Origin of the sequence: Halobacillus faecis (assembly GCF_007991335.1) — a bacterium.
GTDB lineage: Bacteria > Bacillota > Bacilli > Bacillales > Halobacillaceae > Halobacillus > Halobacillus faecis.
Genome location: NZ_BJYD01000024.1, coordinates 1 through 173,548 on the forward strand (window position 1 = coordinate 1; position 173,548 = coordinate 173,548).

A 173,548-nucleotide genomic window follows, 5' to 3' on the forward strand; every position below is an offset into this window, starting at 1 on the left:
CTGAGTCTTCAAGAATCCTGCCAGATTATTTAATAATGCAGCAACTTATCTTTCTTTGGATTGGAGGAGGAATAGGAAGGCTAGGAGGGAGGCGGGGATGTTGTCGCGGATGTTCCATTCGACCAAGTAGCCGGGCATTTTTTCGAAACGCTCGGCCGCTTCACGAGGAATGGCCCCTCTTTTTATGACTGCCCATACCTTCCCTTCATGATCTTTAATTTTGTAATGGCCGATGAAATCGTCCCCTTCTGCACTCCAGCGGCATTGATCCGCTTCTATATACCGAGTGATGCGCTGCCCTTTCGTTTTATTTTTCGTTTGCTTCGTATAAGCCACATACGCTCCTGCTTCGTGTTGAATATATCCTCTCCACTGGAAACCGCCCTTTTTTTCAATCTGGTAGAGCGATTGCCCACGCTGGTTTTTAAAAGTGTACACGGCTGGTCTGAATTGATCATAGGAAAACAGGGCTGTAAACATCGCGAAGGCTTTATGTTTCCACTGGATATTTTCTTGAATTTCTCCGTAACTCTCCCCATCCATATCAAATATTCCTGCCTGGAAGGTTTTGAGTGCTTTTTGTCCCATATACATCCGGGCGGGCACTCTTTCTATGGAGTGTTTCGTGAGGTCTTTTTCAAAATCCAGAACGGTTTTGGATTTTTGAAGATCAGAGTAGCCTGCTTTTAAGAGCCCAACTCCCGTGATTGCAAATATGGCTGCGTACACGACAGAAATAACAAAACTGCTTGGATTCAAAGTGACCATCCCCATGATAAAAACGATGGATATAAATGAGAGCAAGGTTCCAGTCCATAATTGCCTTCTTGCATCTTGATAAATCATGTTTTGAACAAGCGACATCTTAGTTCCTCCTCAGAAAAGAAGCTCTACCATAAGTACGAAAAAGAACGATGAAAGTTTCAAGAATATGTAAGAAAAAGACTCCTCCGCTAAAGGAGAAGTCTTTTGGAATTAAACGTATTCAATTGGTGTGACAGCTTCTTTTAAAAGTTGATCAAGCTGTTCCGTATATTCCTGTTTTTGCTGCTCACTGTAATTCAGGGCTTTCGCCATATAGTCAACCACGGATGTTTTGTGATCACGTACCCACTGGATGTTGAAAAATAGAGCAGCCGTTCGGCGGACAAAGAAGTCGACTGGTTTGTACGTCATTTCTTCTTCCAATGCGTATGCGAGTTGGGCAAAGACGACTGGGTCGACTCCTTCTTGAGCTGCCTCTTCTTTTCGATCCTTGAAGTTGTTGAAGACTTTATCGACATTAGACCCGTAAAGTTGGATCAATTTATCGGCATCCTCTTGACTCAATCCTAAAGATTCACCAATTTGAAGGCGTTCTTCTTTATATTTTTTGAAGCCTTTGGATCCTCCTACATCGCCACCAGAGATCGGCATGTTTTTCGTTTCAGAGTCAGAATAGCGAATTCCGTGCTCCTCCATCAACTGATCGCGAACGAGGTCGACGGCGGTTTGTGCCATTTTACGATAACCAGTAAGCTTACCACCAGCCATGGAGATGAGACCGGAATCTGATACGAAGATTTCGTCTTTACGAGAAATTTCAGATGGGTCTTTCCCTTCTTCATGAATGAGTGGACGCAGTCCTGCCCAGCTAGATTCTACATCATTAGCCGTGACTTCAACGGTTGGGAACATGGTCTTCATGGCGTTCAAAATATAATCACGGTCATCTTCGGTCATTGTCGGGTGAGCAATTTCCTGATCGTAGGTCGTATCAGTCGTCCCCACATACGTCTTGCCATCTCGTGGAATAGCGAAAATCATACGGCCGTCAGGACTGTCGAAATAGATCGCTTGTCTCAAAGGAAAGACCGATTGATCAAAAACAAGGTGAACGCCTTTCGTCAACTGCAGCGTTTTTCCTTTTTTTGAACCGTCGATTTCACGAAGTTCATCAACCCAAGGACCACCCGCATTAATGATTTTCTTCGCCTTCACATGGTATTGTTCACCTGTAACCGTATCTTCCACTTTCGCACCCACAACAGAACCATGGTCATCATAAATGAAATCAACAACCTTCGCATAGTTCGTGGAACATGCTCCGTGCTCTACAGCCTTCTTCATAACTTCAAGCGTCAGGCGGGCATCATCCGTTTTATATTCAACATAGTACCCTGCGCCTTTCAGTCCATCTCTTTTCACAAGAGGTTCCCGTTCAATGGCTTCTTCGGCACTCATCATCGTCCGGCGCTCGGATTTTTTGACCCCGGCAAGGTAATCATACACACGAAGACCCACATTCGTAGAGAACGGCCCAAAGTTACCACCCTCATGGAATGGCAGCATCATCCACTCTGGTGTCGTCACGTGGGGGCCATTTTCATAAACGATCTCTCGTTCTTTCCCTACTTCCGCGACCATTTTCACTTCGAACTGTTTCAAATATCTCAAACCGCCGTGCACCAGTTTTGTGGAGCGACTAGATGTTCCTGCTGCATAATCCTGCATTTCGACCACTGCCGTTTTCATGCCGCGGCTAGCAGCATCGAGAGCGATTCCAGAACCTGTAATTCCTCCACCTATAACAAGTACATCCCACTCTTCCTGTGTTAAACGGTTGAACTGATTTTCTCTTTCGTAACTAGAAAATGATTGCATGCTATCTCTCCTTCTTACGTTGTCTTCTAATTCATGGTCTGATACGGGTATTCCCTTTTTCAGCAAAGATTATGTGTCGGAATGCTCATCGAGTGCTCACTCATATCATAAAAAAAGAGACCACGAAAACTCTTATGCGCATTGCATAAAGCTTCGTGGTCTCTCCGTATCTCCGACCGTTTCCATTAACTTGTAACTCTATTATATCAGAGAGGGAGATGTTTTCAAGGAATTATTCTTCTTGTTTGAAGACCCTTGTCGCTTCCACAGCTTTTTGCCAGCCTTTGTATAGTTTCTTACTTTTCTCCTCATTCATACTAGGCTCAAATTCTCTTTCCACTTTCCACTGATTTGCGATTTCTTTTCGATCTTCCCAGAAACCTACAGCAAGCCCGGCAAGATAAGCCGCACCAAGAGCCGTCGTTTCATTGACTTCCGGACGCTCCACGGTTACATCAAGCAAATCACTTTGGAACTGCATCAAGAGGTTGTTTTTAACGGCTCCTCCATCGACACGAAGTTTTTTCACTTCAATACCAGAGTCTTCGACCATTGCATCGACAACATCTTTCGTCTGGTATGCCAGAGATTCAAGCGTCGCTCTTACGAAGTGAGCTTTAGTCGTTCCACGCGTCAGACCGAAGACTGCTCCACGAGCTTCGCTATCCCAATAAGGCGTGCCGAGTCCAACGAACGCGGGAACAACATAAACGCCGTCCGTCGATTTCACCTGACCAGCGATTTCCTCACTCTGTGGAGAAGTCTCCACCATTTTTAAACCGTCACGAAGCCATTGGATCGCCGAACCTGATACGAAAATGCTTCCTTCCAGGGCGTATTCAACTTTCCCGTCAATACCCCAGGCAAGCGTCGTTAACAGTCCATGCTCGGATTTGACTGCTTCTTCTCCTGTGTTCAATAACATGAAACCACCAGTTCCATATGTGTTCTTACCCATCCCTTTTTCAAAACACGCTTGTCCGAAAAGAGCTGCCTGCTGATCACCAGCGATTCCGGCAATCGGGACTTCTTTTCCGAAAAAGTGATAATCTACCGTATCTGCATAAACTTCAGAGGAAGGCTTCACTTCCGGTAGCATGCTTTTCGGTACATCTAAGATCTCAAGCAGTTCATCATCCCACTTCAAGTCATGGATGTTATACATCAATGTCCGGGAGGCATTGGAATAGTCTGTCACATGTGCTTTCTGTCCGGAAAGCTTGTAGACGAGCCATGTGTCAATCGTTCCGAACATGAGGTCTCCGTTTTCTGCTTTTTCTCTTGCTCCGTCCACATTGTCCAGAATCCACTTCACTTTAGTTCCTGCAAAGTATGGGTCGAGCAATAATCCTGTTTTATCTCTAAATGTTTGTTCCAGCCCTTGCTCTTTCAGCTCATTACAGATGCTTTGCGTTTGACGGGACTGCCATACAATCGCTTTATAAATCGGTTTACCCGTGTTTTTGTCCCAAACGACCGTCGTTTCACGTTGGTTTGTAATACCAATCCCTGCGACCTGACTCGCTTCAATATCTGATTTTCTTAGAACATCCGCAATACAGGCAAGAACAGATGTCCAAATTTCGTTTGCATCATGTTCAACCCAACCCGGCTTTGGAAAATGCTGTTCAAATTCTTTTTGAGCGGTTTCTACGATCTTCCCTTCATGATTGAACAAAATCGCTCTTGAACTTGTTGTACCCTGATCAATTGATAAAATGTACTGCTTCATGATTCCACTCCTTTTTCAGATTGATGCACTTTTTTCAGCTCCACACGCATGGAGGAAAGTAAGATAAGTAAAATGATGATGGTGCTGCTCCAAAACCAGCCATTCGCATTGGCTTCAAAAATGGCCTGATAAAATAACCCACCATAGATGCCACCAATGATCGGTCCTAAAACAGGGATCCAGGAATAACCCCAGTCCGAGTCTCCTTTTCCTGGAATCGGTAACAGAGCATGAGCTATTCGAGGTCCCAAATCACGAGCTGGGTTGATCGCATACCCCGTTGTTGCCCCTAGGGACATCCCGATGGCTACGATCAGCAAACCCACAATAAGAGGGTTCAACCCCTGTGTAAATTCGTTCGCGCCAATAAACAAGATTCCCATAACTAATACAAAAGTTCCAATGATCTCACTGACAAGGTTTGAAATTGGACTACGGATGGCAGGGTCTGTACAAAAGATCGACTTGATCGCCAACTGGTCTTCTGTATCCTTCCAATGAGGTAGGTAATGAAAGAAGACGATGACAGCTCCCAAGAATGCACCGGCCATCTGAGCGGTCATATACATCGGGACTTTACTCCAGGGGAAATCCCCGACCGTTGCCAGTCCAAGTGTAACGGCAGGGTTGATGTGCGCCCCTGTCACTCTCCCTACGGCGTACACACCCATGGCTACCGCAAGTCCCCAGGCAATGGTAATCAGTACCCAGTTTCCTTCTGCTTTTGTTGCTTTTAAATTTGCACCTGCGATGACACCGCCCCCGAATATAATGAGGATCATGGTGCCAATCAGCTCACCCATGAATTCTGTCATGATGTGATCTCCTTTCTGTGTACCACGTTTGACGTACAAAAAACCACACAACATTAGTTTGATCTAATCATTGTGTGGATCCGTCAACCTCTTCACGAAAGGTGATTATGTATTCTCGCTGTTAAAACGCCATAATTCAGAACGTGAAGTAGAGACGGCAGAAGCACCCGAAGCAAGCGCTTGATTCACTTCTTCCTTAGTACGAATCAAGCCTCCAGCAATAACAGGAATGCCGATATGCTCCTTGATCTCTTTTATCATTCCCGGTAAAACGCCTGGTAAAACTTCAACAAAGTCCGGCGCCGTTTTTTGGATGAGCTTCACATTATGTTCAATCGCCTGGCTGTCGATTAAAAACAACCGCTGCACAGAAACAAGATGATACTTTTTCGCTTGCTGAATGACATGGGCTCTCGTGGAAATGACCCCATCAGGTTTCACCTCCTGCCCTATGTATTCCATGCCATAATCATCTGCTTTCAAACCTTGAATCAAGTCTACATGGACAAAAACTTTTTTACCAGCCTTTTGTCCAATTCTAACTAATTTCCTCAAAAGCCCCAAGCGGCTCTCCAAAAGAATGATATAATCTGTTTCACTCTCTAATAAGGCTTCAAATTCTTTGATTTTCTTCACTGCAGGCAGAACCGACTGAGTCAAAGTCATTCTTCTCCCCCGTTCTTTCTTCGTTCTTCCATCTGTTCTTTCGTATAGATGAGCTGCATCGGATTCCCTCCTACAAAGGCACCCGCAGGCACATCTTTATGTACCAAAGTACCGGCAGAAACAACAGCGCGGTCACCGATTGTCACACCAGGAAGAATGGTCGTGTTGGCTCCAATCAGGACTTCATCCCCGATCACAACATTCCCGAGACGGTACTCTTCAATCAAATATTCATGAGCGAGAATGGTTGTATTGTAACCAATAACCGAATTCCGCCCTACCTTGATTTTTTCAGGAAACATAATATCCACCATGACCATTAAGGCAAAAGCCGTTTGATCCCCAACCTTCATATGTAGAAAAGTCCGGTACAACCAATTCTTCATTGATAGAAAAGGGGTGTACCGGGCCATTTGAATCACGATGAAGTTTTTGACCACTTTGAAAAACGGGACCGTCTTATAAATGTGCCAAAGTGAATTGGCTCCTTTGACCGGGTAGCGTTCCGTTTTCCTCATACAGTCATCCTCCTGTAATTTTTAATAAGTCACGCATGTTATCGAGCATGTAATCGGGGTTCAAATCGTCAAGGACTTTTCTCCCTTTCACGGTCCAGGCTACCCCGGCCGTTTTCGTCCCCGCATTCTGTCCTGCTTCAATATCGTGTGTATTATCTCCGACCATCATCGCCTCAGAAGCTTGCGCATTCAGAAGGTTTAAAGCCTTCACAATCGGCTCCGGGTGTGGCTTCGCATTCGTCACATCATCCAATGTAATGATCGTTTCAAATAAACCGTCCAAATTTGTCAGTTCAAGCCCCATATGAACGGTATTCCTCATTTTCGTGGTAACAATACCTAATTTGTACCCTTGATCTTTCAGGGTTTCAATCGTCTCCACTACGCCTTCATAGGCTTTAACGTAACGGTTGTGGTTTTCAATGTTATGTTTACGATACGTCTCGACCATTTCCTCCACTTTGTCAGGGTTCACTTTGTGCAAACTCTCCCTTAAAGGGGGGCCGATAAAGTCGAGAATCTCCTCACGCTCATACGAGCGATCAGAATATTGTTCAATCGTATGGGTAAAAGAAGCGATGATCAATTCGTTGGTATCGATCAACGTTCCATCTAAATCAAAGAGAATGGTACGTATGCTCATTGGAAGGATCCTTTCTTTTCTGTTGTAGTCTATTCCAGACGAAGCCGACAGCAGCCGTTAACACTATTGCCGTCAATAAACGGATCAAAAGCAGGGGCCAAACGGGAATGCCAAGCGGAATGAAGATGAGTGTATCCTCAACGACTGCGTGACAGGAGACGAGGAAAAGAATGGCTAGATACATATCTTTCCTGGAAACGCCGTCCTCTTCAACTGCCTGGATCATCAAGCCTGCACCGTAAGCGAGTCCGATGGTAAGCCCAGCGACAAGAGTCATGGATGTGTTGCGTTCCATCCCTAGAAATCTTGTTACAGGAGCTACCCAGCCAGAAAAACGGTCCAGCCATCCCTTTTCACGTAAATACTGCATGAAAATCATTAATGGGATGACAATCAAGGCAAGCTGCACGATGCCCAAGAAGGCGGTCTGCACTCCCTGAATAATGATTTCTGCCCATCCATTAGGATCCACTGTCTTTTCAGGCGCAAAACCGTATTTCGCGGTTTCGCCTCCGCCTTTCCAGAAAATGTTGATGAGGGCAGCTGAAACCAATGCAAGACCCAACCGGACGCCGGCCACAAACCACCAGCTCACGCCTACCCTTTTAGCCACGGTCGATTCAATCAGTAAGTTATGGGAAAAGGAAAGCATCACGGCAAGGATAAATACTTCTTTTACCGTAAAATCGAAAGAGATGATAGCCGCAATACCTGCATAAAGATTTAACATGTTTCCAATAACAAGGGGTACAGCGGCTTCACCGGAGAGTCCGATCCACCCCATCAAAGGTTCTAATTTCTCCATGACCCATGGGAGGACAGGTGTGTACTGAAGAATCGTAACGATTAATGTTACGGGAAAAATGACTTTCCCAAGCGTCCACGTTAACTCCAGCCCTTTTTTACTCCCGCGTTTGAAAATCCCCTTCATGTTACCTGCTCCCTTATTTTACTTTCTTTCCGCTATAATATTTATTCGCCATGCCATTCTTTCTGCGGTAAATGATCGCAATGACCGCTCCAATGACAAGCACGATGGAAATAAATTGTGCCGTACGAATCTCACCAAAGAGATAAAGGCTGTCTGTCCTCATGCCTTCGACAAAGAAACGGCCGACAGAATACCAAATCACATAGCTTAAGAACACTTCTCCACGGCGAGGGTTAAATTTATGACGCAATACTAACAGCAATACAAATCCGATGATGTTCCACAGGGATTCATATAAAAAGGTCGGGTGATAGACCGTCCCATCAATGCACATTTGCTGATTGATGAATCCAGGCAAATACTGCATAAAGTTATTATAAAATGATTCGGATACCGGACCACCGTGGGCTTCCTGGTTCATAAAGTTCCCCCAGCGTCCAATCGCCTGTCCAAGAATGATACTCGGTGCAGCAATATCCGCCATCATCCAGAATGATATCCCCTTTATTTTCGTGTAAATATATGCGGTCAACACGGAGCCAATCAACGCCCCGTGAATGGCGATTCCGCCTTCCCACACTGCAAAAACTTTCCACCACGGTCCTCCCGCATACCGATCCCATTCAAAGATGACATAATAAAGTCTTGCACACACGATGGCTGCCGGAATGGCAAATACAACGATATCGACCATGTAATCTTTTTTCAAACCGAGACGTTCGGTTTCTCTCGTTGCAATCCATAGTCCAAGAAATGCTCCTGTGGCAATAATCAACCCATACCAGTAGATGGAAAGCGGACCTAATTGGAGGAAGACCGGGTTCAACGGTTCAGGTGTACACATCATAATCGGTTTCCTCCTTTACTCCTGCGTTTGATCTTGGTCGATGACTTTCGTCAAACGCTCTGAAAACTCTTCAGCAGCATTGACGCCCATACGCTTCAAACGGAAGTTCATAGCAGCAACTTCGATAATGACAGCAAGGTTACGGCCAGGACGAACAGGAATCGTTGCTTTCGGAACTTGAACATCCATGATCTTCATCGTTTCTTCTTCTAAACCAAGACGGTCGTATTGTTTGTTCTTCTCCCACAACTCAAGGTTGATGACGAGCGTGATCCGTTTATAGCTTCGAACAGCCCCCGCACCGAACAATGTCATCACATTGATAATGCCTAGTCCACGAATTTCCAGAAGATGCTCAATCAGTGGCGGGCTGTTTCCGATTAACGTGTCATAATCCTCCTGTCGAATTTCAACACTATCATCAGCCACAAGCCGGTGCCCACGCTTAACTAGTTCCAAAGCGGTCTCACTTTTACCCACACCACTTTGACCAGTGATCAAAACACCAATACCGTAAATGTCGACTAGTACACCATGGATGGCCGTAAACGGAGCAAACTTGGTTTCCAAATAATTCGTCAGGCGACTAATGACTCTTGTCGTCTTATATGGCGATAACATCAGTGGAACGCCCGCCTCATTCGCGGCTTCACTAAGTTCATCAGGAATATCCATTCCCCGGGTAATAACGATTCCAGGTGTCACATCTGTACAAAGTTTTTCAGCTCGTTCTCTTCTCTGGTCTTTCGTCAGTTCATTAAAGTAAGAGAGTTCTGTCTTGCCGAGCAGCTGCAGACGATCTTTCGGATAGAATTTAAAATACCCTGTCATTTCTACTCCAGGACGAGAAATATCACTCATATGTATTTCACGGTGGACGCCGTCAGCACCGGCAACGAGTTCAAGCGCAAATTGTTCTAACAAATCTTGTGTACGGACCTTGCTCATTTGTCCATCAACCTCCTCTTTCATCAATCACTGTCCCCTATTGTAGCATGTTTTCAATAAATCTTGGATAGGGAGGTTTTTTACCACCATTTCCCTTAGGCAGACCCTCGGTACTGTGGCAAAGGAATTCAGCCATATGACAGGTTTGTGGAAGACTTGATTTTGAGATGTTTCGGGGTTCGTTGCCTTATTGTGAGCCAAGGCTGGTGGTAAGCATCTCACTTTTCTGTGGGGAGTGGCGAGCTTCCTCGGGCTAACGCCCTGCGGAAGCGTTCGTGATGAAAGGAATTCAATAAAAATACCGTATGAGCGAGCTCATACGGTACGGGGGTTATTTTTTCATATCCTTGATTAAGCTGTTCAACACAAGGTTGATCAGAGATATGATAATGGCGGCGATGATGGTCATGCCAAAACCATCAATCTCAAAAGTACTTCCTAGGAATGCATCCGTCAGCCACAAGGTAATGGCGTTGATGATGAATAGGAATAGACCGAGAGATAGAATCGTAATCGGTAACGTAAGAATAACTAAGACCGGTCTTACGATGGCATTTAGAATTGATAGAATGAATGCCGCTAGCAATGCGCCTCCAACGCCGTCAATGATTACAGAATCGAAAAGTGCTCCGACTGCAATAATTGCAATGGCGTTAACGAAGATATGGATCAACCAATTTTTCATAATTTCACCCTGCCTTTCGTGAATCGTTCTCTTCTCAGAGACGGACAGGAGGTTGTACGGTGACAGAACCCGTCTTCGTCTCTGCTTCTATATGATATGCATTTTCGAATTGTTCGTACGCTTCGAATTCCAACATTTTGTTAGCGACATCTTTTCGATCTTTCAATATCTTGTAATTTTCTAATTCACATTGAATTTGACCGAACTTTGTTCTCAACACACCATCGATTTTCTTTTCAGTTGGAAGAGACACTTGTATTCTGCCAGTGGTGGTTTTATAAAAACCTGTGTGTGCTTTCGCCCCCTTATAATCAACAGTTATTGAGCTACTGACCGTAGCAGCATCCGCTTTTCCAAGATCTCCTGAAAGTGAAATAGCTCCATTAATCGTGTCGGTTTCACACTCTTCAAAAATGCCTTCTAGCAATTGGATCGCACCATTGCCAGTCTGCATCTTACATGTCTTTCCAGAAAGCTGCTTGGCTTTCACGGATCCGTTGGATGTTTTCATCTGGAAATGATCACTCTTGATGTTCTCTAGGTCAAGATTTCCATTCGTTAATTGGGATTTGATAAATTCATATTTTTTATTGGGAATGTATAAATCTACATTCACTTTTATCTTCTTTGATGGACTGGCGATGCGCAGAAGACCATTCTTTATATCCATTTGTGTTTCATCATGAAACCTTGCTCGCGCCTCTTCTTCTGTTTCCACTTGATAGACTTTAACCTGATAGGAAGCTTTTACATCCTCCTGGTCCCAAGTATGAACGTTTAAAGAACCGTTGGATATAGAAAGGTCGGCATCTTGAAATTCCTCGTGAGGAAGAATTGAATCATCACTGAATTCAACATATTCTCCAAATGAAAAATCGAAATCAGCATTTTTAATCTTTTCCATGGCATCATCCAGAAAATTTCTTAGCCCGTACTTAGACTTCTCACGTTGATCTGATTCTTTTGAAGAAGGTTGTTCTACAGCTTCTAATAGTTTTGCTCCTTCTTCAGCAGAGATGGTGCCTTTTTCGATCATTTGTAGAATTTTCATACGTTCTTCATTCATAAGATCAGCTCCTTTTCATCTCTTACGTTTTTCCCTATCGAAAGGGTTCAAAAACTAAAAAACACCTGAGAAAACTTGGTTGGTTTCTCAGGTGTAAGGGTTCATTGGAATTTGTACGTGTAAAAACGTTCGGTTTTCAGTCGTTCTAATTGCTCGGATGCTTGATCATGATCCTCGATCAAACTCATCATCCCGTCAGCCTGGGAGAGATGCGCCTTGATGGCTGCTAATTTTCTTTCCCAGTAAGGTCGTACATCCGCAACAATGTCAGGCTTTCCTAAATCCTGTTCGGACTGATTGGAAATGGCATGCATCCACACTTGGGGACGGTTTTCTTCTGGCATGTCCTCCACAGCATCGATCACTGCAGCACCAAGCGCATCATGGTCGGGATGAACAGCATACCCAGGATAATGAGTAATGATAATGGTTGCTCCTAATGCTTCGATTCGTTCTTTCAGGTGCTCAGCCACTTGCTTCCGGGGCTCAAACTCTAATGTTTTATCCCTGTAGCCAAGCATTTCAACGTCTATATCCAATTGTTTAGCTGCTTCAGCCAGCTCCTTCTTTCGAAAAGAAGAGAGCGTTTCCCGATTAGCGAATACAGGATTGCCCATGTTCCGGCCCATTTCCCCGAGTGTACCGCATAGATAGGTGACCGGTACGCCTTCATCACGGAATTTAGAAATTGTTCCAGACGCTCCGAACGATTCATCATCCGGATGAGGGAAAATGACAACCACTCTTTCCTTACTCATCTGGATCCGCCTCATGGGAAAAGGGTGTTTCACTGATTTCGAGAGCAACCATTAAACGGCCTTCGCGATCATGACCTGCCATAAGCAGGCGATTCTTTTCATCAATTTCGAAATCCGTTAATCCTTCAGCATAGACCCAGCCTAAGTCCAGTTTCAAACCTACGCGGTAAGATCCTCCAGTACTGACGATTTTTCCGTGTTGATAAGAGACTTGCGCGTTTCGGATGAAAGCCCCGACGTTGTACGCATTTTCATCGAAGTGACTGGCATAAGCCCCGTTTGTCGTTTCTAAGTGTACATAAACTTCTTTATTTGCTAATTGATCAATTTTTTCTTGAACAACTTTCTGTTGAATGGCATCCACTCGTATTCCTCCCGTCAAACGATTCTTGTTTAACGATACTCAATTTAGAGACAAGCGTCAAAACATCTACTTGCTCCCTACTTTTTCACGGGCATTCATTTTCTTATCCATCCGTGCCCGGTCGCGTTCCAGTACCGGTTTTAAATAACGACCCGTATAGGAAATCTCCTGTTCCGATACATGCTCAGGAGTGCCGCTTGCGATAATTCGACCTCCGTTTTCGCCACCCTCTGGTCCGAGATCAATGATGTGGTCTGCTTCTTTAATGACATCAAGGTTGTGCTCAATAATCAATACAGAATCCCCGTTATCTACAAGTCTTTGCAACACTTTCAGTAACCTTGAAATGTCATCCACATGCAGACCTGTTGTTGGCTCATCCAAAATATAAAAGGACTTTCCATTCGAGCGGCGATGGAGTTCACTGGCAAGCTTCACTCGTTGCGCTTCTCCTCCCGAGAGAGTAGTTGCAGGTTGACCGAGTTTAATATATTCAAGTCCTACATCGGCGACCGTTTGAAGCTTGCGCTTAATCTTAGGAATGTTGGCAAAGAAGTCGAGCGCTTCCTCAATGGTCATTCCTAATACATCAGCGATGCTCTTTCCTTTGTACTTCACTTCCAATGTTTCACGGTTATACCTTTTTCCATCGCAAACTTCACAAGGGACATAAACGTCAGGAAGGAAGTGCATTTCAATCTTAATGATTCCATCCCCGCGGCATGCCTCACAACGGCCACCCTTGACATTGAAACTGAACCGGCCTTTTTTATATCCTCTGATTTTCGCTTCATTCGTTTGAGCGAAAACATCTCGAATATCATCAAACACGCCCGTGTAAGTAGCTGGATTGGAGCGTGGAGTCCGGCCGATTGGGGATTGGTCGATATCAATCACTTTATCCAGATGTTCCATCCCTTCAATCATTTGATGTTTCCCGGGTTTTTGTTTTCCATTGTGCAGCTTCATTGATAGAGATTTATAAAGAATCTCGTTAATCAGTGTACTTTTTCCAGAACCGGAAACGCCTGTTACAGCTGTGAACACTCCGAGCGGAATCTCTGCATCCACTTTTTTAAGGTTGTTTTCTTCTGCGCCTTTAATTTTCAGGAAGCGGTCATCCGCCTTCCGACGCTCTGCTGGTAAAGGAATAAACTTTTTGCCTGAAAGATATTGGCCCGTCAAGGATTTACGGCTCTTCATCACCTGTTTTGGTGTTCCTTGAGTGACAATATCACCACCGTGTGCACCTGCTCCAGGACCAATGTCGATTAGGTAATCGGCGGCCAGCATTGTATCTTCATCGTGCTCAACGACGATCAGCGTATTATCAAGATCGCGCATCCGCTTCAAGGTATTGATCAATCGGTCATTATCCCGCTGGTGGAGACCAATGGACGGTTCATCAAGTACATATAGAACGCCAGTAAGGGCCGAACCGATTTGAGTCGCCAGTCGAATTCGCTGAGCCTCACCACCGGACAGTGTCCCAGCCGAACGTGACAGGGTTAAATAATCCAGCCCTACGTTCGCTAAGAAGCTTAGACGTTCACAGATTTCTTTAAGAATCATACGGGCGATCGTTTCTTCTTTTTCGGTCAACTCAAGAGCCTCGAAGAACTCCTTCGCTTCAGTCACAGAATAATCGGTTGTGATACCGATGTGCTTTCCGTCGATTAGTACCGCCAGTGCTTCTTCATTCAAGCGATTCCCTTTACACTTCGGACACGGTTTTTGTGCCATGTATTTTTCCATCTGTTCACGGATGTAATCAGAGCTCGTTTCACGGTAACGACGAGCAATGTTCGGAATGACACCTTCGAAGAAAATATCATTTTCCCGCACTTTTCCAAAATCATTTTCATAACGGAAGTAGATTTTGTCTTCCCCACTTCCATAAAGCACCTTTTCTTTATGTTCTTCCGGAAGATCACGGAATGGTTTATCCATATCGATTCCATAATGATCGGCAACACTTTTCAGGAGCTGAGGATAGTATTGAGAACTTTGCGGCTCCCATGCAGCAATGGCATGTTCATTCAGGGAGCGGCTCCAATCAGGGATGACAAGGTCGATGTCCACTTCAAGTTGTGTCCCTAGCCCGTCACAACGATTACAAGCTCCATAAGGGCTGTTGAATGAGAACATTCTTGGCTCCAATTCACTAACGGAAAAGCCACAGATTGGACACGCATGATGTTCACTGAACATCAGTTCTTCTTCTCCGATTACATCAACGATCGTATGACCACCGCCAAGTTTAAGAGCTGTCTCAATAGAGTCAGAAAGTCGGCCTTCTACGCCTTCTTTTACAACGATTCGATCGATGACGACCTCAATCGAGTGCTTTTTATTTTTCTCGAGATTTATTTCCTCGGAAATTTCGCGCATTTCCCCGTTGACACGAAGGCGGATATAACCTTCCTTTTGAAGCTGCTCAAAAACTTTAGCGTGTTCACCTTTTCTACCAGACACCACGGGCGCAAGGATTTGGAGCTTTGTTCTTTCCGGATATTCCATCACGCGGTCGACCATCTGCTGAACCGTTTGTGAACTGATTTCCACGCCGTGCTTCGGACACGTCGGACGCCCGATCCGGGCAAACAATAGCCTCAGGTAGTCATAGATTTCTGTTACGGTACCAACGGTTGAACGCGGGTTTCGGCTCGTTGTTTTTTGGTCAATGGAGATTGCCGGTGACAGTCCTTCAATGGAGTCCACATCGGGCTTATCCATTTGTCCTAAAAACTGGCGTGCATAAGCACTTAGTGATTCAACGTAGCGTCTCTGTCCTTCTGCATAAATCGTATCAAAGGCCAAAGAAGACTTCCCTGAACCGGACAAACCGGTCATCACGACCAGTTTGTTTTTCGGGATGTCGATATCGATATTTTTTAAATTGTGAGCACGTGCTCCTCTAATACTGATATGTTTACTGGCCATACTCTTTTCATCCCTCCGCTTTTAATTCCAACAGCACATCACGCAGTTCAGCTGCCCGTTCGAAATCGAGATCGCGTGCGGCTTGTTTCATTTCGGTTTCTAGATTGTCGATCATTTCCAGACGTTCTTTCTTCGTCATTTCTGAAGGTTTCTTACCTGTATCATACCCAGCTTCGTCCTCGGCAACGTTTGTCGCTTTAATGACGTCACGGACTTCTTTCCTAATCGTTTGCGGTGTGATGCCATGCTCTTCGTTATAAGCGATTTGTTTTTCACGACGTCTGTACGTTTCATCAATCGCATACTGCATGGACTTCGTCATCTTATCAGCATACATAATCACTCGACCGTTTTCATTTCGAGCGGCTCGGCCAATCGTCTGGATGAGAGAGCGGTCGGAACGCAAGAACCCTTCTTTGTCCGCATCCAGAATGGTTACAAGTGACACTTCTGGAATATCCAGTCCTTCACGAAGCAGGTTGATTCCAACAATGACATCGTATTTCCCTACCCTTAGATCACGGATGATTTCAATACGTTCCAGTGTCTTAATTTCCGAGTGTAAATAAGCAACCTTAATTCCTAAGTCTTTAAGGTAATCGGTCAAATCCTCAGACATCTTCTTCGTTAATGTCGTCACGAGGACGCGTTCATTTTTATCTTTCCGTTTATTGATTTCCCCTACAAGGTCATCGATTTGACCATGGATCGGGCGGACGTCAATTTCCGGATCCAGTAAGCCTGTCGGTCTAATAATCTGTTCAATCATCTTCGGTGTATGTTCAATTTCATAAGGGCCAGGGGTCGCAGAAACGTAAGCGATCTGATTGATATGTTCTTCAAATTCAGGGAACATGAGCGGACGGTTATCCATAGCTGAAGGCAACCGGAAACCATGGTCCACCAGTACTTGTTTTCGCGCTCGGTCTCCGTTGTACATCCCTCTGACTTGAGGAAGTGTTACGTGAGACTCATCAATCATCATAAGGAAGTCATCTGGAAAATAATCAAGCAAGGTGTAAGGGGTTGCGCCTTCTTCTCTGAATGTCAGGTGTCTCGAATAGTTCTCGATTCCAGAACAAAAGCCCATCTCGTTCATCATTTCAAGATCGTAATTTGTCCGTTGTTCAAGACGCTGAGCTTCCAGTAACTTATCTTGATCACGCAATTCTTTTAGGCGGGCTTCCAACTCTTTTTCTATATTTTTGATCGCTTTTTTCAATTTTTCTTCCCGAGTGACGAAGTGTGAAGCAGGGAAGATCGCTACGTGGTCACGATCTCCCACTACTTCACCAGTCAATACATCCACTTCACGTATGCGGTCAATTTCATCTCCGAAAAATTCCACCCGCATCGCATGTTCCTCTCTAGAAGCGGGGATAATTTCAACTGAATCCCCGCGGACTCGGAAGGTACCGCGCTGAAAGTCGATATCATTTCTCGCATACTGAATATCTACAAGATTTCTCAATAACTCATCACGGTCTTTTTCCATCCCCGTTCTTATTGACAGCACCTGGCTGCGGTATTCGTCGGGAGAACCGAGACCATAGATACAAGAAACACTAGCAACGATGATGACATCGTTCCGCTCGAAGAGAGCAGAAGTCGCTGAGTGGCGTAATTTATCAATCTCATCATTGATGCTCGCATCTTTTTCAATAAACGTATCTGAAGAAGGCACATAAGCTTCTGGCTGATAGTAGTCATAATAACTGACAAAATACTCGACAGCATTGTTCGGGAAAAACTCTTTGAACTCACTATATAACTGTCCAGCAAGCGTTTTGTTATGGGCGATGATCAGTGTCGGTTTATTCACTCGTTCAATGACATTGGACATCGTAAATGTCTTTCCTGTACCTGTGGCCCCGAGCAATGTTTGATGCTTATCTCCTCGTTCAATCCCTTGAACAAGTTCCTCAATTGCTCGCGGTTGATCCCCTTGTGGTGAATACTGTGAAACTAATTCAAACTTCTCCTCCACGACGAAAACCTCCGTTCATTGTCTATACTCGTACTTTTTAGTTTACCACAACAGTTTACCATTCTAACATCGAACGAACAAACATTCGCATTTGAGTGTGCGCTGTCAATTACTGGATGACCTGTTATGGAAGTAATTTACATACCGGGTCATCCAGTTTATCCCATTTCTCACAATAAAAAAAGCACTTTGCAGGATGCAAAGTGCTTCGCTTATTAGGAATTCAACGTTTGGTTGTATTCGTTGACTTCGAACAGGTCGACCAGCTCGATGTCTGGGTTTTTATCTTGGAACCAACGTAGAGAAAAGTCGTTCTTAAAGAGGACAAGCGGGTTGCCTTCTCGATCTTCCGCGAGCATGTTTCGCTCATCAAACAACGACTCATCAACCTGGTCTTCTTTCAACCAACGCGGGATGCGTTCGCCAAGAGGAGTCAACTCGATATCTACGTTGTACTCGTTCTTCATGCGGTATTCAAAGACTTCGTATTGAAGCTCTCCAACCGCTCCGATGATATAGTCTTCGAAACGATAACGTTTGAACAACTGGATTGCGCCTTCTTGTACAAGCTGTTCCAACCCTTTTCGGAACTGCTTGGATTTCATGACGTTTTTCGCCGTTACTTTTTTAAATAGTTCAGGTGGGAATTGCGGGAGCTCATCGTACTGGAAGTTGGATTTACCAGTTACGATCGTATCTCCGATTCGGTAGACGTTCGGATCATAGATTCCGATAATATCTCCGGCATACCCTTCCTCCACGGTTCCACGGGAAGAAGCCACAAATTGCTGGGATTGTGCCAGCTTGAACGTTTTTCCTGTACGGGAAAGTGTAACGTTCATTCCGCGCTCGAATTTACCAGAACAGATTCTGACAAAAGCAATCCGGTCGCGGTGCTGCGGATTCATGTTCGCCTGAATTTTAAAGATAAAACCAGAGAACTCTTCATGATCCGGAGAAACAATACCTTCCGTTGATTTTCTCGGCGCCGGTTCAGGAGCCATATCAATGAATGAATTGAAGAAAGTTTCCACCCCGAATGGAGCAAGAGCACTTCCGAAGAAGACAGGCGTCTGATCGCCGCGCATCACTTTTTCCATATCGAAGGTATCCCCAGCTTCAGCGACCATTTCCATTTCTTCTTCCGATTCCTGGAACGTGGCATTTTCCGTTAACTCAGGATGCTGATCTAGTTCGCTGTATGGAATGTATTCTTCTTCCTCGTTACCTGTATATTGAACAAATTGCTCATTTTCACGGTCGAAGACGCCTAAGAAGCGCTTGCCCATACCTGCCGGCCAGGTCATTGGATAGGTTTCGATATTCAACGTTTCTTCGATTTCTTCCATCAATTCCAGCGGCTCACGGCCTTCACGGTCCATTTTGTTAATAAAAGTGAAGATCGGGATGCCGCGCATTTTACAAACTTTAAATAGCTTGAGCGTCTGCGCCTCGATCCCTTTTGTTCCATCGATGACCATAACCACACTGTCAACAGCGGTCAATGTGCGGTACGTGTCTTCACTGAAATCTTCGTGTCCGGGTGTATCCAAAATATTCACTTGATAATCTTTGTAAGGGAAGTTCATCACACTGGACGTAACAGAAATTCCACGCTGCTTCTCGATTTCCATCCAGTCCGATGTCGCAAACTTACCAGACTTTTTCCCTTTTACCGTACCTGCGGATCGGATCAAGTTTCCGAATAATAGCATTTTCTCCGTCATCGTTGTTTTACCGGCGTCCGGGTGGGAGATAATAGCAAACGTACGGCGTTTCTTCATTTCATTTTGTATTTGACTCATCGTGATATCCTCCGTTTATTAAGAATTTCAATACATTAGGCTGGGTAGGATATACGTTTTACATTGGCAGATTCACTCCATAAAAAAAGCGCTCACACACTCAAGCGCCTTCGTCGAATTTTTTGATTATACTTTGAAAGTTAGCATAACCCACATGTAAAATCAATCACAAAAACGAACACCTTCCAGATATTGGTGTACCAGGTCATCCAGAATCTGGATGACCTGGTCCTACATTTATTCCTAAATCCCTCTCATTCTCTTTAGGTGTTCAAACCTGTTATAATGGGATAAAAACGATAGTAAGGATGCCAGTTATGCAGAGTTACTTATTACAACCGAACGATATAAAGAAAATCACTGGTCAGACTTTTTACACGCGCGGAAAGCAATACTTCGAACGCGGGAAGGTTTACGGCCTTTCTCATAATAGTGCGATTCGTTCTTGGCGGGCAGTCGTTGCAGGTACACACGACTATGAAGTCCGCGTATTCTTTTTTGAGGACGATGATGTTGAAGCGACGTGTGAGTGTGCAGCTTATTCCACCTACTACACGTGTAAACATATTGCGGCGGTCCTGATCGCCATCCGTGAAAAGACGTTAGAAGACCTGGCGCCGAAACTGGCGGAAAAGGGTCGGAAATCACAGACCGGATTGACGAACCAGGACCGGATGTTTGCGGTCAGCTTGTTTGAGGCTTTCAGACAGCGTCAGGAAAATCGCGGAGCCCAGGACTTGAAGAAACCTCTTCAAATTCAATATTACCTTCACCTCCAATCGATTCTCGGCTCAAAAAGTCTCGGTTTGGAAATGAAGCTCGGAGAAAACTATCCCTATGTGATTAAAAACATCCGTGATTTGCTTGATCATATCCGTAAAGATCAAGCCTACCGAATTACTAAAAAGTTTACGTACGATCCTGCAGAACACTCCTTTTCTGCAGACGACAGGGAAATTCTAAGATTACTGCAGCTCGCTTACGAACAAGAGCAATTTTATGAACAACAGTGGAATTCTTCCGAACCGAAAATCTTAAAAGTTTCTCCAGCTCTTGCTACTCAACTGCTTCCGCTTTTAGAGAAGCAGCAGACAGAGGTTTTGGAGCGGGGAGAAAACGTAGGACCTGTCCGGTTTGAGGATGAATTCCCGAACCTTTCTTTCTACGTCTCGGAAGAACGAGGCCATTTTCATATGCATATGAACCATTTGAAAGATTACGATTATCTATCGGATTACCATCTTCTCTATAAAGAAGGAAGCTTCTATCCTGTCGATCATCAGAAAGAAGAGGTCCTTCAAACGCTCTACACTATCCTTCCGTACAATTCTAACGGCAACCACACAGTGAGCCATCATGATATGGAAGGGATTGTGTCGTATGTTCTTCCTGAGCTTGAGACCATCGCAGATGTACAGCTTGATCGATCCGCTCAGGAAAAAATTGTCCAGGAGTCGCTTGTCGCTAAGGCCTACTTGGATTTTCAACAGTGGACACTCACGATCGATGTGAAGTTTCAATATGGTGATTTAACGATCGATCCGTTCAATGAGCAGCCATTGAGTAATCAAACAATCGTAAGACGGGATCGACAGACAGAACAGGAAATCATGCAGATTATTGAGCTTGCTGAATTCAAGTTTGATGGAGAGATGGTCTACATTGAAGATGAGGACAAGCTGGATCAATTCCTTTATCATTATTTGCCTAAGTTGAAAGAGCACAGTGACGTCTACCTTTCTTCTTCCGTCCGTTCCCTTGTAGAAGATCGACCACTCGAACTGCAGACATCCGTTGAGCTGGAGAGCGACGGTAATTGGCTGGATATCAATTTTACTATTGATGGCATTAGTGATCATGACGTCACAGAAGCTCTTAAAGCCGTCATTGAACGGAAAAAGTATTACCGTTTATCTGATGGTGCGCTCATGGCGTTAACGAGTGAATCCTTCGATCGTTTTCAAAGACTTGTCGATGACCTCGACTTGAGTACAAAAGATTTGGAAGACAACCATTTTCAAGTTTCAACAGCGCGAAGCTTGCAGGTGGAAGATGCTTTGAATCCAAATGAGTCAGAGAGAAATCAACTTTTCCAAGAGCTTGTCGATCGACTGAAATCACCTCAATCCTTTGAAATTGATCCTCCAGAAGGTCTGCAAGCGGACCTACGGCCATACCAATTGACTGGCTTTCGATGGATGAAAATGCTCAGCCATTACGGTTTAGGCGGTGTGCTCGCTGACGATATGGGGTTAGGGAAAACCATTCAAACCATTACTTTCTTGTTAGATGAAAAGTTAAAAGGGAACATGACAGACCCAGCCATCATCATCGCTCCTGCCTCACTCGTCTACAATTGGAAAAAGGAAATTGAAAAATTCGCCCCTCAATTGTCGGTGCAGATTTTGACGGGGGACCCAATGGCAAGGCAGGAAGCGCTGAACGAAGCAGCAAGTAAAGATATTTGGATTACATCGTATCCATTGCTCAGGCAGGACATTACTTCCTATGAAGAACAAAAGTTTCACGCAATGGTCCTCGATGAATCACAAGCGATTAAAAATGAAACGACGAAAACAGCGGTGGCTGTAAGATCAATTAAATCTAGACATCGTTTTGCCTTAAGTGGTACACCGATTGAAAATTCCCTGCAGGAACTCTGGTCGCTGTTTCGTACCATCATGCCAGGATTTTTCACGAGCAAGAAAAAGTTTTTGCAATTGAAGCCTGAAAAAATCTCTCTTATGACGCGTCCGTTCATTCTAAGAAGGATGAAAACAGAAGTGCTCGATGAATTGCCAGATAAGATTGATACCGTCCAGTATTCAGAGCTGACGCGGGAACAGAAAGAAGTCTACCTCGCCTACTTGGAGCGAATTCAAAACGATATTCAAGAAACGATTGCCACCAAAGGCATTCAGCGGGGCAAGCTCGAGATACTTGCTGGACTAACAAGACTGCGGCAAATTTGCTGCCATCCCGGATTGTTCCTTGAAAACTATGAAGGGCAGTCCGGAAAGTTGGAGCAGTTGAAAGAACTAACCCGAGAGCTGAAAGAAAGTGGCCACCGACTGTTGATCTTTTCTCAGTTTTCAAGCATGCTGACCAAGATGCATGACGAACTCGCTAAAGAAGGATTACAGGCTTTCTATTTAGATGGCAGCACAAAATCAGAAAAACGAATGGAAATGGTTGAAGCTTTCAACGAAGGAGAAAAAGATGCATTCTTCATCTCCTTGAAAGCAGGAGGCACCGGTCTGAACCTTACTGGTGCGGACACGGTTATCCTTTACGACCTTTGGTGGAACCCGGCCATCGAAGAACAAGCGGCGGGCCGTGCGCACCGTATTGGTCAAGAAAAAGTCGTACAGGTCATCCGGATGATATCCGAAGGCACAATCGAAGAGCGTATCTATCAGCTTCAACAGAAGAAACGTGATCTCGTTGACCAAATCATCCAACCAGGAGAATCCATGCTTACTTCCCTAAGTGAAGAAGAAATCAAACAACTCTTCCAATAAAGAGCCGTCCCCAAACGGCTCTTTTTCTTTTGCCTGCCGTTTAATGGTAAATATTGTATGACCTGGTCTGGAACTTCATTCCAGACCAGGTCATACAATATTTACCATATCAACCTAAAAAGAAAGCTGCCATCCCGGCAGCTTTCTTTTTAGGCTTTCATTGTTTTCTTTTGCAGTTTGAACCAGTATCCTCCAAGGATGCAGGCGCCGATGACCATCGTCACTGTGGAAATGAGCATGTGCATCGAGGAAGCGAGAACGACGTTCCCTGTAACCACAATAATGAATCCTACCACTGCATTCAGCAGAAGGGAGATTAAATAAGCCCAGGACAACGCGATATGGTATTTGAACCTCGAAGCATAGATGACAAACCAGATAGCTGCTACAATGACAACAAACGTAGCGACCCAGTGTAAAGAATACACGGCGTTCGCAACGGACTCACTTGTAATCAAGTACTCCATCGCTGGAATGTCCATCATGACATTGCTCGCGCGGCTGTGTTTAAAGAATGCACCGAGGATCACCTGTGCAATATAGGCGATATACCCCAGCAGAAAAGCACGGTAACTCATCGACACGGATTCCCAACTTGTCCGGTTCAGCTCAATTTTTTTCTCATGAAGACTGTAACTCAACAACACGAGAACAATTAACAGCAGCTGACTGAACGTAACGTCGAACGTTGTGAACCCTGGTGGTGTCCCTAGAAGGACGTTCAACCCTCCAATCATGGATTGAAATACAAGCAGTGCCAAACTTAAAATAGCTAAAATAAATACAGATTTGTTTTTGCGGTACTTATAGATCGCACCGACAGCATTAATGGCAGTAAGCATGATCAGCAATGGAACCATCAAACGGTGTGAATACTCTATAATGACATGATAATCCGTAATATCAGGAAAAACCTTTCCGTTACAGACTGGCCATGTCGTCCCACACGCGTCCCCTGAGTTTGTCGCAACGACCAGGTTGCCGAGGATCAATGCGAGAAACGTAACGAATGTTGTTAGAATTGAAAATTTCTTCATCGTCTTACCCTTTCTCTATCTATGATCATGATGTCATGAATATTGTTTGTTTCCTAAGTAAATCATATCATGAATTTTGGGAGATAGAGAAAAGAAAGCGCCGTCATGAGTCATGAACTTTTTGTGAACGGCGCTTCTTCCTGATTTTACCAATGATCAAATAGAGGAGAGAAACCGCAATCAAGAAGGTATTTACCAGTGAAAAAACGTTTGCATAATGGTCGTCATCCCAATAGGATACTGGACTGTTAAATGTATAGCTGCTGATCGGGTAAAACACAGGAACCGCATCATCAGCATGAGTCAGAATATCAAGGATCACATGTCCGAGCCACCCATAGGAAAAAGCGGTCCACATCGAGAGCTCCCTTCCTTTCCAGATCAAAACGATGACAAAAAAGATCCCCCACACAAATAACGAATGACCGGCATGACGCAGTATAAAAACGACTGGATGTTCAAACAGATCATGAACCAAACCAAATAACGAGCGCATGGGATCAGCGTCGTCCACGACCTGCCAGGCCTGTCTTCTTACACTTAGATAGATAAACATGACATAATACACAATGTCGGGTGAAAGACTTCCAAAAATAAACCAGCCGGTGAACCTTTGTTTTCTTGTTGCAAAAAATGTCCAGTAGCCATGGTGCAGTGTATTCATTTTTCTCCCTCCCCTAACTTCTTGTTTACCCTTAATCCCTAGGGGGAACCTAACCAATGGAAAGGAGCATAAATCGATGACCTATAAAGCTTACGTTTTTGATGCGTATGGAACGCTGTTTGACGTCCATAGCGTCATGAAGAAAATTCATCAATTTTTCCCTGATCAAGGTCCTAAGGTAAGTGAAGAATGGCGCAGCCGTCAAGTTCACTATTTCCTCGTACGTCAGTTGATCCAAGGATACAAGCCATTCACCGATATTACCAGGTGGGCACTGCTCGATGCCCTCGCTTACAGTGATGTAGATGTCAAGCCGGAGGTTGTGGAAGACCTGATGCACGAATATGAGCTACTCCAGCCTTACGATGAAGTCCCTTCACTAAAACAGAACCATCAAGACAAGACGTTCACTATTTTCTCAAACGGCACGCGTTCCATGCTTCAGCCTCTTTTAGAAAATAATCAACTGAAAGAAGACTTTGATTTACTCAGCGCTGACGACGTTGAGGTCTACAAGCCTCACCCGAATGCCTACAGCTACGCCCATGAACAGTTAGGATTTGAAAAAGAAGAGATCCTGTTCTTTTCGAGTAATCCTTGGGACATTACGGGGGCAGCTTCTTACGGTTTCCATACGGCCTGGGTGAATCGGAAGAAGCAAAAGTGGCCGGAACTTGGGATCAATCCGACCCACGTGATCAACACTCTTAATGAAATCCCGGACTAAAAAAGACGGAGTCCCTTCGAGGGCTCCGTCTTTTATCAATGGTGTTTGTATAGGCGTACCTGATTTTTCCCGTCACGCTTTCCTTTGTAAAGCGCCTTGTCAGCTGAGCGGAAAAGGTCATCCAATGTCTGTCCATCTTCAGGATAACAGGCAACTCCGATAGAGAAGGAGGAACGGATTTCCTCTCCTTTGACTATATAAGGCTCTCTTAACTTCTCAAGAGCGCGCATGGATACGTCATAGATTTGATTCCGATCCGCAATGTTTTCCAAAAGAATCGCAAATTCATCCCCGCCGATCCGGCCGACAGAATCTCCGGACCGGATGCATTCTTTCATCCGCTTTCCGACACTGCACAAAAATTCATCTCCGATTTCATGACCATATTCATCATTGATGCACTTGAACCCGTCCCCATCTAAATAAAGGAGGGCAAACGATTCACCGGACCGTTCAGCCTTGGCGATCGCCTGCTCGACCCGGTCTTCAAACAGTCTACGATTCGGCAAGCCCGTCAAGTAGTCATAGAAAGCAAAACGCTCAAGCTTTTCTTCATAATTCTTCTGCTCGGAAATATCCCGGGCCACGATCACAAAATGGCTGACCTGATTGTGTTCACTGACAACCGGCGTTCCCCGGCATTCAAACCAGACCGGTTCTCCATTCTGGCTTTTTAATGTCAAGGAAACCGTGAACGCTTCTTTACTCTTTTCGCTCCACTTGAAAGCCTTGGAGAGGTTATTCAAATCATCTGGTTCCAACTGTTGCATCATTTCCCTTGAAGACATCTCCTGCGGGTCACGACCTAGAAATTTCGTCTGTGAAGGAGACGCATAGACCAGCTCTCCCATTGGGGAGAAAACAGAAATCAAATCATTGGAATGATCGGCAATCAGACGGAATTTTTCCTCACTCTGCCTTAATGCTTCATGGGCTCTCACTTGATCCGTCCTGTCCTCAAGAATCGCATAAATTCCTTCTTTCTGACCCTCGTTAATAATCGGAACGAGAGAAACACGGAGAATACGCTCTTCTCCCTCCATCCAAAAGCTCGTTTCAAACCGGGTACCTTTTTGGAAAAAGGATTCTAACAACTGCTTCCTCAGCCAGCTTCTCTGCTCTTTAGGCACCCAATCGATAATCGAGGTATGAACCATGGACTCTTCCTCCATTTTCAGGAGACGCAATGTCGCTGTGTTCACTTTCTTAATCAATCCCTGGAAAGTAAGCGTTAAAATTGGCTGGGGATTATTTTTAAATAATGACCGATAGCGGGACCTGCTCGCTTCCAACTTCCGCTGAGCAGCCTTATCTTTTGAAATGTCTCTTACAATCGAACTGATCCCGATCGTTTCCCCGCTTTCGCTTTGAATCGGAGATATACTGATGGAAACATCGATAAGCACTCCGTCTTTTCTCTTGCGGACCGTTTCATAACGGGCAATCGCTCTTTCTTTCCCTTTACGAACAAGCTCCTCCGCTTCTTCTTTTCTGTTCCAAGGAACAAAAGGGAATGAAGTGGTTTGCATTTCTTCTTTTGTATAGCCGTACAGCTCTTCTAATGCACGATTCGCTTCTAGTACGTTGCCTGATGTATCGACAATCAAGATCGCATCCGTCGTATCCTTCATCAACGAACGATACATGGCGTTAATCCGGCTGAGATCGCGCTCTTTTTCAATCACTTCTGTAATGTTCCTTGTGATCGCAACAATGTGTGTGACTTCACCTGCTTCGTCCATGGTCGGGGTCAGCACGGAATGTCCTCTGAAAAGTTTCCCATTGACGATGATTTCATCTTCATATGTAATTGCTTCTTTTTTTCTGACGACCCTTTGATAGGCTGCAATTAAATCTTCGGCTTGCTGCTCGCCTAATAGATCCTCTATGTACTTGCCTTCCCATCCCGCTCCTTTAATCGGAGAATAGTTTTTGGCAGATTCATTCATATATATATATTTAAATCGCCTCTCATCGACGACTTCCATAAAAAAGATATAGTCGGATATTCCATCCATAAGCATATGTAACAAGTGTTCATGGGGAATGCGGTCAGCAATCCCTGCTATGATTCCCTGATCCATCCATTCTTTCACTCGTTCCATGGATTATCCCCTCAATCATTAATCGTATTTACACATGTATACCATGTTACCATGTTTAGTTCCTGCTTCTCTATGTATCTTTCTACCAAAAAGTCAGAAATCCTTTCCAGATAGATAAAAAAAGCAATGTGCAGGGCACATTGCTTTTTTGTTTTATACGGTTTGTTTTTGTTGAGCCTGAGCTTCCGCCTGCGCTTGTTTGATTAAACAGCGCCCTTTTCCATGCGGGATGCACATCGGTGTTCCGAAAAGAGGATCCTCTCTGACATCACAAAGCATTTCAAATACGTGCTGCATCATGTCACAAGTCACGACATCCTCCGGCTTCCCTTGTGCGAAAACCGTTTTATCTTTCACTGCGATAATATGATCCGCATATCGGCAGGCCAGGTTAATATCATGAAGCACCATGACAACCGTACGTCCATTGTCCTGATTCAAGTCGAAGAGCAAGTCGAGAATATCAATCTGGTGGGTCATATCTAAATAAGTGGTCGGTTCATCCAATAGGAGAATATCTGTATCCTGAGCAAGGGTCATCGCAATCCAGGCACGTTGACGCTGCCCGCCAGACAGAGAATCGACCGTTCTATCTTTCAACTCCATCAAGTTCGTATCTTCAAGCGCACGCGTTACAGCTTTTTCATCTTCATCCGACCAGCGTTTTGCGAACCCTTGATAAGGATAACGGCCTTGCTTTACAAGCTGATAGACGCTGAGACCTTCAGGAGTTGTCGGACTTTGTGGAAGAATCGCCATCTTCTTCGCCACATCTTTTGTACGCATTTTGGAAATATCCGCACTATCCAGCACAACTTCTCCTGATTTTGGACGCAATAAACGAGCCATCGAACGAAGCAACGTGGATTTGCCGCAACCGTTTCCACCGATGAGTACAGTGACTTTGCCTTTCGGGATCGTAATATCCAATGAATCTATGATGATGGAATCTCCATAGCCTAGAGTTAAATTATTCGCCAACAGGGTATCCATAATCTGACCTCTCCTTTATGTCTCTACGAAATCTATCGCTGTTGGAGCTACACGAAAAATCACGAATTCTATATTTTCTCTATCTTCTAGTTTATGGGCTTGGTTCCACTCTGTCAATGAATTTGAGAATCATTTTCATCACTGGACTGTGGAAAGTGTATGCATGACGAGAAGAAATGAGAACACCTAGTAGGAAAGGAAAACCTTTCGAGAAAAAGAGAAAAGAGTGTTCTTTTTCATAACTGAGACGCTCTTACGTTCCTGATCAACTGGAAGTATTGAACATCTCCTAGTCCATATTCTTGAAAAGTTATAATCATCAATTCTACGAGCTTCTCTTCCGGTAATTCAGGGTGATGCTGGATGAATCCCACAAGTTCATTATCCACATCCTTGTAGTGAAGATACAACTCCATTCCCTTTCGTAACGCAGGCAGAGATACCTCTTGTGGCATCGTCCGGTTGATCAGCACCTGTTTATACAACGAATGGTATCCCTCTACATGAAGCGTATGTGAAGCAAGAGGCTCGAATTTCTGGGTGACTAGACAAAGCTCAACTTTCGATTCGTAACCGATTTGATCGAGCCATGCTAGTAAGGTGAGGAGATTGATTTGACAGAACATATCCTCATCAAACCATAACGTGAGATGTTCTCGTCCTTCATCAAAGACTGCCTCCAGTTTTTCTACGGTCTTTTGTCTATATTCTCCCTCCGAAACCCCATGCATGAGAGCCCTTCTTTTAATAAATGTATTTGAGAAGATCGTTTCACAGGTCTCCCCTGCACACATCGCCTCATTAAAAGGAATCATCGGTTTCCCTTTCATACATTCCTTGCTTTGAAAAAACCTTTCCATTTCTTCCCCATTCAAAATGTGAAGAGTCTGCATGGGTTCTCCCCCCTTTTAAAAAGTAAAACGGTTATCATCCAGCACCTTAAAGGAGGAGATAACCGTTCCTTTTCCAATCATTAGAAAAAGCCTACCGAAGCTTCATGAGTCGCAGGTTCAACGAAAACAAGTCCAAGTTCGTAGTGTTCACCCTCATACATCGCCCGCTGCACGTAGCGATTTTCTCCGGATTCATCACGCACTTCCATTTTCGTAAACGCTCCTGAATTTTGCAGTGCTTCATAAAACTGATTTTCTGTTCGTACAGGGATCGCATTCACCCGTTCGATGACTTCACCAGGCATCAGTTCCATTTGATCGGCCGGACTCCCAGGGATGACACCTAGAATACGAATGCCTTTTTGCGCAGAAGAAAAGAACGGCGTTTTCTCTTCACGCATCCGGTGAAGCACGAATATGAACTCACGGCCTACGAGGCCGACCATCACAGCCGCAAGCGATAGTACACCTATGAAAAAGCTCCCAACAGCTAGCCCCAGGACGAAGATCGCCAGCAGAAATACATGACGTCCCATCGTCTTTGCTGCACGAACAGGGGACTGTCCGCGCGCTTTCCATTCCCAACCTATGACAAAAGGAATGAGAATGAGCCCGTATGGATCTCCCCCAAGCGAAATCATCGGCCACCACGGGGCAAACGCATCAATCATCCCTCCTGGAAGCAGGGCCAGGAACGGAACGAAGGTCATCCTTCTTGACCTATGCTGACCGATCCACATCCCCCGTGTCCCTTTCAATCGTTCGGGATACGTATGAGAGGCCGTTGTGCGCAGCATCAGGATCGATTCAGTCATTAAAAGAACGGCCATCACAACCGCAAGTGTGTGGAGCGGTGTCTCCTGGAGGGTTGCTACCCATTCGTAACCTTGCACAGATGGAGGTAGGTAAGGAATGACGAGCAAGACTAGATAGCTTAAACCAAGCGTATAGGCAGATGAATACCAGCTCAAACGCCCAGTCAAACTGACAACCAGGAAAACACCGGATAGGAGGAGCAGCAGCGGATAACTGACTACCATTCCTCCCCCCACCGCCATCGCGGATAATATAAAGCCACTTAGAAGCGCCGTTCCCCATGTTCCTTTCCATTCGGAAAAGCGGTCGAAGATTCTTGTGCCGAACGTCGCTCTTTCCTGTTTGATTCTCTTACCAGAAACGATGAAGATCATCGCTAAAGCTATGTATAATAATGGGAGGGTGAACATCATCCCGATCCCTTTTGCAAATTCCATTAACCAAACGTCCAACATGATTCTCCTTTCAAGTCGTGTCGCTCTCTGTTGCTTCTACCCAATAACGAAAAAATCCGCAGTCGCAGACTACGGATATATTTCGTCATCCAACGGCAAATTCCTGCTTATTGAAACAAGACCTCGACCGCTTTTTGCATTTGTTTGTCGTTTTTCTCATCTCTGACTTCTTTGATAATGGCCTCTTCAAGCTTGCCTCCGGTTTCTTCATCAACGACTCCTGTAGCTTCAAGGCCCGCGTCTTGCTGAAACGCTTCGACAGCAGCTTCTGTTTCTTTGCTGAAGTAACCGTCCGTACGGCCAGGGTCATGTCCAAGACCTTCCAGCATAATTTGGATGTTTTTCACTTTTTCATCATTGTCATTGTATTGAAGCGGTTCTTCCACTTCAACCGGATTGGTGTAAAAGTATTCCGGCTGTTTCACTTTCACCGTTGGTTCAATCCCTTTTTCATGGATCCAGTTGCCGTCCGGCGTCAACCACTTGAACAAGGTTAGTTTGATTGTACTGCCATCGCCCATCGGTAACGCCTGTTGAACGGTTCCTTTACCGAAACTCTTCGTACCGACGAGATCGTAGCCGCCTGCTTCCTGCATCGTCGCAGCTAGGATTTCAGAAGCGGATGCGCTACCTTCGTCCATCAAGACCGTGATTGGGTACGGCTTTTTCTCCTCGTTTTCAGAGAAGTAACGGGTTTTCTCCCCTTTACGATCTTCCACCTGGACGATTGGCTTATCTTTCGGAATGAACTCTTTCAGAATCTCCTGAACGTCTGTAAATAAGCCTCCAGGATTTCCACGGACATCGATGACAAGCCCGTCCATTCCATCTTTTTCAAGCTTCTCTAGCGCTTCGTGAAATTCATCGGAAGTCTTCTCAGAAAAAGAAGTGATTTCGATGATGCCGGCTTTTTTGCCATTGATTTCTTTTGTATCGCTATACACCGTTTCTAATGGAATATCATCACGGGTGATATCGATGTTAAGTGGTTCACTGACCCCGGGGCGGTCGATTTGCAGCGTCACTTCCGTCCCTTTTTCTCCACGGATTTTAAGAACGGCTTCATAAAGGTCAAGACCTTCTACACTGTCGCCATCCACTTTCAAAATTTGATCATTCGGCTTCAAGCCAGCTTCTTCTGCAGGTGAACCTTTGATAGGAGCGACAATCGTCACCTTGTCGTTGACCATACTCACTTCCGCGCCAATTCCCTGGAAAGAGGATTCAATGGTCTGATTGAACTGCTCCATCGTTTCAGGGTCCATATAGACACTATAGGGATCCTCGAGTGTATCAAGCATTCCCTGAATGGCCCCTTCGACAAGGGTGTTTTTATCTACTTCTTCTACATAATTTTCTTGGATTGTACTGAATGCCTGTTCCACCTTTTTTAAATCGGTGTTCCCTGACATACTTTGTATGAATGCCTTCTGTTCCTCTTCTGACAGACTCCCAAAGTTCTCCGCATCTTTATCTGCATACTGTTCGGATTGTGCCTGGTCGTTCGTGCCGTCAGCGAAGTATTCTATTCCTATGTAAGAGCCTGCCGCTCCAAATAGGACCGCTAGCGCCATCAACAGCGCAACGTAGCGCGGTTTTATATTCATCGCATTCACCCTTCTATTTTGGATTTCATGTTGCCTCTATACTAGCAAAAAAGCGCCTTCAACGTAAATCATGATTATTCCCTGAGTTAACCTATGCCAAAACGGACGATCGCATGTCCATTTCATTATAGGACATCCCCACTTATCTATCTACCTGTATTTGGATCGGATGTGAGAATCGTAGAAATTCATGTGTGATGACAGGTATGCCAATAGCTTTGTATGGTGCCTGGCACCGCTTCACCCGCTTTTGGTGTCAGGCACCACACTCAGCCTTTCTAGTGCCTGGCACCAAATGGTGGTGAGCAGGTGCCAGACTTCACGAAAGATAAAAGAAAAAGACTATCTCCTAAATGAGACAGTCTTCATACATCTACATTTCGTATCCATATTCTCCATTGCTTTGGTCACGGACGACCATACCGTCTTCAATTGCAATCACTCGCTTACGAATCGTGTTGACGATTTCCTGGCTGTGAGTCGCCATGAGTACAGTTGTTCCTGCCGTATTGATTTCTTCAAGAATATGCATGATCTCCCAGGACGTCTCTGGATCCAGGTTACCTGTCGGCTCATCTGCGATCAATACTTTCGGATGGTTCACAATCGCGCGGGCAATCGATACACGCTGCTGCTCTCCTCCAGAAAGTTCATCCGGAAGGAAACGTGCCTTGTTTTTCAAACGAACTTGATCAAGGACGTCCATGACACGACGGCGGATGTTTTGTGGATTTTCTTCAATTACTTCAAGAGCAAAGGCCACATTTTCATAAACGGTCAGTGTCGGCAATAGACGGAAATCCTGGTAAACGACACCAATTTGACGGCGCAGCATCGGAATGCGGCGCTGCTTCATTGTGGATGTATCCATGTCGTTCACGAGTACCGTTCCAGTGGTCGGTTTTTCTTCTCTGTAAATCAGCTTTGTGAAGGTTGATTTACCAGCGCCACTTGGTCCTACAACATAGACAAATTCCCCTTGGTCAATATGGATGTCCAAGCCGTTCAAAGCTGTGACTCCATTCGGATATGTCTTATATACTCCTTGCATTTTAATCATGTAAAATCACCTGTATCTCTCATAATGTTAAGTCAGTTGTCTTCTTTCTTGTCTACAAACACATTCATTATAACATTAATTTTCGATCTATTTAGACATGAAATTATTACAATTGTTTTTCATAGGAGTGGATGCGCTCGAATGAAGGTTGCAAAAGGCTCACCTGTGATTTCACAGATGAGCCTATTATAAAAAAAAGCCCGGTGGCGTCACCAGACTTTTCCTGAAAGCTTATTCCATTGTCGCAAGCCAGCTTGCTACAAGTTGAGCATCTTCGTCAGATACGTTTTTTTGAGCCGGCATGCCGCCTTTACCATTTTTAATGATATCAACGATTTCATCAGCTGAGTACTTAGACCCTATTTCTGTCAAAGCCGGTCCCATTCCTCCGCCAAGTTCACCGCCGTGGCACTGAGCACAGTTGTTCTGGTACACTTCTTCTGCTGCAGCTGTGTCTACGGTCCCACCGTCACCGCTGTCTGAAGTGCCTTCATCTGTACCTTCGCCGGAATCTTCACCCGTTTGTTCTTCTGTCGTTTCATCGTTTGCGTTGTCATCGGTCGCTCCTTCGTCTCCGCCGCCCCCGCAGGCACTCAAGACGAGGATCAGCCCTAAAAATAGAGCAGATAATAGTTTTTTCATTCTGGTATCCCCTCTCGTATTTTCATGAGATATAGAGATATTATAACCGAGTCATGAAGTTTTGAAACCCTCACCAAGCACTTCGGTGGCATTCATGGCAACGACGAACGCCCCCGGATCAACCGTCTTTACGGTTTGTGTCAATTTGATGAATTCATTCTGTTGGACAACACACATGACGACCCGCCGCTCCTGGTCTGTATATCCACCAGCCCCACTCAATACCGTAACTCCACGGTCGATTTGTTCAAAAATGGCGGCACGCACTTCATTGACTTCATCGGTAATGATCATCACGTTCTTCGATGTGTTCAGTCCAACTTGTACAAAGTCGATTGTCCGACTGGTCGCAAATAACCCTATAAGCGCATAAAGACCTTCTTCGAGTGAGAATACAATCGCCGATGTGAGCACAATCATTCCGTCCAATAAAGCGACACTGATACCAAGTGGTAGATGGGTGAATTTGTGCAGGACTTGTGCGGCCAAGTCGATCCCGCCTGTCGAAGCCCGTCCTCTAAAAACGATGCCAAGACCGAGTCCGACGCCCATTCCACCAAAAATCGCTCCTAGCAATGGATTCGGTGTTGCTGGTGCCATTTCACTCGTCATTAAAACGAACAACGGCAGGGTAACGGTCCCGACAAATGATTTCAGTCCGAAGTTTTTCCCTAAGATGAGAACCCCCATAATGAACAAAGGAATGTTCAATACCCACTGGACAACGCCCGGCTCCCAGCCGAACACGCCTTTTGTGATCGTACTAACACCCGCGACCCCTCCGGAAGCGATGTTATTCGGTAGTAAAAATAAATTGAATGCTAATGCCACAAAAAAGGATCCAAGAATAACCAACCCATAATCCAATGCTTGTCTAAGTGCCGGTGGCATCGGCTCCCGGCGATATTTTTTTGCCATCATCATCATGCTGTTCGACTCTCCCTATGTATCGTTCTCCATAAACCGTAAGGAGTATAACACTAGCAAATTCTCCTGTAAATGAGAGCAGAATAACGTGTTAACACGGTAAAGGAGCAAGATGTCGTATTCCAGTTAGTTTTTGTTTCCTTGGTCCTTCTATACAAAAAGCGGCGAGTCCAGAGACCCGCCGCTTACTTTTATGAGTTCATCGATTCTTGTTTTTCCATAATCTCTGCTAATAGGGCAAGGACATCATCCCGCATGTTTTCCCGTTCCATCGCGATGGCGAGGGTCGTTTTTATAAAGCCGAGCTGGTCACCGACATCAAATCGCTCACCTTCAAACTCGTACCCGTACACAGGCTGATCAAGATTCAAGCGCTCGATTGCGTCTGTCAGCTGGATTTCTCCCCCTCTCCCTTCTTCCTGAGTGGCAAGTAGATCCATGATTTCCGGTGCGAACACATAGCGACCGATAATGGCCAAGTTCGATGGTGCTTCACCGACGGCCGGTTTTTCAACAAAATGCTTCACTTGATAGCGTCTGCCCTCTTGTTTTTCAGGGGCAATGATTCCGTAGCGATCGGTTTCATCTTCCGGGACTTGTTTGACACCGATGACTGAGGATTGTGTTTCTTCATATTGGTCGATCAACTGCTTCAGGCAGGGTTCATCCGAACGAACGATGTCATCTCCAAGCAGCACGGCAAAAGGTTCGTCTCCGATAAACTTACGGGCACACCAGACGGCGTGTCCAAGTCCTTTCGGTTCTTTTTGGCGAATATAATGAATGTCAACTTCAGCGGATTGCTGAACTTCTTCAAGGAGATCAAGCTTTCCTTTTTTATAAAGATTATCCTCAAGTTCAAACGCATGATCAAAATGATCCTCAATCGCACGTTTCCCTTTTCCTGTTACGATGATAATATCCTCGATTCCGGATTGAATCGCTTCTTCTACGATATATTGGATCGTCGGCTTATCGACAACCGGAAGCATTTCTTTCGGCATCGCTTTCGTTGCGGGTAAAAAACGTGTGCCGAGTCCAGCTGCAGGAATGATCGCTTTTTTCACCTTCATTCTTTATTCGCCCCTTTGTATGTAAGATACCTTCATAGTAGCAAAAATAGTGAATACTGAACAGAAAAAAAGACCCCCACCATCGTGAGAGTCTTCTATAATTAACCATCCATTTTCGAGCGGAGGTAGGAGTTGATGAATTTATCAAGGTCCCCATCCATCACGCCTTGGGTATTTCCAACCTCTTCATTCGTACGATGGTCTTTGACCATGGAGTAAGGGTGGAACACGTAAGAACGGATCTGACTTCCCCATCCGATTTCTTTTTGCTCGCCGCGGATATCGTCAAGCTGTTGCTGTTGGCGTTCGATCTCCAGCTGATAAAGCTTCGCCTTCAACATCTTCATCGCTTGTTCACGGTTTTTGATCTGAGAACGTTCAGACTGACATGTCACGACTGTATTTGTCGGCAAGTGCGTAATACGTACGGCAGAGTCTGTCGTGTTGACGTGCTGTCCACCGGCACCACTGGAACGATACGTATCGATCTTCAAGTCCTCTGTCCGAACATCAATCTCAATTTCATCGTTGAACTCTGGCATCACTTCACATGACACGAAGGACGTGTGACGACGGCCGGAAGAATCGAAAGGAGAAATTCTGACGAGACGGTGCACGCCTTTTTCCGCTTTCAAATAGCCATAGGCATTATGCCCTTTAATAAGCAGGGTGACACTCTTCACACCTGCTTCATCCCCAGGAAGATAGTCCATCGTCGAAACAGAAAAACCTTTCTTCTCTGCCCAGCGTGTGTACATACGAAGCAGCATGCTCGCCCAGTCCTGAGACTCGGTACCACCAGCACCCGGGTGAAGCTCAAGAATCGCGTTGTTCTTATCGTAAGGCTCACTCAACAGGATGTTCAGCTCAAATTGGTCAAGGTCTTTCTTCAACTGTTGAACTTCCTGTTCGAGATCTTCACGCAATTCTTCATCGTCTTCTTCTTTGACAAGCTCATAAGAAACTTCCAGATTCTCATGCGTTTCTTCATGATCTTCAAGCGTGTGGACCAACCCTTTCAGTCCATTCACTTCGTCAATGACTTTCTGCGCCGTGTTCTGGTCATCCCAGAAGCCAGGCTCTGTCATTTGTTCTTCTAGTTCTGCAATACGGGTTTTTCTTTGATCGACGTCAAAGAGACCCCCTGAAGTCCGCTAATCGCTTAGCTGTATTATCCAATGCATGGCGGATTTCTGCCATATCCATATCCATCACTCCTATATGATTCTTAACACAAGGGAAGACACCCTCTAGAAAGAGAGTGCCTCAACCTCTTATTTACCGTGACAATTTTTATATTTCTTCCCGCTCCCGCAAGGACATGGATCGTTACGACGGACCTCGTCCTTTTTCACGATCGGGGTTCTTTTCTTCTTCTCTTTATTTTCGCTGCCGCCAGAAACAGCCTGAGCACCTTGAGCCACTTCCTGACGCTGCAGGTTGTTGCGGATTTGTGCCTTCATGACATAGCGGGAGACCTCTTCATCAATATTGGCAACCATCTGTTCAAACATACGGAAACCTTCGAAGTTATATTCACGAAGCGGATCGTTTTGACCGTAGGCACGCAGGTGGATTCCCTGACGCAACTGGTCCATCTGATCGATGTGATCCATCCACTTCTGGTCGACCGTACGAAGCAAGATGACTTTTTCAAACTCACGCATCTGTTCAGGCGTCAGTTCTTCTTCTTTCTCGTCATAACGCTGTTTCACTTTTTCAAGGATCAGCTCCTCCATCTCCTGAGGGTCTTTTCCTTTCAAGTCATCAACCGTTATATCGCCTTCATGCAGCAAGTTTGCACGCAGGTATTCGATGAGGCTTTCGAGCTCCCAGTTTTCTTCTTCCTCATCACTCGTATGAGCTCCTACCGTTTTAGAAACCGTGCGCTCGATCATCTGTTCAATGATTTCACGTAAGTTTTCGGAAGTGAGGACATCATAACGCTGCTTGTAAATGACCTCACGCTGCTGACGCAGGACATCATCGTAAGAAAGAATCGTCTTACGCGCATCGAAGTTGTTTCCTTCTACACGTTTTTGTGCAGATTCAACGGCACGGGAAATCATTTTACTTTCGATCGGCTGAGAATCGTCCATTCCGAGTCTGTCCATCATGCTACGAATGTTGTCAGATGCGAAACGGCGCATCAATTCGTCATCTGTCGCCAAGTAGAACTGGGACATTCCCGGGTCTCCCTGACGGCCGGCACGACCACGCAGCTGGTTATCAATTCGGCGGGATTCGTGACGCTCTGTACCAATGACCGCCAGACCTCCAGCTTCTCTGACACCTTCTCCGAGTTTGATGTCGGTACCACGACCGGCCATGTTCGTCGCGATCGTAACCGCACCTTTCTGACCGGCGTTCTCGATGATTTCCGCTTCACGGAAGTGATTTTTCGCGTTCAAGACGTTATGCGGCACACCCGCTTTCGTCAAGTAACGGGAAATGATTTCGGACGTTTCGACCGCTACCGTACCGACAAGCACCGGCTGACCATTTTCATGGCGTTCCTTAATATCTTCAACAACCGCTTTGAACTTCCCGTCCATCGTCTTGTAAACAAGGTCTGCCTTGTCATCACGGACGATATCACGGTTCGTCGGAATAACGATGACGCGCATGTTATAAATGTTCAGAAATTCCTCTTCCTCGGTCTTCGCTGTACCGGTCATACCGGAAAGCTTTTCATACATACGGAAAAGGTTCTGGAATGTGATGGAAGCAAGTGTCTGGCTCTCATTCTGAATCTCGAGGCCTTCTTTTGCTTCAATCGCCTGGTGCAAGCCGTCACTATAACGGCGGCCTTTCATAAGACGACCAGTGAACTGGTCGACGATAACTACTTCGCCTTCCTCAACGACATAGTCGGTATCCTTCTGCATCGACGTATGCGCCTTAAGCGCCTGGTTGATGTGGTGGATTAAAGATACGTTAGAAAGATCAAACAAGTTCTCGATTTTGAAAAAGCGCTCGGCTTTGTTGATTCCTTCTTCTGTCAGCTGAACGTTCTTCGTTTTTTCATCGTACGTGTAATCTTCTTCATTTGCGAGCAAACGAACGAAAGAGTTCGCTCCCTGATAAAGATCAGCGGATTTTGATGCCGAACCACTGATAATCAACGGTGTACGTGCTTCGTCAATCAGGATCGAGTCGACCTCATCAATGATCGCGAAGTGAAGCGGACGTTGAACCATCTGCTCCTTGTATAGCACCATGTTGTCACGCAAGTAGTCGAATCCGAACTCATTGTTCGTACCATACGTAATATCCGCTAGGTAGGCTTCACGCTTCTCATCCTTCGACATACCGTTTGAGTTTAATCCCACGGTCAGTCCAAGGAATTGGAAAAGCTCGCCCATTTCTGTCGCGTCACGGCTCGCCAAATAATCGTTGACCGTGATGATGTGTACGCCTTTTCCAGTAATCGCGTTCAAGTATGCAGGCATCGTTGACGCCAGTGTTTTACCTTCACCGGTTTTCATCTCGGCGATGTTTCCCTCATGAAGGGCTATAGCTCCCAGCAGTTGGACACGGAACGGGCGCATTTCAAGCACACGTTTAGAAGCTTCACGTACGACCGCGAAAGCTTCGACCAACATATCATCTAAATCTTCGCCATTTTGATAGCGTTCTTTAAATTCTTCTGTCTTATTTTTTAACTCATCATCAGACATTTTTTCGATTTGCGATTCCATCGCGTCGATGTCATCTGCGATTTTTTCCAATTGCTTCAATTGACGTGTATTTCCATCGCCAAAGATCTTCTTTAAAGTACCAAGCATTGCAACCGCTCCTCTGTTGATTTCCGAACTTCGGTTGAATAGTTTAATCCTCTATTATCATAACACTAAGAGAAGCGGCCTGACAATCTATGACATAGGACCAGGGACACCGGTGAAGGAATTATGTAGAGGGAGTAAAAGAGAGGGGACGTTCGCGGATCATCTGGTGCTCAACACCAAGCTGTCTGCGGTCCAAGTCGGTAATGCGACGATTTGTCGCTCCGATGATTTCCACGAGCTGAGCGATCGTTTCTTCCTGCTGATTCAAGCGCTTATAGATGTACTCACATTCCTTGCTATTCATGCTATCACCTCCTGTTGAATCCTTTATACTACGAATTCACAAAATGGGCGAGCGCTCAAAATTCCATTTTAGGTCCCTAAATATGATGAAAAACTGATTTTCCCCTAGTAAATTTCTCTTTTCCCTTACCAATTTATAAGAAATCAAAAAAACGCCCCTGCCGTAGCAGAGGCGCTTACTCTATCAACCTATCAAGTTTCAATCAAACCATAACGGCCGTCACGACGTTTATAAACAATGTTCGTTTCATCTGTATTTGCGTTTGTGAATACAAAGAAGTTGTGACCAAGCATATCCATCTGCAATGCCGCTTCTTCACTATCCATCGGTTTCAAATCAAAACGCTTCGTTTTCACGATTTCAACATCAAATTCATCATCAATCGTTTGTGTTTGGTATTGCTGCGCCTCGCGTTCAAGCTCGGCAAAGACGTGTTTCGGAGCACCCTCTTGTCGGAACTTACGATTCACTTTCGTTTTATGCTTGCGAATTTGTCGTTCCAATTTATCTACCACAAGGTCGATGGCAGCGTATAGATCTGTGTTGTGTTCCTCAGCACGAAGAAGTAGATTCTTCATCGGAATGGTGACCTCGATTGTCTGCTCATCATTATAGACACTTAAATTAACGTGTACCTCGGAAGACGGCGGAGTGTCAAAGTAGCGTTCAAGCTTGCTCACCTTTTTCTCCACATATTCTTTAATAGAATCCGTCACTTCCAAGTTTTCACCACGAATGTTGTATTGTAGCATTAGAAGTGTCCTCCTTTCATCCTTATGTGATATATATTCTATCATACCCACGCCCTTTCCTGCATAAACTTTCTAAATATTTTGTCATATTTGTGTCGGTAATTGTTGGAAGATGTACCTTTGAATAGAAATGGTGGCCTTTTCTACATGGTAATTTGTCAATTTACTAGATAAAAAAGGAGCCCATGTAGAACGGACTCCTCAAATATTTATTCATAAATAGACTTGATATCTTCCTCTACGCCTTCATCAACGGCTGCGTCTCCACCAAAGATCTGGAAGTATGTCGTTTGATGATCAATAAAATACTGCTTCACTTCTTCATCAAGCTTACTTTTCGGTGTTAACAGCAATGGCTCTTTCACTCCATGTACAGACCCGGCTAAGGCATCTGCGAAGTTTGAACCTGTGGCAAGACCTACGGACTGCGTCTCCATATCAAAGTACTTCGCAACAGCTAAGGAAGTCGCATACCGATCTTTCCCTGATATACGATCCGCATTTGGAAGCTGACGGTACACCTTATCACTAACGACACCTGTCCCCCCAACGACATAAGTCTGGTCGTAATTATCAAGAACGTTCTCTGTGGCCGCTGGTATGCTTTCTTTTTTCGTTAAAAGAATCGGCATCGCTTTTCCGGCCGCTGCAGGAGCGATGGAGAGAGCATCTGGAAAATTGCCACCATAAGCAACCACAGCCTCATCGGATGCAGATAGGTGTTCCGCAATGGCTACCGACGTTTCGTAACGGTTCTTTCCAGAGATCCGCTCAACATCAAGGTTCAGTTCATCCTTGATATAATCTTCTACGTCTTCAGATACCGCGCCTGTGCCCCCAAGGATGGTGACATGTTCAGCATCCAATGTCGATAAAGTCTGTTCTGTTATATCCGGCAATTTTTCCTTTCGTGTTAACAGAATAGGAGCATCCAGGTGTTCCGCAAGTGGTGCACCTGCAAGAGCATCCGGAAAGTCCTGTCCTGTTGCCAGTACGACATTCTTGGAAGGAATCCGACTGCTGTCCTGTCTTGCAATGTTTGCCGCCGTCCAGTAGCGGTCTACTCCCCAATAACGGGTGATTCTCGGGTATTTTGCAGCAACTTCGGAAGCTAACGTATAAGGAACCCCATTATCCAAATTGGCTTCGTCCATAACTTTTACATAATAGATTCCTGGATCTAAAAAGAATCCACCACTATATCCGTATTCATTGTTATATTCGGAGTAGCCGGCGACTACTTTTCCATCGGCATCGTACAATTCCGCGTCTAAATCCATCTCTGTGCTATAAGCACCATCCACTATAGAATATAACGCTAAATGAAATTCAACTCGATGATCCCCATCGATTTCAAATGTGAAATAGTCTTCATCTTCATCTGTCAAATATCCTTGCGCCCACCTATTCTGTTCCATTGAGTTCGCTGCATCGATAGAGTCATTTGGTTCTACTTCCTCATAATCTTCCACGGTACTCGCCTCTAAAGATACACGATCCGTATGTATAGTAGAACGCTTCGAATCCTCACCCACCTCTGCAGACACTTCTCCTACAGGATTCATAAGTAGACCAGCCGATAACAATAAAGTTGCGGCCATTCCTGTCACTTTCCACATCTATTCGTTCCCCTTTCCTATGTAAAAATGTAGGGTGAACCTAGCAATTATTCATTCACCCATCCACTGTGGGATTATATAGGAGATTTATCTCAAAATCTACCATAAAAAAAGAAACATCCGTCAAGGATGCTTCTTCTAATGAGCGATATAAGGTTTCACAAATGCTTCCATACGAGTCCGCCAACTTTCAAATGCAGGGACCACATGCTCCACTAGCAAATGATGTTTTTCTTGTGCGGTGTCATGCTCGAACCACCCTTGCAGATGATTGACGATTCCGTGAAAATCAAGGACTAAAGCCTGAAGTTCTTCGTTCCCTTTAAAAAGGATCTCCATCTGATCGTGGGTGCGACTGATTTGTTCCAAGCTAAGGAGTACATCCTGGAACACTTGCTTGGCCATTGGTGTCTCTTCTGTTTTCATATGGTCTTCTAAATACTTGAGCCCTTCACTGATGGTACTTAACAGCTCATCATATCGATCCAGCATTTCGTGTTGTTCTGCTGTTAGTTCTGCCAAAAAATCACCTATTCTACTTTTTATGGTCTACATATGTTCCATCGTAACCAGAAACGCTCTGGTACGGGTTGATGTAGCGTTGTTTGCTGGATTTCTGCTTCTTCATGTTCCTCATATCACGTTTTAATCCAGAAAAAAGAAACTCTAGCTTCTGATTGATCCTCAAATCCCGTTGGAGGACTTCTTGAACCATCACTTTTTCCTCATCAACAGGTTGAGTCAAGTCCCTAAGCATGGTCTCTCTCTGATCCAGAAGCCCCTCGACCTGCTCCACGATGGAGGCTCGATTTTTTTCGTGAATGGGACGGTGAACGAGCTCATCCAATTCCTTTGTGATTGATAAAAAATCAGCCCAACCACTCATCAAGCATTGCCACCTTGTCCATACTGAGACTTACGCGCTTCCAGAATGACCTGTTTCCACGTATCCCTGAATTCCTCAACAAGCCCCTGAACCTCATCCAAGATTTCCGCATCATTTGCCGTATTCGCTTCCATCAACCGTCGGTTCATGTAATCGTACAGCGGCATGATCTCTTTCGTGATGGCATACTGTTGATCCATGGTCACCATCAATTCCTGAATGATCTTCTGAGCCTTTTGGATGTTGGTATTCTTTTTCTCGATTTCTTTATTTTCCATAGACTTCCTTGCCACTTTAATGAACTTGATGCATCCATTATAAAGCATCAGCGTCAATTCGCCAGGAGAAGCCGTTTCTACTGAATTATTTTGATAGGCTTGAATAGACATCTAGCCAACACTCCCTTTTCCATTAACCAAAGTTCTGCATAATATAGGCAGATTGCTGGTTCATTCTCTGAATCGCTTTTTCCATCGCACCGAACTCACGCCAATACCGGTCTTCAATTTGAACCAAACGATCCTCAAAATCATCCATTTCTTTATTTAGATCCTCAATCCGACGCCCAAGCAAGAAGCTGTTATCTACAGTAGTAGATTTTCCAGCTTTCTTTTCTATCGACTGGACGGTGTTATCAATGGTCTGCTCTAATCTACGGGCGACACCAGGATTCGCATCCGTTCCTGAAAATAATTTGTGAACAGACTCCGGATCCTGACTCAAGGCTGTCCTCAATTCATCTTCATCAATGAATAGTTTGCCCCCATCTCGATAGTTGGCGGAAGTTGTAATTCCAATTTCAGACATCATCGTGAGAGCTCCGTCATTTTCTACCGGCGTGTACCAGTTCGTACGCATCTGATTCAATCCGCCTTCGATAACCGAATCATTCTTGAGCATTCCACTTTTAGCTTTTTCTTCCCAAAGTTCAATCTCCCGCTCTTCCATGTCCTCTTTCTGCTTTTCTGTAAGAGGAGGAAAGTCACGGTATCTCTTCTCATCTGTCTTTTCATTAAGATCTTCGATGACTTTGTTGTATTTATCAACGAATTCAACAATTTTATCGACAGCATCATCGACGTTGTTGGAGACATTAACTTTGACATTTCCGTCTGTGACATCGTTGAACTGGAAGTTGACCCCATTCAACGTGTATTGATTCGAATGCGACGTGATCTTCAAACCATTGTTATACGTGAACTTGGCATCTTCTCCACCTTTTTCATTCAACTTCCACGTTCCGGAAGAGTTATCGCCATTCTTAATATCTAAAGTGGACGCTAAAAACTCCGCATTTCCATCAAAGCCGATTTCAGCTCCTAAAAAAACATTTTCATCCTGGTTAAAGTTACCCGTCACTGTTCGTTCAATCATCACTTGATCCGCGCTTTTATCGTAAAAAGCACGTACACCTAAATCAGAATCGCTGATTTCTGAAAGGATCTCGTTCAGCGATTTACCTCCTGTGACGTCAAAAGACTGGGTATTCTTTGAACCGTCTTCGTTGTATGTAGTAATAGAGAACGTTTCTCCAAGCGTTAGTCCGTGTTTAAAATTTCCTGTCTGTGTACTTAGGTTGGCATTAGGATCCAGCGTTTTCCCATCTGTTGTAATCGGGTTTCTGCTGTAATTATAGGCCGAAGTCGCCACCTGTTCCACACTTAGCGTATAGTCACCATTTCCCGAGGCAGAAGTAGCTGTCGCTGAAACAGCAGAATTGGAAGAGGTCACATTTTTTGCATTGAACGTCCGCTCCAACTTCATATCAAAAGCAAGCGTGTCCAGTTCACTCAACTGCTTATTCACATCCCGATATGCATCTCTCTGCCACGTCAGCCATTCACGGTCCTGCTCCATCTTATTCAACGGCTGGCGCTCAGCGCGCATCAAATCATTGACAAGCTTGTCTATATCCATGCCGGAAGCCAAGCCCCCAATTCGCATATCACTCATCTTTTCACCTACTTATATTTTATCATCCACCATAATTCTAATAGATTCTATAATTGAAGCATGCATGTCAAGCATCTTTCCAGAGGTGGGATTTCTTTGATAACCTGCTCTGTTTGGTTATCTACAATGGTTACATAATATTCTTCAAGCTTTTCATGGAATTGGAAGCGGAGCGATGTCTCCAGCTTTTTCAATATTTCATTCATACTAACTGTTGCTTTCATTAGCTTCTCTTTTTGATCTAAGTTTGGAAGCTCATGTTTTGATACTTCAATCTTATTTGTTTTCTCCTGAACTGATGAACGAACACCATGTTATTCTTGATTTCTCTGCAGGAGTTGTGAGCGGGATGAAATACTTTTCACATTCACCTTCAACAACTCCCTAACATATGTAGTTTCTTTTAATATCGGTCGGAAGTAGATATTGTTAAGTAGATTAATAAATGAACAGGAGGATTTCTTAGAAAAGAGCAGGTATAAAACATGAAAAACAATACATAAAAAAAGAACCTCATAATTGAGGTCCTTTTTAAAGAATATATTAACGTAGAAGTTGAAGTACTCCTTGTGGCTGTTGATTTGCTTTCGCAAGCATCGCTTGAGAAGCTTGTGCAAGGATACTTTGTTTCGTTTGATTCATCATTTCTTTCGCCATCGTGCGAACATTTACTTTCATAAATGACCAGACTATATCTTCACCCTTTTTTTAAAGGGGTCGGGCACTTCGGATTCACAATGCTGATGACCATTGTTTCACCTACGGATTTCATCACCTAACACGGTGGTTTACCCTAGTCGTTGAACCTTCTCCACTTTTTCAAGACAGGAGCTTGGCTGCTGATTGCCCAATCTTTTCTTTTTTTCACCATCACGCTTGTCGTTTCCAACTACGCTGTGGTAAGAAAAGCTCTAAGGGGTTTCCAGCAATTCACCCGATTATGATCGCTAACCGTTACCAGTTAGGACGACTGTGCTCTTAACTACTTACGCAGCTTGAGCATAATCAACGTCGCGGATACGAGATTCCGCAGCAGTTAGGTTCTCACTTGTAGTACCTAAGTTATTAATAGTATGGTCCAAGCGATTTTGGTAAGCACCTAATTTCGAACGCTCTCCAGACACAGTGTCTATGGCTGCTTGTATAGTGTCCATAGCAGTACGAGCATTCGCTGCACTAGATACATCAACTGAAGTAGTATTCAGAGAATCAGAATCAGAATTGATTTTTGCAATACTGATTCCCAACCTTTGAGATACATCATTTTCGGCACCAATTTGAATATTCTTCGCGCCAGATGCACCTGTGGCTATTACCCCTGCAGTACCACCACCATTAGTTGTTGCTGCTAATGTAGCTACATCCCAATCATCATTGACCGTGATTTTAACTCCTAATTTATCGAAGTTAAGGACCCCTGCAGTATTATCTGATAAATTCACCTCTTGTACATCACCAGTTGTACCATTAGTCAAGCTCACATCACCGGTTGTACCAGCTGCGATTGTATAATTAGTAGAAGCATCTGCTCCACCAACATCGATAGAGACAACTCCATCACTACCTTCAGCTAAACCAGAACTACCTAGTTGCACTCCGAAAGTACCATCTAAGAGTGTCTCTCCATTAAATTTTGTAGCAGATCCAATACGGTCTACTTCACTATTAAGTTGTGTAATTTCATCAGAAATTGCAGTTCTATCATTACTTGACAGAGTTTCATTGGAAGCCTGTGTTGCAAGCTCGTTCATACGCTGAAGGATTGAGTGTGTTTCATTAAGAGCACCTTCAGCTGTTTGAATCATAGAGATACCATCCTGAGCGTTACGTTGCGCTTGATCCAAACCACGAATTTGCCCACGCATCTTTTCAGAAATAGCCAGGCCTGCTGCATCATCGGATGCGTTGTTAATTCGTAATCCTGAAGAGAGTTTCTCCATTGATCCTGACATAGCGTTATTTGCAGAACCTAACTGACGGTAAGTATTCAACGCAGCAATATTGTGATTAATTCTCATCTTAAAAATTCCTCCTTGAAATAAGTGACCCCACATCCTTGTGTGGTCCTCTAGTTACAAAACAAAGCCGGCCGACATTGTAATGTTTCACATTACTTATATCGACCGACTTCAAAAAGGTTTTAATCTTTTTTTTTATTTTTTAATAGATCCAACAAATCACTAGAAATTTGCGCCGCTTCCGCATTCTCTTTTTTTATAGCTAAATAAACTTCCTGACGATGAATCCCAACGTTTTTAGGCGCTTCAATCCCCAACTTCACCTGACCACCTTCTACACCCACGACGGTAATCGTAATGTCATCTCCTACTCGAACTGATTCTCCCTCTTTGCGATTAAGGACGAGCATGAGACTCACCACCTTTTACAGAAGGCGTCAAAGGATGCTTTGTTCGGTAATCCAATTGATTTAATATCAACTGTTTTGCTTTACGCTGCTTGGTATTCATCACAATAGGAGCTTGCAGATTAATCGTTGATTTTTCAAAAGGATCTCTCAAAGTAACGACATTATATATTGCGATATCTTCCTGGCTTTGAATCCCCAAATCCTCAGGATCGATATCAAATTCATAATTCTTATAAAAATGGTAAGGGTTTGTTACGATCAAGCATACTCCGGCTTCTTTTACTGACTGTAAAGCAAAATATGCACCCAACTCATCTACAGGAAGAAGTACAAAAGAGTGATAGTTTTCAAAACCCGGAAGACCATTCGAAAACTCGATACATTCGTTATCTCTTACCTCAATCTCACCAAAATACTTTGTTTTCATTTTCATTCTTACACCTTCCAATCAATCTGTAATTCAGGCATTTGATTCATTGTGATATCAACACTTCCTGAACGGTAGTAATGTTCAGGGTCTCGCTTTATCGTTTCAATCACAGGTTTGCTACGTTGAATGTCTATTTGTGCTTCTTGGGGCTGGTAATTAATATCCAAGAGGTCGTAAACCGGCTTTCCGCCAGGATCGAAAGTAAAATCATACCCAGCGTTTCTTTCAGCTTGGGCAGCCATAGGATTCCCTCCGTTTTCAATGCGCATTAACTCATCACCTTCGTTAGAAACACGAGCAATGCCTTCCAACCATCGATTCCTTGCAATCCCCGAAAGCTCTTCCGTTCGAACAAAAACACTTTTCAAATCTAGATTGTGCCAAGCATTAGTCTGATCAACCGTCAACTTTCCTAGCCTTTGTCTGACATTCATTTCCGCTTCCGGCTGCTGGATTGACTGTTCGGGCTTATATTGCCTAATCGTCTGCTCTGGCTTTTGAATATGGAGACCAATCTTTCCTTGTGTAGATTGAATGTGCAGTTTGGGAATGTTCATCATGACTCCTCACTTTCCTATGAGGTTACTAAAAAGAAAAACAAGACTGCCCCTGAAGGAGACAGCCTTTATCTTAGAAAATCCATCAGTGTCGGCTGGATGATCCTGGCTCCGACGCCCATAGCCGCTCTGTGGACACTTTCTTGTGTTTTTAAATCCGTAATCACTTTTTCAATGTCAGCATCTTCATTGTCCGACATCATTTTTGTTGCACTGACCTTTTGGGTCTCCAAACGATCTTCTACCAATTCAACACGGTTCATACGGGCTCCAAGGTCCGCCCGTTCGTTGACGACATTTCCGGTGTGACCATCAAACTTGTCTAGAAAATCACTTATTTCTTCGTTGGCGGTATCTCCTTCTAATGCTTGTGCAAATTCCTCCAGATCTTTGAAGAGTTCTTGATTAAACACACGGCCAGGCAAAACATTCGTCTGTAGTTTGACACCGGAAGAGACTTCGATTCTCACTTCATCTGCTCCCGTAGCAGGAGGAATGACGGTACCCTCCAAAGCCTCCATATTTTCAAACGGAGGTTTTGTAGTATTGGTGCCATTGAATATGTACTTATCATTCACTTTCGTATTTGCAATTGTGCCCAGGTGTTCTTTCAGCTGGCGGATTTCTTTGGCAATGTTTTCCCGCTGTCCTTCTTCATACGTATCGTTGCTTGCCTGTACGGTAAGTTCGCGAACACGCTGCATCGCCTGCGTGGCTTTATCTAACGCAGAATCACTATTGTCCATCCAGTTGTGCACTTCTGCGATGTTACGTTGAAACTGCTCCACTTCGGTCACTTGCTGACGATAGTTGATTCCCTTCATGGCTACAACCGGATCTTGAGAAGGACGGGAAATCTTTTTACCTGTCGATAATTGATCCTGGTATTTCCCCATTTCCGCGTAGCTGTTGCTCAAATTGCGCAGCATATTATTGGATAACATCGATTGCGTCACGCGCATCAGTCATTCACCTACCTTCCTACTCGTCCCATTTGATTAATGATTTTATCCAGCATTTCATCGACGACTGTTATATTCCGTGCGGCTGCGTTGTAAGCATGTTGAAACTTAATCATGTTCGACATCTCTTCATCAAGAGAAACAGAACTGACGGATTGACGCTGTTCATTCACGGAAGCTTTTAACGTACCTGCATTCCTTGACATCCGCTCCGCTTCTTGCGTTTCCACTGCCATTGTCCCGATCATCGATTCGTAGTAACTGTTCATGGAGGTTTCTTCACCAAAGTAATCGCCATTGGCATTGTTTTGCACTTCTGATAGCGCTAAGGCATTTTCACCGTTACCTGATTGATTCAAAGCTGCTGCCGCAATGTGATCTCCATCAGCTCTGATCTCATTAGAAATTTTCAAAGTACCTGCAAGACCTTCGACAACTTCTCCTGTTGCAGGATTCGCTACACCGATATCAAAAAAATTGGGTACTTCCGCGCTGTCCCCACTGACGGTATTCAGCGACTCCCCTCGCTTATGGACTTCATTAAACGAAAGCGCAAAGCCTGTGGCCATCCGGTCCAAATCCGTGAGCATCTGTTGGTACGTACCTTTAGGTTCCCCATCTTGCATGTAACCTCCCGACTCAATGAGACCCTTTAACTTGCCTTGGGAAGAAAAGTCTTCCACAGAATAAGCATCTGCATCACCGAGTTGAATACCGCTTGCATGTGGACCTCCATTTTCATACTGGACGTCTATTCTATTGACTGTATTCGTTGCTCTATCAATAAGGACAGCTTCCGGTTGTAGAGGCTTTCCATCACGATCAACAATCGTGACCGAGGCTTTTCCCATTGCTAAAGGGTCAGCAGAAGATGGCGCATCTTCATATTTCACGTCGATGTTGACGTGCTGGGATAACTGATCGAGCAGGCGATCCCTCTCATCATACAAGTCATTTGGCACCATGCCATGTGGTTCGACTTCTGCGATTTGTTGATTGACACGGTTCACTTGATTGGCTAATGAATTAATCTCTTTAACCGTTACGCCTGTCTCCCGTTTTATATCTTTTTGTTGAGCCTGTAGAGTGTTGGATAGATAATTGAATGTTTCCGCAACGGCTTCTCCCCGTTGCCGTACAACAGAACGGGCACCAGAATCTTCCGGGTTCACCGATAAGTCCTGAAGCGATTCCCAAAAACGGTCCATCGTTCGTGCGAGACCGTCATCAGAGGGCTCATTCATGACTGCTTCGAGGCGTCCTAAAGCAGAGGAACGTGTATCATAATAACCGGCCTTGCTGTTTTCGCCCCTGTACTGAAAATCAAGATACCCGACACGGACTCTCTCAATTGAACCCGCCTGTACACCACTTCCAACTTGTCCTGGAATCTCCGGACGGTTTCTCGACGCTGGTGGATAAGGTCCCGTCTGTTCAAAGTTGACACGCTGTCTCGTGTACCCATCTGTATTTGCATTGGCAATATTATGCCCTGTCGTATATAAAGCGGATTGTTGTGTGAAAAGCCCGCGCTTCGCTACTTCCAATCCGTGAAACGTAGATCCCATATGATTGCTCCTCTATTTATGCTTTTGAATCGAAAATGGATCGTTTAGCCGTGCTCTTGCTGGCTTCTTGACCACCATAGTTCACCGTTTGAATGGAGGGCTGGAGAAGGTCTAAGGACATGTTGATGAACTGCAGGGATTGCTGAGTCAGTTCTTTGTTCAACTTCTCCTGCTGCTTTAAGTCAGCTAAGACTAAGAACAGACCTTCATGGGCCTCCTGAAGCAGCTCTTTTTCTTCTCCACCGACCATTTCAATCAGATCAGACACGGTCCACTCTCGGGAGGGCAGTTCCTTTTCCGATGCCCACTGAGCCACAGACCGTTCTCTTTGTTTTTCAACTTTTTCAATCGCCTGAACATGCTTCTTCTCTTGAAGCAACAGCTGCTGAATGCTCGCCACATCATTTGTTTTCAGAGCCTCTGTTTTTCTTCTCGACAAAGACAAAAGACTTTCATGCAGCTGCTGAAGCTGGTTCATATGATTGATGACCGGCTTAACCGTCATGATGATTCACCTCTATGTTTATTTCGACCAAAAATCAAGCATCTTTTTAGCTGTCGCCTCGGCGTCTACTTGGTAATTTCCTTGTACAACATCAGATTTCACTTGTTCGACCAGCTTTTTGCGAACAGAATCGCTCTTCCCGGATTCCTGCATTTGTTTGGCTGTCTCAGAAATTTCAATTTTATCTTTCATCTGCTTTTTCTGGCCGATTTCTGTCTGTTTGTTCATCTGTTTTTGGTATGGATTTAAATTCGTCTGGTTCGGGCCGTTGATTTTCAATCCTGTCACCTCATTTCATTCCGACTGTCTACTATTTATTATATCGACAAGGTTCATGAAGATATAAATCATGCTTATGATTCATTTCACCATGAATAATAAGTCCTGTTTGTTTCCTCTCGCTCCTGCTGTTCCTTTTTAGCTTCCAATGAAGCATTCCGCTCTCGGACATGGAGGCCTTTTTGTATGGACTCTTTACATGAATCACATAAACGATCTTCAATAATCGCCGCTCCACATTTTTCACAACCATAACTCAAATTTGGAAAATGAACAGGGTGTAGTCGTTTTTGTTTAACAAACTGTCGGATCTGCCGTTCAGATACCCCTGTCTCTACTTCAATTTCTTCCACAGTTGCTGTTCGATTTTGCTTTTTTCTTAAAAAGGCATAAACAATATGAAAATCCTTTTCCTCCTGCTTCCTGCACTCAGGACAGACAGTGCTTGATCCTTTTAAGAATAATCCATTACAACGTGAGCAATTGGCTAATTCCCCCATCTTCTTCGTCCTCCATGTTCTCTATTTATCTATTATATCGGCAGAGAAGAGGAGATTCAAAAGTCCCAGAACACATTCATCTAAAAATAGTAAAAGAAGAGACAGATGGGCAGCCTGTTTCTTTCAACAAAGCTGCCATATGCCGGATGGTCCGTCCCGTTGTATAAATATCATCCACGAGCACGACCGGCTTCGACGTTGCCTCTATTAATTGAAATGGATTCTTTGAATACATACGGTCTTTTTTTCCTCTTTTCGATTGCTTTTCACTATGCGTTCGTTCAAAAGGAGAAGTCGATCGTTCCCCTAACAACCCGATGATTGCTTCTGATTGGTTAAACCCTCTTTCTTGCATGCGCTCTTCACTGAGTGGCACATGAATCACTTGCATCCCTTTGAACCCTGAAGCTGACCACTTCCTCTGGATAGCTTCTTTGTAAATATCGACCAATACATAATCCCCTCTATATTTCCAACGGGCGACGATGTCCTTATGGAACTCATTATATGGGAACACAGAGACGTTCCGCTCCAGGACGTCTGTGTGGGTCTTCTCCCATAATTGACAGTCCTTACAGACACCTTTGTGATCAGGGCGGTGACATTGAGGGCAAAAAGGATCACTGATTTCATTTAATTGCTCTATACACATAGGACAGGCCACGTCTTTTGTCGGCGGTTTCCAAAATGTACTCCATGTCACTTCTGGGATGATTTCTGTATGGCAACTGAGACACCTCATAGCTTCTTTCCCAGACGGTTCATGTAATGGATGGAATCCACAGCATCCAACATTTCATCCGTTTTCCCCACATGATAAAAAATCACATTTCCTTTAGGATCGTCTGGACTTCTCCCGGCTCTCCCTGCGATCTGAACGAGCGCGGCTTCATCGAAAACAACGTGCCCTGCGTCAATGACATAGACATCCACAGACGGAAACGTAACTCCTCGTTCTAAAATCGTTGTGGTGACGAGTACACGGTATTCTTTTTTTCTAAACGCCAGAATCTTTTCTGCCCGCCCCCTGTCTTCCGCATGAACCGATTGGACCTCGTAGTTCCTTTCTTTCAAGTAATCAGCGATTTGTTCGGCCATTTTTATCGAAGGAAGAAAAAGAAGCAGCTGCCTCGGGGTCTGTTGCTGATGGGCGATTTGTTGAAGGATTTTAGGAGGGAGTGCGGCTTTTTGTAAATAACGATGAAGAGGAGGAGTAAGTTTGAGTTGAGGCACGGGAAGAGGGTGCCCATGGAACCGTCGAGGGATGAAAACGACGGGAAGGTCTTTAGAACGAACCCTTCGCTTTTGCTTCTTTCTAGGGGTTGCTGTCAAATAAATCATAGACGCTTGCGGTTTAGCTGCTCGATCACTGGCATAATGAAGAGATGCATCATTATGAAAAGGGAAGGCATCGACTTCATCAATCACCATGACATCAAAGGCATGTGCAAAACGCAGGAGCTGATGCGTAGTGGCTATAATAAAAGGTGCATTGCCAGCTTTATCTGGACTATCGCCGTAGAGAGCCTGAATGTTCACGTTAGGGAATGATTTTTGTAAGCGAGGGAGCAACTCTCTTACTACATCCGTTCTAGGCGTGGCCAGACAAATGCGCTTCCCCTTTTCCAGCGCTTCTGTGATGGACGGAAAAAGAATTTCTGTCTTTCCGGCTCCACATACCGCCCACACGAGTTTTTCACCCCTTCCTGTTCGAACGAGTGTCACAAGTTCATTGGCAGCTTTTTGTTGGTGGACCGTCAACTCCCCTTTCCACTGGCAGGGATGCTCATGGAGTGGCCATTCAAAACCCGAGGTTCCATAGTACAATGGTTCACATGCAACAACTCTGCCCATCTGTATGCAGGAGCGGCAATACACACACGTATGGCCACATGTCGCGTGAGGCATTTTCCCAAATAGATAGGATTTTGTGTTCCCACAACGCCTGCAGCGCCGGCCCCAGGGATAGGATTCAATGCTGGTTACTCTGGTAAGGATCGATTGGGCTATTAGGTCACCTACTATTTCATCTTCAAAAGGGATTTCGTGACGCAGAAGGAGTTTTCCAGTAAGAGAAGGGTAGCTGTGAGTGGGATTTTCTGAAGGAATCCAGGAGAAGTCTTTTTGAAGGTATTTCTTAACCGTCTTGAACATACAAACACCATCCTATAGAAAAGTAGAGCCTGTTTGAGTCTCACAAACAGGCTCTTTTCTATTTAGGATTGACGATACCAACCGAGGCCCATGGCTCCTTCACCTAGGTGTGTACCGATGACGGGACCGAAGTAACTGAGGACAACTTGGACGTTATCGTGTTTTTCTTCCAATTCTTTTTTCAATTCTTCCGCTTCGGCAGGGCGATTGGCATGAATAAGGCATGCTTTATACGTGCCGCCTTCTTCGATCTTCTCTTCAAATAAGGAAACAATCTTCTTAATCGCTTTTTTCCGTGTGCGGATTTTTTCATACGGAACGATTTTCGTATCCACGAAATGAAGAACAGGCTTTACTTGCAGAAGACTGCCGACAAAAGCTTGAGCTCCATTCAAGCGCCCACCTCTTTGAAGGTGGCTGAGGTCATCGACCATGAAGTAAGCACTCATCGATTCTTTCATTTCATTGAGTCGACGGATAATTTGATCAGGTGTTGCTCCGTTATTCGCTAATTCAGCAGCTTCCAGGGCATAAAAGCCTTGCATGTGACAACTGATCTCTGAATCAAATACATGAACATCAATCTCTTCGACCATTTCACCCGCCGTTACCATCGCCTGGTATGTGCCACTGATGCCGCTGGATAAGTGAATAGAGATGACCGTGTCATAGTTTTGAGAAAGCTCCTCCAGCTTCTGTGTCATAATGCCGATCGACGGCTGGGAAGTTTTCGGGAGTTCCCCTCCTTCTTTCACCATATCGTAGAAGTCATCTGCGTTAATATCCACTTCTTCCTGATAGGATTCATGACCAAAAATAACGTTCAACGGAACCATATGTATGTTGTTGGCTTTGCGTACATTTCTCGGAAGGTAAGCTGTGCTGTCTGTGATTACGGCTGTTTTCATCCGATCCAACTCCTTGTATTCTTTATCGTTTTTCTATGAATATATGTAAAATAATTTCCGGTATTCTCTCTTTCTATTTTACATGAACCCTCCCCACAATGCACCTACTAATACGAAAACAGTTGTCCGTATGTCTATATTTGGTGTACCAGGTCATCCAGAATATGGATGACCTGGTACACCAAATAATTCCAAATAAATCCCGACCCCATTCCTAATCCACACACCAAAAAGGGCCGTTTTTTCAGGTATACATTTCTGCACCTGAAAAAACAGCCCTAACTCTTTGTTTGTACTTTTATTTAGATGACTTCGACCCAGCCGTTTTTGATAGCTGTTACGACAGCCTGGGTACGGTCGTTGACGTTCATTTTCTGGAGGATATTACTTACGTGGTTCTTTACGGTCTTTTCACTGATGTAAAGAGCTTCTGCTACGCCACGGTTGCTGTTTCCGTCCGCCAACAGTTGCAGCACTTCACATTCACGGCGTGTAAGCAGGTGCAGTGGCTTTCGATATTCGATTGTGCGGTAAGCACTGCTTCCTTTGCTATCTGCGAGACGTCGATATTCCGCTACTAAGTTGTGTGTGACTTTCGGATGCAGGTAAGAACCACCAGCGCCCACAACTTTGATCGCATCAATCAGGGCATCTGAATCCATCTCTTTAAGAAGGTACCCTTGCGCCCCTGTCTTCAGTGCGTGTGTCACATAGTTCTCATCATCGTGAATCGATAGAATAATGACCTTCATTTCTGGATAGCGTTTCGTGATCTCAGCTGTCGCCTCGACCCCGTTCATGCTCGGCATGTTGATATCCATCAGGACAACATCAGGCATATGCTCTTCAATAAGGTGGACCGCTGTATCCCCGTCATCACCTTCAGCTACAACTTCAAAGCTTGATTCAAAATCTAAAATTCTTTTTACGCCTTCACGGAATAATTTATGATCATCAATTAGGACTATTCTGGTCGTCATGGTCATTTCCTCCTGTTTCTCACACATAGAATGGTTTTTGGTTCCCCTAACCTATTCTTTCTCTCTCTATCTTTATTTTTGTCTATTTTTTAGAAGTTTGAATCTACCCTAATCCTATTCTCTATTATAAACGATTCACGTCCATTTACATAGTTTTTCGATAAAATATCAATTTATTGGTAAATGAATTGTGACAATCGTCCCTTCACCGATGCTTGAATCAATGTTAAGTTCTCCATCGAGCATGTCGACGCGTTCTCTCATCCCGACCAAGCCGAAGGATTTCTCTTTTTTCTTGGATGTGTCAAATCCTTTCCCATCATCCTTCACGATGATCGTAGCGGCATTTGACTTCATTTCAACTTTCACTTTAATTTCAGATGGTTCTGCATGCTTCAGCGCATTTTGCACCGCTTCCTGAACGAGACGGAAGAGAGCCACTTCATATTTGGTCTCCAGTCGTTTTTCTTTCCCAAAGGAGGTAAAGGAAAAACGGACATTTTTGTTGTAATCTTCAATGGTAGCCAAATACTTTTTCAGTGTTGGGATCAGCCCGAGATCGTCCAGCGCCATCGGTCGAAGGTCATAGATGATTCTTCTGACCTCATAGAGCGCTGATCGTACAAGTGCACGTACGCTTTTAACCTCTTCCAAGGCTTCCTCTATTCCACGTTCGCGATAAGTCCTCCCGACAAGGTCCGAACGTAACATGACATTCGCAAGCATCTGCGCAGGTCCATCATGGATTTCCCTGGACAATCGCCGCCGCTCTTCTTCCTGAGCTTCAATGATCTGCAAGCCGAACTCCTGCTTTTCCTTCGCATCTTCAAGTGCGTCACTGACATGCTTGAAATCTTCTGTCAAATAATTCAGCACAACAGAAATTTTCCCACTGAGCGCTTCTGCACGGCCGATGGTTTCTTCTAAATTGCGAAGACGGATCTCTAAATCATCCCGTCGTTCACGCAGCTGTTTTTCTTTTTCCCGCTTCATGGATAAATCCATTTGAAGTTCGTGGGTTTGCTCATATACTTTTCGAATTTCTTCCTCTGAATACTTTTGGAAGTGCTTGCTGACTTCTGATAAGCGCGTCCGTGAAAAGCGGACTTTCTGTTCAAGCTTGTCTCCATCATCGATAAGAGCCAGCACTTGCTTCTTCGTTTCTGTCAGTTCTTTGTTCAGTTTTTCAAATTCACTTCGGGACTCTTCACCAATTTGAAAAATTTCATCTTTACTATTAGTGACCGTATCGACCATCTCATTGATGATATGGTCAAGGGCGATGTCCCCTGTTTTGTTAAAACTCATCATAAGTCCCTCCATCAATATTCACATACTCATTCGTAAGACCCATGTCCATTTGTGGGGGTGATTTTCAGTAAAAATGTAAAATAATGAACAGCAGCCCTACCATGGATTGCCGATTTTTTCACCCATCGATATAATTAAACCTTAGGAGGTTTTTGAGACGATGTTAGAAAGTTATTATACCGTAAAACCTGAGGGTTCAGAAGAAGTGACCATCCAGAAGTCCCGCTTCATCGGTTATGTCAAACGCTGTGAAACCGAAGAGGAAGCCCAGGACTTCATTTCACAGATTAAAAAGAAACACCATGATGCCACCCATAACTGCTCCGCCTACATGATTGGCGAGCAGGACCTTATACAAAAAGCGAACGATGATGGGGAACCAAGCGGAACGGCAGGTGTCCCCATTCTTGAAGTGTTGAAAAAAAGAGGACTGAAGGACACAGCAGTCGTTGTGACTCGTTATTTTGGCGGAATTAAACTTGGGGCTGGCGGACTGATTCGTGCCTATGGATCAACGGCTTCAGAAGCGATCAATACGACAGGTGTCGTCAAGCGTCAATTGATGAAAGAGATGAAAGTAACGATTGATTATCACCTTCTTGGCAAAGTGGAAAATGAGGTCAGAAACTCAGATTACACATTGGAAGGGATTAATTACCTAGAAAGTGTGGAATTAATAGTATATGTGGAAAGCGGACTGGAGCAGGAATTTCAAGATTGGATGACAAATCTGACGAGTGGTCAGGCATCCATTGAACAAGGGGACGCTTCCTATGTAGAATTTGACGTCACACTTGAGTAAAGGAGTTTACGGATATGATGCGCCGTAAAAGATACGTTATCCTTTGGTCCTTCCTATTTTTGTTTCTCGTTGGAGTCGGGGCAGCAACCGGCTACGCAGCTTACTTAACAGACCAAGTTAAGGAGACGGCCTCAGAATCTCACCAAGGACTTGAACGTGGTGAAAAATCAGACAAACGTACGACAGAAGTAACCCCAGCCAAGGATCATACCTCTGTTTTATTCATAGGGATCGACGATAGTGACCAAAGATCGAACGCAGCCTCAAGATCTGACGCATTGGTCCTTGCCACTTTCAATGAAGATGACAAATCCATCAAGATGCTGAACATACCGAGGGACTCTCTCACGTATATCCCTGAAGTGGGGTACGAGGATAAAATTGCTCACGCTCATGCCTTCGGCGGGATTGATGGAACGGTAGAAACAGTGGAAAGGATGTTGGATGTTCCTGTCGATTATTATGTACAGGTGAATTTCAACTCATTTGTTGAAATTGTTGATTCCATCGGCGGGATCACTTACGACGTTCCGTTTGATATCAAAGAACAAAACAGTGAAGATCAGGCAGGCGCCATTGAATTATCAGAAGGAAAACAACTGATTAATGGGGAAGAAGCCCTCGCCTTAGCGCGTACGAGAAAATATGACAGCGACTTAGCCAGAGGCGAACGGCAGATGGAGATCATCCAGCAAATCTTCCGAGAAACCGTCTCAACGAAAGGGCTGAGCAACATGGATGAGATTTTAGCATCCATAAGTGCGAATATGAAAACGAATTTGACCTTTAATGAGATGATTCAGTTTAAAGATTACTTCCTTCAAAAAGAGAACTTCACCTTTGACAAAATGCAACTTGAGGGCGAAGGGGGCTTCACTGGTCATGGATGGTATTATCAGCTTGCCCAGGAGCCTTTAGCGGCCACCTCTGATGAATTGAAAGACCATCTCGAGCTGCCAAATCCGGTGGCCAGTGAAGATGAAGAAGAAAATTCCATGTAAAAAGCTGCTCCAGATATCTGGAGCAGCTTTTTTTATTGCTTCGACTTTGAGCCGTTAATCATATTCAATAAAGGTCTGTAATCTTTCCCTACCAGTCCGGTGATTTCAACAATCAGTTCAATCATAATTGCTAATAAAGCAATAACGGATATGGCACCATAAATGGTCGCTTGTGAAAAGATCACGGCCGCTAAACTAAACAAGGCACTGGCAGCATAAATCATCAGCACGGCTTCAGGGTGACTGTAGCCAAGATTAATTAAGCAGTGATGCAGGTGCGACTTGTCAGGGGCTGATAAAGGCTTTCTTTGAATCACTCTGCGGACAATCGCAAATAACGTGTCCGAAATAGGAACACCAAGAATGATGATCGGAATGACGAAAGAAAATAACGTGACGTTTTTAAAGCCAAGTAGTGCAAGCACACTGATCATAAACCCTAAAAACAGTGCACCCGTATCGCCCATGAAAATCTTGGCAGGATAAAAGTTATACACTAAGAAGCCAAGCGTACTTCCTAACATCATGAGTCCTGCGAAAACAACGAAGACGTTCCCCATCGTAATCGCCATGCCGGAAATCGTTAACAGCGCAATCGCTGATACGCCTGCGGCTAATCCATCTAGACCATCAATGAGGTTGATGGCATTTGTAATCGCGATAATCCACAAAATCGTAATCGGTATACTTAAATAACCCAAGTCAAGCTGACCACCAAACGGTAAGTTGATGAAATCAACCTGAACGCCACCCATGACAACGATGGCCGCAGCCAAAAGTTGGCCGAAAAGTTTAAGTTTCGCGGATAGCTCCGTAAGGTCATCCAACACTCCGGTTATGATGATAACGGTAGCTCCAATGAGAACGGGCCAGGTATAGTTACTTTCGGGAAAGAAAAATAAAATACCGAGAGCAAAGCTTATATAGATCGCCAATCCACCAAGGCGTGGCATGACATTTTTGTGTACTTTACGATGGTTCGGTTGATCCGTTGCACCGATTTTAATTGCTAATTTCTTGACTAACGGCGTGATGATGACCGCAACCATCAAGCAAAATAACAAGGCCTTATACTCCATAAAGACCCTCCTCAGGTTTATTATATCCTCTCCGAATGAAATAAAAGCTGATATTAAATACCATTTTCCCATGCATAGTTCTTATGGAAAAGCACCATATTAACCGTGAAAAATTATATCACAAGAACAGCCGATTTCATGTAACGATTTCATTACTTTTTGATTAGCCTTTTTTGAATGTTGTAAAACCTTTGAATGTAAAAAAGGTGCCGGGAGGAGAATGGTATGGCGGACAGAGAAAGAAAGAAATTAGAGAAGTCACTAAAGCCTCACTGGGTGTGGGCGATTGCCTTTGGTTCGGCTATCGGTTGGGGAGCTTTCGTCCTTCCGACAGACTGGATTGCTCAAGCGGGTCCTGTGGGTGTGGTGGTCGGCTTATCCCTTGGTGCTGTATTGATGATGATCATTGGAGTCAGTTACGGTTTCTTAATTGAAAAATTCCCCGTTACAGGCGGAGAGTTCGCCTATGCTTATATTGGGTTTGGACGGACGTATGCGTTCGTTGCCGGATGGTTCCTTACGTTAGGGTACATCTGTATCGTTGCCCTCAACGCCTCTGCACTAGCGCTACTTGCAAAGTTTTTATTCCCTTCCTTCATCCAAACAGGAAATATGTACACCGTCGCCGGGTATGATGTTTCCATTATTCAAGTAGCCATCGCAAGCGCTGCCTTAATTGTCTTTGCTTTATTGAACATCCGAGGGGCCAGTTTTTCAGGACAAACACAGTTTGTATTCAGCCTCATCTTAATTCTGGGAATCACATTATTAGCCCTGGGTGCCCTATGGACGGAAGGTCCGAGCATCACCAATATCACTCCTGCTTTCTCACCTGAGAAATCGGTGATCGCATCCATTGTCACCATATTAGCGATTGCACCGTTCGCTTATGTTGGGTTTGACAACATCCCCCAGGCCGCTGAAGAATTTGATTTTGCTCCACAAAAAGCATTCCGACTAATTATTTGGTCACTGTTAGCGGCAGGGTTGGCCTATAGCGCTATGATACTGATTACAGCAAGTACGATGCCCTGGCAGGAGTTGCTACAACAGATTGAACGAACGCAATCCGTATGGGGGACAGGTGATGCCATCCAGAGCTACCTCGGGAGAGTCGGTGTTTGGCTCATAGCTTTATCTGTTTGTATGGGTATTTTCACAGGACTGAACGGTTTTTATATTTCTGCAAGCCGATTGACATTTGCCATGGGAAGGGCTCGCATTCTACCTGGTCTATTCAGAAAGCTCCATCCTAAATACAGGACACCTTATGTAGGGATTTTGTTTACGATGGGCGTCTGTTTGATCGCTCCATGGTTCGGACGGGAAGCCTTGCTATGGGTTGTCGACATGTCTTCTACCGGGGTTGCCATTGCTTACTTCTTCTGCACGGCTACCGCCTATAAATTCTTCCACTGGAAGAAAGATCCATCAAATTCTAATCGGAAAGCAACCGTGGACCCGTTAAGGAAGTTTTTGTCACTTATCGGGATGTTGAGCTCTTTATGTTTCTTAGCTCTTCTCTTAATCCCATGGTCCCCTGCGTCCCTTGGAAGAGAATCCTACATCGCTTTGGCCGTCTGGATTCTCATCGGGTTGATTTTCTACCTCCTGAACTATAAGCGTTACAGTCACATTGACCGTAAGGAGATGAATTATTTAATTCTTGAAAAAGAAGAAATATAACCGTACAACAAGGGGAAATTCATGATTCGTTTATGTCAATCCTTTTACATTTTCCACAACAAAAGAACGAGGTCCTTCGATTGTTTTCAAATGTGGTAGAATGAAAAGCTGAGAGGTTAAAATAGAGGTGACAAACATTGGCTAAACGAATCATTCGCGTTCGCAGACGCAAAAAGAAGCAGAAACGACGCATTGGACTGATGCTTTTTCTTTTGTTCGCAATGACCATAGGTGGAATTTTCTACTATGTGTCGCAAGTATATACAGCTTCCTATGAAGATCTGGACCGTGGAAATAAATCGGATCTACGGGAAGAAGCCGTGGATATCGGAGATGAACCGATCTCCATCCTTTTACTCGGGGTTGAGGATTACTCCTCTGACGGTAAGGCCGGCAGAGCAGACACTCAAATTGTGCTGACCATCGATCCAAAAACACAGGATATGACGATGACCAGTATTCCGAGGGATTTAAAGGTAGACATCCCGGCGAGTAAAGTTGGCGAAAAATATGCAGGAAGTCATAAAATTAACGCCGCGTACACGCTTGGAGAGATCAGTGGTTACGGTGCTGAAAAATTGACCATTGAAACTGTTGAAGATTATTTAGATGTACCGATCGACAAATATGCATCGGTTAACTTTGAAGGGTTTGCTGAAATTGTTGATGTGTTAGGCGGCGTAACCGTAGACGTCAAAAAAGGGTTTTGGGAACGAAGCCACTTAAGCCACGATAAAAGAATTGAATTTGTAGAAGGCGAAACGAAAATGGATGGGGAAGAAGCTCTTGCCTTTGTAAGGATGAGAAAGAGAGACGTTGCCATTGAATACCCCAGAGATGAAAGACAGCGTCAATTTATAAAAGCAAGTATTGATCAAGCTCTATCTCCAGGGAATATTTTCAAAGCCGATGAATTGGCGGATGTGGTCAGCAGTAACGTTCAAACAAACCTTTCAGTAAAAGAAGCTTTTGCGATGCAAAAAGCATTTTCATCAAAAAATCCTTCAACCGAGACATTTACACTTGAAGGAGAGAACACACGTCTGGAAGATGGACTCTTCTACTTTGTTCCTTATGATGGAAGTGTTCGTGAGCTGTCCACTAAAATCAAGACTGCTTTAAAAATAAATGAAACACCTCAGGAGGACAATTCCTTCTCTTCCTGAAACCATAAACAAAACACCAGCTTCCACTTAGCAGAAGCTGGTGTTTTATTATAAAGAGCCTTTATTTCATTCGAAAACAGCTTTAACAGAGCTTGAAAATTAACAGGCCATTCAATCTTTCAAACGTATAAGGCCCTTTATAAGTTAAGAGGGATGGGAAGTCTGGATTATGTATAGAGATACAATCAATGACAGGCTTATCATATAGGAAACGATTAAATGTATCTTCTGTAATTCGAATCAATGGCTCAACAACAATGGTTTGATCTATTCGAACACTGTAACGTGCCTTAATGGAGAACTCCAGATGATCCAATATAAGTTTAGTCAATCCCACGTAAATGCATCCTTTCTAATATACCCTCCCTGATCCGTATACCTTTTCTTTTTCTTTCATTTTATAAGAAAAAGGAGTCAGCGAAAACAGCATATAGGACTAGGTAGAAAGTAAAAAGACCCTTTCTCCTCGAGAAAAGGTCTTTACATTCATTCTTCTAAAATACGATAATTGGTATGAGCCACAACCGTTCTGTCGTATTCGAAATCGATTTCATCTAAGTTATCCATGATCGTCAAATCTACGATAACAGATTGCTGACATTGACTAGGAATGACTCTTCCTTTGAAAATGATGTCATTTCTCTCAAAAGTTACGATTTGCCCTGGAGTGGCAATGCGATCATCAGGTTGTACCATATCTCTCTACCCTTTCTCTTCCTCGTATTTTGAATAAACTTTACAATGAATTAACAAACAATTCAAACAAAACTTTTACAATATATGTTACTAAATTCGACAAGATTATACAAGTAAAACAATAGTAGGTTTCATAATTTTCTATGGAGATATATACTAGATAGTAAAGTTATCCAAATTCTGGGGGTTTTTATGGTGGCTCATATTAAGAAAACAAAAAAAATTATTCTTCTATCCTTCCTATTCTTCATTTTATTCCTGTCGACAGCAGTGATGACACCCCTTCTCCTGGGACCAGAATTTTTAATGGCTGGAGATTCCTTGAAAACCTCTAAAGAATACGATGCAATTATCGTTTTAAGCGGGAGTGAAGAGCGCCTCGAACATGCGACAGATCTCTTTAACGATGGATTGACGAGTCACATGATTTTGACGAATTCTACGGAAAACAGCACCACGCCTGAGGAAGCCATGGAACGAGGGGTCCCTCAAAGCGCCATATTCGAAGAGCCTTCCGCCACCAGTACATATGAAAACGCGACCCTCTCTAAAGACATTATGGAGGAAGAAGGCTTTGAATCCGCTCTTGTAGTCACAAGTGATTACCATTCACGACGTACGAAAATGACCTTTGATGATATTTACGACAACCAGATTGAAGTGGACTACTCCTTCGTCTCTTCTGCCTTTGATCCTTCTGATGGAATGACAGAAAATGAGCAAAGGATCACGTTCGGGGAGTATGTGAAAATAGGTGTCTATTGGTTCCGTTTACTCTTAGAGTAAACGGAATTTTTCTATCTTTTCTGACATTTAATCCCATAGCCCTATGGACATTCCATGTCGACTCCTTTATTATGAAAGCGATTTCACTTATAATTTCGAAAGGATGGGATTCATTTGATAGAAAAACGTTGGATTTGGCTGATTGGTATAGCGGTATTATTTTTGTCATTTGCGCAACCGGTTGCACCAACCTATGCAGATGCCAAAACGTACGATTCAGTTGTATTACGGGGGAACGCTGAAACTTTAGATTGGAGTTCGAATGACACCCCTCTGACTTACGATGCAGAAGAAGGCGTATGGCTCAGTGGTCCAATACCATTGGAAGGTGGAAAAGTGACAGAGTTCAAGTTTGTTTATGATGGAGATTGGATGTCTGGATCAAACTTGACGTACACAGCTCCTCAAGATGCAGAGTACATTTTCGCTTTTCACCCGGAAAGCGAACGTACAGTGGACGTCCGCCTCGCTGATACGTACGAAGCAAGTGTGGAGCTTGAGCTCACCGTCCCAGAGGGAACGCCGGAATGGGTGACGCCTACAGTCGCTTCAAGCAAAAATGACTTCCATTACACAGCCGCTCCTATGACGAAAACCTCTGAAAATACGTACACGACTCAACTTGTAGGACAAGCAGGCGAAGAAGTTTCCTATTTTTATAGTCTTGCCGGGGAATCTTATAAAGAAGAACTTTCTGAAGCTCGCACGGTAACCTTATCCACCGCCAATGAAACAAAAGAGGATACGGTCACCCAGTGGAAAAAAGTTCCGGTCGCTCAATCGGTCACTCATGAGTACAACCATACCCCCTACGTGCCGGATCATCGTGATGATGTAACGGTTAAAGTCGAAGTGCAGCACTTTGGACCAATCGACAAAGGAGCCATCTATTACACTACGGACGGTACCACTCCAGACGGAAAGCGTGGAGAAGCCATTCATGGACAAACCGTTCCGTTACAAGTGACGGATTCATCTGAAAATGCCGACGGATTGAAAACATCGACCATGGAAGGGATCATCCCCTCCCAGAAAAAAGAAACACGAGTAAAATATAAACTCGATGTTTGGAACTCCAACAGTGATGGCACTCAATTCGCCGATAACAATGGGTTGAGTTCTGAAGAAGCCACCGAATTTGCTTATTATGTAGACACCTATGAATCTCCGAAATGGGCGAAAGAAGCGGTCATTTATCAAGTATTCGTCGACCGTTTCCGAGATGGAAGCACGGAGAACAATACCTCTGTTGATCCGGAACAGTCCTATGATGAGCAGTTAAAAGGCTGGATGGGAGGAGACCTTCAAGGTGTCCTCGAAAAAATCGATTATATCGAGGATCTTGGTGTAAATACCCTTTGGATTTCGCCGATTTATGAGGGACCCTACTCTCACGGCTATCATCCGACAGATTTCATGAACATCGATCCTCGATTCGGCAGCAATCAGCTCATGAAAGAACTTGTCGATGAAGCACACAAACGTGATATGAAAGTCGTTTATGATCTTGTGCCAAACCACACATCCGATCAGCACGACTTTTTCCAGGAGGCATTGGAAAAAGGTCCGGACAGCCCTTACTATGATTGGTACACATTTACGAATTACCCAAATGAATATGATACGTTTTATGGCATTCAGGAACTGCCTGAGTTGAACAATGACAACCCGGAAACGCGCGAATACATGCTGGATGAAGTCGTTCCGTTCTGGATGAATGAAATCGGTGTGGACGGGTTCCGCCTGGATTATGCCAAAGGCCCAAGCCAAAGCTTCTGGGTTGACTTCCGTCATAAAGTAAAATCACTGGATGAAGATGCCTTCATCTTCGGAGAAGTGTGGGATAATCTTGATACCATTTCTTCTTACAAAGGGAAATTAGATGGAGCGATCGATTTCGAGACCCATTCCGCGATCACGAATGCATTCATTCAGGATGGTTCGGTAAACGTACTAGCTTCATCTCTCCAGGAGACCTTCGGAACTTATGGTGATGAATTTGTTGCGGCAACCTTTTTAGATAGTCACGACATGCCGCGTTTCCTATTTGAAGCAGATGGGAACGAAGACACATTGAAGAACGCGGCTGCGCTTCAGTTTACGTTACCTGGCGCACCAATCATCTACTATGGCGATGAGGTCGGCTTGTCCCAAAGCGGTGACCATAATGAGGTGAAGGAGTGGAAAGACCGCTATTACCGTGAGATGATGATTTGGGAGGAAAAAGAGCAGAATGAGGAGATTCTCTCCCATTACAAAACGTTAATTGATGCTAGAAATGATCAGCCGGCCTTAACGCATGGAGATTTCAACATCATCTACTCTGATGACGACGTCCTGGTGTTTGAACGTTCCGTGCCACAAGACAAAGTGCTTGTCGTTATGAACCTGGGTGATGAAGACCGGATGCTGGATATCATCGACCTTTACAATCAGCAGACCCCGAACAAAGTACAGCTCACTTCGCTTTTAGAGAAGGAGAAGCTGAAGAGTCATGAAGGCGTGCTTGAAATGACAAGCGAAGCTGGATCTGTGGCGATCTATGATGTCAAAGGGAAACTTCGCTACGAAGCTCCATCAGAAGAAAAGAAATACAACAAGGTCGTGTTGCGTGGATCTGAACCGCTCGACTGGTCCAGTGATGACAACATGCTGACCTTCGATAAACAAGAGGCTCTCTGGAAAAGTGAGCCGATTGAAATGACCGCAGGAGAAACGGTGGAATATAAATTTGTCCGTGATGGCGAATGGCTGGAAGGCGACAACCTCCGCTTCACACCTGAAGCAGATGGGGAGTACATCTTTATTTTTGACCCCAAAAACGAATACCAAGTGACGGTGGAACGGATGCAAGCCATGAATGAAGCCGCCTGACAAAAAAGCTTCCTACTCTTCAGTAGGAAGCTTTTATTATTTATGATAATCCCACAGAACCTTCCACTCCCCTTTTTCTTCTGCCACATAAACATCTTGATGCAGTCGGAAAAGACCGTACTTTCCTTTGTATGTTTGAATCACAGTCGCTTGGTAAACGGGCGATAGAGGTTTCGATCCTTTTTCCATCGTCCATTGATCAAGCTTCTTCAAATCTCCCATCACAAATTCAAAGCTTTCTACGCCGAAGTGATTCATGAACACGTGCGCACGGTCTTGTATGTAGTGTCCTTTTGCAAATTTCCCTTTCATCTGCGAGTGAAAAAGCTCCCACGAATCAGAAAACTTCCCTTGTTGTTCATGTAAATAAAACTGTTCAATAGTACTTTCTGCACGCTGACCAGGTCGAGTCATGAAGAAAATGGTGAGGACAATGGCAAGGATAAGAATCAAGCCTAAAACAAAGATGATAATCATTGGTGAACGGCTCCGCTTCATGTGATCCCTCCCCTATTTACCTTATGCAAGGGAAAAGAAAAACCTGACTCTCATTTGAGTCAGGCTTAAAACATCAATAAGGATCCGCATCGTGACCTTTTTCCTGGGCTTCATCTACAGCATCGGCAGCGCCTGAACTTCCGATCGGAGAGCCTCCTTTTTTCGGCAGCTTTCCTTTCGTCGTTGCAATTTCATCCGCCATTTCTGCATTCATGTTCCCTGCACTCATGCATGCACTCATGCCGAGCCCTTCCGCTACCCGCTTGCCATAATCCTCATCACATTGGGAGAATAGAGAAATCATTTTCTTGAGATGTTATGAGCAGGTTTCAGGATTTTATTAGCTGCTTCGGGGGTTTTATTAGCGACTTCCGAACTTTTATTAGCGACTTTTAGGCTTTATCGGTGACTTCAGCACTTTTATCAGTGGCTTTGTTCATTTTATCGGTGTGTTTCAGGGTTTTATTTGTTACTTTCACGACTTTATCGGTGGCTTTTAGACTTTTATCAATATCCTCGCAAAAAAAGCTTAGAGCGCCGAGCTCTAAGCTTTAAATGATCAACCTTCGATATATTCCTTCAGCTGAGTAATCCGTTTACTCATGCTGCTGGGACTAACATCATATTTCGTTGCAACTGCTTTTTTCGTGACCTTCTCAGGTTCTGTACGGAACTCTTCAGAAGTACGATAGATGTGTTCAAGTGCAGCAGAAACCACTTCCGGTTTACGGAACGTTGGATCTTCTTCCTGTTTATAAGAGAGCCAAGCCTCACGCAACCTCTCAAAGGTTGGTTCTGTTTTCAGCTCATCGTCGACAAGGTCGAGCACTTCATCTTCCGCGGTTGCTGGCGTTTCTTTTTCTTGCAGCTCTTGTTCTTCAGAGGACTCTTCGGAAACGTTCATATACATCCAGTTTCTCAACTGTTCAATAAGTGTATCCTGCATGTAAGCATGTATGGATTCATATCCAGCTTGCTGGGATTTCTCCTCTACCGTCTTCTTGAAAGTTTGATAGGATTCCTCATAGTTGGGAATGGCGAGCGGAACGAAATTGAAGATCGGCCCCCATTTCAGAACAACTCCAACCACATACGGCATGTGAGGATAATTTTCTTCCTTCAACGGAATGCCGTCACGTTTCACTTCATACGTTAGACCGCTCCAAACTTCTTCAACCATGATGGTCTGCTCAGACTGGATCTCCTGGATACGGAAAACACTAGCGAGCGGTGATTTCCACGCTTCCATTGACGCTAGCGTCGCTGGACGTACAATCTTATCCTGCTTCTTTTCAAAAAATTCGTCATAAAGCGTAGTTCCATCTTCTAGCTTTTCCATGAATACCCCTTGCACCATACGGAAAGCCGCTTCTACTTCCTGCTCCTGTGTTTCACGCTCTTCGTTAGGCGTGACATTCGGATAGTTGCGGTTCACATAGGCCATAAAGTGGCTATAGTGGCCTTTCAACTCTTCATGAAGGCTTGTGGATCCCACACCTTCGTTAGTCTTATTCATACAGCATTTCTTATATTTCTTCCCACTTCCGCATGGACATGGGTCATTTCTTTTTACCTTACTCATTGATATCCCTCTCTTAACTCATAAACGTTCAACTCTACTAGAGTACCGAAGATTGAGCCAACATGCAAAAAATCAAGGAAAAAAGAAGGAGGAAATTATATACAGACCAGGTCATCCAAATATTGGATGACCTGGTCTTACAGTATTTGGATATAAAACCCGCACTTAAACATCTCTTCTTAGTGCGCTTAGTACATCAATGCGCGTGGCTTTCCTGGCTGGCTTGAGACCGGAAAGAATCGCTACACCGATACTGAGCACCAAACAAATAAGCGCCAAGTAAGGAGGGATATATGACAATTGAATCGCTTCTTCTAACGTCTGATCAAAGACTTGTTGAATCACAAGAGGAAGCAGCATGTTAATTCCTACGCTTACAAGATAGGCAAGGGCGGCACCGACAAACGCTCCCATCAACCCAATATAGCCACTTTCCATCAAGAAGATGCTGCGGATCATCTTAGGGTGGCCACCGATGGCTTTCATGATGCCAATATCCTGGGTCCGTTCTGTAACAGCCATGGACATCGTATTGTAGATTCCAATCGACGCAATCAGTAAAGCAATCGTACCCACTATGATCAATCCTACTTTAACTACAGCAAATACAATATTGATCTGATCGAGTTCTTCCGTCACCGAGTAAATATGGTAGCCTTCATCTTTGAGGTTCTGTGATAGATTTTCCACCTGCTCCATGTTGCCGGCTATGACCTGGACATCATTATAGACCCGGTCTTTCTCCTCGGACAGTAACATTTCCACTTCGTCTGTTTTCATATCTGGATGGATGGTTGCCCCATAAGCCGTTTCTGTAAAAGCTTCAATATCCTTTAACACAGCTTCGGAGATGTAGACATCACTACTTATCTGCCAATCTCTTGCGGGTTCTTCCATAATCCCAACCACTTTAACCGGGAAAGTTTCCGTTCCCCATTCATCCCCCTTGTACTGTTCCACTTCAATCTCAACCGTTTTATTTAATAAGCCTTCACCCATCCGGAACTCTTCTTTTACAAGACCATTTTGATTAAAAATCTGATCTCCCGCTTGTTCATCACTCTTTTTATATAAAAGTTGATCCATATGGTACCCAACAAGAACTTCATTCTTCCTCTGGGGCATGCGTCCCGCTGATAATTTCAAGCCCGCTTCTTTTTCTGACCGAAAATCTACGACACTAACCGTTGAATCACCAGCATAGGTATCATAAAGAAGTTCCGTTTCCGTTCGCAGCTGGACTTTATGTGAGACAGCCTTGACGTTTTCCATTGATTTGAAGCTTTCAATGTCGTCCTTGGTGATTTCAGGGCTTTCCCCTTCTTCCTGCGTCTGTTTACCATAGACCGTGACTTCCGTTACCGCCCGGTCCTGCATAATATCGTTAACAATAAACCTTTGAGCACCGAAACCAACGGATGCAAGGACGATAAGAAATGCACACCCGATGGATGTAGCAAGAATCGTCATAAACACACGGGATTTATTTTTCTTCATGTTCTGTCTGATCAATTGGAACCGGTCTTTCCACCTCATCGCACCGCCACCTCCCAATCAGCAGCTATACGCCCATCCTCAAGACGAATGGTCCTGTCAGCGACACGTGCCACTTCTTCATCATGAGTGATGATGACGAAAGTAATGTTCTCTACCCTATTCAACTGTTGAATGAATTCCAGCAACTCCCCCTCCGTTTCCTGATCCAAGCTCCCTGTAGGTTCATCGGCTAGAATAATCGGCGGCTGAACGATAAGAGCCCGTGCAACGGACACTCGCTGCTGCTGTCCGCCGGATAGTTCCGATGGATAGTGATTCTGGTAATCGTTCAATCCGACTTTATCAAGCATTTCAACGACCCTTTGCTTCCGCTCCTTTTCAGAAACACCTTTCATTACTAGTGGAAGTTCAATATTCTGATAGGCGTTCATACTGGGAATCAGCTGAAAGCTTTGGAAAATGAACCCCAGGTGATCCGCTCGAAAATCAGCCCAGATGGACTCCTTATAGTCCGTCACTCTCTCATCCGCTATAAAAATATCCCCCTTCGTCGATTTAATATAACCGCTCATCAAGTTCAATAATGTTGATTTTCCGGAACCACTACGGCCTACGATGGTTACAATTTCACCCTCTCCTACCTCAAGATTAATATCTTTTAAAACAGAAACTTCCTGTCTATTATTCTTTTTTCCTACAAAAAACGAATGCGACAAATTCTCCACTTTAATCAATGGTCATTTCTCCCTTCTTGTTCACCTTCTACATACAAGACGAAAAAAACGCCCTAAACATTTCATCTTTTTTTGGTGTTTGGTAGAAAATGTAAGAACTAGTCACCCAAAAAATAGGTGACCAGGTCTTACATTTTTTTACATCCCCTCACATTTCCTTATCTCCCTCAATTCATGCCACATAAAAAAACCACAGCTGGAAGGTTAGCCTTCCAGCTGTGGTTTGATTTCTTTCGTTGAGGAACGATATTTGATATCGAAGGGCACGATGATCCGCTTCGCTGGTTCCTCTTTGTTTTTCACTTTTTCGATCAGACATTTAGCCGCCTGGCTGCCTAGGCCATGAATGTGAATATCAACAGTCGTCAATGGAGGACGAGTAATTTCTGATAAATACACATTGTTGAAACTGACGATCGATATATCGTCAGGTACGCGCTTCCCGAATTCCTCGAGCATGTTCACCACACCGATACTCATGAGATCATCGGCGATCACAATGCCTGTCGGTGGTTTAGGAAGGGCGAACAATTCATGAACCGCCTGACGTCCACCGGATTTCAGGAATTCGGTATGGATCCGGTACTCATCCAAGTACGGCAAGCCTGCCTCTTCTAAAGCCAGTTCATACCCGCGCATACGATCAATGGTTACAATACGATCCTCGGAACCACCGATGAATGCAATACATTCGTGTCCAATATCAATCAGGTGATTGGTAATTTCTTTGCCGGCCCGGATATTATCGTTATCCACGTGCGTGATTTCATCCACACGAGTCGCCGGTTTTCCGACGATCACAAAAGGAAAATTCTGTTCCAGCAAAAATTCCATGATCGGATCATCCACTTGTGAATAAAGAAGGATGATGCCATCGGTACGATGACTGAACACCATACGCTTGACGGCCTCAAGCATTTCTTCGTCTGTTTCTCCTGTACATAAGAGCATGGAGTAATCAAGTTCATGAGCGACCGCACTGATTCCACGCAAAACCTCAGGAAAGAATGGGTTTTGGAGGGCTTTATCCGCACTCGAAGGCATCACGACCCCAAGCGATTGTGTGGAACGGTTCGCCAGGTTCCTTGCATTGGCATTCGGATGATACCCCATCTCTTTCATGGCTTTTTTTACACGTTTTTTCGTGGCTGGGCTGATTCTAGGGTGGTCTGCAATGACACGGGATACGGTTGAAGGAGCTACCCCTGCCGCTTTGGCCACTTCTTTAATGGTTACCGCCATAACTTTCACCTTCTATTTACATACTATGTTCATTGTATCATGAGGACGCTTTCATCTCTCTTTTATTAAAAAAGGAGAACCGGAGGGCTGCTCCGCTTCTCCTTCCATACATATGTCTTCAAGGTTATCCCTTTGTCCCCCCTGCTGTCAATCCAGCAACAAAATATTTCTGCAAGGATAAGAAAAGCAGTGAAATCGGTACGGCAATCAATACAGAACCGGCAGCGAACAATGTGAATTCATTTCCGAACTGATCGGCAATCATTTCATAAAGTCCTACCGCGAGTGTAAATTTATCTTCCGAGCGTAGTAGGATACGTGCCAGGATAAAGTCTGTGAACGGTGTAATAAAAGTGAACAGACAGATGACCGCAATCATCGGCTTCGCAAGTGGCATGACGATCTGCCAGAAAATACGAAAGTTCCCTGCACCGTCCATTCGAGCCGATTCGTCCAGCTCTTTCGGAATGGTATCCAGATACCCTTTCATCAAGTACGTATTCATCGGAATCGCGCCACCTGTGTAAACGAGAATCAACGCAAGGTGGGTATCAAGCAAGCCCGTCAAGTTCGCCAACGCATAAATGGCAATCAAGGCAGCAAAGTTCGGAATCATTTGCAGAATCAAGAAGGTCATCAAACCATTTTTACGACCAACGAAACGGAACCTTGAGAATGAATAAGCCGTCATACACACGAGTGCAACGGAGAACAGCATTGTAAGAACACAGATTTTAATCGTGTTCCAATACCAGATCAGATAGTCGCTCTGTGCCGGGTCGAACAATTCTTTATAGTGTTTCAACGTTGCATTTTCAGGAATGATCGAGGAGCCTGACAAACTGTTCCCCGGGTTAAAGGATGATCCGACAATCCATAAAATCGGGTATAGGATAATCGTAATCATAGCCAGAATCACAATATACGAAAACGTCAGCTGTAGGATGCGTTTGTTATTTTTCATATTACATCATATCCTCTTCTTGGAATGATTTCGTTCTTCTGAACTGCCACAAGGCTACGGTAATAACGATCAAGGACAGGATCATCGTAATCGCTGCCGCTTTTCCGTATTGGGCAGATGTCATCGTCAAGTTGTAGATCCAGGAAATCAAGATATCCGTTCCCCCCGCATTCTGGTTCGGAACAGCTGGACCTCCTCCATTGAAGAGGAAGATGACATTAAAGTTGTTGAAGTTGAACGTATATTGAGTAATCATGATTGGTGCTGTTGCATACAACACGAGCGGCAGCGTAATGCTTCTGAATTTCTGGAAAATGGACGCGCCGTCGACATCCGCCGCTTCGTACAATTCATTAGGAATCGACTGCAATACACCCGTAACCATCGCAAAAATGAACGGGAACCCAAGCCACGTCTGGATCATGATCAACGCGATTTTCGTGTACGTCGGGTTTGTCAGCCAAGGGATATCCCCAAGCCCAAAGGCAGCCAGGATATCGCGGTTGATGGTCCCGAACGTTTCGTTGAACATTCCAGCGAAAACTAGAATAGATACGAACGCAGGCACCGCCCAAGGCAAAATGAAAATCGTACGGATGGTCTTTTGAAGGATGATTCCCTTCTGGTTCATCAATACAGCAAGGAAAATACCGAGCGCAATTTGCAAAGTCGTAGCACCAAACGTCCAAATAACCGTCCAGGCCAATACACTAAAGAACGTATCACGCCAGATCGGAATGTTGAAAATCTCGATAAAGTTCTGGAACCCCACCCAGTCCACGAGGTTCGCAGGCGGTGAGTGATACAAATCGTAGTTCGTAAATGATAGTAGAACAACAAATAAAATCGGAAAAATAACAACGAAAACAAGTAAGAGAAAACCTGGCGTCATCATCAGGTAAGGGAACCCTCCACCTACCAGGTTTTGATACTGTTGCCTGATAGAGTTCGGTTCTTCGTTAAGATCTCTTTGTTTTCCCACTTTAAAAGCATCTCTTAAGTTAAACGCATAGACGCCTAATCCCAAAATGGTGACGATCAGAGTCAGTATTCCTTCTACGAGCAACACGATGGAATGATCGTAATTGGGATCGGTTCCAAGCGTAAATAGACCCCAAAATCCGAATTGAAGCAAGTCGGAAAAGGCTATGAAAAAAGAGGCCATTAAAATGAAAAAAGCAGAACCTTTGAGCCACTGTTTGTTATAAAACTGTCCAAAACCAGGAATGATCGAGAGCGCTAAAGCAATCTTACGGTGATTGGTCATCCCATGAGGATCTAGTTTTTTATTTTTCTTCGATGGACGATGGTCTTTCCCCTCATAGTTGGACTTCGGTTGACGTTCCCCCATGTTCAATCTCCTTTCTAACTATCCAGCACTTTTATAAGACGTTTCATTGATAAGGAAAAGCCATACCCGACAGACGGGTATGGCTCTGCCCGATCTTAGTTTCCTGAGTGATTCAACTCAATTTGTGTTTTGATGGTTTCCTGTGCTTCCGTCAACGCTTCTTCAGGCTCAGCTTTACCTGTCGCAACGACCTGCAAGGCTTGTGCCATCGGCTCCCAAACTTCTCCCATTTGAGGAATGTTCGGCATTGGAACCGCGCGCTCAGATTGAACAGCAACCGCACGTGCTTTTTCGTTATCCGCAATGATCGGATCCTCAATCAAGGACTTCACTGGAGGAATTTCATTGGTTTCTTCATAACGAATTTTCGCGTTTTCTTCGTTCGTGATCCATTTGATCAACTCTGTCGCCCACTCTTTATTTTCAGAAGCAGCAGACAAATGCCAGCCTTTGACACCAACGAATGTTTGCGGGTATTCCCCATTCGGAAGTTTCGGAAGTGGTGCAACACCATAGTCGATTCCTGCTTCATTCAATGCTTGGTAAGCCCATGGGCCGTCCATCATAGCAGCAACGTTTCCTTCTTGGAAAAGGCCATCTTTTGCAGAACCGCCGCTCTCACCAATTATTCCGGATGGGAAGACTTCCTCATACCATTTTTGGATGTACTGGGCACCTTCGACAGCGCCTTCGTTACTCAATCCAAGGTCTTGAGGATTCAAAGCTCCACCTTCTTCACCGAATACGTACCCACCGTAACCAGCAAGGACGGAGTTACCGAAGTAGAAGTTATCCCATAGAGCTAAGAAACCATATTGATCGCCATTATTAAATTCTTTGGAGAACTCGAATAGCTCATCAAAGTTTTCAGGTACTTCTGTCATATGTTCTTTGTTATAAATGAAAACCGGAGTTTCTGTAGACTTTGGAAGTCCGTATAGGTTTCCATCGTATGTTTGTGCTTGAATGGAAGCTTCTGTATAAAGATCTGTCACAGAACTGTCCACTTCAATCGGAGAAAGCAGTCCTTCAATAGCCATTTGACCGATCTGATCATGTGGCAATGTCAAAACGTCAGGGCCTGTCCCAGCCGGTCCGTCGAGACGAAGCTGTTCTCCCATTTTCGTTGCCATATCTAATTCTTTGAATTCAACCTCAATGCCGTGTTCCTCTTCGAAACTAGCAATCGCAGGCTCAAGGCCGACACCTTTTTCTTTATCTTCCCAAACGACCAGCTTTTCAGGTTTTTCAGGCATGCCGTCTTCTGACGTTTCAGAAGATGCATCATCACTGCTAGACTCTCCTCCACTCGCTTCCTCTTCACGATCCGGCGCACATGCCGCCAGCATCGCGACCGTAAGAAAAGCGATAAACAATAAGCTCAACCACTTTTTCATACTTAACTCCCCCTAATAGTTTCCTAAATGGATATGTCACGCAATCTTAGTGAAACCGATTGCACACATCTTGATTCTTATTATACAAACTAAAAATAGATTTGCAAGCGTTTTCTTAAAAATATTAAATGATTGTCTCACTATCTATAACAGCACGTTAACGCTTTCATATTTTCATTGACTTCCCTCTATTTCTTCTATAGTTTTATTTAGTAGAAACGTACTTTTATGTGCAAACGATTGTTCAGAAAGGATGGAGATCCATGTTTAAAGAAGCCGTGCACCACAGACCGAAAAATAATTATGCTTACGCGTATGATGAGAAAACCCTTCACATTCGTTTACGAACCAAAAAAGAGGATATCGATGCTGTCCAGCTTATTCACGGGGATCCTTACAACTGGGCGGATGGACATTGGCAGACCGAACAAAAGCCGATGCAAAAATCCGGGTCTGATGAACTTTTTGACTATTGGTTTACAACGTTAGAACCTCCGTACCGCAGACTCCGTTACTCCTTTCTACTGCAAGACGGAAAAGAGCAAACCGTGTTTACTGAAAAAGGCTTTTATGACGAAGTTCCATTAGACGATACGGCCTACCACTTCTGCTTCCCGTTTTTGAACAGCGTCGATGTATTCCAGCCACCTGAATGGGTGAAAGATACAGTATGGTATCAAATCTTCCCTGAACGGTTCGCCAACGGGGATCCCACCCTGGATCCTGAGGAAACGTTGCCGTGGGGAAGTAAAGCTCCATCACCGACAAACTTCTTTGGAGGCGATTTTCAAGGAGTCATTGACCACCTTGATCACCTGGAAAAACTCGGCATCAACGGGATTTACTTTACGCCGATCTTCAAAGCTCACTCCAACCATAAATATGACACGATTGACTATATGGAGATTGACCCGCAATTCGGTGATAAGGAAACTTTCCGCAAGCTCGTGAAAGAATGCCATAAACGAGGCATTCGCGTCATGTTGGACGCCGTCTTCAATCATAGCGGTTATTATTTCGAACCTTTTCAAGACGTGTTGAAAAATGGGATCGATTCCGAATATGCAGAGTGGTTCCATTTAAGAGAAGATGAGGTCGTTACAGAGCCAATGCCGAACTATGATGCATTCGCCTATGTGTCCACTATGCCGAAACTAAACACCGAGAACCCTGAGGTCAAAAATTACTTACTGAAAGTAGCCCGTTACTGGATTGAAGAGTTTGATATCGATGGCTGGAGGCTGGATGTGGCGAATGAAGTGGATCATGCCTTTTGGAGAGAGTTCCGCCAAACCGTCAAGGAAGCAAAGGCAGACGCCTATATCCTCGGTGAAATCTGGCATGACTCAATGCCGTGGCTGCAAGGCGATCAATTCGATGCGGTCATGAATTACCCGTTCACAAACGCGGTTATCGACTTTTTTGCTAAGAAGAAAATCGGGATGGAGCAGTTCAAAAATCAGCTGTCCCATGTGCAGCACATGTATCCTGTATCCGTGAATGAAGTCGCGTTCAATCTTCTGGACAGCCACGATACGCCGAGGGTCCTCACTTATGCTGATGGGGATAAGCGAGCAGCTCAATTGATGTACCTCTTCCAGCTCTCTTATGAAGGGACTCCATGCATCTATTATGGGGATGAAATCGGGATGACGGGTGGGCAGGACCCCGGCTGTCGTAAATGTATGATCTGGGAAGAAGAGGATCAAGATCAGGAGTTGTTTTCGTTTATACAGAAAATGATTGCCCTCCGTAAAACAGAGCCTGCTTTTGGAAATGACGGTCGATTTTCATTTGTCGATGACGGAAAAAATCTACTTGCCTACGAAAAGGAATCCGACAAGCAGTCCTTGTTGTTCCTGATCAACACTTCCTCCCACTCCGTTTCATTAGAGGATGTATCATCATCAAGGATCGTTGATCATAATCAACAAACGACAGTCAATGCCGAAAGAGCAACCGTAAGTCCATCTGGATATTTGATTTTGGAGAAAAAGTAATGTAGAGGAGTCTTTCCATGACTCAAGCTAAAAAAATGACCCTGTTCGCTCTGACATGGCCGATTTTCATTGAAGTCCTGCTCCATATGTTAATGGGCAACGCCGATACACTCATGCTCAGTCAGTACTCCGACGATGCCGTAGCGGCCGTCGGAGTCTCGAATCAAATTCTTTCCGTCGTAATCGTCATGTTTGGGTTTGTCGCGACGGGAGCGGCCATCTTAGTTGCACAAAATCTCGGTGCCGGACAAAAGAAAGAGGCGGGAAGCATATCAGTCACGTCCATTAGTGTAAACTTATGGTTTTCGCTTCTTCTTAGCTTCGGCCTGTTTATATTCAGCGAACAGATCCTGAATGTGATGGACTTGCCTTCTTCCTTGATGGGAGATGCAATGGACTACATGAACATTGTCGGCGGACTTATTTTCGTCCAAGCAATGCTTATGACGATCGGCGCGCTTTTAAGAAGTTACGGCCACACGAAAGACCCGATGTATGTCACGATTGGCATGAATATCCTGAATGTCATCGGCAACTACTTTGTCATTTTCGGGCCATTCGGTCTTCCTGTTTTTGGAGTAGAAGGTGTCGCTTATGTGACAGCAATCTCGAGAGCTTCCGGCTTTCTCGTTCTCCTTTTGTTGATGATCAAGCGTGTATCCGGGAATCTGCCATGGCGCTCTTTTTACCACTATGAAAAAGCACACCTTAAAAACCTGCTCCACATCGGCGTGCCATCTGCAGGCGAACAGCTTTCCTACAATGCCAGTCAGATGGCCATCACTTATTTTGTCGCTCAAATGGGAGCGACCGCGATTACGACGAAAGTCTATGCTCAAAACTTGATGATGTTCATATTCTTGTGCTCCATCGCTATCGGGCAGGGGACGCAAATATTGATTGGCCATCACATCGGCGCAAAAGAGACGGAGAAAGCTTACCGGCAATGTATCCGGAGCTTACAGTTAGCCATTGTCATCTCATTATCTGTTGCCATCGTATTCTATTTTTCCAGCGATTTTCTGCTGGGACTGTTTACAGACGATCCCGCTATTTTAACAACAGGTGGCCTCTTGTTACTGTTGACGGTTCTGCTGGAGCCTGGACGAGCCTTCAACCTCGTTGTCATCAATTCCCTAAGAGCCGCGGGCGACGTGCGTTTTCCCGTTATCGTAGGAATATTATCGATGTGGGGGATTCAGGTAACGATTGCGTGGATTTTCGGTATCCATTATGCCTATGGCTTAATCGGAATCTGGATCGGGTTCATCATTGACGAATGGCTGCGCGGAATTCTGATGCTGCGAAGATGGAAATCAAGGATATGGCTGAAGAAATCTTTTGTCATGCCAAACAAAAAAGCGCACAGTCAAGCAAATACAAGCTGACTGTGCGCTTTCTTTCGTTCTATTGGTAATATATGGTTTACCAGGTCATACATAAAATGGAAATTAAAGACATCACCGTGCCTTCACTCCTTCACTGAGGTTGTTTGAGAAGGTTTTTAATTTGTTCATATCAGAAACATCTTCTTCAAATAATGGGATTTGAATTAACTGTTGCTCTTTGAATTTCCCTCTAATTTCCTCAAGATAGGTTCCTTCCTGTTTTCGTCTCTTGGCAAGAAATTCACCGTCGGCATAATCTGGCAACACTTTATTGATGATCAAAGTCTTCACCATCAAGTCATGCTGTTTCAATTTACGAATCGCCTGTTCGGTTTCAAGTATGGGAAGCCGCTCCGGAATCAGCACAAATACAAAACCTGTCTGAGCAGGATCAAGAATCACTTTCCTTACGGCAGCAAATTTTTCTTTCCTACGTTGCAACACATCATAAATGGGATCATCGACAGGATCGCCATCATTCAGCAGCTGTGTGTAGTTGTCATTAATCTTTTTCCTGCGTTCGAGCATCCCATCAATCCAAACACTCATAAGCTCCGGCAAAGTCAACAATCGGATCGTGTGCCCTGTCGGAGCTGTATCAAATACAATTTTGTCAAAGTGCTCGGACTCTTCAAGAATAATGGAGATGAGACGGTCAAACAAAGCCGCTTCATCAGCCCCCGGAGAAGCACTCGCCATATCAATCTGTCTGTGAACCTCTTCAACCATTTTTGATTTCACAAGGCCTTCCAAGTTATCTTTCACCCCGTCGATATAGCGTTTGGACTCACGAACGGGATCGATTTCAATCCCCCACAGGTTTTCCATTAAAGGTGTCTTTTCATGATTGACTTTTTCATGAAAAATATCTCCAAGGTTATGGGCTGGGTCGGTAGATACGACAAGAGTCCGATGCCCCTCTTTCGCAAACGCAACAGCAAGGGCAGCAGAGGATGTCGACTTTCCTACTCCCCCTTTTCCACCCACAAAAATAACTTTATTCTCATGCAAACCTTTCATTCTACTTCCTCCTCTAACAACAACGAATGCCATCCAGCGGAGACTTTTCCATCCCCATACGCAGATGCCAATCGTGAAACTTTTCTATGATGTGCGGATAAAGTTCTAACGTATAATAAAATGCCGGATTCGGAATCCCTAACATATCGGAGTAAACGAGAAGTAAGAAAAGATCGTCCTCATCCCTTAGTTCTCTGGCAACCTCCTGTTTGTGAGGGAGGCTTAACACTTCATCATAAAATTCAAATAATCGTTTTAACGAAAACTTTTTTTCCAAGCTTCTCCCTCCTTATTTTCTATCCATTTCCCATTAATGAACAAGCTGTTGTATCGCATTCGAAAAAAGATTGACCGTAAAGCACTCCAAATGGATATATGGCCCGCTTTTACGTGCTTGATAAAATAAACGAAAATAGCAAGAAGATTCCTTGGATCTACAAAATCTACATGAATCCCTTCGCTCTGGTTGTCTCTGTACCACTCTCCCAGTTTTTCACGGTCCTGGTCGTGGTGCTTAAACTCTTCTTTCATGTCAATGAAACCATCGTCATCACTGCATATTCCTCCACAACATCCCATTCCAATTTCTTTCTCAGGGCGAATGATCATGATTTCTTTCATGTTGTCACTTCTCCTTTCAAGGAAAAAAGAAAGCCGACAAAAGCCGGCTTCCTTTTTTTGATTACGCACTTTTCTCAATAGAATCGTTACGATTGCCGCTAATCGCAGAAACAGCCGTAATGAGAATCCAGAAGGTAAACACAAGAATAATCGCGCCGAAAGTAAACAGCATCCAGTCACTACCTTCATTCCATGGGGCCCACTCGGTCACCACCTGATCAATCATAGCCCATAACGTCATGAACATGAGGAAGACCATTGGGATGATTGTCGGCAAGTAGTTTCGCCCTTGACGTTTCAGCCAAATGGAAACGAGCAGCAAACTGATTCCTGCCAGAAGCTGATTCGAAGTCCCGAATAAAGGCCAAAGCAAGTATCCACCAGAACCGAATCCTTTAGGGCCTTGTGGAATCAAAGTCAAAGCCGCACTGGAAACGACGGCGACTGTTGTAGCCACGTGCGTTTTCGTCAGTGGCGTCACCTTATATTCCGTTCCAAGTTCAGCGATAATATAACGCATTAAACGAACCGATGAGTCCAACGTCGTTGCGGCAAAACTGACAACGATGACGGACACGATTGTTGCTGCGACAGATGCAGGAATACCAAGTCCAGAAGCAAGCTGCCCAGCTCCCTGGATAAAGACGCCAAGTCCAGCGCCACTCGCTGCGGCAAATCCACTGTAAGTCGCTGTGAATTCCTCAGCTGTAGGGAAAAAGGTTACAACAGCGATAATCGCAACAAGCGCCAAAGCTCCTTCACCTACAGATCCCAAATAACCGACAAAGCGAGCATCTGTCTCTTTATTCAGCTGTTTTGAAGACGTTCCCGACGATACAAGTCCGTGGAAACCGGAAATCGCTCCACAGGCAATTGTAATGAACAATAGCGGGAACCAGGATGTATCCGCAGAAGCGTTTGTCACAGGTGCCGTAATCTCCGGGTTTGTGAAAAGCAGACCCAGGTACAGAAGACCAAGACCTACAATTAATTGGTGAGAGTTGATGTAATCTCTCGGCTGTAACAACTTCCAAACCGGCAAGGTAGAAGCAATATAGACGTACACCATCAGCACGACAATCCATACGAAGAAGGCCATGGAGGTCGCGTTAAGACCAAATAAAGTGGAAGCACCTTCGCCGCCAAAATAACGGACAAGATCGATTTGCAAAACAGGTACATAACTCGCAACGATTGCCGCTAAATACATGACCGCAAGTGCCACGATGGATGGCAGCAGCATATTCCCCTGCTTTTTATAAACACTGTAACCGATCCAAATGGCAAGTGGTATTTGAATGAAAACAGACAATACACTCGCCGGGAACGAAATAAATAGATTCGCAATCACCCAGGCGAAGACAGCGTTTACCATTAAGACAAGCAATAAAATGATAAATAAAAACAACACTTTTGCTTTTTGCCCAATCAATTTACTGGCAAGTGTACCGATCGATTGCCCTTTATTTCTTACCGACAAAACAAGCGTACCGAAATCATGGACCCCGGCAGCAAAAACGGTACCTAACAATACCCAAAGCACGGCCGGCAGCCAGCCCCAATACACGGCAATTGCAGGCCCGACAATCGGTGCAGCTCCCGCGACGGAAGTGAAGTGATGCCCCCATAATACGAATTTATTCGTTGGGACAAAATCGACACCATCCTTATACTGATGGGCGGGTGTGACATAGTTCGGATCGAGACGATAGATTTTTTCGGCAATGAATTTTGAATAATACCGATAACCTAGAAAAAAGATGAGACCTCCAACAACAGCTAACCAAATCCCACTCACAAAAACCCTCCTCAATCTACAAAAATATGTATGCGTTTACATTTAAATGTATTATATATCACTTTCCTTTCTGAATTCAATGCGATATACAGATTTTTCTGAAAATAATCAATAAAAAAAGAGAGAAGATCCTGCTCCCCTTCACTTCCTAAGTAAAGTCAATGATCCCAAGGAAAAACCATCCACTTCTTAAAGCTAAGCCTAATCGATTTCCACTGCAGCAGCAGCTTCATCACCATGGGGATTTGAGTTTTGAAATGGTCCGCTCCATTACAAGCAAGGAGCTTCTTTCTTATGACTCTATCAATTGTCATCACACTTGTAGATAACTGCCTCCTATTTACAATCTTTCACAAAACATTTACTGTAAGCGTTATCCACAAGAGTATTGAGTTGGATTTATCATTTTCTTACATATATATAAGTCTCAAGTACCTATCACCTCACAAAAACTTGGGAATATTCGTCTGCAAAACATCCTTTAAATGCCTCAAATCTATCCAACTATCCCAACCCGTATTTTGAAGGAAAACGGCGAAAACATTAGAATTACTAGAGTATAAACTTTTAAGGAGGAATAGATTTGAAGTTCAAAAAACTAGCAACACTATCACTGGCTGCAACATTAGCCATCCTGCCCACAACAGGGCAGGCGTTCGCTGATTCTCAACCGGAGTCATTGAACAAAGTCAACGTACAAGAAGAAAAAGGGGAGTTTGTAAAAGGGGAAGTGGTCGTTAAATTCAAAAACGGCAAGTCCTTGAATGACCAACAACTGAAGAAATTCGGGGCAAAAGAAGTTACGGAAGAACGTTCTTTCGTGGATTCCAAAGTAAAAGTACTTAAAGTCGGAAACGTAGAAGCCGTAGCTAAGGCACTAAGCAAAAATCCAAATGTCGAATATGCTGAACCAAACTACGTTTTCGAAGCAACATGGACACCAAATGATACTTACTATAGTGGATACCAGTACGGTCCACAAAACACAGACACAGAGGCTGCATGGAATATTACCCGCGGAAGCAGCAGCCAGGAGATTGCCATCATCGACTCGGGCGTCGACTACAATCACCCTGACCTTGATGGGAAAACGATCAAAGGCTATGACTTTGTAGACAACGATTATGATCCAATGGACTTGAACAATCACGGTACGCACGTTGCAGGAACAGCTGCCGCTGAAACAAACAACGGTTCTGGTGTTGCTGGAATGGCTCCAAACACAAAAATCCTAGCCGTCCGTGCACTTGATGCAAATGGCAGCGGTTCTTTGTATGACATCGCTGATGCGATCCGTTACTCTGCTGACGTAGGAGCAGAAGTCATCAACCTTTCCCTTGGTTGTAACTGTGACACGCAAACGCTAGAAGATGCCGTCAACTATGCTTGGAATAAAGGTTCAGTCGTCATTGCTGCTGCAGGTAACGATGGAGTATCCACAACGTTTGAGCCGGCTTCCTATGCAAATGTCATCGCCGTCGGTGCCGTCGATAGCAACAACAATAAGGCGTCCTTCTCTAACTACGGAACATGGGTAGATGTAACAGCACCTGGTGTCAGCATCGCTTCTACGGTTCCTAACCGTGGATATGCCTACATGTCCGGTACATCCATGGCATCCCCTCACGTAGCTGGGCTGGCTGGATTGCTTGCATCTCAAGGGCGCTCCAATAGCAATATCCGCGCTGCTATTGAGCAAACGGCTGATCCGATCTACGGAACGGGCTACTACTTCGAACACGGTGTCATCAATTCTTATGATGCTGTAAACTATTAATCTGAAAAAGCGGCCATCCGGCCGCTTTTTTTTTATGTTACATACAGGGAGGGCGTCTTAGGATACTGATAAAAGCATCAAACTCACTGATAAAAAACCTCTACATCGTTGGGAGACTATTCCTTTGACCTTTTCACAAGAATTAGCTATATTAATAGTAACAAGGGGAGTAGCGACCGTATAAAGCGGTTGGTGAATCGTCATTTCAGTGTGCGAACACTCGGTTCACCAAACTATGACCATAGTACGCAAGACCTTGGCCTGCACGAAAATAGGGCCAAGGTCTTTTTTTATTGGCTCAATCCAGAGGAGGAAAACGATGAACGCTATCATATTTGCAGTCTCAGCCGTTGTGGTCGTACTAGCTGCTGTACAGCTGAACCGTTACGGGGATGTCATCAGTCAAAAGTCTAAACTGAGTGGAGCCGTGGTCGGAACGTTCCTTATAGCGGGAGCTACATCCTTACCGGAATTGACCACAAGTTTAACAGCCGTGTACATCGACAACCCCGACATTGCGGTGGGAAATATGCTCGGCAGTAACGTATTTAATGTATTGATTCTAGCCGCGGTGGATCTCATTTACCGCAAGCACAAAATGTTCAACAGCATCGAGTCTAAGCAGCATCTCCCTTCTGCGATCGCAGGGATCATTTTCACATTAGTGGTGGTCGTGTCCTTATCCATGAGTTCCGCCCTTTCCCTTTTTAACATTGGAATTGAAATGTTCGTTCTTGTCGGATTGTACATCCTGACCGTCCGTTTCTTTGAAAATGATGAAACAGAAGAGATGGATGAAGCAGCAGCCACGAGGAAGGATGTTTCCTTGAAAGCGGCAAGTATTGGTTTTGCCATCAGTGCCATTGTTGTCTTCGCTGCCGGAAGTGCGCTTTCCATCACAGGGGACCAACTAGCTCAACAAACAGGGATGAGTTCAAGCTTCGTCGGGAGCTTTTTAATTGCTGCGTCCACCTCTCTACCTGAACTTGTCACCGTACTTGTGGCGTTCAAAATGGGGAATTACGATATGGCGGTAGGCTCCATTTTAGGGAGCAACTTGTTCAACCTGCAGCTTCTTGCCATCACCGACCTCTTTTATCAAAACGGTCCGATACTGAGTGCGACATCAGGAACCAACCTCCCGATCGCCCTTTTATTCATCGGGATGATGGTACTGACAATTTTCATGATGGTGAGGAAAAAGGTCGAGAGCTTCGCTCGCTATGCAGGTCCTTCTCTTCTTATTGTCGTCACGTATTTTGTCTCTTCTTATTTCCTTTTTTAAACGTCAAAAATCCGCAGACATCTTCGTCTGCGGATTTCTTTTATAATACTTTACTTAAAAACTCCTGCGTTCTAGGATTTTGTGGGTTACCGAATAGATTATCTGGTACATCCTCTTCCATGATAATCCCTTCATCCATAAACAGTACCCGATCCCCGACTTCGCGGGCAAATCCCATCTCGTGGGTGACGACGACCATCGTCATCCCTTCCTGTGCCAACTCCTTCATAACGGCTAAGACGTCACCAACCAGTTCAGGGTCAAGCGCTGAGGTCGGCTCGTCAAACAACATGATGCTTGGTTCCATCGCTAGTGAGCGGGCAATCGCTACACGTTGTTTCTGCCCGCCGGAAAGGCTCTCGGGGTAAGCGTCCGCTTTGTCACTCAGGCCGACTTTTTCAAGCAGCGGACGGGCCACTTTTTCTGCTTCTGCTTTCTTCATTTTTTTCACCTTAATGGGACCGATTGTAATGTTATCCAGCACGGTCTTGTGCGGAAACAGGTTAAAGTGCTGAAACACCATTCCGACACGAGAGCGTACATCATTAATATTGATTTTAGGATCAGTCAGGTTGTCGCCTTGAATGATGACTTCTCCGGAAGTGACTTCTTCAAGCAGGTTCAAGCACCGTAAAAACGTACTCTTCCCAGAACCTGATGGCCCGATGACACAGACCACTTCCTTCTCTTTGATTTCTGCATTGATTCCTTTCAACACTTCATTGGAACCGAATGATTTATGCAAATCTTTGACGGTAATCATTACACATCCAGTCTCCTTTCAACTCTTCTCAAATACACCGCAGTCGGTACCGTGATAATCAAGTACATCACACAAACCATCGTCAATGCCTGGAAGGCTTGGAAAGTCATTCCGTAATACTGTTGTCCCATGTAAAGCAATTCTCCTACAGCGATAACGGAGAAAAGGGACGTATCCTTTAAGCTGATGACGAATTGGTTACCAAGCGGTGGAATCATTCTTCTAAAAGCTTGCGGCCAGATGATGTAACGCATCGTCTGATTTCTTGTAAGACCGATCGAACGTCCAGCCTCTTCCTGTCCTTTATCAATCGAGTAAACCGCTCCTCGTACGATTTCCGCTATGTAAGCACCAGCATTAATGGCAATCGCTATGATGGAGGCCGTAATTTTATCAATATTGATTCCGGTCAGATCCGATAGACCGAAATAGATGAATAAAATTTGTGCTAAAATCGGGGTCCCGCGAACCGCTTCAACGTAAACCGTCGCAAGTCCGTATATGATTTTATTTTTCGACAAACGTGCAAACCCAAAGACGGCCCCGAGAACGAATCCGAAAATTAATCCAACGAACGTGATGAGTAGTGTCCATACCAGTCCCTCAAGCAAAAACGGCATGACACGAAAATAGTGCGATTCCGTAATGAACTCCATATATGTATTCTCTCCTTGTGTTTTGAATGGTGTTATGGTTCATGCCAGTATTCAATTCATGGAAAAAAGCGTAACAAGCCAATCACTTGCTACGCTTTTCTGATCAGCTTCTCTCTATTACTCCGAAGATTCTGTGCCGTATTTACGCTCACCGAACCATTCTTCGTAGATGTCATCATATGTGCCATTATCAATCAATGTCTGCAATGCTTCATTTACATCGCTGACAAGTTCAGAATCCTTAGGAAAGGCGATTCCATATTGCTCACCCTGCAAAATGTCACCCGCTGTTTTTAAGCCTTCAGAGTCATTGGCTACGTAGTACTGGACGTTAGGAACGTCATACATAACCGCATCTAAACGACCAGACTCAAGGTCCATATAAGCTTCAACGATCCCAGGGAATGTAATTAACTCTGCATCCGGGTGGTTTTCTCTGATGTACGTTTCACTTGTCGTACCAGAACGAGTCCCCACCTTTTTGCCCGCAAGATCATCTTCAGACTGAATTTCATCATTATCTGCGCTGACCGCAAGCATCAGACCAGCATCATAATAAGGATCAGAAAAATCGATGGTTTCTTTACGCTCTTCTGTAATGGTCATACCAGCAATACCAATGTCATAACGACCGGATTGCATACCAGCGACTACGCCATCAAACTTCATGGATTCAATCTCAATGTTGAACCCTGCTTCATCAGCAATCGCTTTGATCAAATCAATATCGAACCCTTCCATTTCACCCGTTTCCTCGTTCATGAATTCGAAAGGTACGAAGTTGTTATCCGTCGCTACTGTGTATGTTTCTCCACCGGAATCCCCCTCGGAATCTCCGGATGTTCCTGCTTCGCTATCACTGCCACAAGCAGCAAGAAGCATACTTAAAGCCATAACCATAATGAATAAGTACCATTTTGCTTTCATTCATTTTTCCCCCTTTTATTATGTGACTTCTATTATCTCAAATTTTACTACTCTTGCAAATTTTCTGAATAATACTTTTAACGCTTTTTTCGACTGAAAATAGCGATTCTATTAAACTTTTTGAATGATTGCTCACATTTTCTTTATATTTTGTCAATTAACTAATGATTACGACAAAAAATTAAGAAAAAAGGGGATTAATCTCAGTCTCACAGGGTAATAGGGTATAATAGGGGATAGTTCCTACTTTTGTGAAAGGGAAGGTTTTACATGTCGGAAGAAAATCATTTTGGATCTGAGCCATATTATTCTCTCAAGTCTGCGGCGCAAAAGATATTTGAGGTCATCGCACAGAGGCTCGATGTCCAGACGACCTACATCACAATGAAAGGCGAAAACTCCATGACCGTGCTGAGTTCATTAAATAAGCAGGAGGAGATCGTCCCTGAAGGATTTACGATTGATTACGAAGAAAGTCACTGCCGGTTAATCATTAATGATCAAGACCACATACTTAGAACAAACAATTTAATGGAAGACAAACTGACTCGCGAAATGGAAGCTTCTGCCCTTTTACAGGTGAAAGGGTACCTCGGTGTAACGCTGAAAGATCTAAAAGGGAATGTGTTCGGTACACTTTGTGTGATGGATAAAGAAGAGAAAAATTTCAACCAAGAAGATATCGAATTTTTACAAACCATTGCATCTGTCCTTTCTCATATGATTGAACTTGATCAGACTCATTATAATATGGGATTGATGAATGCACCGATCATCCCTATCACTGATGGAGTGTCTGTTCTACCTATCCAGGGCATTGTTGATGCAGGCCGTGCGGAGAAATTGATGGGGGATGTCCTTCGCTATGGAAAAGAACAGGATATTGATTATTTCGTGCTTGACCTGTCCGGATTAGTTGTTCGGGACCAATTTTTCTCCGAAATGTTACCGAAGCTGATTCACGCGTTACAAGTAATGGGCATCGACACAATGTTGACCGGTATTACCCCGGAAATAGCCCAGAAAGAAATCGAAGCCAATGTGCTGACTCAAACCAAACCGAAGACGGTTCCGAATTTGCAGACAGCTCTTTCAACAATCGGATTCAAACTAGTAGAAAGTCATTAAAACTCGCCCGATGGGCGAGTTTTTTGCCCCTATAGAAAAAGCTCCATCTTAGACCGATGGAGCTTGAGGGTGTTCCTCTATGTTATTTTTCTAATTGCTTTTTCTCAAACTCAATGACTTCCCCGGTCTGGCCATTAACAGTGACCTCATAGTCAAATTCCTCATCTTGGAATTCAAAGTCATAATGTCCATCGTCGATTTCCATATCTTTCATTTCACTGCCAGATGCTTTTTCTTTCGCAACTTTCTCAGCTTCTTCTTTTGTTACTTTCATATCTTCAGCTGAAGTTTCATTGGAATCGTCGTCATCATGCTCTACTTGTAAAACTTCTCCCGTGTTTGCGTCTATTTCCACTTCCACTTCTTTGCCATCTTCTGTCTGACCCTCAAACTCATAGACGGATATTCCATCCTCTTTATCTTTTTCTACCTTCTCAATCGTCAAACCATCGACTTCCTCTTGAGCGGCAGCTTCTGCCTCTTTTTGAGAAACATCCACTTCACTCTCAGAGAATTGATCATCTCCCGAAACAGCACTCACACCGAATGCTCCAACGCCTAATACAACAACACTCACAATACCGCCGATCAGCCATTTTTTCTTCATTTTATATCCTCCTCTTCGTTGTTCTACTATCACTATATCCACCCACGATGAGAACAAAGAAAGAGGAAAATGAGAATTTGATGAGAAATCAATCGTCCCAAGTGATGGACATAATGTCACCTGTGAGGGCATGGATTTGGATGGTTGCTTCTTCTCCACCCGACCGTTCGATTTCGACAAGGTAAAAAGCTAGATCGCCTTCTGCTTCAAAGTCAACGTCATCCACGTCCCCTTCGATTTCATTCAAGGCCACCGTCACTGCCTTTTCTTCTGTAATCGGCGGCTCTTGTGCATTTTCAGACTGACCTTCTGAGGATAAAGGTGGTTCGTCGTCCTTGAAATTTTCAAGCGTCCTCATATCAGAAATACGACCATCCACTTTTGAAACCGTCATTTCATAAATGCCTTCCTCTAGTTCTATGGTGGCCAGGTATTGATCTTCCATAGAAGTTAGATCTGTAATTTCACCATTGTATTGCGTTTGTATTTTCTCACGGATCTCCAATTCCGATAACGGTTCAGCACTTAGCTTTTGGTTCACCCACTGCCACCCTATGATGATTAAGAGAGCAAGCAAACCTATGGAAATCATCACTTTGAAACGGTTAGCCATAAAACTCCCTCCTCCATATCATCATACTCACTGAAAATGAGAATCCTCTGAGAGCAGCAAGCGAATCATAGCCGTCGTCCCCGCCCCTTTCTCACTGAAAAGATGAATGTCAGCCTTAAGAGCATGAGCCAGCTCTTCAGCTAGCGAAAGGCCTAATCCATACCCTTCGGTCCTGGATTCATCCACTTGGTAAAAGCGATCGAAGACTTTTTCAAGATCATTTTGTGACATCCCGATTCCTCGATCTACGACATGGATGGCTGCATGATTTCCTGCCTTCTCAACGTTCACCTTAATCTGCTCTTCACTGTACTTTCTGGCATTATCCATGAAAATATAAAGCAACTGCTTCAATTTCTGCTCATCGGTTATTAAATGAAGTTCTTGAGGGCAGGAAAGTTCAACTTTCCGTTGATAAGCTTTTTCAAAAGAAGCGACGGTTGTCTGCAGTAACTGGGACAGATTGACGGACTCAAATGACACATCCCAGTGTTCCTCTTTTCTTGCAAGGAGAAGAAGTTGTTCCGTAAGTTCACGCATGCGCTTTGCTTCCGAATGAATGGCTTCCACAGATTCTTGAAAAAGTTCTTCCTCCTGCTTTCCTCTTCTCTTCAAAAGACTTGCATAGGACTCAATCACCGTCAACGGAGTTTTCAGCTCATGAGACGCATTAGAAACAAACTGCTCCTCCTTTTGATAATTCTCTTCAAGTTGAACGATCATTTTGTTAAACGTGTCAGCCATTTGAGCTAACTCATCTTTGGACTTCCCTTCATAAGAAATTTTTTTAAATTGACCGCTACCCCTAATTTGCTGCATCGTTTGAATCAATGAGCGAATCGGATTGACAATCAACCGGCTTAAAAGTCTTGATGAAAGGAAAAACGGAATCATTGCGAGAAGAGCAACGGTGATGAGCACAATTCTAAGAATATTTAAATTTTGTGCCGTGGCCTCCAGACTTCTCGTCAGCTGAAAAGAAACGATTTCCCCGTTTGTCCACACGATTGGAATGGATACAAAAGCATAAGGAACACCTTCGTACGTTCGAACCTCCGTTTTTTCCCCTGCATCATATGGATACGCTTGTTCAATCAGGTTCTCCTGGATCCCTCCCGTCAAACTGACTTCCGAAGTACCGTCTGGAAGGACCAGCCGGATCATGCCATTGGCAGGAACATAAGCCCTCAGGATGTCGGCGGACAGAGAATCACCAGAACGCTCATTGATCCCGGTCACAATGCGCTCCGCTTCAAGTCTCGTTTGGTCCACATCACTGTCATAAACAATCTTACTGAAGGAAAAATAAACCGCCGCACTGATCAGCACAAGAAGGATAATGAACAGACCGGTCGTATAAAATTGAATCCGATTCCCGAGCTTCATCGCGGATCCTTCAGCACATAGCCGACTCCTCTGACCGTATGAATCAGCTTTGGCTCGTATCCTTTATCCATTTTGTTGCGTAAATACCGAATATACACGTCTACGATATTTGTGTCTCCATAATATTCATAGCCCCATACTCCTTCGAGAAGCTGATCTCGGTTCAGCACTTGTCGCTTGTTTTTCATTAAGTAAACGAGAAGAGAGAACTCCTTCGCCGTCAGTTCGATCTCTTCTTCCCCACGGTGGACTTCATGGGTTCTTTCATTCACATAAAGGTCAGCAATTTTCATGTGATGCTGGTTAGACTTTGTACGTAAAGCTACACGTATCCTCGCCAGCAGCTCCTCAATATCAAAAGGTTTCGTTACATAATCATTCGCTCCTAAATCGAGACCCATCACTTTATCACTCACCGCATCTTTCGCTGTCAGCATAATGACAGGAGTCTTCTCATCGTCAGAACGCACCCTTTTCAAAAGGTCCGTGCCACTCAAGCCCGGTAACATGAGATCCAGAAGAAGCAGGTCCCACTTTTGTTCACGGTAAAGCCTTAAACCTTCCATGCCATCATGAGCTTTCGTCACACGATAACCTTCATATTCAAGCTCCAACTCCAATACTCGAGCTATTTTTGTTTCATCTTCAACGACTAATATACTAGGTTTGCTCAATGCTCATCCCTCATTTGTTTTGTTGCATTCATTCTAGCATATGGGTGGGAGTGGCCTGAAATATAAGATAGGAATCGTTGTCCTTTTGTCGTACTATTAAGTAGAAAGGACGGATGCCATGATTATTAAGCAGCGAACATTTCCACGAGACATCGAACAACTGCAAGCAATAGAACGACGCCTCGGTGCAAACCATCCCCAACTGCCAAAAGTCAAAGAACACCTCAAAAACCGCCTCTCCGGACACAAGGGAGAGCTCGCTCTCAACTTCCCACTCTCGTACCTCCCTGAAAACTACCGAATTTTTCATCACCTGCGTCTCTATGACGGCACCCACTTTTTCCAAATCGATTGCCTGATTTTGACGGACCAATGGATTTTGATTGTTGAAGCAAAGAACATTGGAGGAGAGTTGTTTTACAATCAACGATTCAACTTCCTTTCCAGAACATGGGATGATGGACCACAAACGTTTTCTGACCCTGTCCTTCAAGTGAGGAGGCATCGAAGACAGTTACAGCAATGGCTTCATTCAAAAGGTTTTCCCGACATTCCTATTTACTGCCTCGTTGCCAACAGTCATCCTGGTACCTCGATAAATACCGATGATCCTTCCCTTGATATCGTAATCCGCACGGAAGCTCTGCCGGAAAAGGTAGAGGAAATTGCAACAAAACACAATGGCATGGACTATAGATGCAGCCATTTGGTGTCGGATAAATTGATTAATAGCCATTCTGACTACCACAAAGATTATACAGAGCTATTCCACCTACAAAGTCACGAATATAAGAAAGGCGTCTTTTGTACAGCTTGTCAAAAGCTGCCTATACACCGATTACATGGGACTTGGGGTTGTGAAAATTGCAGACGTAAAAACCCAACGGCTCATATTCCATCTTTGAAGGATTATTTCTTATTAAATGGAGCAGAGATTACTAATAAAGGTTTAAGAGACTTCTTATTGATAAACTCACCTAATATAGCAAAAAAAATCTTGACGGATATGAATTTAGAAACATACGGAAACAATAAAGGGAAAGTATATCTACTAGGTTTTTACTAAAACTCAATAACGTTAATTGAATCCATCTCGTTAAATACTGATATAATGGCTTAAATGCTGATATATCTCTGCAAATACTGATATATTGCTGAAAACACTTGATATAATGGTTAAAATGCTGATAAACCCCCACCCAAACACAAAAAAGACGACCTCATCAAGAGATCGCCTCACCACTTCGGCCTAGGATCAGCCTCCACCAATAAATCTACCAAATGTACAGCATCCATTCCCAAACCTTCACGCTCCACCCCAAGCTTCATCTGTAAATGACAACCGGGGTTGGAAGTCACGACACCACCAGCTCCCGTGCCACATACATCCTGCATTTTCACATTCAAAATATCCATGGCATCTTCATAGTTTACGATATTGTACACGCCTGCCGATCCGCAGCAAAATTCCGGCCGCTCCAATTCCCGCAGCTCAACACCAGGTATGCGACGAATCAAATCAAGCGGTTCACTCGTCACCTTCTGCACATTGCGCAAATGACAGGAAGGCTGATAGGTAACAGTCCTCTCAAGCTCTTTTTCAAACACAAGCCCGTCCAACTCGACAAGCACTTCAGAAATATCCCGCACACGATCAACAAACCGCTCCGCACGCTCGTGCCACTCCGTGCCCTCATCAAACATATGCGCATACTCGACCAGCCGCGCGCCACAGCCACCAGCATTATTGACGATATAATCGAAGCCTTCTTCCTCAAAAGCTTCAATATTCCGCTTCGCAAGTTCTATCGACTGATCGACTTTTCCCGTGTGAGCGTGAAGAGCCCCGCAGCACGTCTGCCCTTCTGGAAAAACAACTTCCGCGCCGCTCCGAAGTAAAAGCTCCACCGTATTCTGATTCGTTTCAAAAAAGACGCTATCCATGACGCATCCTTTAAAGAATCCAACCTTTGCCGCAGCCGGCCGCTTACGTACATACCGATCCGCACGGGCACGGCGGTTTCTCGGTCCAGGCATACTCGGCAAAGCTGCTTCAAATTCATGAATCCGAAGCGGAGCTCTTTTCGTCAATCCAAAGCGCTGGGATACCTTTTGTAATCCACTCTTCTGATAAAGCCAAGTTGCATTCCCCAACGTATTCATCCATTTGGAAGAAGGAAAGAACGACTGGAATAAGAAATCCTCCACTAGCCCGCGTGGTCGTTCCTCATCAATCACACGCTTGGCTCCTTCAAAAATCTCTCCATACTGAACGTTTGTAGGACAGACGGTCGTACACGCCATACAGCCAAGGCACTTCTCAATCGGCTCCTTCAAATCTTCGACAGACGCTTTTCCTTCAGCAACCATCTTCACAAGATTAATGCGCCCTCTCGGTGAATGGGTTTCTTTTTCCATCGTTTCATAGGTAGGGCAGGCCGGTAGACAGTAGCCGCACTGGACACAGTCAAACGTCTTGTCATAGTTCAGGCGTTCCTTCAGCGAATTAGTCATGGTGCAGCACCAACTTTTGCCCCTTTTCAGGAAAAACTTTGCCCGGGTTCAAGATGCCATTCGGGTCCCAGCTGTCCTTGATCCGCTTCATCATATCAAGACCGACCTCACCGAGCTCAAGCTCCATAAACGGCGCCTTCATCGTACCAATGCCGTGCTCGCCGGAAAGCGTGCCGCCAAGATCGAGGGCGGCCTGGAACATGTCTTCCACCGCACGTTCAACAAGCTTCATCTCTTCTACATTTCGTTTGTCGCATAAAATGTTCGGGTGCAGGTTGCCGTCTCCCGCATGGCCAAAAGCGACCACGTCGAGGCCGTACTTTTCTTTGATGATCTCTAACCGGTCCATAAAGTCCGGGATCTTGCTCCTCGGAACGGTCGCGTCTTCGGATACTTTCGTCGGCTTAATCTTCGCAATCGCAGGTGACACTTGCTTACGTGCATGCCAAAGTTTGGCCGCTTCCTCATCACCTTTAGGAATGATGATTTCTTTCGCGCCCATCTCTTCCATAATCCCCTCAATCAGGCCCCGCTCGACACGCAGCGTTTCCGGATGTCCATCCAGCTCAATGATGATGACGGCAGCTGCATCGACAGGCAGACCGACCGGCTGGAAGTTTTCGACGGCTACGATACAGGCTTGATCCATAAATTCCATCTTGGCTGGCAGAATTCCTGAAGTTAGCGTCTGGGAGATGGCCTCCCCTGCTTTTCGCACATCGTCAAAAGCAACCATGATCGTCTGAACAGCGGGAGGCTTCGGCATCAGCTTCAACGTAGCCCCGACGATGACGCCAAGTGTTCCTTCCGATCCGACGATCAGCTTCGTTAAATCAATACCCGTAACATTCTTAATCGTTTGACCACCCGTCTTAATGATTTCGCCTTCAGGGGTCACGACCTCCAACCCGAGTACGTGATCCTTCGTCACTCCATATTTCAGTCCCCGGGGACCGCCGGAGTTTTCCGCAAGATTGCCGCCAATCGTTGCTACATGGGCACTGCTTGGATCGGGGGCATACATCAGCCCGTGTTGTTCGGCCGCTTTATTGATGTTTCCGGTCAAGACACTCGGCGTCACTTTCACCGTCAAGTCGCGAGGACTAAGATCGATAACCGCAGGATATTGAGACATATCCAAAACAATGCCGCCATGAACAGGAAGAGGGCCGCCGCTCAGACAAGTGCCGGAACCACGTGGGTGAACCGGTACTTTGTAACGATTGGCAAGCTTCAGAACATCAGCGACTTCCTGCTTTTCTTTCACCTGTACCACAGCATCCGGTAAGTGTTCCCCAAAAGAAGCATCAAAACTATAACTATGACGGTCGGCCAGGGACGTTAAAACACGCCCTTCCGGAAGCAGAGATTGCAGCTCTTCCAACCACTTTTCCATACGATGATTCCTCCTTATCCCTTCGTTTTCTTCCCTTTCAACAAATCCATGACGTCGGTAATTTCATGAAAGTACTCGGAGGCCTTGTCCCATTGTTCTGTGACGACATTGACGAAAAGAATGTCGATCATATGTAACTGGGCAAGACGGGAAGATGTAGCTCCACTTCGAAATGGTGCAGGGATCTCCCTTGAAGCGGAAATGTACAACGATACATCCGCATGTTCTGTAACAGGAGACTGGCCATAACGTGTCAAACTAATGGTGCGCGCTCCCTTTTTCTTTGCAATTTCCATAATCTTCGCTGTTTCATAGGTTTCACCGGAAAAAGAGATGCCAAAGACGACATCATTCTCCGTTACGTTGGCAATGTTCATCGCCGCGTTATGCATATCTGTAAAAGCAGAGGTCGGCTTGTTCATCCGTAAAAACTTCTGTTGGGCATCCTGAGCGATAATCCCCGACGCTCCTACACCGAAAAAGTGAATGGCACCCGCTTCGTTCAACAGCTTCACCGCTTCCGATAACGTTCGGTAATCCACCATTTCCGTCGTTTCACGGATCGCCTGCAGACTGTTGCTCGTTATTTTTTCAACAATGGAATCGGAAGGCTCTCCCGGTTGAATGTCCCGATACCTCGCCTCTGGTTTCTTTTGCAAATCCCCGGAGATCCTTAATTTCAATTCCTGCAGCCCCTTCAGGCCAAGAGACTTGCACAACCGGATGACAGCCGCGCTGCTTGTGGAGCTCAGTTCGCCGAGCTGTGTCGCCGTACAGTGGATCGCTTCATGAGGCTGATCCAAAATGAATTCGGCGATCTTTTTTTCAGAAGGCGGAAGCTTATCTTTCATTTCATTTAAAATGACAAGACCGCCGGTTAGAGAATTCTTCATTTGTTTCACCACACTTATCCTTTAATGGCTCCTTCAGTCATTCCTTTAACAATTCGGCGTTGGAAAATCGCATACAAAACGATGACCGGTACGATGGCAATGACAAGGCTCGCAAACAGCGTTCCCCATGCATTCGTATATTGTGTTTCATTACTAATATAATCAATCGCAAGAGCAAGCGTATAGTTTTCCTCCGATTGCAGGAAGATGAGCGCCATAAAATACTCATTCCAAAACTGAATCATATTCATAATCGTAACGGTAATGATCCCGGTTGTCGAAAGTGGCGTAATGATTTTCCACAGGATGCCGTACGGCGACATTCCATCGATCGCAGCCGCTTCTTCAAGAGATTTTGGAATCGTTGCCATGAAACTCGTCAAAACGAAAATACTGAACGGTAGTTGGCTGACCGCATAAACAATACTGAGTCCCAAAATGTTATCCAACAGATTCAGCTGCATCAGTAGGAAGAACAACGGAATCCAGCCGAGGACCATCGGAATCATCATCGCTGAAATATACAGTGTGAACAACAAGCGGTTCCCACGAAAACGCATGCGTTCTAACGCATAAGACGTCGGAATCGCCATCGCAAGGGTCAGGGTTGCTCCAAGACCGGTGACGATGAAACTGTTGAACACACTCGCATCGATATTGTAGTTGCTCCACGCATCGACGAAGTTACTGAAACTGAACGATTCCGGCAGCCCCCATGGATTGGCGTAAATTTCTGCGTTGGATTTGAATGCCCCCAACACCATCCAGAAAATCGGATATAAGACGGCCAGAGACCAGATGATCAATGGGATACGTACAATCGTCCTTGAAAAAATACTCCCTTTTTGCACTCTATTCCCCTCCTGTCTGTTAATACTCCACTTTCTCTCTTCTCATCAGGAACTGCATAATCAAAACGGTCAAGAGAGACAAAATTAAAATCATAACCCCGATCGTCGCCCCGTACCCAAAATTGTATTTGACGAAAGCCTGTTCATATAAATAGGAACCCATCACGTGTGTCGAATTGTTCGGGCCACCTTTGGTCATGACCTGGACGATAATGAAGGATCCGTTCAAGGTCGTAATGATGATGTACAAAATGGAGATCTTAATTTGTGGCCAGATCAGCGGTAAAGTCACTTTCCAAAACTGCTGCCACTCGGTCGCCCCATCGATTTCTGCTGCTTCATAATAACTTTTCGATATGTTGGAAATCCCGCCCATCAGCATGAGCATAAACAATCCGATTCCTGCCCAGACAGAAGGTAATACAAGACTTGGCAACGCCCAGTCTTCACTCCCGAGCCATGGTCGCGTCCAGCTCTCAAGACCAATCAATTCGAGGCCTGAGTTTACTAAACCGAGACTTGGATTATAGATGAACATCCACAAAATCCCGATGACGACGACGGACATGATATTGGGAAAGAAGAAGACAATTCGGTAAAACGGCGCCTCCTTAATCTTCATTTGAGTTAAGGCTACCGCAAAAAAGGTTGATAGAATCATGATGCCGAACACTTTTGTAATGACAAGGAAGTAATCATGCCAGATCGTACTTGGGATAATATCATCGCTGAATAACCGACGGTAATTATCAAAACCTACGAACTCGGCGAGTGAAGATGCCCCCGACCATTTGAAAAAGGAATAATAAAGACCATTGAACAAGGGGTACAACGTGAACACGGCAAACAATAGGAATGTCGGAACAAGACAGAAGGCAAGGAACAAGTTCCGTTGTCGTTTGGACTGGACCATTTACAACCACCTCTTTTTCTAGTTTGAATATGTTTTTACTAGCATAAGTCAAGCAACAGCAGGATGACTTTCCCGCGGTTGATTGGCTTATGCCTTTAAGAAAAATGGAATGTGAAGACGTCCGCCTCCACATTCCACTTGTTCTTTACTCCAAACTGCTGCGGTATTCCGCTGCCGCTTGTTCAGCTTCCTCGACGAACTCTTCGGCTGTAATGTTACCGAGCATCAAAGAAACGAGCGAGTTGCTGATCGGCGTTTCAAGCTCTGAACTCATCGGGTGTGGCTTTTGGTAAATCTGGACTTGCTCAGGATCATTGATCATCTGGTTCGCATCAATCAAGAATGAAGGAACTTCCTCACTGGAAGCAAGGTCGACTCCTTGCAAGTTCATGATCGCTCCCGTATGTTCAGAGAAACTCTTCGCATATTCTTTTGTGAAAACAAATTCGACAAATGCTTTTGCTGCTTCTGGATTTTCTGCTTTTTCCGCAATGGCTAGTGGACGCAAGTCTGGAACAATCGCAGCTGGTTCACCTTCATCCTGCATCGGAGAAGGAATGAATCCATATTCGAAGTCTTCCGGCGTATCATTCGCCATTTCATTCGGCAGCCAGAAACCGACTGGAATGAATGCATTGTCATGAAGCAGGAAGTTCATTTGGGACTGTGTATGGTTCAACGCACCAAAACCGGAATCAATCATGCCTTCTTGCTGCATCTGCTCCACTTTTTTCATGACATTAAGGACAGGTTCACTCGTCCAGGCACCTTCTGCACCTGTAATGACGTCATTAAGTAACTCGTCGCCACCAGCTGCACCAAAGGCAGGGTAAAGCATGCCGCGTAGGAAGTAGTATGGATATTGGCCTGTCGTTACGAAAGGTTCAATACCTTCATCTTCTTTGATTTGACTCATCGTATCCATGAAGCTCGGGAAGTCTTTCGGTACATCCCAATTGTTTTCTTCAAACCAGGCATTGTCATACCATGTGCCCCAAGTATCAAAGACAAGTGGTAAGCTGTAGATCTCTCCATCGTATTTAGCAGGGTCAACAATGAAACTTTCACCTAGAGCGGAGCCATCTTCAAGCTCAACGCCGCTCAACCATTCCGTCAAGTTCATAAGCTGACCATCTTCAACCATCTGTGTTTCACTAGAACCGGCACCATCAATATAGACGACATCAGGTGGATCATCGGATACCCAGCGTGAACGCATTTCTTCATTAATATTAGGTCCTGCATGTTCCGTGATCGAAACATCCGGATATTCTTCCTGGAAATCAGCAATGACTTCTTTCCACCAAGAATCTCCATAACCACCGACAAAGTACTGAATTTCAAGCTCTCCCGAAACTTCACCGGATTCACCAGATTCCGAAGACCCCTCAGAACTGGACTCTTCCTCTGTGCCCTCGCTGTCCGTTTCTTCCGTCCCTGCTCCTGGTGCACAACCGACCAACAACAAGAAAGCGAACAAAACCGCCATCATCAACCAAGCAGATGTTTTCCGCCACATGTTCAACATAAGCTCCCCCTTTTTGATTGAGTAATTTATTTGAAACCATGCAAAATGGTCTTCAAATCGTTAAGATTCATCCATGGCCTTTCTCAAATTGCTCTCATTCGCCTGAAGCATTTGTTTTGCTTCCTCATAAGAAACGCTCCGCTTCAGCATGACGATCGCCGGCTTCACTTGCAGCTTCGCTCTTTTCAACGTATCCTCCGCTTCCTCATAAGTCGCTGAGGTACATTCCATCAAAATGCTTTTGGCTCGTTCTCTCAATTTATGGTTGCTTGCATGAACGTCCACCATCAAATTTTCATAGACCTTTCCGAGTTTGACCATTGCCGTCGTGCTCATCATGTTCAACACCATTTTGTGAGCCGTCGCCGCTTTCAACCGTGTCGAACCTGTCAAAACCTCAGGTCCGACCACAACCTCGATGGGGCAATCGGCATAATCACTGATTTCGGAACGATGGTTGCAGGATAAAGAGATGGTATAAGCCCCGACCGAGCGTGCGTGTCTAAGAGCGCCTATCGGATAAGGAGTCCGGCCACTCGCCGTAATCCCGACCACGATATCGTCTGAGGTGAGTTTTTTTGTTTTCAAATCTGTTTCTCCTTGAGCTGCATCGTCTTCGGAATTCTCTTTTGCTTTCGTAAACGCAGAGCCGCCACCCGCCATCACAGCTTGAACCATATCAGGATCCACCTGGAAAGTCGGCGGACATTCAGATGCGTCCAAAATGCCGAGACGACCGCTCGTACCCGCTCCTACATAAAAGAGTCGCCCTCCTTTTTTCAACGAAGCGGAAATATGGTCCACTGCTTTTGTAATCGCCGGCAAAACTCGTTTGACAGCTTCTGCAACTTTGTGATCTTCTTCATTCATGACTTTCAAGATTTCCGATGTGGTCATCTCATCCATGTTTTTTGTTCGTTCATTTCGTTGCTCTGTTGTTAGGAACGTCAAGGAATTCGTCACCTTTGGCACCACCTTTGATTAATTTTCAGGAATTGCTAACAGCGCTGCTCCAAACTCAGGTGGAGCATAAGGCTCTCTATATACACCTAACCTTTTTGTTTCGATCTGCTGGATGAAATGCTGTTTCAGAACTTTTGAGTGCTTGAAAATAGACCCAGCTGCTGTAATGGTTGTATCTCCTTTAAAACCGCGGCGAGCGATACTTTCTACATGTAAAACGAGCTCATCGGCTGCTTCTTTCAAAATCTTCACCGCAACTTTATCCTTTTGTTTCGACGCTTCTATGACACATGTCGCAAGCCTAGCGATCTCGTGTTTTTCATGAGGCCTCCCATAAATGTGACGGACAAGATCTTCAGGCTTATGGAGGTTTAACTTCGCTAATAGAAGAGGAGTCATAAGGGTTTCTTCTCCACGTCCATCCGCTGCCTTCGCCACATTTGATAACGCTTTCAAAGAAAGATAATATCCACTTCCTTCATCACCGATCAGATGGCCCCAGCCTCCACATTTATGGATTCCCCCTTCAAGATCGACACCAACAGCATTCGACCCTGTCCCTGAGATGACAAGTATCCCCGACTCATCTTTAAGGGAAAGCGCTCCTTTCAGCGCAGCTAAACTATCGGATCCAATAAATGAGTTTAAATTTTCAGAAAATGATAAATTACAAAAAATATTCTGCACAATCTTCTTCATTTTATCTTCGTCCTCTGGTCTTCCAATACCAGCAAGTCCGAAGCCAATGCCTATGATTTGTGCAGAGTCTACGTTGAATGTTTGTAATCCTTTTTCAATAAGAGCCGTTAAACGATGACCCGCTTCCTCAAAACCAATCTGATGAGGGTTGGTCCCCGGCCCTTGGATGACTTTTGGTTGTTTCGGGTATGTACAATGATTTGCTTCAAGGAACAGGCACGTGGTTTTCGTCCCGCCTCCGTCTATTCCAATCACATAGTTCATGGATTTCCTCCAAATCTTTGTTGGCTTTATTATAGAATTTTTGAATTTTTATGTCAACATATGTTTTAAAAATTTGTAATTATATTTCAGTTAGACACAATATGGTACTAATTGTAAGTCATGAATAACTTAATGAAATACGGACAACTTGTGGAGAAAACCTTACTAAAAAGAAACACTAGAATGAAGCTAAATTTATTGATTGTAATATGATAATATGATCAGTTTTGTTTAAGAGGAGGAAACAGGATACAGTACAAATTATGATAGAGATATCGAGGACGGAGGTTTCTTCCTTGGAGATGTGAATTATACGATTGGGTAAGCGGGGAAAGATTGTTGGTGAGGTAAACTTATAAAATATGAAAGTATTAAATGCTATTGAATTAGGAGGGTCTTATATGGGTGAAAACACAGCTAAAAAAATGAAAAAACTCCGCCTTTTCACAACGGAGTTTTTCATTTTTTAATGTGTTTTTGTTGAGTTATCTTTCCATGTATATAAATCGGAGTGGGGCTTCTTTAAGGGTTTATTTTTTCGCGAAAATCTCTCAAGTTATCTGTTGGAAGGATACCTATCCTGGGAATTTCGTATCTACTCTCACCAGGCCTAGCTACACCTTCTACCACCGTAAACGCCATGCTATATCCTGATTTATTCAAAACTTCAATAGCTTCTGTCCCGTATTCACCGTAAGGGTAAGCAAATGCTTTATGGCTGATGTTCAGATTGGTATCACTGCGGTTTAAGTCTCTTTCAATCTCCGTCTTGCTCCTTGTCACCAAGAATGCTCCACCCTCAGGTGCCCTTTGGTGAAAGTTGTAGGTGTGGCTTTGAAATTCAAATACTCCACAGCTCTCATTTAGGTCTCTTAAACTCAAGTATTGACCTTGCTCGACTTTAAATGGTTCATCATCGCTAGTAATCTTACTGGTAATTAAGAAATTCACTGCTGTAAATCCAAACTTATCCAGTACTGGAAAAGCCACATGGAAATTATCTTTGAAACCATCATCGAATGTAAGAAGTACGCTCTTCTCTGGGACTTCTATATCCTTATCTACAAAACCCTCAAATTCCCTTAAAGTTAATATAGTAAAACCCTCATTGTACAAAAATTCCATCTGGGATTGGAATTCCTTCTCCAAGACTATCGTGGTATAAAGATTCCCTTCTTCATCATAATGAATTGGCTCTAAGTCTTCCTCGGCGATAATCCTATGGTACATTAAAACAGGTACGCCTTTAGCAGCACGATCTATGTTAAAGGTGCGGACATCTTCAGTCCACTTTTGACATGATTGAATGTCAAAGGATTGGTCTTCCGGGAAATGTGTTGTCGAAGAAGCACCCGAAAATTGGTCGACATAAAAAATGATGACTGAGGAAAATATGCAAATAAACGATAAAGTGAATAGAATATTTGATCCGTATTTTTTCATACTCACCATCCTATTAGTCAAAGGTCTGATAACTAACTCCAACTCTTCTTGAAACATTCCACCCTTTACGGTTTTTAAAGTATAAAATCGTCCCTGAGATGACGAATAGTAAACCAAGAAGGCGATAAGTAACAATTTCTAGCGGTATAAATACAGCCAACCTTCCATAATCCTTACTTTTGTAACGGATATCGAATCTTCCTCCAATTAGTAAAGCGGCTATGCTCTGATAACAAGCTAAAATAAATGTGAATGTAAGCAACATAGCAGCAATCAACAATGTTTCTGGATTCAATAATATTGTCAACGGTATGAATACCATAATAAACGCATTCAGAGTTCCCAATAATAGAGAATCTAGAATCAAGTACAATGAAGCTCTTACACCCATCTTTCGAAAAAAGGAAGTGCGATAGGTCCAAATACAATCAATAAATGCTTTTTGCCATCGAATACGCTGACTGAGAAGATCCTTAAAGGTAGAAGGACATTCTGTATAGCAAATAGCTTGGGGTACAAAGACCATCCGGCTTTTTTTATATTTCATTTTAATTAAGCGCTGCATTCGTAAAGTAATATCCATATCTTCGCCTACTGTATTTCTATAGCCCTCAGCTTCAAACAATGCTTTTTTTCTAAACGCCCCAAATGCTCCTGCTATAACAGTCATAGATTGAAATTTTGATTGGGTCCACTTGTGTAAGTAAAAGGCGGTCATATACTGTATGATTTGGTACCTTATAATTCCTTTAGTTACAAAGCTCGGCTCAGGTTTATGATAACTGCCGCGATACCCTTGACCAATTTGCACAACACCACCCGCTGCAATAACACTTTCATCCATAAATGATGTATTTATAGCCTTCAAAGCATTGGAGTCTAATACACTATCCGCATCTAGGGTAATCACAATATCGCTCATTGCATATTCAATCCCAGCATTCAAAGCATCAGCTTTCCCTCCATTAGATTTGTTAATAACCCTAATGTTTGGAAAATGGCTTGACCGATAAACCCCTTGAATTATCTTGTGCTTCAGCTTTCCAACCGCGCTTGAACTCTCCAATTTCAGATCTAATAGAGAGTTTAACTTTTGGAAAGTATCATCTTTTGAGCCATCATTTACAAATATGGCTTCAAAGTGGTCATACTTTAAATTTTTTATTCCGTTTAAACAGTTCTCAATAATTTTTCCTTCATTAAATGCAGGGACTATAATGGAAATAGGTTTCTCTTTTTCTGCAAACTTCACTTTGTTCTCCATTCTTACTGAAAAAATAGGTACAAAGATATAAAGGACTTGGAAAACAACAAAGAGACTAAACAGTACCAATGTCACTAGTAACATTACTTTTCCTCCTTCTGAAATACCCTTACGTAGTCAATCAGGAATTGCTGAGGAAATTCTGTCTCTTCTCTAGGTGAACCTGGCCAATTCCCACCAATGGCCGTGTTTAAATATAAATACATTGGTTCATCAGGGATGACTGCTCCATCTCTTTTGTGAACGGCAAAAATCACCTCATCATCAACCATCCACTTAATCTCGTTGGTTGACCATTCTACTCCATATCTATGAAAGTCTTTTGAGTAATCGGACCCCTCATGATAAGAAGCTTTACTTCGAAGCTCTCCCTCTTCGTTTTCCCAGTGGAGCACGGTCCAAATTTTATTTGATTCATGCCCCAAATGTTCCATAATATCAATTTCAGGCAACCACACATTATCTTGATCAGGCATCATCCAGAATGCTGGAAATATCCCCTTACCTGTAGGTAATTTAGCTCTCATCTCTACCCTCCCGTAAAGAAAACTGAATTCACCTTTCGTGTGTAAGGCACCTGAAGTGTACTCCCTCCCCTTAAAGCGCTCTTTTTTACTAGAAATTATTAAGAACCCATCATCTAATAAAATATTCGAGGGAGTATAGTACTGTAGTTCGTTATTTTTTTCTGCTGCCCAATCTTCAGTAACCCAATTTTTTAAGTCATCTTTCTTTATGAATTCATTATGAAAAATTACTGACCATCCATCTGAAGTCACTGGAATCTTCTCTCCTAACAACGCTATTCTTTTCTTGTGTAAAGCTGAATCTTTGCTCATCCCCTTGAGGTCTAAAGGAACCAAAAATGCAAACATGATTAACATAACGATTGCGGTGGTTAAAATGCCTGATATTTTCAACACCTTCATAGGACTTATCCTAGCCTCTCGTTTTTTATTAAGATGATTTGTTCTTTAAAAAGAACGTTAGGGTTATTATAGTCCAAAACAGTATTTTTTCAAAGGGATAATATAGGGATATGGAATCATTATTTGTATGTTTTCAATGAATTTCTTCAATTTATTACTATTTTCTTTGATTTACATAAAAATAATATCAAATAAAAAAGAAGTTATCGGCTGAACCCGATAACTTCTTTTAGTTGGTGAACCTTACAGATCATAGAGATAAGTTCATCAATTAAGTTTAAAAAATGCGCTTCTAAAAAACTAAAGTTTGTGTAATTTGTTACATTCCTTATACATCATTTTCTTGGCACTTATATAACAAATAGCGGTGTTTTTGTTGAGTGGTACAAACAATACATCTCAACTTTTTGTGTCTGAAACTTAATTGGATTTCTTATACTCTCGCCTTTTTCCTACAGCAGTGCATCCGAAATATTTGAGATGGGCAGGTGTAGTTAATATATTGGATTATATTCTGTACACTGTTCCCTCATAAGAAGCTAATCCATCTCGATTAGCTTCCGCTTCATTAGTAATTACAATAGGCTTCCCTTGGATTTCTTTCAAGACCTCCTCATCTATTGCCACTTCTTCTGAAGAAAAGTTACAGACGACAAGAAGACTTCCTTCATCATCGACACGCTTGTAAGCAAAAACATTCGGATCTTCTCTCATTAACAGTTCAAAACGCCCATCTGTGATTAGATCGATCTCTTTTCTCAAGCGAATCAACTGTTGATAGAAATAGAAGACAGAGTTTTCATCTGCCAGGGCTTGCTCTGCATTTATCTCGTTATAATTCGGATTCGCCTGGATCCAAGGGGTTCCATCTGTAAAGCCACCATTTTCCGAGTCATTCCACTGCATCGGTGTCCGTGCATTGTCCCGCCCTTTCACGTAGATCGCTTTCATCAGATCTTCATGGGACCACCCTTGTTCCTTCTTCTCTTTGTACATATTTAAAAGCTCAATATTCCTGTATTCTTCAAGCGTTTCAAAGTGAACGTTCGTCATTCCAAGCTCTTCGCCTTGGTAAATATAAGGCGTTCCCTGCATCATGTGCAGACAGATGGCAAGCATTTTCGCCGATTTCACACGGTACTCACCATCATCACCGAAACGGGAAACGATACGCGGCTGGTCATGATTGTTCCAGTACAAGCTGTTCCAACCGACACCATGGAGCGCGGTCTGCCATTTTTCAAAATTCTCCTTCAATCTCACGAGATCAAGATTCGTCCAATTCCACTTATCCCCGTTCGAATCCAGATCCATATGCTCAAAGGTGAAGATCATATTCAATTCTTCATTCTCAGGATTTGTATAGCGTTTTGCATCTTCCGGAGAAGCCCCAGGCATTTCCCCTACCGTCATCACGTCATAGTTTGATAGAACTTCCTGATTCATTTCCTGCAAAAATTCATGAACACGTGGCCCATTCATAAAATAGGGACTTCCATCACCATTCTCTCCATCGGGATATTCCGGATCCTTAGAGATAAAGTTGATGACATCCATACGGAACCCGTCCATTCCTTTATCCAGCCAAAACTTCATCATGTCATAGATATCTTCCCTGAGCTTAGGATTTTCCCAATTTAAATCTGGCTGTTTTTTTGCAAAGATGTGCAAATAATAGTGACCTGTGGTTTCGTCATATTCCCAGGCAGGACCACCGAAAACAGAGGTCCAGTTTGTCGGTGGCTCTCCGTTCTCCTTGCCTTCTTTCCATATGTAATAATCGCGATATGGATTGTCCTTGCTCTTCGAAGATTCGACGAACCACGGATGTTCATCAGACGTGTGATTGACGACGAGGTCCATGACGAGCTTCATGTCTCTCTTATGAGCCTCTTCCAGCAATTTCTCCAAGTCTTCCATACGACCAAATAGATCATCCACTTGGCGGTAGTTGCGAATGTCATAGCCATTATCTTCTTGTGGAGAGTCATAGACTGGTGACAGCCAGAGAACATCCACGCCCAGCTCTTTCAAATAGTCCAGCTTTTCTATAATTCCAGGGATATCACCGATTCCATCCCTGTTCGTATCATTAAAACTCTTCGGATAAATTTGATAGACGACACTCTTCTTCCACCACTCATGCTTATTCATCTTTACCACTCCCTTATGAGAACCTTCTCATATAACCATAACGCATATCCGAGGTTCACTTCCATTATTTGTTGTACCAGGTCATACAGATATTGGAAAATATCAACTCAATAACCTACTGAATCTTCACAGAAAAGCGCTATGGTACATGATAAGCAAGTTGTAGACGGAAATAAATAATCTTACCGATCTGTTAGGCACCTGCTTCAGCTGATCACTATCACATAAACGATACAGAATTAGCTACTCATGTTTACGCTTACAAAAACTTGGATCAATTGGCATTAAACTCATTCATATTCCTCTATTTCCATAAAGACTTCCTCATGGAAATGGATGTTTCTATAAGAGAAACAATGATAATATAAAGGTATTCACACCATAAGGAGCACCGCTATGAAACATTCATCACACTTGAACTATTCATATAAAGATTACATCGATTCCCCAGAGGGGCTTGCCGACAGCATTGCGGAAACCTTAGGATGTCCGGTGACCATTGAAGATGCCAACCACCGCATCGTCTCTTACAGCAAACATGAAAAAAATGTAGATGAAGCAAGAATCGCAACCATCATGAGACGGAAAGTTCCGGAACATGTGATCAATGGATTGTGGAAACAAGGCATCATGGCCAAGCTTTTTGAAAGTGACCAGCCGATCATAGTGAAAACCATTGATTCCATTGGTCTCGGCCACAGGTTAGCTGTCTCTGTCCGCAAAAATAACGAAATTCTTGGATTCATATGGGCACAGACCAATGACCTCTCCGTGACAGCGGAACATTTGGAAGAGATGAAAGAAGCCGCCCAGTGGGTCAGCCATCATCTCTTAAGACAGCAGGCAAAAAAGAAAAAAACCGAAGAAAACCGAAAAGAGTTTTTCTGGCAGCTGCTGACAGGGTCGCTCCAAAATCCGGCAGAGATCAAACGCCTCGCTAAGAAATTTCATATGAATTTGCAAGGACAGCTTTGTGTAGCCGTGTTCGAGTTCACCGAAGATATGAGCCAGGCGGTAGAGCGCCACGCCTATTACTTAACCGAAACGCTCCATCAAACCCGGATTGTGAACCGGATCTTTGATGACCAGCAGCTCATTCTCCTTGTCCGCACCGATAATAAGGAAGATGCGAATGAAATGAATCAGGCGTTCATTCGTGAGTTCACACAAAAAATGAAAGAACGTCTCAACTTTGAAGACCTAAAAGGAGCGTTCGGGCTGATCTATGACTCACCGACTCTAATCAGTGACAGTTATAAGCAGGCGTTGAAAGTACTGGAATTGAAGGAGCAATATTCTGCAGGGCTTCAGCATGTCGACAATTACCAGGATCTTGGTGTCTACCAATTCCTCAATGAACTGTCCTCCCTTCAAAAACGGGAGAATTATAAAAACGATGCCTTGACCAATATTCGGACATACGATGAACGTCATAACTCCATGCTCTTGGAAACGTTGAAAGTTTTCCTTGAGAAGAACAGCAATGTCCACCAGGCAGCCGCCCATATGCACATTCATACGAATACGTTGAACTACCGTTTGAAACGGATCAAAGAAATCGGAAACATTGACTTCAAGGATATGAATCAGAAGACAATGCTTTACCTTGATTTACTGATTTATGAGAACGAACAGGAGGATTTGTGATTTTACACAAATCCTCCTGTTTATTTTTTCATTTTTACCTAAACAAAAAATGCGTCGTGCGGGCTATACTTTGGTTACATTCAATTTGAAAGGTGGACGTTCCCCATGATTATCGGAATTCCAAGAGAAATTAAAAACAATGAAAACCGCGTAGCGATTACGCCTTCAGGTGTCATCAATCTCATGAAAGCCGGACACACGATCCGCATCGAAACCCAGGCCGGAACAGGCAGTAATTTTACCGACGAAGAATATCGTGATGCTGGCGCTGAGATTGTTGAAACCGCTTCCGATATTTGGTCGAATTCAGAAATGGTCATGAAAGTGAAAGAACCACTGCCATCTGAATACGGATACTTCCGTAAAGGACTTATTCTATTCACATACCTTCACCTTGCAGCGGAACCTGAACTGACAAAAACTTTAGTAGAAAACGAAGTGACTGCCATTGCTTATGAAACGGTGGCTGTTGATAACAAACTTCCTCTACTTACTCCAATGAGTGAAGTGGCTGGACGTATGGCAACGCAAGTCGGAGCTCAATACCTTGAGAAATCCTTCGGTGGAAAAGGGATTCTATTAAGCGGAGTTCCTGGTGTGTCCCGCGGAAAAGTCGTCATCATCGGCGGAGGAATCGTAGGTACGAACGCAGCGAAAATTGCGATCGGCCTTGGTGCTCACGTTACCGTATTGGACTTGAATCCAAACCGTCTTCGAGAGCTGGATGACCAGTTTGGCAAAGACATTCAAACCATGATGTCCAACCCGTTCAACATTGCGGAAGCGGTTAAAGAAGCAGATCTAGTTATCGGAGCAGTCCTGATTCCTGGAGCAAAAGCACCGAAACTTGTCACGGAAGACATGGTCAAAGAAATGAAAGACGGCTCTGTCATTGTTGACGTCGCCATTGATCAGGGTGGTAACTTCGAAACGGTCGATCACATTACGACACATGATGATCCGATTTATGAAAAGCACGGCGTTCTTCATTATGCCGTTGCAAACATTCCAGGAGCGGTACCACGTACATCAACGATCGCTCTTACAAACGTAACAATCCCTTACGCTTTGCAAATCGCTTCTAAAGGTGTAAACAAAGCTGTAGAAGAAAACAAAGCCATTGAAGCAGGCGTAAACACAGCGCACGGCCACCTTACTTATGAAGCCGTAGCTCGTGATCTCGGTTACGAGTACAAACCAGTAAAAGAAGCACTTCAAACTCCAGCACACGTATAATCCAACCCGCTCCTCCACATTCGTGGAGGAGCTTTTTTCATTTGAGAGAAAGACAAGACTTCCATATATTTACGTACCAGGTCATACAGATAATTCCAGTTATAACCCTTCTCCATTTAGTTCAATAGTTGTAATCTATTTCGTTACTCGAAATGTTCGTATGACGGTGATCTTGTCTAATAACCGGGATTAAAGTCTTAGACTAATCTTCTATTCGACATTATTTTCAGAATATACAAACAGTTCAATCTACTCTGTATACTTTATCCTTCATTACCTATAATTGGATACATTATGACAAGGAGGTTGGTTATGAAGAAAAAACATGTGATTCCAATGGCTGTCTTATCATCAGCACTCTTAATGGGTACGGTCGCACCGACACAGACCCATGCAATCAGTGAGAACGCAAGTCCAAAAGCTCACGCACAAATTCAGCAGAAAAGTGTACATAAGGATCATGACAATCGTCCAATCTTTGTTCAGGAAAAGCAGAAAGAACAGTACACAAAAGCGAATGAGAACTCTGCGAAAACACACTTGAACAAGAACAAGGATCGATTCAAAATGGCTGACCCTGACCGTAGTTTAGGGAACGCAACCGTTACAAAAGATGAACTGGGAATGACTCACGTCAAGCTTCAGCAAGAGAAGAATGGCGTTCCAGTAGAAGGCCACCAAGTGGTTGTCCACTATGATAAGGAAAACAAAGTCCAAGCCGTCAACGGGCAGTTCAACGAGGCGATCGAACAAGAAGATCTTTCTACGAGCGCTTCTTTAAGCGAAACTAGTGGGTTGGAAATCGCCAAGGAGTCCGTAAATGCTCCTGAGAAACTCGTAGAGTCTCCATCATCCACTCTTGTTATCTATCCATTCCAGGATGAGAATTACCTCGCCTATAAAGTGAATGTGAACTTCCTTGGAGAAGACCCAGGAAACTGGTTCATTTATGTTGACGCCAACACTGGAAAAGTGATTGATAAATATAACGCGCTTATGCACGCTGATGGATACCAATCTTCTAAAGGATCTGGAATAGGTGTGCTCGGCGACCACCGCAACCTACACATTACCCACAGGAATGAAAAAGGTGTAGAAGCGAACGGAACGGACTTTTACCTGTTTGATCAATCGCATGAAAATCTAGACGGCATTTACACATACGATGCACAAAACAGCTGGGACTACTCTGCTTTACCGGGCAAGCTGTTCACTTCTCCAAATGCTTCCTTTAATGATGATTACGAGAAACCAGCCGTCGATGCTCATTACAACTCTGAAAAAGTGTACGAGTACTATTTAGAAGAACACGACCGCAACTCCAACGACGGGAAAGGGATGGCCATCAAGTCTACAGTCCACTATGGCGAAGATTACAACAACGCCTTTTGGAACGGCCAGCAAATGACGTATGGTGACGGAGATGGTGAGTTCTTCATCCCTCTATCCGCTGGACTCGATGTCGCTGCACACGAAATGGCTCACGGTGTAACCACTTACTCGGCAGGTCTTAAATACCGTTTCCAATCCGGAGCTCTAAACGAAGCATTCTCTGATATTTTCGGAGCACTCGTCGATGAAGAAGATTGGGAAATCGGTGAAGATATCATGGGAGGAGATGCTATTGCTTCTGGGCGAACATCCTTAAGAAGCCTGAGTGATCCAAGCAAGTATCCTGTCGGTGCAAAATACGCTCCATATGGAGATGGCAATGGCATGTATCCCTCGCACATGGATGAATACTATACCTTGCCGATAGGTTTAGATAATGGCGGTGTCCACATCAACTCTTCCATCATCAACCATGCAGCATACATTACGGGTGAGCAGATTGGGAAAGAGAAGCTCGGCCAAATCTATTACCGTGCTTTGACCGTCTATTTGCTGCCGGGATCTGATTTCAGCCATGCACGACAATCGATCATCCAATCAGCTGTCGATCTCTATGGTGAAAATAGTGAAGAAGCTCAAGCTACCGAAGGTGGATTCAATCAAGTAGGAATTACAGAATAAGGAGGAACAGTTTATGAAAAAACAAGTATTTGCTGTCGCTAGTTCTATCGTATTAGCTTCAAGTATTGCCATCCCTACGTTTGCAGCTGGAAATCACCCGGGTACACCCGAGCAGCAAACGTACAACAGCTCGGGTTGGACAGACTATGCTCAACTGACCAAAAAATTGGAGCAGATTGAAAAATCCAGTCAAGGAACCGTACAAGTCGATGTGGTGGGCCAATCCAATAAAGGACTTGATATTTACCAAGCCCGTGTCGGTCACGGCGATAAGGTCATCCTTATCGAAAGCGAGATCCACGGCAATGAAAAAACAGGAACCGAAGCTATTCTGAATCTATTAAGCTATTTGGGTTCAAGTAACTCCCCTCACGCCCAAAAAATCAGAGAAGAGGTAACCCTTGTTACTCTTCCAAAAATGAACCCTGATGCTTCGGAGCTCGACCGTCGAGGCAATGACATGTCCTGGTCAGAAGTCGTTGAAGACTTCCCTCAACTGGCTGAGGCCGGTGGTCCGACATGGAACTACTATACCGACCCCAACATTCAAGGGGACGATTACGCAGCCAATCCAGGATTTGATGTGAACCGCGACTTTAATCCTAATTTGGATTATGTCCCGGAAGCGGAAGATGTTCCAGGTTCTTCCACACAGCCAGGGTGGTACATTACACCGGAAGCCCAAACGGTCCGTGATGTTTATAAAAACTTGCAAAATGAGTTCGGTACGGTCGATGTTTTCATAGACCTCCATCACCAGGGACTCTACTATGTAGATGGCACAAGTGACCCTGTCACCTTGTCTCTATCTGGACAATTCGTCCCTGATCCAAACTCAGAAGAAGGATCAAAGTACTCTGAGTATGCAGATAACTATGATTTCGATTATTCCCGCCAGTTGAATGTCGCTGCCTACGATGCGCTGCAAGAAATGGGCAACTCACCATTTGACAACATCACCCTTTACAGACAAGGGCTGGACCTGCCTGGTACAGCATTAGGTTCTTTTGCACTGAACGGCAGCGGTACTGTCCTTTTTGAAGTGACGGGTCAAACGCAGAGCCTGGGGCAGAAGAAAAAAGGAATGCTTGTGAAAGCTGTGGAAACAGGTCTGAGAGGAATTATTGAAGGTGTAGCGGAAGACACGGTTGAAGATGTAAACCCTGAAGAGTACGAAGAGATCCCTGAAACAGCTTACAGTCCAAGCTTATAGTGCAAAAGAGCGAGGTGTCGTATTCAGACACCTCGCTCTTACTTTTACCTTTTTATGCTAAACTACATGATCAAATGCTGGTTCAGGTTTTGTTATAAGATTAAACACCCTTCACAACTCTCATCATCCACTATCTACTATCTTATAAAATCGCTTCCCCCATTCAACAAACCTCCCATTCAAAGGAAAGAGTATAGGAGAGGTCTAATCTTTAAGCCTTTTAATTGATAACGACCAGACTTTGATTGGTTCTTCTCCCCCCTTAGTAATTCTATCAACTTTCAGTCTGATAGAATGTTAGAAAAGGAGTGATCCATCATGGAACTTACTGATCACCTAGGACAAGAAATTATCCATCGACTCTCTAGATACATCGATGTTGCCATCAACCTTATGGATCCAACCGGAAAAATTGTGGCAAGTACAGACCCTGCACGCATCAATCAAGTCCACGGTGGTGCGAAAAAAGTTATAGAAACTTTGGAAGCACAACAAATAACGAAAGAGATTTCAAACCAGTATTCCAATACGAAGCCTGGAGTCAACCTCCCCATTTTTCATAAGGGCGAACTCGCAGGTGTCGTCGGTTTAACAGGAGATCCAGATCAAGTGTATCAAGCAGCAGGTATGACTCAAGGATCGGTCGAAATTGCGCTCGAACAACTCTATATCCAGAAGCAGAGTTTTTATCAGGAAAGACAGTGGAACCACTGGTTTCATCGGCTCATTTCAGACGAAGAAACCGAAGACCTGGAGAAAGAAGCCCGCTATTCTTTACGTGCAGACCTTAAGAAGGCATGGCAGGTCTTCGTTTTCCAAACAAACGCACCTTTTGATTTCGTCGAGCGGCTGCGCACACAGTCCGAACAGCTGCAACTCAAACCGCTCTTCATTCTTCCTTTTCACGAGAATCTAGTGGTCATGCCTCTTCCATTTCAAGAGAAAATCCCGGCCATCAAAGCAGATGGACCTGCAGCTGTTGGTGAACCGGGGTATAGTGCTAAAGGGATTTACACATCTTTCAAACAAGCAGCGCAGACAATCGATATTGCAGGAAAAGCAGGAGAAATTATCCCCAGTGGGACACTTAAAGTCGAACGTCTTCTTTCAAGCATTACAAAGGACACGTACATAGAAATCACAGATCCTTATGCCAATCGTCTGGATCGATTAGAAACACCCTATCTGGAAACGCTCTATACTTTTTTCAATAACGATTTGAAAATGAGTCGGACAGCTGATGAATTGCATGTCCATCGAAATACGCTTCATTACCGACTCGATCAAGTCCATAAAAAAGTAGGATTGGATCCACGGAATTTCAAAGATGCCATTCTCCTGCAAATGATTCTAATCAACCGTTGATTTGTTCATTTGCACAAGAATACGCTTACATTTTTCTGATATTTTGTAGCTCTCATCAATTGTTATCGTTTCTCATTTCCTGTTGAATAGAAGGTAATCACATTAAAAAAGGAGGGTGAATGATGAAGGTTGTTTTTGCCCCTGATTCCTATAAAGGAAGTTTGTCTTCCATTCAGGTTGCAGAAGTCATGGAAAAAGCTTTTCATTCGGTCATTCCATCTGTGAATACAATCGTGAAGCCAATGGCTGACGGCGGAGAAGGGACGCTGGAGGTCTTTTCTGCATCTGTGAACCATGAAAAAGTCTTCTTTTCTTGTAAAGGTCCTCTAGGAGAAAAAAGAGAAAGCTGGTATGTAAAATTGAATGATCATCAGGCGGTAATCGAAGGAGCAGAAATTGCCGGATTACCACTCGTCCCAACAGAAAAACGCAATCCCGACCACACAACAAGCTATGGCATCGGGCAGGCCATCACGCATGCTTTGGATGAGGGGTGCACGAATATCATGGTAGCCATTGGTGGAAGCTCAACAAACGACGGTGGCTTGGGAATGTTACAGGCACTTGGTATGAAGACTTACGATGAAAAGGGCAAGGAGACAGGGATGTACGGAAAGGACCTCCATGCCTTAAAAAGAGTGGACGTTTCTGAACTGGATTCCCGCCTCAAAGACGTCACGATCCGTGTGGCTTCTGATGTAGACAACCCACTGACTGGTCCTCGAGGTGCAAGTCAAATCTATGGACCACAAAAGGGAGCAACAGAGCAGCAAGTATATGCTTATGATCATGCGCTGGACCACTATGGAAAACTCTTGGAAGAAGAGCTTGATAAAAACATCATGGACACACCTGGTGCCGGGGCAGCTGGTGGACTCGGATTTGCTTTTCTTACGATTGGTGCTCAGCTTGAATCGGGAGCTCAGTTGATCGGTGAAGCCATCCAGCTCAAAGAATCCTTCCGTGATGCTGACTATATCATTACTGGTGAAGGACAAAGCGATGAACAGACCCTTTATGGAAAAGCACCAGGGTATGTAGCGGAACTGGCAAAAGAAAACCAGACGCCTGTCCTTCTCCTATCAGGGAGTTTAGGTGCAAATTATGGCGCATTAAATGAGAGATTCACCAGCTGTTTTTCTATAGCTCCAGGACCTGTGTCATTGGAAGACTGCCTAAAAAACGCAGAGGAATATTTATTTGAGACATCAAGACAAATCGCAAGGTTAATCACCAAACAATAAAAGGAGTGAGAAGTATATGGAAGGTTTCGGACTTGTACTTATTATTTTACTCGGTGTTTTATTTGTTATTGTAGCCACGGCAAAATTCAACCTTCACCCTTTCCTTTCCCTCTTGATTTCTGCTTTTGCTATCGGGATTTTATCCGGTATGCCACTTGGAGATGTCGTAGCAGCCGTCAACGGCGGTTTCGGAGGATTGATGGGAGGAATCGGACTCGTCATCGTATTCGGTACAATCATTGGTGTCATTTTAGAAAAATCAGGAGCTGCCTTACGTATGGCTGAAGTCGTCTTAAGAATCGTTGGTGAAAAAAGACCACAGCTTGCCATGAGTGCCATCGGCAGTATAGTGAGTATTCCGGTCTTCTGTGATTCAGGATATGTTATTTTATCCTCGCTCAAGAAAGCGCTTGCAAATAAAACGAAGGTTACCGTTGCATCCATGGCGATCGCCCTATCTACTGGTCTGTTCGCTACGCACACGTTAGTGCCACCTACTCCTGGACCCATCGCAGCTGCAGGGAATATCGGTGCCCAAAACTATCTAGGAACGGTCATTTTATTTGGTATCATCGTCGCCATTCCTGCTATCCTGGTTGGATATCTTTGGGCGGTCAAAGCCGGTAGGAACATCCACATTGAGCAAAGTGAAGATGATGCTTTGTATGATTACGACGAGGTCGTCAGCAGCTTTGGTGATATGCCTTCGGCCGCTAAATCTTTCGCTCCTATTTTAGTTCCCATTCTTCTGATAGGATTCAGCTCTGTCATCACTTTTGCTGGTTGGGAAGGTCCGCTCTTTTCCTTTTTCCTATTCCTAGGTTCACCTGTTGTCGCGCTTCTCGTTGGCGTCTTATTCGCCTTCACTCTTCTTCCGAAATTTGATGAAGAAACGCTTACCCAATGGGTGGGAATCGGAATTAAAGAAGCCGCTCCTATTCTGTTGATTACAGGAGCAGGTGGAGCTTTCGGTTCTGTCATCAGCTCTACAAGCATCGCTGACCTCATCAAAGGAATAGCTGGGAATGATGTAGCGGTTGGAGCTGTATTCATCTTCATTCCATTCATCATCGCAGCCGCCTTGAAGAGTGCTCAAGGATCGTCTACAGCAGCGATTGTCATTACATCCACTTTGATTGCACCTCTCCTTCCGCAAATCGGAATCGAAGGAGCTGTACCACTAGCGCTCGTCGTCATGGCCGTCGGTGCAGGTGCAATGGTTGTTTCTCACGTCAACGACAGTTATTTCTGGGTCGTGAAAGAATTCAGCGGGATGTCCATCACGCAAGCCTACAAAGCGCAAACGATGGGAACGTTGCTTCAAGGACTGACAGCCATTGTTGTCACATCGATCCTATGGTTTATATTCGTATAAAAAAGGTGGTGACCCCTCATGCAGGGCTCACCACCTTTTTAAATCAATATCCACGATATGTTTGGGCTATTCCGCTTCTAGTTTGAGCGATTTCCCAACCAGTTTGAGCAATATCATCTACCAAACTAGATAAACAACTACCCCAATCAACCCCCAAACCGGCAGAGAAAGAAGGCTGGCCCATAAAAGCCCTTTGAAAAAGTCCCCCTCATATTGCTCCATACCATCACCTCTTAATAAACAGTATGAACAACACCAATCGGATTCTTACCTTAAAACTTTCCACAAAAAGCCGATCCGGATTAAAGAAAAAAGACATCCTAGCTCAAGGCGTCTATTCTAAGATTATGTGGCTAAAAAAATCACAACAGGAATAGTAACCAGGCTGAGCACTGTCGTTGCTAGAGTCGCACTCGTAACCGTTTGGGGTTCGGTTTGAAACTGGATCGCATACATCGTCGTATTTGCAGCTGTAGGAGTGGCTGCCATGATGATCATAATCTGCTTCATCAATGGATCGACAGGCATTGCCCAAACAATGGCGGCTGCGATGGCTGGTGCAGCAATCAATTTTATGATCAAGGCAATAGATACTTTCTTATATTCAAACCCTTTGATTTTGATGTTCGCGAGTTGCATGCCAAGAGTGAGCATGATCAAAGGAATTGCAGCACTCGCAATTAAATCTACGCCTCCCTTAAGCTCTCCAATAGAGATGCCGAACGTTTGGAAAAGGAACCCGGCTATAGCCCCGTAAACCATCGGCATTCGGCGAACGGAACGAAGGGCAGCCTTCATGCCATCTCCCTTCTCTCCTCCTCCTTTAGCCGCATAGTAAACGCCTAAGGTACTCATCAACAGCTGTTGTAATACCATAAGGACAATTGCGGTTTCCATTCCTGCCGTTCCGAATAAGAATAAAACGAGTGGTGTCCCGTAGTTTCCGTTATTGGTAAAAGCACAGGACAAAACCATCCCGCATCTTTCCTTTTCGGTATAATTCTGCACCTTGGAAAGGATCGAAACGATGCCAATGATAATGATGCAGAGCCCCAGCATATAGATCGAAATATAAACATAGGAAAAGGTGATCTTTTCCTCGTAAAACGTCTGGAAGACAAGGAACGGCACGAGAATATAGAGAGCTAGTTTTGAGAACGTAGAGGTATCGAACCGAAAGATCTTCTGAGCTCCATAACCAATACCAAAAACTAAGAAAATCGGCAGTAAGATCGTGATAAACTCCATATGCTGTCTCCTATAAGTCAAATTAAGAAAAGGGAGCCATATGGACTCCCTTCCTTAGTTACAAGTTGAATACAACAATTTTCTCTTCTGTCATTTCCTCAATGGCATAGCGTGGACCTTCTTTTCCTGTTCCACTCTTCTTCACGCCGCCATATGGCATGTGGTCGACTCTATAGCCGGAAGTATCGTTAACAATCAAGCCGCCAACGTGAATCTGATCCATGGCTTTCATAGCAAAAGCCAAGCTGTTTGTGAACAACCCTGCCTGAAGTCCATACTCAGAGTCATTGACGTAAGAGATGACTTCATCTTCATCAGCATAGGAATCAACCGCTACGACAGGTCCGAATACTTCCTGCTTGCAAACTTTCATTTCTGCGTTCACGTTTGTAAGAACAGTAGGTTGGTAGAAAACACCGTCACGCTTTCCTCCCGTTTCAACAACAGCACCTTCAGCCACCGCTTCGTTGACCCATTCTTCAACTCGTACCGCTTCTTCTTCTGCAATCATTGGACCCATTTGTGTGGAAGGATCCATCGGGTCTCCTAATTTAATTTGAGAGGTCGCTTCTCTTACTTTTTCAAGGAACTGGTCATACACAGCATCGTGAACGTAGACGCGCTGGACGGAAATACATACCTGCCCTGCATTGTTAAAGCTTTTTTGTGCGACCAGTTGTGCCGCTTGTTCAAAATCGGCATCTTTGTGAACGATCGTTGCGGAATTGTTGCCAAGTTCCAATGCGACATCACGTAGGCCTGCTTCTTTTCGAATCCGTTCTCCGACCTGCGGGCTTCCGGTAAATGTAATCATATTCACATCAGGATTGGATGTCAGCAGTGGTCCTACCTCATGACCTTCTCCAGTAAGTACATTCAGTCTCCCTTTTGGAAGTCCTGCTTCTTCAAACAGCTTCGTCAGTAATAAAGCCGTAAGCGGAGTCTGCTCCGCGGGCTTTAAAACAACACTGTTTCCAGCTGCAAGCGCTGGGCCAACTTTGTGGCAGACAAGGTTCAACGGGACATTGAACGGCGTAATGGCAGCAACCACACCAACAGGATAACGTCTTGTGAAAGCTTTACGATTTTCAGATCCCGGAGCTGCTTCAACAGGAATTTCTTCTCCATGGATACGTTTTGCTTCCTCCGCTGAATTTTCCAGAGTTAAGGCAGAACGACCTACTTCCCCTCTTGCTTCATTGACCGGTTTTCCGACCTCCTTGGCAATGACCGCTGCAAATTCCTCGGTGTTGTCTCTAAGTAATTGAGCGACTTTCAGTAAAACTTGATAACGGTCATATAAAGAGAAAGGCACTTTAAAAGCTTCTTTGGCGCTTTCAACAGCTTCCTTGACGTCGGATTCATTGGTTACGGCTGTCTCACCGATTTTTTCTCGATTGTATTTGTTCAAGACAGGAACGGTCTCTTCTTTTGTGCGCCATTCGCCATTGATAAATAAACCGAAAGAATAGTCTGTTGCTACTTTATTCATTACAACAACCTCCTTATATATTATAACGTTACGACCTTTTGTTCATTGCTAAATGCTTCCGCACGTCCAGCACTTCCAAAGACATCAATCTTTTCTTTCACTTTTTCCTTCATTCGCTCACGACCTGCACCTAAGGAATTAGCTAAAACAATGTCTTCTGGATTTGAAGCCAAATAATCCTGCAGTCCTTGCGTATAGGCCTGGCGAAGTTCCGTGTCTACATTGATCTTGGAGATCCCCAGCTTAATAGCTTCCTGGACTTGTTGATCCGGCACATCTGAACCGCCATGCAGAACGATTGGTCGAGCCACAGCTTCAGATATTTCTTTCAACCTTTCGAATCGCAGGTTTGGTGTCTGTTTGTAAATGCCATGGGCCGTTCCTATGGATACCGCTAAATAATCGACATCCGTTTCATTCACAAAGTCGATCGCTTCCTCAGTTGACGTGATCAACGCATCTTTTTCATCTACCGTTATATCATCTTCGGTTCCACCAATTTTACCGATTTCCCCTTCACTGCCGATGCCAAGCGCCCGGGCAGCATTGACCACCTGTTTCGTAATTATGGTATTCTCTTCAAATGTCAATCCCGAACCATCGAACATCACCGATTGAAAACCGGACTGAATGGCTGCCATTGTCTGCTCATACTGACGGCTGTGGTCGAGGTGGATACATACAGGAACAGTGAACTCTTTCGCAAAAGAATCGACCATATCTTTCATCGGCTGCAAGCCCAGGGTTTGTATCACTTTCTGGCCAATCTGAATCATCACAGGGGCTTGCTTTTCTTCCGCAGCTTCTAGTATAGCTAAAATGGTTTCCGCATTATGAGCACTAAAGGCTCCGACTCCGTACTTGTTCTCATAAGCATGGGTTAGCAATGTTTTTCCATCCACAAATGGCATAGAGGACCACTCCTTTTATCGTTTAAGTTCAAGACTATAATGGTATTGATCGTTACGATATTTCGTTTTCGTATATTCAATCGGCCGTTCATTGACACCGAAACTCAGCCTCGTCATTTCAAGAAGAGCTTCGCCTCCCCGTATTCCGAGAGCATCTGCTTCATCAATGGTTGCATTGATGGCTGCTATCTTTTCGCTGGCTCTATTCAGATAAATGTTGTAGTTTTCAAGGATTTCGTAGTAACGCGCTTCATCTAAATTGTGCTTCATCAGGATTTCGCCGATCTCTTTCGGCCAGCATGTACGCTCAAGGGCCACCGGTACTTCATCCGCTAAACGAATCCGTTCAATTAACAAAATGGGTGCATCGTCTTTGACCTCGAGCATGGATTTTTCATGATGGAGGTTGGATTTAAACTCTGCCCGGATCAACTTGCTTCGGGGAACCTGACCACGTTCCAAAACCTCTTCAGCGAACCCTTTCAATTGACTCAAGTTTCCGCTCAATTTTCTAGGTTTCACGATTGTTCCGCGACCTTGTTTCTTTTCTACCAATCCTTCCTGCACGAGAATGGAAATGGCCTGACGGATCGTTGTACGGCTGACGTCGAATTCCTTCATAAGTTCCTGTTCAGTCGGAATCAATTTATCAGCTTCCCATTGTCCATTATGAATACGATCAATGAATAATTCTTTCAATTGTAAGTATAGGGCTAAATCTTTATTGGGATTAACTTTGGTGTTCACTATATTCGACTCTCCTTTTCGAAAGCGGAGGGTATGAAGGCCGGTCACCTCCTAACAGTGGAGTCAACCATTGATAATAAGCCTTTAGATCTGTGATGAATTGAGCTGGTAACAGCCTTTCTCCCTCAGCAATCACATTTTCAAGTTTTACTGGTTTTATCTCCATTGTATAATAATTTGATGCTTTTCGCCCAACAGCGACCATGACTGCATCATACCCTTCGAGCACCCACCGCCCACCTTCTCTGCCAACCTGATAAGCTTCATAGGTATCGATGGGGGATAGAGACGACGTATCTGCCCGTTGATTCATCCCTAACAGTTCTGCCCTAGTATTCACATGTAACTCTTCCCTGATAAATTCACTGATTTCCTTGGAAATACCTCCGAGAATGGAGCGTCCGCCTACGTGATTGAGTTCAATTTGAGATCCTTGTTCCCACTGAACTCCTTCACTGACCACGACAATGGCGTAACCATAGGAACTCAATGCTTCTTTGACTGTTGTTAACAATGTATCCTTATTCAACGGCTGTTCCGGAAGAGCAATATAATGGGGGCCCTCTTCCTCATACTCTCTCCAAGCTCCTGCAGCGGCAGCTAACCACCCTGCATTCCGGCCCATCGTTTCCAGAACACGGACCTGCTCAAAGTTCTTCATGGAATATAGATCACGACTCAAATCCTTCGTCGTCTGCGCGATCGATCTCGCTGCACTTGCGAAACCAGGAGCATGGTCTGTGCCTCCTAAGTCGTTATCCACCGTTTTCGGTAGTCCGAGTACCTGCAGAGTGTAACCCTGACGTTCGGCTTCTTTTTTCACTTTTAACAAAGCTTCCATCGTTCCATTCCCACCGATAAATACGAGGGTATCGATTTGGTGCTTCTTCAGGGAATGGACCGCTTGAGCAATCGCCTCATCGTTAAAAGGATAACGCCCGGATTGTAGGCACGCCCCCGGCACTGACTGATTCTCAAGAATCCAATCAATGACTTCCGAACCACCGTAAAGAAAGTTCTCTTCCACCAGACCTTGATAACCTCCTTCAACGAAGGTCAATTGACACTGTTCTTTTACACTTTCAACAAAACCAGCCAGGGTAGCGTTGATGACAGCTGTCGGTCCTCCTGCTTGCCCTACTGCGACATGTTTCATCAGGTGTCCTCCTTCAATCAATCTTTCGTATAGACGATAGTTTCAAGGTCCAGTTGACGCCCAAGTTCCACAAGCTCTTCAACGACATCTTCGTAAACAAGAGCATAGTGAGGCTCAAAACCTTCTTCCATTAAACTGTACAGCGTGTCATTGATCTCCGTCTCAAGTTCTACTTCTACAGACGTCCCGTTGAATCGTTTCGGAGTATCCAATGCGTTTCCTCTCATGATAAGCAGACGATACCCATCTGGTGTATAGCTGACGCGGAACATCGTTACCTGCCCTGGCTTCAGACCAAATTCCATCGTAAATCCGAGTTTACGGTTAGGGTGCACGCCAGGCTGCGCTCCCTGGTCAGGGTGAGCAAGAGAGTAGGCACCTGCGCCGCAATGCCAGAAGACGACTGAATTACTCGCTTCATTCACATGAACCATATCTCCTAAGTAAGGCGCTTTTCCTCCACTCAGTTGCTGTAAAATAAACATGGAAACAGAACCATGGATATCCGATTCACAAGAAGAGACGATTCCGTCTTCGGTAAATTGGGATAGTGTTGAACAAGCGGCTGCTCCTAATTCATTGAAAAACTCCGGCCAGCAGCGGATGGCGAGGCCTGAAAGGTTTTCTTGATTAACGACAGACTCGACATAAGTCGTGAACTGAGCAAAACGCTGAACGGTTTCATCATTTCTGTTCAAGCCGATCACCTGCTGCTGCGCTCGGTCAATCGCATGCTCCCATTCACCTTCTGAAAGTTTCTTAGATTCTTCGAAAGCTTTCATCAAATCGACACTTTTAACCTCAACCCCCAGTTGCTTTTGAAGCATCTCTTCGTCCGTTCCTGAGAAAAAGAAGCCGGGAGGGTGTTCTCCGATGACGCCAATTTTGAATTGCTTTAAATCTTGAATCATCTGCTGAACTTTTAAATATTTTTTTAAACGCCCGCGAATTTGAGCCTCTTCCGGATTACCGAAAAGGAAGGAATAAGGATGCTTCGCACATTTCAACACGTGGCTGGTGCTGTTCCCACCCGTTAAGGAGTTTAAGCGCAAACGTCCGTTAATGCTCGGTTCACGGATGGACCACACCATGACAGGCGCTTCCACCTGCTTGATCAGTGTTTCTACAAATTCACCATCCGCGAACGTGACACTTTGATAAATGGAAACGCCGATGTCATCCTTGGCAATCGCTTTCAAAAAGTCGTTCAAGTCATCCGGTGAAGTAAGGATGCCCTCCGGTTGAATTACTTCAATGCCTAACTCGTTCAACATCTCCGAACTCTTTTTCCTTTGGATTTCTCCTGCTTCTAAATCAAATGTTTTTCTCCCAATCGGAAGATACAATACTTTCATGCTCATTGATCCGTCCCACCTTTTTCTCTATTTGAAAACATCATACCATACATACCTACCTTTAAACAAAGGTTATTACCTTTATTTTATTCAGCGGGTGTATATTTTTCTCGAATCTTCCCAAAGAGATCAGCATATCCGGATCCTTTTCTATAAAAAACAGGAGGCTGACCGATAGGAGCGGAAACTTCTACATGGCCTCCGTCAAATTCTTCACCACTCCAGAGGTGAACCCATGTTTCATTCGGAAGATAAACATTCCACTGGCTCGCTGCTTCCTCGTAGACAGGTGCAACAAGCACATCGTCTCCCAACATGTATTGGTATTGAAGATCATATGTCTGTGCGTCATCTTCAAATTCCATAAACAACGGTCTCTGAACCGGAATCCCTTTTTCCGTATTTTCTTTCACAAGATCTTTCAAATAAGGAGCCAACGTCACATGGACATCTGTCATTCTTATAAATGCATTCATCGTGTCTTCATCATGATCATACTGGTGACTATCGGTCGGTCGGTTTCCTTCATGACTTCTCATTACCGGCGTAAAAGCAGCGAGTTCCACCCAGCGAAGCAGCAATTCTTTGGAACGCTTGTTTCCATGCAGACTCGTGTATCCACCGATGTCGCTGTGGTGAAGCCCATTTCCGACAAGGCCCGCAGACAGGGCAGCAGGGATGACAGACGCGATCCCATCATCAAGATCCCAGTTGACGCTCTGATCTCCCGCCCACAACAAACGGCAGTACTTTTGGCTTCCTGTGTAGCCTGCACGCATGAAATAGACAATCTCATCTGTTTTACCAGCTTCATCAACAGCTTCGAAATTCACTTTCGCCCACAGCATCGGCCAGGCATTGTGCATAAGCATTGCCGGCTCACCATTGTGGAGCTTGGCATCGGTCGGCAAGTATTCTCCGAAATCAGCCATCCAGCCATCTAAACCGAAATCAATCATATATTTTTGAATGACACCTTTATACCATTCAAAGGCTGCAGGGTTTGTAAGGTCGACAATTCCGCAGTCAAACTCACCAAAGTCAACTAAATAAACGTCGTCTTGTTGATTGAGGACAAAATAATGATTCTCCGCTGCTTCTTTATACAATTCTCCATCTAAAATCAAATAAGGATTAATATAGCCTAAGAAACGGATGCCTTGTTCTTTCCATTCTTTCAGTTTTTGGTCCAGTTCCGGATATTCGTTCTCATCCCACTGCCAGTTCCAGTTCAAACGGCGGCCAAAAGAGGTGACTCTTTTCCCCTGCCAATCCTGAGCCCAGACAGCCCCTACCTTCATGCCTTTATCACGTGCAGCATCGATTTTCTTTTGAACCTCATCCGTGCCGCCTTGCATACCGAGCCAGATGCCATCATAAGTCCATTCCGGAAGCTCCGGCTGTCTTCCTAGATGATGAGTCAGTCGGGACACTAACTCTTTAATGCTTGCTCCCGTTTCAAACATAATCTGCGATGGGACTTCCCACACTTGAAGTTCATGATAATGATCTTTTCGAAAATCAAAGTCGGCATAGGCAGTCGTATCGACATGACAGAAATACTTCTTCGAAGACAGGAATGTTGGCTGAGGGTAATTGGTATGATAATAGTCGCCCCCCGCCTGATCATGAAGGTCTGCTAAAAAAGTGGTGTACGTCTTTTTGTTCCGGCCAACCCCTGGCTCAGAGGTCCATAATGGGAAATGTTTGCCCCGCAAATTCAAATGAGACATCTGCTCTCCGCATCCGTACACCTTTTCTGTGGAATCAGCGGCGATACGGACCCAAAATCGATTGAAAGACTTTCGATCTCCGGAAAAATCCAGTTTCAGATTTTGATTTTCATAGCTGAAGGCTACCGATAGAGTTTCTGAATCCATGGAAGTCCGTTTAAAGTCAACGCGGAAACCCTGTTCGCTTTCATGCATTACTTCAAAACTCTTCAATCCGAATCGTTCTACTACATAATCTTCAATCTCATAATTGCCTCGGTACATCTCAATTTTTTCTTCTCCTTGACCGACAAATAAACACGGGGATGTCGGTGTATGCTCAAGAATCTTTCTTCCATCGAGCACAACTTCGAACGTATTGTCCTGGTATTGAATAGAAAGCCCTTGTTTTTGTTTCGTTTGCATGGATAAAATCCTCCTTGAAAATTATAAGTTAGCTGCTTTTTTCATTTGCTTTTCTACGACACGGTCATATTTCTTTTCCCATTTCTTCATAGCAAAGACCAGTGCTACAGAAGTTAAACCAATCAACACACCAGAAGCGATCCAGAACCATTGAGAAACCACCGCTTCCGGATAAGCAAGCCCGATTGGAGAGAAGACGATGTAAGTAAATACAATCAAACTTAACAAAATAATCGCTGTCGGAATCGCATACTTCCACGGGACCATGTCCACTTTAGGAGCATGCTTGAACGAATAAGGTTTAGAAAGTGGGCGAATATATCCGACTGCCAACATAATACCGACTTCGATAACAAAAAGGATCGCAGAAATGTGGATGAAGTTCATCGTGATTTCAATGCCGAACATCTGGTTCAATCCCCATACAAGCATGTAGTACGTAATGACGTGAAAAATCACTGCAATCTTCGCGCCCAGTGGCGGAACAAATTTGGATGCAATTCCTATGAGCACGATGGCGATAATCGGAATGTTAAAGAATCCGGTAAACTTACGAATGATATCCCAGAGTCCATCCGGTGCACTCATGAGCATCGGGGAGATAAAGAATGAAACGAGTGCCAAAATCGTACCGAAATATTTACTTACCCGAATCAACTGTTCATCAGAAGCATCTGGTTTAAAACCAGGCTTGTACACATCTAAAGCAAACATCGTTGCCGCTGAGTTCAAAAGTGAATTAAAGCTTGAGAAAACCGCACCTAACAATACAGCTAGAAACAATCCTGAGAATATCGTAGGCATCAAATTGGTCACCATGGTTGGATAAGCCAAATCAACCGTTTGGAATCCTGACCCATATAAATGAAAAGCAATAACTCCTGGAATCATCATAAGAATAGGAACAACCAACTTATAAAAACCGGAGAACAAGACCCCTTTTTGACCTTCCGCCAGGTTCTTTGCTCCCAGGGCACGCTGAATCACGTACTGGTTCGTCCCCCAATAGAACATATTCATGAAGATCATACCGGTGAATATAGCGGAAAATGGAACAGAATCTTCTTTTCCACCAATCGCATTCAACTTGTCTGCATTATCAGTAGCCATCGTCTTGAATCCTTGAAAGAAGTTCCCGTCCCCTAATACGAAAAGACCGATTACAGGAATCATCAAACCAATCAACAGCAAACCAATTCCATTCAACGTATCAGATACTGCAACCGCTTTTAATCCGCCGAAAATCGCATATATTGCTCCGATAATACCGATCACCCAAATAACGAGCCAAACCGATGACTCGAAAGAAATACCTAAGAGACCCGGAACATCAAAGAGCTTCAGCACCGCTAGGGCGCCGGAATAAAGAACAGAAGGAATGGTGACAAACGCATACCCGAGCATAAACAGGACCACTATGTAACGTCTGACACCATCATCAAATCGTGTACTTAAAAATTCAGGAAGAGTGGAAAATGCACCACCTAAGTATTTAGGAAGCAGGATCAATGCCATAATGATGACAGCAATCGGTGCCGTCACTTCCCAAGCCATGTTGGACAAGTTCGTGCGGTAAGCCTGTCCATTCAAACCAATCAATTGCTCAGCTGATAAGTTTGTCAGCAGCAAACTACCAGCAATAAACCCACCTGTTAATCCACGACCGGCCAGAAAATACCCATCAGAATCATTGACCTGCCCTTTCGCCTTCCGGTAAGACACCCATCCGACCAATCCCATAAACAAGATACACGTGACCAGTGTATATAGAATACTCATGATTGACTTCCTCCTTCTTTATCGTTCAAATATTGTACAAATACATTGGGACCTTTAATTCCGACATGTGCGCCTTGAGAGACAAACCTTTGATGTTCCTCATGGGCAATCAGCCATTTATTTCTCATAAAAAGTAAGGAATCTTCCCCTTTTTCTTCATCCTTTAATGGAGTATTGGTACCTTCAGGTAAAATGACGATACATTTGAATCCTTCTCCGGTCACTTTGCAAGGAGCGAGGTGAAGGGTCGTTTGGAACATTTCGATGGCATACCCTTTCGGAATATAAAACGCTTTCAAATGTTCTGTAGAAAAAGCATCTTCCTCCACATCATTCAAGTGCCCTAAAAGTAAGACCAAATCAGTCGCAGCTACATTGATTTCGCTGCCCTTATGATATTCCAGTCCACCTAGATTGGAATTGTTCCCATTACAGTAACCAATTTGAATGTTCATGCCGCCGTAGTACCTTTTTTCAATAGTACTTTTCAAGTCCTTTAACTCCAAAACAGGTTCGGAAGGGACATAAACATTCCCATTTTCCGGAACCGGGAGATCTTCCATCAAATGAATGAGCTTTTCATCAGGAAAAGTATCAAGTATTCGGCCAAAATTCTTAAAGGAACTTTCCTCCACGTGTCGAATATTTAGAGAAACATTCATCTTTTGCAATTGGTCTAGCATATCATCCCTCCACATTAAAGATATCTACCTTTTAAAAAACGTAGGTATGTTTGTTGTTATTTATTGTACTGGAAGCGCATTCAATCTGGCAAGAGGAAATTTTAATTACCTTCCACAAAACCGTATGAAACAGCGTTTTAATCATATTTATATCAAAAACAAAATTTTTAATTTTCTAAAAAGTGTTGAAATATTCAGGGCCCGTCCATATAATATTAGACAATGAAAGCGTTATCAAGGGAGGAGGTATGGAATAAAAGGTTGTAACGTTATTAATTAAGGTAGCAACGTTAGTATGTAAAACAAAAGGGGGACGAAGTAGTGAATGTTAAGCATATGATGCTTGCCGTGTTTATTCTAATGACAATGGTTCTAGGCGCTTGTTCATCTGAAAGCTCTGGTGAATCTGATAATGCTGATGGGAGTAAAACGATTAGTTTCATTCATTGGCGTGGGGAAGATAAAGAGGTTTTCGATAAACTCATCGAAAAGTTTGAAAAGGAAAATGAAGGAATTAAAGTGGATATGACCATTTATCCATCCGAACAATATCAATCCACAGCACAGACACTCATTCGAGATGGAGAAGTCGGGGATGTATTCACATCCTTCCCAGGTTCTCAATTCGAAATTATGGATAAAGCAGGATTGATGACGGATTTATCTGGAGAAGAATTCATCTCCAACTTCAATGAGAGTTTACTTGAAGCTGGTCAGAAAGATGGAAAACAATGGGCTGTTCCTTATCAGCTTGTGTTTAACCAGCCGGTGTATAACAAAGGGATCTTTGAAGAATTAGGAATTGATATCCCTGAAAGTTGGGAAGAATTTTTAGCTATGAATGAGACTTTGAAAGAAAACGGGTACTCACCCATGGCATTTCCTGGTGCGGACATCGGCCCAGGACAGTTGATGAACAGCATGATGATGAATAATGCAACAGATGAAGATATCTTTACACAATTAGAAAATGGAGAAACAAAATTGACGGACGAGTGGTGGGTCAAAACCCTAAGTCAATTCAAGGAATTAGCCGACAAAGGGTATTTCCAAGATGATTCCCTTGGAACGAAACACGACGGTGCGATTGCACTAATGGCTCAAGAAAAAGCAGCGATGCTCGGAAGTGGTTCGTATGCCATGGCTAGTATCAAAGAACAGAATCCAGACATGGAGCTTGGACTTCTGGCACCGATTACCGTTCCTGCAGATGAAGCCGTCTATGAAGGGATTCACACCACGACATTTATGATGGCTGTCAATAAGAACTCTGACACAAAAGATGAAGCGAAGAAATTCATTGAGTTTTTAAGCCAACCTGAGAATGCCAGTACTTATGCAAATGAAACGGGTCAGCACCTAACCGTCAGCGATGTGAATTATGAATCTGAAGTGTTGAAAAACACAGCCGATTGGATGGACAAAGAGACACGCTTCCAACCTCGCTACTTAATCAATAGTGCAGACATTGAAAAAGCGGTCATTGCTTCCATTCAATCCGTCATCGGAGGGACAGACCCAGAAGAAGCCGCAGCTGAAGCACAAAAAGTGGTCGACCAATTTGTAGAATAACCATGATTCCTTATAGGGGAAGAAAGCGACGTTCATGATAACAAACGCTTTCTTCTTCTATTTATGACTAAGGAGGCACTTATGAAAGCTGGAAAATCCATTTACCTATTTGTCGTTCCAGGATTGATCCTATACTTGATCTTTTTTATTTACCCTACATTAAGTGCTCTTTTCTATTCCTTCACGAACTGGGATGGATTATCTGCAGAGTACGATTTTGTCGGAATCAGCAACTACGTTGAAATTTTCACGGCTGATGCGATCTTCCGTAAATCTTTAGTGAATAATATTGAGTTCATGATGTTTGTCGTAATCTTTCAAACCTTGTTCTCATTAGTCTTCGCCCTGTTTTTAACGAAGAACTCTAAACGCAGTGTATTTTTAAGAGCGCTTTACTTTTTTCCAACGATTTTGTCTTCCGTATCCGTTGCTTTTATCTGGTCCTATATGTATGACCCGAACCTCGGACTGATCAACACCGTCATGCAGGCTATTAACCTGGATTCACTTGCTTTGAATTGGATTGGAAATGAAGATATCGCCATTTACTCCATTTCCGCTGTTCAAGTCTGGTTCCATACGGGGCAGATGCTGATTATCTTCGTCGCTGGCCTACAGGGGATCCCGAAAGATTTATATGAGGTCGCCAAAATGGAAGGAGCAAACAAATGGCAGACGTTCAAAAAAGTCACCTGGCCACTCGTTGCACCTGCGGCTACGATTGTTGTCGCTTATACAACAATCCAATCATTTAAGGCCTTCGATTTGATCTTTGCCATGACCAGGGGTGGCCCGAACTACTCTACAGAAATCCTGGCAACGCTTATTTACAATACAGCTTTTCGGAGCTACCGCTTCGGATATGCATCAGCTGAATCTGTCATTTTCATGATTGTCATTGCGATTATCACCATTGTTCAAATGAGAGTCTTAAGATCAAAAGCCACGTAAAAAGGAGGGAAAGAATTTATGGATCGATTAGGAAAAAGAGTGCTGCTGTTCATTTATGCAGCCATCATCATCATTCCAATGTTGACCGTCTTCTTTTCTACATTTAAAACAACATCACAAATGTATGAGAATCCCATAGGCCTGCCTGAATCATTCAACTTCTCCAATTATGTACAGATCTTCAATGAGACAGCTATGGCTACATATTTCAAAAACAGTGTCATTGTTACCCTTGTATCCGTAACGTTCACATTGTTTTTTGCCAGTTTAATTGCCTATGCCATTACGAGAATGAACAAATGGATGGGCGGTTTACTTTTCGGATTGTTCACCCTCGGAATGATGGTGCCGGCACAGGTAAATATGATCCCACTCTACTCACTGATCTACCGGTTGGACTTAACCAATACACTCAGTGGATTGATGATTGTCAATATATCTGTAACTTTACCAGTGGCGGTCTTCATTTTGACAGGATTTATGAAGACTATTCCGAAAGAATTATTTGAAGCTTGTACCATTGATGGAGCGAACAACTGGCAGGTGTACCGCAGAATTGCCCTGCCATTATCGTTGCCATCCTTATCAGCAACAGCCATCTTTCTTTTTGTCATGCATTGGAATGACTTGTTGTATCCTTTGCTGTTCATTACGAAAGACGAATACAAAACCCTGCCTCTCGCTCTATTAGAATTCCAAGGACAGTATATGACGAACTTCCCGATGTTGTTTACTGGTGTCATGATTGCTTCAGCACCCATGATTATTGCTTATGTGTTCCTGCAAAGATACTTCATAGCTGGAATGACAGCTGGATCAGTAAAAGGATAAGGAGCTGTTGAGATGACCATTTCGATTGGGTTGATCGGTGCTGGGAATCGTTCAAAATCCTTACTTAACGCAATGAAACACACCAACGAATTTTCAGTCGCTGGTTATGTAGATAAAGAAACAAAACCGTTTGTTGAACACCTCTACCCTGAGGCACATTTTTATCACAAGGAAGAAGAACTGTATAGGAATGAGAGGATCGATGCTGTTGTCATTGCTACACCCAATGATCTTCACGAAAAAAACATGAACACAGCGATGGAAAACCAGGTGGCTATCTTTACAGAAAAGCCCTTGGTTACGGAACATGATTCATTCATAGATTTTTATAAAAAGATAGAAACTTACGAAAAAACTTTTGTGATCGGTACAGAACTAAGACACGACCCTGGTTTCATTCGTTTTAAAAAACATTTGGGTACAATACCCCTTCTATCCGTTTGGTGCCACGAGTTCAGACCACCCTTTCGTGCGGGAAGTGAGAGTTGGCGACTGGGAAGAAGCCGGACCGGGGGGACATTCTTAGAAAAAAACATCCACCATTTTGATCTTATGGTCAATCTTATAAAGTCCCCTCCTCGTGCTGTATTCGCGAAAGGAGACCACCCTGGAGAGATGATAGAAAACGGATGGGTCATTGTAGAATTCGAGAACGGAACCTTTGGAAACTTGGGGGTTTCTCTATCCTATGAGCAACACCATCTGGAAGTCGGCGTTCTTCAAAAAGACAATAAGTTTATATACAATCCCAACAAGCAAAAACTGATCTCAGGGAACACAGAAAACGCCCTCCTTTTTCACCTTGGTGGAATTGAACAAACAAGTTATGATCATCCAGGTGAGGTTGAACAGATGAAAGAATTCGCGCGTCTGATCAAATCAGAAAAGACGATGGACGGAGTTCTAAAGGAAGCTTATTGGAGTCATAGAATTGCCTTTGCCGCGGAGGAGTCGGTTCGAACCGGAAAGGAAATTCTGTTAGATTCATTTACTTCTATTAAAGGAGGAAAAGTATGAGCGTCATTGATATGCACCACCACATCCTTAACGTCCCAAACTATACGGAGAATTTAATAAAGCACATGGACCGAATAGGTATTGACCGTGTCTGCTTAAGCGGTCTCGGTCTTCCTTCAGATAATTGGCTTGGAGATCTTTCTCCTACAAATGAAGATGTCAGAAAAGCGATGAAAGACTTCCCCGACCGTGTGATCGGATTTGGAGTGATCCGTTTGGGGGAGTCAACCATAGAAGACGTGGAACGCTTATATGCCGAGGGCTTTAGAGGAATTAAAACAACCCGCCCGCTGCACAATTATGATGACCCCCGCTATGACCCTATCTATGCGAAGATTGAAGAACTTGGCATGCCGGTCCTTTTCCATACAGGCTTCATTCTGCAAACGAAAGTGGATCAGCGCGATGATGTATCATCTGCCCGCATGCGCCCGGTCATGTTAGACCGGGTGGCGCGCTCTTTTCCCAACCTGACCATGTTTATCGCTCACTTGGGAATGCCGTGGCACGAAGAGGCCGCTATGATGGCTCGCTTCCACCCCAATGCTTATGTGGATTTGTCAGGGTCACCAATGGGATGGCGAAACCGAAAATCTCCTTCCTTCTTTCAGGATCTATTCTACTGGGAAGGAGCTTTTAATAAACTCGTCTTCGGTTCTGATGTCCACTTTGACGACTTGGAAGCTTCTTACAACGACCATAAAAATCTATTTCAGATGCTTAATCTGGATGAAAACACTCAGAAACGCATTTTATCAGGTAATGTGAATGCCATTCTTAACTTATGATTGGAGGGAAAAGATGAATAGAACAGACGTTTCCTACACGTTGACAGAGGATCCCGTCGCTTCAGCCCATCACTTTGCCCGTTATCTTGCTGATTTTATTCAAGAACGAAACGAAGAAAATTTACCAACCAGGCTGATTTTGCCGGTAGGACCTGTTCGTCCATACCCAATTCTAGCCCGCATCAGTAATGAAGAAAGGATTTCATGGAAGAACCTCCATATCTTCAACATGGATGAATACCTGGATTGGCAAGGACGTCCCATTGAAGAAGATCATGCGTTTAGTTTCAGAAAGTTCATGAACGAATTTTACCAAAGCCTTAATCCTTTGCTCAGGCCCCCGAAAGATCAGTGCCATTTTCCTGATGTGTACAACATTGATGAAATAAGCAACAAAATTGAAGAGGTTGGTGGCATTGATCTATGTTTGGGAGGAGTGGGAGTCCATGGGCATGTCGCTTTCAATGAACCTGTCATTTCCAGATTCCATCAAGTCACTACGGAAGACTTCAAAAACTCTAAAACCCGTATTCTATCCTTAGCGCCTGAAACACACGTGATGAATAGTATTCGAACCAATGGCGGAAGTTTTGATGAATTTCCACCGATGGCCATCACCTTGGGGATGAAAGATATTCTTAATGCAAAGAAAATCCGCCTTTATTGCGATGGAGGATCATGGCAGCAAGAAGCCTTTTATCAAGCCATTTACGGGGAAGAAGATGTCCGTTATCCAGTCACCTTACTTCAGGACCATGAAGATCTGCAGTTCATAGCTACTAAAGAAACGGCCAAAAAAGTTTTAAGTGATTACTAGCAAACTAAAATAAAGTAGATAAAATATTGATATCCCTAAGAATGATCTCTTAATAGCCTGGCTTTTTAGGCTATTAAGAGATCATTCCCCTTATGAATATATGTCTATCTTTCTTAGTGTATTTATCGTTGATAGTGATTTCTACAATCACATGGGTACTAAAACCAATCACGATTATCCGTGATTTTTTTCAAGTATGCAGCCGATAATTAGACAATAATTTCCCGGGTAATACCTTTTTCAGCAGGTTACTGATGAATGAAAGGTTCCAAAGGATTAGTGAAGAACTCATTATGACGTAAAAAATGGAAGCCTCTACGTAGAGGCTTCCGTTTTGATTAAAAAGAATAAAACAATTTAAAAGAAAAGCGGCTTTCTAATTATGAGCGACTACAGAAGGATTGGATAAGAAGCTCCATTCCCTTTGATTGCGCGTTCGGTAATTAGCCAAGAACCATCTCCCATACATTTTAAAGGTTAAAAGATCCCAAGACGTTTTTTTGTTCTGATACGTTCTGGTGGATCCGTATATACCATTTCACCCTTAAGAACAACATGAGCATTTTCCATAAGTTGATACACTAGATCTGTCCCAAACTTTTTCTCAATTTTACTATATGCTTCTTTCATGAAGAATCCACGTTTTTTTGTATCATGAGCATTGGAGGCTACAAGATGGGTTAAATTAAATTCTATCATTTGATGGGAAAACTTTTGAATATCTCTTCCTAATTTCCCCACAATACTGGCCGCCGTTACTTGAGTTATAGCACCATTTCTAACAAGATTGTATAGCTCATTCGGTTGTTGTCGAAGAAATTTATTTCTCTCAGGGTGCACGAGTATTGGTTTATAACCCAGCAATTGAATATCATACAGCATCTGCTTAGCATAGTGGGGGAGCTCATGGTGTGGTAATTCGAGCAGAATATATCCACTATTATGATTAATAGAAAATACTTCTTCCGATTTAAAAGCCTCCAGATCTCCATTAAGTCTTATTACTTGACCAGGTAGCACGGTTAACTCAATACCTTGTTGAAAGAGTTCATCATTCAACTGAGCAGTTTTCTGAATGACGAGTGATTTAGGGTTATTATATTCGGAATGGAGATGATGGGGGGTAGCGACAATTGTATCAATCCCTTGATCCACTGCCTTTTTCGCCATATCAATACTTTCTTGCATGCTTTGAGCCCCGTCATCCATATCGGGTAAAATGTGATTGTGTAAATCAATCATACTTCCTTCACCTCTCTATATAATTGCGAATACCTTTAGTCCTTCGTTCCTATTCTTCAGTTCTTAAAAAAGAACATAAGATCAAAAAAATATCTCTAAGAGTTTAGCCATTGAATAATTATTTATAAAAAGCACTTGTAACTGGTAAAGCATTCAATGACCTTGCCTTTAGTTACCATATTCACAATCTCTATAACGAATCTCCTTATACCACTGCTCCTTGTGACCCTGAAGAATACAAGTGGGATAACTATAGTTTCTATATCGTTCATCATATACCAAGTTGTTCATTATACAGAACTACTACCTTTAGTATATAATAAGCAACCTGAATATTAAAGTTTTTTCAATAAATTTCCTATACAATTTTTATGGTATCCATTTATGGGCGCCACTATGGCGAAAGATTTTTGGCAATGTTCTTGCTCACTCAAGACTATATAGTTCTTAAAGATTACCAAGTTAAGAAAAACATAATGAAATTTATACAAAAAGCAAAGAAAAAAGCCACTCTTAAAAGAGTAGCTTAAGAATGATAATCCATGATCATTTCTCGAACATCTTGGACTTCCTGATTTGGAACTTCTAAATAATAAATACCATTGATCCTAGTACCTTGACCTGTCATTTGATAGGTTGATAAATTCTTTCTTGCTCCACTATAATTTCTCATCAAGTCCTGCATTGTATCGAAATCCATATTTGTAGATACATTTTTACCTAGAACATCTATGATTTCACCAGTTTGGCTAATAGATCCAACGTTTATCCCTTTATCTACAATTCCCTGGATGACCTTGCGCTGACGTTCGTTTCTTCCAAGGTCCCCCTTAGGATCTTCGTATCTCATTCTTACATAACCAAGGGCTTCTTTCCCGTTCATTGTAAGTTCACCTTTTTTATAATGGAAGTTATTCTTTCCATACCATTCGATATCGTTTTGAATGGTAATTCCTCCGACTGCATCCACCATTTCTTCTAAGCCTTCCATGTTAACTTGTACATAGTAATCAAGACCGATATCAAGGAAGTTCTCAACCGTTTGAATGGCCATGTCGGCTCCACCAAAAGCATACGCATGATTGATTTTGTCCAATTTACCTGCCTGTGAGGAATTTCCAACCATCTCTGTGCGAGTATCCCGAGGAATGCTTATGATTTGGCTGCGATTGTTGTTCGGGTCAACGGACAAGACCATCAAGGCATCAGAGCGACCGGAATCTCCGGCTCTTTCATCTACTCCCATTAACAAGATGTTCAAGGACTCCTTGTCCTTCCGTTTTTTCTCCGTCAATTTATGATCAATGGAGGCAACCTCTTTATGCATCTTTGAATCTACTGTGTTTTTGGCTCCACTATACAGAGAATAACTATAAACCCCTGCCGGAATAAGTAGAAGTAATAGTGTTATAAGCGTAATTTTCCACCATCGTGTTTTCTTCTTCTTGTGTTTCTCAGAACGTCTCATTTACAAACCTCTCCACCTTATTTACTATTTCATTCCATTATAATATTAGAATGTAAGACTAACAATTGTACGATTATAAAAAAATGAAAAAAATCCCATACTATTAAAAAGTAAAGGGAGGAAGAACGATGAGAAAGATATTTTTCACCATACTACCCATTTTTTATATGATTCTCATTTGGATCCAATCAAGTTTGCCAATTAAGAAAATTATGGAGTGGTTCCAATGACTTTGGGCTTCATCCTTGAAAGTTTGCATCTCATTGAATTCGCACTATTATATGTGTTTATTCTACTAGCTCTTAAGACTCACCATCGACTTACTATAATGACGAATTTGTTGGCAGCTATATTTGCTGCTTCTTATGGCCTAGTAGACGAAGTCCATCAACTGTTTGTTGAGGGCCGTTCGTTTACTGTCAACGACTTAATTAAAGATTGGATAGGTGTATGGTCTACTTATACGATAGTTACTCTCTATCAATTACGAAAGAGGAAACAAGAATTAACAGCAGCAAAAGTAGACAGCGATTTTATCACAATGCGCAACAAAACATCTCTTTAATAACCGTAGCGTATGTAATTTCCCTATCAATTTTATAACTCTTCTTAACTGATTATGGATGTTAATATGTTTAGAAAATAATCTCATTCATTCTTCTAACAGGCCTTCATAAAAAAAAGAGCCGCTCATATTGAGCGACTCTTCATCAAGCTTATTCCGTTACTTTCTTCTGAAGCGCTTCTCTTACTTCTGGGCTGACAGCACCGTCGCCACCAAGTACGGTTACAGAAGAAATGTCATTCGTGTAGACGTACTTCGTAAGATAAGCATCTACTTCTTTTGGAAGTCTTTCATCGTCAACCAATAGAAGCAGACCGTCATTTGCCGTTACCAGAGGGGCAGCAGCTAGTGCATCTGGATAGTTCGCTCCACTTGCTGCATAAAGTTGATCTGTGCTGTGACCAAACTCTTTAAGAAGTGCTACAAGTGTGCCGTAACGGTTTTTCCCTGACAGTCTTTCTACAGACAAGGCTACTTCATCTGCCTGAGCTAAGACTTCATCAGATACAACTCCCGTACCACCAGCGACATAAACATCTTCATTTTCCAGTATTTCAAGAGCTTCTTCAGAAAGATCCTCACCATTTGTAAGAACAATTGGCATGCCGTTTGCACCAGCGATAGAAGCTGCGCTCAACGCATCTGCATAGTTCTTACCAGTGGCTAAGAAAACACCATTTCCTTCAAAGCCATACTCACTTTGCAGCTCTTTGACAATCTCAAGGTTTGTACCGTAACGTGTATCGTCGGACAAGCGCTTGATATTATCGGAAGCGATACTGATGGTATTCAACTGAGTGAATACTTCCTTATCAACAGCACCTGTTCCACCTAATACATATACATTTTCAGCTCCAAGACGTTCGATTTCGGCAAGGGCATTATCATCCAATGTACCTTTGCTGTTAACCGGGATAATAGGTGCATTGGTAGCAGAAGCTAGTGGTCCAGCAGACAAAGCATCCGGGAAGTCATAGCCAGTTGTGACGATGACTGTATCGGCTCCGCCATCAGGATAAAGATCCTTGGAAATTTCAATAGCCGTTTCTGTACGGGTCGCACCAGAAAGCACGTCCACGACATCGGCATCCGTCGTGATAGGAACAAGGTCAAGGACTTCATCAGTGTTGGCATCTAACATGTACAATGCTGCATAACCCTTCATTGGTTCATCAGGTGTTGTAATAGACACAGGAACATCTATAGATTCACCTACACCCAGGGTTGTCGCTTCAGCACTCGTCTCTACAGAACCTTGAGTTTCCTCTGTTGTATCGTAGGACAATACTTTTTCCTCAGTCATGTTCAACGTATAGTTCACTGTATCTGATCCATTACCGAAATAATCCACACCAATCTGATACTCCCCATCCGGAAGTCCAGTGACGGAAAAGGCTTCGCTATCTGATGCAGTTGCACTGTACGCTACAATATTTTGATCTTCATCAAACAGGAACAAATCAAGATCTGCTGCTGTTTCTGGAGATACATCAACGCTTAAGGATACGTTGTTTTCGATGGTAATATCAATTAGATCACCATCTCTTTGATTTTCGTCACTATCTTGAGTGACTTCTCCTGTAAGTGTCTTGGATAATGGGCCGGAGAAAGCCACGGTTTCAAATTTCACATCCGCAGAATCTCTCAAATAGTTGGTAAATGTGATTTCTTCATTGATCTCCTCTGAAGTCGAAACTTTGCCCAAATCTATACGGCCTGGACTAGCCACCACATCTTGTGCTACAGCTTCAAGCGTATATTCATGGACTTCCTTTCCTTCTTCTGGAGCTGTTGTTCCATAGACATGAACTTCCCATACACCCGGTTCAGGAGATGGAACGACAAAGTCTTCAACATCCAATCCACCTGATCCATATCCAGCATAGCCAACGTAATCATTGACTTGTGTACCATCAGGATTGAAAATCATCATTCGGACGCGTCCTTCATAATCTCCACCTTCAGTAAGCGCGTTTAAAGAGAAACGCAGTTCACTTAAGCCAGACTCTACATCAAATGTATAGCCTTTGGTTTGGGAAGACTGAACTTCACCATTATCACGGAAGCGGTGTTTATTGTCTGCTGTAAACTCATACCCAGTCATGATTGTCTGAGCACTTCTTGCTTCCACATAGTGAGTGGATGGGTCATTGAAAATCAGATTACCAGCGTTTACACCTGTTTCCAGTTTCGACGCATCATAGCTGACCGTGATGTATTCATGTTCACCCGCACCTAGTGTAAGTTCACTAACTGACGGTGTGAACCAATCGTGAGTCGCTGTGATTTCTAAGTTTTTCTCTTCATCGGAAGGGTTCTCTACAAGGACTTCGACCGTTTCAGGTATATCCTTGTTACGAACATAAAGGCCAGGGCCACCGGCTACTTTCTCACCATGGTAGACGGTTACTTCAACATCCTTGACTTCATTGACGAAATGTTCGCGCATATATTCGTATGCTGCTGGTACATCGATAAGTCCAGCACCTTGCTGAGCACGGTTATAACCATCAAGTTCTCTCGATGTTTGAACCAATGCTTCTTTAGCCAGCTCATAATCAAATGGCAGGCGGTCTTTCAAGGCCGCAGATTTCAACAGCGCTACTGCACCGGCAACATATGGAGCAGACATACTCGTTCCCTGCTTCACACCATAGGCTGAATCTAAGCTACCATGCTGATGGACAGGCTCCGCAGCAAATGCAGATCCTGGAGCTACAACGTCCGGCTTCTGATCTCCTATTTCGTTAGGACCTACAGATGAGAAGTACCATAAACCTTCTCCATCAAGTGGATTACCTTCAGCATCCTTACCGTATGGATAGCTGCCATATTCTTTAGCCCACATTTCTGAATTAATGTAGGCACCAACAGAAATAACACTTCCCACATCACCAGGGGATCCGACAGAATCTACGCCCGGACCACTGTTACCTGCAGATGTAACGAAGACGATGTCATAGTCATCGCTGAGAAGAGTCATGAGCTCTCCATAGCTGCCTTCACCGATATTCAAATCAGGTAGGGAACCTAGACTCAAGTTGGCTACGTCTGCATCAAATCCACCCATATCTTCAGGGAGTGCTGCATCGATCATGGCTTTCTGAATGCTCCAAGTGTAAGCTCCACCTGCTTCTTCGAATACACGCATCCCAACAAGATCAGCTTCAGGTGCGACACCTTCTCCAGCTACGGCTCCTGTCTCATTATCACGTAACGGACCATTAGCAGCCGTAATACCTGCTACGTGTGAACCATGGCCATTGAAATCAGTGAACAAGTTAACCGTACGGATTCCAAACCGATCCTCATAGTAATCAAGGTCATTAACACGGAAGTTCGCGCCTACCGTATCATCGGTCACATCGATATCAAATGTCCCAGCTTCCTCATTTTCATACGCTGTCTCATCAGAGAAGTCACTGTCCATATCCGTATCGATATACAACTCATCTCCAATAAGAAGAACACCAAAGTTGTCTGGATTCCCCTGGATTTCTCCATCTACTTCTTCTGGCTGTTCCCCATCACCATTCAAATCTGCCATAGCATTGAAGTGGGTCTGGCCATAGTAAACATCGCCTTCTTCTGTGATACCCATGTCATTTTTCTGCTCTTCATTTAAAGGCATGAAAACGACATCACCCTCAGAGAAATAATCATAAGACTGTTCTTCAACAAACTGCTTGTAACGGTCTTCTACTGGAAAAACCCCTGTTTCGGTGCGATGATAATTCGAGACCGTATAATCTCTAACATTAACAATCTTAGAATCCCCAAATTTTCTCGTTTCCGCGAAGACTTCTTCAGCATCTTCTCCTTCTTCTACTTCAGGAAGATCTGTGAAAGACTCATGCCCAGGGTCTGGACCAGAATCAATAATCGCTACGGTCGTACCTTCTCCATCAAATTTCCCGTGAAAATCGTCCACGCCAGCAGCCGGGTGAGTTTCCAGCTGATCAGGACTTACGCTACCCTCTGTATTAACATCACTATTCCCTTTAGACTCAGAGTCTTCTGGAGTTGGTGCTAGTTGTACCTCTGCATTATCTCCGACAGTACGTACAGCATCCAGTTTCACAACATCAAAGATTTTATTTGTAGGAACATCAGCCAGATAACCATAGTTCCTATGATTTTGTTTGACTTTGACTCCAAGCTTTTCAAGTTGCTTGGTAGCATCGACTTTCCCGTTACCAATAATGACAAGTTCTTGCACATTCTCTTCATTATTTGCAAGAGAAACGACTTCCTTATAGTTTAATAGAGTATTAAATTTCTTCACTTCACTGGTGGTTTCTGCTTGAACGGCTCCTGGACTGTATGTACTAACTCCAGCGAAAGAAGAAGCGACAATAGCTGCACTGGCGAAAACACTTAAGGCTTTTTTCTTAGCATTCTTTTTGTTTGACACCAAAGTGTATAACCTCCCAAATTTTATGTGAATCGGTGTAAATCTACCTAATCCTTCCCTCCCTTTTTTAACAAACAATTTCAAAAAATTACAATTTTTATTGTAATGTAAAGATGTGTCTGCGTCAATGAATATTCACTCAATTTTGATAATTGTAAATACATAGGTTGAAAAGACTGCTGTTAAATAAAACCAATGACCCATTTCAACAAATTGGAAAAGGTAACCAGTTAAAATATTTATAAAAAAATAAAGGTAGAAAGCCCTATACCCATCAGGTGCTTTCTACCTTTATCCTAGTTATTTTTTTAGATTTCAAGTGTCCAACATAATCAGGGAGCAAGCTTTTCTATCACTGGTAAAAAGTATGGTCAATCTTCCATGCGTAAGGTGCAGGGATAGGGACCGTTCCTCCTACGATATGGTACTCCTCTCTATGATCGAACAACCGTATATTTTTGCTTGTTATGATCTCTTGATTCTCCTGGGTAATCATAACAGGGCTTTCCGATTGAACGGCAAGAGGAGCTGCTGCCATAGCATCCGGGAAGTTACGACCAGTCACAAAATAAATGGTTCTCGCCTCTTCATTTCCAAAGATGCGGTGCATTTCATAATTCGTTGCGTAACGATCTTTTCCTGCAATTCTTAGAGGGTTCGGGTCCGGGAGCTCCTTTTCCACTTCTTCAGAAACAGGCACGGATCCTCCTACAATATAATTCTTCGTTATATTTTCAGCTTTCATATAATCACTCACAACACCCGGGATGCGATCATGGCGCACATAAAGGACAGGGTATCCATTCATCGCGCTGTATCCGGAAGCAGAGAGAGCATCAGGGAATTCTTGTCCAGAAACAATGAACGCTTTATTGGTATCAAATGGAATCAATTGATTGACAGCCACAGCTGTCTGGTACCGATCTTCCCCGAATATACGGTGAGTGTTGTATCCATTAGATGCCAAAGAAGATTGCACGTCTTTCGACAAAGCGTTGGTCCCTCCAATAAGAAGCACATCAGACGCATCCAATCTTTCTAGTTCTTTTAATATCGAAGGTGATATTTCCTGCTTCAGTTCAAGCAGAACTGGACTGTTCAAATAAGAAGCGAGCGGAGACGCGGCTAAGCTGTCAGGGAAATCCTTGGCTGTGGCCAGGATAACAAACTTCCCTTTGACTTCTTTTCCATTAATGGTAAGCTCCTTCTCCTCCAAACCTGTCCACCCTTCTTGAGAAACTTCCACAGAAGTTTCAACGGAAGTCGAACCTGATATTCGTTGGTACTGTTTCACATTACTCAAGGTATCGCCTGCATGAATCATTCCATTCCCTAACAGAAACTCGCCACTAAGCTTTGTCGATGAGGCTTGTATTAATTTGCCCACTTGTTTTCCTGTTAGATAGGGAGAGTTTTCTATCAGCAAAGCGGCAAGTGAACTCACATGCCCTGTCGACATGCTCGTCCCATCCATAGCTTCGTATCCACTTTCTTTATATGTACTCCAGATCCCTTCCCCTGGTGTCACTACATCCACGCCTGAACCATAATTGGAGAAGGAGGCCTTGGATTGTGTCTCTGTATTAAAACTTCCAACAGCCAGCACACCTTCAAGAGCGGCAGGATACAAGGTCTCATTACGGTTATCATTTCCTGCAGCCCCCACAACGAGAACCCCCTGCTCCTGTGCATATTGAATAGCATCAGCTAAACCGAACTTATAGTTATATGTACCAAGGCTCAAATTGATAACATCTGCGTCTTGATCAACTGCATAAGTAATGCCATCAATAAGATCCGTCACATTCCCTTCATTTGCTTCCATAATCTTCACGGGTAGGATTTTCGTTTTGCCGCGGGATACGGAAGCGACGCCTTCTTCATTATTTGTCAGTGCACTGATCAAACCAGCCACATGGGTGCCATGTCCATAATGATCTTCAGGCGGCTGATCAGGATTTACGAAGTTTTTCCCTTCCAATAGTTGTCCCTTCAAGTCCGGGTGATTCAACTGAACCCCGGAATCAATAACGGCGACCACTGTATCTTCATCAAACTTTTCCTCTTGGAAAGTCTCCCATCCTTCTTGGGCATGGATGGCTTCAAGCGTAACTTCTTGTTTATCGTAATAGTTGTCGTTAGGATACTCTCCTTGTGAATAAACCTTCGTATCCATTTCTATGTATTCAATATCAGGGTCTTTCTTTAAAGCAGCCACTTTTTTCTGAACATCTTCTTTACGCGTGGAAATAATATCTACAGGAGAAGAAGATTTTTTAGATGCAGCTGTAATTTTGTCTTTATATTTCACAATGATTTTGACTTCATTTCCTTCTGCTTGTGCCACTTCCGTATACGAAAAAAAAATAGATCCTATAAGGATCATCAGGATAGCTGTGTACTGATAATGCTTCATGTTGTTTCTTCCCCTTTATTTTACTCTTGATCTTTCACTTCAAATTTAGCGATCTTTTTAAATTTATTCTTATATTCGGATACAGACTCCACTTCTATTACATAGGATCCTGGCGGCAGCGGGGAGAGCATAATTTTTTCTGTGTATGTTTCTCCAGGTTCGATGACTTTTTCAGTCACTTCCTGTGTAAACATTTTCCCTTTTGAATACGTGTCGATAAGCTGACCTTTACCGTCTCTTACATAGTATTCATATCGCTGCCCTGATCGAAAGGGTAAAGTGATTGGCCCATCCGTATCGTTATGGATGGCGTATTCAAAATGGTTGGATTGCATTTTCGCCCCTTTCCATTCAAGGGTTGCATGAACTTCTTTCTTATGATCATTGGATGCCGGGGTCTCACTCCCTGATGTTTCTGAACTGGTGCGCTGTTGGGGGTTGTTATAGGAGGCGTTTACCCACCAGACCGCCCCACCAAGTAATAGAATGAGAGATAGAACACTCCAGAATTTTGCCAAGTCTTTTCCTCCTCTCATTTTCTTACAGTTTACACGCAATTCCATCATTTTTAAATATATGAAGCTACTTTTGTTACAAACTTCTCTATAAACGCTCTCCTATTAACGTTCGTTTTCATACGCTCATGGAAAGGCAGCCGTTTCACCCATTTTTTCACACATTAAATGACTAAAAACAGGTTGGAATTTTATGTATTTAGGGGAATATACTTTATAGGCTGACCCATTCCAATAGAAGAGAGGATGTATCGATGAAGAATCTTTTAAAGGTAGTTGTCACGATGTTCTTCCTTTCCAGTCTGTCTATGTTCCTTGATCCTTTCTATGTTTTAGCTGAAAAAGAACCTAAGAAAATTCAAAGCTTTCAACATGAGGAAGATCAATTCAGGTCACAGTTCAAGCCTAAAAAAGTTACGTCACAATCAAAGAAACCCATTCCTTTGGATCAGATTTATGATAGACAAATAATCATTAAAAAGAAAGATGCCGGGGTTACTCTAAAATTACATAAATATGAGGTTGTAGACAACGATGTTTTAGAGAAACTGGCCCCTGGAATGTGGATGACCGTTCGTATTCCTGAATCGCTCGATTATGAAGAAGAACTTATTACAATTGATGAGCTTCCTGGAGTTGAGTCTGCCTCTCCTGACCAAATCTATCAACCTAGTTACCTTCCAAGCGATCCTTATTATAGAAGTCAGCAGGATTACTTAAAAGAAATCGATATGGAAAGAGCGTGGGAAATTACTCAAGGAACCAGTCAGGTAAAAGTAGCTGTCATTGATTCAGGTGTCACTCCTTCCCACGAAGATTTGACTTCTCGTTTAACAGATGGTTTTGACGGCATCTTGTCAGGGCCTGTACGGTCTGACGAAGTGGGGCATGGGACTCACGTAACAGGAATTATTGCTGCCAATGCGAACACCAAAGGGGTGATCGGCGTTTCCCCTAAGGTCAAGGTGGAGCCGATTAAAGTCGGTACACCGGATGGCTTGTCTACCACCGCCATTATAAGAGGCGTGCAGTATGCCATCGATAGAAACGTTGATGTTATAAACATGAGCTTTGGTGGCTATACACCCGATCCTCTTCTACAGGATGTTCTTTGGCAGGCCTATCAAGAGGGAATCGTGCTTGTCGCAGCTTCCGGAAATGATGATACGTCCGCTTTCTCCTTCCCTGCCGGTTACCCTTGGGTCATTGCCGTAGGAGCAACCGATACCACAAGAAGTTCAACAACGGCAGCCGGATTCAGTAATTATGGGCTCCATATCGATGTAGCCGCCCCGGGAGTGGGGATCGTGAGTACTGACCGTTTCGGGAGTTATGGAAGTGGGGACGGGACCTCCTTCTCTGCGCCGATTATCAGTGGTCTTGCCGCATTACTCAAATCGAAACACCCAGGTTGGAACCCGGATCAAGTTGAATTTGCCCTTCAAAATGGTGCGGAACAGCTCTATGGGCAGGAATCCCACCCCTACGTTGGCTTTGGTCAGGTCAATGGCTATCAGTCCCTTACTACCACACTTTCCGATATGGGTCCTGATACTTCTACATGGTCGGTGGATGGAGCGAAGAAAATCTCGGCCGGAACCTATAACGAGAAGTTCAATTTCCCAAATGACAATGATTTGTATGCATTTACGATGAAATATCCAGGAGAGCTTTCCATCAATCTTTCTCATCGCGCGAAACATATGGACCCTGTCATGAATGTCTATCAAGAAGTGGATGGTGTCATTTATGAACTTTATTCCATAGACAGCCGTTATGAAGGCGAACCAGAAACATTGTCTTTTTATGCTGACAGAGGTAGGTATTATATTGGTGTGAGAGATTATTATGCAAACTGGTCGAGAACAGCCTATGAACTGGAAGTGAAACAAAAGCTGGACCAGCCTGCTAGAATATACGGGAAAAACCGCTACGAAACAGCAGTTGAAATATCCAGAGAAAGCTTTAGGAATGGAACAAATACCATTGTACTTGCGCAAGGTCAAGACTTCCCTGATGCCCTCTCAGGAGCTCCTCTCGCCTATGAACTGGATGCACCAATATTATTGACACGTTCGAAAACCCTTAGTGAGGAAACGAAAAACGAGATTGAAAGACTTGGAGCAAACGAAGCTTATATTCTTGGAGGAAACGGTGCGATCGATGCAGATGTGGAAATGGAATTGAAACAGATGGGGCTGGAGGTGAAAAGGATATCAGGAGAAAATCGTTACCAAACCTCAGCCGAAATAGCTAAAGAGCTCCTCAGCCTTCAGGGTCGTTCTTCTTTTGATAAGGCTCTCGTTTCATACGGGCACAACTTCCCCGATGCCCTGGCTTCAGCTCCTTATGCTGCACAAGAGGGGTATCCAATCTTACTAACAAGACCACAGGCCTTACCAGAAGAAATCCGCCCGATTGCAAGTGGTGTAAATCAAGCGTTTGTTGTCGGGGGAGAAAGTGTAGTCAGCGATCAAATTCTTACGGATTTGCCAAACGGCGTCCGTTTCTCCGGAAGCAACCGTTATGCAACGGCTGTCGAGATCATGGAGGGGTTGGACATGAATACGGATGAGGTTTTTGTCGTTACTGGGCAATCCTTTGCCGATGCCTTAACGGGATCTGTCCTTGCAGCCAGTCGTCAGCAACCTATTCTCCTTGTCCGCACTAATCAAATCCCTGGAGAGATGGAAGCCTTTATTGACCGCCATCAGCCACAAGCCTATACCATCCTCGGCGGGTTTGGAGCGATCAATGAAGAAGTCGGGGCCCATTTATTACAATTGTCTTTGGAGTAAGTCTCAAGAGATTCCTTCTTTCCATGTGGTGCAGAGGGATGAACATAGGTTTTAACAAAAAGAAGCCTCCACTTTTATAAAAGTGGAGGCTTCTTACATGGACCATTACTTTTGTTTAAGTTCTTCTTCTACTTCCTCACTAACAGCTCCCGTACCACCAAGTACATGGAAGTTGTTGAGACCCATGTCCTCAATGACTTTTTGCGTAGCTTGAGGCAGTTGGTCTTCTTTTACAAGAAGCATCGATGCATCGTGCTTCGACGCCAGAACAGATCCTGCAAGTGCATCAGCAAAATTTATACCTGTTGCAACAAAAGCATTTTCTTCACTTGCCATTAGATCTTTAGCGATAACAGCCGCTGTTTCGTAACGCGTCTCGCCTTTATACCTTGTTGGAGCCGGCAACATGGATTCTACTTTTTCAGAAACGGCATTTGTACCACCGACAATGATACTCTGGTCAAATCCACCAAGAGCGGTCTTTGTAATTCCAGGTAGTTTATCCGTTTGGGAAAGAAGAATCGGGTAACCCTCTTTAGCCGCATAAGAAGCTACAGCCAAGGCATCTGGATAATTGCGTCCGTCTGCAACAATGACGTTATCCGGATTGCCGCCTAGACGTGCCGCGATACTTGCAGCTGTGGCATATCGGTTCTTACCGGAAATACGTTCCACATTCAGGTTCAAACCTTCTAGTTGATATTTCACATAGGAAGAAATGGCTCCTGTTCCACCTAATACGATCGCATTCGTCGCACCAAGACGTTCAATTTCTTCTTTCACTCTTGCATCAAGCTTGTTCGATTTTGTCAAAAGAATCGGAGCATCTTCTTTATAAGCTAAAGGCGCACCAGCCAGGGCATCCGCAAACTGATCTCCTCTTGCAATAACCACGGTATCGGCCTGCTCCCAGCCTTTCTTAGAGATTTCAATCGCTGTTTCATAACGGTCTTGTCCTTGAATGCGTTCTACATCATTCATTTGTTCTGCTACTTGATCAATAATACGTCCTTCCACTTCTGGAGAAACGGTTCCCTGCTCCTCTAAGTACTCATTGAAGACCTCATAGTCAACAAAGAAAAGTTCTTTCATCTTTCCATTAGCTTTCGCTTCAGCAAAGGATTCATAACCATCTCCGCCATCCGCAATGAATGCGTTCGTTGCAACAGTGTAAGTGCCGTTCATATCCAGAGCCTTATAACCATCGTCCGTTTTAGTCTGTACTTCCACAATACGGTCGCCTGCAGGCTGGTTACGATCAAACGTGTACTTCAAACCGGAGACCTGAGCAAAACGTCCGCCCATGTTTTCTAAATCGCTCACTCCATTTTCGAGTGAAGCCATTAGCTGCTCACCCGTCAATTCAAGAGTGACAAGCTGGTTTCCAAAAGGCATGGTTGTCAAAACTTCACCCATTGTAATGTCACCTTCACTGATGGATGCACGAATACCTCCACCATTCTGGATCGCAATCGTTGTTTCAGGAACTGCTTTCTGAGCTTTAGCAAGCATAGAGTCCGTAATTAAGTTTCCAAGGTTTGTTTCACCTTGACGAACATCACTACGCTCTCCATTTAATGCAACAGTAGTTTCACCGACCACTTCATTCTTAAGTTCTTCCAGAGGCTTTTGAAACTCTTCAAGTAATGCTTGAGCTTCTGCATTCGGCTGTACATCCGCTTCTTCAATATCAATCAGTTTTCCGTCCCATTCTTGAAGGACACCTTGATCATCAAAAGACACTTGTAGGTCACCTAAGTATTCATTGTATTCTCCTGCTTGTACAACGAGGGTAGGTTCGTCACCTTCGCCATCATTTAGAACCTCTGTTTCTTCCACTGTAGTGTGACTGTGAGCGCCTACAACGACATCAATTCCTTCGACCGACTCAGCTAGTGTACGATCGTAAGTGACACCGATATGAGTAAGAGCAACAATCTTGTTAACGCCTTCTCCTTCAAGCATCGTTACTGTATCTTCCGCTTTTTTCAAGTAATCTTGGAATTCAATGTCTTCTCCTGGATTTGATAGAAAAGCTGTTTCTTCTGTCGTTAGTCCGAATACTCCAATCTTCTCTCCATCCACCTCTATAATAGAAGCTGGATAGATGTTCCCGCCTTCACCCGGCTTACCAATTTCATTTTTGAACATGTCTTTTAGACTAACGTCTTTGCTATAGTCAATGTTTGCACTGACAATTGGGAACTCTGCTTCATCAATAAACTTAGCTAGAGGTTCTGTACCATCATCAAATTCGTGATTTCCTGGAACCATAGCATCATATTCCATCATGTTCATGAATTGAAGATCAGCAAGACCTTTAAATTCATTATAGAAAAGCGTACCTGAAAAGACATCGCCAGCATCCAGCAATACTGAATTTTCACGCTCAGCACGAAGTTGCTCCACTAAAGAAACCTTCTTTGGTACGTTTTCCAAATGAGCGTGTGTATCGTTGCTGTGCATGATTGTCAGATCAAAATCTCCTTCAGCTGCTTTGACTTCCCCGGAAGGGAAAGCCAAAGTACCAAGAGCAATCGCCCCTGATGCAGCTACAGTTGCAAGTGGTTTTACCATTTTCATAAAAATACATCCTTTCAAAGTTTCACAGTTTTTTATTTGTCATCCAGTTCGTTCTTCACTTCATCGCTTACGGCATTTGTTCCACCAAGAACATGGTATTGTGTGTAATCCTTCTCCTGGATCAGTGCTTCAATCTCATCCGGAAGGTCATCCGGCTTAACGAGAAGCATTGGGGCTTTCAATTTCGCTGCAAGCACGGATCCTGTTAAAGCATCTGCAAAATCCCGGCCCGTCGCAACCAGAGCAGTGTTCGTATCGCCGACTAATTCCTCTGCAATTTCTGCAGACGTTCCGTAACGATCAGACCCTTTGTAGCGGGTTGGGTTAGGGAGGTTTTTCATTACTTTTTCACTGACCGCATTCGTCCCACCAAGAACAATCGTTTCACCAATGTCAGACAAGGCCAGTTTCGTTTCTGAAGGCAGCTTTTTCGTGTTCGTCAATAGAACAGGATAGCCATGCTCCGCTGCATAGGAAGCACCGGACAACGCATCTGGATAGTTTCTTCCGTCCGCAATGATTGCTTTTTCTGGTGATCCATCCAAGCGGGCAGCAATGTTGGCCGCTGTTTCATAACGGTCCTCTCCTGATATACGTTCAACAGACAAGCCTTCTCCTTCTAATTGGTAACTGACATAATCAGAAATGGCTCCATCTCCACCCAGGATGACGGCATGCTTCGCTCCTAATCTTTCGATTTCAGCTTTCACCTCGGATCGTAGTGTGCTGGTTTTCGTTAATAGAATCGGTGCATCGAGTTTATAAGCAAGCGGGGCCCCAGCCAAAGCATCCGGGAAGGAGTCTCCTCTGGCAATAACCACGGTGTCGGCCTGATCCCAGCCTTTCTTAGAAACCTCGATGGCTGTTTCATAACGATTGACTCCTGAAATACGTTCCACATCTGTTCCAAATTCAATTTGAGCAAGCATTGGGTCATGGTCACTTGCACGTCCATCCGCTTCCGAGAAGTCAGCATTGATGTTGACACTATCAATCTTCGTTTGTTCAGCCAGAGAGTTATTGACCAAAATGTGATCAAGAACCTGAGAATTCCCTTGATAGTTGTAGGAATAACGCTCTTCCAGCGGAAGTTCTTCCGTCATGTTTGTCAGAACGTCCCCTTTTAATGTTTCAAGAGGTTCAGAGAATTCAAAGTCATTCAAATCTCCCAATACAACGACGTTCGCCCCATCCACTTTTTCTTCGTATTCATCAACAAAATCATTAAGGACCTGGGCTTGTTTCAGACGCTGGACCTGACTTCCCAGTTCAATTGGATAACTGGCACCAAAGAGGGCATCATCTCCACCTTTGGAATTGAAGTGGTTGGTCACAACAAGGACTTTTTGTCCTTTGAATTCGAATTCTGCAGCTAATGATTTACGAGAATCATCGAAGGCTTCATTCGTTGGATCGATACGACCTGGGTTAAGGTTAAGCCCTTCCGCTGAAACCTCTACACCCGTGGTGGCATCCCCACTCGGCTTATCGACCATGGACACACGGTCAGGGTTGTAGATAAACCCGACGCGAATGTTTCCTCCGGGCTGACCGCCATCCGTTTTATCCAAAGGAGCAATTTCTGCAAACTCATAAGTTGGTCCACCCTTTGCCTCAATCGCATCAATGAGCTTCTGATAAGACTGATCTGCCTTAACGGTACCATCGTCTGTCGGGCCATTATTGTCTTGAACCTCTACCAATCCGATGATATCCGGCTGCTTCAAGTTGTTCACCATAGAGTCAGCAATACGATTCACTTTGTCCATAGAAGTTTCTGCTGAAAAGTTTTCCATGTTATAAGTAGCTACATTCAACTTTCCTTCTTCAACGGCAAGGTCAGTCGTTTCCCTTTCCGTACCACCATCGATGATGGTAGGGAACTCTCCCGTCGTTCGGACCTTAAAGTTGCTATAGTCGTAACTGACGATACCCGTGACAGACCCATCAAGCTGATCCCCAACTTTGACATTGACGTCATAACCATCAACATCCAACAGCACACGCTCAGGGTTCGCGTCTTCCTCCGTCAACAACAGGCCGCCGGCATCGGTCATGGCCTGATCTTCATTGGTATCTACATAGACAGCGACCTCATCATACTTCGGAGGAGAAGTGACGTGGGCATCTTTCAGCTCAATCCGCATGCCTTCAAGACTTTCATAGAAATCAAGACCGTCTGTTTCAGGATCAAAACTTTCCATTCCATCGTCCTCAATGTTCACTTTCGGCTGGATGCGATCCTCTCCGATGACGACCGTATCTGGTAAGGTGTTCTCAGATGATAGAATCGTAGAATCAGAAGCTGTGATTTGTGTGGTTAAAAGATCATCCGCATCATCGTATCCATCTTCACGCCACTCTTTAACTTCACCATTCACAGATACTTCATCCCTGACACTCACACCAGAGTTTCGATCATAAACATAGATCCCCTCTGATGTTGCAATATCATCATCAGGGTTTGTCCCTTGAATATAATAGCCATAAGTACCATCCAGAGCTGTGACAACCCCGGTGACATTTTCTACATTCATATCGACGTATGGCGATGTATGGGAAGATCCTTGGATATCATGAATTTCCAATGAATCAACAGCTTTCAGCACTTCATAGGAGTAAGTAAATACTTCGCTCGTTTCTCCGCCCTCTTTGACTACAACCGCTTTGATTGTCGTATCTTTATTGATAGTGATAGGAGAATCGTAAACTTGACTTTCACTTGTAGGTTCCGATCCATCCATTGTGTAATGAATGGTTGCATCCGGTTGAGCCGTGCTGAGCGTGACTTCGGACCCTTCTGGAATGTTCCCAGAGTCCTTAGAAGCTATAACTGAGAAAATCTCTTCAATCACATCACTCTGGATGCGAGGGATTAAACGATATTCATCAAAGCTATAGGTGACCACTCCGCGTAACAACTCATAGGTCTTCCCTACTTCGAAATCAACACTACCCTCGTTTGGAGAGATAAGAAATTCAGTACCACTTTCCTCAGCTAAATAATCACCACCGTCTCCTTCACCAACGATTTCCACATCGGTGAGTTCAACATACTCCCCTTCGAAATCTTCGCCTGATTCCTTACTGAAATCAGCTCCTTCTACTTGAAGAGCTGCGGGTACACCTTTATTTTCTTCTGTAATTTCAATGTTTTCTGTTTGTATTTGTTCTAGTCCATAGTAATCAGACAAAGCACCTTCTGCGGTCAACTCATCACCAATGATGACTTTTTGGGACGTACGAACGACAATGCCGCCTGTTTCATCCTGTATGTACACATTCGTTTTATCTCCAGCTACAAAGGTTGCTGTTGCAATCCCTTTAATTTTGACATCCGTACCTTTTTCGGAGCTTCTAGCATCAGCAATACTGGAAAGTTCAACGGGTTCGTCTGGTGCAGGTGGTTCTTCTTCAGAGCCTTCGCCTGGGAATTGACCAATATAGGAAAATTCATCTTTTCCATGTTGTTCAAAAGACACAGACGGGTCGAACGCATCATCAGGGCTCGTATCTCCATCGAGATGATCTGCTTTCCTTGTCAGCGTTACATCACTTCCGAAGTTGTCCGCTGACCCGATTTGACCAAGTGAATCGACAATAGAATCACCTTTCTTTAGTAAGATGACATCATTTCCATTGAAGTTCACAACACCGTTTCCTGTCCTGAGGTCTGCATCATCCAGCTCACTAGCTGTAGCACGCTGGTTGGCCAACACGAAAACATCACCATCTGCAAGCGTACCTTCTAAAGATAACGAAGCTGGACCAGAAGTGTTTCCGTTCGAGTACACTTCGAGAGTATATTGACTCAGATCTATATCTTCCCCAGTACCGTTATAGAGTTCCAGAGCTTTATTGTAAGAACTACCTTCTACATACTCTGTAACCAATAGCGAATCCGGCGACGTTGATTCTGCTTTAACCGGATGAGCAGGGACCGAGAACATCCCAAGCACCATTGAACTGACAACGACAGAGCTGACTCCACGTACAAAGTTTTTCTTTCTCAAAAGAGATAACCTCCCAATATTGTTTATAATTCTACAAAACTCCTCAACAACCTCCATTATATAGGAAATATTGTTTAATTTGTGTTAATTGTGTAAATCTTTGCTAAACAGTTTGAAATCGCTTACAATTATAGATTAATAAATAGCTGTTTTTTTTATCTCAAAAATGAAGAGTCTTCTCCTGCGTTCACCAAACTATTAAGTATAAACGTCCATAATAAAAAACCCCGATACCAATCAATGGTTTTCGGGGTTTTTCGTTTTATTTCTAACAGCAAAGTTGTGCTCCCATCTTCTTATAGTAAGACTTCCTACATACATCATGAGCACCATGAAAACATAGCCATCCATAGAATAAATAAATCGATCGATCAAATAGAAGATCAGAAGGAAGGCAGAGGCGATAAGCGTATCGATGATCACTTGATTTTTGAAAGAAATCGTGGATCACCACCCTTCATCGCTCAGGCCTGCGCCCATGTTGCAAGACGGTTTCAACGATAACATCGGAAGCTTCTTCTAATACCCTTCGATCAAAGGTCATATCCGGATGATGCAGACCCGGCTGAAGATCGCATCCGATAGCCAGCATCGTCGCTTTGAGCTCTGGCTTCATAATGGAATAGAAATGAAAGTCATCTCCCCCTGTCGTCTCGATCACAGGTTTTACATGGTCTTCGCCTTTCACTTCATTAATCGCACGTTCCACGTGCATGACAACTTCTTCGCTCATGACTGCTGCGGGGACATCCGAAGCGACCTTCACCTTTATCTCAGAACCATGTAATTTGGAAACACAATCAGCAATGGCTTCAACTTTCGACAATAGTTCTGTCATAGCTTCGTTCGTCCGGGCCCGTAGATCGATAGAAAAAGTGGCATTGCCGGGAATGATATTTGCACTGCTTCCTCCACTTTGAAAAGAAGTCATTTTTGCCGAATAAGGAATTTTGGGATCTAAATGAATGGAGTTCATCATCTGGACAACTTCCGCCCCCAGCTCGATCGCATTTTTGTTAAGATGCGGGCGTGCCCCGTGGGCATCTTCCCCCTTGATCTCCCCTTTCAAAAAACGGACCGCTCCATGCTGAATCCCTGGAGCGAATTCACCAGTACGAAGCTCCTGCACCGGTCTAAGGTGCAAACCATATAGGTATTCCACAGAATCGATGACACCTTCCTCCACCATCTTTAAGGCACCTTCAATCTTTTCTTCGGCCGGTTGGAAGATGAAGCGAATTGTCCCGTTCCATGAATCTTTTCGTTCCTCTAACTTGTAAAGAGCTTCAAGAACAATCGCCATATGGGCATCGTGACCGCAGGAATGATTCGCTCTAAACTCTCCATCCACTTCCTGCCATAGGGCATCTATATCAGCACGCACAGCGATCACGGGGGCGCCTTGACCAAGGTCCGCAACTAAACCTGTGCAATCATCAAATTGCCTGATTCGCGCATTCGTCTTTTCCAGCAATGATGCAATATATGCAGTTGTTTCCGTTTCCTTCCAGCTGATTTCTGGATGATCATGAAGGTGTTCAAAGATTTCATGTACCGTCGGTCGGACGTTTTTCTTCATAGACACACTCCTAAACAAAGTGGATATTTTATTAAACATTTCCCTATTTTTCAGTCTTTACCTCCCCCAGGTGAAATTAAATTAATGGAAAGTGGAAAAGCATCCACAAAATAAACCAGAGCAAAGGAATTCTCCCGCTCTGGTTTATTCATGGACAAACGTCGAATTTTTTGTACTTTCCTTACTTTTAGGATTCGCTTCAAGTAGCAGATCAACAAGGTGAACAGCAGACATGTTCTCTGACTCACCTTCTCGCTCAATACCGACTTTCATTTGAAGCAAACAACCCGGATTCGTGGTTATGACTGTGTCAGGATCTTTCGAGCAAACATCTTTCATTTTCACATCCAAAACATCCATCGATTCGTCATAATTCACCATGTTGTAAATGCCCGCAGAACCGCAGCAAAAATCAGGACGGTCCAGTTTTTTGAATGTCAATCCAGGGACCTTGTCCAACAGTTCCAACGGAGGCGAAGTCACCTTCTGCACATTGGTCATATGGCAGGATGGTTGGTAGGTAATCGTTTGATGAACGGGCTCTTGGAAATCCAAACCGTCCACCTCAACGAGCACTTCAGATATGTCCATGACTTTCTCTGTAAAGGCTGAAGCCCGGCTGTACCATTCTGTTCCTTCCTCAAATAGATGATGATATTCAATAAGACGAGCGCCACATCCACCGGCGTTGTTGATAATATAATCAACATCTTCCTCTTCAAAAGCCGTGATGTTCCGCCTGGCTAGTTCTTTCGACTCCTCTACTCTGCCTGAGTGAGCATGTAGCGCACCACAACAAGTCTGTTCTTCAGGGAGCACGACCTCCAGGCCACTTCTAAGCATCAGTTCAATCGTTTTCTCATTCGTTTCAAAAAAGACACCGTCCATGACACAACCGGTGAAAAAGGCAACCTTCCCTTTTGCCGGCCGCTTCCTTATGTAGCGCTTCACTCGCTGCTTCCGCTTCTTAGGTGATGGTTGTTCGGGAATCACTTTTTCGAACACGCCTAAATGAAGGGGAGCGGCCTCCATGACTTTCATCAAATTTGCCAAACGCTGAACCCCTGACTTTTGATAAAACCAGGTCGCTTCTCCTAATGTCTTCATCCATTTAGAAGAAGGGAAAAAGGTGCCGAAAAGAAACTCCTCTGTCTTCTTCTGCATCTTCCCTTTAGATCTGTTATCTTCAATGACTTTTTTCGCACTCTCCAGAATCTGTCCATACTGAACATTCGTGGGACAGACTGTTGTACAAGCCATACACCCGAGGCATTTTTCAATAGGATCTTCTAGGTCGTTAATGGAAGCTTTATTCTCTGCGACCATTTTCACAAGATTGATCCGACCTCTTGGAGAATGGGTCTCCCTCTCCATCGTTTCATATGTCGGGCAAGCAGGTAGGCAATAGCCACATTGGACACAGTCAAACGTTTTATCATAACTGAGTTTTTGCTGAAGCTCTAATAAATTACCCATGAGTCAGCACCAGCTTCTGGCCTTTTTCCGGAAAAATTTTGCCTGGGTTCATAATTCCGTTTGGATCCCAACTGTCTTTTATCCGTTTCATCATATCCAAGCCGGCAGCTCCAAGTTCGTATTCCATGAACGGAGCTTTCATCGTCCCGATGCCATGTTCACCTGAGAGCGTCCCTCCTAAATCAACGGCTGCTTCAAATATTTCCTTTACCGCTTGTTCGACACGCTCCATTTCTTCCCTATCCTTTTTGTCACAGAGGATATTCGGGTGAAGGTTCCCATCTCCGGCGTGACCGAATACAACGATAGCCAAATTGTATTTTTCTTTTATACGTTTCAGGCGGTCCATCATATCCGGGATCCTGCTTCTTGGGACGGTAGCATCTTCTGAGACTTTGGTAGGTTTGATTTTGGCAATGGCCGGGGACACTTGTTTCCGTGCAAACCAGATCGCTTCTGCTTCTTCCGGGGTTTCAGGAACGGTTATCCCGGTGGCTCCAATGGTTGTCATAATTTCATGCAGGGAATCCATTTCTACATTCAGTGTTTCCGGGTTTCCGTCCAGCTCAACAATGACGATCGCTTCAGCTTCCTGCGGGAGCCCTGAAGGACGAAAGTTTTCTACTGCAGCAATACAGGCCTGATCCATAATCTCCAGCTTGGAAGGTAAAATCCCTGTGGTCAGCGTACGCGAAATAGCAGCTCCGGCTGTACGTACATCAGCAAATTCCACCATCATTGTCTGTTTAGCCAGGGGTTTAGGGACAAGTTTTAAGGTGGCTTGAGTGATGATTCCCAAGGTTCCTTCTGACCCAACGATGAGTTTAGTCAAGTCAAAACCGGTGACATTTTTTATTGTTTGTCCTCCTGTACGAATCACTTCTCCTTCTGGGGTAACCAATTCCAACCCAAGCACGTAATCTTTCGTTACGCCGTATTTCAATCCTCTAGGACCGCCTGAATTTTCTGCCAGGTTGCCACCGATGGTTGCCACATGAGCACTGCTTGGATCTGGAGGATACATCAGCCCGTGCTTTTCAGCTTCTTCATTCACTCTTGCCGTTAGTACACTGGGGGAAACTGTCACCGTAAGGTCTTCCACGGCTACGTCCAGCTCTTCAGGCCACTGGGAAAGGTCAAGAACCACACCTCCATGAACAGGCAAAGGACCGCCACTTAAGCAAGTCCCTTGTCCTCTTGGATAAACTGGAATGTGGAAGTCGTTCGCTACCTTCACGACATGAACAACCTCTTCCTGATTCTTCGCTTGTACGACGATTTCAGGAAGATGCTCACCGAAAGAGGCGTCGAAGCTGTAACTGTAGCGTCCGGCCAAGTCAGTAATAAGCTGACGGCTGGGTATTTTCTCTGAGAGAACCTCCATCCACTTCTCCATGTTCCTTCCTCCTATATATTTCCGATGGAAACAAATTTGGCTTCTAAATATTCCTCGATTCCTTGGCGGCCACCTTCACGACCGGTGCCGCTTTCTTTCATTCCCCCGAATGGAGCCTGAGCAGTCGTTGGAATTGGATCATTAAGACCGATGATGCCGTATTCCAGTCCTTCCATTAGACGGTAAGAACGAGAAATGTCCCTGGTAAACGCATAGGCGGCAAGCCCGTATTCCGGATGATTCGCTCGCTCGATAGCTTCTTCTTCCGAGGAGAATGTATAAATAGGAGCTACGGGTCCGAAGGTCTCTTCTTTTGTGATGACCATTTCATCGGTTGCGTTCCCTAACACCGTTGGTTCAAAGAAACTGCCACCTTGCTCTCCAGCCCTACTCACGCGCTGGCCCCCGCATAGAACAACAGCTCCTTTTTCTGTAGCATCTTTGATTTGTTCTTCGACTTTCTCTACGGCACCTCCGTCGATGAGTGGACCGATTTCAACTCCATCGTCCAATCCGTTCCCAATAGAGAGTGCTTGTACTTTCTCAACAAAACGCTTGGAAAACTCTTCTGCGATCGTATCCTGTACATAAATACGGTTGGTACAAATGCACGTCTGCCCGGCATTGCGGAACTTACTACCTACAACACCTTCAACAGCGAGATCTATGTCAGCATCCTCAAATACTACAAAAGGTGCGTGACCGCCGAGTTCCATAGACACTTTTTTCACCGTATCAGCAGAATCGCGAATCAACTTTTTACCCACTTCGGTAGAGCCGGTAAACGTAATCTTTTTCACTTTCGAGCTTTTCGTCATTTCGCCTACAACACTTGAAGCTGAACCAATGACCAAGTTGGCGACTCCTTCAGGCAGCCCTGCGTCGTGGAAAGCTTCGAATACCTTGATTGCTGATAATGGCGTTGCTGAAGCTGGTTTGACGACGACCGGACAGCCGGCTGCGAGCGCCGGGGCGATTTTCCTTGTAATCATCGCAACCGGGAAATTCCAAGGCGTTACCGCTGCGGTTACCCCAACAGGTTCTTTGAAAACGTGCAGACGCTTGGATGGATGAGACGCTGGAATGGTCTCTCCATAGACACGTTTTGCTTCTTCGGCATACCAATAGAGGTAGTCAATAGCAAGATTCACTTCGCCTTTTGACTCGTTCAACGGTTTCCCCATTTCTTTCGTAACCGTTTCGGCAAGCTCATCTGCTTGCTCTTTAAGGATATCCGCGGCTTTAACAAGATAGGCCCCGCGCTCTTTAGCGGTCAACTTCTTCCATGCAGCAAAAGAACGGTCCGCAGCGTCAATGGCACGCGCAGAATCTTCAGCTCCCCCTTTTGCCACTTGTTGAATCACATCTCCCGTCGCAGGGTTCGTTACATCCAGCTGTTCACCTGACTGGCTTTTCGTCCATTGTCCATCGATATATAACATGAAAAGTCCCTCCTATTTATCCTTCAGCACTCGTTCAACAACGTTGATGACCCGGTCAATTTCTTCACGTTTGACAGTCGTCGGTGGAATGAATCGCAGCACATTCTTCTTCGTCCCACAACCTAATAGAATGATGCCTTCGTCCAATGCGACTGTTCTAATTTTAGAAAGCATATCAGGGTCAGGAGATCCATCTTCTTTTCGAAGTTCGATGGCAAGCATCAGTCCGACACCACGAACGTCACCGATTCCCTGGACCCGTTCTTTCAATTGGAAAAGGGCTTCCTTGAAATAAGCGCCTTGATTTTTTGCATTCGGCAAACCTTCTTTTTCTAAAATATCAATGGACGCGAGTGATGCTGCACAAGCGACAGGATTTCCACCATACGTCCCTCCGTGCGTACCTGCCGGCCACTGTTCCATGATCTTTTTCGGTGCCACGATGGCACTGAGTGGGAATCCGGCCGCAATCCCTTTGGCAAGCGTTAAGATATCTGGCTTCACACCAAAATGCTGATAGGCGAACATTTCCCCTGTACGGCCAAAGCCCGTTTGAATTTCATCAAAAATAAGAAGGATTCCATGCTCGTCACAAAGGGTACGAAGTTTTTCCAAGAAGCTTTTCGGTGGAACGATATATCCGCCTTCGCCTTGAACAGGCTCAAGAATGATGGCAGCAACACTTTCCGGATGAACTTGAAAATCAAACAGTTCTTGAAGTTGGGCGAGGCAGCGTTCAACTTCCGCCTCTTCTGACAGCCCTGTCTGGTAAGCATAAGGATAATCCGCATAGTAGACACTTGGAAGCAGGCCTTCATAATCCTTCCGGTACGCGGCATTCGAGGCTGTAATCGATGTCGCCGCAATCGTACGACCGTGGAATCCACGCTTAAAGGAAATCACGGCTGGACGCTTCGTTACTTTCTTAGCAAGTTTAATCGCGCCTTCATTTGCTTCTGCTCCGCTGTTACTGAAATACACCATCTGCTCGCCGCCGTTCAACTCGTTCAGCTTCTCCGCAAGCTTCACATACGATGGATAATAGACGACATTGTGCCCCCCATGGATCATCTCATCCAGCTGGGCTTTCGCTGCCTCCACGACTTTCGGGTGGTTATGACCGACATTGGTCACCGCCACACCACTGGCAAAATCTAAATATTTCGTTCCATCCTCACTGAATAGATAATGCCCTTCCGCTTTCACCATTCCTAAAGTCGTCGCCCGGGAAGCCGTCGGGGGTGTCACTTCACTCGCACGTTCATATAAGCTTTTTGTCATTTGTACCATTGTTTGTACCTCCTAGTTTTGAAAGATTTTCTCGGTTACTTGACGCGTCAGTTGGGGCAGCGTTGTGAACGTATAGGGTTTATACACACGCTCGGTATATTTGTGTGCGTCTTTTCCATAGACGCCCATGTTGATCGATGGGATATTCAGCTTACGAATCTCTTGGATTGGAACAGGATAAATTTCATGATACTCTGGAAAATTATCAATCAACGCTTGCACTTCTTCCTCTGAATCATGCAGTGATAGATAGCTGCTGTCCGATAAGAACGGGAAGAACTTCTTCACTGCAAAAGTTCCTTCCACTTGATCTTTATTCTGACTTGTTACTTCTTGAAGCACGTCAATGATTCTCTTTTCGCTCTCCACTTCTTCCCGCAAAAAGTTATGGGGACAGTAAGGCGGAGCAAAGAATATAACGACCTTAGGCTGCTTGTCAGGGTCCACACTCTGTAAGCTTTCTACGACATGGAAGGCGATCTCTCTTTTGTCCATTTCCTCCTGAGAGTATTCAAGCTCTTCAATGAAGGTTCTGACATCGATTCCCTCCGTTTCAAGGTGACGAACATACTCTTCATACGTATAAATGGAAACATCCCAGTGCAGTGATTCCTGGTCCGGGTAGTTCCCCGTCCTCAAAAACGTCCGGTACTGCTTCTCCATGTGTGCTTGTGTGGATGCACACGCTTCAGTCGTTTTGGAAACGAGCTTCTCCATGACTTCGTCTGGAGAAGATTCATAGATGAAATAATTGAAGTATAGCCGGCTGTTGAGAGGCGTCTGTACATTATAGAAATCTTTTTGATCCCGCTGTTGCAGACAGGTTGGCGGAAGCATGTGTTCTCCATTGATCCGCTCTGACAATTCCATGTTGTTGTTAATTCGTCGATTGATTTCTGCTGAAATCAAGGTGGGATCGACCCCGGTCAGCGTTTCCCCAACGTGCGCTTCTCTGCCGAAGATTGAAAAGCATGGAAGCAATTTCCCAATGGCTCCGGTGTAAATGTAGTAATTGGGATCCCCTGGATACAGCTCTGTAACAAAGTCATTGTTAATCGCCACTTTTAAATCCAACCCCCACTCCTTTTGAAGGCGTTGGAGCTCCTCTACAGAGTCAATCACTCCCGTGTGCTCGTTTTCCTCAATTGGGTTCAGCATAAGAAGGACATTTCCTTCCAACTCTTCTGACCGCTTAGAAAAATGGATGAGGTTCACTAAATGAACGGCGATCCCGCTTTTCATATCCACAGAACCCCGACCAAACATCCAATCCTCACTTCTTGCATGGCTGCGAATTTCAGGAGTCGGCCCATGTTTTGCAAAATGTTCTCTCAATTGATGCGGATGATAAGCAAGCCCCTTCAGTTTCCCAAAATCGTCGATGCCTACCGTGTCCATGTGGGAATGGTAGAGCACCGTGTCTGCATGTTTTTGATTTCGAATGATCGCATAGACATTTTTCCGACCTAGGAAGTCGTTCTTCAAAGGCTGTGTCCATACAGCTTCTGGATGGTCTTTAAAATAGGGGATCGTTCGGATAAACGCTTCTAAATATTCAGCAATTGTCACTTCCCCTGAGGTTCCGTTAATGCTCGGAATATGTACAAGAGCCTTCGTCAGGCGTTCAATCTTATCCTCATCCTTGAGGTCCCGGATCTCAGCGTAGAGAGTCTCCGGGCTCCTTGGTTGTAACGCATCTGCTTGAGATGATAGAGTCATACGAACGCTCCTTCCTTTAGTAATATTTAGCCAGATCCACGAGATTTCTCATTCGATGCGACTCGTTTCTGGTGAAATTCCGATAGTTTTCCAACAGGATCTCCATACACCTCGTCATGTAATGATCAGATTTCGCTGACATGTGAGGCGTCAACAACAAGTTGGGCAACCCCCAAAAAGCATGGTCACGAGGGAGTGGCTCTTCGACGAATACGTCCAGTACAGCGCCTTTGATTTTCTTCTCCTTCAAATGAACAGCAAGAGACTCTTCATCCACTACACCCCCACGCCCGAGATTCATGAATACGGCTTCCGAATGAAGGCGGCCAAGCACTTCATCTGAGAAAATGTTTTTCGTAGAGGGGGTGTAAGGGAGAACGGAGAGGACATAATCGTACTCTTCAAGACGTTCCAGACCCTCCGCCATCGTGTACACTCGTTCAAAAGGTTCCTTCACACTTCCCTTTGTATTAACACCGTCGATCCTCATCCCGAAAAATTGAGCCGCCTCACCAATTTCGCACCCAATCGTTCCAGTACCGAAGACCAGCACTTTGCGGTCGACCAGTTCCCCGACAAGAGTCTCCCTTTCCCAGACCCTGTTTTCTTTTAACTGCAGGAAGCGATGGAAATGCTTTTCAAAATGAAGCATGGCCCCAATTACATATTCCTTCATCGACCTACAGTGAACACCTCGGGCATTTGTAATCAATAGTTTCTTTTTTCTTAATTCATGAAAAGGAAGATCTTCTAAACCTGCACTTAACAACTGGATCCACTTCAATGATTCAAAATCGTGGATATTCTCTTTCGTCAAATCGTTACCAAACGTGATCAGAACATCCGTTTCTTTACGGACCTCTAAAGGTACTTCTTCGATGCAAGAATAAATGAAGACCTCTTCCTTATTCTCTCGTTGCCAGCTTTCCACATGTGTCTGCCTCCATTCATCCGACGTACTTACAATCATAGCTAGTTACCTCCCGTTATAAAGTTCTGGTAGATATAGAGATAATGAAGGAACAAAGGTAATGATTAATAAGGATACAATCAAAACCAATAAAATTGGCAGAATCGCTTTTGAAATACTCTCAATTCTTGTTCCGCTTATATTAGAGGCAACGAATAAGTTGACGCCTACAGGGGGAGTAATGAATCCAATCGCAAGGTTTGCGACCAAGACGACTCCAAAGTGAACTGGATCCACACCAAGTCCCGTCACAACAGGCAATAAAATCGGTGCCAAAACGACAAGCGCTGAAATCGTATCAATGAATGCTCCGACAATGAGGAGTAAAATGTTAATTAAAAGCAGAATGACGAACGGGTTTTGCGACAGATTCGTTAAAAACTCAGCAATTGTCATAGGTACACGTTCGGACGTCATTAGGAAAGAAAACGAAATCGACAAGCCAATGATGATCATCGTCGCACCGTTAATGACCGCCGCCTCCGATAGAGAGTCATAGACATCTTTCCAGCTCAGTTCACGGTAAACGAACAGACCAACAACGATGGCATACACCACGGCCACCACAGCTGCTTCCGTCGGTGAAAACACACTCCCGTAAATTCCACCAAGAATGATGAAAGGAATGAGGAGCGCCCATTTCGCGTCCCAAAACGTGCGAACCACGTCCTTGAAAGAAAAAGACTCAACAGCCGGTTTGTAATCGTTCTTCTTTGAAATGACATAGGAAATGGCAAGCAGGCAAATACCGATAATGATTCCTGGAATAATCCCCGCTAAGAACATGCTTCCGACTGAAACACTTCCCACAACCCCATACAATACAAAGGGGATACTAGGCGGAATGATAACACCTATGGAACCAGAAGCCGCCGTAATAGCTGAGGCGAATCCTTCCCCGTAATTCCTGCGCTTCATTTCTGGGATCATAAACGAACCAATAGCTGCCACTGTGGCTGGCCCTGAGCCTGAAATAGCTGAGAAAAACATACAAGCCACAACCGTAACCATTGCGAGCCCTCCGACGATCCAACCGACAAGCGCACTGGCAAAGTTAAGAATCCGCTTGGATACCCCGCCCTTTCCCATTAAGATTCCCGCTAGCATAAAGAATGGAATGGCCATTAATGGAAAAGAATCAAGCGAAGTGAATGCTCGCTGAGCAACAATCGTCAAATTCATATTGGTTGCAAATAAAATGGTAAAAATGGATGATAACCCGAGAGCAATAGCAATCGGGACATTGATGATAATAAATAGAAACAACGTACCAAATAAGATTAATATTGTCATAATTGTTCACCTTCCGAAGAGGAATATTCTCGATTCGGATTCTTGATGAGGAGAATAAATTGCTGAATCAAACGGATGGACATTAACAAACCGCCTACTGGAATAGCAAGATACGCCCACCACATCGGGACTCTCATTGCCGGTGATACTTGTCCTTGCTCAATCAAACTAAGAATCACTTCACTTCCCACATAAGCAAGTGTCACTGCGACAAAGAACCAAAGCCCAAGCGCAACAACGTCTATGATCTTCCGGAATAAAGGAGGTAGCAAGTCCTTGAACATTTCTACTTTAATATGTTTGCCTTTGCGGACAGCGAAGCTTGCAGCAATCCACACCTGCCAAATATGTATGTAACGAGCCAACTCTTCTGTCCAGCTCATCGAATCGTTGAACACGTAGCGAGATACCACTTGATAAAAAATGAGAAGTACCATTAAGGCCATTGTGATGACAATGAGTATTTCTTCTAACCTTTCATCTATAAATTTCTTCATCGTGTCTCTCCTTTGATAATCACGCCTCTTTCAATTATTGAATCAATTACGAGAGTCGGGTGAGGCCAACTACCTCACCGCTCTCTCTTTTTTATTCGTTTGCTGCTTTCGCTTGTTCAATCAAGTCCGCACCGATTTCATCTTCGTATTCGTCATAAACCGATTGAGTCGCTTCAATGAATTTCTCCTTCTGCTCAGGAGTCAGTTCATTCACCTTCAACCCTTCGTTTTCTTGTAATTCTTTCAGGAATTCCTCATCCTGCTCGCTTGCGAGCTTACGTTGTTCGTCTCTGTAGGTTTCTGCTTCTTCTTGGAGAATGGTCTGTAGTTCTTCTGGGAGGCTGTCCATAAAATCTTTATTCATAAGTAGAATCGTAGCAGCGTAAAAGTGACCACTGACTGTCAAATAATCCTGGACTTCGTAGAATTTATTCGTGTAGACAAGGGATACAGGACTTTCCATCGCGTCGTATGTACCTTGTTGTAAAGAGGTATAAAGTTCACCAAAGGCAAATGGAGAAGCATTTGCACCTAAGGCATTGAATGTATCAGTATGGACAGGGTTTTCCATTGTTCTCAGCTTCAACCCTTCCAAGTCACTCGGAGTTTCAATCGGACCTTCATTATTGAGAATGTGGCGGAAGCCGTTCTCACCGAAAGCCAGACCCTTGAAACCTTCGTCTTCAAGATCTGTTAACAAAGAATCGCCAAGTTCCCCATCCAAAGCGGAATAAGCGGCTTCCTTTGTTTTGAAAAGGAACGGTAAATCAAACACCATGAATTTACTGTTGAAACCAGAAAGAGGGGCCACTGCGGGGATCGTCATCTCCAGATTACCCATTTGAACCGCTTCAATAGCTTCACGATCAGAAGCATATAAGGATCCGTTCGGATAGGCTTCGATTTGGAGTTGACCATCCGACCTTTCCTCCACACGCTCAATAAATGATTCCAATGCTACGTGTGTCGACTGTTCTTCACTGACGAGGTGAGCAACTTGTATTTCGTAGGTTTCCTCTCCTCCTTCCGAACTCGCTTCATCACTGCTACACCCTACCAAAGCAGAAGATACTAACAACCCAGCAATCGGCAATAACCATTTTTTCATCATTTAACTGCCTCCCCTTTATGATTGATAATTCTTTTCGTTACTTGTTGGATATGTGTCTCCATCTCTCGCTCTGCCTGTTTTGAATCATTGTTTTCGATCGCATCGATGACTCGGTAATGTTCCTCTACCGCACCGATGGCACTATCAGAGAGCGTACTCGTTAAAATTAAAAAGCGCTGAATCTGGCTGTTCAGATTCTCAATGAACTCTTTCAATTTCTTATTTCCAGAAATTTCAGCAATGTACGAGTGAAATGCATAGTCGAGATCAATAAACTTATGGAAATTCTGTTCATCAATAGAAGCCCGCTGCATATCTGACAATCGGCGCAGCTCTTTCACATCTTCCTCTGTGGCGAGGGTACATGCTAACCCCGCGGCCATCGACTCTAATCGCTCACGCACCAGTAAGAAATCATGTGCATTCTCTGGTGAAACCGAACTTACTCTTGCCTTACTTCCCTTTTTCACCTCCACAAGCCCTTCAAAAGCTAACTTTTTCAATGCCTCGCGAATTGGTGTCCGGCTGATTCCCAACTGCGAAGCAATCTTCTCTTCCGTCAAGTAATCTCCAGGAACAACTTCATTGTTGATGATGGATGCTTTAATCGCCTTGTAGGCTTGTTCCATCAATGTTTCTGTCCGAGCAATTCTTTCCACGAAAACTTCCTCCATTGTTTCAGTATTCTGTATCTCGTATTCTGTATACTGTATACAGAAATCTTAAGTCCTATTGTGCTATTCAATTGACTGAATGTCAATACTTTTCAGAAAATTTATACAATACACTGTTTTGCTTTCTTGAAAAATCTAAAAAAAGAAAGAGTGCGCCGAGACTACAGCGCACTCTTTTTCAACCTTTATTATTCCTATATTTTTTTATGCATTTCGCTTGTAAATAAAACAAAGGAAGCAAACTTAAGCAAATCAACGAGTATTTTAAAAAAGGGTTGGGGATCAGGAAGAATAACAGCGAGTAGACTAAAATCCATATAAAAATAACACAAAGGGTTATAAGACTTTTCCCATAGCATCCTCCCAGATTCTTAAGAACCTTACGAAAATATCTTATTGACCTTACTAATTTCTTTATCCGATAATCCAACATCCAGTGTCTTCAAGTTATCTACGACCTGCTCCGTACGTTTAGCTCCCGGGATCACCGCATCAATGGAAGGCTGATTCAAGTACCACGCTAAAACAATATGAGGAATCCCCACATTTTTTTCTTTAGCTATAGGTCTGAGCTGCTCCACCTTTTCTAGATTCCGCTTGAAATTCTCCCCCTGGAAAAGAGGGTTCTTCGCTCGGAAGTCATCAAAGGTCGTGTTTTCATTATACTTTCCGGCGAGCAGACCGGAGGCAAATGGAAAGTATGGAATGAAAGAGATCTGATTTTCAGCCGTGTAAGGAAGCATTTCCTTCTCCGCTTCACGTTTGAACAGGTTATATTCACCCTGAATGACATCTACGTATCCATCTTTATCCGCTTCTTTCAGTTGATCGACCGAGAAGTTCGATACACCGATGGATCGAATTTTCCCTTCGTCTTTCAACTCTTTCAAGGCACCTACCGCTTCATCTTTTGGTGTAGATTCATCCGGAAAATGAATGTAGAATAAATCAATATAATCTGTGCGGAGACGCTGCAAGCTATTTTCTACGGATTTTTTGAGAAAGTCAGGGGAATTGTTGAAGACGACATCTTCACCTTTGAACTGGTGAGCACCTTTTGTAGCAAGAATAGTGTCCTCGCGCTTGTATTCCTTCATCACTTCTCCAACCAGCTCTTCCGATCGTTCAGGACCATAGATAAAAGCTGTATCCAGAAAGTTCATCCCATGGTTGAGTGCTGTGCGAACAACATCCTTTCCAGCTTCTTCATCAAGATTCGGGTAAATATTGTGACCACCAACGGCATTAGTTCCCAGGCCTATTGGATTTATATACAAGTCATATTTCCCAAGTCGTGCATTTTTTTCCATTAAGCACATCTCCTTTATACTTGGTATTTCTTTTCCGTTCCACTACACAAGGCATTAAAAACACTCGGAGTCTCTGGAGCGCTTATAAAACAATCACAGCAGAAAAAAAGGAGCCACGCATGATAACGGATCATGCGTGGCTCCTTACTCAAATAAATGGCTGTTGGGATTATTTCGTAACCCGTTTCGCACCATAATATTTCGGCGCCCAATAACCATTTGTGTTCATGTTCGTCACAGTCACTCCTTTTGATAGAGTGACATGGACCACTTGTTCATTGCCAATGTAGATGGCTGGATTTAAGTAACTGGACTCAAAGAATACGATATCTCCTGGCTGCAAGTTCCCTTTATCCACTGATTCACCAATCTCCCATTGACTTTCTGCATAGCGGGGGATGTCTATCCCTGCTCCTTGCTTGTAGGCATATTGAACAAAACCTGCGGTATCAAATCCTTCAGGTGTTGCCCCGCCTGAGGAGTAATCAACTTCACCGATGTACTTCGTGGCTTCTGATACAATCGGGTTTTCTTTTGGAATTTCCAACCCTGTAAACCTTTTAACTCCCGTGAATTTCTCCTGCCAATACGCATCACTCAAGTAAGCTAATGTCACTTGCTTCGAACGGGAAGCATGAATGAACTTGCCGTCGCCTACGTAAATCCCATTATGAGAAATTCCTTCACGGTACGTATCGCTGAAGAAGATGACGTCTCCAACTTGAATGTTTTCAAGTGCTATATCCTGGCCAACAGACCATTGCTGATCTGTAGATCTTGGTAAGAAGATGTTTCTCGCTTCTTCAAATACGTAACGTGTGAATGCTGAACAATCGAACCCTTCTTCTGGAGTTTCTCCACCGAAGAGATACGGGATTCCAAGGTATTGGAGGGCTGTTGCAACAATATCATTTTCCTCAGCAATATCTGGACCTTCGGTTATTCTTCTTGCTGTTAAGAAGCGTCCACTCCAATAACTGTCTTTCTCGAAAGAGGTGACTTCTACACCTTCGGACACAGATGGGTGAACCATTTGGTCATCTCCCACATAAATAGCCGCGTGGGATACGCTCCCTTCTTCATCTTCAAAGTACAGAACGTCTCCTTCTTGAATTTGATCGCGTGCTACTTCATCACCATAGTCCAATTGGCTATCCAATGTGCGCGGCATAAGAAAGTCTAAGACTTGTGAAACCACATATTGGACGAATCCAGAACTATCGAATCCTTCTGGTGTCTCTCCACCTGTTTGGTGGGGAGATCCAATGTATTTCATAGCTTCGACAGCCAATTCATTCGTAGGATCAGGAATTTTCACTACAGGGGGTTCCTCCACACGTCTTGCTTCTGTATAGCGAGGACCCCAATAGCTGCTGCCTTCCATTTCTCCGACTACTACACCTTGAGAAACCGTTGGGTGAATGATCTTGTCATCTCCCCCATAGATCGCAACGTGCGTCAGACCGCTATCTTCATCTCTACTGAAGAAGACGAGATCGCCTTCCTGAAGGTCTTCCTTCGCGACAGGCTGACCAAGATCTGCCTGTTCGCCCACTGTACGTGGCAGGTCAAAACCTAGCGATTCATTAAATACGTATTGGACAAAACCTGAGCTATCAAAACCCTCTTCACTATCTCCACCATATTCATAGGGTGTTCCTATATGCGTTTCGGCCGCTTCTGTTAAAGGATGGG

The 173,548-nt window shown here is 44.0% G+C and carries 145 protein-coding genes and 2 pseudogenes; 29 read left to right on the plus strand and 118 right to left on the minus strand.

Annotated elements, in window-relative coordinates; translation table 11 throughout:
* Nucleotides 1-45: 45 nt before the first annotated feature.
* The 17 genes from HFA01_RS13000 to HFA01_RS13080 all read right to left on the minus strand — a co-directional run bounded on the left by HFA01_RS13000 (nt 46) and on the right by HFA01_RS13080 (nt 19,351).
* On the minus strand, nt 46-864 hold the full coding sequence (locus HFA01_RS13000) for a hypothetical protein (RefSeq protein ID WP_146816906.1): 819 nt from the start codon (nt 862-864) through the stop codon (nt 46-48).
* Nucleotides 865-975: 111 nt separating this feature from the next.
* Nucleotides 976-2,643, minus strand: a complete 1,668-nt coding sequence (locus tag HFA01_RS13005) for a glycerol-3-phosphate dehydrogenase/oxidase (RefSeq protein WP_146816908.1) — start codon at nt 2,641-2,643, stop codon at nt 976-978.
* 232 nt (nt 2,644-2,875) lie between these two features.
* Nucleotides 2,876-4,375, minus strand: a complete 1,500-nt coding sequence (gene glpK, locus HFA01_RS13010; RefSeq protein ID WP_146816910.1) for a glycerol kinase GlpK — start codon at nt 4,373-4,375, stop codon at nt 2,876-2,878.
* Nucleotides 4,372-5,190: an MIP/aquaporin family protein gene (locus HFA01_RS13015; RefSeq protein WP_146816912.1), complete on the minus strand. Its 819-nt coding sequence runs from the start codon at nt 5,188-5,190 to the stop codon at nt 4,372-4,374. Before HFA01_RS13015 ends, glpK begins: the two co-directional genes overlap by 4 nt.
* 105 nt (nt 5,191-5,295) lie before the next feature.
* Nucleotides 5,296-5,856 (minus strand): glycerol-3-phosphate responsive antiterminator, encoded by a 561-nt coding sequence (locus tag HFA01_RS13020; RefSeq protein WP_146816914.1) that lies wholly within the window; start codon nt 5,854-5,856, stop codon nt 5,296-5,298.
* Nucleotides 5,853-6,374 carry an acyltransferase gene (locus HFA01_RS13025; protein WP_146816916.1) on the minus strand — a complete coding sequence of 174 codons (522 nt, stop codon included), beginning with the start codon at nt 6,372-6,374 and terminating at the stop codon, nt 5,853-5,855. The genes HFA01_RS13020 and HFA01_RS13025 overlap by 4 nt, the downstream gene beginning before the upstream one ends.
* A 4-nt stretch (nt 6,375-6,378) precedes the next feature.
* Entirely contained in the window at nt 6,379-7,017 is a 639-nt protein-coding gene (gene ppaX / locus HFA01_RS13030) for a pyrophosphatase PpaX (protein ID WP_146816918.1), read from the minus strand.
* Nucleotides 6,992-7,948 carry a nucleoside recognition domain-containing protein gene (locus HFA01_RS13035; protein WP_146816920.1) on the minus strand — a complete coding sequence of 319 codons (957 nt, stop codon included), beginning with the start codon at nt 7,946-7,948 and terminating at the stop codon, nt 6,992-6,994. Before HFA01_RS13035 ends, ppaX begins: the two co-directional genes overlap by 26 nt.
* A 13-nt stretch (nt 7,949-7,961) precedes the next feature.
* Nucleotides 7,962-8,795: a prolipoprotein diacylglyceryl transferase gene (gene lgt / locus HFA01_RS13040; RefSeq protein ID WP_218027766.1), complete on the minus strand. Its 834-nt coding sequence runs from the start codon at nt 8,793-8,795 to the stop codon at nt 7,962-7,964.
* Between the two features lie 15 nt (nt 8,796-8,810).
* Nucleotides 8,811-9,743 (minus strand): HPr(Ser) kinase/phosphatase, encoded by a 933-nt coding sequence (gene hprK / locus HFA01_RS13045; RefSeq protein ID WP_146817183.1) that lies wholly within the window; start codon nt 9,741-9,743, stop codon nt 8,811-8,813.
* A 331-nt stretch (nt 9,744-10,074) separates the two neighbouring features.
* On the minus strand, nt 10,075-10,428 hold the full coding sequence (locus HFA01_RS13050; RefSeq protein ID WP_174787830.1) for a phage holin family protein: 354 nt from the start codon (nt 10,426-10,428) through the stop codon (nt 10,075-10,077).
* A gap of 34 nt (nt 10,429-10,462) precedes the next feature.
* The gene (locus HFA01_RS13055; protein WP_146816926.1) at nt 10,463-11,494 is read right to left on the minus strand and encodes a DUF4097 family beta strand repeat-containing protein; all 1,032 of its coding nucleotides are present in this window, start codon (nt 11,492-11,494) and stop codon (nt 10,463-10,465) included.
* A gap of 101 nt (nt 11,495-11,595) precedes the next feature.
* Nucleotides 11,596-12,252, minus strand: coding sequence for a bacillithiol biosynthesis deacetylase BshB2 (gene bshB2, locus HFA01_RS13060; RefSeq protein WP_146816928.1), 657 nt, complete (start codon nt 12,250-12,252; stop codon nt 11,596-11,598).
* On the minus strand, nt 12,245-12,616 hold the full coding sequence (locus HFA01_RS13065) for a YojF family protein (RefSeq protein ID WP_146816930.1): 372 nt from the start codon (nt 12,614-12,616) through the stop codon (nt 12,245-12,247). Before HFA01_RS13065 ends, bshB2 begins: the two co-directional genes overlap by 8 nt.
* Nucleotides 12,617-12,682: 66 nt before the next feature.
* On the minus strand, nt 12,683-15,559 hold the full coding sequence (gene uvrA, locus HFA01_RS13070) for an excinuclease ABC subunit UvrA (protein WP_146816932.1): 2,877 nt from the start codon (nt 15,557-15,559) through the stop codon (nt 12,683-12,685).
* 7 nt (nt 15,560-15,566) lie between these two features.
* The gene (gene uvrB, locus HFA01_RS13075) at nt 15,567-17,546 is read right to left on the minus strand and encodes an excinuclease ABC subunit UvrB (RefSeq protein WP_146816934.1); all 1,980 of its coding nucleotides are present in this window, start codon (nt 17,544-17,546) and stop codon (nt 15,567-15,569) included.
* Between the two features lie 215 nt (nt 17,547-17,761).
* Nucleotides 17,762-19,351 carry a peptide chain release factor 3 gene (locus HFA01_RS13080; protein WP_146816936.1) on the minus strand — a complete coding sequence of 530 codons (1,590 nt, stop codon included), beginning with the start codon at nt 19,349-19,351 and terminating at the stop codon, nt 17,762-17,764.
* Between the two features lie 317 nt (nt 19,352-19,668).
* On the opposite strand from HFA01_RS13080, the gene HFA01_RS13085 reads away from it, so the two are divergent.
* Nucleotides 19,669-22,872, plus strand: a complete 3,204-nt coding sequence (locus tag HFA01_RS13085) for a DEAD/DEAH box helicase (RefSeq protein WP_146816939.1) — start codon at nt 19,669-19,671, stop codon at nt 22,870-22,872.
* 149 nt (nt 22,873-23,021) lie between these two features.
* Here HFA01_RS13085 and HFA01_RS13090 read toward each other — a convergent pair whose 3' ends face one another.
* Together HFA01_RS13090 and HFA01_RS13095 are read right to left on the minus strand one after the other, a co-directional pair.
* Nucleotides 23,022-23,909, minus strand: a complete 888-nt coding sequence (locus tag HFA01_RS13090; protein ID WP_146816941.1) for a COX15/CtaA family protein — start codon at nt 23,907-23,909, stop codon at nt 23,022-23,024.
* Nucleotides 23,910-24,012: 103 nt separating this feature from the next.
* Nucleotides 24,013-24,573 (minus strand): metal-dependent hydrolase, encoded by a 561-nt coding sequence (locus HFA01_RS13095; RefSeq protein WP_146816943.1) that lies wholly within the window; start codon nt 24,571-24,573, stop codon nt 24,013-24,015.
* A 76-nt stretch (nt 24,574-24,649) separates the two neighbouring features.
* Here HFA01_RS13095 and HFA01_RS13100 point away from each other — a divergent pair, with 76 nt between their 5' ends.
* Nucleotides 24,650-25,300, plus strand: coding sequence for a haloacid dehalogenase type II (locus HFA01_RS13100; protein ID WP_146816945.1), 651 nt, complete (start codon nt 24,650-24,652; stop codon nt 25,298-25,300).
* A gap of 35 nt (nt 25,301-25,335) precedes the next feature.
* Here the strand turns inward: HFA01_RS13100 and HFA01_RS13105 are convergent, their stop codons facing one another.
* From HFA01_RS13105 to HFA01_RS13270, 34 genes and pseudogenes are all read right to left on the minus strand, one after another.
* The gene (locus tag HFA01_RS13105) at nt 25,336-27,405 is read right to left on the minus strand and encodes a sensor domain-containing diguanylate cyclase (protein ID WP_146816947.1); all 2,070 of its coding nucleotides are present in this window, start codon (nt 27,403-27,405) and stop codon (nt 25,336-25,338) included.
* A 153-nt stretch (nt 27,406-27,558) separates the two neighbouring features.
* Nucleotides 27,559-28,398, minus strand: coding sequence for an ABC transporter ATP-binding protein (locus HFA01_RS13110; protein ID WP_146816949.1), 840 nt, complete (start codon nt 28,396-28,398; stop codon nt 27,559-27,561).
* A 236-nt stretch (nt 28,399-28,634) separates the two neighbouring features.
* Complete coding sequence (locus tag HFA01_RS13115) at nt 28,635-29,291, minus strand: AraC family transcriptional regulator (protein WP_146816951.1); 657 nt, start codon at nt 29,289-29,291, stop codon at nt 28,635-28,637.
* An 80-nt stretch (nt 29,292-29,371) separates the two neighbouring features.
* Complete coding sequence (locus tag HFA01_RS13120) at nt 29,372-30,559, minus strand: PDZ domain-containing protein (RefSeq protein WP_146816953.1); 1,188 nt, start codon at nt 30,557-30,559, stop codon at nt 29,372-29,374.
* A 110-nt stretch (nt 30,560-30,669) separates the two neighbouring features.
* Complete coding sequence (locus HFA01_RS13125; protein WP_146816955.1) at nt 30,670-32,169, minus strand: S41 family peptidase; 1,500 nt, start codon at nt 32,167-32,169, stop codon at nt 30,670-30,672.
* A gap of 373 nt (nt 32,170-32,542) precedes the next feature.
* Nucleotides 32,543-33,229 (minus strand): cell division ATP-binding protein FtsE, encoded by a 687-nt coding sequence (gene ftsE, locus HFA01_RS13130; RefSeq protein ID WP_146816957.1) that lies wholly within the window; start codon nt 33,227-33,229, stop codon nt 32,543-32,545.
* Between the two features lie 231 nt (nt 33,230-33,460).
* A complete protein-coding gene (gene cccB, locus HFA01_RS13135; RefSeq protein ID WP_146816958.1) occupies nt 33,461-33,871 on the minus strand; it encodes a cytochrome c551 in 411 nt (136 codons plus the stop codon).
* Between the two features lie 51 nt (nt 33,872-33,922).
* On the minus strand, nt 33,923-34,762 hold the full coding sequence (locus tag HFA01_RS13140; RefSeq protein WP_371860342.1) for a YitT family protein: 840 nt from the start codon (nt 34,760-34,762) through the stop codon (nt 33,923-33,925).
* A 227-nt stretch (nt 34,763-34,989) separates the two neighbouring features.
* Complete coding sequence (gene galU, locus HFA01_RS13145; protein WP_146816962.1) at nt 34,990-35,871, minus strand: UTP--glucose-1-phosphate uridylyltransferase GalU; 882 nt, start codon at nt 35,869-35,871, stop codon at nt 34,990-34,992.
* Between the two features lie 101 nt (nt 35,872-35,972).
* Nucleotides 35,973-37,077, minus strand: a protein-coding gene (prfB, locus tag HFA01_RS13150) for a peptide chain release factor 2 (protein ID WP_146816965.1) whose coding sequence is annotated in 2 segments (ribosomal slippage) — nt 35,973-37,004 and nt 37,006-37,077 — 1,104 coding nt in all. Because the reading frame shifts where the segments join, the coding sequence is not laid out codon by codon here.
* Between the two features lie 68 nt (nt 37,078-37,145).
* A complete protein-coding gene (secA, locus tag HFA01_RS13155; protein WP_146816967.1) occupies nt 37,146-39,659 on the minus strand; it encodes a preprotein translocase subunit SecA in 2,514 nt (837 codons plus the stop codon).
* Nucleotides 39,660-39,780: 121 nt separating this feature from the next.
* Nucleotides 39,781-39,963: a hypothetical protein gene (locus HFA01_RS13160; protein WP_146816970.1), complete on the minus strand. Its 183-nt coding sequence runs from the start codon at nt 39,961-39,963 to the stop codon at nt 39,781-39,783.
* Between the two features lie 191 nt (nt 39,964-40,154).
* Nucleotides 40,155-40,715: a ribosome hibernation-promoting factor, HPF/YfiA family gene (gene hpf / locus HFA01_RS13165; RefSeq protein ID WP_146816972.1), complete on the minus strand. Its 561-nt coding sequence runs from the start codon at nt 40,713-40,715 to the stop codon at nt 40,155-40,157.
* A 209-nt stretch (nt 40,716-40,924) separates the two neighbouring features.
* Nucleotides 40,925-42,334: a cell wall-binding repeat-containing protein gene (locus HFA01_RS13170; protein WP_146816974.1), complete on the minus strand. Its 1,410-nt coding sequence runs from the start codon at nt 42,332-42,334 to the stop codon at nt 40,925-40,927.
* Nucleotides 42,335-42,472: 138 nt separating this feature from the next.
* Nucleotides 42,473-42,856: a DUF8042 domain-containing protein gene (locus HFA01_RS13175; RefSeq protein ID WP_146816976.1), complete on the minus strand. Its 384-nt coding sequence runs from the start codon at nt 42,854-42,856 to the stop codon at nt 42,473-42,475.
* Between the two features lie 13 nt (nt 42,857-42,869).
* On the minus strand, nt 42,870-43,220 hold the full coding sequence (gene fliT / locus HFA01_RS13180) for a flagellar protein FliT (RefSeq protein ID WP_146816978.1): 351 nt from the start codon (nt 43,218-43,220) through the stop codon (nt 42,870-42,872).
* Nucleotides 43,220-43,609, minus strand: a complete 390-nt coding sequence (fliS, locus tag HFA01_RS13185; protein ID WP_146816980.1) for a flagellar export chaperone FliS — start codon at nt 43,607-43,609, stop codon at nt 43,220-43,222. The genes fliT and fliS overlap by 1 nt, the downstream gene beginning before the upstream one ends.
* Before the next feature lie 22 nt (nt 43,610-43,631).
* A complete protein-coding gene (locus tag HFA01_RS13190) occupies nt 43,632-45,173 on the minus strand; it encodes a flagellar hook-associated protein 2 (protein ID WP_146816982.1) in 1,542 nt (513 codons plus the stop codon).
* A 47-nt stretch (nt 45,174-45,220) separates the two neighbouring features.
* Nucleotides 45,221-45,460 (minus strand): annotated as a pseudogene (locus HFA01_RS13195) (flagellar protein FlaG); the annotation flags it as partial.
* A gap of 256 nt (nt 45,461-45,716) precedes the next feature.
* The gene (locus HFA01_RS13200; RefSeq protein ID WP_051353266.1) at nt 45,717-45,851 is read right to left on the minus strand and encodes a flagellin; all 135 of its coding nucleotides are present in this window, start codon (nt 45,849-45,851) and stop codon (nt 45,717-45,719) included.
* Nucleotides 45,852-46,159: 308 nt separating this feature from the next.
* Nucleotides 46,160-47,191 carry a flagellin N-terminal helical domain-containing protein gene (locus HFA01_RS13205; protein ID WP_146816986.1) on the minus strand — a complete coding sequence of 344 codons (1,032 nt, stop codon included), beginning with the start codon at nt 47,189-47,191 and terminating at the stop codon, nt 46,160-46,162.
* 122 nt (nt 47,192-47,313) lie between these two features.
* Nucleotides 47,314-47,541: a carbon storage regulator CsrA gene (csrA, locus tag HFA01_RS13210; RefSeq protein WP_146816988.1), complete on the minus strand. Its 228-nt coding sequence runs from the start codon at nt 47,539-47,541 to the stop codon at nt 47,314-47,316.
* Nucleotides 47,528-47,974 carry a flagellar assembly protein FliW gene (gene fliW / locus HFA01_RS13215; protein WP_146816990.1) on the minus strand — a complete coding sequence of 149 codons (447 nt, stop codon included), beginning with the start codon at nt 47,972-47,974 and terminating at the stop codon, nt 47,528-47,530. The genes csrA and fliW overlap by 14 nt, the downstream gene beginning before the upstream one ends.
* A 2-nt stretch (nt 47,975-47,976) precedes the next feature.
* Nucleotides 47,977-48,528 (minus strand): DUF6470 family protein, encoded by a 552-nt coding sequence (locus HFA01_RS13220; RefSeq protein ID WP_146816992.1) that lies wholly within the window; start codon nt 48,526-48,528, stop codon nt 47,977-47,979.
* A 68-nt stretch (nt 48,529-48,596) separates the two neighbouring features.
* A complete protein-coding gene (flgL, locus tag HFA01_RS13225; protein ID WP_146816994.1) occupies nt 48,597-49,490 on the minus strand; it encodes a flagellar hook-associated protein FlgL in 894 nt (297 codons plus the stop codon).
* An 11-nt stretch (nt 49,491-49,501) separates the two neighbouring features.
* The gene (gene flgK, locus HFA01_RS13230) at nt 49,502-51,058 is read right to left on the minus strand and encodes a flagellar hook-associated protein FlgK (RefSeq protein ID WP_146816996.1); all 1,557 of its coding nucleotides are present in this window, start codon (nt 51,056-51,058) and stop codon (nt 49,502-49,504) included.
* Between the two features lie 16 nt (nt 51,059-51,074).
* Nucleotides 51,075-51,563, minus strand: a complete 489-nt coding sequence (locus HFA01_RS13235; RefSeq protein WP_146816998.1) for a flagellar protein FlgN — start codon at nt 51,561-51,563, stop codon at nt 51,075-51,077.
* A gap of 18 nt (nt 51,564-51,581) precedes the next feature.
* Nucleotides 51,582-51,842, minus strand: a complete 261-nt coding sequence (gene flgM, locus HFA01_RS13240) for a flagellar biosynthesis anti-sigma factor FlgM (protein WP_146817000.1) — start codon at nt 51,840-51,842, stop codon at nt 51,582-51,584.
* Between the two features lie 86 nt (nt 51,843-51,928).
* Complete coding sequence (locus tag HFA01_RS13245; RefSeq protein ID WP_146817002.1) at nt 51,929-52,342, minus strand: TIGR03826 family flagellar region protein; 414 nt, start codon at nt 52,340-52,342, stop codon at nt 51,929-51,931.
* Nucleotides 52,343-52,418: 76 nt separating this feature from the next.
* On the minus strand, nt 52,419-53,084 hold the full coding sequence (locus HFA01_RS13250) for a ComFC family protein (RefSeq protein ID WP_146817004.1): 666 nt from the start codon (nt 53,082-53,084) through the stop codon (nt 52,419-52,421).
* The gene (locus HFA01_RS13255) at nt 53,081-54,496 is read right to left on the minus strand and encodes an ATP-dependent helicase ComFA (protein WP_146817006.1); all 1,416 of its coding nucleotides are present in this window, start codon (nt 54,494-54,496) and stop codon (nt 53,081-53,083) included. The genes HFA01_RS13250 and HFA01_RS13255 overlap by 4 nt, the downstream gene beginning before the upstream one ends.
* A 62-nt stretch (nt 54,497-54,558) precedes the next feature.
* On the minus strand, nt 54,559-55,404 hold the full coding sequence (locus HFA01_RS13260; protein ID WP_146817008.1) for a DegV family protein: 846 nt from the start codon (nt 55,402-55,404) through the stop codon (nt 54,559-54,561).
* Nucleotides 55,405-55,706: 302 nt separating this feature from the next.
* Nucleotides 55,707-56,384, minus strand: coding sequence for a response regulator (locus tag HFA01_RS13265; RefSeq protein WP_146817010.1), 678 nt, complete (start codon nt 56,382-56,384; stop codon nt 55,707-55,709).
* A gap of 168 nt (nt 56,385-56,552) precedes the next feature.
* On the minus strand, nt 56,553-57,692 hold the full coding sequence (locus HFA01_RS13270; RefSeq protein WP_146817012.1) for a sensor histidine kinase: 1,140 nt from the start codon (nt 57,690-57,692) through the stop codon (nt 56,553-56,555).
* A 163-nt stretch (nt 57,693-57,855) separates the two neighbouring features.
* Between HFA01_RS13270 and HFA01_RS13275 the strand changes: the two genes are divergently transcribed.
* Together HFA01_RS13275 and HFA01_RS13280 are read left to right on the plus strand one after the other, a co-directional pair.
* A complete protein-coding gene (locus HFA01_RS13275; protein ID WP_146817014.1) occupies nt 57,856-58,497 on the plus strand; it encodes a YigZ family protein in 642 nt (213 codons plus the stop codon).
* Nucleotides 58,498-58,511: 14 nt separating this feature from the next.
* Entirely contained in the window at nt 58,512-59,498 is a 987-nt protein-coding gene (locus tag HFA01_RS13280) for an LCP family protein (RefSeq protein ID WP_146817016.1), read from the plus strand.
* A 32-nt stretch (nt 59,499-59,530) separates the two neighbouring features.
* On the opposite strand, the gene HFA01_RS13285 is transcribed toward HFA01_RS13280, so the two are convergent.
* On the minus strand, nt 59,531-60,577 hold the full coding sequence (locus HFA01_RS13285; protein ID WP_146817018.1) for a glycosyltransferase family 4 protein: 1,047 nt from the start codon (nt 60,575-60,577) through the stop codon (nt 59,531-59,533).
* Nucleotides 60,578-60,802: 225 nt separating this feature from the next.
* Between HFA01_RS13285 and HFA01_RS13290 the strand changes: the two genes are divergently transcribed.
* Nucleotides 60,803-62,263: an APC family permease gene (locus tag HFA01_RS13290; protein WP_146817020.1), complete on the plus strand. Its 1,461-nt coding sequence runs from the start codon at nt 60,803-60,805 to the stop codon at nt 62,261-62,263.
* A gap of 137 nt (nt 62,264-62,400) precedes the next feature.
* Nucleotides 62,401-63,429, plus strand: coding sequence for an LCP family protein (locus HFA01_RS13295; RefSeq protein ID WP_146817022.1), 1,029 nt, complete (start codon nt 62,401-62,403; stop codon nt 63,427-63,429).
* Between the two features lie 82 nt (nt 63,430-63,511).
* Here HFA01_RS13295 and HFA01_RS13300 read toward each other — a convergent pair whose 3' ends face one another.
* Both HFA01_RS13300 and HFA01_RS13305 read right to left on the minus strand, forming a co-directional pair.
* Nucleotides 63,512-63,766 carry a hypothetical protein gene (locus tag HFA01_RS13300; RefSeq protein ID WP_146817024.1) on the minus strand — a complete coding sequence of 85 codons (255 nt, stop codon included), beginning with the start codon at nt 63,764-63,766 and terminating at the stop codon, nt 63,512-63,514.
* Nucleotides 63,767-63,915: 149 nt separating this feature from the next.
* Nucleotides 63,916-64,125: a YkvS family protein gene (locus HFA01_RS13305; protein WP_146817026.1), complete on the minus strand. Its 210-nt coding sequence runs from the start codon at nt 64,123-64,125 to the stop codon at nt 63,916-63,918.
* A gap of 195 nt (nt 64,126-64,320) precedes the next feature.
* Here HFA01_RS13305 and HFA01_RS13310 point away from each other — a divergent pair, with 195 nt between their 5' ends.
* Nucleotides 64,321-64,911: a YdcF family protein gene (locus HFA01_RS13310; RefSeq protein ID WP_167506235.1), complete on the plus strand. Its 591-nt coding sequence runs from the start codon at nt 64,321-64,323 to the stop codon at nt 64,909-64,911.
* Nucleotides 64,912-65,025: 114 nt separating this feature from the next.
* Nucleotides 65,026-67,785, plus strand: coding sequence for an alpha-amylase family glycosyl hydrolase (locus tag HFA01_RS13315; RefSeq protein ID WP_246139333.1), 2,760 nt, complete (start codon nt 65,026-65,028; stop codon nt 67,783-67,785).
* A gap of 36 nt (nt 67,786-67,821) precedes the next feature.
* On the opposite strand, the gene HFA01_RS13320 is transcribed toward HFA01_RS13315, so the two are convergent.
* The 9 genes from HFA01_RS13320 to HFA01_RS13360 all read right to left on the minus strand — a co-directional run bounded on the left by HFA01_RS13320 (nt 67,822) and on the right by HFA01_RS13360 (nt 77,050).
* Nucleotides 67,822-68,283, minus strand: a complete 462-nt coding sequence (locus tag HFA01_RS13320) for a hypothetical protein (RefSeq protein ID WP_146817030.1) — start codon at nt 68,281-68,283, stop codon at nt 67,822-67,824.
* A gap of 73 nt (nt 68,284-68,356) precedes the next feature.
* Nucleotides 68,357-68,524, minus strand: a complete 168-nt coding sequence (locus HFA01_RS13325) for a hypothetical protein (RefSeq protein ID WP_167506236.1) — start codon at nt 68,522-68,524, stop codon at nt 68,357-68,359.
* Between the two features lie 318 nt (nt 68,525-68,842).
* Complete coding sequence (locus HFA01_RS13330) at nt 68,843-69,865, minus strand: SEC-C metal-binding domain-containing protein (protein WP_146817034.1); 1,023 nt, start codon at nt 69,863-69,865, stop codon at nt 68,843-68,845.
* Between the two features lie 165 nt (nt 69,866-70,030).
* Nucleotides 70,031-71,401 carry an ABC transporter permease gene (locus HFA01_RS13335; RefSeq protein WP_146817036.1) on the minus strand — a complete coding sequence of 457 codons (1,371 nt, stop codon included), beginning with the start codon at nt 71,399-71,401 and terminating at the stop codon, nt 70,031-70,033.
* The gene (locus HFA01_RS13340) at nt 71,398-72,096 is read right to left on the minus strand and encodes an ABC transporter ATP-binding protein (protein WP_146817038.1); all 699 of its coding nucleotides are present in this window, start codon (nt 72,094-72,096) and stop codon (nt 71,398-71,400) included. The genes HFA01_RS13335 and HFA01_RS13340 overlap by 4 nt, the downstream gene beginning before the upstream one ends.
* Nucleotides 72,097-72,300: 204 nt before the next feature.
* Nucleotides 72,301-73,338 (minus strand): LacI family DNA-binding transcriptional regulator, encoded by a 1,038-nt coding sequence (locus HFA01_RS13345; protein WP_146817040.1) that lies wholly within the window; start codon nt 73,336-73,338, stop codon nt 72,301-72,303.
* A 124-nt stretch (nt 73,339-73,462) separates the two neighbouring features.
* On the minus strand, nt 73,463-74,302 hold the full coding sequence (locus HFA01_RS13350; RefSeq protein ID WP_146817042.1) for a sugar ABC transporter permease: 840 nt from the start codon (nt 74,300-74,302) through the stop codon (nt 73,463-73,465).
* A gap of 1 nt (nt 74,303) precedes the next feature.
* On the minus strand, nt 74,304-75,569 hold the full coding sequence (locus HFA01_RS13355; RefSeq protein ID WP_146817186.1) for a carbohydrate ABC transporter permease: 1,266 nt from the start codon (nt 75,567-75,569) through the stop codon (nt 74,304-74,306).
* A gap of 179 nt (nt 75,570-75,748) precedes the next feature.
* Complete coding sequence (locus tag HFA01_RS13360) at nt 75,749-77,050, minus strand: extracellular solute-binding protein (RefSeq protein WP_146817044.1); 1,302 nt, start codon at nt 77,048-77,050, stop codon at nt 75,749-75,751.
* A 263-nt stretch (nt 77,051-77,313) separates the two neighbouring features.
* Between HFA01_RS13360 and HFA01_RS13365 the strand changes: the two genes are divergently transcribed.
* Together HFA01_RS13365 and HFA01_RS13370 are read left to right on the plus strand one after the other, a co-directional pair.
* Nucleotides 77,314-79,050: a glycoside hydrolase family 13 protein gene (locus tag HFA01_RS13365; RefSeq protein ID WP_146817047.1), complete on the plus strand. Its 1,737-nt coding sequence runs from the start codon at nt 77,314-77,316 to the stop codon at nt 79,048-79,050.
* Between the two features lie 17 nt (nt 79,051-79,067).
* Nucleotides 79,068-80,438, plus strand: a complete 1,371-nt coding sequence (locus HFA01_RS13370) for an MATE family efflux transporter (RefSeq protein ID WP_146817049.1) — start codon at nt 79,068-79,070, stop codon at nt 80,436-80,438.
* 72 nt (nt 80,439-80,510) lie between these two features.
* Here the strand turns inward: HFA01_RS13370 and HFA01_RS13375 are convergent, their stop codons facing one another.
* The 4 genes from HFA01_RS13375 to HFA01_RS13390 form a co-directional block, all read right to left on the minus strand.
* Nucleotides 80,511-81,458 carry an ArsA family ATPase gene (locus HFA01_RS13375; RefSeq protein WP_146817051.1) on the minus strand — a complete coding sequence of 316 codons (948 nt, stop codon included), beginning with the start codon at nt 81,456-81,458 and terminating at the stop codon, nt 80,511-80,513.
* Between the two features lie 13 nt (nt 81,459-81,471).
* Entirely contained in the window at nt 81,472-81,735 is a 264-nt protein-coding gene (locus HFA01_RS13380; protein WP_146817053.1) for a cory-CC-star protein, read from the minus strand.
* The gene (locus HFA01_RS13385; RefSeq protein WP_146817055.1) at nt 81,714-82,079 is read right to left on the minus strand and encodes a hypothetical protein; all 366 of its coding nucleotides are present in this window, start codon (nt 82,077-82,079) and stop codon (nt 81,714-81,716) included. Before HFA01_RS13385 ends, HFA01_RS13380 begins: the two co-directional genes overlap by 22 nt.
* A 61-nt stretch (nt 82,080-82,140) precedes the next feature.
* The gene (locus tag HFA01_RS13390; RefSeq protein ID WP_146817057.1) at nt 82,141-83,877 is read right to left on the minus strand and encodes a carbon starvation CstA family protein; all 1,737 of its coding nucleotides are present in this window, start codon (nt 83,875-83,877) and stop codon (nt 82,141-82,143) included.
* 583 nt (nt 83,878-84,460) lie between these two features.
* Between HFA01_RS13390 and HFA01_RS13395 the strand changes: the two genes are divergently transcribed.
* Nucleotides 84,461-85,654 (plus strand): S8 family peptidase, encoded by a 1,194-nt coding sequence (locus HFA01_RS13395; RefSeq protein ID WP_307725372.1) that lies wholly within the window; start codon nt 84,461-84,463, stop codon nt 85,652-85,654.
* A gap of 319 nt (nt 85,655-85,973) precedes the next feature.
* Entirely contained in the window at nt 85,974-86,939 is a 966-nt protein-coding gene (locus HFA01_RS13400) for a sodium:calcium antiporter (RefSeq protein ID WP_146817061.1), read from the plus strand.
* A gap of 40 nt (nt 86,940-86,979) precedes the next feature.
* Here HFA01_RS13400 and HFA01_RS13405 read toward each other — a convergent pair whose 3' ends face one another.
* The 3 genes from HFA01_RS13405 to HFA01_RS13415 all read right to left on the minus strand — a co-directional run bounded on the left by HFA01_RS13405 (nt 86,980) and on the right by HFA01_RS13415 (nt 89,285).
* Complete coding sequence (locus HFA01_RS13405; RefSeq protein WP_146817064.1) at nt 86,980-87,702, minus strand: amino acid ABC transporter ATP-binding protein; 723 nt, start codon at nt 87,700-87,702, stop codon at nt 86,980-86,982.
* Nucleotides 87,702-88,358, minus strand: a complete 657-nt coding sequence (locus HFA01_RS13410; protein WP_115822824.1) for an amino acid ABC transporter permease — start codon at nt 88,356-88,358, stop codon at nt 87,702-87,704. The genes HFA01_RS13405 and HFA01_RS13410 overlap by 1 nt, the downstream gene beginning before the upstream one ends.
* Nucleotides 88,359-88,475: 117 nt before the next feature.
* On the minus strand, nt 88,476-89,285 hold the full coding sequence (locus HFA01_RS13415; RefSeq protein WP_146817066.1) for a glutamine ABC transporter substrate-binding protein: 810 nt from the start codon (nt 89,283-89,285) through the stop codon (nt 88,476-88,478).
* 270 nt (nt 89,286-89,555) lie between these two features.
* On the opposite strand from HFA01_RS13415, the gene HFA01_RS13420 reads away from it, so the two are divergent.
* On the plus strand, nt 89,556-90,413 hold the full coding sequence (locus tag HFA01_RS13420; RefSeq protein ID WP_146817068.1) for an STAS domain-containing protein: 858 nt from the start codon (nt 89,556-89,558) through the stop codon (nt 90,411-90,413).
* A gap of 82 nt (nt 90,414-90,495) precedes the next feature.
* On the opposite strand, the gene HFA01_RS13425 is transcribed toward HFA01_RS13420, so the two are convergent.
* The 4 genes from HFA01_RS13425 to HFA01_RS13440 all read right to left on the minus strand — a co-directional run bounded on the left by HFA01_RS13425 (nt 90,496) and on the right by HFA01_RS13440 (nt 93,693).
* A complete protein-coding gene (locus HFA01_RS13425; RefSeq protein WP_167506237.1) occupies nt 90,496-91,020 on the minus strand; it encodes a PepSY domain-containing protein in 525 nt (174 codons plus the stop codon).
* Nucleotides 91,021-91,108: 88 nt separating this feature from the next.
* Nucleotides 91,109-91,633 (minus strand): PepSY domain-containing protein, encoded by a 525-nt coding sequence (locus HFA01_RS13430; protein ID WP_146817072.1) that lies wholly within the window; start codon nt 91,631-91,633, stop codon nt 91,109-91,111.
* A gap of 27 nt (nt 91,634-91,660) precedes the next feature.
* Entirely contained in the window at nt 91,661-93,019 is a 1,359-nt protein-coding gene (locus HFA01_RS13435) for an ATP-binding protein (RefSeq protein WP_146817074.1), read from the minus strand.
* Entirely contained in the window at nt 93,016-93,693 is a 678-nt protein-coding gene (locus HFA01_RS13440) for a response regulator transcription factor (protein WP_146817076.1), read from the minus strand. The genes HFA01_RS13435 and HFA01_RS13440 overlap by 4 nt, the downstream gene beginning before the upstream one ends.
* A 118-nt stretch (nt 93,694-93,811) precedes the next feature.
* Between HFA01_RS13440 and HFA01_RS13445 the strand changes: the two genes are divergently transcribed.
* Nucleotides 93,812-94,759: a nuclease-related domain-containing protein gene (locus HFA01_RS13445; RefSeq protein ID WP_146817078.1), complete on the plus strand. Its 948-nt coding sequence runs from the start codon at nt 93,812-93,814 to the stop codon at nt 94,757-94,759.
* A gap of 170 nt (nt 94,760-94,929) precedes the next feature.
* Here HFA01_RS13445 and HFA01_RS13450 read toward each other — a convergent pair whose 3' ends face one another.
* From HFA01_RS13450 to HFA01_RS13505, 12 genes are all read right to left on the minus strand, one after another.
* The gene (locus tag HFA01_RS13450) at nt 94,930-96,207 is read right to left on the minus strand and encodes a (Fe-S)-binding protein (protein WP_146817079.1); all 1,278 of its coding nucleotides are present in this window, start codon (nt 96,205-96,207) and stop codon (nt 94,930-94,932) included.
* Nucleotides 96,200-97,603 (minus strand): FAD-binding oxidoreductase, encoded by a 1,404-nt coding sequence (locus HFA01_RS13455; RefSeq protein ID WP_146817080.1) that lies wholly within the window; start codon nt 97,601-97,603, stop codon nt 96,200-96,202. The genes HFA01_RS13450 and HFA01_RS13455 overlap by 8 nt, the downstream gene beginning before the upstream one ends.
* Before the next feature lie 14 nt (nt 97,604-97,617).
* On the minus strand, nt 97,618-98,496 hold the full coding sequence (locus HFA01_RS13460; RefSeq protein ID WP_146817188.1) for a MurR/RpiR family transcriptional regulator: 879 nt from the start codon (nt 98,494-98,496) through the stop codon (nt 97,618-97,620).
* Nucleotides 98,497-98,510: 14 nt separating this feature from the next.
* The gene (locus tag HFA01_RS13465) at nt 98,511-99,347 is read right to left on the minus strand and encodes a carbohydrate ABC transporter permease (protein WP_146817081.1); all 837 of its coding nucleotides are present in this window, start codon (nt 99,345-99,347) and stop codon (nt 98,511-98,513) included.
* A gap of 19 nt (nt 99,348-99,366) precedes the next feature.
* Nucleotides 99,367-100,260: a carbohydrate ABC transporter permease gene (locus HFA01_RS13470; RefSeq protein WP_146817082.1), complete on the minus strand. Its 894-nt coding sequence runs from the start codon at nt 100,258-100,260 to the stop codon at nt 99,367-99,369.
* Between the two features lie 145 nt (nt 100,261-100,405).
* The gene (locus HFA01_RS13475) at nt 100,406-101,788 is read right to left on the minus strand and encodes an ABC transporter substrate-binding protein (protein WP_146817084.1); all 1,383 of its coding nucleotides are present in this window, start codon (nt 101,786-101,788) and stop codon (nt 100,406-100,408) included.
* Between the two features lie 60 nt (nt 101,789-101,848).
* Complete coding sequence (murQ, locus tag HFA01_RS13480) at nt 101,849-102,751, minus strand: N-acetylmuramic acid 6-phosphate etherase (RefSeq protein WP_146817086.1); 903 nt, start codon at nt 102,749-102,751, stop codon at nt 101,849-101,851.
* Between the two features lie 18 nt (nt 102,752-102,769).
* On the minus strand, nt 102,770-103,714 hold the full coding sequence (locus tag HFA01_RS13485; protein ID WP_146817088.1) for an N-acetylglucosamine kinase: 945 nt from the start codon (nt 103,712-103,714) through the stop codon (nt 102,770-102,772).
* 522 nt (nt 103,715-104,236) lie between these two features.
* Nucleotides 104,237-105,157, minus strand: coding sequence for a polysaccharide deacetylase family protein (locus HFA01_RS13490; protein ID WP_167506238.1), 921 nt, complete (start codon nt 105,155-105,157; stop codon nt 104,237-104,239).
* 13 nt (nt 105,158-105,170) lie between these two features.
* Nucleotides 105,171-106,505: a glycosyltransferase family 2 protein gene (locus HFA01_RS13495; protein ID WP_146817093.1), complete on the minus strand. Its 1,335-nt coding sequence runs from the start codon at nt 106,503-106,505 to the stop codon at nt 105,171-105,173.
* Nucleotides 106,505-107,350, minus strand: coding sequence for a glycoside hydrolase family 16 protein (locus HFA01_RS13500; RefSeq protein WP_146817095.1), 846 nt, complete (start codon nt 107,348-107,350; stop codon nt 106,505-106,507). Before HFA01_RS13500 ends, HFA01_RS13495 begins: the two co-directional genes overlap by 1 nt.
* 507 nt (nt 107,351-107,857) lie before the next feature.
* A complete protein-coding gene (locus HFA01_RS13505) occupies nt 107,858-109,504 on the minus strand; it encodes a glycoside hydrolase family 13 protein (RefSeq protein WP_146817097.1) in 1,647 nt (548 codons plus the stop codon).
* Nucleotides 109,505-109,900: 396 nt separating this feature from the next.
* On the opposite strand from HFA01_RS13505, the gene HFA01_RS13510 reads away from it, so the two are divergent.
* The 7 genes from HFA01_RS13510 to HFA01_RS13540 all read left to right on the plus strand — a co-directional run bounded on the left by HFA01_RS13510 (nt 109,901) and on the right by HFA01_RS13540 (nt 119,597).
* Complete coding sequence (locus HFA01_RS13510; protein ID WP_146817099.1) at nt 109,901-111,151, plus strand: PucR family transcriptional regulator; 1,251 nt, start codon at nt 109,901-109,903, stop codon at nt 111,149-111,151.
* Nucleotides 111,152-111,256: 105 nt separating this feature from the next.
* Nucleotides 111,257-112,387: an alanine dehydrogenase gene (ald, locus tag HFA01_RS13515; RefSeq protein WP_146817101.1), complete on the plus strand. Its 1,131-nt coding sequence runs from the start codon at nt 111,257-111,259 to the stop codon at nt 112,385-112,387.
* 312 nt (nt 112,388-112,699) lie between these two features.
* Nucleotides 112,700-114,400, plus strand: a complete 1,701-nt coding sequence (locus tag HFA01_RS13520) for a M4 family metallopeptidase (protein WP_146817103.1) — start codon at nt 112,700-112,702, stop codon at nt 114,398-114,400.
* A gap of 13 nt (nt 114,401-114,413) precedes the next feature.
* On the plus strand, nt 114,414-115,613 hold the full coding sequence (locus HFA01_RS13525) for a M14 family zinc carboxypeptidase (RefSeq protein ID WP_146817105.1): 1,200 nt from the start codon (nt 114,414-114,416) through the stop codon (nt 115,611-115,613).
* A gap of 318 nt (nt 115,614-115,931) precedes the next feature.
* Nucleotides 115,932-116,978 carry a CdaR family transcriptional regulator gene (locus HFA01_RS13530; protein WP_146817107.1) on the plus strand — a complete coding sequence of 349 codons (1,047 nt, stop codon included), beginning with the start codon at nt 115,932-115,934 and terminating at the stop codon, nt 116,976-116,978.
* Nucleotides 116,979-117,100: 122 nt separating this feature from the next.
* The gene (locus tag HFA01_RS13535) at nt 117,101-118,222 is read left to right on the plus strand and encodes a glycerate kinase (RefSeq protein ID WP_146817109.1); all 1,122 of its coding nucleotides are present in this window, start codon (nt 117,101-117,103) and stop codon (nt 118,220-118,222) included.
* Nucleotides 118,223-118,238: 16 nt separating this feature from the next.
* Nucleotides 118,239-119,597: a GntP family permease gene (locus tag HFA01_RS13540; protein ID WP_146817111.1), complete on the plus strand. Its 1,359-nt coding sequence runs from the start codon at nt 118,239-118,241 to the stop codon at nt 119,595-119,597.
* 345 nt (nt 119,598-119,942) lie between these two features.
* Here HFA01_RS13540 and HFA01_RS13545 read toward each other — a convergent pair whose 3' ends face one another.
* From HFA01_RS13545 to HFA01_RS13585, 9 genes are all read right to left on the minus strand, one after another.
* The gene (locus tag HFA01_RS13545) at nt 119,943-120,845 is read right to left on the minus strand and encodes an AEC family transporter (protein WP_146817113.1); all 903 of its coding nucleotides are present in this window, start codon (nt 120,843-120,845) and stop codon (nt 119,943-119,945) included.
* A 58-nt stretch (nt 120,846-120,903) separates the two neighbouring features.
* Entirely contained in the window at nt 120,904-122,337 is a 1,434-nt protein-coding gene (locus tag HFA01_RS13550; RefSeq protein ID WP_146817115.1) for an aldehyde dehydrogenase family protein, read from the minus strand.
* Between the two features lie 20 nt (nt 122,338-122,357).
* The gene (locus HFA01_RS13555; protein ID WP_146817117.1) at nt 122,358-123,248 is read right to left on the minus strand and encodes a class II fructose-bisphosphate aldolase; all 891 of its coding nucleotides are present in this window, start codon (nt 123,246-123,248) and stop codon (nt 122,358-122,360) included.
* Between the two features lie 15 nt (nt 123,249-123,263).
* Nucleotides 123,264-123,995: a GntR family transcriptional regulator gene (locus HFA01_RS13560; protein ID WP_146817119.1), complete on the minus strand. Its 732-nt coding sequence runs from the start codon at nt 123,993-123,995 to the stop codon at nt 123,264-123,266.
* Nucleotides 123,979-125,151 carry a diphosphate--fructose-6-phosphate 1-phosphotransferase gene (locus tag HFA01_RS13565; RefSeq protein ID WP_146817121.1) on the minus strand — a complete coding sequence of 391 codons (1,173 nt, stop codon included), beginning with the start codon at nt 125,149-125,151 and terminating at the stop codon, nt 123,979-123,981. Before HFA01_RS13565 ends, HFA01_RS13560 begins: the two co-directional genes overlap by 17 nt.
* Nucleotides 125,152-125,168: 17 nt before the next feature.
* Nucleotides 125,169-126,512, minus strand: a complete 1,344-nt coding sequence (sftI, locus tag HFA01_RS13570; protein WP_146817123.1) for a sulfoquinovose isomerase — start codon at nt 126,510-126,512, stop codon at nt 125,169-125,171.
* A gap of 80 nt (nt 126,513-126,592) precedes the next feature.
* Nucleotides 126,593-128,644, minus strand: coding sequence for an alpha-glucosidase (locus HFA01_RS13575; protein ID WP_146817125.1), 2,052 nt, complete (start codon nt 128,642-128,644; stop codon nt 126,593-126,595).
* A 21-nt stretch (nt 128,645-128,665) separates the two neighbouring features.
* Nucleotides 128,666-130,423, minus strand: coding sequence for a solute:sodium symporter family transporter (locus HFA01_RS13580; protein WP_146817127.1), 1,758 nt, complete (start codon nt 130,421-130,423; stop codon nt 128,666-128,668).
* Complete coding sequence (locus HFA01_RS13585; RefSeq protein ID WP_146817129.1) at nt 130,420-131,106, minus strand: DUF4867 family protein; 687 nt, start codon at nt 131,104-131,106, stop codon at nt 130,420-130,422. Before HFA01_RS13585 ends, HFA01_RS13580 begins: the two co-directional genes overlap by 4 nt.
* A gap of 336 nt (nt 131,107-131,442) precedes the next feature.
* Here HFA01_RS13585 and HFA01_RS13590 point away from each other — a divergent pair, with 336 nt between their 5' ends.
* The 6 genes from HFA01_RS13590 (at nt 131,443) to HFA01_RS13615 (ending at nt 137,082) form a co-directional block, all read left to right on the plus strand.
* Complete coding sequence (locus tag HFA01_RS13590) at nt 131,443-132,678, plus strand: ABC transporter substrate-binding protein (RefSeq protein WP_146817190.1); 1,236 nt, start codon at nt 131,443-131,445, stop codon at nt 132,676-132,678.
* Between the two features lie 81 nt (nt 132,679-132,759).
* Complete coding sequence (locus HFA01_RS13595; RefSeq protein WP_146817131.1) at nt 132,760-133,629, plus strand: carbohydrate ABC transporter permease; 870 nt, start codon at nt 132,760-132,762, stop codon at nt 133,627-133,629.
* An 18-nt stretch (nt 133,630-133,647) separates the two neighbouring features.
* Nucleotides 133,648-134,460: a carbohydrate ABC transporter permease gene (locus HFA01_RS13600; protein WP_146817133.1), complete on the plus strand. Its 813-nt coding sequence runs from the start codon at nt 133,648-133,650 to the stop codon at nt 134,458-134,460.
* A gap of 12 nt (nt 134,461-134,472) precedes the next feature.
* Nucleotides 134,473-135,477, plus strand: coding sequence for a Gfo/Idh/MocA family protein (locus HFA01_RS13605; RefSeq protein ID WP_146817135.1), 1,005 nt, complete (start codon nt 134,473-134,475; stop codon nt 135,475-135,477).
* Entirely contained in the window at nt 135,474-136,265 is a 792-nt protein-coding gene (locus HFA01_RS13610; RefSeq protein WP_146817137.1) for an amidohydrolase family protein, read from the plus strand. Before HFA01_RS13605 ends, HFA01_RS13610 begins: the two co-directional genes overlap by 4 nt.
* A 13-nt stretch (nt 136,266-136,278) precedes the next feature.
* The gene (locus HFA01_RS13615; protein ID WP_167506239.1) at nt 136,279-137,082 is read left to right on the plus strand and encodes a sugar phosphate isomerase family; all 804 of its coding nucleotides are present in this window, start codon (nt 136,279-136,281) and stop codon (nt 137,080-137,082) included.
* 477 nt (nt 137,083-137,559) lie between these two features.
* On the opposite strand, the gene HFA01_RS13620 is transcribed toward HFA01_RS13615, so the two are convergent.
* Both HFA01_RS13620 and HFA01_RS13625 read right to left on the minus strand, forming a co-directional pair.
* The gene (locus HFA01_RS13620; RefSeq protein ID WP_146817141.1) at nt 137,560-138,324 is read right to left on the minus strand and encodes a tyrosine-protein phosphatase; all 765 of its coding nucleotides are present in this window, start codon (nt 138,322-138,324) and stop codon (nt 137,560-137,562) included.
* A gap of 526 nt (nt 138,325-138,850) precedes the next feature.
* On the minus strand, nt 138,851-139,792 hold the full coding sequence (locus HFA01_RS13625; RefSeq protein WP_146817143.1) for an LCP family glycopolymer transferase: 942 nt from the start codon (nt 139,790-139,792) through the stop codon (nt 138,851-138,853).
* 226 nt (nt 139,793-140,018) lie between these two features.
* Here HFA01_RS13625 and HFA01_RS13630 point away from each other — a divergent pair, with 226 nt between their 5' ends.
* Nucleotides 140,019-140,357, plus strand: a complete 339-nt coding sequence (locus HFA01_RS13630; RefSeq protein ID WP_146817145.1) for a VanZ family protein — start codon at nt 140,019-140,021, stop codon at nt 140,355-140,357.
* Nucleotides 140,358-140,508: 151 nt separating this feature from the next.
* Here HFA01_RS13630 and HFA01_RS13635 read toward each other — a convergent pair whose 3' ends face one another.
* The 3 genes from HFA01_RS13635 to HFA01_RS13645 form a co-directional block, all read right to left on the minus strand.
* A complete protein-coding gene (locus tag HFA01_RS13635) occupies nt 140,509-144,771 on the minus strand; it encodes a cell wall-binding repeat-containing protein (RefSeq protein WP_146817147.1) in 4,263 nt (1,420 codons plus the stop codon).
* A 352-nt stretch (nt 144,772-145,123) separates the two neighbouring features.
* Complete coding sequence (locus HFA01_RS13640) at nt 145,124-147,187, minus strand: S8 family serine peptidase (RefSeq protein WP_146817149.1); 2,064 nt, start codon at nt 147,185-147,187, stop codon at nt 145,124-145,126.
* Between the two features lie 20 nt (nt 147,188-147,207).
* Nucleotides 147,208-147,705: a BsuPI-related putative proteinase inhibitor gene (locus HFA01_RS13645; RefSeq protein ID WP_167506241.1), complete on the minus strand. Its 498-nt coding sequence runs from the start codon at nt 147,703-147,705 to the stop codon at nt 147,208-147,210.
* Between the two features lie 251 nt (nt 147,706-147,956).
* On the opposite strand from HFA01_RS13645, the gene HFA01_RS13650 reads away from it, so the two are divergent.
* Complete coding sequence (locus HFA01_RS13650; protein ID WP_146817153.1) at nt 147,957-150,500, plus strand: cell wall-binding repeat-containing protein; 2,544 nt, start codon at nt 147,957-147,959, stop codon at nt 150,498-150,500.
* A 105-nt stretch (nt 150,501-150,605) separates the two neighbouring features.
* On the opposite strand, the gene HFA01_RS13655 is transcribed toward HFA01_RS13650, so the two are convergent.
* From HFA01_RS13655 to HFA01_RS19265, 16 genes and pseudogenes are all read right to left on the minus strand, one after another.
* Nucleotides 150,606-153,083 carry a cell wall-binding repeat-containing protein gene (locus tag HFA01_RS13655; RefSeq protein WP_146817155.1) on the minus strand — a complete coding sequence of 826 codons (2,478 nt, stop codon included), beginning with the start codon at nt 153,081-153,083 and terminating at the stop codon, nt 150,606-150,608.
* 32 nt (nt 153,084-153,115) lie between these two features.
* Nucleotides 153,116-157,096: a cell wall-binding repeat-containing protein gene (locus HFA01_RS13660; RefSeq protein ID WP_146817157.1), complete on the minus strand. Its 3,981-nt coding sequence runs from the start codon at nt 157,094-157,096 to the stop codon at nt 153,116-153,118.
* Between the two features lie 457 nt (nt 157,097-157,553).
* On the minus strand, nt 157,554-158,675 hold the full coding sequence (locus tag HFA01_RS13665) for a M20 peptidase aminoacylase family protein (protein ID WP_146817159.1): 1,122 nt from the start codon (nt 158,673-158,675) through the stop codon (nt 157,554-157,556).
* A 144-nt stretch (nt 158,676-158,819) separates the two neighbouring features.
* Complete coding sequence (locus HFA01_RS13670) at nt 158,820-160,151, minus strand: (Fe-S)-binding protein (RefSeq protein WP_146817161.1); 1,332 nt, start codon at nt 160,149-160,151, stop codon at nt 158,820-158,822.
* Entirely contained in the window at nt 160,144-161,547 is a 1,404-nt protein-coding gene (locus HFA01_RS13675; RefSeq protein WP_146817163.1) for an FAD-binding oxidoreductase, read from the minus strand. Before HFA01_RS13675 ends, HFA01_RS13670 begins: the two co-directional genes overlap by 8 nt.
* Before the next feature lie 11 nt (nt 161,548-161,558).
* Entirely contained in the window at nt 161,559-162,989 is a 1,431-nt protein-coding gene (locus HFA01_RS13680) for an NAD-dependent succinate-semialdehyde dehydrogenase (RefSeq protein ID WP_146817165.1), read from the minus strand.
* Nucleotides 162,990-163,001: 12 nt separating this feature from the next.
* Nucleotides 163,002-164,279 (minus strand): aspartate aminotransferase family protein, encoded by a 1,278-nt coding sequence (locus HFA01_RS13685; RefSeq protein WP_146817167.1) that lies wholly within the window; start codon nt 164,277-164,279, stop codon nt 163,002-163,004.
* A gap of 12 nt (nt 164,280-164,291) precedes the next feature.
* Entirely contained in the window at nt 164,292-165,998 is a 1,707-nt protein-coding gene (locus tag HFA01_RS13690; protein WP_146817169.1) for a M20/M25/M40 family metallo-hydrolase, read from the minus strand.
* Between the two features lie 16 nt (nt 165,999-166,014).
* On the minus strand, nt 166,015-166,968 hold the full coding sequence (locus HFA01_RS13695) for a D-2-hydroxyacid dehydrogenase (RefSeq protein WP_146817171.1): 954 nt from the start codon (nt 166,966-166,968) through the stop codon (nt 166,015-166,017).
* Nucleotides 166,969-166,974: 6 nt separating this feature from the next.
* Nucleotides 166,975-168,261: a TRAP transporter large permease gene (locus HFA01_RS13700; RefSeq protein WP_146817173.1), complete on the minus strand. Its 1,287-nt coding sequence runs from the start codon at nt 168,259-168,261 to the stop codon at nt 166,975-166,977.
* The gene (locus HFA01_RS13705; protein WP_146817175.1) at nt 168,258-168,758 is read right to left on the minus strand and encodes a TRAP transporter small permease; all 501 of its coding nucleotides are present in this window, start codon (nt 168,756-168,758) and stop codon (nt 168,258-168,260) included. Before HFA01_RS13705 ends, HFA01_RS13700 begins: the two co-directional genes overlap by 4 nt.
* 91 nt (nt 168,759-168,849) lie before the next feature.
* Nucleotides 168,850-169,869, minus strand: a complete 1,020-nt coding sequence (locus tag HFA01_RS13710; protein WP_307725373.1) for a DctP family TRAP transporter solute-binding subunit — start codon at nt 169,867-169,869, stop codon at nt 168,850-168,852.
* Nucleotides 169,866-170,528 (minus strand): GntR family transcriptional regulator, encoded by a 663-nt coding sequence (locus HFA01_RS13715; protein WP_167506242.1) that lies wholly within the window; start codon nt 170,526-170,528, stop codon nt 169,866-169,868. The genes HFA01_RS13710 and HFA01_RS13715 overlap by 4 nt, the downstream gene beginning before the upstream one ends.
* Nucleotides 170,529-170,923: 395 nt before the next feature.
* Entirely contained in the window at nt 170,924-171,853 is a 930-nt protein-coding gene (locus HFA01_RS13720) for an aldo/keto reductase (protein WP_146817179.1), read from the minus strand.
* A 169-nt stretch (nt 171,854-172,022) separates the two neighbouring features.
* On the minus strand, nt 172,023-173,237 hold the full coding sequence (locus HFA01_RS13725; protein WP_443093385.1) for a C40 family peptidase: 1,215 nt from the start codon (nt 173,235-173,237) through the stop codon (nt 172,023-172,025).
* 12 nt (nt 173,238-173,249) lie between these two features.
* Nucleotides 173,250-173,516 (minus strand): annotated as a pseudogene (locus tag HFA01_RS19265) (C40 family peptidase); the annotation flags it as partial.
* Nucleotides 173,517-173,548 lie beyond the last annotated feature (32 nt).

Coding starts and splice junctions, on each gene's coding strand:
- HFA01_RS13290 (WP_146817020.1), top strand. CDS start 60,803: ATGGCGGACAGAGAAAGAAAGAAATTAGAGAAGTCACTAAAGCCTCAC.
- HFA01_RS13725 (WP_443093385.1), bottom strand. CDS start 173,237: ATGGAAGGCAGCAGCTATTGGGGTCCTCGCTATACAGAAGCAAGACGT.
- HFA01_RS13415 (WP_146817066.1), bottom strand. CDS start 89,285: ATGAAAGCAAAATGGTACTTATTCATTATGGTTATGGCTTTAAGTATG.
- HFA01_RS13610 (WP_146817137.1), top strand. CDS start 135,474: ATGAGCGTCATTGATATGCACCACCACATCCTTAACGTCCCAAACTAT.
- HFA01_RS13600 (WP_146817133.1), top strand. CDS start 133,648: ATGGATCGATTAGGAAAAAGAGTGCTGCTGTTCATTTATGCAGCCATC.
- ald (WP_146817101.1), top strand. CDS start 111,257: ATGATTATCGGAATTCCAAGAGAAATTAAAAACAATGAAAACCGCGTA.
- HFA01_RS13095 (WP_146816943.1), bottom strand. CDS start 24,573: ATGAATACACTGCACCATGGCTACTGGACATTTTTTGCAACAAGAAAA.
- HFA01_RS13670 (WP_146817161.1), bottom strand. CDS start 160,151: ATGGGTAATTTATTAGAGCTTCAGCAAAAACTCAGTTATGATAAAACG.
- ftsE (WP_146816957.1), bottom strand. CDS start 33,229: ATGATTAAAATGCAAGGAGTATATAAGACATATCCGAATGGAGTCACA.
- HFA01_RS13345 (WP_146817040.1), bottom strand. CDS start 73,338: ATGGCGGTAACCATTAAAGAAGTGGCCAAAGCGGCAGGGGTAGCTCCT.
- csrA (WP_146816988.1), bottom strand. CDS start 47,541: ATGCTCGTCCTTAATCGCAAAGAGGGAGAATCAGTTCGAGTAGGAGAT.
- HFA01_RS13510 (WP_146817099.1), top strand. CDS start 109,901: ATGAAACATTCATCACACTTGAACTATTCATATAAAGATTACATCGAT.
- HFA01_RS13535 (WP_146817109.1), top strand. CDS start 117,101: ATGAAGGTTGTTTTTGCCCCTGATTCCTATAAAGGAAGTTTGTCTTCC.
- ppaX (WP_146816918.1), bottom strand. CDS start 7,017: ATGAGCATACGTACCATTCTCTTTGATTTAGATGGAACGTTGATCGAT.
- HFA01_RS13585 (WP_146817129.1), bottom strand. CDS start 131,106: ATGCTAGACCAATTGCAAAAGATGAATGTTTCTCTAAATATTCGACAC.
- HFA01_RS13115 (WP_146816951.1), bottom strand. CDS start 29,291: ATGCAGACTCTTCACATTTTGAATGGGGAAGAAATGGAAAGGTTTTTT.
- HFA01_RS13680 (WP_146817165.1), bottom strand. CDS start 162,989: ATGTTATATATCGATGGACAATGGACGAAAAGCCAGTCAGGTGAACAG.
- hpf (WP_146816972.1), bottom strand. CDS start 40,715: ATGCTACAATACAACATTCGTGGTGAAAACTTGGAAGTGACGGATTCT.
- bshB2 (WP_146816928.1), bottom strand. CDS start 12,252: ATGAGTAAGGAAAGAGTGGTTGTCATTTTCCCTCATCCGGATGATGAA.
- HFA01_RS13580 (WP_146817127.1), bottom strand. CDS start 130,423: ATGAGTATTCTATATACACTGGTCACGTGTATCTTGTTTATGGGATTG.
- flgL (WP_146816994.1), bottom strand. CDS start 49,490: ATGCGCGTGACGCAATCGATGTTATCCAATAATATGCTGCGCAATTTG.
- HFA01_RS13520 (WP_146817103.1), top strand. CDS start 112,700: ATGAAGAAAAAACATGTGATTCCAATGGCTGTCTTATCATCAGCACTC.
- HFA01_RS13495 (WP_146817093.1), bottom strand. CDS start 106,505: ATGTTACTAGTGACATTGGTACTGTTTAGTCTCTTTGTTGTTTTCCAA.
- secA (WP_146816967.1), bottom strand. CDS start 39,659: ATGCTTGGTACTTTAAAGAAGATCTTTGGCGATGGAAATACACGTCAA.
- HFA01_RS13245 (WP_146817002.1), bottom strand. CDS start 52,342: ATGGGGGAATTAGCCAATTGCTCACGTTGTAATGGATTATTCTTAAAA.
- HFA01_RS13350 (WP_146817042.1), bottom strand. CDS start 74,302: ATGAAAAATAACAAACGCATCCTACAGCTGACGTTTTCGTATATTGTG.
- HFA01_RS13650 (WP_146817153.1), top strand. CDS start 147,957: ATGAAGAATCTTTTAAAGGTAGTTGTCACGATGTTCTTCCTTTCCAGT.
- HFA01_RS13445 (WP_146817078.1), top strand. CDS start 93,812: ATGATTATTAAGCAGCGAACATTTCCACGAGACATCGAACAACTGCAA.
- HFA01_RS13255 (WP_146817006.1), bottom strand. CDS start 54,496: ATGTTCAAGACGGTTAAGAAATACCTTCAAAAAGACTTCTCCTGGATT.
- HFA01_RS13200 (WP_051353266.1), bottom strand. CDS start 45,851: ATGAAAGTAAATGTTCGCACGATGGCGAAAGAAATGATGAATCAAACG.
- HFA01_RS13550 (WP_146817115.1), bottom strand. CDS start 122,337: ATGAATAAAGTAGCAACAGACTATTCTTTCGGTTTATTTATCAATGGC.
- HFA01_RS13630 (WP_146817145.1), top strand. CDS start 140,019: ATGACTTTGGGCTTCATCCTTGAAAGTTTGCATCTCATTGAATTCGCA.
- HFA01_RS13015 (WP_146816912.1), bottom strand. CDS start 5,190: ATGACAGAATTCATGGGTGAGCTGATTGGCACCATGATCCTCATTATA.
- galU (WP_146816962.1), bottom strand. CDS start 35,871: ATGAAGGTGAAAAAAGCGATCATTCCTGCAGCTGGACTCGGCACACGT.
- HFA01_RS13110 (WP_146816949.1), bottom strand. CDS start 28,398: ATGGATACCCTGTTGGCGAATAATTTAACTCTAGGCTATGGAGATTCC.
- glpK (WP_146816910.1), bottom strand. CDS start 4,375: ATGAAGCAGTACATTTTATCAATTGATCAGGGTACAACAAGTTCAAGA.
- HFA01_RS13170 (WP_146816974.1), bottom strand. CDS start 42,334: ATGTGGAAAGTGACAGGAATGGCCGCAACTTTATTGTTATCGGCTGGT.
- HFA01_RS13190 (WP_146816982.1), bottom strand. CDS start 45,173: ATGAGTGATATGCGAATTGGGGGCTTGGCTTCCGGCATGGATATAGAC.
- HFA01_RS13080 (WP_146816936.1), bottom strand. CDS start 19,351: ATGAGTCAAATACAAAATGAAATGAAGAAACGCCGTACGTTTGCTATT.
- HFA01_RS13720 (WP_146817179.1), bottom strand. CDS start 171,853: ATGGAAAAAAATGCACGACTTGGGAAATATGACTTGTATATAAATCCA.
- HFA01_RS13435 (WP_146817074.1), bottom strand. CDS start 93,019: ATGAAGCTCGGGAATCGGATTCAATTTTATACGACCGGTCTGTTCATT.
- HFA01_RS13475 (WP_146817084.1), bottom strand. CDS start 101,788: ATGTTGAACATGTGGCGGAAAACATCTGCTTGGTTGATGATGGCGGTT.
- HFA01_RS13470 (WP_146817082.1), bottom strand. CDS start 100,260: ATGGTCCAGTCCAAACGACAACGGAACTTGTTCCTTGCCTTCTGTCTT.
- HFA01_RS13140 (WP_371860342.1), bottom strand. CDS start 34,762: ATGCCACCGGCACTTAGACAAGCATTGGATTATGGGTTGGTTATTCTT.
- HFA01_RS13540 (WP_146817111.1), top strand. CDS start 118,239: ATGGAAGGTTTCGGACTTGTACTTATTATTTTACTCGGTGTTTTATTT.
- HFA01_RS13505 (WP_146817097.1), bottom strand. CDS start 109,504: ATGAATAAGCATGAGTGGTGGAAGAAGAGTGTCGTCTATCAAATTTAT.
- HFA01_RS13005 (WP_146816908.1), bottom strand. CDS start 2,643: ATGCAATCATTTTCTAGTTACGAAAGAGAAAATCAGTTCAACCGTTTA.
- HFA01_RS13405 (WP_146817064.1), bottom strand. CDS start 87,702: ATGATTACCGTCAAAGATTTGCATAAATCATTCGGTTCCAATGAAGTG.
- HFA01_RS13705 (WP_146817175.1), bottom strand. CDS start 168,758: ATGAAGAAATTTATAGATGAAAGGTTAGAAGAAATACTCATTGTCATC.
- HFA01_RS13330 (WP_146817034.1), bottom strand. CDS start 69,865: ATGAGTAAGGTAAAAAGAAATGACCCATGTCCATGCGGAAGTGGGAAG.
- HFA01_RS13260 (WP_146817008.1), bottom strand. CDS start 55,404: ATGAAAACAGCCGTAATCACAGACAGCACAGCTTACCTTCCGAGAAAT.
- HFA01_RS13685 (WP_146817167.1), bottom strand. CDS start 164,279: ATGGTACAAATGACAAAAAGCTTATATGAACGTGCGAGTGAAGTGACA.
- HFA01_RS13275 (WP_146817014.1), top strand. CDS start 57,856: ATGTTAGAAAGTTATTATACCGTAAAACCTGAGGGTTCAGAAGAAGTG.
- HFA01_RS13700 (WP_146817173.1), bottom strand. CDS start 168,261: ATGACAATATTAATCTTATTTGGTACGTTGTTTCTATTTATTATCATC.
- HFA01_RS13335 (WP_146817036.1), bottom strand. CDS start 71,401: ATGAGGTGGAAAGACCGGTTCCAATTGATCAGACAGAACATGAAGAAA.
- HFA01_RS13690 (WP_146817169.1), bottom strand. CDS start 165,998: ATGACTCTATCATCTCAAGCAGATGCGTTACAACCAAGGAGCCCGGAG.
- HFA01_RS13605 (WP_146817135.1), top strand. CDS start 134,473: ATGACCATTTCGATTGGGTTGATCGGTGCTGGGAATCGTTCAAAATCC.
- HFA01_RS13265 (WP_146817010.1), bottom strand. CDS start 56,384: ATGACGACCAGAATAGTCCTAATTGATGATCATAAATTATTCCGTGAA.
- fliS (WP_146816980.1), bottom strand. CDS start 43,609: ATGTCTATTCAAGCCTATCAAAATAATTCAGTAGAAACGGCTTCTCCT.
- HFA01_RS13450 (WP_146817079.1), bottom strand. CDS start 96,207: ATGACTAATTCGCTGAAGGAACGCCTGAACTATGACAAGACGTTTGAC.
- HFA01_RS13370 (WP_146817049.1), top strand. CDS start 79,068: ATGACTCAAGCTAAAAAAATGACCCTGTTCGCTCTGACATGGCCGATT.
- HFA01_RS13590 (WP_146817190.1), top strand. CDS start 131,443: ATGATGCTTGCCGTGTTTATTCTAATGACAATGGTTCTAGGCGCTTGT.
- HFA01_RS13525 (WP_146817105.1), top strand. CDS start 114,414: ATGAAAAAACAAGTATTTGCTGTCGCTAGTTCTATCGTATTAGCTTCA.
- HFA01_RS13125 (WP_146816955.1), bottom strand. CDS start 32,169: ATGAATATAAAACCGCGCTACGTTGCGCTGTTGATGGCGCTAGCGGTC.
- HFA01_RS13575 (WP_146817125.1), bottom strand. CDS start 128,644: ATGCAAACGAAACAAAAACAAGGGCTTTCTATTCAATACCAGGACAAT.
- HFA01_RS13410 (WP_115822824.1), bottom strand. CDS start 88,358: ATGGAGTTCATTACGGAATCGCACTATTTTCGTGTCATGCCGTTTTTG.
- HFA01_RS13555 (WP_146817117.1), bottom strand. CDS start 123,248: ATGCCATTTGTGGATGGAAAAACATTGCTAACCCATGCTTATGAGAAC.
- HFA01_RS13460 (WP_146817188.1), bottom strand. CDS start 98,496: ATGAAGAATTCTCTAACCGGCGGTCTTGTCATTTTAAATGAAATGAAA.
- HFA01_RS13620 (WP_146817141.1), bottom strand. CDS start 138,324: ATGATTGATTTACACAATCACATTTTACCCGATATGGATGACGGGGCT.
- flgK (WP_146816996.1), bottom strand. CDS start 51,058: ATGGGATCTACGTTTCACGGATTGGAAGTAGCGAAGCGCGGGCTTTTC.
- HFA01_RS13280 (WP_146817016.1), top strand. CDS start 58,512: ATGATGCGCCGTAAAAGATACGTTATCCTTTGGTCCTTCCTATTTTTG.
- HFA01_RS13250 (WP_146817004.1), bottom strand. CDS start 53,084: ATGAGGTGTCTCAGTTGCCATACAGAAATCATCCCAGAAGTGACATGG.
- HFA01_RS13615 (WP_167506239.1), top strand. CDS start 136,279: ATGAATAGAACAGACGTTTCCTACACGTTGACAGAGGATCCCGTCGCT.
- HFA01_RS13425 (WP_167506237.1), bottom strand. CDS start 91,020: ATGAAGAAAAAATGGCTGATCGGCGGTATTGTGAGTGTTGTTGTATTA.
- HFA01_RS13020 (WP_146816914.1), bottom strand. CDS start 5,856: ATGACTTTGACTCAGTCGGTTCTGCCTGCAGTGAAGAAAATCAAAGAA.
- fliT (WP_146816978.1), bottom strand. CDS start 43,220: ATGAGTGGTTGGGCTGATTTTTTATCAATCACAAAGGAATTGGATGAG.
- HFA01_RS13455 (WP_146817080.1), bottom strand. CDS start 97,603: ATGGAAAAGTGGTTGGAAGAGCTGCAATCTCTGCTTCCGGAAGGGCGT.
- HFA01_RS13055 (WP_146816926.1), bottom strand. CDS start 11,494: ATGAATGAAGAACGTATGAAAATTCTACAAATGATCGAAAAAGGCACC.
- HFA01_RS13325 (WP_167506236.1), bottom strand. CDS start 68,524: ATGAGTGCATGCATGAGTGCAGGGAACATGAATGCAGAAATGGCGGAT.
- HFA01_RS13565 (WP_146817121.1), bottom strand. CDS start 125,151: ATGAAACATGTCGCAGTAGGGCAAGCAGGAGGACCGACAGCTGTCATC.
- HFA01_RS13400 (WP_146817061.1), top strand. CDS start 85,974: ATGAACGCTATCATATTTGCAGTCTCAGCCGTTGTGGTCGTACTAGCT.
- HFA01_RS13035 (WP_146816920.1), bottom strand. CDS start 7,948: ATGAAGGGGATTTTCAAACGCGGGAGTAAAAAAGGGCTGGAGTTAACG.
- HFA01_RS13305 (WP_146817026.1), bottom strand. CDS start 64,125: ATGGTACAACCTGATGATCGCATTGCCACTCCAGGGCAAATCGTAACT.
- HFA01_RS13375 (WP_146817051.1), bottom strand. CDS start 81,458: ATGAAAGGTTTGCATGAGAATAAAGTTATTTTTGTGGGTGGAAAAGGG.
- HFA01_RS13025 (WP_146816916.1), bottom strand. CDS start 6,374: ATGAGGAAAACGGAACGCTACCCGGTCAAAGGAGCCAATTCACTTTGG.
- fliW (WP_146816990.1), bottom strand. CDS start 47,974: ATGAAAATGAAAACAAAGTATTTTGGTGAGATTGAGGTAAGAGATAAC.
- HFA01_RS13675 (WP_146817163.1), bottom strand. CDS start 161,547: ATGGAGAAGTGGATGGAGGTTCTCTCAGAGAAAATACCCAGCCGTCAG.
- HFA01_RS13385 (WP_146817055.1), bottom strand. CDS start 82,079: ATGAAAGAAATCATGATCATTCGCCCTGAGAAAGAAATTGGAATGGGA.
- HFA01_RS13355 (WP_146817186.1), bottom strand. CDS start 75,569: ATGACCAATCACCGTAAGATTGCTTTAGCGCTCTCGATCATTCCTGGT.
- HFA01_RS13545 (WP_146817113.1), bottom strand. CDS start 120,845: ATGGAGTTTATCACGATCTTACTGCCGATTTTCTTAGTTTTTGGTATT.
- uvrA (WP_146816932.1), bottom strand. CDS start 15,559: ATGGCCAGTAAACATATCAGTATTAGAGGAGCACGTGCTCACAATTTA.
- HFA01_RS13430 (WP_146817072.1), bottom strand. CDS start 91,633: ATGGCTAACCGTTTCAAAGTGATGATTTCCATAGGTTTGCTTGCTCTC.
- HFA01_RS13000 (WP_146816906.1), bottom strand. CDS start 864: ATGTCGCTTGTTCAAAACATGATTTATCAAGATGCAAGAAGGCAATTA.
- HFA01_RS13710 (WP_307725373.1), bottom strand. CDS start 169,869: ATGATGAAAAAATGGTTATTGCCGATTGCTGGGTTGTTAGTATCTTCT.
- HFA01_RS13595 (WP_146817131.1), top strand. CDS start 132,760: ATGAAAGCTGGAAAATCCATTTACCTATTTGTCGTTCCAGGATTGATC.
- HFA01_RS13485 (WP_146817088.1), bottom strand. CDS start 103,714: ATGAACTATGTGATTGGAATAGACGGAGGCGGGACGAAAACCACGTGC.
- sftI (WP_146817123.1), bottom strand. CDS start 126,512: ATGAGCATGAAAGTATTGTATCTTCCGATTGGGAGAAAAACATTTGAT.
- HFA01_RS13050 (WP_174787830.1), bottom strand. CDS start 10,428: ATGAAAAATTGGTTGATCCATATCTTCGTTAACGCCATTGCAATTATT.
- HFA01_RS13530 (WP_146817107.1), top strand. CDS start 115,932: ATGGAACTTACTGATCACCTAGGACAAGAAATTATCCATCGACTCTCT.
- HFA01_RS13360 (WP_146817044.1), bottom strand. CDS start 77,050: ATGAAAAAGTGGTTGAGCTTATTGTTTATCGCTTTTCTTACGGTCGCG.
- HFA01_RS13500 (WP_146817095.1), bottom strand. CDS start 107,350: ATGAAGGTGTTGAAAATATCAGGCATTTTAACCACCGCAATCGTTATG.
- HFA01_RS13205 (WP_146816986.1), bottom strand. CDS start 47,191: ATGAGAATTAATCACAATATTGCTGCGTTGAATACTTACCGTCAGTTA.
- HFA01_RS13490 (WP_167506238.1), bottom strand. CDS start 105,157: ATGAAAAAATACGGATCAAATATTCTATTCACTTTATCGTTTATTTGC.
- HFA01_RS13285 (WP_146817018.1), bottom strand. CDS start 60,577: ATGGAGTATAAGGCCTTGTTATTTTGCTTGATGGTTGCGGTCATCATC.
- hprK (WP_146817183.1), bottom strand. CDS start 9,743: ATGAGCAAGGTCCGTACACAAGATTTGTTAGAACAATTTGCGCTTGAA.
- HFA01_RS13105 (WP_146816947.1), bottom strand. CDS start 27,405: ATGGAACGAGTGAAAGAATGGATGGATCAGGGAATCATAGCAGGGATT.
- HFA01_RS13420 (WP_146817068.1), top strand. CDS start 89,556: ATGTCGGAAGAAAATCATTTTGGATCTGAGCCATATTATTCTCTCAAG.
- HFA01_RS13320 (WP_146817030.1), bottom strand. CDS start 68,283: ATGAAGCGGAGCCGTTCACCAATGATTATCATCTTTGTTTTAGGCTTG.
- HFA01_RS13160 (WP_146816970.1), bottom strand. CDS start 39,963: ATGAATAGCAAGGAATGTGAGTACATCTATAAGCGCTTGAATCAGCAG.
- HFA01_RS13695 (WP_146817171.1), bottom strand. CDS start 166,968: ATGATTGTAAGTACGTCGGATGAATGGAGGCAGACACATGTGGAAAGC.
- HFA01_RS13100 (WP_146816945.1), top strand. CDS start 24,650: ATGACCTATAAAGCTTACGTTTTTGATGCGTATGGAACGCTGTTTGAC.
- cccB (WP_146816958.1), bottom strand. CDS start 33,871: ATGAAAAAACTATTATCTGCTCTATTTTTAGGGCTGATCCTCGTCTTG.
- HFA01_RS13220 (WP_146816992.1), bottom strand. CDS start 48,528: ATGAACATTCCCAAACTGCACATTCAATCTACACAAGGAAAGATTGGT.
- HFA01_RS13270 (WP_146817012.1), bottom strand. CDS start 57,692: ATGAGTTTTAACAAAACAGGGGACATCGCCCTTGACCATATCATCAAT.
- lgt (WP_218027766.1), bottom strand. CDS start 8,795: ATGATGTGTACACCTGAACCGTTGAACCCGGTCTTCCTCCAATTAGGT.
- HFA01_RS13365 (WP_146817047.1), top strand. CDS start 77,314: ATGTTTAAAGAAGCCGTGCACCACAGACCGAAAAATAATTATGCTTAC.
- HFA01_RS13665 (WP_146817159.1), bottom strand. CDS start 158,675: ATGAAGAAAAACGTCCGACCGACGGTACATGAAATCTTTGAACACCTT.
- HFA01_RS13625 (WP_146817143.1), bottom strand. CDS start 139,792: ATGAGACGTTCTGAGAAACACAAGAAGAAGAAAACACGATGGTGGAAA.
- HFA01_RS13235 (WP_146816998.1), bottom strand. CDS start 51,563: ATGACGGTTAAGCCGGTCATCAATCATATGAACCAGCTTCAGCAGCTG.
- HFA01_RS13655 (WP_146817155.1), bottom strand. CDS start 153,083: ATGAAAATGGTAAAACCACTTGCAACTGTAGCTGCATCAGGGGCGATT.
- HFA01_RS13090 (WP_146816941.1), bottom strand. CDS start 23,909: ATGAAGAAATTTTCAATTCTAACAACATTCGTTACGTTTCTCGCATTG.
- HFA01_RS13640 (WP_146817149.1), bottom strand. CDS start 147,187: ATGAAGCATTATCAGTACACAGCTATCCTGATGATCCTTATAGGATCT.
- HFA01_RS13085 (WP_146816939.1), top strand. CDS start 19,669: ATGCAGAGTTACTTATTACAACCGAACGATATAAAGAAAATCACTGGT.